General features: G+C 35.9%; 160 protein-coding genes, 5 pseudogenes, 2 riboswitches and 2 other annotated features (1 of these 169 only partly in view). Of the genes and pseudogenes, 117 read left to right on the plus strand and 48 right to left on the minus strand.

The window, feature by feature from the left end; genetic code table 11:
• Positions 1–45 carry the 3' portion of a hypothetical protein gene (locus ACIQXF_RS02070; RefSeq protein WP_402778455.1) on the plus strand. Its footprint begins 132 nt before the window's first position, so 45 of the gene's 177 nt are visible here — the last part of the coding sequence; the start codon falls outside the window, past its left edge; the stop codon is at positions 43–45.
• 99 nt (positions 46–144) lie between these two features.
• Positions 145–687 (plus strand): GNAT family N-acetyltransferase, encoded by a 543-nt coding sequence (locus ACIQXF_RS02075; protein WP_402778457.1) that lies wholly within the window; start codon positions 145–147, stop codon positions 685–687.
• Positions 688–903: 216 nt separating this feature from the next.
• On the opposite strand, the gene ACIQXF_RS02080 is transcribed toward ACIQXF_RS02075, so the two are convergent.
• On the minus strand, positions 904–1,362 hold the full coding sequence (locus ACIQXF_RS02080; protein ID WP_402778460.1) for a DinB family protein: 459 nt from the start codon (positions 1,360–1,362) through the stop codon (positions 904–906).
• Positions 1,363–1,474: 112 nt separating this feature from the next.
• Positions 1,475–2,095 carry a LysE family translocator gene (locus tag ACIQXF_RS02085; RefSeq protein WP_402778462.1) on the minus strand — a complete coding sequence of 207 codons (621 nt, stop codon included), beginning with the start codon at positions 2,093–2,095 and terminating at the stop codon, positions 1,475–1,477.
• A 230-nt stretch (positions 2,096–2,325) separates the two neighbouring features.
• On the opposite strand from ACIQXF_RS02085, the gene ACIQXF_RS02090 reads away from it, so the two are divergent.
• The 11 genes from ACIQXF_RS02090 (at position 2,326) to ACIQXF_RS02140 (ending at position 12,035) form a co-directional block, all read left to right on the plus strand.
• Complete coding sequence (locus tag ACIQXF_RS02090; protein WP_402778464.1) at positions 2,326–2,532, plus strand: tautomerase family protein; 207 nt, start codon at positions 2,326–2,328, stop codon at positions 2,530–2,532.
• A 231-nt stretch (positions 2,533–2,763) separates the two neighbouring features.
• The gene (gene fabZ, locus ACIQXF_RS02095) at positions 2,764–3,189 is read left to right on the plus strand and encodes a 3-hydroxyacyl-ACP dehydratase FabZ (RefSeq protein ID WP_402778466.1); all 426 of its coding nucleotides are present in this window, start codon (positions 2,764–2,766) and stop codon (positions 3,187–3,189) included.
• Between the two features lie 115 nt (positions 3,190–3,304).
• Positions 3,305–3,499 carry a hypothetical protein gene (locus tag ACIQXF_RS02100; protein ID WP_402778468.1) on the plus strand — a complete coding sequence of 65 codons (195 nt, stop codon included), beginning with the start codon at positions 3,305–3,307 and terminating at the stop codon, positions 3,497–3,499.
• Between the two features lie 130 nt (positions 3,500–3,629).
• Positions 3,630–4,388 (plus strand): glycosyltransferase, encoded by a 759-nt coding sequence (locus tag ACIQXF_RS02105; protein ID WP_402778471.1) that lies wholly within the window; start codon positions 3,630–3,632, stop codon positions 4,386–4,388.
• Positions 4,389–4,665: 277 nt separating this feature from the next.
• Positions 4,666–5,142, plus strand: coding sequence for a hydroxymyristoyl-ACP dehydratase (locus ACIQXF_RS02110; RefSeq protein WP_402778473.1), 477 nt, complete (start codon positions 4,666–4,668; stop codon positions 5,140–5,142).
• 292 nt (positions 5,143–5,434) lie between these two features.
• Entirely contained in the window at positions 5,435–5,884 is a 450-nt protein-coding gene (locus tag ACIQXF_RS02115; protein WP_402778476.1) for a DinB family protein, read from the plus strand.
• 162 nt (positions 5,885–6,046) lie between these two features.
• Positions 6,047–6,796, plus strand: a complete 750-nt coding sequence (locus tag ACIQXF_RS02120; protein ID WP_402778479.1) for a polysaccharide deacetylase family protein — start codon at positions 6,047–6,049, stop codon at positions 6,794–6,796.
• Positions 6,797–7,067: 271 nt separating this feature from the next.
• Entirely contained in the window at positions 7,068–7,829 is a 762-nt protein-coding gene (locus ACIQXF_RS02125; protein ID WP_402778482.1) for a GNAT family N-acetyltransferase, read from the plus strand.
• 485 nt (positions 7,830–8,314) lie between these two features.
• Positions 8,315–9,829 carry a lmo1851 family serine protease gene (locus ACIQXF_RS02130; protein ID WP_402779071.1) on the plus strand — a complete coding sequence of 505 codons (1,515 nt, stop codon included), beginning with the start codon at positions 8,315–8,317 and terminating at the stop codon, positions 9,827–9,829.
• A 69-nt stretch (positions 9,830–9,898) separates the two neighbouring features.
• Positions 9,899–10,801 (plus strand): CobW family GTP-binding protein, encoded by a 903-nt coding sequence (locus tag ACIQXF_RS02135; RefSeq protein ID WP_402778485.1) that lies wholly within the window; start codon positions 9,899–9,901, stop codon positions 10,799–10,801.
• Between the two features lie 397 nt (positions 10,802–11,198).
• Positions 11,199–12,035, plus strand: coding sequence for a CAP domain-containing protein (locus tag ACIQXF_RS02140; protein WP_402778488.1), 837 nt, complete (start codon positions 11,199–11,201; stop codon positions 12,033–12,035).
• Between the two features lie 124 nt (positions 12,036–12,159).
• Here ACIQXF_RS02140 and ACIQXF_RS02145 read toward each other — a convergent pair whose 3' ends face one another.
• The 3 genes from ACIQXF_RS02145 to ACIQXF_RS02155 all read right to left on the minus strand — a co-directional run bounded on the left by ACIQXF_RS02145 (position 12,160) and on the right by ACIQXF_RS02155 (position 15,639).
• Positions 12,160–13,410, minus strand: a complete 1,251-nt coding sequence (locus ACIQXF_RS02145; RefSeq protein WP_402778491.1) for an MFS transporter — start codon at positions 13,408–13,410, stop codon at positions 12,160–12,162.
• A gap of 34 nt (positions 13,411–13,444) precedes the next feature.
• Positions 13,445–14,035, minus strand: a complete 591-nt coding sequence (locus ACIQXF_RS02150) for an ArsR family transcriptional regulator (RefSeq protein WP_402778494.1) — start codon at positions 14,033–14,035, stop codon at positions 13,445–13,447.
• A gap of 233 nt (positions 14,036–14,268) precedes the next feature.
• Entirely contained in the window at positions 14,269–15,639 is a 1,371-nt protein-coding gene (locus ACIQXF_RS02155) for an MATE family efflux transporter (RefSeq protein WP_402778497.1), read from the minus strand.
• A gap of 545 nt (positions 15,640–16,184) precedes the next feature.
• Between ACIQXF_RS02155 and ACIQXF_RS02160 the strand changes: the two genes are divergently transcribed.
• The gene (locus tag ACIQXF_RS02160; protein ID WP_402778500.1) at positions 16,185–17,261 is read left to right on the plus strand and encodes an undecaprenyldiphospho-muramoylpentapeptide beta-N-acetylglucosaminyltransferase; all 1,077 of its coding nucleotides are present in this window, start codon (positions 16,185–16,187) and stop codon (positions 17,259–17,261) included.
• Between the two features lie 160 nt (positions 17,262–17,421).
• Here the strand turns inward: ACIQXF_RS02160 and ACIQXF_RS02165 are convergent, their stop codons facing one another.
• Positions 17,422–17,970: a GNAT family N-acetyltransferase gene (locus tag ACIQXF_RS02165; protein ID WP_402778503.1), complete on the minus strand. Its 549-nt coding sequence runs from the start codon at positions 17,968–17,970 to the stop codon at positions 17,422–17,424.
• Positions 17,971–18,511: 541 nt separating this feature from the next.
• Here ACIQXF_RS02165 and ACIQXF_RS02170 point away from each other — a divergent pair.
• The 9 genes from ACIQXF_RS02170 (at position 18,512) to ACIQXF_RS02210 (ending at position 31,166) form a co-directional block, all read left to right on the plus strand.
• A complete protein-coding gene (locus ACIQXF_RS02170) occupies positions 18,512–20,539 on the plus strand; it encodes a diguanylate cyclase domain-containing protein (RefSeq protein ID WP_402778506.1) in 2,028 nt (675 codons plus the stop codon).
• 111 nt (positions 20,540–20,650) lie between these two features.
• Positions 20,651–21,325 (plus strand): response regulator transcription factor, encoded by a 675-nt coding sequence (locus ACIQXF_RS02175; protein WP_402778509.1) that lies wholly within the window; start codon positions 20,651–20,653, stop codon positions 21,323–21,325.
• Complete coding sequence (locus ACIQXF_RS02180; protein ID WP_402778512.1) at positions 21,322–22,707, plus strand: ATP-binding protein; 1,386 nt, start codon at positions 21,322–21,324, stop codon at positions 22,705–22,707. The genes ACIQXF_RS02175 and ACIQXF_RS02180 overlap by 4 nt, the downstream gene beginning before the upstream one ends.
• 232 nt (positions 22,708–22,939) lie before the next feature.
• Positions 22,940–25,762, plus strand: coding sequence for a 2-oxoglutarate dehydrogenase E1 component (locus ACIQXF_RS02185; RefSeq protein ID WP_402778514.1), 2,823 nt, complete (start codon positions 22,940–22,942; stop codon positions 25,760–25,762).
• 91 nt (positions 25,763–25,853) lie between these two features.
• Positions 25,854–27,089, plus strand: coding sequence for a 2-oxoglutarate dehydrogenase complex dihydrolipoyllysine-residue succinyltransferase (odhB, locus tag ACIQXF_RS02190; protein ID WP_402778516.1), 1,236 nt, complete (start codon positions 25,854–25,856; stop codon positions 27,087–27,089).
• A 706-nt stretch (positions 27,090–27,795) separates the two neighbouring features.
• A riboswitch (Lysine riboswitch) is annotated at positions 27,796–27,982 on the plus strand.
• A 118-nt stretch (positions 27,983–28,100) separates the two neighbouring features.
• Positions 28,101–28,955, plus strand: coding sequence for a transporter substrate-binding domain-containing protein (locus tag ACIQXF_RS02195; RefSeq protein WP_402778518.1), 855 nt, complete (start codon positions 28,101–28,103; stop codon positions 28,953–28,955).
• 188 nt (positions 28,956–29,143) lie between these two features.
• The gene (locus ACIQXF_RS02200; RefSeq protein WP_402778521.1) at positions 29,144–29,869 is read left to right on the plus strand and encodes an amino acid ABC transporter permease; all 726 of its coding nucleotides are present in this window, start codon (positions 29,144–29,146) and stop codon (positions 29,867–29,869) included.
• Between the two features lie 12 nt (positions 29,870–29,881).
• Positions 29,882–30,613, plus strand: a complete 732-nt coding sequence (locus ACIQXF_RS02205) for an amino acid ABC transporter ATP-binding protein (protein ID WP_402778524.1) — start codon at positions 29,882–29,884, stop codon at positions 30,611–30,613.
• A 355-nt stretch (positions 30,614–30,968) separates the two neighbouring features.
• A complete protein-coding gene (locus ACIQXF_RS02210; RefSeq protein WP_402778526.1) occupies positions 30,969–31,166 on the plus strand; it encodes a DUF6501 family protein in 198 nt (65 codons plus the stop codon).
• 130 nt (positions 31,167–31,296) lie between these two features.
• Here the strand turns inward: ACIQXF_RS02210 and ACIQXF_RS02215 are convergent, their stop codons facing one another.
• From ACIQXF_RS02215 to ACIQXF_RS02235, 5 genes are all read right to left on the minus strand, one after another.
• Positions 31,297–32,361 carry a toxic anion resistance protein gene (locus tag ACIQXF_RS02215; RefSeq protein ID WP_402778528.1) on the minus strand — a complete coding sequence of 355 codons (1,065 nt, stop codon included), beginning with the start codon at positions 32,359–32,361 and terminating at the stop codon, positions 31,297–31,299.
• The gene (locus ACIQXF_RS02220; RefSeq protein WP_402778530.1) at positions 32,358–33,008 is read right to left on the minus strand and encodes a 5-bromo-4-chloroindolyl phosphate hydrolysis family protein; all 651 of its coding nucleotides are present in this window, start codon (positions 33,006–33,008) and stop codon (positions 32,358–32,360) included. The genes ACIQXF_RS02215 and ACIQXF_RS02220 overlap by 4 nt, the downstream gene beginning before the upstream one ends.
• Positions 33,009–33,791: 783 nt before the next feature.
• Positions 33,792–34,385 (minus strand): YdeI/OmpD-associated family protein, encoded by a 594-nt coding sequence (locus ACIQXF_RS02225; protein WP_402778532.1) that lies wholly within the window; start codon positions 34,383–34,385, stop codon positions 33,792–33,794.
• Positions 34,386–35,072: 687 nt separating this feature from the next.
• Positions 35,073–35,354: an acylphosphatase gene (locus ACIQXF_RS02230; protein WP_402778535.1), complete on the minus strand. Its 282-nt coding sequence runs from the start codon at positions 35,352–35,354 to the stop codon at positions 35,073–35,075.
• Between the two features lie 46 nt (positions 35,355–35,400).
• Positions 35,401–37,128, minus strand: a complete 1,728-nt coding sequence (locus ACIQXF_RS02235) for a methyl-accepting chemotaxis protein (RefSeq protein WP_402778538.1) — start codon at positions 37,126–37,128, stop codon at positions 35,401–35,403.
• A gap of 89 nt (positions 37,129–37,217) precedes the next feature.
• Between ACIQXF_RS02235 and ACIQXF_RS02240 the strand changes: the two genes are divergently transcribed.
• The gene (locus ACIQXF_RS02240; protein ID WP_402778541.1) at positions 37,218–37,541 is read left to right on the plus strand and encodes a DUF1033 family protein; all 324 of its coding nucleotides are present in this window, start codon (positions 37,218–37,220) and stop codon (positions 37,539–37,541) included.
• 210 nt (positions 37,542–37,751) lie between these two features.
• Entirely contained in the window at positions 37,752–37,952 is a 201-nt protein-coding gene (locus tag ACIQXF_RS02245) for a cold-shock protein (protein ID WP_004230088.1), read from the plus strand.
• A gap of 164 nt (positions 37,953–38,116) precedes the next feature.
• On the opposite strand, the gene ACIQXF_RS02250 is transcribed toward ACIQXF_RS02245, so the two are convergent.
• A complete protein-coding gene (locus tag ACIQXF_RS02250) occupies positions 38,117–38,923 on the minus strand; it encodes a S1C family serine protease (RefSeq protein WP_402778544.1) in 807 nt (268 codons plus the stop codon).
• A gap of 104 nt (positions 38,924–39,027) precedes the next feature.
• A complete protein-coding gene (locus ACIQXF_RS02255; protein ID WP_402778547.1) occupies positions 39,028–40,023 on the minus strand; it encodes a S66 family peptidase in 996 nt (331 codons plus the stop codon).
• Positions 40,024–40,383: 360 nt separating this feature from the next.
• Here ACIQXF_RS02255 and ACIQXF_RS02260 point away from each other — a divergent pair, with 360 nt between their 5' ends.
• Positions 40,384–40,857: a DinB family protein gene (locus tag ACIQXF_RS02260; RefSeq protein ID WP_402778549.1), complete on the plus strand. Its 474-nt coding sequence runs from the start codon at positions 40,384–40,386 to the stop codon at positions 40,855–40,857.
• 123 nt (positions 40,858–40,980) lie between these two features.
• Here ACIQXF_RS02260 and ACIQXF_RS02265 read toward each other — a convergent pair whose 3' ends face one another.
• The gene (locus ACIQXF_RS02265; RefSeq protein ID WP_402778552.1) at positions 40,981–42,585 is read right to left on the minus strand and encodes an ABC-F family ATP-binding cassette domain-containing protein; all 1,605 of its coding nucleotides are present in this window, start codon (positions 42,583–42,585) and stop codon (positions 40,981–40,983) included.
• 790 nt (positions 42,586–43,375) lie between these two features.
• Here ACIQXF_RS02265 and ACIQXF_RS02270 point away from each other — a divergent pair.
• From ACIQXF_RS02270 to ACIQXF_RS02310, 9 genes are all read left to right on the plus strand, one after another.
• Positions 43,376–45,262 (plus strand): FAD-dependent oxidoreductase, encoded by a 1,887-nt coding sequence (locus ACIQXF_RS02270; protein WP_402778554.1) that lies wholly within the window; start codon positions 43,376–43,378, stop codon positions 45,260–45,262.
• A 370-nt stretch (positions 45,263–45,632) separates the two neighbouring features.
• Positions 45,633–45,852 (plus strand) — a binding site (T-box leader).
• A gap of 56 nt (positions 45,853–45,908) precedes the next feature.
• Entirely contained in the window at positions 45,909–47,588 is a 1,680-nt protein-coding gene (gene argS / locus ACIQXF_RS02275; protein ID WP_402778557.1) for an arginine--tRNA ligase, read from the plus strand.
• Positions 47,589–48,033: 445 nt separating this feature from the next.
• Complete coding sequence (locus ACIQXF_RS02280) at positions 48,034–49,161, plus strand: TcaA NTF2-like domain-containing protein (RefSeq protein ID WP_402778560.1); 1,128 nt, start codon at positions 48,034–48,036, stop codon at positions 49,159–49,161.
• 8 nt (positions 49,162–49,169) lie between these two features.
• Positions 49,170–50,948, plus strand: a complete 1,779-nt coding sequence (gene recQ / locus ACIQXF_RS02285; RefSeq protein WP_402778563.1) for a DNA helicase RecQ — start codon at positions 49,170–49,172, stop codon at positions 50,946–50,948.
• A 187-nt stretch (positions 50,949–51,135) separates the two neighbouring features.
• Positions 51,136–51,462: an ArsR/SmtB family transcription factor gene (locus ACIQXF_RS02290; protein ID WP_402778566.1), complete on the plus strand. Its 327-nt coding sequence runs from the start codon at positions 51,136–51,138 to the stop codon at positions 51,460–51,462.
• Positions 51,459–51,869, plus strand: coding sequence for an SRPBCC family protein (locus ACIQXF_RS02295; RefSeq protein ID WP_402778569.1), 411 nt, complete (start codon positions 51,459–51,461; stop codon positions 51,867–51,869). The genes ACIQXF_RS02290 and ACIQXF_RS02295 overlap by 4 nt, the downstream gene beginning before the upstream one ends.
• Positions 51,870–52,061: 192 nt before the next feature.
• Positions 52,062–55,223, plus strand: a complete 3,162-nt coding sequence (locus ACIQXF_RS02300; RefSeq protein WP_402778572.1) for an ATP-binding cassette domain-containing protein — start codon at positions 52,062–52,064, stop codon at positions 55,221–55,223.
• A 508-nt stretch (positions 55,224–55,731) separates the two neighbouring features.
• Positions 55,732–56,376, plus strand: a complete 645-nt coding sequence (locus ACIQXF_RS02305; protein ID WP_402778575.1) for an HAD family hydrolase — start codon at positions 55,732–55,734, stop codon at positions 56,374–56,376.
• Positions 56,373–56,990 (plus strand): NUDIX hydrolase, encoded by a 618-nt coding sequence (locus ACIQXF_RS02310; protein ID WP_402778578.1) that lies wholly within the window; start codon positions 56,373–56,375, stop codon positions 56,988–56,990. The genes ACIQXF_RS02305 and ACIQXF_RS02310 overlap by 4 nt, the downstream gene beginning before the upstream one ends.
• A 205-nt stretch (positions 56,991–57,195) precedes the next feature.
• Here ACIQXF_RS02310 and msrA read toward each other — a convergent pair whose 3' ends face one another.
• Positions 57,196–57,717 carry a peptide-methionine (S)-S-oxide reductase MsrA gene (msrA, locus tag ACIQXF_RS02315; protein WP_402779073.1) on the minus strand — a complete coding sequence of 174 codons (522 nt, stop codon included), beginning with the start codon at positions 57,715–57,717 and terminating at the stop codon, positions 57,196–57,198.
• A 254-nt stretch (positions 57,718–57,971) separates the two neighbouring features.
• Between msrA and ACIQXF_RS02320 the strand changes: the two genes are divergently transcribed.
• From ACIQXF_RS02320 to ACIQXF_RS02330, 3 genes are all read left to right on the plus strand, one after another.
• Positions 57,972–58,922, plus strand: coding sequence for an LCP family protein (locus tag ACIQXF_RS02320; RefSeq protein WP_402778580.1), 951 nt, complete (start codon positions 57,972–57,974; stop codon positions 58,920–58,922).
• Positions 58,923–58,986: 64 nt separating this feature from the next.
• Positions 58,987–60,186, plus strand: coding sequence for an AI-2E family transporter (locus ACIQXF_RS02325; protein ID WP_402778583.1), 1,200 nt, complete (start codon positions 58,987–58,989; stop codon positions 60,184–60,186).
• Between the two features lie 160 nt (positions 60,187–60,346).
• Positions 60,347–61,258, plus strand: a complete 912-nt coding sequence (locus ACIQXF_RS02330; RefSeq protein WP_402778585.1) for a copper amine oxidase N-terminal domain-containing protein — start codon at positions 60,347–60,349, stop codon at positions 61,256–61,258.
• A 320-nt stretch (positions 61,259–61,578) separates the two neighbouring features.
• Here ACIQXF_RS02330 and ACIQXF_RS02335 read toward each other — a convergent pair whose 3' ends face one another.
• Entirely contained in the window at positions 61,579–62,754 is a 1,176-nt protein-coding gene (locus tag ACIQXF_RS02335; RefSeq protein ID WP_402778588.1) for an aminotransferase class I/II-fold pyridoxal phosphate-dependent enzyme, read from the minus strand.
• 224 nt (positions 62,755–62,978) lie between these two features.
• Here ACIQXF_RS02335 and ACIQXF_RS02340 point away from each other — a divergent pair, with 224 nt between their 5' ends.
• The gene (locus ACIQXF_RS02340; protein WP_402778590.1) at positions 62,979–63,794 is read left to right on the plus strand and encodes a nucleoside/nucleotide kinase family protein; all 816 of its coding nucleotides are present in this window, start codon (positions 62,979–62,981) and stop codon (positions 63,792–63,794) included.
• 48 nt (positions 63,795–63,842) lie between these two features.
• Here ACIQXF_RS02340 and ACIQXF_RS02345 read toward each other — a convergent pair whose 3' ends face one another.
• Positions 63,843–64,637, minus strand: a complete 795-nt coding sequence (locus ACIQXF_RS02345; RefSeq protein WP_402778592.1) for an enoyl-CoA hydratase/isomerase family protein — start codon at positions 64,635–64,637, stop codon at positions 63,843–63,845.
• A 367-nt stretch (positions 64,638–65,004) separates the two neighbouring features.
• Here ACIQXF_RS02345 and ACIQXF_RS02350 point away from each other — a divergent pair, with 367 nt between their 5' ends.
• On the plus strand, positions 65,005–65,880 hold the full coding sequence (locus tag ACIQXF_RS02350; RefSeq protein WP_402778594.1) for a tyrosine-type recombinase/integrase: 876 nt from the start codon (positions 65,005–65,007) through the stop codon (positions 65,878–65,880).
• Positions 65,881–65,924: 44 nt separating this feature from the next.
• Here ACIQXF_RS02350 and ACIQXF_RS02355 read toward each other — a convergent pair whose 3' ends face one another.
• From ACIQXF_RS02355 to ACIQXF_RS02365, 3 genes are all read right to left on the minus strand, one after another.
• Positions 65,925–66,779 carry a transglutaminase family protein gene (locus ACIQXF_RS02355; RefSeq protein ID WP_402778596.1) on the minus strand — a complete coding sequence of 285 codons (855 nt, stop codon included), beginning with the start codon at positions 66,777–66,779 and terminating at the stop codon, positions 65,925–65,927.
• A 61-nt stretch (positions 66,780–66,840) separates the two neighbouring features.
• The gene (locus tag ACIQXF_RS02360; RefSeq protein ID WP_402778598.1) at positions 66,841–67,806 is read right to left on the minus strand and encodes an alpha-E domain-containing protein; all 966 of its coding nucleotides are present in this window, start codon (positions 67,804–67,806) and stop codon (positions 66,841–66,843) included.
• Complete coding sequence (locus ACIQXF_RS02365; RefSeq protein ID WP_402778600.1) at positions 67,760–69,250, minus strand: circularly permuted type 2 ATP-grasp protein; 1,491 nt, start codon at positions 69,248–69,250, stop codon at positions 67,760–67,762. The genes ACIQXF_RS02360 and ACIQXF_RS02365 overlap by 47 nt, the downstream gene beginning before the upstream one ends.
• A gap of 208 nt (positions 69,251–69,458) precedes the next feature.
• Between ACIQXF_RS02365 and ACIQXF_RS02370 the strand changes: the two genes are divergently transcribed.
• The 9 genes from ACIQXF_RS02370 to proS all read left to right on the plus strand — a co-directional run bounded on the left by ACIQXF_RS02370 (position 69,459) and on the right by proS (position 76,841).
• The gene (locus ACIQXF_RS02370; protein ID WP_402778602.1) at positions 69,459–69,884 is read left to right on the plus strand and encodes a hypothetical protein; all 426 of its coding nucleotides are present in this window, start codon (positions 69,459–69,461) and stop codon (positions 69,882–69,884) included.
• Between the two features lie 402 nt (positions 69,885–70,286).
• The gene (locus ACIQXF_RS02375) at positions 70,287–71,249 is read left to right on the plus strand and encodes a tyrosine recombinase XerC (RefSeq protein WP_402778605.1); all 963 of its coding nucleotides are present in this window, start codon (positions 70,287–70,289) and stop codon (positions 71,247–71,249) included.
• A gap of 90 nt (positions 71,250–71,339) precedes the next feature.
• The gene (locus tag ACIQXF_RS02380; RefSeq protein ID WP_402778607.1) at positions 71,340–71,852 is read left to right on the plus strand and encodes a DinB family protein; all 513 of its coding nucleotides are present in this window, start codon (positions 71,340–71,342) and stop codon (positions 71,850–71,852) included.
• A gap of 192 nt (positions 71,853–72,044) precedes the next feature.
• Positions 72,045–72,194 carry a hypothetical protein gene (locus ACIQXF_RS02385; RefSeq protein WP_036126419.1) on the plus strand — a complete coding sequence of 50 codons (150 nt, stop codon included), beginning with the start codon at positions 72,045–72,047 and terminating at the stop codon, positions 72,192–72,194.
• 204 nt (positions 72,195–72,398) lie between these two features.
• Positions 72,399–72,551 carry a transcriptional regulator gene (locus ACIQXF_RS02390; RefSeq protein WP_402778609.1) on the plus strand — a complete coding sequence of 51 codons (153 nt, stop codon included), beginning with the start codon at positions 72,399–72,401 and terminating at the stop codon, positions 72,549–72,551.
• Between the two features lies 1 nt (position 72,552).
• Positions 72,553–72,720: a transcriptional regulator gene (locus ACIQXF_RS02395; RefSeq protein WP_402778611.1), complete on the plus strand. Its 168-nt coding sequence runs from the start codon at positions 72,553–72,555 to the stop codon at positions 72,718–72,720.
• A gap of 363 nt (positions 72,721–73,083) precedes the next feature.
• Entirely contained in the window at positions 73,084–74,805 is a 1,722-nt protein-coding gene (locus tag ACIQXF_RS02400) for a sensor domain-containing protein (RefSeq protein WP_402778613.1), read from the plus strand.
• 59 nt (positions 74,806–74,864) lie between these two features.
• Positions 74,865–75,086, plus strand: a binding site (T-box leader).
• Positions 75,087–75,380, plus strand: a complete 294-nt coding sequence (locus tag ACIQXF_RS02405; RefSeq protein ID WP_402778615.1) for a hypothetical protein — start codon at positions 75,087–75,089, stop codon at positions 75,378–75,380.
• A 24-nt stretch (positions 75,381–75,404) separates the two neighbouring features.
• Positions 75,405–76,841 (plus strand): proline--tRNA ligase, encoded by a 1,437-nt coding sequence (gene proS / locus ACIQXF_RS02410; RefSeq protein WP_402778616.1) that lies wholly within the window; start codon positions 75,405–75,407, stop codon positions 76,839–76,841.
• A gap of 78 nt (positions 76,842–76,919) precedes the next feature.
• Here proS and ACIQXF_RS02415 read toward each other — a convergent pair whose 3' ends face one another.
• Together ACIQXF_RS02415 and ACIQXF_RS02420 are read right to left on the minus strand one after the other, a co-directional pair.
• The gene (locus ACIQXF_RS02415) at positions 76,920–77,168 is read right to left on the minus strand and encodes a ferredoxin (RefSeq protein ID WP_402779076.1); all 249 of its coding nucleotides are present in this window, start codon (positions 77,166–77,168) and stop codon (positions 76,920–76,922) included.
• Positions 77,169–77,201: 33 nt separating this feature from the next.
• The gene (locus ACIQXF_RS02420; protein WP_402778618.1) at positions 77,202–78,197 is read right to left on the minus strand and encodes an NAD(P)/FAD-dependent oxidoreductase; all 996 of its coding nucleotides are present in this window, start codon (positions 78,195–78,197) and stop codon (positions 77,202–77,204) included.
• Positions 78,198–78,940: 743 nt separating this feature from the next.
• Between ACIQXF_RS02420 and ACIQXF_RS02425 the strand changes: the two genes are divergently transcribed.
• The 4 genes and pseudogenes from ACIQXF_RS02425 (at position 78,941) to ACIQXF_RS02440 (ending at position 82,540) form a co-directional block, all read left to right on the plus strand.
• Positions 78,941–80,059 (plus strand): radical SAM protein, encoded by a 1,119-nt coding sequence (locus tag ACIQXF_RS02425; RefSeq protein ID WP_402778619.1) that lies wholly within the window; start codon positions 78,941–78,943, stop codon positions 80,057–80,059.
• A gap of 319 nt (positions 80,060–80,378) precedes the next feature.
• Positions 80,379–80,573, plus strand: a pseudogene (locus ACIQXF_RS02430) (ATP-binding protein); the annotation flags it as partial.
• Between the two features lie 288 nt (positions 80,574–80,861).
• Positions 80,862–81,272, plus strand: a complete 411-nt coding sequence (locus ACIQXF_RS02435; RefSeq protein WP_402779109.1) for a hypothetical protein — start codon at positions 80,862–80,864, stop codon at positions 81,270–81,272.
• A complete protein-coding gene (locus ACIQXF_RS02440; protein WP_402778620.1) occupies positions 81,260–82,540 on the plus strand; it encodes an ATP-grasp domain-containing protein in 1,281 nt (426 codons plus the stop codon). Before ACIQXF_RS02435 ends, ACIQXF_RS02440 begins: the two co-directional genes overlap by 13 nt.
• 34 nt (positions 82,541–82,574) lie before the next feature.
• Here ACIQXF_RS02440 and ACIQXF_RS02445 read toward each other — a convergent pair whose 3' ends face one another.
• A complete protein-coding gene (locus tag ACIQXF_RS02445; protein ID WP_402779111.1) occupies positions 82,575–82,745 on the minus strand; it encodes a hypothetical protein in 171 nt (56 codons plus the stop codon).
• Between ACIQXF_RS02445 and ACIQXF_RS02450 the strand changes: the two genes are divergently transcribed.
• From ACIQXF_RS02450 to ACIQXF_RS02505, 12 genes are all read left to right on the plus strand, one after another.
• On the plus strand, positions 82,663–83,787 hold the full coding sequence (locus ACIQXF_RS02450) for an MFS transporter (RefSeq protein WP_402779079.1): 1,125 nt from the start codon (positions 82,663–82,665) through the stop codon (positions 83,785–83,787). The two genes, ACIQXF_RS02445 and ACIQXF_RS02450, sit on opposite strands and share 83 nt — an antisense overlap.
• Positions 83,788–84,021: 234 nt before the next feature.
• Positions 84,022–84,819: an SDR family oxidoreductase gene (locus ACIQXF_RS02455; protein ID WP_402778622.1), complete on the plus strand. Its 798-nt coding sequence runs from the start codon at positions 84,022–84,024 to the stop codon at positions 84,817–84,819.
• A 10-nt stretch (positions 84,820–84,829) separates the two neighbouring features.
• Positions 84,830–84,985 carry a hypothetical protein gene (locus ACIQXF_RS02460; RefSeq protein ID WP_402778624.1) on the plus strand — a complete coding sequence of 52 codons (156 nt, stop codon included), beginning with the start codon at positions 84,830–84,832 and terminating at the stop codon, positions 84,983–84,985.
• 209 nt (positions 84,986–85,194) lie between these two features.
• Entirely contained in the window at positions 85,195–85,707 is a 513-nt protein-coding gene (locus ACIQXF_RS02465) for a hypothetical protein (protein WP_402778626.1), read from the plus strand.
• Between the two features lie 118 nt (positions 85,708–85,825).
• Positions 85,826–85,969 (plus strand): GIY-YIG nuclease family protein, encoded by a 144-nt coding sequence (locus ACIQXF_RS02470; RefSeq protein ID WP_402778628.1) that lies wholly within the window; start codon positions 85,826–85,828, stop codon positions 85,967–85,969.
• A 141-nt stretch (positions 85,970–86,110) separates the two neighbouring features.
• Positions 86,111–86,860, plus strand: a complete 750-nt coding sequence (locus ACIQXF_RS02475) for a hypothetical protein (protein WP_402778631.1) — start codon at positions 86,111–86,113, stop codon at positions 86,858–86,860.
• The gene (locus tag ACIQXF_RS02480) at positions 86,835–87,407 is read left to right on the plus strand and encodes a hypothetical protein (protein ID WP_402778633.1); all 573 of its coding nucleotides are present in this window, start codon (positions 86,835–86,837) and stop codon (positions 87,405–87,407) included. The genes ACIQXF_RS02475 and ACIQXF_RS02480 overlap by 26 nt, the downstream gene beginning before the upstream one ends.
• Before the next feature lie 120 nt (positions 87,408–87,527).
• Complete coding sequence (locus ACIQXF_RS02485) at positions 87,528–88,214, plus strand: Dph6-related ATP pyrophosphatase (RefSeq protein ID WP_402778635.1); 687 nt, start codon at positions 87,528–87,530, stop codon at positions 88,212–88,214.
• Positions 88,215–88,260: 46 nt separating this feature from the next.
• Positions 88,261–88,881 carry an HAD family hydrolase gene (locus tag ACIQXF_RS02490; protein ID WP_402778637.1) on the plus strand — a complete coding sequence of 207 codons (621 nt, stop codon included), beginning with the start codon at positions 88,261–88,263 and terminating at the stop codon, positions 88,879–88,881.
• 153 nt (positions 88,882–89,034) lie between these two features.
• Complete coding sequence (locus tag ACIQXF_RS02495) at positions 89,035–89,433, plus strand: hotdog family protein (RefSeq protein WP_402778639.1); 399 nt, start codon at positions 89,035–89,037, stop codon at positions 89,431–89,433.
• A 247-nt stretch (positions 89,434–89,680) separates the two neighbouring features.
• A complete protein-coding gene (locus ACIQXF_RS02500; protein ID WP_402778642.1) occupies positions 89,681–90,133 on the plus strand; it encodes a GNAT family N-acetyltransferase in 453 nt (150 codons plus the stop codon).
• Between the two features lie 57 nt (positions 90,134–90,190).
• Entirely contained in the window at positions 90,191–90,988 is a 798-nt protein-coding gene (locus ACIQXF_RS02505) for an SDR family oxidoreductase (protein ID WP_402778644.1), read from the plus strand.
• A 115-nt stretch (positions 90,989–91,103) separates the two neighbouring features.
• On the opposite strand, the gene ACIQXF_RS02510 is transcribed toward ACIQXF_RS02505, so the two are convergent.
• On the minus strand, positions 91,104–91,643 hold the full coding sequence (locus ACIQXF_RS02510) for a TetR/AcrR family transcriptional regulator (protein ID WP_402778647.1): 540 nt from the start codon (positions 91,641–91,643) through the stop codon (positions 91,104–91,106).
• 169 nt (positions 91,644–91,812) lie between these two features.
• Between ACIQXF_RS02510 and ACIQXF_RS02515 the strand changes: the two genes are divergently transcribed.
• The 3 genes from ACIQXF_RS02515 to ACIQXF_RS02525 all read left to right on the plus strand — a co-directional run bounded on the left by ACIQXF_RS02515 (position 91,813) and on the right by ACIQXF_RS02525 (position 94,754).
• Entirely contained in the window at positions 91,813–93,243 is a 1,431-nt protein-coding gene (locus tag ACIQXF_RS02515) for a DHA2 family efflux MFS transporter permease subunit (RefSeq protein ID WP_402778650.1), read from the plus strand.
• A 164-nt stretch (positions 93,244–93,407) separates the two neighbouring features.
• Positions 93,408–94,115 (plus strand): DNA alkylation repair protein, encoded by a 708-nt coding sequence (locus tag ACIQXF_RS02520; RefSeq protein WP_402778653.1) that lies wholly within the window; start codon positions 93,408–93,410, stop codon positions 94,113–94,115.
• Positions 94,116–94,232: 117 nt separating this feature from the next.
• Complete coding sequence (locus ACIQXF_RS02525) at positions 94,233–94,754, plus strand: hypothetical protein (RefSeq protein ID WP_402778656.1); 522 nt, start codon at positions 94,233–94,235, stop codon at positions 94,752–94,754.
• 300 nt (positions 94,755–95,054) lie between these two features.
• Here the strand turns inward: ACIQXF_RS02525 and ACIQXF_RS02530 are convergent, their stop codons facing one another.
• Positions 95,055–95,960, minus strand: coding sequence for a C40 family peptidase (locus tag ACIQXF_RS02530; protein WP_402778659.1), 906 nt, complete (start codon positions 95,958–95,960; stop codon positions 95,055–95,057).
• Positions 95,961–96,430: 470 nt separating this feature from the next.
• Between ACIQXF_RS02530 and ACIQXF_RS02535 the strand changes: the two genes are divergently transcribed.
• The 16 genes from ACIQXF_RS02535 (at position 96,431) to ACIQXF_RS02610 (ending at position 109,545) form a co-directional block, all read left to right on the plus strand.
• Positions 96,431–96,568, plus strand: a complete 138-nt coding sequence (locus tag ACIQXF_RS02535) for a hypothetical protein (RefSeq protein ID WP_402778662.1) — start codon at positions 96,431–96,433, stop codon at positions 96,566–96,568.
• 51 nt (positions 96,569–96,619) lie between these two features.
• Positions 96,620–97,405, plus strand: a complete 786-nt coding sequence (locus ACIQXF_RS02540) for a hypothetical protein (protein ID WP_402778664.1) — start codon at positions 96,620–96,622, stop codon at positions 97,403–97,405.
• Between the two features lie 94 nt (positions 97,406–97,499).
• Entirely contained in the window at positions 97,500–97,907 is a 408-nt protein-coding gene (locus ACIQXF_RS02545; protein ID WP_402778667.1) for a GNAT family N-acetyltransferase, read from the plus strand.
• Between the two features lie 65 nt (positions 97,908–97,972).
• Positions 97,973–98,323, plus strand: coding sequence for a hypothetical protein (locus tag ACIQXF_RS02550; protein ID WP_402778670.1), 351 nt, complete (start codon positions 97,973–97,975; stop codon positions 98,321–98,323).
• 367 nt (positions 98,324–98,690) lie between these two features.
• Positions 98,691–99,080, plus strand: a complete 390-nt coding sequence (locus ACIQXF_RS02555) for a GntR family transcriptional regulator (protein ID WP_402778672.1) — start codon at positions 98,691–98,693, stop codon at positions 99,078–99,080.
• The gene (locus tag ACIQXF_RS02560) at positions 99,077–99,766 is read left to right on the plus strand and encodes an ABC transporter ATP-binding protein (RefSeq protein ID WP_402778675.1); all 690 of its coding nucleotides are present in this window, start codon (positions 99,077–99,079) and stop codon (positions 99,764–99,766) included. Before ACIQXF_RS02555 ends, ACIQXF_RS02560 begins: the two co-directional genes overlap by 4 nt.
• Positions 99,763–100,596 (plus strand): hypothetical protein, encoded by an 834-nt coding sequence (locus ACIQXF_RS02565; RefSeq protein WP_402778678.1) that lies wholly within the window; start codon positions 99,763–99,765, stop codon positions 100,594–100,596. Before ACIQXF_RS02560 ends, ACIQXF_RS02565 begins: the two co-directional genes overlap by 4 nt.
• Positions 100,597–100,610: 14 nt before the next feature.
• Complete coding sequence (locus tag ACIQXF_RS02570; protein ID WP_402778681.1) at positions 100,611–101,810, plus strand: hypothetical protein; 1,200 nt, start codon at positions 100,611–100,613, stop codon at positions 101,808–101,810.
• Positions 101,811–103,044: 1,234 nt separating this feature from the next.
• Positions 103,045–103,572 (plus strand): class I SAM-dependent methyltransferase, encoded by a 528-nt coding sequence (locus ACIQXF_RS02575; RefSeq protein ID WP_402778683.1) that lies wholly within the window; start codon positions 103,045–103,047, stop codon positions 103,570–103,572.
• A gap of 42 nt (positions 103,573–103,614) precedes the next feature.
• Positions 103,615–103,815: a hypothetical protein gene (locus ACIQXF_RS02580; RefSeq protein WP_402778686.1), complete on the plus strand. Its 201-nt coding sequence runs from the start codon at positions 103,615–103,617 to the stop codon at positions 103,813–103,815.
• A complete protein-coding gene (locus ACIQXF_RS02585) occupies positions 103,803–104,177 on the plus strand; it encodes a hypothetical protein (protein WP_402778689.1) in 375 nt (124 codons plus the stop codon). Before ACIQXF_RS02580 ends, ACIQXF_RS02585 begins: the two co-directional genes overlap by 13 nt.
• A gap of 514 nt (positions 104,178–104,691) precedes the next feature.
• Positions 104,692–105,183 (plus strand): RNA polymerase sigma factor, encoded by a 492-nt coding sequence (locus ACIQXF_RS02590; protein ID WP_402778692.1) that lies wholly within the window; start codon positions 104,692–104,694, stop codon positions 105,181–105,183.
• Positions 105,170–105,826, plus strand: coding sequence for a zf-HC2 domain-containing protein (locus ACIQXF_RS02595; RefSeq protein WP_402778695.1), 657 nt, complete (start codon positions 105,170–105,172; stop codon positions 105,824–105,826). Before ACIQXF_RS02590 ends, ACIQXF_RS02595 begins: the two co-directional genes overlap by 14 nt.
• Positions 105,827–106,048: 222 nt before the next feature.
• Positions 106,049–106,789: a MerR family transcriptional regulator gene (locus ACIQXF_RS02600; RefSeq protein ID WP_402778697.1), complete on the plus strand. Its 741-nt coding sequence runs from the start codon at positions 106,049–106,051 to the stop codon at positions 106,787–106,789.
• Positions 106,782–108,500 carry an ABC transporter ATP-binding protein gene (locus ACIQXF_RS02605; protein ID WP_402779082.1) on the plus strand — a complete coding sequence of 573 codons (1,719 nt, stop codon included), beginning with the start codon at positions 106,782–106,784 and terminating at the stop codon, positions 108,498–108,500. The genes ACIQXF_RS02600 and ACIQXF_RS02605 overlap by 8 nt, the downstream gene beginning before the upstream one ends.
• Before the next feature lie 169 nt (positions 108,501–108,669).
• A complete protein-coding gene (locus tag ACIQXF_RS02610) occupies positions 108,670–109,545 on the plus strand; it encodes a helix-turn-helix transcriptional regulator (protein ID WP_402778700.1) in 876 nt (291 codons plus the stop codon).
• Between the two features lie 321 nt (positions 109,546–109,866).
• Here the strand turns inward: ACIQXF_RS02610 and ACIQXF_RS02615 are convergent, their stop codons facing one another.
• From ACIQXF_RS02615 to ACIQXF_RS02625, 3 genes and pseudogenes are all read right to left on the minus strand, one after another.
• Entirely contained in the window at positions 109,867–110,778 is a 912-nt protein-coding gene (locus tag ACIQXF_RS02615; RefSeq protein ID WP_402778702.1) for a sigma factor regulator N-terminal domain-containing protein, read from the minus strand.
• Positions 110,778–111,269, minus strand: a complete 492-nt coding sequence (locus ACIQXF_RS02620) for an RNA polymerase sigma factor (protein WP_402778705.1) — start codon at positions 111,267–111,269, stop codon at positions 110,778–110,780. Before ACIQXF_RS02620 ends, ACIQXF_RS02615 begins: the two co-directional genes overlap by 1 nt.
• A 357-nt stretch (positions 111,270–111,626) precedes the next feature.
• Positions 111,627–111,747, minus strand: a pseudogene (locus ACIQXF_RS02625) (Tn3 family transposase); the annotation flags it as partial.
• A gap of 92 nt (positions 111,748–111,839) precedes the next feature.
• On the opposite strand from ACIQXF_RS02625, the gene ACIQXF_RS02630 reads away from it, so the two are divergent.
• The 11 genes from ACIQXF_RS02630 to ACIQXF_RS02680 all read left to right on the plus strand — a co-directional run bounded on the left by ACIQXF_RS02630 (position 111,840) and on the right by ACIQXF_RS02680 (position 123,275).
• Positions 111,840–112,475 (plus strand): TetR/AcrR family transcriptional regulator, encoded by a 636-nt coding sequence (locus tag ACIQXF_RS02630; protein WP_402778707.1) that lies wholly within the window; start codon positions 111,840–111,842, stop codon positions 112,473–112,475.
• A 133-nt stretch (positions 112,476–112,608) separates the two neighbouring features.
• Positions 112,609–113,295 (plus strand): M23 family metallopeptidase, encoded by a 687-nt coding sequence (locus ACIQXF_RS02635; protein WP_402778710.1) that lies wholly within the window; start codon positions 112,609–112,611, stop codon positions 113,293–113,295.
• A 593-nt stretch (positions 113,296–113,888) separates the two neighbouring features.
• The gene (locus ACIQXF_RS02640) at positions 113,889–115,316 is read left to right on the plus strand and encodes a beta propeller repeat protein (RefSeq protein WP_402778712.1); all 1,428 of its coding nucleotides are present in this window, start codon (positions 113,889–113,891) and stop codon (positions 115,314–115,316) included.
• A 433-nt stretch (positions 115,317–115,749) separates the two neighbouring features.
• The gene (locus ACIQXF_RS02645) at positions 115,750–116,298 is read left to right on the plus strand and encodes a GNAT family N-acetyltransferase (RefSeq protein ID WP_402779085.1); all 549 of its coding nucleotides are present in this window, start codon (positions 115,750–115,752) and stop codon (positions 116,296–116,298) included.
• A 372-nt stretch (positions 116,299–116,670) separates the two neighbouring features.
• A complete protein-coding gene (locus tag ACIQXF_RS02650; protein WP_402778715.1) occupies positions 116,671–117,171 on the plus strand; it encodes a sigma-70 family RNA polymerase sigma factor in 501 nt (166 codons plus the stop codon).
• Positions 117,168–118,418 carry a DUF4179 domain-containing protein gene (locus tag ACIQXF_RS02655; protein WP_402778718.1) on the plus strand — a complete coding sequence of 417 codons (1,251 nt, stop codon included), beginning with the start codon at positions 117,168–117,170 and terminating at the stop codon, positions 118,416–118,418. The genes ACIQXF_RS02650 and ACIQXF_RS02655 overlap by 4 nt, the downstream gene beginning before the upstream one ends.
• Before the next feature lie 599 nt (positions 118,419–119,017).
• Entirely contained in the window at positions 119,018–120,052 is a 1,035-nt protein-coding gene (locus ACIQXF_RS02660) for a S66 family peptidase (protein ID WP_402778721.1), read from the plus strand.
• Positions 120,053–120,173: 121 nt separating this feature from the next.
• On the plus strand, positions 120,174–120,794 hold the full coding sequence (locus ACIQXF_RS02665) for a hypothetical protein (protein ID WP_402778723.1): 621 nt from the start codon (positions 120,174–120,176) through the stop codon (positions 120,792–120,794).
• A 398-nt stretch (positions 120,795–121,192) separates the two neighbouring features.
• A complete protein-coding gene (locus ACIQXF_RS02670) occupies positions 121,193–121,960 on the plus strand; it encodes a GNAT family N-acetyltransferase (RefSeq protein WP_402778726.1) in 768 nt (255 codons plus the stop codon).
• Positions 121,961–122,253: 293 nt separating this feature from the next.
• A complete protein-coding gene (locus ACIQXF_RS02675; protein WP_402778729.1) occupies positions 122,254–122,637 on the plus strand; it encodes a DUF3888 domain-containing protein in 384 nt (127 codons plus the stop codon).
• 164 nt (positions 122,638–122,801) lie between these two features.
• Entirely contained in the window at positions 122,802–123,275 is a 474-nt protein-coding gene (locus ACIQXF_RS02680; protein ID WP_402778732.1) for a carbon monoxide dehydrogenase, read from the plus strand.
• 160 nt (positions 123,276–123,435) lie between these two features.
• Here the strand turns inward: ACIQXF_RS02680 and ACIQXF_RS02685 are convergent, their stop codons facing one another.
• Positions 123,436–123,873 carry a hypothetical protein gene (locus ACIQXF_RS02685; protein ID WP_402778734.1) on the minus strand — a complete coding sequence of 146 codons (438 nt, stop codon included), beginning with the start codon at positions 123,871–123,873 and terminating at the stop codon, positions 123,436–123,438.
• A 441-nt stretch (positions 123,874–124,314) separates the two neighbouring features.
• On the opposite strand from ACIQXF_RS02685, the gene ACIQXF_RS02690 reads away from it, so the two are divergent.
• Entirely contained in the window at positions 124,315–124,710 is a 396-nt protein-coding gene (locus tag ACIQXF_RS02690) for a hypothetical protein (protein WP_402778737.1), read from the plus strand.
• A gap of 41 nt (positions 124,711–124,751) precedes the next feature.
• Positions 124,752–124,979 (plus strand): hypothetical protein, encoded by a 228-nt coding sequence (locus ACIQXF_RS02695; protein ID WP_402778740.1) that lies wholly within the window; start codon positions 124,752–124,754, stop codon positions 124,977–124,979.
• A gap of 823 nt (positions 124,980–125,802) precedes the next feature.
• On the opposite strand, the gene ACIQXF_RS02700 is transcribed toward ACIQXF_RS02695, so the two are convergent.
• Together ACIQXF_RS02700 and ACIQXF_RS02705 are read right to left on the minus strand one after the other, a co-directional pair.
• A complete protein-coding gene (locus ACIQXF_RS02700; protein ID WP_402778747.1) occupies positions 125,803–127,083 on the minus strand; it encodes an MFS transporter in 1,281 nt (426 codons plus the stop codon).
• 181 nt (positions 127,084–127,264) lie between these two features.
• Positions 127,265–127,873, minus strand: a complete 609-nt coding sequence (locus tag ACIQXF_RS02705; RefSeq protein WP_402778750.1) for a TetR/AcrR family transcriptional regulator — start codon at positions 127,871–127,873, stop codon at positions 127,265–127,267.
• A 198-nt stretch (positions 127,874–128,071) separates the two neighbouring features.
• A riboswitch (TPP riboswitch) is annotated at positions 128,072–128,182 on the plus strand.
• A gap of 174 nt (positions 128,183–128,356) precedes the next feature.
• Between ACIQXF_RS02705 and ACIQXF_RS02710 the strand changes: the two genes are divergently transcribed.
• Genes ACIQXF_RS02710 through ACIQXF_RS02730 form a run of 5 tightly spaced genes read left to right on the plus strand, consistent with a single transcriptional unit; the run spans position 128,357 to position 131,880 of the window.
• Positions 128,357–129,352, plus strand: coding sequence for an ABC transporter substrate-binding protein (locus ACIQXF_RS02710; RefSeq protein WP_402778753.1), 996 nt, complete (start codon positions 128,357–128,359; stop codon positions 129,350–129,352).
• A 1-nt stretch (position 129,353) separates the two neighbouring features.
• Positions 129,354–129,644, plus strand: a complete 291-nt coding sequence (locus ACIQXF_RS02715; protein WP_402778756.1) for a thiamine-binding protein — start codon at positions 129,354–129,356, stop codon at positions 129,642–129,644.
• Positions 129,641–130,414 (plus strand): ABC transporter permease, encoded by a 774-nt coding sequence (locus tag ACIQXF_RS02720; RefSeq protein WP_402778759.1) that lies wholly within the window; start codon positions 129,641–129,643, stop codon positions 130,412–130,414. The genes ACIQXF_RS02715 and ACIQXF_RS02720 overlap by 4 nt, the downstream gene beginning before the upstream one ends.
• Positions 130,392–131,141 carry an ABC transporter ATP-binding protein gene (locus ACIQXF_RS02725; RefSeq protein WP_402778761.1) on the plus strand — a complete coding sequence of 250 codons (750 nt, stop codon included), beginning with the start codon at positions 130,392–130,394 and terminating at the stop codon, positions 131,139–131,141. Before ACIQXF_RS02720 ends, ACIQXF_RS02725 begins: the two co-directional genes overlap by 23 nt.
• Positions 131,131–131,880, plus strand: a complete 750-nt coding sequence (locus ACIQXF_RS02730; RefSeq protein ID WP_402779088.1) for a TatD family hydrolase — start codon at positions 131,131–131,133, stop codon at positions 131,878–131,880. Before ACIQXF_RS02725 ends, ACIQXF_RS02730 begins: the two co-directional genes overlap by 11 nt.
• A 35-nt stretch (positions 131,881–131,915) precedes the next feature.
• Here the strand turns inward: ACIQXF_RS02730 and ACIQXF_RS02735 are convergent, their stop codons facing one another.
• The 5 genes from ACIQXF_RS02735 to ACIQXF_RS02755 form a co-directional block, all read right to left on the minus strand.
• Complete coding sequence (locus ACIQXF_RS02735; RefSeq protein ID WP_402778764.1) at positions 131,916–132,092, minus strand: hypothetical protein; 177 nt, start codon at positions 132,090–132,092, stop codon at positions 131,916–131,918.
• Between the two features lie 95 nt (positions 132,093–132,187).
• Positions 132,188–133,732: a solute symporter family protein gene (locus ACIQXF_RS02740; protein ID WP_402778767.1), complete on the minus strand. Its 1,545-nt coding sequence runs from the start codon at positions 133,730–133,732 to the stop codon at positions 132,188–132,190.
• A complete protein-coding gene (locus tag ACIQXF_RS02745; protein ID WP_402778770.1) occupies positions 133,729–134,067 on the minus strand; it encodes a DUF485 domain-containing protein in 339 nt (112 codons plus the stop codon). The genes ACIQXF_RS02740 and ACIQXF_RS02745 overlap by 4 nt, the downstream gene beginning before the upstream one ends.
• A gap of 472 nt (positions 134,068–134,539) precedes the next feature.
• Entirely contained in the window at positions 134,540–136,093 is a 1,554-nt protein-coding gene (locus ACIQXF_RS02750) for a solute symporter family protein (RefSeq protein WP_402778773.1), read from the minus strand.
• On the minus strand, positions 136,094–136,429 hold the full coding sequence (locus ACIQXF_RS02755; protein ID WP_402778775.1) for a DUF485 domain-containing protein: 336 nt from the start codon (positions 136,427–136,429) through the stop codon (positions 136,094–136,096). It lies immediately after the preceding gene.
• Between the two features lie 598 nt (positions 136,430–137,027).
• Between ACIQXF_RS02755 and ACIQXF_RS02760 the strand changes: the two genes are divergently transcribed.
• Positions 137,028–137,621: an SCO family protein gene (locus tag ACIQXF_RS02760; protein ID WP_402778778.1), complete on the plus strand. Its 594-nt coding sequence runs from the start codon at positions 137,028–137,030 to the stop codon at positions 137,619–137,621.
• Positions 137,622–137,961: 340 nt separating this feature from the next.
• Positions 137,962–138,654: a stalk domain-containing protein gene (locus ACIQXF_RS02765; protein ID WP_402778781.1), complete on the plus strand. Its 693-nt coding sequence runs from the start codon at positions 137,962–137,964 to the stop codon at positions 138,652–138,654.
• 396 nt (positions 138,655–139,050) lie between these two features.
• Here ACIQXF_RS02765 and ACIQXF_RS02770 read toward each other — a convergent pair whose 3' ends face one another.
• Positions 139,051–139,491 carry a PH domain-containing protein gene (locus tag ACIQXF_RS02770; protein WP_402778784.1) on the minus strand — a complete coding sequence of 147 codons (441 nt, stop codon included), beginning with the start codon at positions 139,489–139,491 and terminating at the stop codon, positions 139,051–139,053.
• Positions 139,492–139,589: 98 nt separating this feature from the next.
• Between ACIQXF_RS02770 and ACIQXF_RS02775 the strand changes: the two genes are divergently transcribed.
• The 8 genes and pseudogenes from ACIQXF_RS02775 to ACIQXF_RS02810 all read left to right on the plus strand — a co-directional run.
• Complete coding sequence (locus ACIQXF_RS02775) at positions 139,590–140,021, plus strand: thioredoxin family protein (protein WP_402778787.1); 432 nt, start codon at positions 139,590–139,592, stop codon at positions 140,019–140,021.
• 528 nt (positions 140,022–140,549) lie between these two features.
• The gene (locus ACIQXF_RS02780; protein ID WP_402778790.1) at positions 140,550–140,927 is read left to right on the plus strand and encodes a hypothetical protein; all 378 of its coding nucleotides are present in this window, start codon (positions 140,550–140,552) and stop codon (positions 140,925–140,927) included.
• Between the two features lie 313 nt (positions 140,928–141,240).
• Entirely contained in the window at positions 141,241–141,942 is a 702-nt protein-coding gene (locus tag ACIQXF_RS02785) for a LytR/AlgR family response regulator transcription factor (protein WP_402778793.1), read from the plus strand.
• 11 nt (positions 141,943–141,953) lie between these two features.
• Positions 141,954–143,213: a sensor histidine kinase gene (locus ACIQXF_RS02790; RefSeq protein ID WP_402778796.1), complete on the plus strand. Its 1,260-nt coding sequence runs from the start codon at positions 141,954–141,956 to the stop codon at positions 143,211–143,213.
• 117 nt (positions 143,214–143,330) lie between these two features.
• The gene (locus tag ACIQXF_RS02795; RefSeq protein WP_402778799.1) at positions 143,331–144,128 is read left to right on the plus strand and encodes a hypothetical protein; all 798 of its coding nucleotides are present in this window, start codon (positions 143,331–143,333) and stop codon (positions 144,126–144,128) included.
• Positions 144,129–144,142: 14 nt separating this feature from the next.
• Positions 144,143–145,609, plus strand: coding sequence for a hypothetical protein (locus ACIQXF_RS02800; RefSeq protein ID WP_402778802.1), 1,467 nt, complete (start codon positions 144,143–144,145; stop codon positions 145,607–145,609).
• 5 nt (positions 145,610–145,614) lie between these two features.
• Positions 145,615–146,286 carry an ABC transporter ATP-binding protein gene (locus ACIQXF_RS02805; protein ID WP_402778805.1) on the plus strand — a complete coding sequence of 224 codons (672 nt, stop codon included), beginning with the start codon at positions 145,615–145,617 and terminating at the stop codon, positions 146,284–146,286.
• Between the two features lie 1,150 nt (positions 146,287–147,436).
• Positions 147,437–148,460, plus strand: a pseudogene (locus tag ACIQXF_RS02810) (IS110 family transposase); the annotation flags it as partial.
• Between the two features lie 162 nt (positions 148,461–148,622).
• Here ACIQXF_RS02810 and ACIQXF_RS02815 read toward each other — a convergent pair.
• The 3 genes from ACIQXF_RS02815 to ACIQXF_RS02825 form a co-directional block, all read right to left on the minus strand.
• Positions 148,623–149,009: a hypothetical protein gene (locus tag ACIQXF_RS02815; RefSeq protein ID WP_402778808.1), complete on the minus strand. Its 387-nt coding sequence runs from the start codon at positions 149,007–149,009 to the stop codon at positions 148,623–148,625.
• Between the two features lie 744 nt (positions 149,010–149,753).
• On the minus strand, positions 149,754–149,984 hold the full coding sequence (locus tag ACIQXF_RS02820; protein ID WP_402778811.1) for an SMP-30/gluconolactonase/LRE family protein: 231 nt from the start codon (positions 149,982–149,984) through the stop codon (positions 149,754–149,756).
• Positions 149,957–150,430: an SMP-30/gluconolactonase/LRE family protein gene (locus ACIQXF_RS02825; protein ID WP_402778813.1), complete on the minus strand. Its 474-nt coding sequence runs from the start codon at positions 150,428–150,430 to the stop codon at positions 149,957–149,959. The genes ACIQXF_RS02820 and ACIQXF_RS02825 overlap by 28 nt, the downstream gene beginning before the upstream one ends.
• 518 nt (positions 150,431–150,948) lie before the next feature.
• Between ACIQXF_RS02825 and ACIQXF_RS02830 the strand changes: the two genes are divergently transcribed.
• Both ACIQXF_RS02830 and ACIQXF_RS02835 read left to right on the plus strand, forming a co-directional pair.
• Positions 150,949–151,176, plus strand: a complete 228-nt coding sequence (locus tag ACIQXF_RS02830) for a site-specific integrase (protein WP_402778815.1) — start codon at positions 150,949–150,951, stop codon at positions 151,174–151,176.
• A gap of 176 nt (positions 151,177–151,352) precedes the next feature.
• A pseudogene (locus tag ACIQXF_RS02835) lies at positions 151,353–151,852 on the plus strand (tyrosine-type recombinase/integrase).
• Positions 151,853–152,337: 485 nt separating this feature from the next.
• On the opposite strand, the gene ACIQXF_RS02840 reads toward ACIQXF_RS02835, so the two are convergent.
• The 3 genes from ACIQXF_RS02840 to ACIQXF_RS02850 form a co-directional block, all read right to left on the minus strand.
• Positions 152,338–152,772, minus strand: a complete 435-nt coding sequence (locus ACIQXF_RS02840) for a lipoprotein (RefSeq protein WP_402778818.1) — start codon at positions 152,770–152,772, stop codon at positions 152,338–152,340.
• Positions 152,773–153,503: 731 nt separating this feature from the next.
• Positions 153,504–153,944, minus strand: a complete 441-nt coding sequence (locus ACIQXF_RS02845; protein WP_402778820.1) for a hypothetical protein — start codon at positions 153,942–153,944, stop codon at positions 153,504–153,506.
• 354 nt (positions 153,945–154,298) lie between these two features.
• Complete coding sequence (locus ACIQXF_RS02850; protein WP_402778823.1) at positions 154,299–154,463, minus strand: hypothetical protein; 165 nt, start codon at positions 154,461–154,463, stop codon at positions 154,299–154,301.
• Positions 154,464–155,443: 980 nt separating this feature from the next.
• Between ACIQXF_RS02850 and ACIQXF_RS02855 the strand changes: the two genes are divergently transcribed.
• Positions 155,444–155,590, plus strand: coding sequence for a YrzI family small protein (locus ACIQXF_RS02855; RefSeq protein ID WP_402778826.1), 147 nt, complete (start codon positions 155,444–155,446; stop codon positions 155,588–155,590).
• Positions 155,591–156,034: 444 nt separating this feature from the next.
• On the opposite strand, the gene ACIQXF_RS02860 is transcribed toward ACIQXF_RS02855, so the two are convergent.
• From ACIQXF_RS02860 to ACIQXF_RS02875, 4 genes are all read right to left on the minus strand, one after another.
• On the minus strand, positions 156,035–156,454 hold the full coding sequence (locus tag ACIQXF_RS02860) for a tunicamycin resistance protein (protein ID WP_402778829.1): 420 nt from the start codon (positions 156,452–156,454) through the stop codon (positions 156,035–156,037).
• Entirely contained in the window at positions 156,448–156,702 is a 255-nt protein-coding gene (locus ACIQXF_RS02865; RefSeq protein WP_402778832.1) for a hypothetical protein, read from the minus strand. Before ACIQXF_RS02865 ends, ACIQXF_RS02860 begins: the two co-directional genes overlap by 7 nt.
• A gap of 304 nt (positions 156,703–157,006) precedes the next feature.
• Complete coding sequence (locus ACIQXF_RS02870; protein ID WP_402778835.1) at positions 157,007–158,863, minus strand: alpha/beta fold hydrolase; 1,857 nt, start codon at positions 158,861–158,863, stop codon at positions 157,007–157,009.
• A gap of 57 nt (positions 158,864–158,920) precedes the next feature.
• Positions 158,921–159,487, minus strand: coding sequence for a TetR/AcrR family transcriptional regulator (locus ACIQXF_RS02875; RefSeq protein WP_402778838.1), 567 nt, complete (start codon positions 159,485–159,487; stop codon positions 158,921–158,923).
• Positions 159,488–159,869: 382 nt separating this feature from the next.
• Between ACIQXF_RS02875 and ACIQXF_RS02880 the strand changes: the two genes are divergently transcribed.
• Entirely contained in the window at positions 159,870–160,136 is a 267-nt protein-coding gene (locus tag ACIQXF_RS02880; protein WP_402779114.1) for a hypothetical protein, read from the plus strand.
• Positions 160,096–160,320 (plus strand): annotated as a pseudogene (locus tag ACIQXF_RS02885) (tyrosine-type recombinase/integrase); the annotation flags it as partial. The gene ACIQXF_RS02880 and the pseudogene ACIQXF_RS02885, both read left to right, overlap by 41 nt.
• A 460-nt stretch (positions 160,321–160,780) precedes the next feature.
• On the opposite strand, the gene ACIQXF_RS02890 reads toward ACIQXF_RS02885, so the two are convergent.
• Positions 160,781–161,568 (minus strand): hypothetical protein (locus ACIQXF_RS02890; RefSeq protein WP_402778841.1); only part of this gene is annotated, 788 nt, incomplete at its 5' end.

The following is a 161,568-nucleotide window of genomic DNA, read 5'->3' on the forward strand; positions in this document are numbered from 1 at the left end:
GTAGCAAATAGTAACCCTCTTACTGCCAATACTCCAAAACAGTAAAGAGAAAAAATGCTTATAGACTACATGGTCTATAGGCAGTTACATATGGTTTACAATTATACCCATTTGCAATAAGATAAAAACAAAAAGGATGATAATATGTTGCAAATACGAAGGATTTATAAAGAACAATATCCTAATGGTAAGAAAATTGTTTATCAATATAGCTCTAATCGATATTACGATGTCTCCTACAAAGAGTCAGAAAATGGTTGGTCAATTGACTTTACAATCAAACATTTTGAAACAGTATTTCACAAGTATTTAGAAGGGGAAATTTTTGAGGATTATATAGAAGATATTGAATGCTATATTGTTGAGTTACAAGGAGAAGAAGTGGGCATTATTAGCTTCAGCCATGAGAAGTGGCATAATGTGTTAAGAGTAAATGATATACATATTGATCAGTCTTTTCAGCATCAAGGGATTGGTAGCAAGCTAATGTCTATTGTTAAAACACGGGCAGCAGAAATAGGAGTAAGGGCTATCGTATTAGAAACACAAACTTCCAACTACCCAGCCATTCAATTTTATAAGAAGCATGGGTTTCATCTTATTGGGTGTGATCTAATAAGTTACTCCAATCAAGATATTGAAAGTAAGGAAGTACGAATTGAGATGGGGCTTGTTCTTGGAACCTAAATAAAGGAAGTGGGAATCGAATTTGCCAATGATTATTTCCGATAAAGGGCGTTTTTTACACGATAATGAAGCAACGTTCCTAGATAGAGAATCCTAATATAGAAGATACTTGGGAGAACTATCTCAAATTAAAAGAAGAGTTGGATCAACAATACCTTGATTGAAAGGTTACCAACAGAGCAAAAGACCAAGTTTACATTTGGTCTTTTGCATGGATTACAGAAATTTCTTTATGTCTATTATCGTTTGTAAATGCATGCCTTCATGGAAAATTGTTCGGATTAAAACTTGCTCAATTGTCTGCATCCCCATATCAATAGGAGGAAATTTTTCTTTTATTCGACCACCGTATGTTTTTTTTAGTTGTCGAGGTTGAGCTTTTAATAGCTCCTTTAATTCCTCAAACGATGGTGTCTCCTCATTAAAATTAGCCGGAGATGTGCCGTATCCAAACCATGATTGGTAAGGAAGAAGATCAGCATTTTTTTCTTTTGTCAAAGTCTCAATCCATAAAAATTGATCTAGATAAATATGTCCCATATTCCAGCGGATATTATTATGAAAGCCAGTTGGTATAACTTCAGCTTCCTCTTTCGTGACGGTTTCTAATACCTGCAATACTTCATTTCGATAGCTTTTTAGCTGTTGGAATAGAATTTTATGACGTTGTTTCATGTGTTCAACCCCTTTTCTATTTATACATTACTATATTTGATAAAAACGCTCATTTTTCCTGTCAATGAAAATAAAAAAGAAGAACACGTATAACTCGTGTTCTTCCTAATACCTATCTACTTTGAGTTTGTAGCGCTAATTTCACACCTAAACCTATATAAACGAAGCCAACAGCCTTTTCAACCCAACGTGAACCACTGCTTGTTGTTTTCGTGAAGATTTTTTCACCAATAAAGCTTGTAATGATGGCTAGTAATATAGTGTACAAAGCGCTCATGACAACAAAGGTAATGCCTAATATCAATAATTGCATCGTGACAGATTGACCATTATGCTGAACAAATTGTGGTAAAAACGCTAAGAAAAATAATGCTGTTTTTGGATTTAAAATTTCCGCTAAAAAACCTTGTCGGAATGATGTACTTGAAGGGCTTTGCTCAACTGTCGGTTTTTCTATCTTTTGAGGTTTTGTCAGTAGCATTTGAATCCCTAAATACACAAGGTAAGCAACACCGATATATTTCACTACTTCAAACGCAGTAGCAGATTTCATTAAAATGGCTGATAGACCTAAAACAGCAGCTAATGTATGGACTAAGTCACCTAGCCCAATGCCTAGTGCAGTGAAAATCCCGTTCTTTTTACCACTTTTAAGCGTTTGTGTGATAGTAATGATAACAGCAGGACCAGGAATTAAAAATAAGAGAAGAACTATTGCAATAAAAGATAACATGCTTAACCATCCTATTCTAATAAACTAAACATTCTTGTAAGACCATTACTAGAATGGCGAATGAATGCAAAAAATATTATATTCCATCTACTATCTCGCTGTCGATAATGAAACACTAAATAGTAATGAGTTCAACTATTTATAAAAATCAGAAAATATAACGGGAATATTTACATAGGATTGTGTATTATATGAGCAAGCAAGAAAGTAGATTAATAGGAGGAGATTTCATGCCTGTGATTACGGTTAAGTTAGCAAAAGGAAGAACGAGTGAACAAAAACAACAATTTGTTGAGGTAGTGACGAACGAAGCTGTCAGAATATTAAATGTTAAAGAAGAATGGGTCACTGTCGTATTTGATGAATACGATCGAGATAATTGGGCTACGGGTGGACAACTCCATTCTACAAAGTTTGGTGAAGGTTTTGGTAAATAAAAGAGTCACATACATTGGGGAAACAATAAATTAGAATCCATTAGAAAAAGTAAAAAGATAAATACAGGGAGGGGCAAGGAATACTTAAAAAAAGGTAACAATGATTATTTTTATCATATAAGCCGTTATATACAGGGGGGCATTTTATTTTGCACTCAGAACATTGAAAATAGTACCAACTACTAATATTTAGTGATAGAATTAGGTGATGAATTATTTGGAGGTTATAATATGCTAAATACACAACAAATACAAGAAGTCATTAGACATCGTTATCCATTTCTTTTAGTCGATAAGGTTTTGGAATTGGAGGAGGGAAAAAGAGCGGTAGGAATTAAAAATGTAACAATCAATGAAGAATTTTTCCAAGGACATTTTCCTAATTATCCAGTGATGCCAGGAGTACTGATCATTGAAGCATTAGCCCAAGTTAGTGCCATTATAATGCTTACAAAAGAAGGAAATCAGGGAAGACTTGGTTTACTTGCGGGAATTGATCATTGTCGTTTTAAAAAACAAGTGAAACCTGGTGATCAGCTACGTCTAGAAGTGGAAATTACGCGTTTAAAAGGAGCTATTGGTAAAGGACGAGGCATCGCCACAGTAGACGGAGAAATAGCTTGTGAAACAGAGCTTATTTTTGCATTTGGAAGCTAACAACCTGCTTTAACAGAGCTGTAAAAATCATTACAGCATTTTTGTATTTTTAAAAAGGTTTTTGGAAATATTTGTTGAATATAATTTAGGAAGACTAGTGAATGGAGGGAGTTTCATGAACTATACCTTAGCTCTTTTTGTTGCTGTCTGTATTATGCATGTAATTACCCTAACAAATATTACAGTATTTAACGGTGCTTGGAATGGCATAGCAATGTGGCTATCTACAGGTGTATTTATTTTTGCATCCACTGTTTTTGGCTTAAGCAGATTAAAGAAAAGAAACTCTAATGAAGGTAAATCAAAATAAGAAGACAAAACAGTAGGTAAATCAAAACTACCTCTTTTTGTCTTCTTCATTTATTTATATAGAATTAAAACATAAAATTGATATACTTAAAATAAAGGAACTAAATATTGTAAGAAAGGGGGGATTTTACATGAAGGAAAGCAAACCATTTACAAATGATAGTCAAGATGATGTGAAATTTTCCGTTATCATACCTGCGCATAACGAAGAACATTATATTGGAGAGTGCCTGGAGTCAATTGCCAAGGCAGCACAATCCTATAAAAATCAGGTTGAGGTCATCGTTGTGCTAAACCGTTGTACAGATAAAACAGAGGAAATCGCACATTCATACAATTGCGTGACATTGAACAATAGCGATAAAAATTTATCGAAAATTAGAAATGCTGGAGCGGCTTTAGCACGAGGTGAAATCCTAGTTACCATTGATGCTGATACACGAATGACAGAACACTTCCTATCTGAGGTTGATAAGCACTTAGCTAGCAATCAATACATTGGAGGAGGCGTAAATGGCGATTTTGAAAGGGTTTCCTTTGGCATCATCGTTTCTACCTTGTTATTGATTGTTCCCTTGCTGTTCAAATATGGTTTTGTTTCTGTAGGAATTTTTTGGTGCTACAAAAAAGATTTTCAAGCGATAAACGGCTTTAACGAAACTATGCTAATGGCAGAAGACGCTGATTTCGCAAAGCGATTGAAAGTATGGGGTAAGAAGAACGGTAAAAAATACGGAACGATTAAAAATGGCATGATTACTTCATGCAGACGATTTGACCGTTATGGTGACTGGGTGTTAGTGAAACGGCCCGGCATGATTTTCGCTTATTTAAAGGGTACCGATCAAAAGGCTGCGAATGAAGCCTATTATGAAGATCAGGGGAGATAAGAATTCTCAATGCTTGTATGCCAACTTAATCTATTAGACCACTTTGTTGAAAAAGCGAGTGGTTTTTTTAATACCGTATCTGGCGGAAAACAAGTACTTTAACTTTGTTGCTTTCTCACCAATTACTTAAAATATTGTCGAAGATAACATACAATGTGCATTCCTTCATATAATTTTATAGACTGAAAGATTTGGGTGACTTTGTTCTGACTAACAAGTTTTCTGTTCATAATATAGTCATTAAATCAGGTAAACTACTATGAGAGGATGAGGGGGTTTGAAGCATCCCAGCACAAACATTTTAGAAAAAAAAGAGGTATTATTTATACCTGAGAAAGCATTAGATAAAGATTTTTGTGATCGATTAGTGAAAAAAATCCATAAAAATATACTGAGTGAAAATCTCTCAAATGATGTTTACATGTCCTATTTTGTGATTTTTGATCAACAATATGAAAAGAAAGAAATTCAATATTTATTAGGTATTTTAACATTACAAGCAAATGAAATTATCAGATCTAAACCTATTTTTATTACATTGAGTGGCGTCATACTATCTTTGTTTGCAATAATTGTTTCTGCCATAAATGTAAAGCTGATGATTGGCATTTCGTTTGTTCAAATATTTGCATTGACTGTTTTAAGTTTTAATGTAGCTGTTTTATTTATTTCAAATAAAATAGAAAGAGAATATAAAAAAATAAATGAAGTCATCAAATTAATTGATTATTATTTAAGTTTTTATAAGAAGTAGCTGAATATTAAGTAGAAGACGCTGATTTCCCGATACGGGCTACTCGCTTTCCTGCGACCGTGCGTAGAGTCCTTCTTTGTGCTCCTGTCGCTACGCTTTGGTCGCAAAACACATGTACAGTAGTCCGCTACGATCAGCTTTAAATGAGTATACATAAGCAAAATATCAACCTTCTATTGGTTTAATCATCAACTTATTTCTCCTAATCAACATGACTGCTAAAATAGTATATATATATATCAAATAATATCTGTCATAAAGAAACAAAATATAAACTTCTAGGGGTGGAAATATGCAAAGTATTATTGATCAACTAAATTTTTGGATAAATAAGGTCCCAGAGGAGTTTCATCAAATTTCTGAATCTAAGATATCACAACGTCCAGCGCCTAATAAGTGGTCCAAAAAAGAAATATTAGGTCATTTATGCGACTCTGCGATTAATAATCTTGAACGGTTTATTAAAATACAATACGATCACCAGCCCTTTTTACTAACTCCATATGACCAAGTTCTATGGGTGCAAATCCAAGGATATCAAGAATTACCTATTGGGGAAGTATTAGATTTATGGGTAAATTTGAATAAAAAAATTATTCGAATTATTGAAAATATTCCTTATGAAAAGCTAGTCCTTCAATGTGATTTAGGGAATAATCAAATCAAGACTTTTAAATGGCTTATCCAAGACTATCTAGACCATATGGAACATCATTTGAAAAAACAGATTCTTTCAAAATGAAGCCTTTACCTTCAGTAAAGCATTAGCTGTGCTCTCTGATTTCTTCATTAAGAATACGCTAATTTGCGCATTCTATACGCCAACAAAAATCAAAAATGAAGCATTTTTTTTATGATTCCTCAAATAATAAGGTACTAAATTTTTATTTGGGGAAGTGAGGATTTGAAAAAATTTTTTCTATTTTTATTACTTATTTGCCTTGTAACGGTCTCCTTTTTTTCGCTAACAGCCGGCGCAAGCACGTATGAAAATAAAGGAAGAAAGTATTATGAAGAATCAGGACAAATTGTATGGGAAATCAATACGGATGAGAAAATAGTTGCCCTTACTTTTGATGATGGACCACATCGTAAGTACACATCTCAGCTTTTAGATTTATTAGCAAAATACAATGCGAAAGCGACTTTCTTTATCGTTGGTCAAAATGCGGAAAAAAATCCCGAGGTTGTTGCAAGAATGTTTAAGGATGGCCATGAACTAGCCAACCATACATTTACGCATCCTTTACGGACAAATGTACCAAACTTACTGAAGGAAATTAAGCAAACAAATGACAGCATTCAAAGCATTACAGGATTTACGCCTACTTTATTCCGACCTGTTGAAGGGCAGTTTTCAGATGCGATGATAGATGCAATTGCCAAAGAAGGTTATAAAGTCGTCATGTGGTCATGGCATTTAGATACTTTAGATTGGAAAAGTCCAGGGACAAGCAGAATAGTCAATACGGTGTTAAAAGGTGTAAAGGAAGGTAATATCGTTCTTTTTCATGATGGAGGCGGAAATCGTCAGCAGACGGTGAAAGCAATGGAAAGAATTTTACCCGAGCTGAAAAAGCAGGGATATCGTTTTGTCACAGTTTCGGAATTACTTGAAGTGCAGATGGCTTCAGAAAAAGATATTTATCAATAAGCGAAACGTGGGGTTGATTTCAGTTCCAACTGACCGCTTTGTGTAAAAGAAAAGCGACAGCAACCAAAACGCGGGGAGCGGCTCGACGCTTGCTATCAGGAAACGAGTAGCCTAGAACAGAAATCACCTCGCCACAACATTCATAAGATTTCCCCAGTCCTTTACCTCCGACCTAAATCGGAGGTGTTTTTGTGTCGGATTTTTCATAAATGAAGGTAAAACTCTTTAACAAAAAAAGGTATAATTCATTCATACATAGGGGGGATTGCCAATGACTAAAGTTGAATTGGTTGAAATGAATCACGAATTATTAGAGGGGATAGGAAGCTATTGTCTTAGAAGCAAAAAGAAATCAGATGGCTATATCAATAAAAATAAATGGCTAGCTAATAGATTTGAAGAAGGCTTGAAATATGTGCAACTAATCGATCATAATAAGCAACTAGGGTTTATTGAATATACGGAAGCAGAATTGTCTTCAAGAGCCGTGTACGCTGACGGTTATTTAATCATTCATTGCTTGTGGGTTAGTGAGGTTGGCAAAGGCTACGGCACTCAACTCATACAAAAATGTCTAGATGATGCCAAAGAGCTAGACAAAAAAGGTGTTGTTGTTATTACAAATTCAACAACATCTTGGACACCAAGTAAAGAGATTTTTTTGAAAAATGATTTTCAACTAATAGATACGGCCCCACACGATTTTGAATTACTTGTCTATTCATTTAACAAAAAAGCTGAACTACCATATTTTCCGAACGATTGGGAGAGAAGAAAAGGAAATTTCAGTAATTTAACCATTGTGCGTTCATTCCAATGTCCTTACGTCGAAATTGCAACTGAAAATATAATAGCTGGTGCCCAAAAATTAGATATACCCATTGATATTATTGATGTCAAAAATAGAGAAGAATTGATGGAACTATCTCCAACCCCATACGGTATTTTTTCGGTCGTCTATAAGGGGCAACTTATTACTTTTCACAGACTAACCATACATTCTGTTATAAAAAAGTTAAGAGAACTTATCTAAAAAAGATGAACGCAAAACTAAAGAACATAAACAGGAATAATTACAGCGAAAAATGAGAAAATAAGGTGAAAACAGCAAAATGACCATAAGTTACTTAAAGTGATGAGGCATAAAGGAACATTTCATTTCCATTATTCTATGAGTATTTTAGTTGACTGCTTCTAAGAAACGGGTAAAATAGAAAGGCAGTGCCATTATATACCTGAAAACTTAGCAGAGATGAGAGAGCTGCCTTAGTAGTACTTATGAGACACCTTCATCTTTATTGAAATCTAAAGCAAGAACAACTACATAGATTAAAGTGACATTACCTTTGAATAATCATATAGGTGAAAGTTTGGGATGCTGGATTATATGGAGATAGTTTTTGGATAAGAACTGTCACGAAATTTTGACAGGCTTTTTCTTTTCGTCTTCTCTATAACCTGTTAAGATGGTAATAGTGTGACAACAAGTTAGTGTATATGAGAGTGGTGACAGTCAAGATGGATGAACAGAACAAAGATGGTATAGAACAGCAGCAAGAGCAAACTCAGGCTGAAGTAAAACCAGCAGGACGATTTATACAATTGAAACCGTTTAAATTTATTATGCTGATGTTCTTTACAATTCTTATTACTGCAGGCTTAACGATTTTTGCGTTAACGTTCGGCGAGAAGAAAGTAGTGGAAGTAAAAGTACCGATTGAACGTGCGGAATTTACAAAATTATATGAAGCCTTCGATTTACTTAAAAACAAATATTACAAAGATATCGATGATGAAAAAGTGGTCGATGGGGCTATTAATGGCATGTTCGAGGCATTAGATGATCCGTATTCTGATTTTATGGTGAAAGATGAAGCAGAACAATTTAATTCTGGATTGTCTTCTAGCTTCCAAGGAATTGGAGCGGAAATTCAAGAGCGTAATGGCTTTATTACAGTTGTGTCACCAATAAAAAATTCTCCTGCTGAAAAGGCGGGATTATTACCGCAAGATATTATATTAACGGTTGATGGGAAAAGCATTCAAGGATTCAGCGCTTCTGAAGCGGTAGCCCTTATTCGTGGTGAAAAGGGTACACCTGTGAAATTAACGGTGAAACGTGGCGAAAATGCTGAGCCAATTAAAATGACAATTATTCGTGATGAAATTCCGGTTGAAACGGTATACGGCGAAATGCTTGATGGTAATATTGCTCATATCCAAATTACATCTTTTAGTGAGAACACGGCAGCAGAACTAGAAAAAATGCTTGCTGACTATGAGGGTAAAGGGATGAAAGGGATTGTCCTAGATTTACGACAAAACCCTGGTGGCTACCTGAAAGCTGCAGTGGAAATTTCGAATCTATTCGTGCCAGAAGGTAAAGTAATTGTTCAGGTGCAAGAAAAAGATAAAGAACCAGAAATCACAAAAGCAGTAGCTGGAAAAAAATATAACTTACCTGTAACAGTTCTTGTTGATAGTGGTAGTGCCTCTGCTTCTGAAATTTTAGCAGGCGCTTTAAGTGAATCTGTAGGTGCAAAAATTGTTGGAGAAAAATCTTTTGGTAAAGGGACAGTGCAAAATGTTGCACCATTAAAAGATGGCTCTAACCTTAAATTCACAACAGGTAAATGGTTAACACCAAACGGCAATTGGATTAATGAAAAAGGTATTGAGCCAGATGCAAAAGTACCATACCCATCTTATGCTTCATTACCATACTTGGACCCATCTCTTGAAATGAAAGAGGGCGTACAGTCTGACTCTGTAAAAGCGGCACAACAGATGCTAGAAGTTCTAGGATACGAGCCTGGTGAAGCAGATGGTATTTTTGATCGATATACAGAACGTGCGGTGAAAAAACTGCAAGCTGCTAATGGTCTTGAAGAAACTGGTATTTTAACTGGCGATACAACGTATGCTTTAATGGATGCATTACGTGCAAAAATTAAAGCAGATGATCCTCAATTGTTAAAAGCGAAAGAACTAATTACAGGAACACCAGAAAATACTGAGGAAACTACAAACTAACAATGTAGCTGTCGCAGCAGTCGTCTCTAACGACCTCTGCGACAGTTTTTTTTATGGGAGGCTATGATTGTGAAAGACGTATATTTATTTAGTGGTTTTTTAGGAAGTGGAAAAACATCCATGTTAACAGATGTTATTCGACAACTAAAGGAAAAGAATTTAAAGCCAGCTGTTATTATGAATGAGCTTGGAAAGCTGCCTTTTGACTCACAGGCTGTTGAGAAGGATATTCCGCTTAAAGAGATGCTAGAGGGCTGTATTTGCTGCTCTGGAGCGGAAAAAACGGAGGCGCAAATTCAATCTCTTCTATTAGATAGTGATTTTGATGTCCTTATTATTGAAACAACAGGAGCCGCACATCCTGTGGAAGCATTAGATGCCGTATATTCACCGTTATTTGCTGACAAGTTGAATGTGAAAGGAATTATCACGGTAGCGGACTCTAAGCTTTGGCTGCATCGTGAGACGTTAACCCCACAGGTTCGTTCATTATTTATGGAACAAATCCGTCATGCGCATTTATTATTGGCCAATAAAACGGATTTATTGTCAGAAGCAGAGCAAGCGCAAGTTGTTTATGAGCTACAGGGCTTTAATCCGCATGCTTTTATTTTACAAACAACGAATGGCCGTGTACCGCTACGGCTACTAGAGGATTTAAAGGCGACTGTACAGACGGATAAAAAGGATATTGTAAAAGCTCCAATAGCATCCATGCATCTTGGCTCACGATTAGTTGAATTTCAGGACGGAATGTTTACACAAGAGCAATTTGAGGATTGGGTACGTTCACTTCCTGATACTGTATATCGTATGAAAGGTTACGTGCCTGTTGAAGGTGTAAAAAATCCAATGCTATTTCAATATGCATACGGCATGGTCCAATGGCTTCCAGAATACGTGAAAATGCCTGCGAAACTCGTTATCATTGGTGAAAATATAGGTAGCTTAAACGTAATAGGCATTGAATAAAGGATTCTATGCTTGTCATGATAGACATTTAAATCTGCTGATTTCTACTAATGAGACGAAAATTCTTTTAGTAGAAATTATCGCAGATTTTTTTGTGATAAAGAATGCTTATTGCGGGGTTAAAGCCTCCGGATGCAATTATGCCGAAGTATAATGGATGATTTCATTGCTGTTATGATCTATGTAAATATTGAAAAAAATTAATAGTTTTTAAGGGATGTCAACCCTATTTAAAACGTAAGTATTTCATAGGCTGGCGAAACTTGCTAAAAATTATAGCAAAAGAACCTCTATTTTACGCGAATCCATTTCTCTGATGGCGTTGTTAGCAGATGCTGGTAAGAATTTTTATAAAATCATCCCTTAGGATTAGTGGCAGAGAAGGAGGAATTGCAAAATGAAAAAAACACTAACTGCAATTTGTGCAACATTTTTAGTAGCGGCTCCAATTCAAATCACTTCGGCTGCAGCTAAAACTACAGAGGAGAACACAGTACAACAGAATACAAACTGTCAAACAGTTAATCAATATAAATGGTCAAATCAAGATCAAGATCAATGGTTAGAACAAAATCTATGGTCAAATCTTAAGTGGCATATAAATCTACCACAACCATCAGCACCATCAAAAGAAACACAAGCTAATAAAGAAACACAAGCTAATAAAGAAGTACAAGCTAATAAAGAAGTACAAGCTAATAAAGAAACACAAGCTAATAAAGAAGTACAAGCTAATAAAGAAACACAAACTAATAAAGAAGTACAAACTAACAACAATACACAAGCAAATAACAATAGTACACAAACAACTCAAAAAGATAATACAGCAAGTGCACCATCGACAACTACTTCAGATGTGAGTGCTTTTGAACAAGAGGTTGTAAAATTAACAAATGCTGAACGTACAAAAGCTGGTTTAACACCATTCAAAACGGATGATCAACTGATGGCAGCAGCTCGTGAAAAATCACAAGATATGCAATCTAAAAACTATTTTTCACATACAAGCCCAACATTCGGTTCACCATTCGATCGTATGAAAGCTTTAGGTATTTCGTATAAGAGTGCAGGTGAAAATATTGCACAAGGTCAACGTTCACCGCAAGAAGTAGTACAAGCTTGGATGGACTCACCAGGTCACCGTGCGAATATTTTAAATGAGAAATTTACGCACATTGGTGTTGGTTATGTGAAATCGGGTAACTACTGGACACAACAATTTATCCAAAAATAATAGTATAAATTGAATAGCTTCATTGTATAAAAGGATGTCCGCTAAGACGTAATAAGGCTTAGTGGACATCTTTTTTTATACAGCGCAAAATTAAGGAGTCGCCGAGTCTCCACTCCAATCAATTTTAATTAACGCTTTTAATGACGTTTGGCTTAAATATATACAATAAAGATATACACATAATTAGACAACCACAATACAACATTATATTGGATATAGTCATATTCATAACAAGTGCCATAGAAACAAAAGCATATGAGAGTGGGACAAGTCCGTTCGAAAATGCGTTGACTAGGCTCATTACTCTGCCTATTTTATCTTGCTGGCTCTTTTCTTGAATTATTGAAATAAGTGATACATTGATGACAGAAGAAAGTATCCCCATAATCGATAATAAAAATATACCCTGCCAAAGTAAATTAATGAACCCAAGCAATGATAAACAAATTCCAAGTACATTTATAATGATTAAGATGGACAACCCTCTTTTTTTTCTGAAATTAACTAATCCTACTGTTAACGCTCCTGCCAGCATACCTCCCTGATAGGAACTCTGTAAAAAGCTTAAATGCAACGCTTCTCCTTTAATTACATTATTAACAATAAGAGGAATTCCCATTTGAAGGGGACCGAAAAAGAAAAAATTAACGATTATAAGAATGATGAGCATATTTTTCAGAAATGACATATTCCAAACATATTTCAACCCATCTAATAGTTCGTCTTTAGTAGAATTATTATTTGGGGGATCATTCCTTTTTTGCTCTCCAATACAAAATGAAAATATAAAGGTCATGAACAAAAAAGCCGCAATCATTGAAAACAAAAGACTAAACGATCCTTTTGATAGAATCCAACCGCCTATCATAGGTCCAGAAAACATGGCAATTTGATTCGAGCTTTGTATAAACGAATTTGCTCTTGTTATTGAACCGTTCGAAACTAACAATGGCAGCAGTGACGTATTGGCTGGGGAAAAGAAGGCATCTACAATCCCAAAAAATATGGCAAAACCAATAAGCGACCAAATTTCAAGGATGCTCATTTGCAGAAAGAAAATCATAACAATAACAATGAGGCATCGAATAAAGCTTGAAACAAGCATAATACGTGACCTTCTAAACCGGTCTGCCCAAACGCCTCCAATTGTCATAAAGAGAACACGAAAAATCATCGTCATCATCATAACTATTCCTAATGCTGATTCCATTTTCAAGACAGTGATAATATACCATTGTTCAGCAAATAAATAGGTAGATAAAGCTACAAAAGAGGTTGTACTTGATAGCCATAGAAATATAAAAGAGCGATTTTTCAATAGAGATGAAATCTTTTCTTCCTGCGGGGGAGACCAAAGTACTTCCTGATTACTCAATCCAATCCCTCCATTACAAAAATTTTATTTTACCTTAATTCTTTTTCGTAAAAATAGGCTCTTCAATTTGAAACGCAGTCGTCATTAAATAATAATGTTTTTTTTCTTCCTCAGTGTTATCGTCAATTAATTCTTCAAGAAGAGCTCTATATTTTTGAGTGAATTCTAGGAATTTCTCTTCGCTAACTGTAAATTCTGTTTGGAGGGAAAGATTGTTCCATTCTTCTACATTTGAAGAATGTAAACTGAATGTTTCATCAGGTGCAGCTAACACACGTGTTTTAGCACGGCTTAATACTTCTAAAAATGATTGTCTTGTAGCTTCTTTAGATTCAACATAATTAAGCAAATGATCTGCAGGGATAAACCCTCTTGCTATAGCTTGATAATACTTTAATAAATTTCCTCCTCGTTCTTCGGTTCTTACTAGCTTGATGATTCCATGTTTCTCTAATTCCCGAATATGATATAGAATCTTGGCTCTGGATAGGTTAAGTTCATTAGCTAACATATGTACTGTATAGGGCTGTTCGACCAAATACATAAGCATTTTTGTTCTAAGTGGATCACTTATAGCTTTTAATTGTTCATAAGTTTCAATAATTGAAATAGACTTTTGCTTCATACGATAATCTCCTTTTTAACCGGTTAATAAATCTTAACTGCATTATAGGCTGTAAAAAAATAAATGTAAATCGTTTTTTTTGTAATTTTTTTATTTCCTTCAAAGTTTAAGGGAAAGGGGCTGATCGTTAGGAGAAAGAAAGTTTTCATTTATACATTTTGAAAGAGGGAGTGTAGTTGGATTCTTGGGCAGTTTTCACTTCTATATTGCAAAAAAGCAAACTAGAAAAATATCTAGTTTGCTAGTTTTGCTTTGGACGTGCTTGAAATTCTTTTTTGAACAAGTAATAACCGTATTAATAAAGTAATGGCTCCCGTTGTCAACCCTGCAACTAGTCCAATCCAGTAACCAAATGGTCCGAAATCTGTGTAAGTTGCGAGTGTATAGCCGACAGGCAACCCGATTACCCAATATGAAATGATGGCCATGATAAATGTCATCGTAACATCCTTGTAACCACGTAAAGCTCCTTGCACAGGTGCTTGGATAGAATCAGATAGTTGGAAAATGGCGGCGTATATTAAAAATTGGACAGCATTTTCTAGCACTTTACCGTCAGTTGTATACATATTTGCAACAGGTTCACGAAGGAGAAAAAGGATACAAGCTGAAATAAAGCTAAACAATATCGCAGTACCTACACATAAATAGCTATAGATTCTAGCATCGTGCATACGACCAGCCCCGATTTCAAAGCCTACTAATATTGTTACACCCATAGAAATACTTAGTGGTACCATGTATAACAGAGATGTGAAATTCAAGGCAATTTGATGAGCTGCAATGATCTCTGTACTAAAGTTACTCATCATCATCGTCACTGCGGAAAAAATACTTGTTTCTGCAAATAAAGATATCCCAATTGGCACGCCAATGAGTAAAATTTCCTTCCAGCGCATCCACTCTAGCTTTTGCCAGTCATGGAATATGCGGAAGCGTTCAAAGGGCACGCGTTTGGCAATAATCCAAACTGTTATAAAGAAAATAAGCCAGTAGGTAATAGCTGTCGCAACGCCTGCACCGACTCCACCAAGCTTCGGTGCTCCAAACTTTCCGAAAATAAAAATATAATTTAAGACGATATTAATAGGTGTAGCAAGTAAAGTGATGATCATCGTGACACGTGTTTGTCCGAGTGCATCAATAAAGCAGCGCAATACAAAAAATAAGAAAAGCGGTAAAAGTCCAGCACACATCGCATGAATATAAGATTTAGCAATAGTATGTACAGATGTTTCTAAATGCATATTTCCTAAAATCCAATCGATTCCCAAAAATAGCACGATAAAAATTAGGATTGCTAGTAGGATTGCAATATATATACCTTGCTGCACGGCCTTCTTTGCAACTAATTCTTTTTTAGCCCCAACTAGCTGTGAAACAATCGGGGTAATGGCAAGGAGAATGCCTGAAAGTCCGGTATAAATAGGCATCCAAATGGAGGAGCCGATGGAAACCCCCGCTAGGTCAGCAGTACCATAGCGACTCGACATTAAAATATCGAAGAACGAAATAAGATAAATAGCTACTTGCGTCACTAGAATGGGTACGATCATTTTTAAAATGAGTGCATATTTTTCTTTTAACGTAGTTGTTTGATACATTTTGTTTAACATCCTTTATTAGCATAATGAGTTAGTATAACATATGAAATAAGCAAAAGTTGAAAAATTAAATGCTTCATCTATATCTTTTCGTTAGCATATAGTAAAATAAAGGACTGTAAACAAAAAGTAGTGATGGCTGCTATGGCCTTTAACTTCTTTCAGCGAAAGTCTCCTACCTCAATAGGTGACGAGATGAATTTGGGTGTAAGCTACTTTCAGCGGGTGTCCAAGCATCCGCTGAAAAGAAGAACTCAGGCTAAGAACTTCACATCCTGTGAAAACACCTGAGTGACCAACATTGTGTTGGACTAAAGCCTCCGGCAGATGTCACGGAATTCGGAAAGGAGTTCTTAAAGGATGTTAGCCTAAAATCATCGCATCCATGCGATAACGGCTAACTGACCTGCATCGGTAAAAAACGCGACGTCCTGTGGCTTTACCGAAATGACCGACATCGTGTCGGCCCTCATGCAGGCCCAAGCACAAAGCCGAATCCGGACGCAATTATGCCGAGGCATAATTGAAAGAATAGGAGAATTAATGTGAAACAACAATCAATCATTTTAACCGGTGGAGGGACAGCTGGTCATGTATCGCTCAATCAAGCGATACTGCCGTCTTTACAAGAACAAGGTTATGATGTCCACTATATTGGCTCAGAGCAGGGCATTGAAAAAGAATTAATAGGCGAGGCATTCCCAAGTGTTCCGTTTTACGGTATTTCCAGTGGGAAATTGCGTCGTTATTTCTCAATGAAAAATTTTACAGATCCATTTAAAGTGCTTGCTGGAATCATGCAGGCTTTTCGTATTATCAAAAAGGTGAAGCCTCAAGTTATTTTTTCAAAAGGTGGCTTTGTTTCTGTACCTGTTGTCATGGCTGCAAAGGTGGCTGGTGTTCCAGTGGTCATTCATGAATCAGATGTGACACCTGGCTTGGCCAATAAAATTGCGCTGCCATTTGCGTCTCATGTCTTTACGATTTTTGAAGAAACATTACAGCACTTACCGAAGGAAAAGGCTACATGCACAGGCTCAATTATTCGCCAAGAGTTGTTTATGGGGGATCGAGCAAAGGGACTATCACTGTGTGGCTTTACGACATTAAAACCAGTACTTCTTGTCATGGGGGGAAGTCTAGGTTCGGTTGTTTTGAATGATGCACTGCGTCAAAATTTACCGGAGCTTGTAAAACAGTTTCAAATCATTCATTTGTGTGGTAAAGGAAATGTTGACAAAGCATTCGAATCTTTGTCTGGTTACAAGCAATTTGAATATGTGACCAACGAATTATCAGATTTATTACATGCAGCAGACTTTATTGTTTCGCGTGCAGGTTCTAACTCGATTTTTGAATTTTTAGCACTTCACAAGCCGATGCTGTTAGTGCCGTTATCTGCACAAAAAAGTCGTGGCGATCAAATATTAAATGCCAACTTATTTAAAAGACAAGGCTACGCAGAAGTATTACAAGAAGAGGAATTAACAAAAGAATCCTTTAAAAAGTCGGTTTATGTGTTAACAGAGCGCAAAGAAGAAATGGTGGCAACCATGAAAAAAACACAAAGACCAAAAACACCAGAAGAAATGGCGAAATTGATTTTGCAATATAAAAAGTAAGTAGTAGAACTACAGAACTGTAGCAAACGTCTCGTTGAAGTTGCTGATTTTGCACAGCTTGTACTAACAATCCGATAACAACAATAAATGAAGCAAAACAAAAGCTATGTGTTTCGTCAAAATCGACAGAACACATAGCTTATTTTTTATGATATTTTGTTTACATGGCCTGCTCTTCGCCTTCCAGCAATTGATTGGCAGTTGTTAGATAGAACAAGTCTTTTGGAATTTTGTATAAATCGAATTGCGTTTCGCCGCTGTTTACTTGTGCTAGCAATGTCGGGTGACTTTCGTTCGCACTCATGACATAAGGTAGTTTTAAAGCAGCACGCTGTGATTTTATATTTTCAACCCGAATACGAAGAAATACCGTATGGAAATTATATTCAAAAAATAGTTCATTCAAAAAAAGCATCTTTGCCTTTTGGTTATAACCTTTCCCTTGGTAAGGGAGTCCAATCCACGTTCCTAAAAAGCCAGCACCATCCTCAACATCATGAATGCTAATGGTGCCGATTGGTTGACCCCAATCATCGGTAATTGTCCTTGAAATAGCGAGTCCCTTCGCTTCTTCTTCAATCAGTTGTTTTGTCATAAACCAATATTCATCAGCGGATGTGGCTTTTTGACGGACAAATGGGAAAACAGAAGGGTGTGATAATAGCTCATAAAGCTCTGTACATTCATGTAGGTCTCGATGTTTAAGCATACGAAACGCCTCCTTTACTAGGGTAGTTAAAACAATTCCGTTAAAACATAAAGAAGAAAACTAAAATTCGTACTGGAATTAAAACCCAAAGAACTAGACGTTATAACTATGATATCCATAATCTCCCGCTGTCTTACTGATTTTTCGCCCATACCGAAAAAAGGCTAGTTTTTTTAATATAATATAACATTTAGACTGCTTTGTGCAATCATTTTACTCGCTAAAACAAAAATTAAGTTTAGTAGTCAGTTAATTCTGAATACTTAAAAATTCTATTAATCAATAAATTTTCTAAATATAATATATAGAAGTTAAGTCTCGGTTTTTATATAAAATATTCTATTTAATGTTTCTTTAGAATCATCTTATTTTTCAATAAGAGGGGAAATATCAAAAAATAACCTAAAAAGGATATAATTTTTCATTTTAGAGAAATGTAATTCTTTTGAATTATGTTATAATAGTATTATTGATTTTTAAAAACAAATATTTATTTAATAATAATTTTTTGTTTATTTAAACGACTTACGGGGGTGAAAGCATGGAGTATCTTTTAAGCGAAGAATTATTTAATGAATTATTTATTGGCAAAGATTTTGTCTTTCTAATGAAGAAGGTAGGAGACGATTATCAATATATTCGCTTAAATCAAGCTGCTCGAACTTCGTTTTCAAATGAAGCTGTTGGGGAAATGCTTTCCACTATTACCTCGAGTCGCAATTTTCCTATAATTCAGAAGAATTATCATCAAGCAATTGCGAAGCATGTTCAGATTGATTATGTGGATTATGCCTATGTTAAATCAGAAGTTAGAAAATATGAGACATCTGTTCGTCCGCTTCAATACAACAATGAAGACTATATATTAGCTATAACAAAAGAGATTCTCTATGATCGCAGTATTGAAGATAAGTTTTTATTTATGCGCTCTATGTTTGATCATGCCTTTTTTTCAACAGTTATCTTATCTGCTGAAGGGGCTATATACGAAGTGAATTCCAGCTTCATGGATGATTTTGAATTAGATAATGAAGCGGTAAAACATCAATTATTCGTCCACCTCCCAATTGTTCCTAAAGATGAGGTAGAAAACATACAAAATTATTTACAAAGAGCAGCAATGGGCGAAAATATTGGGGAAAAGCTCATCAAGCTTCATACACTGGATAAAAAAGATCGCATGTATTTAATTTCACTTTCTCCTGTTATGCAGGGAGATAACTCTTTTGCTATTTTTCTGATCATGCAGGATTTTACACAGTTCGCTGAACAAAAAGCGGAGTTGCGCTCAAAATCACATGGTTTAGAGGTTTTTAAGGCAGCTCTAAATTCTGCAGCGTCTATTGCTGTTTTGGATAATGACGCTGAAATTCTAGAAGTGAATGATTTGTTTTTAAATGCGACTGGCTTCACGGCGGAAGAGCTAATAGGTCAATCTTATAAATTAATATTGCCTTGTAACAATACAGAGGACTTTTTACAATTAATTAGTAAAACATTGAAAGCGGGGAATATATGGCGGGGGGAGCTATGCTACCGTACAAAATTCCATGCTGATTTTTGGGTAGAAGCAGTTGTAGTGCCGTTGAAAAATGAGATTGGCGAGGTAGAACAATATTTATCCATTAACTATAATATTACGGACAAGAAAAGAATGTTAACGGAATTAAAAAATATTGAACGTACATTCCGCCTTATTACCGAAAATACAAATGATTTGATTGTCATTACAAACGAGGATGGCATTATCATTTATGCTTCGCCTTCCTATGAGATTTTCTTAGGCTACGAAAATGTTGCGTTACAAGGTCAGTTTTACAGTGACATTGTTGATGACGAAAGCAAGGAAGCCTGGCAAACGTTTTTAAATAATTATTCGGGCAACACTGATACGCAATTTGAACTGCTGCTAAAGGCTAAGGATGGTACGTCAGTTTGGACGGAAGGGAACGTAACGGTTGTGCATGATCCTGAACGTGAAAAAGTTTCACAAATCATGATGGTCTCTCGTGAAATTACCCATCGTAAAGAACGTGAAAATGACTTATTGTATTTAGTCTATCACGATACATTAACACAATTACCGAATCGTCGTTATTTATTAAAAGAGTTTCCGAATTTATTGACTGAAGCACAAAGGAATAATGTGAGTTTAGCTATGCTTTTTATTGATGGGGATGACTTTAAGGATGTTAACGATCGCTTTGGTCATGACACAGGTGATGACTTTATCCAAAAGTTTGGTCAAGCTTTAGTCGCTTCTGTCCGTAGTCATGATTTAGTCACACGCATTGGTGGCGATGAATTTATAGTGGTGTTAGCGGGCTTAACTCGGGATGAAGAGAAGAGACATATACAAATAATGCATGTCATTAGCCGTATCCGTAGTGAATTAAAAAAAGGATGGACGATCGAAGGCCATACCTTTACGCCAACTGCCTCAATAGGAGTCGCATATTACCCAGACCACGGGAAAAAATTAGATGATTTGCTGGAATTAGCAGATCAAGCTTTATATAAAGCGAAGGAATTAGGAAAAAATAAACTATATATTGCGAAAGCTCATTAAAAAGTCTGTACACAAGTAATTGCTTGTGGTACAGACTTTTTGTTTGATGTTATGCTATAACAGTATTATGGAGGATACCCTTATTGTTATTTTAGAATAGAAGGTGAAGAAATGCCTAAAAAGATACTTTTGGTAGAAGACGAAAAACATATCGCTCGTTTTGTAGAGCTAGAGTTAAAGCATGAGGGCTATGATGTATTAGTTGCTTTTGATGGACGTGAAGGACTGGCTCTTGCTTCATCTGAGAATTTTGATGTTCTCTTATTAGATGTCATGCTTCCCGGAATAAATGGGATTGAAATATGTCGACGCATACGAACTCAATCAAACATACCGATTATTTTGCTAACGGCACGTGATGCTGTGATGGATCGTGTAGCAGGTTTGGATGCAGGAGCAGATGACTACATTGTAAAGCCATTTGCCATTGAAGAATTACTGGCTAGAGTTCGAACAATTTTACGCCGTGTAACACCGAATGAAAATAAAGGTGAAGCATTACATTTTCGCGATATTGCTATCGATATAGCGGCCTATGAAGTGTTTGTACAAGGAACAAAGCTTGATTTAACGAAAACAGAATATGACTTACTTAAATTATTAATTGAGCATAAAAATAAAGTTTGTACGAGAGAGCTAATTTTAACTTCTGTTTGGGGGTATGATACTGATATTGAGACAAATGTTGTAGATGTATACATACGGCATTTGCGAACAAAACTACCGGGTGATATGAATGCCTATATTGAAACCGTTCGTGGGGTAGGGTATGTGATGCGCGAATGAAAAAATTGAGAGATATCTTAGTCAATCAATCATTACAAAGAAAATGGATGCTAACGTCTAGTGCTGTTATATTTTTTAGCTTTACGATCATTTGTATAGTCGTTTATATTTCATTACATACATGGCTATTAAATGATGAACTAAGTAAAATTAAACGTACAAGTGATGATTTGGTGTCTTTTCTAGAATCACAAGGACCCAATCTTACAATTCAGCAAATCCAACAAAATACAGGACTTTTAAATTCTATTGTGGATCGAAATCAAACCGTCCGAATGTTTAATGTAGATGGTGTTGAGATTTTTAGCATTAACGATACTTCTCAGGCTGCACCTTTAAGCGTATTGCATGAAATCGTAGAAATGACAATTGATAAAAAGGATGCCTTTGTTATTAATAAACCGATTCGGCTCGGCTTCTTCCGAGGCTATATTCAAGTTATTCATCCATTATCAGGATACCAGTCATTGATGCATTATTTATTAACGGCCATGCTAATAGCGGGGGTAGGGGCATTGGTGCTATCAGCTTCTATTGGTTATTATCTAGCCAATTATTTAATGAAACCATTGCATTCGTTACGTTCATCCATGAAAACAGTTATGGATAAAGGATTTAATGAACCAATTCAATTAACACACACGTCTCATGATGAGATTGGCGATCTATTGAAAATGTACAATGCGATGATGAATGAACTGCAAATTTCATTTATACAGCAACAACAATTTGTAGCGGACGCTTCCCATGAGCTACGGACACCTATTCAGGCAATCGAAGGACATCTTTCCCTCTTGAAAAGATGGGGCAAGGATGATCCAGAAATTTTAGAGGAATCGATTGATACTTCACTAATCGAAATTGCACGGATGCGTAAAATGATTGAAGAATTATTAGAGCTTGCTCGTCGTGAAGAAAAAGACGATATGAGTGAGGCAGACGCGGTAGCTGTTATTGAAGATGTTATAGGAGAAATGGAGCGTCTTCATCCAGAAGCTCGAATAACGCTGTCGAAAAAGGAAGAAATAGGACTGTTATTTATAACAGAAAATGCACTCAACCAAATTGTTCGTAATATAATAGAAAATGCAATTCGTTATTGTGAAAAAATTCCTGAGATTCAACTTTCACTTTCTGTCATTGGTAATGAAGTACTTTTAAAAATAGAAGATAATGGAATTGGTATAGCCGAAGAAAACATTCCGTTTATCTTCGATCGCTTTTATCGAGTGGATGAAGCTAGAAATCGTCAAAGAGGTGGAACAGGCTTAGGGCTTAGCATTACAAAAATGTTACTTGAAAAATACAATAGCACAGTGGAAGTCAAGAGTGAAAAAAACGTTGGAACCGTTTTCTCCATGAAATTCCCGCTAAAATATTAACGAAAATACACGCTTTATTAAATTATTTTAGCCTTCGCGAAAAAAATTGCTTAATTTGCTAAAAAGAGTTGTATTTTTTGTGAAGAGTAGTAAGATTGAGATGGAAAAAACGTTCTTTAAAATATGGATAAGTTGTGTCAAACATCCTTTTAAAGAGCGGAGAAATATTATATAATTAATTGTAATTTAATTAATGGAACTGCCGAAAGGCAAAATTTGGAGGTCATTTTTCATGTCGAACAACGTTACAACTGTAAGTTCTCCATGGTCAGCTTTCTCTGGTCCTAACCTAGGATATGTGATGGAGCAATACGACTTATTCTTACAGTCTCCTGAAGAAGTAGAACCGGAGTTAGTATCATTATTCCAACAATTTGGTGCACCAGTAGTCGTAGAAGGTGAAGTAGCTGTAGCTAGTAACACAGCAGCTCCTACTGGCGATTACAAAAAAGTATTAGCAGCTGTGAAGTTAGCAGATGCAATTCGTACACATGGTCATTTAGCGGCAGATATTTACCCTCTGAAAAACCGTGAACTACAAACAGCTCAAATTGAAGAAAGCGCGTTCAACTTAAGCGCTGCAGATTTAGCTGAAATTCCTGCAGCTATCTTCTTCAAAGATGTGCCAGCAAACGTGAAAAATGGTAAGGATGCAATTGATTACTTAAAATCTGTTTATACAGATAAAGTAGCATTTCAATATGATCACGTAGTAGTAACAGAAGAACGTGATTGGATTCAAGCACAAATTGAATCAGGTTCATTTAAACAAGCATTATCTTCTGATGAGAAAAAAGCTTTATTAGACCGTTTAACTCGCGTTGAAAATTTCGAGAAGTTTATCCATAAAACTTTTGTAGGTCAAAAGCGTTTCTCTGGTGAAGGTTTAGATACTCAAATCGTTCTATTCGATGAGATTTTAAAAACAGCTGAAACAAACAACGTAAAAGACGTACGTATTGGAATGGCTCACCGTGGTCGTTTAAACGTTTTAACACATATTTTAAATAAACCATATGACATGATGTTCTCTGATTTCGCACATGTATCTAACGATTTATTTATGCCAGAACATGGCCGCCTTGAAATAACAAAAGGTTGGACAGGGGATGTAAAATACCACATGGGTGCTTCTTACAACCGTGAATCTGGTATGAATGTTAAACTTGCTTACAACCCATCTCACTTAGAAGTAGGAAACCCAGTTGTTTTAGGTTCTACTCGTGCAACACAAGATGATACTTCTAAGCCAGGGCAAGCGGTTCATAACCGTACAAAAGGACTTGGTATCCTTGTGCATGGTGATGCTGCATTCCCAGGTCAAGGTATCGTAACAGAAGTATTAAACTTTGCAAAAACAGAAGGGTTCACTACTGGTGGTACAATCCACATCATTGCTAACAACATGATTGGATTTACAACTGAACTACAAGACTCTCGCTCATCTGTTTACTCTTCTGACCCAGCAAAAGGTTATGAAGTACCAGTTGTGCATGTTAATGCAGATAGCCCAGAGGCTGTTACACTAGTAGGTCGTTTCGCAGCTAGTTACCGTCAAAAATTCGGTAAGGATATCGTTGTTGACTTAATCGGTTACCGTCGTCACGGTCACAATGAAACTGACGATCCAACTGTAACAAACCCAGAGACATATAAATTAGTTTCTAAACATGAAACAGTACGCGCATTATATGGTGCGCAATTAGTATCAGAAGGTACAGTTTCAGCCGATGAAGTAGCAACATTAGATACAGCTATTTACGCTGAAATGCAAGCAGCTTATGATCACGTAAAAGAAATGGCAGAAAAAGATGAGCATAAGCATTTAGAAATGCCAGAAGAATTAAAAGTAGAATTCCCACAAATTGATACAGCAGTTGGTGCGGAACGTTTAGAAAAAATTAACGAAGAGCTTTTAGTGTTTGAAGAAAACTTCGAGCCACAGAAAAAATTGGGCAAAATTTTAGAAAAACGCCGTGATGCATTTGCTTCTGCAAAAATCGACTGGGGTCATGCAGAAACGCTAGCTTATGCAACAATTATTCAAGATGGCACACCAGTACGTTTTACAGGTCAAGACGCACAACGTGGTACATTCTCTCAACGTCACTTAGTGTTACATGACAAAAACAATGGTAATGTATTTACGCCACTTCACCATATTTCTGGTGCCAATGCATCATTTACAGTACACAATTCTCCACTGACAGAAGCTGGGGTAGTGGGCTTTGAATATGGTTACAATTTAGAAAATGGCCATGTATTATCAGTTTGGGAAGCACAATTCGGTGATTTCTCGAACATGGCACAAGTAATGTTTGACAACTTCATTACAGGGGCACGCTCTAAATGGGGCCAAAAATCTGGATTTGTGATTCTTTTACCACACGGTTACGAAGGTCAAGGTCCTGAACACTCTTCAAGCCGCATGGAACGTTATTTACAAATGTCAGCAGAAAATAACTGGTTTGTAGCAAACTGCTCAAATGCAGGCAACTACTACCACTTATTACGCCGCCAAGCTGCTATGTTAGAAACAGAGGGTGTTCGTCCGCTTGTAGTTGTATCACCTAAGTCATTGCTTCGTCACCCATTAGCGGCAGCTAATGCTGATCAATTAGCAAATGGCTCATTCCAAGAGGTAATTGAACAACCTGGTTTAGGTTCAAAAACAGAAGCTGTAGAGCGTATTGTCTTAGGTACAGGTAAAGTTATGATTGACTTAGCAGAACGTGTAAAAGATGGAGAAGGCTTCGATCACTTACACATTGTTCGTGTAGAACAACTTTACCCATTCCCAAAAGAGCAAGTTGCTGGTATTATTGCAAAGTATCCTAATGTTAAAGAAGTTGTTTGGGTACAAGAAGAGCCTAAAAACCAAGGTTCTTGGAATTATGCATTAGAAACGTTATATGATCTATCAGAAGGTAAAAAGCTACGTTATGTAGGTCGTCCTGCAATGAGCTCAACTTCTGAGGGAGATGCAGATTCTCATAAAGCAGCTCAAGCAGCAGTTATTGAAGAAACAGTTGCCGAGCCTGTAAAGGTTAAATAATCACATATTAATTTTTGAAAGCCGGGCTACTTGCAATAGGCGGTAGCCCCTTTATGTGCGCAATGCACGTTAATCAAAGGAGGAAATGAAAGTGGCTGAAATTAAAGTCCCTGAATTAGCAGAATCGATTACAGAAGGTAGTATCGCACAGTGGGTAAAAAAAGTGGGCGATCGCGTTGAAAAAGGTGAATTCATCGTTGAACTTGAAACAGATAAAGTAAACGCTGAAATCATTTCTGAAGAAGCGGGTGTTTTAACTCAAATTTTAGCTGAAGAAGGCGATACTGTCCTTGTAGGTCAAGTTATCGCAGTTGTAGAAGCTGGCGAAGGTGCAGCACCAGCTCCAGCAGCACCAGTTGAGGCAGCACCAGCACCTGCAGCGCCACAAGCAGCTCCTGCTCCAGTTGCAGCGGCTCCAGTTGTAGAAGAAACTTCTGGTGAGCGTGTAATCGCATCTCCAGCAGCACGTAAACTTGCTCGTGAAAAAGGTATTGACCTTGCTGCTGTATCTCCAGTAGACCCTCAAGGTCGTGTACGTGTACAAGACGTAGCAGCTCATGGTACAGCTCCAGTTGCAGCACCACAAGCGGCTCCAGCAGCACCTAAAGCAGTTGCAGCTGTTGACGAATCACGTGTGACAGTTGAAAAAATGAGCCGTCGTCGTCAAACAATTGCTAAACGTTTACTTGAAGTAAAACAATCTACAGCTATGTTAACAACATTTAACGAAGTAGATATGACAAATGTTATGGCTCTACGTTCTCGTAAAAAAGACCAATTCTTTGAGTCTACAGGTTCAAAACTTGGTTTCATGTCATTCTTCACAAAAGCTGTAGTGGCAGCACTTAAAAAATATCCATACGTTAACGCACAAATCGTTGGTGACGAAATTCACTTAAACAACTTCTTTGATATCGGTGTAGCTGTATCAACAGAAGAAGGTTTAGTGGTACCGGTTGTACGTGACGCTGACCGTAAAAACTTTGCTGAAATTGAAGATTCAATTGCTGATCTAGCGAAAAAAGCTCGCGACAAAAAATTAGGCTTAGCAGACCTTCAAGGTGGCTCATTCACAATTACAAATGGTGGGGTATTCGGTTCATTAATGTCTACACCTATCATGAATGGTACACAAGCAGGTATCCTAGGTATGCATTCAATCAAAAAACGTCCAGTTGAAGTAAATGGTGAAGTAGAAATTCGCCCAATGATGTACCTAGCTCTTTCTTATGACCACCGTATTATCGATGGTAAAGATTCTGTAGGCTTCCTTAAAACAGTTAAAGAACTACTTGAAAACCCAGAAGATTTATTATTAAATTCTTAATTCCAAAAACTTGTCAAACCCTGCGATTGCAGGGTTTTTTCTTTTGATGAAAAGAATTCTAATATAGCTTAGTCGAAGTACGGATATCGAAGTCGAGTCAGGCGGAAATAAGAGAGGAAATGACCGAAAGAACTGCTAAAGTGGCGGTTAGAGCCTCTGAAATGATGCGTAGAATTCAAACCGATGGATAGAACCTTAGAAATGACGGTTAGAAATGTCAAAGTGACGGATAGAACCACTGGAATGATGCATAGAATTGAAAGTGAAGGATAGAACCTTGGAGATGACCGAAAGAACTACTAAAGTGACGGATAGAGCCTCTGAAATGATGCTTGGAATTCAAAGAGATGGATAGAACCTTGGAGATGATCGATAGAAGAGCCAAAGTGAAGGATAGAACCATCAAACCAACGGATAGAAGGTCATAGCTTAAGAAGAAAAGTAGAAGGTGCAAAAGAAATTATCTTTACTGTTCAACAAGTTCTTTAGAATTACTAAAATAAACATAGATAATAATAATTTGCGTATTTCTTCTATAAATCTACAATTTACTGATCAACTTGCAAAAGTGAATACTGGATTTAAGAAGAATAAAATCCTAATATTGTCATTAGTCAGAAAAGTGATAAAACTATCTTGACGAATAAGAATGTTTTATAGTAGAATTTATTTATCAATTAAATAAACAAACCTCACAGTTGTTCTTTTGTGAGGTAGAGGCGCGGTATTTATTAGGTCATTGTTGAGTACAAGCAAGCGAAGACGCAATGAAGAAGGAAATATCGCCGAAGTATAAAAGGAGCTCGTACTTTTATGCTGGGTCTGCAGTGAATAAGTGCAGGACTGTCCTAGTAAGTTGCTTTCCAGGTTTACTAGGTTGTGCTATCTCGGAAAATGGAAGTAAAAGTGAGGATTTGGGCAACTGTCAATTAAAGGTAAAGACCTAAGTTCACGACTTAGGTCTTTTTTAGTACAGTTGTCTTATTTTTTTACAGAAAAGGGGAGTTTTTTATGAAAAGAAAATGGTTGTTATTGATGGTGACCGTAATGACTGCAATTATGCTAGCTGCTTGTGGTACTAGTGACAAAAAGGATTCGACTACTTCTGGTGATGCTGGTAAAGAAGAGAGTGGTGGGCAATTCCGTATCGGGATGGAGGCAGGTTATCCTCCTTTTAACTGGACACAGCAAAAGGATGAAAATGGCGCAGTAAAAATTGCTGATAATGCTGAATATGCAGGTGGCTATGATGTGCAAATGGCGAAAAAAATCGCTGAGGGCTTAGGTAAAGAATTAGTGATTGTAAAATTGGAATGGGATGGTTTAGTACCAGCACTGCAATCCAATAAAATCGATGCTATTATTGCTGGTATGTCACCTACTGAAGAACGTAAGAAAACAATTGATTTCACTGAAAACTACTATACTTCTGATTTTGTAATGGTTATAAAAAAGGGTAGCAAGTATGAAAAAGCAAAATCAATCCAAGATTTTTCAGGTGCTAAAATTACATCACAATTAAATACGTCTAACTACAATGTAATTGATCAAATTAAAGGTGTACAAAAACAAACAGCAATGGATAGCTTCCCAGCAATGCGTGTAGCCTTAGAAGCTGGAAAAATTGATGGCTATGTAGCAGAACGTCCAGAAGGTATTTCCGCAGCTGCTGCAAATGACAAATTCACGTATGTAGCGTTTGAAGAAGGCTTTGATACAGATATTTCAAATACATCTATCGCAGTTGGTTTACGTAAAGGTGATGCAAATCTTGAAAAAATCAATGAAATTCTAAAAGGCATTTCTGAAGATGATCGCCAAAAAATTATGGAAGAAGCGATTCATCAACAACCAGCAGCACAATAACATGAATGCACGGACTGCTTGCTAGTCCGTGCAATTCATTTCATTATTATTTAAAGCTTACAAAATAATGATAATGTCTTAGCTAAAAGTTTCATAAACTAAAAGAAACAAAGCGCCCATCGAAAACGGTAGTTGGCTAAGGCAAGTATGGAACAAACAAGCAACGCAACGTTGTTAGGAGGAACATCATGAGTCTTGATTGGATTATCTCTATTGTTGAGAATAACTGGCAAATGTTTTTACGAGGTACGTTTTATACGTTACTTATTTCGATTATTAGTACAATTATTGGTGCATTCATCGGATTTTTTATCGGAATTATGCATACCATTCCGGTTCGTAAAAAGGGTGTAAAATTCTATAGCTTAAAGCTCATTAATTTTATACTAAAATGCTATGTTGAATTTTTCCGTGGTACACCAATGATTGTACAAGCGATGGTTGTCTATTACGGATTAGATATAGCATTCGGAATTGATATGAACTTTATTACAGCCGGTATTTTAGTTGTATCACTGAATACGGGCGCTTATATGGCAGAAATTGTACGAGGTGGGATTGTTTCAATTGATAAAGGACAGTATGAAGCCGCTTCAGCCATTGGTATGAACCATTTCCAAATTATGTTACATGTTGTATTACCACAAGTTGCACGAAATGTATTGCCTGCAACAGGAAATCAATTAATTATGAACATTAAAGATACAGCGGTTTTAAATGTGATCGGAGTGACGGAATTATACTTCCAAACAAAATCGATTGCAGGGAATAATTTCCGTTATTTCGAATCATTCTTTGTGGCTTGTATCCTTTACTTCATCATGACATTTACAGCATCAAGAATCCTATTATATGTTGAAAAACGATTGGATGGACCAGATGCCTATCAAAAAGAACAGAAAGAAGCACTATAGGGGGACGAGCAAATGACAGTGATTAAAATCGAACATTTAAGTAAATCATTTGGTCAAAACCAAGTGTTAAAGGATGTAAATTTCAAAGTAGAAAAGGGTGAGGTTGTCTGCTTAATCGGCTCCTCAGGTTCTGGCAAATCAACGTTGCTGCGTTGCATTAATTTACTAGAAACGCCAAGCGGTGGCCGAATTATCTACAAAGGTGAAAATATTTTAAATGACAAGCATAATATTCAAGAATATCGTACGCATTTAGGTATGGTATTCCAGCAATTTAACTTATTCAACAATCATAATGTGTTAAATAATTGTACGGTTGGTCAAATTAAAGTACTAAAGCGTTCAAAGGCAGATGCCGAAAAAAAAGCTTTGGAATTTTTAAAGATTGTTGGCATGGATCAATACGTGAATGCCAAACCAAGACAGCTATCCGGTGGACAAAAGCAGCGTGTAGCTATCGCACGTGCATTATCAATGAGTCCAGATGTGATGCTGTTTGATGAACCTACGTCAGCTCTTGACCCAGAAATGGTTGGAGAAGTGTTGAAGGTTATGCGTCAGCTAGCGGATGCAGGGAATACGATGTTAATTGTTACACATGAAATGGAATTTGCTAAAGAAGTGGCAGATCGTGTGGTCTTTATGGATAAAGGGGTTATTGTAGAAGAGGGACCACCATCACAGGTTTTAGTAAACCCTCAGCATGACCGAACAAAAGAGTTTTTAAAACGTACATTAAAATAAGCTTAAAGCGCAGTTAAACAAAAAAGTGAGTCCAAATTAATGGGCTCACTTATTTTCTAGAATTCCATTCTGCATATAAAACAAAGCAAATTGCAAATGCTACGGCAACGATAAAAAACCATTGCGGTACACCACCAAAGCTCATCATAACACCTCAATTTTTTAAAATTCTTTCAGCATTAATCAGTGTAGGATAAGATAATCCCCAATGATTAAGATACACTTTATGATTAAAAACGGACTTTTAAGGAGAAAATATGATCTTCTTTGGTTTTTTTCTCCACAAAAGTTCTAAAATATTATAAAATAAATATTAGACATTAGCTTTGTGCTAGTAAAGAGAGGTAGAGAAATTATGTTACATTTAAAATGGAAAGATGCACCGACACTACGCACAGTCACTTGTAAGCATACAAATGCATCAAAATATTTAGTATCAAACGTATTAACAGTAGGGAAACAATATGAAGTGAAAAATGAAACAGAAGAGTTCATTTTTATTATCGATAACACTGGTAATATTGGTGGCTACTATAAAGATTATTTCGAATAAGCTTAATAAAATCAATTTCTCCTTGGCGTAATTGCGTCCGGAGGCTTTATTTTCATTCAGTAGGTTTGAATGAAAATAAAAGGGTGGTTCAGACAATTTCTGAGCCACCCTTTGTTCGTAGAAATCCAAATCAGTTCCTTTTGTATCCCTTTAATTCAGCGACATCTTGTAAATGCTGTTTTTCCTGTTCTGAAGCTGTATGCAGGGCAAAGACGTCCTGAATAGCCGTCTTAAGCTCATGTTGTGTTTCTCTAAACTTTGATACTTGCTGTTCAAAGGAAGGGCTCGTAAATCGATCATTTGTACGAGATAATCGCTCCTCTAGCTGTGCATAGTGTTGGTCCATATTCATGGATAACATCATGGCTAATTGATTTTTCCAAAGAGGAATAAGTGTCACAATTGAAAATTCAATTTTTTCAGCCAGTGTTTGATTTGCTTGCTGAATCATGCGTATTTGTGGTGCTGTTTGTAAAGCCACCTGTTGAGATACTTGTAAATCATAAATACGCTGATCTAGACGTTCAATTTGAGCAGCAAAATCATTGAGCTGTTGGACTGCAAGAGGTTGCTGCGATGTCTGAACACTAGTTACCTTTGCCGGAAGCTCCACTTCAATAGCTTGCTGTTTTTTCATTTGTCCTGCTGCAATAGCAGTTGCTAATTCCTCAAAGAATCCTCTATTTTGGCCGTAAAGTTCTTCAAGCATTTCAACATCTTTCATCATTTGTAGCTGGGCACGTTCAAGCTGAACACCAATCCGTTCTACTTGGATACTAATCCGTTCGAACTCCGTTAATGTTTGCTTAAGAGGGCGCTCTGTTTTACCAAACATTTTTTTGAAAAAAGACTGCTTTTTTGGCTCTAAGGCATTAGGGTCTACACGGTCTAATGTTTGCATTAATGAATCTAACATTTGACCAATTTTAGTAACATCTTTTTGCTTTACTTGTGCTAGCATGCGATCCGCAAATTGAGAAAGAGCGCGCTGGGAATCGTGTCCCAATGAAAGCACGGATTCGAAGTTTGCCAAGTCAATTTGACTAGCATTTAGAAGAGCACGACTTTGTGCAAGAGGCGATAGCGTTTCATACGTCGCCATCGCCTCGTTCGTTGTCGTTTCTAAATAAGATTCGACAAGGGGGGAAATACCTTGAATTGTATTTAGTTGAAATGCGTGATTATTTCCTGTCACTTATCATCGCCTCGCCATTCCAATTGTTCTCTTCGTCTGTTATTGGAACGATTCGCGAATTCGATTTCCATTTGAAGGTGATCGATATCAGTAGAAAGCGCATCCTTTAAATCACTTTGAATCGTATCATTTAAGTCTGTAAGTGTTTCTCGTGTTTTTGATAATGTCACTTGAATTTCCTTATCCTTCACAGGCTGCTTCGAAAGCATCGAATATTTATCCGTTAATTCGACAGCAGAAGGTAGATGCGCGTAAAAAAATTGTTCAACATTATAAAACTTTCGTGGATCTGTCTTCACAACTTTCACGATATTTTTTGAAATACGTGTCATTTCGAGTAGTTGCTTAAATGCTGATACAGAGCGTACTCGTAAATAGTTTTGGCTTAAAGTTTGAATGTTTTTATTAGCTGTTTTCACTTGGGTTTCAATAAGTTTATATTCTTCTTTTGTGATACCTGCTATTTGCATAACTTTCTTTTTCTGTCTATGTCTCAGCAACGCTGTACTCGTTGCGTATGTTCCAGCAAACAATAAACCACCAAGGAAGAATCCTGGATTTGCCGCAATTGCTGCGATAGAAACAGTTGTTAGAGAAATAAAGAAGCTAGCGGTATGTCTAGAGAAAAACTGTCCGACACTAAGCATTGTTTCTTCCTCCTTGCTTTTCAATATGTCTATCTTCTTATACGAAATAATCGACATAAAGTTTCAATGAAAAAATAAACCTTACATAAATTTTACTTCTATTTGTTAACTTTCACAATGATAATACATAGGAATAAGAAATTTCTTACCAGTTTTATGATGAAGATGAAAAACAATACAATATAAGTGGGAGATCAACTGCCCGTAAAAGCCCGATTGAGGCCGACACGATGTTGGTCACACAAGCGTTTCCGCAGGATGGGGAGTACTTAGCTTGTGTTCCTCTACAACAATCAGTGAGGATGAGGAAAACCCCCACTGATAGAAGTTTTACGATTTATAATCGGGGAATTTTTGTGGCGCATCGCCTTTTTAGTAACATGTGTCCTAAAACGATCTTGTACTTCTTTCAATCAAACATAAATCATGTGGATAGATACATCTTTATTTTGGTCTAATTCTTATAAAAAAAACTGTCTTTTTACTTTTTGAATACATTCGGGCAAAAATTAAAGAAAGCACATTACTATATTATGTATTAAATGGAAGGTGGTATTTTATTGTTTAAAAATTCTTTGTTTAGTATTGGTTTTTGTTGTAATACTAGTAGCCTGTTCTAAAAAGGAATTACGATAAAAATATGTCTGATTAAAGAGATGCTTGTAAAAATATCTTACCAGTAAAGGTACACCTTGAAAGAGAAGGCATCCACGAATGGTGGTATGGGTGCCTTCAAATTTCACATAAGTTTTCAATAATAACAGAAATCACGAATAAACTAATCTAATCATTTAATCCTTTTCCATCGAGAATTTGCTTCATATATTTTTCAATCCGTGATACTCGAGTTTTGGATTGTTTAGGTTGAGAAAAATATAGAATGTATGCTCTTTGTCGTCCTGGCGTCAATTCTTCAAAAGCCGTTTTTAAGGCAGGGGTTTCATCGAATTTATTTTCAAGCTCTTCAGGAATTATGATTTCTGTATTCTTTTTAAAATTCACTTCCAAGCCAGCTTTTTCAACTTCAACAGCTTGATGAATATAGTCTTTCAAGATGTTTTCCATTGCAATTATTTCTTGAACATTGGTGAACCGAATTTGACGTGCAGCCTGTACATTTTCCGTTTGTTGGACTAGAATCTTGTGGGTATCCTTTAACAATGCTCCTTTGTGGAACAAAAGTGCACAATAATCTTTAAATCCATGTATTAAAACAATGTTTTTTTTCTCTAAAGTGTAACAAGGATGCATCCATTTAAAATCTTCGGAAAGCTCACAGTCAAGAACGATTCTTCTTAACTCTTGATATTCTTCCTGCCACTTTTTTGCCTTGCCTAAAAATTCATCAACCTTTGGATTCATTCTACTATTTGTCATAAGGAACACCCCTCTATTATCAATTTCTCCAATTGGTTTATAATAAAACATTACTTGCTGTCATGTCTAGACTTAAATCCAAGGAAAGTGATGCAAGGAACAATAAGCATAATGAACAATTTAGAAATGTCATTGGCATTAACCAAAGCGGAAGTGTCTTAAATGAGCCAACGCTTGCATACAGTGTTTGGAAGCATATATTTGAAAGGATGTTAGGATAAATGAAAGTTACAGTTAAAGAATGGCGTGTAATGTCTGATCACAATAAACAATTACTTTTAAATGCGGTAGCAACTAAATAAAACATAGATGAAAAGGGGAATGATACATGCAGCAACAAACACAACACATTTTAAGAACAGTCGCACACGAGAATAGTAGCAACGCATATATTTTATCTGTACAGATGATTCATTAGAGGTTATAAAAGGTACTGTAGCTAAGAGGGGAAGAAAGAGAGCAATTAGAGAGAAATAATAAAGCATTTAAATAATTATTTGCACTTGCTACGGCAGGTGTTTTTTTGTGGAATGTAAAATAAAAAGGACTGGGAAGTTAACCCCAATCCTATTTAAACTTGCCACCAGCAACGTCATTTTAGATAAACCGTGTTCATTAATTATAGGCAATAGCCAAAAAACTTGATAAACCTCGGTCTTACAACTCTTCAAAAATAAAGGAGCCGGACTATACAATGTCCGAATCCATTCGTACATACCCCTTTAATTCATCATATAGCTCCAATGTAAATGAGTTGGAATCTGCTTGTGGGCTAACCCCTTTTTGAACAAATACGAGAAATTCTTCTATTGCTTTTTTTGATCCTTCTACTTCGACTTCAATTTGTTCTTGAGCATTTAGCTTACAATAACCCTTTAATCCTAATTCAATTGCTTTTTGTTTTATGAAAAAACGGTAGCCCGTTCCATAAACATCGCCAAAAAACTTAATCAGCGCTCGTTTGTTCACGCTAAAAACCTCCTATTAGATAAGAAGGGGATTGAGCCCCCCCTGATTAGTGCATCACTCGTTCTTTTTCTAAATAAGAAATTAAGTTATTGATATAGTAGAGAACCTTCTTAGAAGCTTCGTCTACCTCTTTTAAATGAATTTCAGCTTGTTGAATATTACCAGCTCTGTGCGCCTCTGCTGCATATTTTGCCGATTCATGAACACGTAAATGATAAGCGTCTAAATCACGATAATCTTGTAAGTGTCCGAAACGTTCTACAGTGCGTTCAGAAGTATACCATTTACCAAGACGACAATCTTTGTGGGAAGAAACATCATTTGGCTCTACTTTTTCAAGGCCGAGGAACATATTATAAATTCGCCATTTCCATAGAATATGATCTGCCTTCGATAGTTGTAAGAGTGCTATGGACGATAGATTAACATTATTATTGTCAATAATATCATTGCGGAAACGATTAATTTCTATCCCTAATACGTGAATGTCACTAGACGTATTATGGCTATAGTCGCGAATATCATCTTGAAGGCTAGAGATTTCAATCATTCTTGCAGAAACCTCATCGATTGCTGCTGCCTGTTCCTGTGAAATTGCAGCTGTATTTGTGACATCAACATTAATACCTTCAATTGCACTAACAATGGCGTTTAATAATGGTAATGATTCTTTAGCCTCCACTGTTGCATCTTTAATAATAGCTGTCGTTTCAGTAATGGAGCTTGAGACTTCATTCGAATAGCTTTTTAAATGATGCACATTTGTAGATACCTCACTAAGTGCCGACACGGTTCCTTCAGCAAGCTTACGAACTTCTTGTGCAACTACTGCAAAGCCCTTACCATGTTCACCCGCACGTGCTGCCTCAATGGAAGCATTCAATGCAAGTAAATTTGTTTGATCGGCAATTTGGTTGATTAAGGTTACGACATGTTCAATATCATTGACACGCTTTTGTAATTCTGAAAAAGACTCAACAATCGTTGTAAACGTTTCTTCTGTTTTAAAGATTTCAGTTAGTGCATGTTCAATGGCATTTTTTCCTTTAACAGCGTGATCTACAGACTCTGTTGTTTTCTCAGAAATTTGAGAGGACATACGTGCCACCTCGTTAATAGAAGCGGCAATTTCTTCAGTTGCTGCGGTAGAGGATTGGATTTCTTCATTCTGTTTATCTAAACTAAATACTAAATCTTTCATGTACATGATTTTAGCATTGACGTCCATTAATGAAGAAATTTCACCTACAACATTTTCAATAATGCGCTCCGTCAACACTTCAATGAGTAATTCCTGATCGACATTGACAGCAGCTTGGAAAGATTTCATGTATTCAAAGGCTTTATAAGGTTTTAAACCAAAATTATGTAATATGTATGTAGTAATATAAAAGGAAAATTGATTGAATACAACAATTAGCTTACCAGGCTCGTACTGATGTTCTCGCAATAAATTGAAAAATTTAACGGTTTCATCCACATATTCATCGTCACGAGTAGCTAAGAAAAATTGAGTTAAGTATCGATTAATATTTTCTTCACTAATCATTAGCTGAGAGGAGGGTGAGATTTCACTTAAATAATGATGGAAAATGTAATTCATGGAAGGCGTGATTTCTTTTAATTTATTGTAGAGAGCTTTTAAATTCTCTTCATCTTGAGAATTGAAATTGTTAAATGCTAGTGTTTTATTGAAGCGGCCAGTTGCATTTAAATTTGTACCACGCTTTAATAATTCCTCGAGTTCAGCCTTAGGTCTAATACTTGAAAACATAAAAAAAACCTCCCAAAAGTAATGAATAATAAGGTAATAATAGCATATTTCGGGGTGTTTTAATAGACATTTCAGATGTGTTTGCTAAAATGAAAATATCTTATGACAGCAGGGATGGGCAAATTATGTATACAATCATTTACATGAAAGCGGATTACGAGCCTTGGTGGAAATTTGAAGGCTGGGAAGCTTTTATTCAAACAAGTGAAACATTTGAAACGGAAGAGCTATTTGAGTTGGCATTACAACGAAAATTGGATCATTTTCGATTAACATATGAAAATGAAGCAACAAAAGAAGGGAAATATTGGGCCTTTTGGTCAGAGCATGAAAGCTTTTACTGTGAAGGATGTGATGATGATGCACAAGTATATCACGGTATTATGGCATTAAAGTCAGAAGAGATGAGGTAATTTTATAAAAAAAACAATTTTCTTTATTTGACAAAATTATGAATGGTGGTTATACTTAGGTTAACAATTTAATTGCTTCACCGGAAACATGAATTCACATATTACAAAAAGTGATCGCGTTAGTTCGGTACTCTTTGTAATATGTGAATTTTTTTCATACGCTGAAGAAATTACATATTGTTCACTTTTATTTTTTGGAGGTTTTCTTAAATGAAACAAGGTACAGTAAAATGGTTTAACTCAGAAAAAGGTTTTGGATTCATCGAAGTTGAAGGTGAAAACGACGTATTCGTACACTTCTCAGCTATCCAAGGCGAAGGTTTCAAAACTCTTGACGAAGGTCAAAAAGTGGAATTCGAAGTTGTAGATGGCAACCGCGGACCACAAGCTGCTAACGTAACTAAACTTTAATTCTCAGTAATTAAAATTACTTTCGTTAAACTTAAGGCATCCTATTGATATAGGATGTCTTTTTTTGCATTCTTTCAACGTTAAGGGTTTTGATAATTATATTATGTAAACAAGTTTGAAGCTACTTGTGACAAGCAGCTTCAGTTGTTGTCACAATAACTGTGCTATTGTAATAGATGTTGTAACACTTGAACCGGTATAAACAAACCGACACGACCATATGGATCTTTTTTCATCGTTGCAAAGACGATTCCGATAACCTCACCATCAGCATTTATGACAGGACTCCCACTATTTCCTCGATAAACAGGGGCCTTCATCATCATTACGGGTTCCTGCCAATCATCTAGATATGTTGATTCAAGTAGGGTACCTTCATTAGCAATGCCCGTAAAGGCTAGCGGATTGCCAATAAAATAGACATGCTCATTTTTGCTATAGCTAGGATTTTCGGCGAGGGGGAGGGACGGTAACTTGTCAGCAGTTACTTTCAACAATGCTAAATCAACATCTGGATAGTTTTGCAGTAACTCCGCTTCCATTAAGCCTTCCTCAGGAAAAATGACTAAAAATTTATCAGCATTTTCTACAACATGCGCATTCGTTACAACAAGACCATCTGGAGAAATAGCAAAGCCTGTACCTTTACTAGAACCCGTAGATACTTCTACAACAGCCTTCTTATAGGTTTTGATATCTTCTTGCGCCGATAACTTAGTAGATACCTTCAAAAATTCAATAGCAGGAATGGTATAAATTTGAAAGATAAGAGCAAATGTATTCAAAAATAACACAAATGCCATACTCCAGACAACCCATTTGACAATCGGTTTTTGTTTTTTTGGCTTTTTACCACGCTGGCGTTCTTCCTGTTCTTGCGCTAACGCTTTTTGCTGTTCAGCAAGGACAAGCTCGATCAATTCTTCTTCTGTCAGTTCTTCTTCAGTTGATGACCTATGTATATCATTCATCAAAACTCCCTCCTTACCTAAAATGAAAAAACGCCGACCCTGTGTTCCAAACCCTATCTACTATTTTCTCTCATTATACTCGGTGTTCCTAGGTTATACGAATGTTAGGAAAACCAGTTTTCTAGAAAGCTAATCTTCTTATTAGTTGCATCGACACGTACACGTAGACCAATAGGCATGGCATGGAGAGGGTGTGTGTGGCAGCAATCGACATCAGCGATAATTGGAATAGCACAATCATCGAGCTGCTCTAGCAACACATCATAAGGCTTTCTCCCAGTGCCTAAATCATCGTATTGTTCATGCTTTCCTAAAATAATTGCGGAAGCTTTGTCCAAAATACCGTGCAATTTTAGCATGGCAAAGTTTTTCTCAACAACTGCAATTGTTTTAGATGTATCTTCAAGAAGTAAAATATCTCCTTCTTTGATTTGAGGGAAGTAAGGTGTTCCAATAAAGCCGTACATCGTATTTAGATTTCCACCGATTAGACGCCCTTCAGCTATCCCAGGGTGTACCGTTATCCATGAATTATCATGCTGTGTTTTTTCAGAAGTCTTTTCTAACCAATTTAGTCGGTCATCTGTCCAAATTGGTGGGATTGGCATGTCATAGGGAATCGATAATGAATGTAAAAACAAATCTTTAAAATATTGCTCTGTATAATGGACAAATGGAGGAAATTCACCAAATGTAGAAGCTACAGAAGGTCCATAAAAAACAGGAACGCCAGTCTTTGCATACATGGCAAGAAGTATGGCGGTAACATCAGACAACCCTACGAGTATTTTGGGGTTGTGCTTTAGGGCTTGGTAATCTAGATAGGGAAGCATACTATTGGCGTTCGTACCACCCATTGTCGGTAAGATCATTTTGATTTGGGGATCACGAAGAAGGGCATTAAGCTCCTGAGCTCGTTCTTTAGGTGTCCCTGAGCGGTAAAAATCCTCTTTGCCAGTTAAAGACCCTTCTTTTATGGTAAAGCCTAGCGCTTGTAGACGTTCCTTGCCTCGTTCATAGCGAGCTTTTGCTGTCACCGTAGCTGGTTTGGAGGGCGAGTAAATGCCAATTGTATCGCCTTTTTTTAATGGGGAAAACATAAAATACCTCTTTCTATTTAAATTATTTCAGCGGTTGTCCAAAACATCCGCTGAAATAATTTAAAGCCTCCGGCGGATGTCACGGAATCGGAAAGGAGTTCTTTGTGCAAGCACAAACCCGATTCCGGACTCAATTATGCCAAGGAATAATTGATCATCAGACAAAGCTATTATACATGATTTTACAATTTTATGAGGGGATACTTGAACTTTAGCATTGCGGTGTAAAAGTGACTAAAAAATATTGTTATATTAGATTATAAAATAATAATATTATGTAAACTTAAGAGCAGAAACTTGTAAGAGAGTTGAGAATTTACTATGATAGAAATGAAATTACCAAAAATGGGGGGTATTCTTATGTATCGACAAGTGAATGATTTTTTACATGAGTGGACAGCTGCATCTCAAGGGACGCTTCAAGTATTGAAGGCAGTAACGGATGAAAAGCTAGGACAAAGCATCGTGGAAGGCCACAGTACACTTGGCTGGTTAGGCTGGCATTTAGTTGGGGCTGCTGGATATTTTAGTTTTTTAGCAGGTTTAAAAGTGCCGATGATTCGTCAAGAAGATCCTATTCCAGCTACGGCTGCTGAGATTGTAGCAGCTTACGAAAAAGTAGTAAATGGCGTGAAAGAAGAAGTAGCAAAGCTATCCGACGAGGATTTAGCGGAGGAAGTAAAGGGCTTTGTAGGTCCAATACAAAGAGGCGCATTATTACGTGCCATGATCGATCATCAAACACATCATCGAGGACAAATGACAGTGCTCCTACGTCAAGCAGATTTACCAGTACCAGGCGTAATGGGTCCTACGAAGGAAATGCAAAAATAAACAAAAAATAATCTGACAGTTGCTTTATAAGTAAAGAAAGTTAGAATCTACAAGGCACCCATAAGAATTAAATCCATACAAAATAACAGGGTTCTCCTTTTTAATAGGAGAACCCTGTTGTTATTAGCTTAAACCTTGGCTATCTTTCCATTCAAGGAATTCATCATAAGTTAATAGTTTATCTAAAATTGTGCCGTCTTCACGGATTTCGATGACACGGTTCGCAATTGTTTGGATGAACTGATGGTCATGAGATGTGAAGAGCATTGCACCTTTGAAGCGCATTAGTCCTTCGTTTAGTGCCTGAATAGATTCAAGGTCAAGGTGGTTCGTTGGTTCATCAAGTAAAATAACGTTTGCTGTTGCAAGCATCATTTTAGAAAGCATACAACGTACTTTTTCTCCTCCTGATAGTACAGAAGGGGATTTTTTTACTTCCTCACCAGAGAATAGCATACGACCTAAGAAGCCGCGTAAAAAGCTTTCTGTTTCATCATCAGGAGAATATTGGCGTAACCATTCCACTAATGATTTCTCTGAACCTTCGAAGTATTTATCGTGATCATTTTCAAAGTAGCTTTGAGATGTTGTTACGCCCCATTTGAACGTACCAGCATCTGCTTTTCTTTCGTCCATTAGGATATCAAGAAGAGCCGTTTTTGCCATTGGATTACCAAGTAAAATGATTTTATCTTCTTTGTTCATTGAAAAGCGAATATCTTTAAATAGTGTTTCGCCTTCATTGCTTGCTGTAAGGCCATCCACTGTTAACACATCATTACCGATTTCACGTCCAGTTTGGAAGTTGATGAATGGATATTTACGGCTAGAAGGTTTAATGTCGTCAAGCTCGATTTTATCCAGCATTTTTTTACGAGAAGTCGCTTGGCTAGATTTCGAAGCGTTCGCAGAGAAACGAGCAACGAATGCTTGTAGTTCTTTAATCTTTTCTTCTTTCTTCTTGTTTTGGTCTGCCATCATTTTTTGTGCTAATTGGCTAGACTCATACCAGAAGTCATAGTTCCCAACATATAATTGGATTTTTGAGAAATCAAGGTCAGCAATATGTGTACATACTTTGTTTAAGAAGTGACGGTCATGGGATACGACAATAACCGTATTTTCAAAGTTAATTAAGAATTCTTCTAACCATTGGATTGCCTTTAAGTCAAGGTGGTTGGTAGGCTCATCTAGTAATAGAACGTCAGGTTTACCAAATAGAGCTTGTGCTAATAATACTTTGACTTTGTCAGAACCTTCAAGGTCAGCCATTAGCATATAGTGAAGCTCATCGCCAATCCCTAATCCGTTTAATAATGTTGCTGCTTCTGAGTCAGCTTCCCAACCATTTAGGTCAGCGAATTCACCTTCTAATTCAGCAGCACGCATGCCATCTTCATCAGAAAAGTCTTCTTTTGCGTAGATAGCGTCTTTTTCAGCTTTTACTTCCCAAAGACGTTTGTTCCCCATAACAACTGTATCTAATACATTGAATTCATCGTATTCAAAGTGGTTTTGTTTAAGGACAGATAAGCGTTCGTCCTTACCCATTGATACGTGGCCTTCCTGGGCTTCGATTTCACCAGAAAGAATTTTTAAAAATGTTGATTTACCGGCACCATTTGCCCCGATTAAACCGTAGCAATTCCCTGGTGTGAATTTTATATTTACGTCTTCAAATAGTTTACGATCGCCATAGCGAAGACCTACATTACTTACTTGAATCATGCAAGTTCCTCCTTTTTTCACAATGGCACTAGTATATCATGAAATATGTTCCATAGTCTATAAACATTATTAAACCAACGTTTATCGTATTTAAAGTATTGATTAGCCAGGACTCCTTTAACAGCTACTTATATACTGAAACTGAATAAAGATACAGACGCCGTTTCCATCTTTTCTATAGGTGTAATTTTTCGAGAGAAAGAGGATAGTATCTTTGGTTAATTTTTTACCATAAGAAAACAATTACAAAGACCTACAATATTTTGATAGGTTCCATTTGCTTCAATACTACATTATCGACTAGAATGGTTCTATATCTGTTTTTTGTTTTAGGTTATACATACATCTTTATCGTTTCTTGTGTGCTTAATGCATTTGAATTCTTAAAGTGAAATTCTGCAATTGCAGCCCCTGCACTTCACCTCTACAAATGCCGGTATAGGTAACTGTCAGTAGAAGGTTATCATTCATAATATTTTTGTGCCGCATCGTTCGGAAATGATATCACTTGTTCGGACGATAGAAAATGAAACCCACATTTTGAACTTATCACGCTGAGTTCTTCATGTTAAAGAGGGATTCGTTCAGCTGCATGAATAACTATTTTGAATATCGGAACTGAAGCGACCTTCTAGGTTTGCTACGAACCCACGTTAATGTATCAATTCATCAAGCTAATGTGAAATCGTTAATAAATGTAACAAAAACCATGTTCAACTCGTCTTTTAAAGGTGAACATGTTAGTATAACAAGAGATTCAGATGGGAATTTTATCTATTGGAGGTATGTTATGGGTAAGGGCTTGCTGTGGTCAGCCATTTTAATAGTAGTAATTGTACTAGGAATAGGAAGCTATTATCTAATTTCAGAAATTAGAAGTGAGATGGCCTATAAAAAACTTGTGGAAAACTTTGAAAAGCCAATTCCTATAAAAAACATAGATGAAGAATATGATGTGATTGTTATTGGCGGAGAGCCAGAAGGAGTTGCGGCGGCAGTATCAGCAGCTCGTAATGGGGCTAAAACACTGCTAGTAGAAAATCGTGAGGATTTAGGAGGGCTATTTACGTATGGAATGCTAAATTTCCTTGATATACCTCGAAATGACGATAAAAGATCAGTCAGTATGGGCATTTTTAAAGAATGGCACGAGCTGGTAAAAGGCAAAGATGCATTTGGCATTTTAGGTGCTAAGGCGGCCTTTAAAAAGCTTGTCGATGACGAACCAAATTTAACGCTTTCTGTACAAACGGAAGTCATGAATGCCAATGTTGATAATCATCAACTAACATCTGTGAAATTAAAAAATAAATATGGTACGTATGTTGTGAAAGGTAAGGCATTCATTGATGCAACACAGGATGCTGAATTTGCTGCAATGTCAAAAGTCCCTTTTTTCATGGGTGGAGAAGATATTGGCATAAAGGATAAAAGAATGGCTGTTACGTTAATGATTCATTTGAAAAATGTTGATTGGGATAAAGTGAAGACAGCAGCAAACTCTAATACTTTCGGTGGTGCTCACTTAAATGATTCAGTTATGTGGGGGTTTACAAAGCTTCATGATGACTACAAGCCTGTGGAAGAAGGTACGAGATTACGAGGCTTGAATTTAGCAAAAGTAGATGATGAATATTACATTAATGCTTTACAAATTTTCCACATAGATGGCTTGAATAAACACTCGAAACAGGAAGCAATCGATAAAGGAAAGAAAGAGACAGAACATATTTTACGTTATTTAAAAGAGCAGTTTCCTGGCTTTGAAAATGCTGAGATTGTGAGCTATCCAGAGGAACTATATGTCAGAGAAACAAGACATATTTGGGCAGAGTACCAATTACCGATGTCCGATGTTTGGAAGAATAGCGATCACTGGGATAGTATTGGCTTAGGTGCTTACCCGGTTGATGTTCAAGCACAAACACCTCATGATTATGGATATGTAATTTCGGCTCCAAAGCAATACGCCATTCCTTTCCGTTCGTTAGTACCTAAAGAAATCGATGGCTTGCTCGTGGTGGGACGTTCTGCAGGTTATTCATCGCTCGCAGCAGGCAGTGTACGTGTGGTTCCAACGGGTATGGTGACAGGAGAAGCGGCAGGAGCAGCTGCAGTATTAGCTATTAAACACGATGTGAGCTTTAGAGAAATGAGCAAGAACAAAAAGCTCATCAATACCTTAAGAGAAAATTTAAAAAAACAAGGGGCTTTTGTGGATCAATTTTCTGTGGATTATCCATATAAAGATGAATGGTATGATAAATCGATTCAAACATTAATCAATTACGGACTCGTTGTTGGTGGTTACTCCAATGACTTATTCGTTGAAGATAAGGCAACAAAGATTAAATTCGCGAAAATGCTAAAAGAGGGCATTCTACGTGCCTACCCAGAAAAGACGAAAGAACTGGGAGATAAGCTGGATACCGTTATCTATAAAGTAGCTAATAAGGAAAAGGATCCGATCACAAGAGATGAAGTTGCAGATTTCTTGACGGAAGTACTTATAGGCAAGTCAAGTACAAATAGCTGGGATTTATTGATTGAAAAAGGTATTATCAGTGGAAAATTAGCGCAAAGAATTTCAGAAAATAAGGAACTACAATTAAAAGAGATGTATGCCATCATGGCTGAGGTCATTCATTATGCAGAAAAGGAACATTCTCACTCGTGAGGAATGTTCCCTGGCAATATCATATAGGTTCGAAATAAAGTTTAAAATAAACGATAGAAACTCCACTTTGAAAAAATTCAAAATGGAGTTTTTTCTTTAAGTACAAATTTTATAATCTTGCTTACATTTATGTGTCTTATTACAAAGAAATTTACCAGTATGTCGGCAGGCTTTTTTGTTACGCCACAGTAGGGGAAGGTAATCGAATCAAAGTACAGCTAAACCTTGCGACCCAAAGTAAGGAAGCAAGCTGCTTAATGTATATGCTCTCTTTGTTATGTAAATCCTTAAAATGGATGTAAATGGTATGTAAGAAAAAAGACCTGTTGACTTAAATAGGGGACTACTGTAAAATGTTTCAAAATTAAGGATAAATTCGATGAAAAAGAGAGTAGTTTATGGAGCAACTGGAAAGCGAGTTAGGGGCGGTGTGAGCCTAATACAGGAACCATAAATGAAACGCACTTTGGAGAAGATTCTCGAATTAGTAGTAGAGAATATCGGGGAGTCACCTCGTTAGCAATGGAAAGTGGTCATTTGATATGGCAACTAGAGTGGTACCACGGGATAACTATGCTCTCGTCTCTATTTTTTAGAGACGGGAGCTTTTTTATTATTAATAAAATAGAAGAAAGGAAGATAAGAGATGAACATAAATGAACAAATAGCTAAAAGTATTGCTGTTGCATTAGATAATCAGCTGACAGAAACAGAAGTTGTACATTTATTAGAAAAACCGAAAAATTTGGAGCTAGGGGATGTAGCTTTTCTATGCTTTACCCTTGCAAAAAAATTGAGAAAATCGCCTCACATTATTGCTACAGAGATAAAAGACAATGTGGAATGTAATTACATTCAGGATGTTCAAGTTGTTGGTGGATACGTCAATCTATTTTTACATCAGTCCATCATTACACAACAGGTGCTTAACAAAATATCAACAGAACAACATTTATACGGGAGCCAGCAGCAATCGAAGGGAAATATCGTTTTTGATTTTTCTTCCCCTAACATCGCCAAGCCTTTTTCCATGGGGCATTTACGTTCTACAGTGATCGGCAATGCTTTAGCAAATATTGCCGAGAAAAATGGCTATAAAGCAATTCGCATAAATCATTTAGGGGACTGGGGAACACAATTTGGTAAATTAATTGTTGCCTATAGACGATGGGGAGATCAACAAACGATTAAAGCTGCACCAATCGCGGAATTATTAAAAATTTATGTGAAATTCCATGAAGAAGCAGAGAAAGACGATTCACTTAATGATTTGGCACGTGCCGCCTTTAAAGCATTAGAGAATGGTGACGAGGAGGCGCTAGCTCTATGGCAATGGTTTAGAAATGCATCATTAGAAGAATTCAAGATCATTTATCAGTTGCTTGGAATTGACTTTGATTCATTCGATGGGGAAGCCTTCTACAATGATAAAATGGCCGCGGTTGTGAAAGAGTTAGAAGACAAGGAGCTACTTGTAAAATCTAAAGGGGCTTATGTTGTGGAAATCGACAATATGCCTCCATGTTTAATGACTAAAACAGATGGTGCTACGCTCTACGCGACTCGTGATTTAGCGGCTGCTTTTTATCGTCAACAGCAATATAACCCAAAAAAGATATTTTATGTTGTGGGTAATGAACAATCTCTTCATTTTAAGCAACTATTTCACGTTATAGAGAAAATGGGCTATGATTGGGCAACAGACTTACAGCATGTGCCTTTTGGGATGATTCTTAAAGACGGTAAAAAAATGTCCACTCGTAAGGGGAAAATTGTTTTATTAGGGGAGGTGCTGACTGAAGCGATTGCTACGGCGAAGCGCAATATTGAGGAAAAAAACCCAACGCTAGGGAAAAAAGATAGTGTAGCCCATCAAGTTGGTGTAGGAGCGGTTATTTTTAATGATTTAAAAAATGATCGTCTACATGATATTGAATTTTCAATTGAGCAAATGATGAATTTTGAGGGAGAAACTGGCCCATATATTCAATATACTCATGCTCGAATCACATCTCTTTTAGAAAAAGGCAATGTAAAAAGTCACGAGGTATCTTTTGACAAATTAGGTGAGCAAGCATGGCCAGTTATTTTATTACTAGAACAGTTTCCGAAAGTGGTTACCAATGCATTTGAGCAAGCAGAACCATCACAAATTGCCAGATACTCCTTACATGTAGCTCGTTTATTTAACAAATATTATGCTCACAATAAAGTTTTAGCAGATGAAGCGCTACAACAATCACGTTTAGCATTTTGCCAATGTGTAGCCATTATTTTAAAAGAATCATTAGCATTATTAGGGATTGAAGCGCCAGAAAGTATGTAGGATCTCACAACGCATCTACTTCATCGAGGTAGATGTGTTATCTTCATTCAGTAGGTGTTTGAACACCCACTGAATGAAGATAAAGCCTCCGGCGGATGTCACGGATTTTGAAAGGAATTAATAAAAGGATGTTAGCCTAAACCCTTCGCATCCTGCGAAAACGGCTAACTGACCTGCATCGTGCAGGCCTGAGCACAATTCAAAATCAGGACGCAATTACGCCAAGGCGAAATTGATTTAAAAATAAATTTCCTTTTTAATAATAATATTTTGAATGTTGATTATAAGTCATTTTTCATAGCAAAGCTAAAAAAGAATTCCTTTTTATAGGTATAACGAATTGCATAAAAGAGGTTTGTCGTATTTTTATAGTATATGATTTAAAATAATATTATTATGTAAACTTGAAACGTAGGAAAACCTTGTTTATGATAGAAAAGAAAAGATGTTAAAAGAAAGTTTTGGTGAACGTATGCGGAGAAAGATGCTCATTCTTGGAGCAACAGCCTTCCTATTAACAGGCTGTGGTAATCAAACAGTGGCAGAGATGCTTCATATCAAAAAATCCGAGGTGAAATCAGAAAAGGTAGTGACGAAGCAGGAGGAAAAAATTGTACCAGAGGTAAAAGTAATAGGCGAGATTGGAACTGGTGCAGGTATCATCGTTAAAAAAGAAGATGCTAAGCTTTATATTGTGACCAATGGTGCGCTTGTGGCGTCAAAACCAACTGCTCTCGTACAATTTAATAATGATAAGCTCGTGGAAGCAAATGTGCATTATATGTCTACAGCCCATAATATCGCCATTTTACAGGTTGCATCCAAAGCATCAGCAATGGTACCGACCGTATATAGTGGGGAATTAGATCAGCTAGCTGTGTATGTCGATGGCTTACCGAACATTATAAAAAAATACAGTGACAGGATAGCGGCCTATTACATAGATGTTGAACAAGCTTTACCTTTAGGGAGCCCTGTTATGGAAGCGGACAATGGTGAATTTGTGGGCATTTATTTTAATCGTCAGCAAAAAGGCGTTACACAGCCATACATATTGCCATTTACAGAGATTGCACCGTTATTGGATGAATGGATTGAAAATGGTATGAAGCCAAGTGATCGATTATCTCAATCAAAAAATTTGTATCCTTATATCGAACAGGGTGATAAAGAAGCAGTTCAGCAAGCTATTGAAAAATATGGTAAGAATGTTTTTGCCTATAATACCGATGAAATAAAGATATTTTTAGATACATTTCATAAGCATTTAAAAGCAGCGGTTGCGATACAGGATGCTAGTGTGATGAAACCTATAGTAGGCGCAGACGATTTGCAAAGTACGCTAGATAGTATGATTGCTTACTATGCCTCCAAACATGCAAAAATTCATTTTTCTGATACGACGATTAAAAATATCGAAATGAAAGGACAAAATATAATTGTTCATGCAAAAACGGAGTATGTACTAACAAATTCTGCCGGTCAGCAGGCACTTGCCAACTCTATGATGATTTATGAAATAAATAAAAATGAACAGGGCGAGTATAAGCTTATTCGCCTAACTGAGGAGTGAAACATTGGATGCAGCAAGCAAGACAAATGCTACAACATCATTTTGGCTATGATTCATTTCGTAATGGACAGGCACAGATTATTGAACAAACATTACGAGGTCAATCAAGCCTTTGTGTGATGCCAACTGGCGGTGGAAAATCCATTTGCTATCAAATTCCAGCCTTGATGCTAGATGGCCTCACAGTTGTTATATCCCCACTCATTTCTCTAATGCAAGACCAAGTGGAAGCATTACGTGCGGCAAATATTCCGGCTGCCTATATAAATAGTACCTTATCTGTGCAAGAAGTGAATGAGACGATGCAGCTTGCGAGTGCAGGTTATTTAAAATTGCTTTATATAGCCCCAGAGCGATTAGAGAGTGCATCGTTTTTACAGGCGCTATCCTATTTAACAGTACCATTACTTGCTGTGGATGAGGCACACTGTATATCACAGTGGGGACATGATTTCAGACCAAGCTACCGCGCCATTCAAAAATTATTTACATTATGGCCCGAAAAACCAACTGTTTTAGCGCTTACTGCAACAGCGACACCAGCTGTTTGTGAGGATATTAGACAATTATTAGATATTGAAGAGCATTCTACTGTGATTACAGGTTTTTCGCGCGACAATTTAGCCTTTTCCGTATTAATTGGTGAAAACAAAGAACGTTACATTAAAAATTATTTAGTGAAAAACAAAAATGAAGCTGGTATTATTTATGCAGCAACACGAAAGGCTGTTGACGCTATCTATGAGCTGTTAAGTCGCTCGGGCGAATCAGTAGCCAAATACCATGCGGGACTACCAGAGAACATGAGAATGACCGAGCAGGAGCGCTTTTTAAAAGATGAGGCGCGCATCATGGTGGCCACCAATGCATTTGGGATGGGCATTGATAAAAGTAATGTGCGCTTTGTGATTCACTATCAAATGCCGCGCAATATGGAGAGCTATTATCAGGAGGCAGGGCGTGCAGGACGCGATGGGTTACCGAGTGCATGTATATTGCTTTATGCATCAGGGGATGTCCAGACACAACGCTTTTTAATTGAACAGACGCAGGACGAGGGTCGCATTGCACAAGAATTAGCAAAGCTACAAACAATGGTTGATTATTGCCATACAGAGGGCTGCTTACAAAATGCGATTTTAGTCTATTTTGGCGAAGAAGCAGGGGCGTCTTGTGGTCGTTGTGGTAATTGTAATGATGGACGAGAAACGAAAGATGTAACTGTCGATGCTCAAAAGGTACTGGCGTGTGTTGTGCGAATGGGACAAAAATTCGGTAAGACGATGGTTGCTCAGGTGCTAATTGGTTCCAAAAATCAAAAGATCGCTGAGTTTGGTTTTGCGCGGCTATCAACTTACGGCATTTTAAAGGGCAAATATTCGTCTAAGGATGTCTCCAACTTTATTGAATTTTTAATTGCAGAGGGTTTATTAGCCGTTAAGCATGGCACGTTTCCGACCATCTATGTATCAGAGGGAGGCAAAGAGCTGCTACTTGGGAATCGAACAGTCATGCGAAAAGAAGCTGTTACGGTGCGTAAACTTGTAGAAAATGACCCATTGTTTGAACACTTACGTCTATTGCGTAAAGAGATTGCAGATGAAGAGCAGGTACCACCATTTGTTGTATTCTCTGATAAAACATTACGTGATTTATGTGACAAAAAACCAGCGCAACTTGAGGGATTACGACAAATTAGTGGGATTGGTGAAGTAAAATTCGAAAAATACGGCAAGCGATTCTTCGATGCTCTTCAGTCTTTTTCGGAAACACCATCTAACAGTTAATTCAATAAGATAAAGGAAAAAGTACGTGCTTAATTCAAGAGAATTAGGCACTTTTTTCATTGGCAAAGCATTTTGATTAGAGAATAAAACGAATGCTATTATGTCAAAAATAAAAATTGACTAGACACTATTTGGTGTCTTATAATAAGGACACTGTTTGGTGTCCTATTTGTAAGGGAGGGCGATTTTGAACGAGAAAAATCAAGAGCGTGATGTATATGCGGCTATTGCTGATCCAACAAGACGTGAATTGCTACGTTTGTTGGCAGAGGCCGACGAATTACCTCTTCATGAGTTAACGGCCCAATTTCAAATGGGTCGAACTGCAGTTTCTAAGCATTTAGCTATCCTTAAAGATGCTGATCTTGTCATTGCTCGTAAGGTTGGTAGAGAAACAAGGTATCGGTTGAATGCCAATCCGTTAAAAGAAATTCAAGATTGGGTATCCTATTACGAAGGATTTTGGAAAGAAAGAATGGTTAAATTAAATCTTATATTGGAGGAAAAAAAATGAAAGCAGATGTATCTTTAGATTTTCAATTTACAAGTTCAATCGAACAGGTGTGGAATGCATTAACGGATTCGGATACCCTTGAAAAATGGATATGGAAAAATGACTTTAAACCAATCGTAGGGCATATTTTTCAATTCCGAGCAGAGCCAAATGAATGGTGGGATGGTATTGTAAATTGCGAGGTGCTTGAAGTAAACGAGCCTCATACATTATCTTACACTTGGTCAAGTGCAGGTGAAACCACTACTGTTACATGGACTTTGACAAAAGGTTCAGATGGTACTACTCATCTACATCTCGATCAAACTGGATTCAGCGAAGCAACAAAAGCCCGCCAAGGAGCAATCGAGGGAGCTAAATATGCTTGGACGAACATGGCTACTCAGCTCGAAACAGTGTTAGCATAACTATTGAAAATTATTTCTTCATTTTCTAATGATATCCTGTTTTTAAGCGAAGGTTTAACTAGAAATTGTAATATTCGGCGCTTTTCGGAACACGAAAAGCGTCATTTTTAATGGCCAGTGTAGGTTCAAAACTACATTTAAAGATTTTCTAACATGGTCATACTATATTTAGAGAATGGAGAGGATATCACCTTGAAAATCAATCAACTAATTGCCAACAATATTAATCGTTTAGATGCCGTCTTACCAGAAGATCAATCGTTAGGAATTGCTGGTTTGTCTGGATCAGGTAAAACTACATTTTGTCAAACGATTGGTGAAGAATCCAAAAAACGTCTTGTTTCTTTATTACCAAAAGCTGAATATCAATATTTGTTTCCAAATATCATGGAAACGAATTTCAGCGCCATCAAAATGGAGGACATGCCTTTAGTTCTCTTTTTAGGGAAATCATCCATTTCCACGAATCCACGTTCAACCATTGGTACGCATACAGGCGTTTTTAAAGAGATTCGCGAAAGGCTTGCAGAGGAATATCATCTATCACCAGAAGTTTTTTCTTTTAACAATGCATTAGGCTGGTGTCCTGCTTGTAAAGGACGTGGCACGACTAAAAATGTCGAGTGTAAAAAATGTGAGGGTAAACGTTATAATCCCGAGGTTGAACAATATAAGCTAGAATTATGGAATCAACCACATAGTATTTCCGATATCAACAATTTAAGCATGGAAGCGATTTATTCCCTTTCAGTGGAATTAAATCTTAGCGAAGAAAGACAACATATTCTTGAAAATATAATCAATATGAATATTGGCTACTTAACATTAAATCGCATCATGGGTACACTGTCGGGAGGGGAATTAACACGACTTTACTTGGCAGAATTCATGGCAACTAGTGAAAATACCGTCATTATTATTGATGAAATCTCAGTTGGTCTAGATCATGATACCCTCTTGAAAATTTTGGAACAGGTTAAACAATTGGGCTGTAAGAATCAAATTTGGCTTATTGACCATTCTGATACGGTGCTAGACACAGCTGATGACCATTTGTTCTTTGGGCCAGGCAGCGGAAAATATGGCGGAAAAATTGTCGAACAATCACCGCGTCCAGAACCTGTTTTTGCACAACGAAATCAGGCAATGCCAACAGAATACTATGTATTTCAAGATCTTTACTGTCGTAATATTCAAATGGCTGAAATTCAGGTTCCCAAAAATAGACTTGTAACTTTTTCAGGTGAATCAGGATGTGGGAAATCGACCCTTGTCAATGAGTGTATCTCCAAGGATTTTGTGAAGCGTTATCCAAAAGATAAACTGGTTATGGTAGGGCAAGACCGAAACCAATCAATTACAAGCAGGTCTACCATTGCTACGTTTCTTGATATTAAAAAGAAACTCACAAAATACAGCGACGAGATTGATGATATTTTTCAGCGCTCCATTGAAGATATTATTGAGGAACTGCCAAATGAAGACATCGCACATAAGCGTTTAAGTTTACTAATTAAACTAGGGCTCGGTTATTTAACGTTAGAAAGAAAAACGCAATCCTTGTCGACAGGTGAATTTCAATGTGTCCATTTAGTATCTGAGCTGTTTTCGAACGCAAGAAATCCCCATACGCTATTTATTTTTGACGAGCCTTCAAAAGGTTTATCACAAAATATATTAAATCAATTCATTGATAGTGTAAGGGACATCCTGCAAGATGAATCGATCACCATCATTATGATTGAACACAATGCTTATATGCTAGAAAGCTCTGATTTTATCGTTGATTTTGGAAGAAGACAGTTAGAGCCTGTTCAACATCTTAATGTTGTCAGTCATGATGATTATGTTCGTCATAAGAAGGCTACAGATAGCGTTGAATTGCATATTTCTTCAACACTCAAACAGCAAAAGGGTATTCACTACTTAGAAGAAAATCATATCGACTATTTTAAAAAAGCAGAAAATATCTATAAGGGCGGTATCTTAAAAAGCTTATCATCCATGGCTCGTTTGATTTATGGTGAATACGAATCTAACACAATCGCACCTGTCATCGCCATTGATCTTGAAAGACACTTGTATAGTCAATATAGTTTTCTCTATGAAATTGGTGGACTGATCAACCATATTGTAGCTGCTCATCCGACCAATAAAGATACAAGAAGCTTCGATTTCTTTAGTCAAGAAAATCATTGTCCTAGCTGTTCGGGTCGTCTGGAAATTGAAAAATTTGATGTTGATATCGTTATTCAAGACAAAACAGTACCGTTCTGGGACGGACTAATACGTCCAGAGGTGATGGACGTATTAACATATTATCAATATTCAAAATTACAATTCCTTTTTGATGAGATCAAGAATGAACTTGGTCAAGATATTAGTAAAAGCTACAATGACATGACAGAAGCGGAAAAGCATACATTTTTATATGGTTATTGGGAAAAGTCATTTTATGATAAAGCAAGTAAGTCTTCGAAAAAATGGGAAGGCTTTAATTTTATCCTTGGACGTTATATGGTTATTTCGAATTCAATTATTAAAGAGCAAATGAAAGAATCCAAAGAGAAGATTGCCTGTCCAATCTGTCATGGAGCTGTGCTAAACCATCATAAAAAACTTACATTTGGGAATACTGATATTCGCGAGATTATTCATCAATCGATTGATCAGGTCATAACAACAGTAGGGAAGTTACCACAGCTGGAAAAACTAAAAGCAATTGTTGGTGGCGATATGACCCTTACACAAGATGTCTCCTTACTTCCTAGGGAAATACAAGTCTCGCTGAAAATGTTTGAATTAGAACTGGCAAGCTTTGTCGGTTATGAAATGGTCTTACAAAATGTGTTACCATTCTGGGACAGCATAAAAGGTAACATCGAAGCTATAAGCAGCAAAAATCAGATAACAATCTGTGATTTTGCCAATATTGATGAAACAAGAGAAACCATTATTGATAAGTATTTCACCAATGGAAAATACAAAAAACTAACATATGTCTATGAAGCGTTTGGCTACAAAAAAATTGTGACACAAATTAATAAGGTAAAGGCAAGTCATCCATGTCCATTCTGTAAAGGGAAGAAAGTTATTTCAGAAGATAATCTCCATGATGGCGTCTATAAATTATCGGTACCCTGTGTAAGTTGTGATGCAAGTGGTATTAATGATGAGGGACGAAAGAAAATCGTCGAGGGCATAGATGTGCAAACATGGCTAACTGGCACCGTCAGTGATGTTGTTAGTGAAAATATTGAGGCAGTTGCAAATATTCCAATTTTCAATCGTATTCGTGAGTTGAATAAACGAGATATGATGGCAGTTTATCAATGCCTTGAGCACAATAATTAAATTAGAATAGATGTTCGTCTGTGATAGAAACTCATTTGCAATCATAAATGGCAAATGAGTTTTTATGTTATTGAGGCGACTGTACAAACTTATTCAAGGAACAAGGGTGGTCATTTTTGTATAGAAGGAGCAAAATAAAAAACCCGGAAATAAAATTCCAGGCTTGATTCCTACTTATAGTGCTCCATGACACACTGCCTCGCTTCCGCATTGGCTCTTAAAATTTTTAAGAAAACTGTGCTTTAGCTTAATTCAGTTTTGAGTTAACGGTCAGCCCCACTCATCGGGTTAACCCTCCTTGTCATCGGATTTGAAGTGAAATCTTTAATAGTATAGGTCATTCATTATTTTTCATACTCATTTTTTAAAATAAATGAAATTTTAAGTCCGAAAAATGGTGCAGATTAGTTGAATAAGAAGGGTTTGGTGGGAAAATATAGAATTGTTTAAGAAACGGAAAACAAAAATTTAGATTAAGGTCTTTAGGCTAATTAAAGGGAGCTAAAATATGAAAGCTATAGTGTTTGATTTTGATGGGACATTGGCGAATACTTTACCGATTTGTTTTTATGCTTTTCAAAATGTGTTTAAGGAATTTGATAAAAAGGATCTTACTTCTAATGAAATTAAAGAAATGTTTGGTCCTTCTGAAACAGGTATTATTAGAAATAACCTAGCAAATCTTAAAAAGGAAGAAGCCATTGAATATTTTTATGCGAAGTATTCAGAATTACATAAAAGTTTGGTAGAAGTCAATCCTGAAATTATTGAATTACTGAAGTCCTTGAAAGGAGCAGGCATTAAAATAGGAATTTTTACGGGAAAGGCAAAAAGGAGCTTAGATATATCTCTAAAAGCATTAGATATGGAGGGATTGTTTGATGTCATAATAACTGGTGATGATGTAATAAAACCTAAACCTGATCCAGAAGGTTTGCTGAAGGCCTTATCTCTTTTAGGAGTAAAAAATTCTGAGACGATCTATATTGGAGATAGTGATGCTGATGTAGTTGCTGGTGTACAAGCTAATGTCTATACGGTTGGTGTACAGTGGTTGCCTGAATACCACACATCTACATTTAGCGAACAACCAGATTCAATCATAAAAAGTGTAAAGGAATTTAAAAATTCTTTTAAGGTAAAGTGCTTATGAGTAATCAATGGTTGGAATGGGCAAAAAGAATTCAAGCATTATCTCAGGCAGGATTAACCTTTTCTAAAGATATCTATGATATTGAGCGTTATAAGGAATTACGTAACATTAGTGTAGAAATTATGTCAACATACACTGATCTTGAAATGCACAAAATTAAAGATTTATTTACGAATGAAAAGGGATACCAAACGCCAAAAGTCGATGTTCGAGGTGTGGTTTTTAAAAACCATCAAATTTTAATGGTGAAAGAAAATATTGATGGTAATTGGGCTTTGCCAGGTGGGTTTTGTGATATTGGATTATCCCCTTCTGAAAATGTAGTTAAGGAAATTAAAGAGGAATCAGGTTATGATGTAATCCCAATCAGATTAATTTCTTTATTGGATAAAAATAAACACCCACATCCTCCAGATCCATATCATTATTATAAGATATTTATTTTGTGTGAGATTATTGGAGGGGAAGCCACTATAGGTATTGAAACCAATAACATTCAATTTTTTTCGGAACACAATTTACCGCAGCTTTCTACTAATAGAAATACCGAGTCACAAATTATTAGTCTCTTTGAATTTTTACGGAACCCAGACAAGGAAACACTATTTGATTAAAATTGCATGAATCTAAAGAAAATGCTCTTTTTATGAATGTTCTTATTACACTAACGAAGATGTTTGCGTGACAGACTATATTAAAAAGGTCGAATCCTTAGCGTACAGGAATTCGACCTTTTTAGGTAAAAACCGTATGTTATCTGGCCTTCATCAAATGTTAAAATGCAATAGTCGCCACTTTACATTCATTGATCAATTTACGTTATTTTTCCCAATGTTCATCAATGAATTGATCTCGGCCTGAAAGCGCTCGGTCCTTCTGATAATGCTCTGATTCCTTTTTATAATAGTCCTGATGATAATCTTCAGCAGGGTAGAAGTGCTTAGCATCACGAATTGTGGTTACAATAGGTTTATCAAAGCGACCACTTTTGGCAAGCTTCTCTTTGGACGCTTCGGCAATACGTTTTTGCTCCTCTGAATAGGTGAAGATGGCCGTCGTGTATGACTCACCGCGGTCATGGAATTGACCATAGGCATCCGTTGGGTCGATTTGCATCCAGTATATATCAAGGAGCTGCTCATAACTAAAAACAGTCGGGTCAAATTCAATTTCTACTACTTCTAAATGACCTGAAGTGCCTTTTTTAACATCCTCATATGTAGGGTTTTCTAAATGGCCACCCATGTAGCCCGAAGTGACTTTATGTATGCCGTCCCACTCAACAAATGGCTTTACCATGCACCAAAAGCAACCGCCTGCAAACGTAGCTTTTTCAATCATATTCATCATCCTTTCTAGCGTGAGGTTATTATAGCATTATTTTGCTCATGATTGGCAGATTAGGTGTAGAATACTGTATAGATAGCTGATTATAGGGAGCGTCCATTTATCAATTACGCTTAAGTGTAATTGTCATTGTCTCGAAGATAAACAATGTCGCTGTCGCACAGTAAACATCTGATGAATGTAGACAATATGAAACTTTCCGTACTCTGAATCGTTAAATAAACTATAAAAAATAGAGGAGTTTTGTTATGGAAGAGCAAGAGTATACACGACGCACGCAACGTCCTCAAAAGCGTCGATTGCGTAAAGGGAGAGCAATTTTCACATTGTTGTTAATCTGTATCATTGTCATCGTGGGTTATTCCGTTATGCAGTATCGTAGTGGACTAGAATTGGCCAAAGATACGAAGGTAGCTCAGGAGGAGTTCAGCGGCGATACAGTAAAAGGTGATGTGGAAAACTATTTATTATTAGGAGTCGACACTCGTGGTGAAGAAAAATCACGAACAGATACAATGATGGTATTATCTTGGAATAAGAAAACAAATGATGTCAAGCTTCTATCGTTAATGCGTGATATTTATGCGGAAATTCCAGGGTACCAATCTTATAAGCTAAATACGGCGTACTATTTAGGTGGAGTTCAATTATTAAAAGATACGATTAGCAATATGTTTGGCCTTCCGATTAATCATTATGCCGTGATCGATTTTAAAAATTTTGAATCGCTTGTAGATATTTTAGCGCCAAACGGTGTTGAAATGAATGTTGAAAAAGATATGTCTGAAAATATTGATGTAGTGCTAAAGCAAGGTGTGCATAATTTAAACGGTAAAGAATTACTGGGTTATGCCCGTTTCCGTCATGATGCTGAAGGAGACTTTGGACGAGTAGCACGACAACAAAAGGTCATCGAAGCATTAAAGAATGAATTATTAGCACCCCAAAATGTCTTGAACTTACCAAAATTTGTTGGTGCAGTACAAGGCTATGTGACAACGGACTATTCATCTACTGGAGAGATTCAGCAAGTCCTTAAAATGCTGTCGAAGGGTAAGGTTAAAATAGAGAAGGCCACTATTCCGATTGAAGGTAGTTATAGTTTCCAAACCTTTAGTCATGCAGGTGCTTCGATTGTGATAGATGTAGAGAAAAATAAAGAATTTTTACGTAACTTTTTAGGTATAACACTGGAGTGATGTTTCGCAAAAACCAATACTATCCTGTAATATAAAGGTAAAGCATCTGAATTGGGGTGGGTATATGGAAAGAGAAAGACCGAAGGAGCGTTCAAATTTGTTTTCTAGCAAATTTATTCGTTTTTTAGGTGGTAGAAACCTATTATTTACACTCATTGTTTTATTATTACTGGCTTGTGTTATTTTCATGTTCCAAAAAGTTTCCTTTATATTTACCCCGCTTAAAGTATTGTTTGAAGTCGTAATATTACCAGGGGTACTTGCCATCATTGGGTATTATCTATTACGCCCATTATTAGGACTTTTAGAGAGATGGCGTATCCCAAGAGTTTGGGGTATTTTGATTCTATATATCGCGGTAATTGGCGTCATTACGTTATTAGTCGTACTAGTCTATCCATTTTTGCGTGATCAGTTTGCGAATTTAGCACAGGATTTCCCCGTGTATTTTATGTCACTAGCACAAAAAACTGTGGACTATATAACGAATTCTCGCTTCAATGAGTATTTAGATAGTATTGGCTTTAACTATGACCAAGTTGTGAAGAATTTTACAACGGATATGTTTGAAACGGTAAAAGATACTGTGTCGAATTTAGCGCAAGGTGTTGCCACTGGTATTACTGGCTTCCTTTCTACTTTAACAGGTATTATTCTATCGCTAGTGACAGTACCATTCATTTTATTTTACCTACTGAAAGATGGTAAAAAACTACCGAAGTTTATGTTAAAAATTTTCCCGCCACGTATGCGTAACGAAGTACAGGGAATTTTGCATGATATGGACAAGCAAATTAGCTCATACATACAGGGTCAGATTCTAGTATCCATGTGTATCGGTGCAATGGTAACAATCGGTTTTTTAATTATCGGTATGAAATATGCGTTATTGCTGGGGATCCTTGCGATGATCACCAGTGTGGTTCCTTATTTAGGGCCGGTTATTGCGATTACACCAGCTGTGATTATTGCCCTCGTGCAATCACCATTTATGCTTATTAAGCTGGCCGTTGTTTGGACGGTGGTACAGCTGATTGAAGGGAAATTCATCTCTCCACAAATTATGGGTAAATCACTGAGTATCCACCCAATTACAATTATTTTTGTGTTATTAACGGCTGGTTCCTTATTTGGGGTACCAGGAGTTATTTTAGGGATTCCCGGCTATGCTATCTTTAAAGTGCTTGTCACACATTTATTTAAGCTATTTAAACAGCGCTATAATCGCTATGAGGATGAAGATCATCAAAAATATGAAGTGTAAGAAGAGGCAGCTACTGTGTCCTGCAGTAGCTGTTTTTGTATGGGACAAATTACTATCAATAAAAATATGTATGTTTTATCTGTTGTTAAGTGTTACAATTATTATGCAATTTCCACTTATTACCTAATGTATGTTTAATATTAGATGGGGGAAAGACAAAATGAAGAAAGTTATATCAGGATTAATACTTGCATTAAGTTTAGGGTTATTCAATAATTCACATGCAAGCGCAGAACCTCTAGTTAAATCAAAAGAGGATGTTAGACCGATAGAAGTTGTTGCGAATGGTGAATTTATAAAGATGGATGTACATCCTCTAATGGATAATAACCTTCTATTCGTTCCTATCCGAGCGCTTGCATCTCTTGGCCTTTCCTATAGTTTTAACCCTACGACTAGAGTTGCCACAGTTCAAAATAAAGATGGAGAGTACCTGAAAATTAGTGCAAATAGCAAGACTGCCTATAAAAATGGTAAAGCTATAAAAATGGATATACCTGCTCAAAATAGCAATGGCCGTATTCTTGTTCCTATACGATTTGTCTCAGAATCCTTGGGGTACAACGTTCAGTTTGAATCCATTCGCAAATTTGTTTTTGTTAACTCAAAGGACTATTCGTTTGATTCGAAAATACTGTATCAGGATGACCTTCAAGCAGCGCGTAAAGCCGCTATCGCATTACCAATCAACACGGATTTCAAAACACTTAGTACATTAAATGGTTATCGTTTACATGAATATACGTTCCCTTCAGGAAGAGCAGACATTTACTTTTTTAATGATGGAATTTATACATTTGTACAGGTCAAAGATGGTAAAGCAATTGCCATTGGCCAATTATACCGGGAGCGAAGAGTGCCATCTCAAGCAGCAGGGAATGTGTCACCCGAAATGAGTTTAGATACAGACCCGATCATGGAGGCCTATGATCATCGTAGTGTAATCTTTTTTGAAAACAATGATAGCACGGCTGGGGCTGGTTACCAAGATGATAAAAATAAACGGGTAGATCTTAAAACAAAAATGAATGTATATTCTGATATCATACAGAAACTTCCCGACCACAGATAAAGTGGTTGATATAAATTTAAAAGAGGCATTGCCCCATTTTTCTGGGCAATGCCTCTTTACTTAATTAAACAAGGTATTTCAATATACAAATTGGTTACGTGAGTACTTATATATATAACTAAATCTGTAACATATGAGGTGTTTCTAAGAAATGATAACAAGGTTTTTGAGAATATTTGTAGAATAATAATTAGAGTAATCTACATTATATAGGAGACAGATATGGGATATATCCAGGATTTACGTAAAATAGTTGGAACTAGACCATTAAATTGAAAAACCCTTCTAACAAGTAAAGTTATTGAAGGGTTTAAAGGAAATTAGTTTTGCGCTACTAATTGTACTTGTGCTAAGCGATCGACAGCTTCTTGTAGGACTTCTTTTGGTTGTACGAGCGCTAAACGTAAATAGCCTTGTCCAGCAGTACCAAATACTGTACCAGGAACTGTTACGATACCAACTTGCTCAATGAGTTTAAAGGCTAACTCTGTGCAGTCAATATCGTATGGGTATTTCGCCCATACGAACATACCACCATCAGAAGGGGCTGCATCCCATCCTAATGCACGTAGGCCGTTCATTAGCGTTTTATGGCGTTCTGAGAAAGTTGCACGAAGGCTAGCTGTAATTTCCTCTGCGTTATCAAGCGCTACAACTGCAGCATCTTGAATTGGCTCGAAAATACCGAAGTCTAAGTTTGATTTTAACTGCTTAAGGATCTCAATTGCCTCAGCGTTACCCGCGATATAGGCGATACGTGTACCTGCAAGGCTAAAGCTTTTCGATAAGGAGTTGATTTCCATTCCGACTTCTTTTGCGCCAGGAGCGGCAAGGAAGCTAATTGGGCTGTCACCTGTAAAGTAGAATTCAGAGTATGCCGCATCATGTAGAACGATGATGTTGTATTTTTTCGCAAAGGCAATGACTTTTTCAAAGTATGCTAATGAAGGCATTGCAGGCACTGGATTACCTGGTAAGTTTAATATCAGTAGTTTTGCTTTTTGCGCAATTTCTTCTGGCACAGCATCTAAATCTGGTAAATAGTCGTTATCAGCTGTTTGAGGCATATAGTAAGGTGTTGCACCTGCTAGATGAATCCCTGCATCATAGGCAACGTACGCTGGATTTGTGGATAATACGATATCTCCTGGGTCACAAAAGGCCATTGGTAAATGCACTAAGCCTTCTTGAGAGCCAATTGTTTGAATAATTTCAGAAGTGGGATCTAAATCTACATTGCTACGGCGTTTATAATAGCGGCTAACAGCCTCATAAAAACGTTGTGTTCCTGTTAATGTGTAGCCATAGGATTCTGCTAAACCCGCTTTATAAGATAAATGCTCACGAATTTTAGCGTTTGGGGGAAGGTCGGGGCTCCCTAAGCTAAGGTCAATCATAGTCATACCTTTAGCTTGCTGTTGTTTTGCATGGTTTTTTAAGTCTCCAAAGATTGCTGGTTTAAATAATGACATTTTTTTAGATGGTAGGATTTTCAAACTAGTACACTCCTTATAGTTGTATAACAGAATAGTAGTTCACATTTTATCATACTAAAGCATATAAAGGGAAAGTTATTCTGAAAAAAGAATATATTTCTATAATGGAGAAGATGTGTGCGTAGAATAGCAGAAATATTTTAGCTAATGATGGAAATGATAATTTTAACGGAAAATTGGTAACATTTCTGCTATTATGATGGATGGGAAGGGAGCTGTTAGTAATGATTGTTTATTCTTTAAGTGGTCCAAGTGGAACAGGGAAAAGTACAAGCGCACTTGTTTTCGCTCATAAAATCGGGGTAGAGGCTATTATTGATGATGGCTTATTAATTGTAAATGGTGTGAAAGTAGCAGGACTCTCCGCAAAATTTGAGAAAAATACGATAACAGCAGTTCGTCGTGCCATTTTTACAGATGATGCTCACTGTGAGGAAGTAAAAAAAGCACTTCATACATATAAGGTACAATCAATTTTACTGATTGGTACGTCCGATAAAATGACAAAAACGATAGCCCGCCAGTTAGAGCTTGGGCCAATTGAAAAATATTACTATGTAGAGGATGTACGATCCCAAAAAGAAATTGCCAAAGCCCGCTTTATTCGACAAACACAAGGTAAGCATGTTATGCCGATACCGTACCGCCAAGTCGAGCAAAACTTTTTTAAACGCTTAGTTCAAAAAGGCAAGGAGATTTTCTCGTCGAAGCGTGAAAAAATAGGGGAGACAACGATTGTTCGCCCTGATTTTCAACAGGAGTATATCGAGATTGGTAAGCATGTTTATGTGCAGCTACTTACCTACTGCTGTGCAAAACAAGAGATTGTTCACAAGGTCGAGCAAGTTCAGTTTTTATTAGGTGAACAAGCGCAAACAACGATCACACTACAGCTTAAGCTACCAATTGATTATTCATTGCCAGATCGATTGTATGCATTACAGGAAAATGTACAGGCGGAATTTTATCAGCATTTTGGTTATGAATTAGATGCGATTCATCTTCACATTAAGTCTGTTATGCTGAAACGAAAGTTTTAAAAAAACAGGTACTCCATTCGCTAGGCGCGAGCAGAGTACCTGTTTTTTTTATTTTGATTTACGTGTAAATTGTGGTTGACGCTTTTCTACAAAGGCACGGCAACCTTCTGAAAAGTCATTGCCAACAAACGGCGTAGAGCCTTGCCACAAAGTTGGGACACTATCCACGCATTCTTGTACAGATTGCTTCACGGCTAGTAAGGATTCAGGGGACATTCCAGCTACAAGCTTACCCATGCGAATCATGTATTTATTTATATCTTTTTCAGCAACTAAATAGTTCAGCATGCCAAGTTTAAAGGCTTCCTCAGCTTTAAACAGGCGACCTGTAAATACTAAATCTTTTGTTGTCGAAGGGCCAACAAGTTGAACTAAACGCTGTGCAAATTTATTATTTAAGGTGATGCCTAATTTACCGACAGGGATACCGAGCTTCGCTTTTTCAGAGCCGATACGGATATCACAAGCTAAGGCAAGCTCTAAGCCAGCACCCATTGCAGGTCCATTGATCACGCCGATTGTTGGAATTGGTAAGCGCTCAATAGTAGAGATCGTTTTTTCCATATGTACAAACGCTTCTTCGGCTTTTTCAAGGGAAATGGCGTTAAACTCTTTAATATCAGAGCCAGCTGTAAAGTTTTCGCCTGATCCGCGTAAAATTAATACTTTATTTTTAGGATTATCTAGTACTTGCAGGGCAATTTTGGCTAATTGATCCCACATATTTGCTGTTAGCGCATTTTTAGCCTGTGGGCGGTGAATCGTAATAATCGCTAGCCCAGCTGTTTCTTGATAAATAATTTTTGCGTCTTCTGCCTCAAGTCGAGTTGTTTTTACTTGCATGCTTGAAAAGCCCCCTACATTTAAAGTTAATATATTTATTATATAACACAAACGACAATAAACACTAAATTATACGAATTTTCATGTAAATCTGACCTGTTATACAAAAATAGGGTCATTTCAAAGAAATTGTACTACAACAGAGCGCTCGGAATTACTATTGTAAGAAAACGAAAGATATGAGACACTGCTATAGGAACTTCTGTTTCTTAAATTGTAAAAGGAGCATTTGAATACATGAAGCGGGTTAGTTTATAGTAACTACAGATTATCCGACATTATAATTTATAAAAATAAAGATAACCTACGCACCCCAAATATAGTAAAATACATGATAAACACGCACAGTTAACAAGGAGGGAGCTAGATGGTCACATTAGAGAAGGCATGGAACAGCTACTTATTACTTTTAAAATCTTTAAAGAAAAGTGCTGCAACAAAAAAGCAATACAATATAGATGGACAGCAGTTTTTAGCGTTTGCCCATGAGGAAAACTACTTGTATGTGGATCATCATTTCAAAGAATTGTTATTATTATATAGTAATTATTTGAAAGAAACGTACGTAAATGTTAATACATTTAATCATAAAGTTGCTACATTACGAGGCTTTGTTGACTTTGTTTTGTTACGAGAGTGGGTGCAGCCTTTTGATTATGAGGTCATTTTACAGCCAAAAAAGAAGCAAAAAGAGGCGTTAAAATTACTGACAAAGAAGCAATTGATACAAATTTCGAATGTCTGGCCAACCTATTTTCAATACACGAAAACACTAGAACATGCATGGCTCGCAAGGCGCAATGGCTGCATTGTCCAAATGCTTATGGAAACAGGATGTAAACCAGCTGAGCTTGTCCGGATGAAATGGGTTCATATTCATATGGAGTCATCCTTAATCTACATTGCCAATCAAAATGGTCGTAGAGAAATAAAGCTTTCTCAAATGTTAATGGAAATGCTAGAGCAATATAAAAAGGCAACGGAGGACATGCATCAGCAAGAAGAAGGAGAATGGATTTGGGTAAGTGAGGCTAGCCAAGTAAAACCCATTACTACGAAGACAGTAGAGCGAATCTTCCAAACTATTTCAAAGGAAATCGGGACGAATGTTAGAGCCACAGATTTGCGCTATACCGTCATGCAAAAGGCCTTTCAAAGTGAAAAAACAATCGAAAATATTCAGCAAACCATGGGCTATGTACGAAAATGGGTGTTAACAGAAAGGCAAGGGCGTTTTGAATAACTCGTGCAGTAATTGCATCTATATACAAATTACTGCACGATTTGTTATAAATGATTTAACGCCTTGACGTTCACTTTAACGCTTAAATGATGCTTTCCGCCTGTATAAACTCCTTCAACAGGACTGATATCGGAATAATCGCGACCAATGCATAAAATAATGTGATTTTCTAATACTTCCACATTATTCGTTGGATCGAGACCAATCCAGCCGATTCCAGGTATCATGACCTCCACCCAAGCGTGGGTTGCGATATCGCCGACTAGGGCAGAATTTTCGTCAACATATAAATAACCGCTCACATAGCGAGCTGGAATTCCTTTGGCCCGTAACACCGCAAGCATTACGTGTGTGAAGTCCTGACAAACACCTCTCTTCAGTATGAATGCTTCACTGGCAGTTGTCTTAACATCAGTCGCACTAGGATCATATTCAAATGTTGAGTATATATATTGCATTAAATTCAGTGAAAATAGGACAGGGTTTTCAGCATGGCCAATCGCATGATAAACTTCCTCTAACTGATTTTCTGCCATATACGTAAAATGGGTAAACTTTAAAAAGGGCAAATAATGCTCGTAAAAAAGCTGCGAGTGAAAAATCGTCTGCATCTCTGGTGAATATTGAATTCGATGAATAAATGGTGCACGTTGAATGCTGACAATAGATGTCGTTTGAATTTCTAGCTCTTGGTGCTGCTCAGGGATATAAAAAGTACCAACCGTATTACCCCAAATATCTGTATGCTCACGCGTTAGGGAAGAAGGTGTAATGGCAATTCGATAGGATAATAAGCGCTGACGCTCATCGCTTCTTGGCTTTAAGCGGATTGTATTTAAGCTTTGATCGACTTCAGACTCATATTGAAAAATATTAGTATGTTGAATTTCAAATTTCATCGTGTCCGCTTCCTTTGAATTACTGACTTGCTTGTTGAAAGGGAGCTGTGATTGATTCCTTTCAAGGTTGTACGCTGGGTTCATATAAATGATAAATTGTTGCAAATGTATTGCCAAACTCAATACATTGACACAATCTTTCCTCCATTAATAAAATAGTTTCCTCTAAGGTAATATTCCATAAATCCACATTCATCATCGCAAATAATATACTCTTTAATGGGGCATGAAGCTCAAAAAATCTTGCTGAAAGCGTTTCTTTTTCTATATGCATAAATGCCTCATCTATTTTTTGTAGGCAAAACATCACTGAACGTGGGAAATGCTTATCTTGTAATAAATATTGAATGACACAAAGTAAATCTGTTTGGCGATGTTTTCGTAGGTAAGATTCTGTCGCCTCTGACAAATCAAGTAAAAATGATCCGTCTGCTTCTTTAATTGGTATGGCTATTTGCTTATGATGCTCCAGTGTCACTAATACCATACGAATCGTCTTTTCTGCTCGTTCTACCCATTTCCCAACTTGCATGAAATAAAAAGGGAGATCCCGATCCATTGAGCCTTCGATAAGCCCAGTCACCGTCAAGAAAGTCTTACGTACATTTTGTAGAAAAGTGTTAAGAACGATAAGTGGAATGGGCCTTTCACGTATCAGTATTTCCTGCCGTAAAGATAAATAAAAGGCATTTTGCAATTCCCAAAGCTCGGTCGGGATACTATCTCGAGTAACGCGCGCGTTTTCTCTAACCGCACTTAAGGTAGCATGGAGGGCATTACAGTTCTTGTTAGAAAAAAGTAAATATTCTATAAGAGGGTTAACCCGAATCGATTCGTAATAGGTTAAATACTCTTCCTTTGAAGCACAAATATCTAACACTGCTTCCCAATGATCGATGTATTCATGTTCTTTACCAGATTGCTCCAACATATTCAACAGCTGTACCTGTAATATATGTGCATTCGTTTGTGTTCGTTCACTATATCTTGCCATCCAGTATAGTGCATCGGCTACTCGGCTTAGCATGCTGCGATTCCTCCTTTAATATCCATGTATCTTTTGCTCCTCCGCCTTGAGATGAATTCACAACTAAAGATCCTTCTTTTAGTGCCACACGAGATAAACCACCTGGAAGCACATAAATATCCTCGCCCTTCATAACATATACACGTAAATCGACATGACAAGGATAGAACCTTCCATCCTGAAAAGCGGGGGCTCTAGACAGTTTAATAGTTGGCTGAGCAATATATTGATATGGATTATCCAGTATTTTTTCTTTAAATTTTGCGATCTCTTCTTCACTTGCATGCGGGCCAATGAGCATATCATAACCACCTGAGGCACTAACATTTTTGATAACAAGCTCTCTTATATGCTCAAGAGCCCAAGCTTGCTGGCTGCTATCATTAAGATGATAGGTTTTCACATTATTTAATATAGGTTCCTCTTTTAAGTAATAGCGAATCATATCGGGCACATAGGCATACATCGCTTTATCATCAGCAACACCGTTACCAACAGCATTTAAAATCGCAATATTGCCAGCTTCATAAGCAGCCATTATATGAGGAACACCCAGTAAAGAATCCTCGCGAAAAACAGCAGGATCTAAGAAATCATCATCAATTCGTCTATAAATAATATCAATCTGCTCGAGGCCATAGATCGTTTTCATAAACACTTTATTTTCGTGCACCACTAAATCATGCCCTTCAACAAGTTGAATGTTTAGCTGCTGTGCTAGGAAAACATGATCATAGTATGCCGAATTGTACATACCCGCTGTTAATAAAACTGCCTTAGGTTCTACATCTGGCTTCATACAACGAGGGCGATGAGCAAGGAGCGCCTTCTTCATGAAAGCCATTTGTTTGTCAAGGGACTGAATTGTATGCTTAGAGAAAAATTCAGGATACACTTCCTTCATGACATAGCGATTTTGAAAAACATAGGACATACCAGAAGGGTTACGTAAATTATCCTCTAATACGTAGTAAATGCCATTCTCATCACGAACTAAATCAATACCAGCTAAGAAAATATGGTTATCAATGGGTACTTGAACACCAAGCATTTCTTTATAGTAATACGGATTATTTTCAATGAGCTGTCTCGGAATAAGTCCATCCTCAATGATAGACTGCTCGTGGTAGACATCATGTAAAAAGTAATTTAAGGCTTTTACCCGCTGCTTCATTCCTGCTTCGATAACTTTCCATTGTTCATACGGAATAATAATAGGTACAAAATCGAAGGGCATTGTTCTCTCAGTTCCACCTTGTGCTCCGTATACGGTAAAGGTAATCCCTTGTCTAAGGAAGCTTGATTGTGCTTGTTGATATTTTTCATCTAACTGTTCCTTTGAGAAAGCATGTAACTTATGATAGAAAGATTGATAATGAGGCTTCGGCTGATTGCCATCTAACATTTCATCAAAAAATAAACCAGATTCATATAAATTCATCATATGGATCGCCCTCCGAATTTAAGAAGTAGTGAAAAAATGATACACTAAGTAATAATCAATTTCGCCCTGGTGTAATTGCCGCTGTCGCTTCGCTTTCGCGCAGATAAACATTGTAGCTGCCGCTTCGCTTTCGCTACAGATAAACAATGTGTCCGGTTTTTGTATACCTACTGAATGAAGATAAATACATATAAGGAGCAAGTAAAAAATGACAATCATCAATTTAATGCAAGCATATGAGCTAGATAAGCTTTCAAAATTAGGTTTAACAGATGAGGAGATTGTGCGCACATTAAAAACGGGGGATGTATCAGTTTGGCAGGAAAAAGTACCAAACTATGAATTTTTAGAAACAAAGATACTTTACCAGAGTGGAGAACAATTATTCCTAGATGCTTTGCATGGTAATTACCGAATTAAATATGTAACATTGCCAGGCATCCAGCGTTTACTGCATCTTCGTTTTCAATTAGAAGAAGGCAAGGACTATCAATTATTAGAAACAGGTATTCAGTCTTTATCTTGTACTGAGGAAATTATCGCGAACCTTCACCAAATGTTATCGACGAACTGGACATTAGTAAAGCAAGCAGATGGGACATACAATATTTTTATCAATTTCGCCTTGGCGTAATTGCGTCCGGATTTTGAATTGTGCCCGCACAATTCATTCCTTTCAAAATCCATTTTTCCTGGACATTGTTCGACCGAAAACCAAATAATTCCATGCGCATTGTGAGACGAATCGACACGTATAGTCGCCCAGCTTTGTTTTTTTCGAATCGTCTCACAGCAATTAATCCATTAGAGTTAAATATTCATTTTTCTTTCACATTATGCATGAAAAGTGAAACTTTATAAAAAACAATTTAAAAAGATGATTTTCTTGTCATAAGAGAATCATCTTTTTTTTATCTTAAAATAAGGAACGTTTGTTCTATCAAACGAAAAAGGGCATTTTTTTCACAATAACGTTCCCAAATTTATATTTGGGAACGTTTTTTCATGGTAAAATAGAGCAAATAGAGGTGATTTTATGGAAAAGACCAATCTACCTAAAATAATGAGAGATTTCCTTGTTTATTTAACGACGATTAAAGGAAAGTCTCAACGCACAAGAAAGGAATACGAATACGATCTGACGTTATTTTTCCGTTTCTATACTGCCATCCAAAATGATATTGATATGACTGATCTAAAGAAAATAGATATTTCTACTATTACAATAGAAGATATCCGTGAAATTACTTTAGAGGATTTATATTTATTTATGGAGTATTGCGAGGTGCAGCGCTCGAATTCTGCATCTGCAAGAGCTCGTAAAGTTGCGACGTTGAAATCTTTTTTTAAATACCTAAAAGGGAAACGACGCCTTTTAGAGGAAAACCCTGCGGATGAATTAGAAACACCGAAGATAGGACGAAAAAGACCAATCTATATGAATATCGAGGAAGCCTCACAATTTATCGAAGGCATACAGCTTAATCGCGCTTCCGCAAGAAACTATTGTATGATGATGTTTTTCTTAAATTTAGGGATTCGTGTTTCAGAGCTTTGTCAGCTAAATCGATCATCCATACAGGGGCGCTATTTAACCGTTGTTGGTAAAGGAAATAAGGAACGTATCGTGTATTTGAATGATAGCTGTGTAAAGGCACTCGCAGACTATGAAAATAGCGGAAAAACACTCTATAAAGGTGAGGGAAAGGAACCCCTTTTTGTGTCACAAAAGGGAACGCGCTTCACCCGTCAAACCGTTGCAAAAATTGTGAAGCAAATTAATCAGCAATCAGGACTTCAAAAAGAACGATTAACACCACATAAATTACGTCATACATCCGCTACCATGATGTATAAAGCAGGGGCAGATATACGAAGTCTTCAGCATATACTAGGCCATTCAAGTGTTGCCACGACGCAAATCTATACACATATAGAAGATGCAGAACTGCAACACGTGCTCGAAAAAAATCCATTCAATATTGTTCGAGAACGATAATACTCGGGACAACCCTAAAGGGAATACTTTATGATATGTAGAATATATAGAGAATAGGTATTTAAAAACTTTGGGGTAGGGGTGTAGTTTATGAATCAATTAATAACGGATCAGCTGAGTGAAACGAGAAATAATTTAGTACAGGAAATTGAGCTATTAAATGATACTCAATTGAATGCTAGACCGAATGCAAACAGTTGGAGTATAGCTCAAGTGTGCCTTCACTTAATTTTAGTGGAAGAATCTTCCATCAAAGCGATTGCATGGGGATTAAAACAAGAAGATAATAAGCAAATAGAACGAAAAAACGTGCATTTTATTGTAGATAGAACGAATAAAGTTGTAGCACCAAAAATTGTAGAACCAGCCGAAGATTTCTTTACAGTTCAGCAAATAATGGAGTTGCTTGATGATTCGAGAAAAAAATTAACGATTTTCCTTGAGACAATTGAAGATCAATCAATATTAGCAGAAAAATCAGTGAAGCATCCTGCGCTTGGTGATTTACCACTTGATCAATGGATTGAACAAATTTATTTGCATGAACAACGACACATCGGCCAAATTAAAGAGATTAAGGAAATATTAGAAGTCGAACAATAAAGAATCACAGAAGAGGTGTAATAGATAGAAGAATAGCAAGAAAGTTTATTGTCCAATTTCTCGGTATTCGAGGGGTTGGATTTTTTTAACAGTTCATTTTCTTGTAGCAATCTCTTGACGGACCAAGTAATCTGTTATATATTAAATAAAAATAATAACAACTGTTATAAAACAGTTTGAGGAGGAATTCTAATGACAAAGTATCGTGATGGGTATGAATTTTATTGTGAAATGTGTGAGCGTTATGGGTTAGAGCCAATTTCATTCCGCTATTATGTGTTACAGTTATCACAACAGCAACTTTCAGCTTATAATATGCAAGCAAAACAATTAGGTATTTAAAAGGTGATTGTTTGTAAAGGATGTGGTTAATACGGAAGCCGACGTGAATATTTTATGAAAAGCCCAGCCATACTAATTTAAATGGACTGGGCTTTTTGTATATTTGAAAGAAATATCAGATAATTCATTGACTTAGTAAATAGTCTGTTATATATTATTTATTAAATAATAATTCTGTTATAGAACAAGGGAGAAGGAATACACATGACACATTATAAAATTGGCTATGAATTTTATCTAAAAAAGTGTGAACAGTTTAATTTAGAACCCATTAATTTCTATTACTATGTCAATCAATTATCGCAAGAACAATTAGAGTATTATAATGAAGCTGCACAAATGAAAGGAAGTTATTAGGATGACAGATTATCGAGAAGGCTATGAATTTTACCGACAAATATGTGAGAAACACGGGCTAGATCCCATAAATTTTAGTTACTATATTTTAAATTTATCTCAAGAACAATTGGATGCTTATAATGAACGCGCCAAAACAGGAGGTCAAATCGAATATGAAGTCTCTTAGCCTATAAATGTCTTACTGCCTGGATGTGACAGTAAGGCATTTTTGGATATTTCATAAAATAATAGTAAAATCGCATATTTTAAAGATGAAAAGCCTAAAGACAATACCATACATAGTTCTAATGTCACTAAATACTTTAAAATTAATCCTTTTTAGCATATTAATGGCCCTTGTATTTTTGTCTATTTTATAGAGAACTATCAGATGTAGCGTTGGATGTTTAGTTATTTGGGTTGAATTAACTGCTTTTCTAAGACTATAATATAATTACATAAAAAAGGCGATATACCACAACTTTATACCTCGCTTTGAATATAAAGCAAAAGTACCAAACCTTCTTATTTTAATGAACGGAGAATGAAAATGATGAATATCACGCCTAGTAATATAAATCAAGTTAACTACAGTCTTAAAGAATTACAAGATATTTTTTCGGCAATGAATAGTTCAATCATTGTAGCCATAACAGACAGAACTGGAAAAATTACTTTTGTTAATGATCATTTTTGCAAAATTTCTAAATATACGCGTGAAGAATTATTAGGCCAGGATCACAAAATACTCAATTCCGGCTTCCATCCGAAATCCTTCTTTAAAGAAATGTGGAAAACAATAGGTAAGGGTGAAATGTGGAATGGAGAAGTGTGCAATCGAGCAAAGGATGGCAGTCTTTATTGGGTGAAGACGACGATTTTCCCTTTTCTTGATGATAATGGTAAACCATATCAATATATTGCTATACGAGTGGATATTACCGCACAAAAGGATATTAAAAAGATTACACATATCGCCTATCATGATGAATTAACAGGGCTACCTAACCGTCGTAAATTAGAACAACGTTTAGAAAATGAATTTCATCAATCTCGTCGCACAGGGGAAAAGTTTGCGTTATTTTTTATTGATGTCAATCGTTTTAAAAACATTAACGATGGACTTGGTCATATCATCGGGGATATGTTCTTAGTGGAAATGGCGAATCGTCTACGGGACATTGATTATACGTCCAATTCCTTCTATCGTCATAACAGTGATGAGTTTGTCTTGATTCTTAATGACGTTAGTCGAATCGAGGAAATGGCCAAGGCAATCATGAATGCATTTAATGAGAGTTTTATTGTAGATACATATGAATTTTATGCAAGTCTTAGTATTGGCATTAGTATTTTCCCTGATCACGCAAACTCCGTACAAGAATTACTAAAAAATGCAGATATCGCAATGTATGCTGCGAAGTCTACGCGTGGCAATCAATATCGCTTATATCGTCCAAATATGGAAGAAGCTAATGATAAATGGCTATTACTCGAAACCAAGTTACATCAAGCATTAAAAAAGGATATTTTAGAACTTCATTATCAACCTAAAATTGATTTAAAAACAAATAAGGTAATAGGCATGGAAGCATTACTGCGCTGGTATGATCCTGAGTTAGGCCATATGCCACCAGATCGCTTTATTCCTTTTGCTGAAGAATGTGGGCTTATTAACGATATCGGTGTATGGGTTTTAAGAAAAGCAGCTGCCCAGGCTCGTACTTGGAATCAAGAACATAATTTAAAATTACGCGTCGCTGTCAACATTTCTCCGATTCATATCAGTACGGAAAACTTTGTCGACATGGTACGTGCAATCATCAACGAAACAGGAATTGATCCGCACTTACTAGAAATTGAAATTACGGAGATGAGTATGCTAGATTATACTGAAGACTTAATTGATACCATTAACCAATTAAGAGCACTCGGTATAACGATTTCATTAGATGATTTTGGTACAGGGTATTCATCACTGAATTACTTAAAAAAATTCCCAGTCGATGTCTTGAAAATAGATCGTGCTTTTGTCAGCGATATTGTACCTGAAAAAACAGGGATTGCCATGATTTCAGCCATGATTTCTCTAGCACACGCTTTGAATCTACAGGTAGTAGCTGAAGGCGTCGAGGAAGAAGCAGAATTAAATGTGCTGCGTGAGCATGGATGTAATTTCGTTCAAGGATACTACTTTAGCAAGCCGTTATCGGTAGACGACTTTACAAAACTGATTGTAGATCGAGTGACAATGAATAAATCCGCCTTTTAATAAGCCGGATTTATTTATTAATTGATATTATTTAACTGTTTTGCTAAAGTTATATAAAATATCAATTGATGATGTGGCCAAGTAAGATAAGAATTGTGAAACAGAAAATATAGCAGGTTGCTGAGAGCTATATCACCGCTTCATATCTGAAACCTACCACGGAGATGTTATGCAAACATAACCGAGTCGTTTCCGTTACCAAACGTTAGAGGGTTTTAAGGTTTTCTTAAAACTAAATTAAAGGTGGTACCACGTCTATAGAGCACAAAGACGTCCTTATTTTGAGGACAGCTTTGTGCTTTTTATTTTTGTTTCTGCATACCAGAAAGGATGAGGTTCCTGTTCAAACGCCCGCTGAAACAAAGGAACTTAGTCTAAGAACGCTACGTCCTGTGGCAATTTATCTGGGCAAAAGCGAAGCGACAGCAACACGGTTTTTTCTGTGCGAAAGCGAAGCGACAGCAACACGGTTTTTTCTGTGCGAAAGCGAAGCGACAGCAACACGGTTTTTTCTGTGCGAAAGCGAAGCGACAGCAACAACAACAACAACAACAATTACGTCGAAGCGTAATTGATTTTACAAAAATGGAGGAAAGCACATGTCAAAACAGCAAGAAGATTTTTCAAAGTGGTACATTGAGACTATCCAAAAGGCAGATTTAATGGATTATACACCAGTTCGTGGCTGTATCGCATTTAAACCTGACGGCTATGAAATTTGGGAGCATATACAGGAGGAAATGGATCGACGTTTTAAAGAAACAGGTCACCGTAACGCTTATTTTCCAATGTTAATTCCTGAATCCTTCTTCCAAAAGGAAAAAGATCATATCGAAGGCTTCTCGCCAGAGCTTCCATGGGTTACTGAGGCTGCAGGCGAGAAATTAGAAGAACGTTTAGCGCTTCGTCCAACCTCCGAAACAATGATTGGACACCTGTATTCGAATTGGATCAAAAGCTACCGCGATTTACCAGTGCTCATTAATCAATGGGCAAACGTTTTTCGCTGGGAAAAGAAAACACTTCCTTTCATTCGTACATCGGAATTTTTGTGGCAGGAAGGCCATACGGCACATATAGATGAAGAAGATGCACGGAAAGAAACGATGCAAATGCTTTCTATCTATAAAGAGGTTGTGGAGGAGTTACTTGCCATTCCTGTTTATGATGGACAAAAAACACCTTCAGAGCGTTTTGCAGGTGCAGTTGATACTTATTCTATCGAAGCAATGATGAAAAATGGTAAGGCCGTACAAGCTGGTACTTCTCACTATTTAGGTACTAAATTTGCGGAAGCCTTTGATATAAAATATTTAAATAAAGCGAATCAGCATGACTATGTTCACACAACATCTTGGGGTACTTCTACAAGATTAATCGGTTCAGTGATTATGGTGCATGGGGATGAACAAGGCCTTGTTTTACCTCCACGAATTGCACCAACCCAAGTTATCTTGATACCTGTAGGTCCTTGGAAAAAGAATCCTGAAATTATCGAAAAACTTGACGAAATCTATGCTGCCCTTAAGGGAAAGAATATTAGAGTTTATCTTGATGACTCGGATCAATCACCGGGCTTCAAATTCAATGAATGGGAATTAAAAGGTGTACCAGTTCGCATTGAACTAGGACCTCGTGACCTTGAAAACAACCAAGCATTATTAAAAGCACGAGATGAAGATGACAAGCAATCAATTGATCTTACAACAATTATCTCAGCAATTGAAGTGGAACTAGCAACGATGCAAACTCGCTTATTTGAAAAAGCGCGCCAATTCCGTGAGGCAAACGCGCATACAACTATTGATACGCTTTCGCATTTAAAGCAGCATCTTGAAACTTCCAAAGAAAACGGTTCTATTCCAGGCTGGATACTTGCTGGTTGGTGTGGAGATGATGCGTGTGAGGAAAAGGTGAAAGAAGAGACAAAATTTACTACTCGTAACATTCCATTTAATCCACCAATGAATAAAACGGCGTGTATTTGCTGCGGAAACGAAGCAAAGCATACAGTTTGGTTTGCTCAGGCATATTAAAAGTTGTGACAAAAAATTCACCCCAATTGTTAGATATGTATCTAATAATCGGGGTGAATTGCAAAAACGGGAAGCTAATTATTCAAATTTATTTGGATTTCCAGCAAAAGAGTCATCTGCTATTTTGATAGATTCGGATGGACATCCTTCATAAGCATCATATAGATCATCATAAAGTTCTTCTGGTACTTGAGCAGTTCCTTCATTGTTATCAAGTAGTGTATGTGAATTTCCTTTGGCATCTTGACTAAAAATCTCTGGTGCAACATCACTACATGCACCACAGCCAATGCAAGTTTCTTTATCGACAATTGTATATTTCATTATTTTTTCCTCCTGTTTAATCATAGTTTAGACTTTCTATTTTTCCATCAAGCTTGTACTATGAGGCGTTTGCATATTTGCGGTTGGGTCAATATATACTTTTGCACTACTAACGGCAATAGGTGCTTCTCCAAATCCAGTTGCAATCAATTTTAGCTTACCTTCATGTGTGCAAATGTCTCCAACTGCGTAAATGCCCGCTATATTTGTTTCCATCCTGCTATTAACAACGATCGAATTATTTTCGATTTCTAACTCCCAATTTTTAATGGGACCTAGTGAGGAAACAAAACCATAATTGACAATAACGTCATCTACATCCATCGTCAATTTGCGAGTTCCTCTTACTTCTTCTAGAACGACCTTGTCAATTCGTTCCTCTCCGATGAGTTCAACTGGGACAAATGGTGTTATGACTTGCACTGTGGAGTTTTGTAAATATTCTACGCTTTTTTCGTGTGCACGGAATGTAACTCTACGGTGGACTAATGATACCTGTTTAGCAATCGATTCTAACATTAATGCCCAGTCAACAGCAGAATCACCACCACCGAATATCATCACTCGTTTTCCCGCAAATTTGTTGACGTCATTCACAAAATAGTGGATATTACTACCTTCAAACTTTTCGACGCCTGCAAGTGGCAACTTCTTTGATTGAAACGCGCCATTACCAGCTGTGATGATAATCGTTTTTGAATAATGAATTTCGGCATTTGTCGTCAGCTTAAATATGCCATCAATTTGTTTTTCTACGTGTTCAACCGATTGTTCAAGACAAATCGAGGGGGTGAATTGATTCATTTGCTTCTTTAAATTATCGACAAGTTCTTGAGCGCGAATCTTCGGGAAACCTGCGATATCATAAATGTATTTTTCAGGATATAATGCAGACAATTGTCCACCAAGTTGCGGAAGACTTTCAATGATTTTCACGGATAATTGCCTCATGCCAGCATAAAAGGCAGTAAATAAGCCTGCTGGCCCGCCTCCAATAATAGTTATGTCAAAAACTCGATCATCTTGTGGCAATAATTTCACTCTCCTTTATTTCTTGATAGTTATATCTTAGATAACAAGAATGAAATTCATCTGAAATTCTGTGAAAGATTTAACATAATCACAAATGTGCCAAAAAAATAAGCTATACTTCTTACAAAATGCTCAAGGCTAGCTATTCTATGACACACCATATAGGCCCGGTGACCGGGTTCCTGCTCTAGTCCGTCACATAGTTTCCAGTAAAGGATACGTAAGAGTAACCTTGTTACATCTCTATACTATAAACAAACGATAGGGGGAAAATGCTTGAAGAGGATTGCGAGCCTCGTTGATATTCGACAAAGTTTTACTTTTATTACATCTGCTTTGCGGGCTGTGTCAGCCTTGCTGGTACTAGCCCCGAGTTGTCACAGAATTGTAATAAATATTTAAAAATTATTTATTTTCAGTTAATTAAAGTCATGGTAGAATTTGTATATGTAATAAAATGTAATAATAGTTAGAAGAAGGTTCATCGCCAAAAGATGGGGTTGATATTTTTAATTGTTAATAGTCGTTGACTGGAGCGAGCAACGCGAGTGAAGCGGCTCATCGGACGCCCCCTGGAAAGCACACTGGCAGAGCGGAAGTCAACCCCAAGTTATGGTGATGAGCCTAGAAGCAGGACTTGTAACATCGTTAGTGTAGTGATATTTATGCATGTGGAAGGTCGACAATTGCAAGAAGAATGAAGGTATGTAATCAAATCCGGTAGAGGGGAAGGAGTATTAATAATGACTCAAAATAACAATAGTACCACGGACATTGATCGATATTGGAAGTTTCGCGCTCAAAATCTGCCACAATCAGGGTTTCAAAATTATGTTCCAGTTGATGCTGTAGAGGTTAAGATCTTGGATGCCTGTAATAGAGCATGCACCTTCTGCGTCAATGAAGACTACAGTGGGAAGCAGGTCAACCTTTTTGACTCGACGCTGTTTTTACACTCGCTATTTGACTGGGTGGATGATCCGTATGAGGCAGAAAAACCGGCTGCATTGTATCTTACTGGTGGTGAGCCACTGATAGCACTCGATGAAGTGGAGAAAATTGTAAGACCTGTTGCAGAACGGCAGATAGCGACAAGGCTTGTCACCAACGGAACTCTACTAAATAAACAAAGAGTTTCACGACTGGCTGAGATGGGACTTACAGGAGTAAAAGTGACCTATACTTCAACGGAAAGCGAACGTTTATTTAAGATAGTTAAAGGATCTCATCGCGAAGATCCGCAGAGGCTTCTGGACGGAATTCGTAGAGCCAAAGATGCTGGACTGTGGACATTTGTCCGGATTGGTATTGGACGTCACAACTATGACGAAGTCGTTAAGATCTATCAGCTTATGCGTGACATCGGAGTGGATGTAATCCAGATGAAGCCATGGATAGCCTCAGGGCTTGCTGCCATAAACAGTGACGAGTTATTACTAAATCCTGAGGAGTTACTGACGTTGTTTTCTCAGACCGCCGAGGCCATTGGGATTGAAGCCCTGCAGGCGACAAAGCCTGAACTAACTGTTTCGTGTTATCCGCCCGCCCGTTCGTTTGGTTATACTGTCAAGGATTGTGCGAACATCTCGAAGATATACTGTGAACCGAGCGGGAATGCACTCATTTGTAACTTCGCTGATGAATACTTGGGAAGTTGGCGTCCGGAGGATGGTGGCTTAGGAGCCGTAGTACGGCGACGCAGGGAGATCTACCAACAAACTATAGATGAACACGGTGTGGCTTCCTGTCCAGCACGCTTCAATTGGTCGGAACCTCAAGCTGTAGTTAGTCCGGTGCCGACCGATTGGAAAAAGCGCAAAGAGGGGGATATCAATGAACTTCCAGCGGGTACTAATACTTAACCGAAAACCACTGCATGAGAGACGTCTGCACGAATGGCTCGAGGAATCCTCAAAGTCTATTGTATTGATCACAACGAATGATGCCCTTTTAGGATCACCGATTATTGCCGAAAGAGAGTTTGTTGCAACCGAAGTTGTTGAGGATTACTATTCATGGTCGGTGGAACAAATTGCTGAGTCACTTGGTCGTTTGCACAACATAGATCTCATAGTCAGTTCCAGCGAAGACGATGTCGTTCGCGCTGCAAGAATCCGGGAGCGATTAGGTCTACCTGGTCAGTCCATGACCTCAGCCATTGCGTATAGAGACAAGCTGATGATGAAACAGTTTTGTTCCGCGGCAGGAGTTAGCGTGCCGAAGTTCACAGCAGTAGATTCGCCTATGGACCTGTTGACTTTCGTAGAAACACACGGGTTTCCGATTGTGGTTAAACCTCGTTATAGCGCTGGTTCGAATGGTGTACAGATACTCACAAACATGAACGAACTTAAAATCTTCGCCGCTTCGGGTGCACTCTCTGCAGCCCCAGATTCCTCGGGGCGTTGGATGGCGGAGACATATGTACAATCATCGGAGTTCTTCCACATCGATGGTTTGATGGAGGGCGGGAGAATACTTCATTGTTGGCCAAGTCAATATTCGTCCGGAAATCTTGAATCCGCCAAAAATTCGACACCCTTGTGGAGTGTAATGATCGATGCTGACGATCCCGTTCATTCACAACTCAACATATTCGCTCAACAGATCATTGCAGCACTTCCTATCACACCGTTTCCAACGAGTTTTCATTTGGAAGCCTGGATGACCAACGACGGTCCGATATTCTGCGAAGTCGCTTCACGTACCGGTGGTGGTCCCATTGCTCATTGTTACTTTGAAGCATTCGGAATTCATCTTTCGAAGGAGAACATAAGAGGTCAAGCAGGACGCTCGTTAGAACTAACCGTACAGCCATCCAGACCGAAGCGATACATTGGGTGGTTGCTTGTACCTCCTGGTCATGGAAGATTCGTTCCCCCCTCAGGCTCCTGTCCGGTGCCTGGAGTCACTATTACGTATGATCTTGAGGCAGGTACAAACTGTAGCGGGGCACGACATCTAGGAGACTCGGCAGCAACGGTAATTGTATCAGCAGAGTCTGCCCAAGAAGTAACGAGACGGGTACAAGATGCCCTAGAATGGTGGGAAGGTGAGTCACAATGGGTGATATAAATTTGGTTTCACAGAATCGTCACGTACGGAGGATTGCGATTCTCAACAAGAAAAGTCTCGCAAGCCATACCTATGATAAATGGATTTCTGATGCAGATTCTGACGTAGAGGTTATGCTTTTCACCGAAGAAAACACTGAGTCCCGTGCATTTCTACCATTAATCCAAAACAAATATGCACACACTGCTTTGTACGACTCGTGGAAGATTGGCCGATTACCTGATATCGATATTGCCGAAATACACAAAGAGCACCCGTTCGATAGAGTCGTTGCTCTTAGTGAATGTGATGTCGTTCGGGCCAGCGAGTTGCGGGACTCTCTGGGTATTACTGGAATGAATACTGTGGTAGCTCGTGCTTTCCGAGATAAAGTACTGATGAAGCAGCTAGCAGCAAACGCTGGGCTTGCAGTACCGGCATTCGCCTCAGTTACGACAGCCTCAGACCTCCTTGACTTCGCAGAAGCAAATCCAGGACCGATTGTAATCAAACCTACTGACGGGGCTGGATCTGTCGGGGTAAGCGTCTTCCAAGACAAGAGTGAACTTCTGTCTTGGATACGAACGCAACGGCAGGTTAAGGACGAGCCCATGCGCTATATGATCGAAACATACGTTGATGCGCCAATGGTTTCAGTGGACGGAATAATGACTTCGGGTAAAATAATTACAGCAATGACCTCTAGCTATCAGGGAACTTGCCTTGATGCCCTAATGTCGCAGCAACCCGTAGCAGTGCTTCAACTGGACTCAACATCTGGAACAGGAAAACGTGCTCTTGATTATGCTTCGAGGCTTATTGCTGCGTTTCCTACTCCGGTTGAACCCACCAGCTTCCACCTCGAGCTATTCGATGTTCAGTCGGGACCCTTGCTGTGTGAAATTGCTGCAAGGACAGGAGGTGGAAAGATTGACGATCTTGCGACCCACGTGCTCGGACTCAACTTAGAGCAGTGGTCATGCCTGGGGCAAGCGGGTTTATCCCCGCAAATAGTAGCTCCTGCATGTTCTCGCAGTTCGGACTTTTTCGGAGCGATATTATTACCTAAACGTGGAGGCGTTCTGACTTCAGCCCCGACAGAATGTCCGTTAGATGGCGTCATTGACTACCGCTTACACTATAACGTTGGTGAACGAATAATGCCAAATAAAAAGTCATCCGATGCAGTGGCCGATCTAGTTTTCAAGTCATCTGATGTTAGTAGTCTGCACGCACTTTACGAGAATATCTTGGAATGGCATGCAAAAGAATTTCAGTGGTCGTTATGAAGAGATCCAGTGAAAGAATCTCGCTAATAGATGATCAGCGTAATGAATCCTCTGCTGTGAGACTTCTAGCTATTGGTGCTGGTATTAGTTCCGCAGGCTCTGGACTATTCGCATCGAGCGCAATAGTCTTCTTTGTAACTCGTGTCGGCCTTCCTCCAGGGCAAATAGGTTCAGTTTTGTCGGTTGGTGCTGTCGCTGGACTCATCCTGTCTATTATAATTGGTCGAGTGGCCGATCGAGTTGGTATTCGTCACATGCTAATTGCTATTGCTTTATTGAGGGCAGCTGCATATGGAAGCCTAGCATTTGTTAACGGTATTATTACTTACAGTGTATTCATGATAGTTGCCATTGTAGGCGATCAAGCTACACCGGCACTTCAACAAGCTTTAATTGGGCAGATCATTAAAAAGGAAAAAAGGACTACTGCTATGGGTATCATGCGGGCAGTGCGAAACATTGGTTCAACGATCGGTTTGTTGATCGGTGGACTCGTACTCTCTGCAAAATCGGATCTTGTTTATCGCCTCGCGCTAATGACAAATGGTATCTCTTTTGTTGCTCTTGCCGTTGTGATCGCAATGTTACATACCGAAGCAGAAGATTCCTCTAGACCTCCTTCAAGGGTAAGTTTTAACACAAAAACTAATAAATCACCTCTGCGATCAGTTCCGTTCCTTGGATTGATAGGCGCGAACGCCATGCTTCTACTTCACGATTCCGTCCTGTTAGTATTACTGCCGATATGGGTCGTACAACGAACCTCTTTTTCGCCCACTATGGTCGCAGTCTTAATTGCTATCAATACAATTGTGACAGTTGCTTTCCAACTCTTTATACCTAGAACAAGGTTTGGAAAACGATGGAGGTCTATACTTGTCGGTGCCACAATATCATTGGTGGGTATGTGTGTTGCATTCGCTGTTGCGCAAAGCCAACAAAATTTAGTTGTAGTAGCCATGTTTACAGTTTTTGCCGTACTTGCGCTAACGATTGGTGAGAACCTGCATTCAATCGGAGCTTGGGATCTTTCTTTCCAAATGGCACCACCAGATCGATTAGCAGAGTACCTAAGTGCGTTTCAATTGAGCAACGGACTAAAGGCGATCGTGGGACCAACACTCGTTACAGGAATTGTCTTGACTAACGGGTTAGGTGGCTGGGCGTTGCTAGCTGTGCTATTTACTGTTGGTGCTTACGGAACTTTGCGACTGGGAGTAAGAGTTATCAATAAGGACAGCTCATAAAGTAGATGGAGGGGGTATCTTTGTTGCTAATGATCTGTAGAGGAGGAGGTTTTCCAGATATCATCCATTAACGTTTGGGAATCGCGTAAAGACAAGTGTAATCTGCCGAATTACGACGTTCTAATATTTCGAAGAGTAATCAGAATGAAATGATCATAGGGTTCCAACATGATCAGCCATCCGCTACATCTATATTTGAATTTCTTGTAGCGGTCGTAGCGACTTTTTAAGGGGGTGCTAAAGTTGGACTTGAAGCTTGAAGGACGAGTAGTATATGTTACAGGAGGCAGCCGCGGTATCGGCAAAGCTATTGTTACCACTCTGCTCAGCGAGGGGGCTTGCGTGGGTACATGCGCTCGCAACCTTGCGGAGTTAGAACAGTTGCGTGACTCGTTACCAGAATCAGTGCGCTCTAGACTCGCCATCCAGGAATGCGACGTTCGTAACCCGGAAGCTGTTCGCGCAGCCGTCACAAACACAACTGAACAGTTTGGCCATCTTGATGGCATTGTGGCAAATGCCGGATTTGGGACTTCCGGTCGAGTGCTAGAAACACCAATCTCTGAGTGGATGACACAATATGAGATGAAACTGCTAGGCGTCCTTAATTTGGTGCAAGCAGCTGCTCCTGCCTTGCGTCAATCCGATGCCGGCCGTGTGGTCATAATGAATGGTGTCACGGCGCGTGTACCGGATAGTGAGATGGCTGCAGTTAGTGCAGCACGAAGCGCCGTTAGCCATACTGCATATTTACTAGCAACTGAATTCGCTTCTGACGGGATTTGTGTTAATGTAGTAAATATAGGAGCAATAGAGACAAACCGTCAGCGCGTTCGATTCGAGCGTTCCGGTTCCTCAATGACTTATTCCGCTTGGGCTAAACAGGAGGCGGAACGTCGAGGAATTATTCTCGGCAGATTTGGGCGAACAGATGAGGTTGCACCGTTAGTTATGGTGCTCCTTTCGCCACTTTCGTCATACATCACAGGAAGCTCGATTGACATAGCTGGAGGTCTAAATGCGAGGCCCTAATTATGTGCTTATGGGTTTGACATGGAAGAAGCGAGTGGCACTGTCAGGATTGATTTGGCAAGTAGATGTTCCTCTTAGTGTGGAAGGAAAAGTAGATGCTGAGCAGGTCACTGTGGAAGTTGTGAAATTTATAAGTTGTTTAACAAAAACGTTCATCAAAAAATGATGAACGTTTTTTCAGATAATCGATATAACTCAATAATTTGATTGGCTATATACATAATTTGAGCTTAATTTCCGTTCCGACTGTCACTTACCCCAAGGAGACATTTTTCTTCTAAATTAAATAATGATAAATTTTGGTTATGAATATTTACAAAATGTAGTACGATTAATGTGTCTACCATATTTTTCAATCATAAAAAGGAGATTAAAATGATTCATCTTTATTTATCCGATTTATTAACGCGCTGTAATTATGATTTAAATAGAACTTTACTTATACGTCATTCCTTAAAGCATGAACGATTTATTAAAGCGTATCGAGATGGCTTTCTACGGGAATATACGCAAAAACAATTGCTCCATTTCTATGATGCCTATGATCATGTTATTGTCTTTTCAGCGGATGAAGGCACGACTGCAAAATATCTAACATCATATGAAGTAAGGCATGGTGCGTCACCGATTGTAGCCCCAGATTGTTCGCCATTTTTGTTAGAGCCTTATAAAGGTGAAATCATGCATCCGTTATTTGAAATCTCAAATGACCCTTTACGGCCTTACGAAAATAAATTATTTATTGAATGGGGAAGGGCTGCCGTAATATGGTATCAAAAAGGCACCAATAAAAAGGTCATTACACAGCTCGTCAACACGAATAATTTTATCTTTTCCAGGATACGAAAACGTCCTGTTAACGTTCCAAGAGCTCAAACAAATCATTGATAATCCTCAAGCATATGCGGATTGGCATATCGCTTTAAGTTCAATCAATGCGATTTACGCCATCACAGATTGTTCTAACGGAAAAATTTATATTGGCTCCTCCTACAATAAAAATGGATTGCTCGGTCGTTGGTCAGAGTATGCCATAACGATTCATGGTGGCAATTTAGCATTTGAGGAGCTACATGCCAAAAACACAAATGCTCATTTACAGTTCCAATATACGATTTTAAAAGTGCTGCCAAAGGATATTACGCATTAGAAGCCATCGAGATCGAAAACAATTTTAAACAAAAGCTACAAACAATTCCGTTTGGTTATAACCATAATTAAAATTGAAGAAACAATTTAAACTACTTTAGTGATGGTTATAGCATAATTTAAGGACAAATGAGGTGAAAATATGCTTGCGGATATACACGGGAAAATAAGTGAATCCGGCAGTAACTTAACAGATCGATTGGAGGATTATTTAACAGGAACATTTTTCGGTACTTTGCGTTATATAAGCTTTCATAAAGGGTTAGGTGCTTTATTAAGTAGAACAATGAAGCCCATTGAGATGCGCGCAACTATTACAAAACTCACTTATGACTATTGGGCAAGATACGTGGAGTTTTGGCCGTATCATCAAGAAGGCGAATTTGATGTTGTGATCGATTTTCCTGAACTGTTAATAGGTATTGAGGTCAAGTATTTAAGTGGTTTATCTTCAAATGATGAAGAAGACTTTGTAATGCCAGAAGATAGTAAAAATCAGTTATCTCGCGAGGCACGAATTTTACAAAGTCGTTCAAATAAACCGAAACTTTTACTATTTATCGCACCTCAAGGTAGTTGTCAATCGATCTACAAAGCTTCATTGCCAAAAATGCCAAAAGACGTAGCGTTTGCCTATATAACATGGGAAGATTTATATGAATCATTAAAATTCATACAAAGTGATAACATTTATGAGCAGGTGATGGTGGCGGATTTACAAGCATTTTTGAAAAAAAGAGGATTTGAACGCTTTAAATCTATGGAAGTGGAATCTGAAACCATCACAAATGAGCATTATCAATTTAATAGTAAAAAAATAGAGCTATTTTCTTTTCAAACGACTATTGAGGTCAAGGAGGATTATTATGTCTTTAGAAACGAATATAACTAATGCCTTTGCAGTTATTCATCAAACATATGAAAATGTACAAAAGCTTATGAGTTTTGTAAGAGAGATAAGTGAAGAACATGGGTATGAGTGTAAAATTGATCGATTTTTACGCTATAAATCAGATGTACATGTTGATGGATATTACATTCATGATTTCATCGTATTATTTCAAAGCACCGATGATAGTATTCTTGAAACAGGTTGGCGTGATGGTCCCATTTATTCTTTAGAAATTGAACTGTTTAACCCAACAAAAAGAGATAAGCCCATGCTGTATGCAAGCAAATACACTTATGCAGATATAGCGTCGTGGACCTCTGGCAGCGCTTCAGGAAATCATTACGTCTTTTACACTCCTGGCCGTAACGATCATTTTGACACTGTAGAGGAAAATGATGATGTTTATAAAATAACGCCAATTAACGAAGAGCATGCAGATAAATACTACTTAGGCCTGCGAGAAGTACGTTATATTGGAACGCCACTCGTTGATATAACAGCTGACAACATTCCTACTATATTGTTTGGAGGTTTTGATAAGCTGTAATTAAAATTATCTATTCCGAAAATAAAACAACATTATTATACGAAGTAATGAAAAACTTTCATTCAGCTTCATTGCTCAATTTATTGATATCCGTACATGAAAAAAGGGGAAGAATATTTAATGGAAGAATTTTTAGATTGGAAAGATGGTGCTAGAGGACATCAATTTATAGCTTCCTTTAGCGGGGGAAAGGATAGTGTCCTAGCACTCTATAAAGCAATGAAGGTAGGAGAGGCGATTGGACTTATTGTTATGATGGAGGAAGAAGGGGAACGTTCAAGATCTCATGGAATGCCTCCGGAACTCATACAGGCACAAGCTGATTCTATAGGTTTACCAGTCTATACTGCTGCGGCTAGCTGGTCCGATTACGAAAAAGTTTTTATCCGTCTTTTAGAAAAAGCTAAAGATCAAGGTGCCGAAGTGTTAGTAACAGGAGACTTAGATATGCCTGCTCATGGCTGTTGGCATGATAAAGTTACGAAGGCTGTTGGTTTAAAGCTTGGTATGCCGTTATGGGAAATGAACCATCGTGAGGCTGTCGAAGAGTTCATAAATTTAGGATTTGAAACAATCATTGTCACGGTCAATTTATCATTGGGAATGCGGGAGGACGATTTAGGAAGAGTGTTAACCCATGAATACGTGAAGGAGCTTGAAGCACGCGGCATTGACCCTTGCGGAGAAGGTGGGGAATTCCACACTACTGTAATAGACGGACCTCTTTTTAAACACTCCATCTCCGTTCGTAAATGCAACATTATAAAAGACGGAGAATATGCTTTTTTACCTTTGGAGCTAGATTGAAAAGCAAAGCTGTTACGAGAAATACTGCAAAATAGGAGGGGAGATTGTGTTTACAGCAATTATTTTTGATGTCGATGGAACAATTTTGGATACAGAGCAAGCCATACTAAAATCTCTACAGAAGGTTTTAAAGGACGAAGAAAAGAAAGAATATGCGTTACAAGATTTAAGATTTGCCTTGGGAATTCCAGGGAAAGAAACTTTAAAGAAATTAAATGTACCAAATATAGATGTTGTTCATCCAAAATGGTCTAAGGCTGTACTAGATTTTTCTCATGAGGTTTCCGTATTTGCAGATTTAGAAGACGTCATTAAGGATTTAGCTCTACGTCAATTTAAGCTTGGTATTGTTACATCGAAAACGAAGAAAGAACTAAAAGAAGAATTCGAGCCATTTGGTTTAAGTGGTTACTTTGAACAAACCATTTGTGCATGTAATACTGATAAGCATAAACCTAATCCTGAACCGCTATTAGCATGTTTAAAACAATTAGATGTTTCTAATGATCAAGCACTTTACATCGGGGACTCTATATACGACCTGCAATGCGCACAAAGCGCTGGTGTGAAATTCGCACTCGCTTTATGGGGTTCAAAGACAAGAGAAGGGTTTCAAAAAGCTGATTATATATTAAACAAGCCAAAGGATATACTAGATTTACTTTAAACCAAATAGGAAAGACTCATTAAAAAGTTGGCTTCTTAACGAATAGGCGTTAAGTGGCTTCTTTTTCATATAAATTAATTGTTGATTAATAAACTGAATAGTTTTAATATTTTGTTTATAATAGTATTTTTTTACTCTTTAGGAGGGATATTGATGGCATTACGAGTAGGTGAAAAAATTACATTTGAGTGTACGTTTACAATAGAAGATGTTGAATTATTTACAAAGTTATCAAAAGATGAAGGGGTTCATCATATCACACCTGACGAACAAGGTCGTTTTGTCGTTCAAGGGCTTTTAACAGCAACACTTCCTACGAAAGTTGGTGGTGACTATAACGTGTTAGCTCGTAAAATGAATTTCGAGTTTATACGTCCAGTTTTTAGTGAAGATACAATTCGTTGTGATGTAATTATTGAACAGTATGAACCGGATGAAAAAAATCGTACGGCAATCACTACAACATTTACATGCACAAACCAACTCGACAAAGAGGTATTCAAGGGAAGTTTTTCAGGCACCATTCTACAAAAGGCGGAAGTTAGTAAATGAAAACTGCTGAAATTTCCAAATGCCAATTGTATTATTTGAGCCAAAACAGCAGATTTTAATTGATGGTGAAAATGATGTTGGATGGTTGAATATTCTCCGCGAAGATACAAATAGTTTTAGACACCTTCTTCATTTCAACATTGGTTGCGATTATCGCAATCATTCTAGCTTTGAGATTCGGAGAGACGTTCTAGTGAATAGGTATAATTAGGAAGTACTTTCCTGGATAACTTGAGGAGGTATTGCGGTGAACCAACACCAAATAATAATTACTCCGTATCACCCCAAATACGCTGAACAAACTGTGTCTATGTGGCGAGATAGCAAGGAACAGGCTATCGGACAGAAAGAAATTCACAGCTTTGAAAATCATGTTTACTTTTTAAATAATCTATTAACTGAACAGTTTCAAATAGATGTAGCGTTAATGGATGAAAAAGTAGTCGGAGTGATAGCTTACAATAAAAGGGAAATAAATCAACTATATATCCATATAGATTATCAAGGAAAGGGTATAGGTCAAATATTACTCGATAAAGCAAAAGCACAATCCAGCGGGCGATTAACATTATATACCTTTGAAGTTAATAAAAAGGCACAACGATTTTATGAAAAACATGGATTTAACATCATAGGTAGAGGCCATGAAAATGAAGAAAATCTACCGGATATTCAATATGAATGGATATCCCCAAAATAATGCAATTGAGCTATTATAGGAAAGCAAAGCAGCGGTACGTATCGACTTTTTAAGGAGGTGCTAAAGTTGGACTTGAAGCTTGAAGGACGAGTAGTATATGTCACAGGAGGCAGCCGCGGTATCGGCAAAGCTATTGTTACTACTTTGCTCAGCGAGGGGGCTTATGTAGGAACGTGCGCTCGTAACCGGGCGGAGTTAGAACAGTTGCGTGACTCGTTACCAGAATCAGTGCGCTCTAGACTCGCCATCCAGGAATGCGACGTTCGTAACCCTGAAGCTGTTCGCGAAGCCGTCGCAAACGCAACTGAACAGTTTGGCCGTCTTGATGGCATTGTGGCAAATGCCGGATTTGGGACTTCGGGACGAGTGCTAGAAACACCGATCTCAGAATGGATGACACAATATGAGATGAAACTGTTAGGCGTCCTTAATTTGGTGCAAGCAGCTGCTCCTGCCTTGCGTCAATCCGATGCCGGCCGTGTGGTCATAATGAATGGTGTCACGGCGCGTGTACCGGATAGTGAGATGGCTGCAGTCAGTGCAGCACGAACCGCCGTTAGCCACACTGCCTATTTACTAGCAACTGAATTCGCTTCTGACGAGATTTGTGTTAATGTAGTAAATATAGGAGCAATCGAGACAAACCGTCAGCGTGCTCGATTCGAGTGTTCCGGTTCCTCCATGACTTATTCCGCTTGGGCAAAACAGGAGGCGGAACGTCGAGGAATTATTCTCGGCAGATTTGGGCGAACAGATGAGGTTGCACCGTTAGTTATGCTGCTCCTTTCGCCACTTTCGTCATACATCACTGGAAGCTCGATTGACATAGCTGGAGGTTTAAATGCGAGGCCCTAATTAGGAACGATTTGGTAAGTAGATGGCTCCCCTTAGTGTGGAAGTTGTGTAATTTATAAGTTGTTTAACAATACGTAAAAACGTTCATCTGAAAATGATGAACGTTTTTTTTAGATTATCGATATAACTCAATAATTTGATTGGCTATATATTCAGAGCTGAACTGAATCCCATCTTTGAGCCACCACATGATTATTCCAAGTACTGAAGATGCCAGAATATCCATTGACAGAGTTGATTTCGTAGAAGTACCATCATTTTCACGTTTTATTACAATCAAATCCGTTAGCATCATATGAAATTTCCTTTTGAAACCAGGGTGCTCAAATAAAACAGCTAAAATTTTTCGATGCTTATAAAAATAGTCTAAAAGTGTAATTAATTGTTCTTGATTATTTAAGTTATCAATTTGTAAAGTCGGAGATATTTTCAACGACAGGTCGTCGAAAATATCGTATACTACCTGCTTTAATAAATCATTAATATCTATAAAATGTAAATAAAAAGTTGCCCGATTTAGCTCAGCACGCTTGGCTATTTTTTGTACTGTAAGTTTTGAAATATCCGGGTTTTCAGTCAATATATCTACGACAGCTTCTTTAAACACTCGTTTAGAGCGAATAGCTCGTGGGTCTTGCTTTTTATGTGTGGTCAATTTAATTCTCCTTTATCTATTAAATACAAATTTCATTAATAGTTTTTTTAAATTTGTTGTTTAATTAACACTTCTTGAAAAATTGTAAATAGGCATCAAAAAATAAAAATGTTATTATCTATTTTATTGACACAGTGTTAATAAAACAAGTAGAAAGAGGAATTTTGTAATGTCGGAATCAATCAATAAAAAAGTATTATTAACAGTCTTAATCTTAGGATGTTTTTTATCTACACTAAATCAAACACTGTTAAACGTTGCATTAAGTAATTTAATGGCCGTATTTTCTGTTTCTGCTACAACCATTCAGTGGTTATCTACGGGCTTTATGTTGGTAAACGGGGTGCTAGTCCCGATTACTGCATACTTGATGAAACGTTTTTCTACTCGCCAATTATTTATAAGCTCAATGCTTTCTTTATTAATAGGCTCTATTCTTTGTGCCGCAGCACCAAACTTTGCTACCTTACTAATTGGTCGAATGATACAAGCCGTTGGTGCAGGAATTATTATGCCCTTGCTAATGAGCATCGTGATGTTTATTTTTCCTCCAGAAAAAAGAGGCAGTATGATGGGGCTAATAGGACTCGCCATAATTTTCGCACCAGCAATTGCACCAACATTAGCAGGCTTTGTTATTGATTATTATTCATGGCGTTGGTTATTTATCGGACTTATTCCATTAGTCGTGATTATCATTGTAATGGCCATGAAATATTTAATTAATGTTTCCGAAACAGCAAAAGCGAAGTTAGATATAATGAGTGTGATATTATCAACAATTGGCTTTGGACTTATACTGTACGGCTTTAGTAATGCAGGAAGCCACGGTTGGGATGATAAAGTCGTTATAGCTTCTATACTTGTGGGAATAGTGACGATAACTATATTCTGTTATCGACAAATCAAATCTTCTGATCCACTTCTTAATTTATCCGTGTTTAACAATAAAGTATTCACGCTAACTTCCATCATCAACATGATTGTCACAATGATGATGTACGCGGATATGATATTATTACCAATATATTTACAAAACGGAAGGGGATTTACAGCATTAGACGCTGGTTTATTATTATTACCGGGAGCTTTGGTAAATGCCTTTATGTCTCCAATTACAGGGAAAATGTATGACCGCTTTGGTGCAAAGCCGTTATTTATTATCGGTTTGATTTTTATCATTCCTTCAATGTGGGTTGTCACAGACTTAACAGAAACAACAGCTTTTAGTTTTTTAATGATACGCACCATTTTCCTACGTATAGGATTGAGCTTTATCACAATGCCATTGAACACAGCTGGTTTGAATGCCTTACCTAAAACACTTGTAACACATGGAACAGCCGTGAATAATACCCTACGCCAAATTTCGGGTGCAATTGGAGCTGCTGTAGTTATTACAATTTTCACAGCACAAACGACAAACCATGCGAATACATTGATGGCAGAAACACCAAATGCTACGGTAGAAGCTATTCGCGCGCTTGCTTCCATCTTAGGTTCAAGTGATGCCTATTATTTCATGACTATCTTAGCGATCATCGCATTTGTTTTAACGCTATTTGTTCCATCTAAAAAAATGCTCAAACAACAAGCATAACTTTTAAGTCAGTACAATTTTGTACTGGCTTTTTTTACTTCATAAAATACGAGCATCTGCATAGACGGTTGTTTGCTGACAAATCGCCTTTGGTTATAGGATAATGATGTTATACTTGATGGTCAAAATTCAGTGGCAAACGATAAAAAAGGATGTGCTAAAAAATGAATATAGAAACGGTTATGCAGGAGCTTAAAGCTCTCGGTAAGGAACGGACTAAAAAAATATACATTTCCAATGGTGCGCATGAGCCACTTTTTGGCGTGGCAACAGGGGCAATGAAGCCAATAGCAAAGAACATAAAAATAGATCAAGCATTAGCGGAAGAACTATATGCCACAGGCAACTACGATGCCATGTACTTCGCAGGCATTATTGCAGATCCAAAAGCAATGACTGCGTCTGATTTTGATCGTTGGATGGATTCGGCATATTTTTATATGCTGTCTGATTATGTGGTAGCCGTAACTTTGGCGGAAGCAGATATTGCACAGGAAGTTGCTGATAAATGGATTGCTAGTGGTGAAGAGTTGAGAATGTCAGCGGGTTGGAGTTGCTACTGTTGGCTTTTAGGAAATCGCTTAGATGTTGAATTTTCAGAGAGCAAAATTGCTAGCATGCTTGAGCAAGTGAAAAATACGATTCACGATTCACCAGAACGAACGAAATCAGCCATGAATAATTTTCTATACACGGTTGGGATTTCATATGTACCACAACATGAAAAAGCGCTCGAAATTGCGAAGGAAGTAGGTCCAGTCGAAGTCAAACGGGATAAGAAAAAAAGTAGTATTCTACACGCTTCCGAAAGTATTCAAAAGGATATAGAAAAAGGAAAGCTTGGTTTCAAACGTAAATATGTAAGATGTTAAAAAAACGGAACCTCCAAATTTTTTACTTTGGAGGTTTTTCATTAACACCTTTTTGGTTACGGACCTTAATAATGGTAAAATTGGAATGGGTAAATAAATTATTCGAGGTGCGCCAATATGAAAACATATAAAAAACATCTAATTCCCATATGGATTGTATTATTTGTTGTGTATTTATTTATATTATTTATTTATCAAATTTCTCTAAGTCAAAAGCCTACTATTATATTTACAGTCACCCATATTTGTACTTCAACTATGATCAGTTTATTTGTTATAGGTGTAAAATCGGACAACAAAAAATTAACAAATTTTATTTCTATTCTAGCTATTACGATTCTCTTCATTTGTTCAATAGGTGTGGCTGGTTATTTTAATCATCATAAACATGATGATTTCCAGAAGAAAGAGATTTTATTAACTGGTGCATCGGGAGCATTCCAATCACTTAATATAAAAAGTGAAAACATTGTATCTGTTGATGTTGGGGAATTTACCGAACATGCCAAAACTGATGGTTTTCCTTATAGATATAAAGTAAAAGTCGTAAGTTCTGACTCTGAAAAACCCTATTATTTCGAATGCTCGGATTCTAAATGTGAAACGATGGTAAGGTATTCATATCCAGTTGAAGATTAAGGGGAAAATTGGATTGTCTTTAAGTATTTAAATATGAGTGTAGCTGGTTTTCGTGAAAAGGGCTATTTTTAAGCTGAAATCATGCAATTTCATTTACGCAGCTTACTTCATATTCCTCAATTAATCTAAAATTTCATTTCAAGGGTTAAAAATACATTGCTAAAAAACTTTAAAAGTGCGGAAGGTGAAATTACTAAACAAGCTACTCTCAGATCTTGTCAAAGAAAATGGCGCCTCATGTTTGTATGAGACGCCATTTCAGTATGATCATTTTCGCCTTGGCGTGAATGAAGATAAAAGTTATCGAGTTAATCGTTGTGTAAAGGCATCTAATTGTATCAATGTTACATTGTCGTTTACTCCAAATGTTCCGTCTCCCTTACCTACCGTAATTTTATTGGAAGAAAGAATAGCTACATAATTATATGCCCAATGTGCACTTGGAGCATCTGAGAATTCGTCTGCTTTTCCTTGTTGTTTTAGTTTAAAGGCTTCCACTAAAACTTTTGATAATTGACCGCGTGTAAGAGGGGAACCTGGATTGAACTTTCCATTTTCATCACCCGTAAAAACGCCAATTTTCTTTAGTGCTACAGCAGCACCAGCATATTTAGAAGATGGTTGAACATCAGGGAAGCTTGAATTTGTATCACTTGTATCTAAATGTAAGATGTTAGCTAAACGAAGAGCTACCTCTCCACGTGACGCATAGATGCTAAAGTCTATATCAGTACCTTTTACTTCTCCATTATCGAAGTTTGCAATACGTTTTGCACCTATGTAACGAGATCCCCAATAATATGGGTCGTTAATTTTATCCATTTTAACCCCAGAACTTGTAGTAGCAGAAATAAAATTGCTATCACCTATGTATATTCCAACATGCGAAACACCGTCTCCTGAAGTATTAAAAAATACGAGATCCCCCGTCTTTAAATTGTCTTTTGAAATAGAAGTACCTTGCTGATATTGAGCTTGTGAAGTACGTTCTAATGAGATTCCTAAATTGGAAAAAACCAATTGAGTATATGCTGAGCAATCAACACCAGTCTTAATATCTGTTCCTCCATATTTATAAGGAACTCCGATGTATTCTTTTGCTGTATTTGTTATATCTGTTATTGTCGCTGCTTTAGCGTCACTAATACCAATTCCTGTGAAGAGTGTAAAAGATGCAAAAATTGGTAGTAACCATTTTTTCTTCAATTAAAACTTACTCCTTTCAAATAGCTTTCGCTTTTGACTAAAGTAAGAATATCATGAAACATATTAGCGTGATTTTTCATTTATATTACTGATTATTACTAAACAACAAAATTGCAACCTTAATTTTAACTCTGTAAAACTCCTGCAATAATCGTGGGTAATTTTACTAAAAATATATGAAAATATAGGGTTGGGTGGTATATAAGTGTAAATTTTAAAATTTCATCAAATCTTTATTAGGGATATTATATCAGTTTCCCCTACAGGGATTAGAAAGGGGAGAGGGGAGAAATGATTGGCAACTGGTGAATTTATAGTTTTAGATAAAAGAAATTAAAGAAAGCAGCGCTAATCATCAATAATGATCATTTTTGGGTTTATGCGCAGGTTAATTCAATAACAGATATGTAAAATATAGGTTATGTAGTTATGCTATTATAATAGATAACTGTATTCAAAGGAGGATGAATATGGAATTAACCATTGGCATTGCACTTATACTTATTGTATTTTTTTCTTCAAATATTATAGAAAAGAGATTAAAGAAAATAGAAACACAAAATAATCGTATGATAGAAATTTTAGAAGAAATTAGGGATAAGAAATAAAGGTTCTACCTAATAGATTGTCAATAAAAAATAGTAATGGAGGTAGATTGTATGGATTCTAATTATAAATGTTTTATTGATATTCGTTTCAGTGGTGGAGATATTCAATTTGACGTTTCGAATGACACACAGTTATTTAGTTTTAAATCAGGTATAGGTTTTGTAGCTATCCCACATTTTTTCTCAACTCTTTCCTCTCTATATAAAGGAGAAATCAGTGAGGCAAGATTGGATTGTCATGGAAACTTTGATTACTATATATTTTCCAGTGATGGTACAAACCTTTTTATTGAACATACAAGCCATTATCCAGATGGTATATTTAACTATCAATTTAAGCTAAAAGAGTATATCGAAGCTATTGATACAGAATTTCAGAAATATCTGCAACAACTTGAAAAGGAAGGAATTTTACCTTTAAAAACTAAAGAATTTGCTCATCCATTAGGGGATGATGTATTAAATTCTTTTTATGAATTTTCATCACTTTTAAATTTAATGGGTGCAAAAATGAATGATAACATAGATAAATCTAATATTGGATATACGTTTTTTAAACCAACAGGAGTACGTCATGAATTTCCTGTTGTCAACTTAGTGAAGCAACAAGTAATTGGTACTGTTTTATACAAAGAAAAAATATATATGACTGTTGTTATTGACTTGCAAGCAAATACTATACAAGTTCAGGGAGACGTTGCTGAATTAGGAGATTTAACTATTAGTAGAGATTCTTACATTGATATGTTCAAAGGGCAGGCAAAGTTTTTTATTGATAATAATATTTCTAATCCAGAGAAGTATTATAATGATTTAATAAATAATCAATCATCTTAAACTTTATTATTTTATAACGGAGCAGGATAATGGGAAAATCTACGTTAAAGCAATGATGTTAAACTGGAATATACAAAAATTCGGAGGTGATTATATGGAAAAATCAATACATTATACGATAGAACCCCCTAATGACTTTGAGCAGTTATTAACCTTATATGAATCTCTAGGATGGAATTCACTTAAATTAACAATTAATGATTTGGAGCAAATGTGCAATCAAAGTTGGTATGCAATTTATGCTTATGACGAAAAACAATTAGTGGGTATGGGACGTGTTATTTCAGATGGTGTAATTACTGGAATAATATGTGGATTATGTGTTCTACCAAGCTATCAGTCTGAAGGTATCGGCAAAGAAATGCTGAATCGAATAATTCAACATTGTGAGCAAAATCGAGTAATTCCTCAACTAATGTGTGTTGAAAGCTTGCAAACCTATTATGAAACTTTTGGGTTTAAGAAATTTTCCATTGGAATGACAAAAAGTGTAGATCGTTAAATCTAATTTGTTATTCACTATCAGATGCGATTGTTCAATGGGATCAGTCACTTCTTGTGTTAACGGTGCAATTCAAACGAGGTGAAAAAATGTATTGGGAGACTCTTCCTAACTGGGTTTGGATCATTTATTACTTATTTATAATAGCAACATTGGGAACTGCAATATTTAGTGTGATTCGAAAGAAAAAGATAATTTTATCCTTTATCACCATATTTATTACAATAACAATACCTATAATTAGTATTATAAACAGCATTGGGAGAGAAAAAGGAGTGGATGAGTTTGAACATTTAGTTACTCATTTACAACAAGGATCTCCCTGGGCTATTTACGCAATCATAGGTTACTTATATATACTTGTTTGGTGGATTATGTTTCTAATTAAAAATAAAGAGAAGGCCGTTCCTTATTAAACTAAATATTGGTACGTATTTCTGTTTTCAAAAATCCAAGGTAAAGTTTGTTAATACAAGTACAAGCTATTATCGGTACTTTAAAAACTGGTTATCCCTTTAATCATAGAGATTTTTTTCCATAAATTCGGTTGACATAAAAAGTGTATTAAGCGTATAATACATCACGAAGAGTGTATTATATGTTTAATACATCTTTACGTTTTTTTGAGGATGGTGTATTAAGTTGTTAATACACCAGACAGATTAGCAGGCAATGGCTAAATAATGGGTGTATCTTTATAAAAAGTAAATTGCCCAATTATTATGCCCAATCTGTATTAAGTGGTTAATACACGAAAATATGATTTTCCGGGAGTTGAGTTAATTGACTGTAAAGTTTAATAATCGGGATCCAGTTTATGTCCAGGTTATCCGGCATTTTAAAGAGCAAATCGCCAAGGGTTATTATGAACCTGGTCAGGAGATTCCTTCAAGAAGGGAACTGGCCAATCAGCTGAAGATTAACCCCAATACCGCACAACGAGCTTATAAGGAAATGGAGGAACAAAGATTGATTTTTACTGAAGGGAATATGCCGAGCTGCATTACTAAAAATGAAGCGGTCCTTAAAAGTGTCCGTGAAGAATTGATTATCGAAGCGGTTGACTTATTTTTAGGTTCTATTAAATCCATCAATGTGCCGCTATCCGAAGTGTTGGAACTAGTTAAGAAAAAACATGATGCCGAAAGCGGTGAAGCGGAGGGATCGAAATGATCGAAGTAAAAAATGTCAAGAAAAAATACGGCAGGAAACAGGTTTTAAAAGGTCTTTCTTTTACTGCTGAAAAAGGTGAAATTACTTGTTTAATCGGAATAAATGGAGTCGGAAAGACGACAATCATGAAAGCTATTATGGCGCTTACTCCGATTAATAGCGGTGAGATTTTGATTGATGGGGAAAAAATCCGAAAAGAAAGCTTTGAGAAAATTACCTTTATTCCAGATACGATTACGATGTTGCCACAAATGAAAATCAGTGAAGCCTTAGCGTTCATGGCTGATTTTTATAATAATTGGAACACTAATAGAGCAGAAGAGTTACTGCAATTTTTTAAACTAAACCCAACTGAACGGATTGCTAATTTATCCAAGGGGAATACAGCTAAAGTGAATATGCTATTAGGTTTGGCACTTGATGTAGATTATTTACTAATGGATGAACCATTCTCTGGTATCGATATTTTCTCTCGTGAACAGATTGCAGAAGTGTTTACAAGCCATTTAATTGAAGAGCGTGGTGTCATTATCACAACGCATGAAATTAGTGATATTGAGCACTTGATTGATCGAGCAGTTCTTATTGATAACGGTGAAGTAGTAAAGGAATTTAGCGTGGAGGAAGTGCGTGAGAATGAAGGGAAATCAGTCGTTGATATTATGCGGGAGGTATATCGGGGATGAAAAACTATTTAAAACTAGTTAATTTCGAAATCAGTCGATTTTTTAAATTGTATCTAATCCTAGTAGGTTTGACAACTGTATGCCAGGTCATTGGGGCGGTGATTGTCTCACAAGTATATATGAGAGATGCAAAACAGGTGATGGCTGAAAAGCAATTATCCATGAACCAATATATTGAGGCAAATGGAACTTTTTCTTTTTATCAATTCGCTAATTCTGGATGGTTTCTGTTGCCAGTCTTTTTTTGTATCGCTATGTTGATGATTTATGTTTTCTTTATATGGTATCGGGATTGGTTTGGAAAAAATACGTTCATTTATAGATTACTAATGTTGCCAACTGAAAGAATTACTATTTATTTCGCTAAATTAACGGCCATTATGCTTTTGGTGCTTGGTTTAATTGCTTTGCAAATAATGTTAATTTTGATAGAAAAACAAGTCGTGAATAGTATTATACCAACAGATTTCCAATCTAGTTTTTCAATTTATGATAGTTATAGATATAGTCTAGAAATGTGGAGCTGGTTTTATCCGAATACCTTTACAGAATTCATTTTAGTATATGCACTCGGGTTCTTAGCTGTAGCAGTACTTTTCACGGCCATTTTAATTGAGCGGAGTTATGGTTTGAAAGGAATTTTCGGGGCAATTTTTTATGGATTACTATCACTCGGTGTCTTTTTTGCTCCAATATTTTTGGCAGATTTTTATACAAACTACTTTTACCCACTTGAAATCTTCTTAATGGTAATGGTAGCAAGTATCGTCGTTTTAGGAAGTGCCATTTGGTTTGCACATCATTTGCTAAAACATAAAATCAGAGTCTGACGGGAGGATTGACAATGAAAAAATATTGGCAAACAATATTGATTAGTTTAATAGTCGTGGTGACAATCGGTACTTATTATTTCCAACAAGCAGCAATGGCTCCCAAAAATGATGTATCCTTTAAAATTGAAGCTATTAGTGGGAACAAGGAAGAAGTAGAAAATCTTATCCTTCAAACAAATTTTCAAAGTGGAGATATTCATCGTTGGTTGTACATAACAAAGGATAGTTCTACTAACAGGATGAATCGATCATTTTTTGCGGGTTTGAACGCTTCGAATGAAGATGAAATATTTGGGGAATTCATACAAAAATATCGCAAATTTATGCGAGGAAAAGACTTGTATCAGAATAAGTTTTTTGAAGACGAAGCACATTTGATTTACACAACCTTTAAAGATAATGGTCAAAAAGAGGGCAGAGGAGATTTTTTAACTCTTCAAATCGATACACTTGATAAAAATACAAATGACAGTTCTTCTTTCAAAATCAATACGCCAGCACAAGCAAGCTATGACTGGATCAATGTGAGGGGTGTTTATGTAGGAGAAGGTAAAATAAGGATATTGGCAACGATCTATCTCATTAATGGTGGGGAGGAGCTGCATATATTTACAGTTGATGAAAACAAAATGGAATTAGAGGATGACTCAGTCCTTGCAAAATTAGCATCGGAAGAAAGAGGCATGGAAGGTATCCGTATTTTTAATGAATACAATATTAAAAAGGAAAATCACTTCTTATATATGGTAAGAAAATACAATAACTATAAGGGAGAAGGAGCAGAGCCAGAAATTATCTCTAGCCAAACATATATTTATAACAACACTACTAATGAAGTTGAGGAGTGGATAATCCCTGACAAATTAAATCCATATAGCAAGTGGATGGTTCTTTATGAATCATATATATATATTCCTGTTCATTCAGCCAACGGTTTAGAGTTGAACCGTTACAATATTGAAAAGAAACAGTGGGAAGAGCCTTTAAATATAAAATATTCAAGCAAAGTTAGTGATGAAGATATTCCTTTTTTAAAGATTACAGATGGTAAGGTATATTTAGTGAATCGTGTTTCTGACGGTCATTTGTTGTTTATCGGTGATTTACGTACAGGTGAATCATTATATGAAGGTAAAATCATCCTCGAAAACAGAGAAAATATAAATGCAGATTACACACTTAATATCGAGGATTTATATAACATTAATTAAAGAACATACAATTTAAAATTTTGATGGTGTTTAATTGGTGATCCCAAAATTAGAGTAAGTAGCTTTGGTAGGTATGAATTCTATGATTCATATCTACCGATTTTTGATCCTTGGGTAGATGATTGTGAATTATTATCAAATTATTCTTCGACCATTTTACATAAACAAGTTTCATTGCAGAAAAGGATGGTAAACTTGTGGGTTTTCTAATAGGATTCCTTTTTGAAATTGAGTAGAGATAGAATTGTTGATAGTCTATCAATAATTACAGACCGTGATGGACCAAATCAAGACAGAGTTTTATTTGTCAAAAAATTAGATTAAATTCTAGAATAAATTGAAACGCTTTTTTACTTAAGAAGCAGGTTAGTCTTATAATAAATTCCATTTTTATAACGATTTTACTATTAGTTTCGGTGAACCGTACCATAAGTAGGTGAGGTTTTTAGGTACAGTTAGAAATCTCTTTCATCTATAAAAAGCCAATATCCAATTAGCTTTAATTATTGGATTTAAAAAGTAGACCTAGTAGTAACCACTCCAGTAAGGGTGGTCTATGCATTTGATTTTTATTTACAATTATATGTGTGAAACAGTGACAGTTTTCGTTTTATGGAACGGCTTTTCCTTCGAATTTTTTTGAAGTCAGATGTAGGTTGGTTTCCATAAAGAAGCCCTTAAATATTGGCTGATTTGCAGGATTTTCCGTTTACTCTTGATTTCAATTTGAGCTAAATATTCAAGGGAAATACGATGAGCTCCACGTATACTTGATAATAAATAGCTCATTCGCCGTGAGCGTAGAGCTTTTTGATGTTCAATTATAAGGGACTTTTTCTATGCATAAAAAGAGATTATTGAATATTTTGGGTGTTTCGAAATACAGGATAAGGGTAGTGCAACGCTTGTAATAACTTATTTAACCCAAAGTCCCCTTTTACTTACTTCTTAGACGATCTATTGACCTTATCCTCAGAGTAGATGGTGTAACACTTTTTAGTTCGTTGAAATATTATACAGAATGACTAAAAGTAGAGCTTCAAAGTGGTCATAATATAAGACTATAACTATTAGTTTGTATGTTTGAGTGTCATGTGAATAATACAAATGCTTGATGTTTTGATCTAGAGTTTTTTTGATGAAATTGTATTTATAAATACAATTTCAACGGATTGAACTAAAGTAATAATAATTCATTGGACTAATCAATAAATAGTGTGAAGGGTTGAGTAATGTGAAAACAAACTGGCATGAAGACTTTATCTTTAACTTGGCAAGTCTTGTCCGTCCAAAGGTATATGTGGAGTTAGGAATACAGCATTGTAAGCTTTTTAATCAAATAATTCCTGTGGCTGAACGCTTAATAGGAGTAGATATTACCCCTGGTGCCGGCAATTATATGACAAAATCAGAGAATGCCCAATTTTTTAATGGTACCACACAGGAATTTGCTAAAGAATTAACGATTCATCCTCTACAAATTGATATGTTATTCATCGATGCAGATCATTCGAAAGAGGCAGTATTACAAGATTTTAAGGACTTTTTTCCATTCGTTTCCTCACATGGATTAATTTTATTGCATGATACGCATCCTGAAAATGAGTATATGATGCAGCCATCTTTGTGTGAGACTGCCTACCAAGCAGTTGAAGAATTATCAAAGGAAACAGAATTATATGAATTGATGACGATCCCAATTTCACCAGGATTAACGATTTGTAGAAAACGCCAGGTACAATTATCGTGGCATGAAAAGTAAATAATCATAGAGTAGGTGTCCATATTGCTTTAGCATAATCCAATGTTGAATAGTCATAGTCGCACAACGAACCGAAAAAATTCTGGTAAGAAAAGAGTGCTAGAATACTATGGATGTGAAGCATGGAAAAACAAAGGGACGAATGTTTGTCGCTCGAATTCTGTACGAACAGACTATGCCGATCCATATGATTTCAATAAAATGGAAGAACTACTCCACAATGAGCCTATATGGATGAGTTGATTATGAAAGATGAATATATCGAGAAATCGCAACTTATTGAACAGCAGATGAATGATATCAAGATTATTATGGAACCGTTAATGGAGCAACTAAGAGCGGCAACTATAACAAAAATAATGTATGAACAGGTGAAAGTCATATTCGAGAATTTTGATAAGGCATTTAAAAATTCTTTCACAAGAGAACAACGTAAGCGGCTATTACATTTGTTAATTCATCAGGTTACGATTGAGGAAAAGCGTAAGATTGAAAGCATTCAAATCATGCTGAATATTGATGTGTTACAAGAATTGAAATTAGGAGTTGGAGAGGTGTCTGAGGACACTTCTTCAACTCCTTTTTCTGTTTTGGTGGCTATTTAGTTTGATAGTACAGGTAGTTAGGTAATACTACCTAATATTGTGAATAAATGTTCTTAAACAAAAGGGTGCTTTACTTGAAGAACATTGAGTTGCATTAGTAGCTCCTTTTTCTTATTAAACTAACGGGGCAGTTTAGTGCAACAAGGAGTACCTTCAAAATTATGGGGATTTACAACGCTAAGTTAAGAAATGTGACCAAACGACGCTTTGGGGGCTTTTTGACGAACGAATGATAACCATAGTGATATAGATGCGCCTTATTTTACATGGCAAAAATCCGGGTTACTTTTAAGCTCATTAATAGGCATACTTGTTATTTTTATTGGTGCTTATTTACTAGGGTATATGGAATATGTTCAATAACCTATATTCGAAAAAAATCGCATTATCTAGCACATAAATATTTAATTAATACTTAGGCATATTCAGATAAAATGAATATGTCTACTTATTTTTTGAAAATCTTGTAACGTTTTATTATTTCGTTAGTTATTTAAGTGAAGGAGGGGAGAAAGTGAACTTTGAGGAAATTTATCAAGCGTATTTTCATGATGTTTACTTATATACAAAGTCTTTAGTAGCTGACAAGGATATAGCAGAAGAAATTACACAAGAAACATTTTTTAAGGCGCTGAAATCGTTTCATCAGTTTGATGGCAAAAAAGATGTGAGAGCGTGGCTTTTTACAATCGCTAAAAATACATACTTTACGCATTATAAAAAGCAAAAACGAGTGATAAACATGGAAGGAAATTCAGCGCAAAAGGATGTCCAACTTGTAGATTATTTGATGGACGAAGAACGAGCGTTGGTGATTCATCGATTTTTACACGCAATGGAAGAGCCATATAAAGAAGTTTTCTCCCTTCGAACATTTGGTGAGCTTTCTTTTGAGGCAATTGGGCATTTATTTGGAAAAAGTGATGGCTGGGCTAGAGTAACGTATTACCGTGCAAAAAAGAAAATAACAGCGTATATGGAGGCGAAACAAGATGAAAGATATTAAATGTACAGTCATTCAAGATTTGCTGCCACTTTATGTAGATGAGGTAGTAAGTGATGATACGAAATCGTTAGTTAATGAGCATTTACTTACATGTGAGGATTGTAGAAATGAATATGAGCAAATGAAAGGAACGCTTTATGTACCAATTGAAAATAAAGCCACTTTGTTCAGTCAGCTTAAGAAACGATGGAATCGCAAAAAATGGCTTCTTATTTTTGGTTCTGTTTTAACGACCACATTAATAGGATTTGCACTATTTTCATTCATATTTCATTACGAAAAGCCCATTCCTTATACAGCAGATTTATTTGAACTTGAAGAAACGGCAGATGGAACGCTTGTTTTAAATTATTTTGGAGAAAGTCATGCAGGATCGCATACGACACACCCTTTAGAAGTTGAAATAGATGGGGAAGTAAAAAAAATTAGCTTAATTTATTATGTTAAAACAATCGCCCATTCGCCTACTAATAACTTTTTACGAGAGGAAAAAAGAATTGGACCTGAACGATTAGAGTTAGGAGATAGTGAAACTATTGATGCAGTTTACTATGGGGACTTTGAACTTGATAAAGTAACCAAAGAAAAAGAGCAAACATGGGAAGAACTTTTACAACAAATGACGTTGATTTGGGAGAGGTAAATAGGAAGTAAATAAAACCGCATTTAAGCATGTTACGGAGAACCGTATCATAAGTAGTGCGGTTCATACTTTCACAGAAATATAAATCGTCGTGTTAATTATATAAGATTACCATTTATTAAAGAACACGATAGGTTGTGTTCTTTTTTTTGTTAAGTGAATTAAAGTAGTTGCATCTGACGTAACGGTAGATTTTATACTAAAGAAAAGGGAGATGAAAATATGTATTCAATTGGTCAATTTGCGAAAAAGACGGGGCTAACGGTACGAGCGTTACGATTTTATAGTGAAAAGGGATTGCTAGAACCATGTTTTATTTCAGATTCGGGTCATCGTTATTACAATGACGGTAGCATTGAAACAGTTCAAAAAATAGTAACATTAAAATACTTAGATTACTCATTGGAGGAGATTGAAGATATTTTACGGAATGGGGAACAGCAGCTAATAGAATCATTAATGTTTCAAAAACTACAACTAGAGAAGAAGCGAAACCAAATTGATCGTGTTATTGCGAGCTTGGAACAGGCGATTGAAATAGGAAAACAAAGTGAAGTAATCGATACATCAATTTTTTTAACGGTGATTTTTAACTTACTAAAAGAGGATGAACAAAGGGACTATTGGCGAAGTATATTACCTGATGAGTTGGTAGAGCGTCTATATGACTTTTTCGGAATGAATATTATTGAATTAAATCAAAAATACATAGATTTAGCAAATCAGTTGAAGCAAGCATACATTCAACCGCCTCAAGACGAATATTTGAAATCGTTAATCGATCAGTTATTCTCATTAATTCCACAAGATATAGTAGAAGAGCTAGTAGAAGTATTAAAGGAATATGAGGATATTCAAATAAATGAATGGTTATTTCCTACACCCTTTACAAAGGAAGAGGAAGACTGGTTGATTTCACAGGCTGACAGACTTGGGATTTACGGAGGTAAGGATGATGAATAATTCTGTAAGAGGACTTTGGCAGCTTGTTAATAGTAATCGATTGTCGAAGAAACTCACGATAGGCACTCTTTTACTAAGTATTGTTGAAACACTAATCGGGTTGGCTGTTCCCTTAGTTACGATGAGAATGATTAATGATTTTTCAACGATTGGCTTTTCATTGCAGTCAATATTATTAGTAGGTGCATTTCTGATTTCCCAAGCTGTACTGAGTGGAGTAACGTTTTATATGATGCGTAAGCTTGGGGAAAGAATTGTGGCTAATTTGCGCAATACGGTATGGGCGCATGTTTTACGGTTACGTATTCCTTACTTTGATGCACATGAATCTGGTGAAACAATGAGCAGAATTACGCAAGATTCTAATGTTATTAAGGAGCTTATTACAGATCATTTGATTAGTTTTATTTCAGGTTTATTTGCTATTGTTGGTGCAGTAATAATATTAATCATCATTGATTGGAAGATGACCCTACTGATGCTAATTGCAGTTCCAGTTGCAATTTTATTGACTCTGCCTCTTGGACAGCGTATACATAAAATCGCGAAAGCAAATCAAGACGAGCTTGCCAGTTTTACGGGACAGTTGGGGCGTGTATTAACGAATATTCGACTCGTAAAAACTTCGCAAACCGAAAATTTCGAGCAGCAAAATGGCGAAGAAAAAATTCATCATTTGTATCGATTTGGCTTGAAGGAAGCAAAAATTTTAGCGGTTTTATCACCGATTATGACGTTCATTATGATGGTTGTGCTCATTTTATTATTTGGCTATGGTGGCGCAAGAGTAGCGACTGGTGCGATTTCAGCAGGTGAACTTGTAGCGATTATGATTTACCTTGTGCAAATTATTATGCCATTTACGCAAATGGCAACATTTTTCACTGCGCTTCAAAAAGCGATGGGGGCAACAGAACGATTACAAGAAATTTTGAACGAACCAATCGAAGGGCATGGGATGAGTGTTATTTCGTCTCCCAATGAGTCGATTGTTTTTGAGAATGTTGCGTTTCAATACAATGATAACCCAATTTTAAAAGGCATTTCCTTTACGATTCCAGCAGGAAAAACAACCGCATTGGTTAGTGCCAGTGGGGGAGGAAAGACCACAATGTTTTCTTTAATAGAACAATTTTATGATGTAACAGATGGGACTATACGCTTTGGAAAACAGCCTATTGAAAGTATCGATTTAAAGCAGTGGCGCAGTCTATTTGGTTATGTATCGCAAGAAGCACCACTCATGAACGGAACAATTCGAGATAATGTAACTTATGGCAAAATTGACATTTTAGAAGCAGATATTATAAGGGCATTAAAAAACGCTTATGCATGGGATTTTGTCCAACAATTTGAAAAATGCTTAGATACAGAAGTAGGGGAGGGAGGAATTAAATTATCAGGTGGGCAAAGACAGCGGATAGCGATAGCACGTGCATTATTCCGAAATCCGGCGATATTATTATTAGATGAAGCAACATCTAACCTTGATAATGACTCAGAGAGAGAAGTACAAAAGGCATTCGAGCATGTAATGAAAGAACGTACAACGGTTATTATTGCACATCGCTTATCGACAATTACACATGCGGATCAAATTCTAGTGTTTGAGGATGGTCAGATTACTGGTTCTGGAAAACATGAGGAGCTTCAAGAAAACCACACTTACTATAAACAGCTAATTAAATTAATGACGACAGAAGCTATATAATGAATGATTATCGAGTTTGCATAAAGTAGTAAAGTTGTTACATAGTGAAACAAATTGGAAACGCACTTACTATAATATCCACTCAATTATAGTAAGAATAGTAAAATAGCAATCAATATCAAAAAATAAAATTACAAATCCTCTAAAATCAGGAAGTGAGGTGAGCAATATGTATAGCGAAGTAACTCAAGAGGTAATTTGTTCTTTAGAAGAGTGTTTATTGGATGATTGGCAGTTAGATGATTTTGCATCGCATATCGGCTATTCAAAATTTCATTTATCACGTATTTTCAAACAAGAAACTGGATTGACGATAAGTGAATATATTCGAAAACGAAGACTCGCAGTAGCAGCAATGTATTTATTATATTCAGATGAATCGATACTTCAAATTGCGTTTGAGTTACGTTTTCAATCACAAGAAGCATTCACACGTTCTTTTAAAGAGCTATATAAAATGCCACCTGGCAAATATCGCAAAAGCATGCGAATACTTCAAGGGACGGAGGAAAAAAATATGACTGATTTAACGACAATCAAAGGCTGGATTTTAAGTGGTTCGCATCCAACTTCTTATGAAATGAAAGCTGATGGACAAGTATTTCATACGGGCAAGAAATCAGGTTTACTGTCTTCGAAAACAGATGTAGGTGAAGATAAATTCGGGACAATGATGCAAAGTTTTTCAGCAGAGAATTGGGTAGGAAAACGTATTAAAGTGTCTTGTTTCTTAAAGACAGACGAAGTTGTAAAATGTGGAGTTTGGTGTCGAGTTGATAATAATACAGGTGATGTGATTCAGTTTGATAATATGGATAATCGACCGATTCAGGGTACAACGGACTGGAACTTCTATTCGATTGTATTAGATGTACCAAAAGAAAGTGCTTCAATTCACTTCGGTATTCTATTAACAGGAACAGGTAAAGTGTGGGCTGATGGATTTAAGTTTGAAGAAGTAGATTTATCTGTTACATCAACAAATATGCTTGGTCAAGAAAACTTGCCATTAGAGCCGATTAATTTAGGATTCGATGAAGGGTGATTATTTTTGATACCCCTAGGAGATTTAGTACTAAGCCTAAATTTGAAAAGCGACGTGGAAAAGAAGAAATTTGTCTTGTTAATCCATCAACGTTTTATAGATACACTGTGAAGCTTAAACAAACAGGGGCGGCTGTTCAATAATAACAGTCGCTTCGTAAGCTAACGCTGCAGTTTAGTTGAAGAAGCACATTAGAAAAAGAGACAGTACCTATTTTGGGTACTGCCTCTATTTCCTCAATACACTTACTAACTGGTTTTGTCTATAGATACTAGCCACTGACTGTAAAGAGAGTCCAAATGTAATTCTGATTTCTACTCGTTATTTCTCTGGTTTAATATAAGGTACGATTTGTGCAGTAGCGCCTACTGAAGCTCCACGAACAAAACTTTGATTTTCTAAGGCTTTAAAATTTTGCGATTGGCCAGTCAGCATTACCCCTAAAATCCCTACTTCATCCCATTTTTTATTTTTATTTGAATTTAGAAACTCTTGAATAGGTTCATTCCTACCACTATCATCATATTTTTTGAGCGCATCAATAAATCCTTTATATGCATCTTTTGGTGAAGAAGATGGTTCAAATCCATAAACCGACACCCCTGAAGGTCCCTTACTTTCATCTGCAATTCGCGAGGCCATATACAACCATACAATGTTTAAATTATCGGGAATTTTGGCTTGTATTTCTTTTAATGTATACGGTTTATCAAAAGAAATAGCAACTTCCGCCACGTAGTTTTTCATTTGTGAAACTTCACTGAGTTCATTTTGTACACCATCAAAATACTCATGAATAGAAGGATGATAAAATGTCGCCACTTTATTTTTTGTTTGTTTATCATACTCATAAAAATTTGTGTCAGACCAATGAAAGCCCGGTACTAACTCATTGTTGTCAATATCATAGCGAAGCCAATCATACGAACTCGTAAGTGTGCTCCAAGGAACTACATAGCCATTAATATTTTTTGAACGATTTGAAATAATATTACCACCGAACATGGATGAATTAGCTGTTACTTGAGAGTCGATTTGAATATTCGGCTCGGCAATTGCATTATGTAAGTAAAGCGAATCGTGAAGTCGGGTAGAACCTTTGGCCGCAAAGTAGTTGCCTGTTTTATAGAAGATTGGTAGTAGAATCAGTACGACAATAATTGAAGTAATGATGATTTTTAGTAGTTGTTTTCGTTTAGCTTTTTTTAAAGCAGTTTTGATCGAAATATCCATTAACGTTTTCCTCCTATTTTTGAGTGAATAGATTTACGTGCTCGATATAATTTTTGCTTTACGCTGTCTATTTGAATGTCCAAAATAGTAGCAATTTCTTCATAAGAAAATTCATAGTAATACTTTAAAAAGAATATTTCCTTATATTCTGTTTTGACGTCTTTTAATAAATAAAAAATCTCATCATTATTTAGAATCGTATTAAATTCGCAATCTATATGTTGCAGCTTTGAATAGATTTCCTCGCTTAAGTAAATGTTTTGTTGCTCTTTTTTCCTTTTCAAGTCAATATATTCATTAAGTGATACTCTAAAAAACCACGGACGTAAGTTCCTTTCTGTTAGGCCATCCAACAATAGATAAACTTTATAAAAGGTATTTTGTATGATATCTTCCGCATCCTCTTTTTTGGCTCCTTTCGCTAGTAATAGGCGGAATACTTCCTCTCCTAAATTGATAAGATAGGAGGCTAGTACGTCTTCTTTTTTCATTTTTTTTCCTCCCTATACTTAAACAACGAATGAGCATTTCCAAATGTATACACATAAATTAATTTTATATTGAATTTATAAATATTTCGTTCGATATGGAAATATCATTTATAAATTGGTTTTAAGAGGACAATTCTCAAATATTCGTGACTTGAAAGTAAGCATGTCCGAACTTTGAAATCCTTTGGAAGCTATATAATTAGCAGTTCTATAGTATCTCGTTGTACAAAAGCTGTTGAACTAATTGTACTAATATAGCAGGAAAGTGGTAGAACTAGAAATCTCAAGGGGGATTTTTATCTTCATTTAGCCAATGTTAACTGCGCGAAAGCATAGCAGCAGCGCAGATACAGAAGATAAATGAGTCAATCCGAAAATTTGATCCGTGTAACCTGTCATGTCTGTCTTCTATGGTTAAAACCGTCTCATGATGTAATAAACCATCCAAAATATGAATCGCATTTCTTGAAACATAGTGCGATGCGTCTTTATATTGACCTTATAGGTAAACATGTATATGATGAAATTAACCTAATAGGTAAAATCTCATTTCTTATAAAGGAGTGACAGATGTTGACAAAGTTATTAGATTTAAACCCTCAAAGGAGGGACGCTATTCTAAATGCAGCATTAAAAGAATTTTCATCAAAGGGGTATGACGACGCTTCAACAAATGTAATCGCAAAAGAAGCCAGAATATCTAAAGCTCTTATGTTCCACTATGTAAGTAGCAAGCAGGAGCTTTTTCTTGTTGTGTATGATTACTTCTCTGACCTAATTAAAAATGAATATCTTGAATTGATGAATTATGATGAAAAAGATATTTTTAACAGATTGCGTCAATCATATCTTTTGCAAATTAAATTATCGGAAAAGTACCCATGGATTTTAGAGTTTAATAAACTTTCACGAAATACTAATTCCAACGAGGTTAATGAGGAACTCGAAAATAGAACACACAAAGAACATTCAAGCTGTTATCCTAAATTATTTGATGAAATAGATGAAGCTAAATTTAGAGCAGGGTTAGATATTGAAAAGTGCAAACAATTTATCCTTTGGGCTAATGTTGGATTTACTAATGAAATATTAGAGGATATTAGAAATTCAGAATCTCTAGCTATAAACTATGAACTCGTTGTTGAAAAACTTGATGGATATTTTGATGAAATGAGAAAAGTATTCTACACGTCAAGCAATGAATAAGGGGGTGGGAAATACGCGTTCAACACGAAAGAACGTATGCCTGTACTTATTAGTATCGTACAGGCACTTCCCCTTGTGGCATTAGTCATTTTCAATAAATGCAGGTAACAAATCGACAGAGGAGGGATATGCGATGATTGATGCGCGTGAGCCGATAATTGTAGGGTCTCCGTTGAGGGGAGAATGGCACACTCCTAACACTCCAGGGACAAAAATTCCGAGTCATGGCACAAACAAATTTGGATCTAGATATGCTTATGACTTTATACAAGTAGATTGGGAAAGAAAGGGTTGGCCCGCTTATCGCGCTAGTTTGGCGAAATATCTACTTTTTGGGGTTCCATTAGATGAATATTATTGTTGGGGGCAAGAAGTATATGCTCCCTGCGACGGGATCATTGTCAAAGCAGAGGATGGTTGTAAAGAACGAACACGAACAAAATTACTTTCAGATATGTCTAACGCTTATAAAAATGCTCATTATTTCGACCCAAAAAAAGACGACATACAATCAATTGCTGGCAACTATATCATTATAGAATGTGGCGACAATGTATATGCTGGATTAGTCCATCTTCAAACAGGGTCAATTCAGGTTTCAGTGGGTCAGAATGTAAAAAAAGGTGACTTTATTGGTAGAGTGGGTCATTCAGGTAACTCCTTTGTTCCACATTTGCATTTTCAACTTATGGATAGTAGTGACATAGCTATTGCAAACGGATTGCCTTTTGCTTTTGAACAATACGAATTATTTAAAAATGGCATATGGGAAAAGGTAAATAATGGGATTCCAACAAATAAGGATAGAATAAGATTTTAAAAAGCTAATGAATGGGTGAATAAATTGTTGGGGTACTGTCAGGAAAATGCGGATTAAGCAGCTCCTTTCTTCTTTAATGAACAAACGGAGCAGATTAGCGGAAGAGGGATGTATCTATTCTCAGGAGAACAAATAAAAGAGTTAAATGAAAAAAATATTATTAATGTGAGGAGATGATTTATTGGTTAGTCTATTGGATAACATATTCCAAATTTCAGCAATAATATTACTCCTATGTTCAATCTATTACTATAGCCACTTTAAGAAAATTAGAAGAGAAAGAAAATTAACTTTATTTGAATTTTCGATCTATATCATAACTGAAGTTGCAATTTTTCTTTGTGCAGGTAGTTATATGCTTCTTTTTTTGGATAGAAATTTTTAAACTAACGTGGGCGATTGTTTAAGATAAACAGTCGCTTCTTGTGCTAACAGGGTAGATTAGTGTAAGAAGTATTCATGATAAATGTTCTAAGAGGGTATATAACGAAGGAATGACTCCATCCTAAATAGGCACATTAATCATATGATTAATATACCTATTTAGTTATGGGATGGTGGTATTTTTGAGTTTCTTGAAAAAAATCTCCTGTTTGTTAGTTATTTTTTTAGTTTTTGTAAATTTGATGGGTAGTAAAGGAATTGCTTCAGATCGTGAAATTACATTAAAAGAAGCGATTAACATTGGATTACAGAGAGCAAAAGAATGGAATGTAAACGCAACACTATCTAGAGTAAACAGTGTAGATGAAACGATGGGAGGCTCGAGAGGAGAAACTGGGAGACGCTTCAATTGGTTTATGATCTTTGTGGTTCCAGGAACAGATGATTATGTACTAATTGGTATCTCAGAAAAGAAAATTACCGTGTTTAGACCAGGTAAGCAAACACCGGATCGAACAATACCCTACAATGAGATTAAGTTGGATAGCTCTGATGTTCTTCAACTAGCAAAGGATAAATACGGACTAAACCTAGGAAAAGATTGGGCAACAGGCTTTCATTTTACACTTGATAGTATTGATGGTTTGCCTATTCTAACAGTGTTTGGCAATGATCAAGATAACCGTTTTACTCGAATATCATTCAATGCCAAAAACGGAGATGTGGTTAGTGCCATTCATAAATTACCAAACGGTGGAGGATTAATATCTAAACGTAATGGAATCAATAACCTAACAAAAAAAGGGATGGCGATTACGGGAGTTGTCGCTGAAAAAAACAGTTTAGTGGTATGGGGAGACAAAAAGCCGACACAGTTTAGTACAACCAAGCAACCTTTTATTGAATGGAGCCATAACAATGGAGATACATGGACAGAACTCCAAGCTAATAATTATGTAACACACGCGTGGTTTGATATAAACGATCAATTATATGTAGCTACGGAAAAAGAAGTGTGGGCAGGTATTACATCAAAACGTAAAGGAACGAAGATTCTTTCATTAGACCACACGATTGAAAATGTCGATTATTCAATCAACAACCATATAGCTGTGATATCAAATGAAAAGGTTTACTATACGACCAATCAAGGGGAGAGTTGGGAACAAGCTATTGTTCCTAAACGGTTTTATGAGGTTCAAATATCGGATAATGGTGATTTGGTAGGAATCACGGAAGAAAGGAGGATTTTGCAAAAGACAAATCATGGGTGGAACGAGATAACTATGCCGAATAGTAATGATATTCCCGAGGATATGAAAGTGATTCATAATAGGCTATTCATTACCATACAAAATGGAATTTGGACCCGAAATCTTCAAGAGGGAAATTGGAGAAAAATTCAAGTTGATGAAACGATAGTTAAACTTATTAAAAAAGGAGAGAAATTATTCGGAACCACACATAGAGGTGAAGCTATTTATTCCATCAACATGAAAGATGAAAATAAATCAGAAAAAGTGTTTGATGCGAGAAATTTCATCGTCTCGGATGTGGATATCATGGGAGATACGTTATGGATTGCGACTATACCTGATTATTCATGGGAAGAAATGACCATACAGTCGAGACAATAAAAATTTCAAGTCTATATCCATGAAAAAATATATTGCGAAGCATTTTAAATAAACTACGGGGGCGATTGTTCAATTAGAGCAATCGTTTTTTGTACTAATATAAGCCCTCTTTCTAAGGGCTTGAAACAGTCAATCTTTCTTTTTTATCATACACATCCACCTCACAGCAATATTTGTAAACATGTTATACTTTACCAAATGACTATTATTCAGTAGGTTGTTTAGCTGCATAAGGGGGTAGTTTGGTCGAGCTAAACGCTCAGATCGACGAAAGAATTGATCAGGTAAACCCAGTAAACGCTCGGGTTGACAGAAGAATTGATCAGGTAAACCTAGTAGTCTAATAGATTACATTATAAAGTAAGTGAAATATTCTTGATTAGAAAATATTATAAGATTACTAAAACCAATTTTTATAGAGGGAGACTGTATGATGAGTAAATTTCCAATTATAGAAACAGAAAGATTAATTTTAAAAGAAGTGACACCAGAGGATGCTAACGATATGTATAAATACCTCTCAGATAAAGACGTTGTTACATATATGGGGTTAGAACCATACGAATCCCCAAATGACGTTTTGAGCGAAATAAGATGGTATAAATCTATATTGGAAGAAGGTACAGGTATAAGGTGGGGGATTACACAGAAAAACATTGGTATTGTTATAGGTAGTTGTGGCTTTCTTAATATGCACCCTAAACATTATCGAGCTGAAATAGGGTTTGAATTAAATAAAGAATATTGGGGACAAGGAATAGCTGGTGAAGCTTTAGAAGCTGTTATTAAATATGGCTATAAACACATGGAAATGGAACGAATAGAGGCTCTAATTGATCCTGCGAATATATCATCACAAAAATTAGTAGAAAATCAGGGGTTTAAAAGAGAAGGTTTATTGAGGCATTATGAATATACTTGCGGAAAATTTGATGATTTATATATGTACGCAATCATTAAAGGGGACCTCAAAGGAATTTAAAAAGGGAGAGTATCCATACGCTACAACACTAGTTATTCCCCCATTATTATGTGGACAACCATCTGTTTGAGCATCGCCGAAACAGCGGAAGCGAACAGGTTAGATTTTTATCGATACATAGAAAATCCCTTCACGGAGTTGTCGAATGTGCTATCTCATCAGGAATGTTTAAATGCCCTTGTCAGATATATTCAATCGACCTGTGGAAAATAAATAGCTGTATATCTGATAACAATATCAAAGATATACAGCTATTCGTCATGCTTATCCAAAGTTCTTTCGGGATCATTATTAAATAAAGCTTAAATAATTTTAAAATTTTTGAACGAAATGAAGCATCGCTGAGTCTAATTAGGGAAGGAGGCGAAAAGGATGGAATTTGAAATCGAACAGCGTGCTATTCGTGGGGATCATCAAGCGATACTTTCACTCATTGAAATGGATGAAGATATTTTATATCGCATGGCTTTTACATATTTAAAAAATGAACAAGACGCTTTAGACGTGATGCAGGAGCTTATTTACAAGGCACTAAAAAAAATGCATACCGTTAAACAACACGAATATACCAGAACATGGCTCGTGCGCGTCTTAATCAATTGTTGTAAAGACCATTTACGAAAACGCCCACCAACCGTGCAAATTGAGGAATATCACCAATTTGAATGGGCCATCTATTCTGATATGGAGAGATTATTGGAACATTTATCCTTATCGGAGCAGCAACTCGTCTATATGAAATATTTTCAGCAACTAAAAAACAAAGAAATTGCAGAGCTAAATCAAATTCCAGAAGGTACTGTAAAGTCTAAGCTTCATCACATACTTAAAAAGCTTAGAACCTTTGCTAGAGAAAAGGAGGACTGGCTATGAGTAAACTACCGATTGACGTTCCAAAGGAGAAACTTCAACAAGTTCGAATGGATACATTTCGTAAAGTTCAGCAAGAAAAAAGAACAAAGAAGCGCATTGCTTCGGTTTCAATAGTCTTTTTGTTGTGCCTAAGCTTTTTATTTTCTATTCGCGTTTCTCCTACGATTGCTAGCCAAGTTGCAAAAATACCTGGCTTTGAAGCACTTGTATTAGCGATTGCAAGAGATAAAGGGATACAAGATATTGTCGACAATGAATACTATGAAGAAATCAATGTGACGCAGTCTAAAAATGGTCTATCGCTTACATTGCAAGGCGTGATAGCAGATCATACTGGATTAGTACTTTTCTATGACGCCGATGCCTCATTTGATATGTCGAGATTAAATTTGGAGGAAGTTCAATTGTTCCAAGGGGACGAAAAAATTGAAGGCGGAGGTTCATTTACCATTAACGTAGACAATCAAACACGCATCTCATCTTCAGTGGAATATGATTTTTTAGAGACTTTCGCTTATACTTCAAAAGATTTTAAAGCAGTTTTTCATTTTAATGATAAAGATAAGGGGAACATTGAAATTACGGTACCGTTTACACTGCAAAATAAAATCGCAAAGGAGAAAATTTTTACTGCGAATCGAACTGTAAATGTTGATGGTCAGAAATTTACGATTACACAAATTCGTCGTTCTCCATTAGAAATGGCTCTCGATATTGAAGTAGACGAAGCGAATACGATGGAAATTTTATCATTTGATGATGTTGAGGTCGTGATGCAAGATGGAGAGCGAAGAAAAAGCAAAAGTCACCCATTATACAAAAATATTCGTGAAGGCAAATATACGCTATATTTGCAAAGTAATTATTTCCATGATCCAGAGTCACTCAAAATTATAATTGGAGCTGTTCAAGCCGTTCCAAAGGGCGAGGATTTTATCGAAGTTGATTTTGGGACAAAAGAAGTACTCACGAAGCCCGATTATTTCGAGTGGGACATTTCTGTAACGGAGCAAGATGTATCAGTTGCTATAGATAAACGGGCAGAAAGTAGATTTTTATTGCTAACTAATGCTGTAAAAGAAGATGGTACGGGGTTAGAATTTAAAGGTGCCACTGCTTCACGAGATGAGCAGTACAAAATTGAGACAACCCAATTTGAAGATTATGATGGCAAAGCAAAAATATATATCAACTATTTCTTCAATCCTATTGGAAAAAATATTGAACTGAATATTCCATTGCAATAAAGTAAAGATGTTCAAAAAGGCTATCCTTTTTGAACATCTTTATTATATTTCCGGACCTACCTAATAATCCTGTGTTTGTGGCTTACACTTTTTCTAAAATTTGCAGAAGTTACGAAGTGTCCGGATTTAACAATGAAAAAGTTTCGGAGCACCTAGGCGTTTGGTGTACTATCTTGGCAATGAGCGTAGACTCATGTCTATTGATAGTGAGTGGCTTGTCTTCGATGTTAACGTAGAAGGTGTTGTAACGAATGTAAAAATAATGCGTAATTAAGTATAGGGCGCAATTTTGAAACATTCAACTCCAGAAACAATAACGAATTTTGATATAGCCATCAAGATAGGACTAGTGTAAAATCACACGCAAGTCCACAACCTCTCCTGTAGCACCAATCAAATTGATTCTACCGCTCTACTATTAACTATCACAAGCCCGTTAACCCCATCTAAGATCTTGTAAAAGTCAATTTTTTTGTTAGTCATACAGATTCACACCGCTCCAATATTTGTAAATGTGTTACACTAGACCAAACAACTGTATATTTCTCAGAAATGTACAAGCTATGAAAATATAAAACAAGTATATAAAGGAGAATTTTATGAAAATTAAATATCCAACATCCCTAAAGTCAGACGGTTTAATAGGTGTAACTGCTCCCTCAAGTGGCGTGGAAGAAACATTACATATACTTGTAGATGAAGCAAAGCGACAAGTAGAGAAAAAGGGTTTTAAAGTATTAATCGGCGAAACTGTACTAACTCAACACAAAGGGAGAAGTGCTTCTATAGAAAAAAGAGTAGAAGAATTAATGGCTTTTCTTCAAGATCATAGTGTTAGCGTAATAATGCCTCCTTGGGGAGGTAGTTTTGCAATGGAAATCTTACCATTTATCGATTGGGATAAACTAAAAGAATTGAATCCGAAATGGATATTAGGTTACTCAGATATAAGTACATTTATTTTTGCTTACACGACAATAACAGGTCATGCTTCTGCTCATGGTGTAAATTTCACTGAACTATCAGCTCCTGAATGGGATGGGCTATCTAGTATGTGGATAGATGTACTCAGTTGTAATGAAAATGAAGAAATTACACAATATTCATCTGAAAAATATCAATCCAGTTGGGATAAGGTGTATTCAAATCCCGCTAAAGGATTTTATCTCGATTCGCAAACTGAATGGAAAACTTTAAACAAAGAAGATGAAGTGACATTTTCAGGGAGATTGATTGGAGGATGTGTAAATACTTTACAAGTTTTGGTGGGCACTCCATTCGATAATGTTAATAATTTTGTGAATCAATACTGTCAAGAAGAAGGTGTCATTTGGTATCTTGAAACGGTTGGAATGGATGCAGCAAAAATTTATAGAGCTTTATGGCAAATGAAACAAAAACATTGGTTTTCCAATATTAAAGGTGTGCTTTTTGGACGAACGAGTGGATATAAAGATATGGGTGATTTTACATTAACTGATGCCTTGAAGGATGTTTTTGAAAGTTTTAATATCCCTATTATTCTAGATGCTGATGTTGGTCATACACCCCCACAAAACATTTTGGTGAATGGTGCATATACAACAGTAAAATATAGTAATGGTAAGGGTGCCATCATAATGAAATATATTTAGATACTGAGAGGAAAATGGATGGTTTATTGCTTATTAAAGTAACAGGTGCGATTGTTCAATTCGCTTCTTGTGCTAACGGTGAAGCTTTGCACAAGAAAATTGATTATTTAGGAGAGTAAAATTGCGAAACTTTATAGGATGTAGTTTATTTATAATTCTTACTTTGTTGTTAACTGGGTGCGTGGGTGTAGAAAAAGAAAACAAAAAACCAATATCAAATGCGAAAATAACTATTGAGCCATATAACATGAGTGAAAAAGAAAAAATGCTCGTAAGTAAAACAGGTATAGAGCAAATTGCTTTTTTTAAGTTGGAAGGCAATTTGAAGGAAGATGATGATTTACAATTTTCCGTTGAGGTGTATGAAAACGGGAAACTAAAGGAAGAGTTGCTAACTACTTCGGATGAACCGAAAACACAGTTTAAAGATAGCATCATTTCTTTTGGAATAAGTAACTTTAATGACAAAGACCATTCTTTAAAACTGATAACCGGTATACCTTCTGGGCTTGCTACAACTAATTATTCAAATAACATGACATCTTCATCTTTCAGTCAGCTAGTAGGTGAAAAAGTTACTTTAGAGAAAAATAAACCTGTTTATTTAGCAGCGTGGGTCGGCACTACTAAAAATATACTGAGTTCTGTTGGAAGCGAAAATGGTGAACTACCCGCGGGTATTGAAGAAGCTGAGTTTGCACTTTTATACAGAATTTTATGGACCGATAATGTAAAGAAATAACTTTTTATATCCTTTTAAAGAGACAAATAATACATCATAAAAAGGAATGTTAGTAGTGAATATCTTAAGTGATTCCATTATAGGGCGCTTTTCTGAAATAGGGAGAGTCTTTTCTGATGAATAACCATATTGTTGAAGAAAGTAATCACATATTTATATATAATGCAATTGAGATTGTGAAGGATTACACTTAAACTAACGGGGCAGGTTAGTTCAACAGTGTTGTTTAACTTGTGTTCAACAAACGGGCCAGATTGTGGAGTAAATAAACAAGTGTGCTCTGAGTTTTCTGAAAATTATGGGAGGATATAAAAACTGTGAACATTGTTTTATTATAATTGAATTGCTCCTATAATAAAAAAAGCGCGCGCTGAATTTATAATGGAAGGTGCAAAGAAATGATTACAAATCAACAATTAGTTATAAACAATCTTGAAGAAAAAATAAGAATATTCACTCATGCGGTTAATGGACAGCTTATCAAAGAAGAAGATTTCGTTTTGGCGAATACAGAAATACCCACTGATACATTCAATGTACTTTTGCCGAAATCTTCACATATAAAAAATGCATTTAATATTAGAAATAGCATCGAAAATATGTCTCTTAAAGAATATCCCTTTAGTACGTGGATTGACTCCCGGTATTTGAACTCTGACTGGCAAGACCTGATGCAAGAATACGACCTAAAAGAAGCAGAACGTAATGTAATGATGAAACTTGAAAATACTCTTAATGTTGGTCAAAGAAAGTCCCATCAGCTTATGATTACACATGTGAGAAATTTTGAAGAACTTAAGGAATATAAAGAGGTTTTTATGAGCCTATTTGAAGGTACACCAGAAAAAGATGCATTAGAAAATTATTTTAGTAAGTTTTCTGAAGTAAATTTAGGTTCAGAAATTCAAATGTTTATTGGACGCGTCGGTGAAATAACTGTATCTACTGGTTTACTAATAGATAGCAAAGAAAGTTATGGTATTTATGATGTTATGACAAAAGAAACATTTAGAAGTAAAGGATATGGCAGTGAAATGTTTCAATACCTTCTTACTCAAACAAAAGATAAACAAAAACCCGTTGTCTTACAAGCATCAGAGGATGGGAAAAGTATCTATAAGCGCTTTGGGTTTATAGATGTCGGAGAAATGGTTGTATTTGAATAAGAAGATTTCTTATTAAACAAAAGGGTCTTGAGTTTAAGAATGGGGATTACTGAGGTAACACTCTTTCTTCTTTCTTATTGTATAAACGGGCGCGATTGTTTAATAAGCCTCCATGGAAGCAGCGGGCTATAATGCTTCAACAGGAGAATATAATAAACCTAGTTAGTAAGTCTCGTTCCTTATTAAGCTAACGGGTGCATTACTTCAGGATGGGATTCCACAGTGATCCCATCTTTTTTTATTCAACTATAAATCATTTTAGTTCTTGGGAAACTAAAATGAGGTGACTGAATATGAAAAAAATCGTACTTATGCTTTTGGTTGGAATGTCTTTAGCTAATACAACAGTATATTCAAAAACAATAAATGAAGCTGATACGGAATTATGCGAAACAGTTAAAATGGCACTTATAAGTAGCAATAGAAATCCAGTAGATAAAGCAATTACTGAAATTTATAAGAATGACAAAAATGCACCTAAAGAAGGTCTTTCTTGGGCTGCGTGGGAAACTGAAATCCTAAAAATAAAGCAAGTATATGGAATTGGGGGATTATATGAGATAACGTTGAAAGTGTCCCCTTACTATGGTGCTCATAATGGTTATGGGGAAGATGAGGTTGTGATAAATACAAGTGGTGAACTAATCAGTTATAAACACTTGAAAACATATCATTGAACTTAAACTAACGGGGCAGGATAGATGAAGAAGGAATTATTGTAAATGAACAAGACATACTATACCTAAATAAAAAATTAGGGTGATGAAATTGGATAAACGTATTCCTCTTCTAATGGTTTTATTTAGTGTATTAATTTGTGTGTGGTGTTTTGGAACAGTAAATGCAAATTCGAGTGACACCTCCTTCTTTTGAGGAAAAGTACACTGAAGCTGGATATAAATCTGTAAAAGCTGCTGTAAATGAATTTGAAAATCATTGTAAATGTGATGTAAAGCTACCCGAAAAGTTGCCTTCTATTTCTTTCACACATCAATATGGAAGATTCTTTGAAGATAAGAACTATAATGTGAATGATTCCCTGGAAATTAGGTTTGTTAACAAAGATTTAAGTAATAATATTTATAAAATTGATATTCGTCCTTTAAAAAACAAATTGGACTTCACAGATAAACTGAATTTAAATGGAAAAGAGTATACACTTCAAGATGGTGTAAAAGCCATTTATTTTGAGCATCAACTATTTAACTTTTTTGTCTTTGAAAAAAATAATTTGCAGTATATGCTTGGAATTTATAACAAAGTAGCCAACAAAGTAACACCTGAAACTTTTGTTCTAATAGCTAACTCAATTTAATAATTAATTTAACTAATTTAGATGAAAATCATTGGGACCTTATAAAACGAAATAGCCATCTGGCTGAATTTCTCAACAGATGGCTATTTCGTGTTTAAAGTATAGTTGACTAATTGATAAGGAGAAGATTGAAATCGATTAAATAAATTTATTTACAAAATTAATCTTCGTATTGAAGATCTATATCTCTTTTAGCTTGCATTTCTTGCTCCACATCTTGTTTTAAATATGAAACATAATCCATAACAAAATGTAAATCTACTTGCCCTTCATTGTACGCCGATTCCAGAGCTTCATAATTTTTAGCTACCAAATAATAAAATAGGTCATTTTTGTTTATGCCTTGAATTTCAGCGATTTCTATCATACTTTTATCTTCTCGCATTTGGAAATATTCATTCTCAGTAAGGTTGAAAAAATTTGCTAAAGATTTAAAATCTCTTTTGTAACTAAAAACAACTTTTCCTTCATCGTTATTTTCTATATGTGAAGAATTTCCAACGTTTTCTGAAGTCTGAGATTTTGCAGAAATTGAACTGTTCAAAAAAATGGAAATCAAAGAAATAAAGACTAGTGACGTATATAGAATTTTTTTCATATTGTACACTCCTTAATTATTATAAATTTTTATTTCAACACAACTTATTATGTTCCAGAAATATTGATTTAAAACTGCGTAAGGAAAATGCTAACAGGGATATTTATGGTTAAGAATTTTGTAAATAGCTAAACTAAATACACAGCGGAAAAGCGGGGAAGTGGGAGTATAAGGGATATTCAATTTACATATATGTATAAGGATAAAATGTATCAAGCGAAATCAATTAAATTTATTCTAATTAATGTTTTGTTAAACTAACCGGGGCTTTACTTCAAGATGGGATTCCACAGGGACCCCATCTTTTTCTTATTCAACTAACTGAGCAGGTTAGTTTAACAAGAAGTATATAGCTAATCATTACTTCCTAAATAAAAGGAAATTGGTGGTATGATTAAAATAAGAAACTGTATGATTGGATTGAGTAAAGGAAGGTGACGCATGAAAAATAGAATTCATTATATATCCCAAACTTTAGTAGTGGGATTTTTAACTTTAATGGTTGTAATAGACATCTTCCCCGAAATAGGAATAAACATGTCAATAGGGATAATGGGGGTTGTTACCTTTATTGTATTAGCTGTTATTACTCGTCAAAAAGGGGAACCCGTATTTAACTCAAGCAAACAAAAACTTATTTTTACCCTTTTTTTTGGGATATACATTTTCTCAGTACTAATAATTTTAACTTTACTTGGTGGTGCTTCTCGGGCTGGAATTGGATTGTCTAATCCAATTCTATGGGGATTATTTTTGATAGAAGTTCTTGTTTCCTATACTAAATATAGGAGGGAATTAAAACAAACCAGTGACAATGATAACGGAACTTTTCAATAAGCTTGTAAAGCAAACGGGGGCTTTACTAGAAGATCATTGAGTTGCATAGGCATCGCTTTTTTAGTGAAATAAAGAACATTCAGTTTATACCAGAAGAAAACCAAGTAGATAGGAGTGGGTTTAGATATTCTATTGCACTTTACCAAGATGAGAAAATTACTTTTTCATTTTCTTTAAATGAAGTAAATGGTAATTATTATTATACAGAGCCAGATATTTATCCAATTATTGATGACTTCTATGAAAGTCTTGAAGTGGAAGAGGAATAAGTACTTACATTTCTTATTCAACAAACAGGGGCGTTTATCCAACAAGGATTTACGCTTTTTTTGTTGAATTTTATTTACTAAAGGGAAGGTTTGTTAAGGAGGAGTATAATGCGTTTTCTTTATTTGCTAAGTGTTATTATCTCGGGAATTGTAAGTGTTGTCGGTTTTGCATTCACTAATATGACAACTACTTCATTCGACCCCACAGGTGACAATTTTGTTGGAGGAAATGGAAACCCAGGCCTAATGTTTGTTATGCTTCCAATGTTAATTATTCTTTATTTTTTCTTTGCAATGATATTTATTTTTGAAAAGTTACATGAACGTTTTTCAGTGAAAAGGAAACTATTTCAAGCCTGCTATTCAGGGCTGTTTGTGCTGATTTTGGGAATGACGATTTACCGAATCCTTTTATTTCGAAATGAAATCAATCCATTTTTTGAATACGAAATATCCTATTTAAATCCTTTTTCTAATCATTTATTTTTTAACTTCTGGACGTTTATAGCCTGCCTTTGTGTTTCAGGATTTTGCTCATTTTATTTCAAGAAAAGTTTGTGAATAAATGTACTTAGACTAACGGGGGCTTTACTTGAAGATCATGCTTAGAATTATTGCGCTGTCAACATTAAATAAGAGTATGTTTTGATCAATCTTTTTTCAAAACATACTCTTTAAATTTGTTCTTATATAAAGATGGATATCGTTAATTTAATTAAACTTTATTACAAATCTACAGCTAAAGGAGGGAGGGGATAATGTAGAAAGTTTATTTTCACCTGTAAACATCCTGCCCCAGTCCTGATTTTAGGAGGGGGTAAAATTAATAAGAAACTGGTACTTTACTTTCATTCCGTTCACTACCTTTAGAGTATAGCGTTTTTGTTATGATGTAGTACAAAAATGTACCAGTTAGTCCTAGAATAAGGAGCAATCCACCCATATATATGGGGCGAATCCATTCACCAACGATGATCAATAACGAAGATACAATCATTGCTCCGTAGATAGTCAAGCTATTAAAAGCCATATAGGTGCTACGAGCGTTAGATGGGGCAAGTTCTCCTATCATCGCTTGTTTAATAGGAACATACATCAGCTCACCAATCGTCCCAATAAACATGGCCATAAAAAGAAACAACACGTTATTTGAAAAAGCAAAAACACTAAAACATATAGAAAAGATCAACATTCCTGTAACGAGAGTCCAGCGATCACTACACTTTTTAAATAAGAATAAAACAACACTTGATAGAAGAACTACAAGAATAGTATTCTCTGTTCGGAGAAAACCTAGCATTTTTGTGCCATCTATCATGAAATTTATTCCAAACAATGAAGCTGAGTGTTGGGCTATATCTTTTTCAAGGCGAATCCCAATATAGTTTGGTAAAGACTGTTCCAAGGTGAAAATCAAGATTGCTCCGAAAATATAATACATAAATACCTTATCTTTTAAAACGGTTGAATAGATTTGAAACATCTCTTTTGATGAAAATTTTTTCTTATGATTAGAAGACTTAGGTGCAGGTTCTGGTGAATAGGTTTCTGTGATGAAGAATACGGTCATGAATACAGATAACAAAGAGATGATTGAAATGCCAATAAATAGCTCAAATAAGTACCTTTTAGATGCTCCAATGATTCCTCCGATAGCAGTTGATAAATTACTCAACCAGTAGCTAATTGTAAATACGAGCTTTCTCGATTCAGCATTAGTAACATCAATAATCATAGCTTGTGCGGCTGGCTGAAACATTCCTCCACAAAACATATTGATGATAAAGAATGCTGCAGAAATATAAGGAAGGTTAAACCAAGGGGAATTACAAAGCGCTATTAACAAATACGAAAGCAATAGTCCAAGTTCAGCATAAATCATTATTTTTTTTCGCCCTATTTTATCTGAAACATGCCCTCCGATAAAACCTCCAATAACGCCACTAATCACAATTATTATAAGAATAATACCCGTTTTAGTAGCTCCGATTTTCTGGGTAAAATAGATTGCTAGAAAAGGGATAACAGCCATTGAAATAAGGCTGCCTAGAAATTGCATGGCTAGGCGAAGTTTGACGTTAGGATGGATATCTCTCAATTTCATATAAATCACTCCTCACATATTAAGAAGAGCTCTTTCTGATAGAATTTCCGTTGATCCAGTCAGCGGAAACCAAAAAGAAAATCATCCAAACTATTTTTCATGATGATCAAAATATTATCTACAGGTGCAGACCTGTTTTTTGAGTTACCTAATTTTAAAGATAAGAGCGAAGGAAAGGGGCTTATTTATTAGAGATAGGTCCAAATAATCTCAGAGCTTGTCTCGATATATCCTTCCACAATGAATTTGTATATTCATCAATAAACGTTAAACGCATTCCGTTTAAGATGGATAAGTATGACTCAGCAATTAATGAAGGTGATTCTTCATAAAAGTAACCAAGCCTTTGACCTGCTTCAATAACAGGATAAATACAGTCTATAAATGTATTTACGAAATCGTTTAGTTCGTTAAAAGGCTTTGGAAATCGATCAGGTCTTGCAATAACTTGCTGAATTAGACGTAGGTATTCACTTCTCGTTGAAAATATGTGTACATGGCAATCTACCATTTTCTTCACAACTTCAAGAGGCTCACCTTTAAAGTGTTCTTCTATCTCAAAAAAATATGGTTTGATTTCCTCCAAAGGCTCCAAAATGGCTGTTTCATAAAGTGCTTCTTTTGAATCAAAATACGTAAATACCGTACCAAAGCTAACTCCTGCCTCCTTAGCTATTTCGGCAACTTTTGTCTCTGCAAAACCATTCTCACTATATAATTTAATCGCGGCGTTTAGAATAGTAGATCTTTTTCTTCTCTTTTTTTCATCATTAGTAAGTCTAGGTTCCATTTAGATACTCCTTTCAACAAATGATTGATTGATCAATCAAATTTTATTGTATTTTGTTTCCATTGTCAATATGATGAAGTATTTTTACTTCTTAAATGAATAAATTTATTTCAAAAACCATTTACAGCGCTTTCGGTAAAGAGAGCCTTGTCTTTTATAAAGAGATATGGGTATAATAATCAACGAAAAGTTCATATGGAAAGAATGTGGGGGGGCTGGTAGTTGCCAGCTGAGATTGTGTCCGATAGACGCTGACCCTTTGAACCTGATTTGGCTCGTACCAGCGTAGGGAACATCTATTCAAAAAAAGAAAGCTTTTGATATTGATTGTAAAACGTCTGGGAGGAATCCTAGGCGTTTTTTATGTTGGCAAGCATTTGCTGTTTGCACAAACCTTGGGGCAGACAAACCGTGGATGCGCTTTCTTCTGGTTGTAACATTCACTCATGAACACTTTCACACTATTTACTGGGAGGTTTCAACATGAAAAAAAGGTTATTGATCCTGATGGCTACACTTTTAACATTAGTGGGCTGTAGCGCAAAAGAGGATACAAAGGATACGAACGTATTGAAAAAAGTATCCGTCGTGCTAGATTGGACACCGAACACCAATCACACAGGTTTATACGTAGCGAAAAAACTTGGCTACTTTAAGGAACAGGGCTTGGACGTTGAAATTTTACTACCTGGTGAAGCGGGTGCAGACCAGCTTGTAGCATCTGGCAAGGCTGAGTTTGGCGTAAGCTATCAGGAGGCGATTACACAGGCTCGTGTGCAAGATGTACCTTTAGTATCGATTGCGGCGGTTATTCAGCACAATACATCTGGCTTTGCCTCTATCGCATCTAAAGGCATTACGTCACCAAAGGATTTTGAAGGTAAAACATATGGAGGTTGGGGGGCACCACTAGAACAGGCTGTTCTTCAATCACTCATGCAAACAGAACATGCGGATATTCATAAGTTGGATATTGTCAATGCAGGTGATTTAGATTTCTTTACGATGATGCAAAAGAATATTGATTTTGCGTGGATTTTTTATGCCTGGACTGGAATTGAAGCAGAACTTCGTGGGGAAAAGCTGAACATGCTTTATTTAACAGATTATAGTAATCAGCTTGATTATTACACACCTGTACTTGCTACTAATGAAAAAATGATTAACAATGATCCAGAGACGGTTAAAGCATTCGTCGCTGCGGCTGCTAAGGGCTATGACTATGCGATTCAACATCCAAATGAGGCAGCAGATATATTACTAGAAGCGGTTCCTGATTTAGATAAAGAGCTTGTGCATAAAAGTCAGGAATGGCTAGCAGATAAGTATCAAGACGACGCTGCTCAATGGGGCGAGCAAAAGCTGACTGTCTGGGAAAATTACGCAAAATGGATGTCAAGCAACAACGTGTTAGAGGGCGAGTTTAATGCAAAGCAAGCCTTTACGAACGACTTTTTACCGAAAAAGGAGACGAAATAATATGGCCAACTCATTAATCAGTGTTCAAATTATACCAAAAACAGAAAAATATGAAGATGTGATTCCATTCGTTGATGCGGCAATTGCCATTATTGACGCATCTGGAGTGGAATATGAGGTACACCCGTTAGAAACGACAATGGAGGGGGAGCTATCGACTTTACTACACATCATTGAAAAAATGAATGACAAGATGATTGAGCTGGGTGCTATTAATGTAATCACACAAGTGAAAATTTTATATCAGCCATCCGGTATTACAATGGGGATGTTAACGGAGAAATATCAGTGAGGGAGCAGGCAATTCAAAAAGGAAGGACGATAATTTTTATCGCCTTCCTCTTATTCATATGGGAGCTAATTGTGCGTTTTGCAGACATTCCACATTGGCTATTGCCTGCACCCAGTGCCATTTTGAAAGAAGGCTGTCAATCGTATGAAACGTTTGTGCCGCATGCCTTTGCAACGGTGCAATTAGCATTACTAGGTCTTGCTATCGGGATATTGTGTGGGCTAACGGTTGCTGTGATATTACATCGTTTTACGTTTGTTCGAGAGCTGTTTTATCCTCTTCTCATTATGTCACAGAACGTTCCTGTGCTTGTTCTAGCTCCGTTATTAATCATTTGGTTTGGGTTTGGTTTATTGCCGAAGCTTATTATTATCTGTCTAGTGTGCTTTTTTCCTATTGTTATTGCTGTAATGGATGGCTTTCGTCAAACCTCACCAGAGTTGAAGCATTATTTTATGATGATTGGGGCAACCAAAGCACAGACCTTTTGGAAGCTTGAATGGCCTTATGCATTCCCAGCTATCTTTTCAGGTATTAAAATTGCGGCAACTTATAGTGTTATGGGGGCTGTCATTGCGGAATGGTTGGGTGCGAAAAAGGGGATTGGTGTTTATATGACATTGGCACAATCGTCATTTCGTACGGATCGTGTGTTTGTTGCGATTTTTGCCATTGTCGCTTTAAGTTTGCTGTTATTTAGTGGTATTCGCTTATTAGAAAAATTTGTTGTGAAGGGGAGAGGACAACATGCTAAGTATTCAAAACATTGATAAATCCTTTGATTCCCTTCAAGTCATTCAAAATGTATCTTTTGAGGTGCAGGACGGAGAATTTGTTGCGATTGTCGGACCATCAGGTAGTGGGAAGAGCACGCTTTTTCAATTGATCGGTGGTGTTTCTTCTATTGATAAGGGAGCTATTCTATTAAATGGTGTAGATATTCAGCAAAAAAGAGGAACCATCGGCTATATGCCTCAGCAGCCTTGCTTATTACCGTGGCGTACGATAATTGAAAATGTCACGATTGTAGAGGAGCTTCATCAAAAACCTAATGTTGAACTTGCCAAGGAGTGGTTAGCAAAAGTAGGTCTCGCATCGTTTGAAAATGCGTATCCCAGTGAGCTGTCAGGCGGTATGCAACAGCGAGTATCATTTATTCGGGCAATTGTCAGTGACAAACCTATATTATGCTTGGATGAGCCATTTTCTGCGCTTGATGAGTTTACAAGGCTTGAAATGCAGTCATGGTTATTATCCATATGGGAGAAATATAGAAAATCTATATTGTTCGTTACCCATAGTATTGAGGAAGCTCTCTTTTTAGCAGATCGCATCATTGTCTTAACGAAGCGACCAGCGACGATTAAAAAGGAGATTGTCGTTCCTTTTACAAGACCAAGACAAGAGGAAATTCGGCACTCCGCAGCATTTACGGCATTAAAGCAACAGTTGTTTACGTATTTAAAAGAAGAAAAGGATGACATTCATGTTGATTGATGCACATATTCATTTAGAACAGTATCAGGAAAAAGAAATACCTGCTTTGCTAGAAGAGGTTGAACAAGTCATTGCGGTTAGTATGAACCTTGCATCGTGTGAAAAAACGTTGATGCTGTCGAAAACCTATGCAAAGGTGAAGGCTGCGTTTGGTTTTCATCCTGAACAAGCTTTACCTAGTAACATTGAAGTTGAGGCGTTATTTGATTGGATAAGCCATCATGCTGATGAAATGGTGGCTGTTGGAGAGGTAGGGTTACCGTACTATTTAAAGCAGGACAAGTCTATTGATTATCATCCGTATATGGCATTGTTAGAACGTTTTATTGTGTTGGCAAAGGAATTAGAAAAACCAATTGTCTTACATGCGGTTTATGAGGATGCGGCACTTGCTTGTGATTTGCTTGAAAAACATCAAGTAACGAAAGCGCATTTCCATTGGTTTAAAGGAGACGAGGAAGTGATTCAACGGATGATTGATAAAGGCTATTTTATTTCCGTTACACCCGATTGTACGTATGAAATGGAGATCCAACAGCTCATTAAAAAATATCCACTTGAACTGATCATGGTGGAAACGGATGGGCCATGGCCATTTGAAGGTCCTTTTGACAATAAACGTACGTCTTCTCGGATGATGAATCATTCAATAGAGGTCATTGCATCGATAAAGGGGCTATCAACACAGGAAGCGGCAAAAATGATTATTCAGAATACAAAATCATTTTATAATCTATAGAAAATAAGCAAATAAAAAAGCAGTATATAGAATGTTTATTCATCTATACGCTGCTTTTTGTATTTTGTAAAATTGCGTTCTATTGTCTCGCGCTTTGTCTTTGTGACACGCTCATGCGTACTGAAAGGGGAGGATTGACGATTTTGTTCAACATCTTTTCCTTTTGTACGCTTTATATGCATGCGTTTCTTTCTTGCTCTTGATTGTGACAAGGTACCACCTCCAATGCTTCTTATCAATATAGTACCGAATGAAGAAGAAAATGTAAAACCTCGTAAGTATATAACTTACGAGGTAATTGTCATTATTAGTGAGATACGTCCTGTACAGAAATACCTGTGTTTGCTTTAACATCCACTTCGCGATATTTCTTTTCATCACTTTCTTTAGAAAGTAATGTTCCAATGAAACCACCAAGGAAACCAAGCGGTACCGAAATTAAAGCTGGATTTGTTAACATAATTAACGGCTCACCAACGAAAATAGCTTTTCCTTCAACTGGATTCCAGATGTTTGGTGAAACTGCAACAAGTACTAATGCAGAGATTAAACCTGTTAACATTGCCGTTACAGCACCAGCTGTGTTAAATCGTTTCCAGTAGATTGTATAGATGATTACTGGTAGGTTAGCAGAACCTGCAATACAGAACGCAAGTGATACTAAGAATGCTACGTTTAATGTTTGTGCACCAAGTGCTAAAAGGATAGAAACAACTGCGATTGTGATTGAACCGATACGAGCAGCAAGTACTTGCTCTTTCTCAGTGACTTTACCTTTTTTAATAATTTGACCGTAAATATCATGTGATAGGGCAGAAGCACCTGAAAGTACCAGACCAGCTACTACCGCTAAGATTGTTGCGAAAGCTACTGCACAAACGAACGAGAATAGAATGTCTCCACCAAGTGCTTCTGCAAGAAGTGGGGCAGCCATGTTACCAGCCGCATTTGCTGCGATAATTTCTTCTTTACCAACGAATTTAGCTGCACCGAAACCTAGGAAAATTGTAAGTACATAGAAGATACCTACAATCCATGTAGCCCAAATAACTGAAGAACGAGCTGTTTTCGCATCCTTTACTGTAAAGAAGCGCATTAGGATATGTGGAAGACCAGCAGTACCTAATACAAGTGCAATTAACATTGAGATTGTATCAATACCATTTGTATATTTAAGACCAGGATTTAAATAAGCTGCACCGCTATCAGTAGCAGTTTCCATTTCTTTGAACATCGTTGTAAGACTGAAGCCAAACTCTTTTAATACTAAGAAGGAGATAATAACTGTACCTAACATTAAAAGACAAGCTTTAATAATTTGTACCCAAGATGTTGCAGTCATACCACCGAATAGTACGTATGTTGTCATCATGACACCTACGATTAAAACTGCAATCCAATAGTCGATTCCTAAAAGTAATTGAATAAGTGCTCCTGCACCAACTAGTTGTGCAATCATGTAGAATAATACAATTGTAATAGTGCTTAAAGCTGCTGTACCACGAACTTTTGAGCTATCGAAACGAGCAGTGATCATGTCAGCTAATGTGAATTTACCAAGGTTACGTAATGGCTCTGCAACGATATATAATACCACTAAGTAAGCTACTAAATAACCAATAGAGAAGAAGAATCCATCAAATCCAAATAATGCAACTGCACCGGCAATCCCTAAGAAAGAGGCTGCTGATAAGTAGTCACCAGCGATAGCTAGTCCATTCTGCCAGCCAGTTAATCCTCCGCCTGCAGTGTAGAAATCACTTGCTGAAGAAGTACGTTTAGATGCCCACCAAGTAATTACTAATGTTAATCCAACAATGGCTACGAAAAAGAATATTGCTGTAAAACTCATCGGCGGCCACCTCCGTTTTCATATTCAGCGATAATCGCCTTTGCTTCTTTATCGAAGCTATTTGCTTTTGCTACGTATAAGTGACATAATCCCCAAGTCATGATGAATAATCCTGCTGCATAGAACCACACCCAAGTAATTTCCCCTAATGCCTTTTGGTGTAATACTGTTGTGTACGAAGTAAGTATTGGAAGCAACATGTAAGCTGCTAAAAAGACAACTGTCATCGACCAAAGAAATGAATTCTTTCTTCGTACAAGTGCTTTAAATGATTCTTGATTTGCAATTACATCATAGTCAATCACGACGTCTTTGTTTGCTTTATTGTTCGCCATTAACATTCCCCATTTTGTGTTTATTTTTACTGCTTAAGTACTTGTTTTTGCTGTTTTAGTGAATTCACATCTTAATTCTATGAGACAGTTCACAAAATTGCAATACATTTCAGAAAAATTATGTAAAAAAAATTTTTGAAAAAATAGTCTTGGAAGAGAAAATACATGACAAAGCCTAGAAATATAAGGGTTTTAGAAAATTCTGATAAATGTACAAAGCGAGGGTAAATCTGGATTCCAGAGCGAAAAATATGGTTTAAATTTGAAAATAGAAGTATTTTTTCCAATAAAAATAAACATCATTTACCTAGTGAAAATTGTTTTTTTTCTGTTTTTTGAATGAGGAATAGTATTGTTCAATAAGTAAATTAGTAAAATTTTTATAATAAAAAACCAAAAAACTCGATAAAAAATCGAGCTTTTTGGTTCAAAATTTTTCTTTTTTATAGTTCAGATTAATGATACTGATTCATTAATGTGAAATATCAGAAACAGATACACCTGTGTTTGCTTTTACACGAATTTCCTTGTAAATACGATCTGCTTCTTCCTGTGGCACTTTGTTAGAAGATAGAACAGAACCTAAGTACCCTGCGATAAAGCCAAGTGGAATCGTAATAATTGCTGGTACTGCAAGTGGCACAAGAGGTTTTCCAACAAAGATTGCTGCACCTTCAACAGGACTCCACACATTCGGTCCCATTGCACCTAAAACTAAACAAGATACTAAACCAGTGACCATTGCCGTAACAGCGCCAGTTGAATTGAACTTCTTCCAGTAAATCGTGTAAAGAATAACTGGTAGGTTTGCGGAAGCACCAATACAAAAGGCAAAGGATACTAAGAATGATACATTCAAACTTTGCGCAAATAACGCAAGAATAATAGAGACAATAGCAATGGAAATAGAGCCAGTACGAGCTGCTACAACCTGTTGCTTTTCTGTTAATTTACCACCTTTAATGATTTCACCATAAATATCATGAGAAATCGCAGAAGCTCCTGTTAAAACTAAGCCTGATACAACGGCTAAAATTGTTGCGAATGCTACTGCACCGATAAATGCCATTAACACATCTCCGCCTAAATACTGAGCAAGAAGTGGGGCAGCAGTGTTACCTGCTTTACTTTCAGCAAGAATTTTATCTAATCCTACAAAGTTTAGTGCACCAAAGCCTAAGAAAATCGTTAATGAGAAGAAAATAGCTGTAATCCAAGTAGTCCAAGAAATAGACGAACGAGCAGTTTTCGCATCTTTAACTGTGAAGAAGCGCATTAAAATATGCGGTAACCCAGATGTACCTAATACAAGCGCCATCATCATCGAAACAGAGTCGATCGTACTTGTATATTTAATCCCTGGAATAAGGAACTTCTCACCATGATCCACAGCGATTGTATCGAACATTTTCATAAGAGAGAAATCAAACTTCATTAATACTAATGTAGCTAATACGCCTGTCCCAAATAAAAGAAGACTAGCTTTAATAATTTGTACCCAAGAAGTAGCTGTCATTCCGCCGAACAATACATAAGTAGTCATCATGACACCTACGATTAACACGGCAATCCAGTACTCAATGCCGAATAATAGTTTAATTAGGGCACCTGCACCCACTAATTGTGCAATCATGTAAAGAATAACGATAATAATTGTACCTGACGCAGCAACCCCACGAATACGTTTTTCATTAAAACGTGCAGTCAACATATCTGCTAACGTATAACGACCTAGGTTACGCATTGGTTCTGCAATTACATATAGAAGAACTAAGTTTGCTACTACATAGCCTACAGAGAAAAAGAAACCATCAAAACCGGTTAAAGCAATTGCACCTGATACCCCTAAGAACGCGGCTGCAGATAAATAGTCACCAGCGATCGCAAAGCCGTTTTGCCAACCTTTAAGACCTCCACCAGCAGTATAGAAATCAGCTGCAGAAGACGTACGTTTTGCTGCGATATAGGTAACAACAAGTGTTAAACCAACGATTGCTAAAAAGAAACCAACGGATACTAAGTTCATTTATTTTCCACCTTTCGCCTGATACTCTGCAAGTACTGCCGCTGCAGCTTTATCGAATGAAGAAGCTTTTTTCACATATACTGTACAAAGAACGATTGTCATAATGAATAATCCTGCTGAATAAACCCAAACACCTGTAATATTTCCAACGAATTTTTGTTGTAGTACAGGTTGAAAAGCAAGGATTGGCAGCAAAATATAAAGTGTTAAAAATATTGCTGTAATCGAGAAAAGGAAGGTGTTCTTCTTTTTCACGAAGTTATTGAACGATTCCATAGCTTCAATTGCACTATAATCAACTGATTCTACATTTTTGTTCCCAGAAATGTTTGCCATTATTATTCCCCCTAAAGTTATATATTTCTGTTTTAGACGACATATTTCTCTTTTGTTCGTCGCTATATTCACTTATTTTATGAGGAAGATTCTTATAATGCAATACTAAATTTTGAGTTTTTATAATTTTTGGTCTCTTTTAGGTTGAGGAAATAACATAGAAATAATAAGGTTTTAATAGAAATAATCCGTACGAAAGAGAACGGAAATACCTATTAGAATAATATTATCGAAATAACTTAGTGCTAATAATTTTGAATGTTGGAGAAAATTTAAACATGAAAGAGAATTTTACGGATTTTATTATTGCACTATCAAATAATGGAAGCTCCGGAACATCAAAAAAACTTTGTTATATAACAATTATATGATGTCTTGGGAAATAACCAAAATAGTAAAAAACAGCTTTTAAAAATTTTTTTAAAAGTTTGAATTCTTTGGGATAAACAGGATATTTATATACCAGAATCATACAGTATATGAAGTTTTAACATAAAAAAATTGAAACGATAAGTTCATAATCTTGTATTTAGTTTCTATAATTTATACAATAAAAAACGATGGTAAGATGGTAAATTGAAGGGAAGTGGGCAAATCCATGAAAAAGAAAAGTATCATGCTCGTTTTGATACTAGCATTAAGTAGCTTATTAGCTGCTTGCGGAAGCTATAAATTTGAACCCGAAATGAATATAAAAGTACAGGATTTTTCGGTTACAAATCAAAAAAATGAACAGGTGAACCTAGATGACTTTAAAGGCAAACCGTGGTTAGCAATGTTCATCTTTACTAATTGTAATTCCATTTGTCCGCCGATGACTTTTAACATGACAGAGGTGCAAAAGGCACTTCAGGATGAAGGTGTAACAGATTATCAAATTGTAGCTTTCAGTGTTGATCCCGACGTGGATAAGCCAGATGTATTAACGAATTACTTAAAAGCATATTCGGTGCCTGATGTAAGCAAATGGCAGCTAGTAACGGGCTATAAACAAGAGTTTATCGAACAGTTTGCAAGACAATCATTTAATTCCTTAGTAAAGAAAGATCAGGATCCAAATAATGACCAGGTTATGCATATGGGAAGTTATTACTTAGTCAATGCTGAGGGGATTGTAGTGAAGGATTATGATGGTAACACAAATGTACCCGTAGATACAATTGTGGCAGATATGAAGGCATTAACAAAATAAAAATATCAATAACTCAGAGGTTTAGATGACTTCTGAGTTATTTTTATGGCTAAATGTCGGAAAAAACGAACATTTAATTGTTAAATATACATAATTTCAAAAGGGGAGTTCACTGCGCCAAAGCTTAAAAATACTGCTATATATATGAAAGTATTAAATATATCTACTTACGGAGGACTTTCAAATGACTCATCTCTCTCCAATATATGAATGAATGGGACCACTATTTATTGTTCAAAAGATTTGTCTTGTTAAGCTAAAGTCGTTTGTTTAAGTAAATGTGGTTAGTAATTTTTGGTACAATACATATAACTGTATTTATTAAGGAGTGAATAACTATATGAAAAAACTACTTATAGTAACAAGTTATTTAGGCTTTTTTATATTAGGAGGTTTAACCTTTACTTACCTCTCAACAACGGAAGCAGCAAGCAATATGAAAAAGATTAGCGTATTTCAAGATACAATCAATTACTATGTAGATAAGGTTGAAAAAAAACCACAAGAGGGTCAATCTGGCTTTATTTATGAAGGTACTACTTATGTGCCAATGCGTTTTATTGCTGAATCATTAGGGAAAAAAGTGACATGGGATGGAAAATCAAAATCCGTTTATATTGGTGATGTTCCAAAATTCATCTCTTTAAAAGATGTAAAACCTATTGGGAGTGAGGAAGACCACTTCTTCCATTACCCAAGCTCTATTGTTATTAGTACGGGAGAAAAGTTTGAACAATCCTATCAACTTGGTGGATATCATGGTGGAGGGGCTGTACAAGATCATACAGTTGAATACTTAGCTAATGGAAATTACAAAGGATTCGAAACGTATTTAGCACCAGTTAAAAAGTTAGTGGCGGGCTCTTTTGGCATAGGTTCTATGAAAATTTATGCAGATAATAAATTGATTTATGATAGTGGATCGATAAAAGACAAGGTAAAGGTTAATGTAAATTTAGACGGTGCTTCAAAGGTGAAGTTTGAAATTGAAGGCAGTGGTTTAGGTATAATAGATCCTAAACTTATTCAATAATTTAACCAAGTAAATAATATAGAAGAATCTGTAACCTAAAAGAAGTTTTTATAGGGGAGTTCCTTTATACGATGAACTTTTTTTCAAAACAGATTCTTCTTTTCTCGTTTCAAACTTCATTTCACCCCAACAAGACAATGACCTTTTCTGCAATGTTTTGTTCTTCAACTTACGGGTGCAATACAGCTAACGAAGTTGGTTTGTTAAACGAGAGCAACAACTGATTATTCGACTGTTAGTGAAAGCTAACAATCTTTTTATAATTAACTTTGTAGTATGGACTTTGGGTAGATAAAAGTAGTCCAAAACTATAGGATAATAATCAATGTTTTTATTTTCATATTCCATGATAAATGCCCTCGTTTTGTCCAGGCCTCATTTTTTTGCACCAATTAATTAATCAAATTTTTGAATCTGTGTATTAGGACATCGTTTTCTTAACTCGGTAATGAACTCCATTTTATCCTTTGGTAAAATCTTAATACTTCCAAGGGTTGCTGATTTCAAAGATAATTCAAGTCCCTTATCAGACGATGAAATTCGATAACCAGTGAATCCATCTGTAGTTGTAGAAACCTTTGTTATGGTTTGATACGGAATTTTACTTTTGAATGGTCCACCTTTAATTAATAGGTAATCTTCACAGAAAACATATCTAATAGAAGTTCCGTACCACACTATAAAACCTAGAGTAATAATAAAGATAGCAAATGAGGAAATTATAATTGATGATGATGCTACCTTATAAATGGGGAGCAGTACTAGAATACCTATAGTAAAAACGGCTAAAAATATAAGTGTTAAAAGGAAAACATTTCCTTTTGAACGAAAAACCATTGGTTAATCACTCCTTCCTTGTAGCATTGTTTTACAAATTTCTTTGTAGGTTTCAATTTTAAATATTTTTCATCTTAAATTTCATTATATTGTATTTTGTGGCTTTGGATACAGTAACAAATAAAGTGAAAAGCGATAAATTATCATCAATGGAAAATCTCTATGGCAAATCTGATTTACAACCCGAAACAATTGATTTAATTGGAGATAAAAACTATCAAAATATTATCTTACCCGATGCTCTTAAAAGCAAAATTAATAGTGGCGAACAAACGGTAGCTTACTTTTTCAGTCCAACCTGCGTACACTGCAAAGCGTTTACACCCGATATGATGCAAATAGCAAATGAGCGTAATCTTGAAATTCACCAACTGAATTTGTTAGAATCTCAAGATTCTATGAAAGATTATGAGATTCTATCAACGCCAACACTAGTTTATTTTAATGGTGGTGAGGAAGTTGATCGCTTAGTTGGTAAAGCACCTGCAGAAGACGTCCATCAATTTTTCAATCAAGTTAAATGGCCATAAATCATCTAATATAAAGCACATCGTTGGTTTTTTAATATCCAGTGCTGTGCTTTATTTTGTAGATACACTTAAAGCCTCTTCGGTGTAAAAGAAAGGGGTTTAACGGGGGATATTGAGGAAGGAGAAATTGAACTTCCTATCATTGAAAAGTTCGATAACAAAAGGAAGGATAAAAATATTGTTTGTTTATTATCAGAGAAAGATATAGAAGAAGCATCACTCATTTTACAAAATTTTTTTGTTCCAATCATTGGAATTCTTAGACTTCCAATGATTGTTAGATATAAGTAAGATAGACTCCTCGATATATAAGGATAGGCTATTTTAATTCTAATAATCAAATGATTGGTTTTTAAGCTGGAAATGAAGAACAATGTGCAGATACCAAGAACTACTATAGTTTAGGACAAATTGTATGTATGATGAATAGAATTATTACAATACTCGTTGTTAAACATGCAAAATATATTTAAAAAAGAAAAGAGGTATAATGTATATAAAATAGTAATTGTTGTTAGGAGAGGTAATATGGTAGTAAATAATCTTTGTATTTATACAAAACAACTACATGATGACTCTGGAATTAAATCTGGAGACCATATAATGCTAGCTGCCCTTGGTGGAATTAAGAAACTCCCAAAATCATATGTTTCGCACGATGCAAATAACTTTCTATCAAAATTAGAAAAACATTTTACTAGAAATTCTATAATATCTTTAATAAGACAGTTTGAAGGGCCAGGAAAAAGAGGAAATCTTAATCCGAAAAATGCTTCAAAGTCAAAAGTAGCTGTTATGATTTATACAGAAGGTGATGATGAGAAAAAATACAAACTAGGTTACTTAGAATTGGGAAAACCTTATGTAATAAATCAATTTATTTTTAATTTAGATGGTACAAATTAAGGTTGTGAATAAAATACACTATTTTTGCACGTTTGATTTAAAAATTTGCAAAGCTAGATAACTACATATTATTCACCTTGAACACCCACTCGTTGTTGTTATCATAAAAATTAACTCTCTTCAATTAAACAATCCTACTTTATACTATTCTACATATCTATTTTTAAGGAGATTTTACTTTTGAAATTAACTAAGCAAATAAAAACACATAAGCAAAGAACTAGTAAAAGAAAAACAGCAACTGAAATTACTAAAATAATCATCGGATCATTAATGATTTTTTAAATAGCATACTTATTAGAGGAGTGTTTGAATGAACGTATTAATTATTGAAGATGATCAAGCTATCCAAAAGTTTTTACAAAATACATTAAAAATGCTCCCACAAGAATTTAATATTTATCATACAGACAGTGCAGCAGAAGCTTTGAATTTGGCAGAAAAAATAAAAATGGATTTTTTTATTGTTGATATTCAGCTAGTTGATTACAAAGGAACAGATCTTGTCAAACAGTTACGTATAATGCCTACTTATATGTATACACCTATTGTTTTTGAAACGGCTGTTTTAACAGAAGAATTGTATGCATATAGAGAGCTAAAATGTTTTTATTATTTAGTGAAGCCGTATACTCAGTTAGAATGTCAAAAGGTTATTGAGGATGTCCTACAGTATTTATCGCATATTCAAATTGATGAACAAAAGCTCCGTATTGAACAGAAAGGATTTATCTTTGAGTACCAATTAAAAGATTTATTTTATATCGAATCTTTTGGCAAAAAGATTTGTTTACATATAAAACGTGATGGAAACTTACTAAAAGAAATGATTTCGAGTTATTCATTAAAGGCTATCATGGAACTGCTAGATGAGCGGTTTGTTCAAGTACATAAAAGCTTTATTATCAATCAGGATATGATCGAACAAATAGATAAAGTGGAGCAAACGCTTCGTTTAAGGGATGTAGATGATCTTATTCCAATTGGATTAAAATATCGTCATTATATCGTATAGGGGGAAATATCATGAGCGTTCTATTAGATATTTTGACTCTTTGGCTTATTACCTGTTTGTTTTTCCGTGAACCTCTCAAATTTAAATGGGGACACGTATTATGGGTGAGTGTCATTTTATTGTTTTGTTTGCTAGGTGATAGCAATGAGCGAGGGTTAATAATGACACTAAAGGGACTTGGGGTTTTACCTGTGCAAAATTTACCCGGTCTTATTGGTTTTTGTTTTCTTACACTAGTAGCGAATAGTTATCTATTTAAGCGTAGTCACCTAACAATTCTTTTAATGACGATGCTTAGTTTAATGATCTGGATAATGATTCGTATGCAAGCAGTCTTGTTGACGATGATTTTACCACTAGATATAGCATGGAATCATTTTATTAACTTAGCTTTAGTACTTTGTCTTGTTTTCTTCATTCGCCGATATTTTGCCTATACACAATTTGAACAAATGACGTTGATGCAGCAGTTATTTATGAGTATATTCTTTTTTGCTTTTATGGGCATATATCTATTCCAAACAACGGAAATCACACAATTTGGTAGTTGGTTTATGCTGTTAGGATCGATCTTTGTCTTTTTATTAATATCATTGTTATTTTTTGAGCAAAAGAAACAACAAGCTATGCAAGCAAGGATTTTAGCCACAGAAAAATATTTACCGATTATTGACGAGCTAGTATTAGAGGTTCGAGCGAGACAGCATGAGTTTTCTAATAAAATGCTGGCTATCACAAGTATTCTTGAAACTGCTGATACTTTAGAAGAGGCAAGGCATGATATCACTCGATACACTGGAAATGTAAAATTACAATCTCATCAACAACAATTATTAACGATGGATCATAAAATTGTAGCTGGTTTTTTATATACAAAAATAAAAAGAGCCGAACAAATGGGGATTCAGGTAGTGATAAATAATTCAATTTCGGTTCATGATATGCCCTGTGAAGATGTGGATTTAATTGAGGTACTCGGCATTTTACTTGATAATGCCTTTGATGCTAGCCAAAGTGGAGACACTGTATATGTCACACTCAAGAAAGAAGAGAATCAATATGTGTTACAAGTAAGCAATCCATCACCTTACATTTCAAATGAGCATTTCCTAAAGATGTTCGATATTGGCTTTTCAACGAAAAAAGGTGTACGGGGTTTTGGATTGCACAATGTCCAACAAATTGCCAAACAATATAAGGCTAATATCCTTTTAGTAAATGAGCAGAAGACAAAAAATTATGTCACAATTGGTTTGCAATTTCAGGAATAAACGAAGGTTTTACAGGAATGAAAATGATTTCGTTCCTGTAAAACCTTTCTTTGTTCTAAAGCCATTGCAACCAGTAATTTGCTTAGTTATAGTGAGGACAGCAAGGAGGAAGAAGATGTGAAGCGATTAATTATGAATGAATGGCGAAAAGTAAGTGGAGCGGTGTACGTGACAGCAGCAACTGCTATGATAACTGCTACAATCTGTACATTAATTATTTATAAAAATTATGCATTAGAGGCACAACTGGAAGTATATGAGGTGGGGTTTGAGATATTTAATCTTATTTTCCCGTTGCTTGTAGTTATTCCAACAGGTTGGCTTATGTATTTTGAGCGTAAAAATGGATTTATCAAATATACACTACCACGGGTGAATAAAAAACAATATTTATTATCGAAATTGCTTGTAAGTGCAGGAATCGGATTTTTAATTGTTTTTTGTGTTTCGATAATAAGCGTACTTGTTGCATTATATATTGTTCCACCAATTACAGTCCAATTGACAATGGTTAATCCTGAAACAGGTAAATTGATGGGAAGGATTGTTCAAGAGCGTATTTTTGGAGAGCAATTTGTAGAACACCCTTTCATGTATGGGCTTGTATTGAGTTTATGGAAAGGTATTATAGGTGGCTTGGTTGCTATGTTAGGGTTTGTATTGAGTTTATATAGTAAAAATTTATTTGTTATATTAACGGGACCTTTTGTCTATTTGTTACTAGAGAATTATTGCTGGTCAGTTTTTGGTCTTGAGAAATATCGTTTGGTTACGGCTTTTGAACCGTCATTGACTATAAGGGAAGCCATTTCTTGGGCGAGCTTTGTTACTGGGCCTATTTTGCTTTTATTAGTTATTTTCGGATATTTACTGTACAAGCGAAAAATGGTAAATGCAAGCATTTATGAATTATAGGTGAATGTATGAAAATGCTCATTCGGCAACATTTAAATTTATTATTAACGAAAGTTCTTTTACCATTATTAGCTATTTTTTCATTAAAAGCAGTAGCAGATCGCGAGAGGTATGATGGGAATTTTAGCTTGTTTGTTCTTCATCTCATTACGGATCATTATGTCATAATTTTTATAATGACACCGTTTTTTTTTCTTTGTATATCAAAATTATATAGTAAGCCGCGTATGGTCGAGCTGATTCGGATGAAAAAGTTTTATCGCTTTATGTTTACAAAATGGTTAGCAATCACGCTATTTTCTTGCTTATTTGTAGGAATTATTGTCTTGATTTCGATTATTGTCTCAATTGGATTGCCTTTGAGTAATGACTGGTATAGCTCGCTTGATGCAGATATGATGCAATACTATATGAGTACGTTTGGTAGCCCGTTACAAGGTGTATTTTACACCGTACTATTTTTATTCGCAGGTTATAGTTTCATAGGTTGTACATTTGTAACAATGGCGCATTTTTTCTCAAGGAAAGCTACTTATTTTTGTTTCGGAATCCTATACATCATTATGATATTATCCATAAAAGTGACCTGGGTGGAAAATATACCAGTCATCACAATCAATCGTTATATTGTGTTACATCATAACTTTAATGGAGATTATTCGCTTTGGTGGACAATTATTGCAATGGTAGTATTAAGTCTTTTACAAACATTTAGCATCATACAATTTTGGTACTGGTCACCAGCACATTCTAAAAAGCTAAAAAAAGGATTATTCTTTTATTTTACTCGGATTTTATGGACTCCTAAATTAGTATTGATTTGGTGTACAAGCATAGTAGTTTTAGCAGTGACAAAGGCAGCTTTTACTGAAGAAACATTAAATGATTATTTTATGCGTTTTTTTTACGGATTACCCTTGGGTTCTACGCATGTCATGACATGGCTGGAACAAATGATTTATATTGGGACACCGATTTATACGTTCAGTATGTTTTTGCAGTCATGGTGTTATCCAAGAAATATAGCATTATTTATGCGGATACAAAAGAAATCAGTATGGGGAACGGTCGTTTTAAGACACACATTATTATTAGCAGTTGTCTATGTTATCTTGTCAGTCATTATTTTATTAATAATAGGTATATTTTTTAATAAAAGTTTAATAATCGATTGGTTTTTACTCACTTATATTATCCTTATAAAAATACTAGAATTGAGTTGCATGCTAACTATATTGTTTATACTATTTATTGTAACCAATCGGGTGACATTGTCATTTTTAGGTACTATGAGTTTATATCTCATTAATGTTTTCCCAGTAAATTGGTTGTCTTACAATGTGGCAGGAATTGGTCAATTGGCACGTATTGAGGAAATGGGAAGAACGATGTTAGAAATGTCGATTATTAGTTTTGTTTTCCTTATCTGTATGATTAGCATTATAAAATTGACGACATATAAATATTTTGAACGAGGGTGAAATGAATGGCATATGTAATTGAATTACAAAATATATCAAAACAATATTCGGGCCACGAAGTATTAACGGCTATACAATTAAATATTGCACAAGGTCAAACCGTTGGAATTGTTGGTGGTAATGGTAGTGGTAAATCAGTTTTATTTAAATTGATATGTGGATTTGAAGTGCCTACTAAAGGGCAGGTAAAAATACGGCAGCAGGTTTTAGGAGAACAAATTGATTTCCCAGAAGGTGTAGGTGTTTTTATTAATGAGCCTGGCTACATCGAACTTTTTAGTGGCTTTAAAAACCTACAATATTTAGCGGCCATTAACAATCGTATTACTAATAAGCAAATTGAAGACGCTATGCAATTAGTTGGATTAAATCCTAAAAATAAAACAAAAGTAAAGGATTACTCCTTGGGTATGAAACAAAAGTTAGGAATTGCACAAGCAATTATGGAAAATCAAGATATTTTGATTTTAGATGAACCTTTCAACGCTCTTGATTATAAAACATATCAAGATGTAAAAAAGATTATTAAAAACTTAAAAGAACAGCAGAAGACAATATTACTGACAAGTCACCATTTTGATGATATTAAAGAGTTATGTGATGAAATCTATGTTATTGAAGATGGTGGATTGATACCTTTAACGGATAATTATAAGAAGCAATTTATGAAAAAATAATTTCTGTTAAATTTACAATTTTCAGAATACAAAAGAGTTAACGGAAAAAATTTTAAGGTTGTGTCTAAGTTAATCTGATTGGATATAAATATTTTCTCCTGTAGCAGGTTTAACTTTAGAGGAATATTCCACTCATCCTATTGCCAAAGCCATTACAAATTATGTAATGGACCGCAATATTGAGAAAAAATAGGTACAGACTTCAAAAATATTGCAGGGAAGAGTGGTCAAGCAAAAATAAGAGATACGATTTACTATGCAGGGAATGTGAAACTTTTTGAGGAGCTTGGTGTTCCATTAAATAATTTAATCACAAGTTTACATGAAATTCAAAACCGGGTTAAACAGTTGCCATTATCGGACAGAAAAACAGATTTTAGGATAAATTTCAGTATCAGATAAGATTCGATCCTCAACTGTTTCAATGTTAAATTTAGTAAAGCAACAAGGTATTAATTAAACAGTAAACTGGCGATAATGATGGTGCTGCTACTGTTTCAATTTTCGCTGTTTCGTCTCACTGTTATTAGTATACTTTTCATTGATACACAACTTCCTATAATTTATATTATGTAAACTAAAATTATTTGGCGTGGAGGAGGGCTTGAATATGTCAACTACCCATATGTACAAGTGTATATGGACAAGAACTTTTAGACACTGCCACAAACTCACCTTCTTTGCACAAGGATTTTAAAGCATTTTGATTTTTTGGACAAGAACTTTTAGACACTTTATTTTTTATGTGGACAAGAACTTTTAGACATTTTATTTTTTAGGACAAACAAATTACCTTATATTGATAAGGTGTAAAGTGTCTTTAGCTATTTATCAAGTTTGTTACACTCATAACCAATGGGAATTTTAGAAGCACCATTGGGCTTTGTTAACTTTCAACTATATTGCTACCTATTGTTGTAAAGCATTCATTCTTCTGATTATTGTCGGCACTACCTTCATGAGATTTAGTATCCAATAACGCCTTCAATGCTCCTAATTATTTAGAATAATACTATCCATTCCTTTTAAACTTGACTAGAAGCTATTAGCCCAGCTATAGCTACATCAATTCTCATCAATGCTTTCCCAAAAAATAAAAGCCATGGGACGCATCAAGAATTAGTAACACGTACCGTTGCCCATCTCGACGGTGGAGGGGCTAGAAGAGTTACACTCTTATTTAATAGATTTAGAGCATCAAACAGGGATGAAACCACCTATTGTTTTGGAGTCAACAGGACACTACCATGCCCCAGTTGTTCAGTTTTTAGAAGCAAGAGAGTACGTTGCCATTATCGTAAATCCACTAATATCTTACCGAGCAAAAAGTTCTAGCTTACGAAAAACCAAAACAGATGCCATTGATGCATATCACTTAGGCGAACTGTATTACAAAGAGGATTTAGAGCCTCAGAAAAAACGTAGTATTCGGCTTTTAAACCTTCGGCATCTGACAAGGCAACACGAAAATATGACAGGAATTATGGTTCAAACAAAGCTACAATTTCAAGCTGTATTAGATCAAGTTTTCCCTGAGTATAAAGGAGTTTTTGGTGATTTGTACGAAGAGATTTCATTAAGGACTTTACAGTCCTACCCTACATCTGAATTAGTACTAGACGCAGGTGTAGAAGAGATTGCACAATTTATTGATAAGCATTGTAAAGCACGTTCATTTAATTGGGCGCATGAAAGAGCTGAAGTATTAATAGTAGCTGCAGAACGCAACCCATTTCAGTCAACGCTTTATCAAAGCCTTCTCGTCAGTCTGAATATGTATATTGATTTACTTCAAGCTTACCGCCAACAACTTTCTACGTTAGAGCGTGAGATTGATCAATTGGCGGCACAACTCGAAGAATATGAATTAATCCAATCAATTCCCGGTGTAGGTGAAAAAATCGCGGCCACGAAAAATCATATTACTAAACGCGGCTCGGCTAGGCTCCGTCACATGCTTTATACAGCTGTTCGTTGTTCTATTCGAGATAGTCGAAAAAAGAAAACAACACCTGAAACTATCGCACGAAATAAGCGATTACGAGCATTCTATGTTTTAAAACGAGACGAAGGTAAACCATATAAAGTAGCCATTATTGCTTGTGCTAATAAGCTTTTACACTGGATTTATGCCATGTTAAAAACGGAAAACACCATTCCAAGAAATTACATAGTAACAGCATTTTCAATTTCAACAAAAACCTTCCAAATTGAATTCGGAGGGTTATTTGAGTTGTGCTTTTTAGTATAGCATGAAGTGTTTTCTAATTTAAAAGATTTTTATTGACAATCTATTAGCTGGTTTAGTTGTATATCATCATTATGAGGAAACTGTTTTATTCATTCTTGCTTCTTGAGTCATTAAAAATACTTAGCATGAATGTTAAACCTGCAACAATTCCAATGAAATTCGAACTTAGGGCTTTATTAAACCATATACCACCTATGGGTAAAGATAATGGCAAAAATGTAGCTAATGGCACATATAGCGAAAAGAGAAAACAAGGAATGAATACGCAAATAAGTAAAGGCAAATTTATTTTAATGGTCCATTTTTTTATAAAAATAAGTGATAAATAGACACCCCACATAAAGAGAATAATAAAATTAGCCCAAAAAACAGGAACTATATTTGTAGCTGAGATAACTTTAATTTGATATTTAATATCATAACTGATGATTGTTAATAAAAATAACCCAATAACCCAAATTAATTTCCACATATAAGTTGACCACTTTTTCAAGAACAACACCCCCATTAGAGATTTAATTGATACTTATTAATACGTCCGAATATTCAAAAAGTTCCCAAATAGTCCATATATATAAATTATTATTTTAAATGACTACTTTAGATACTTATTTCATCATGTAAAATCCAATGACAGTTGCCAACCTACATGAAGTTCATTTTTAAATTGTTCAATTTGGTGCCGTCTGTTGTTGCTGTGTAGACAACACTAAATTTCTTTTAATTTTTTTGCAATATGTATGGCAAAGATAAAAGTGTGTCATATAAACAAGAAATAAATCTACAATCATTCGCTTGTGCACTAGATTTTAGCCGCAATGAAATCGAGGCTTCCTTTGATTTATTTAAAGTACGTTTAAATTGGCCTTAAAAATACCCCCCATTAAATAAACAGATAGTATTTCTTCATCCGTCTATTTAATAGGGAGATTTCATAATCTAAGGAGGTGCTGTGTGATTTTATATGCGTGGTTTGATAAGACCTTACTTAAAATTTATTAGGAAACAATACAATACACTTGTTTTACGAAGTGAAGAACTATTCGACGTGATGGGATGTCTTTCTGCATTACCCAATCATTCGACTCTTAAAAATACCCTTAAATTACCATTAATAAACTATCTGACCTTTATAGTGATTGTGTTCACCTCAAAGCATTTGAGTCGGGAACGGGTCTCACATACAAAGGACTCAATTGCTTGAATAAACTTCATTCTATGTTTTTTGGAAAGTACCATCCGAGGTAAACTTTTGTATTCGATGGCTAAAATAGTCAGCTACATACACATTCCCTGCAGCATCTATCGCAATTCCAGTAGGATATTGAAACTGACCGTCACTTGTGCCAGCACTTCCCCATGTTTTTAGGAAAGTGCCGTCCGATGTAAACTTTTGAATGCGTTGATTAGATGTGTCAGCTACATACACATTCCCTGCAACATCCACCGCAATTCCAGACGGATATCGAAACTGACCGTCACTTGTGCCATAACCTCCCCATGTTTTTGAAAAGTACCATCCGATGTAAACTTTTGAATGCGATGGCTATAATAGTCAGCTACATACACATTCCCTGCAGCATCTACCGCGATTCCAGTAGGATATTGAAACTGACCGTCACTTGCCCCCGAACTTCCCCATGTTTTTTGGAAAGTACCATCCGATGTAAACTTTTGAATGCGTTGATTTTCTGAATCAGCGACATACATATTCCCGTCCTTATCTACCGCAACCCCCTGTGGAGAATTGAAATAAGCCTGAGGATCCTTCGGTAAAAAAGTTGTAAATTGCTCTCCTCCCGAAGCTTCTACAAGTAAAGATGGAAATAATGTAGAAAAATTTATACAAAAGCACAATAACACTATAAAACAAGACTTCTTTGAAAATTGCATGCTCTCCCTCCTTATGAATATAAGTACATACTCTTTAATAATACTAGGAAGAAAAATAGCATAATACTGACGAATGTTAATGATTGGACATTAACATTAAAAAAAAATAACCTCTTACCGATATTTATCTACCAGAAGTTATTTCTTATTTAATCTTTTTTACATATTATCAAACTTTTTTATAAGCACCACTATATTTTCCTGAATTTTCAGAAAAAACAATGTATAGAAGTTCTTGTCTTTATTATACAAAGTCTAAAAGTTCTTGTCTTTAATTTTGGACAAGAACTTTTAGACAAATTTTATAAAATTGGTTATTTTATCAATGTTTAATTCAATTTTTAATGTCTAAAGGTTCTTGTCCATATACATCCCCATAATATCAGTACTTTTCGACTTATAATTCTGAAGTTCCTTATAATTTTCATGTGAACGATAATTCTCCTTTTTTACGATAATGGGTTTTATTTGTACAGATAATAATTATTGTTTAATACGCTATCTGGAGGTTTTTATACTTGCAACTACATGCTGCCATTGATGAATTTGTTTTGTATATTGAGATTGAAAAAAATTACTCGGTCAATACGGTCACAAGTTATGAACACGATTTACAGCTCTTTTTAGCCTTTTTAACGAACCGTGGTTGTTCAACTTGTTTAAATGAGATTACCAAGACCCAAGTACGTCGTTTTATTCAATATCTATTAGGATCAATAAAACAAAAACCACGTTCGGTGAACTGAAAATTTCTTCCTTAAAATCGTTCACTAAATATTGTCTAAAAGAACACTACCTGACGAATGATTTTACGCATGGAATTGAATCACCGAAAACCGATGATAAACTTCCTGTCTATATGACATTAACCGATTTGCAACTACTATTTGGCTATTTAGAACGCGACCAATCACGTTTTTCGATGCGGGATGAGCTAATGTTTAAATTGTTAGCAACAACCGGTCTGAGACGCTCTGAACTTGTTTCATTAACATGGGAACAAGTTGATTTCGTAAACGAAACGATCCGAGTTGATGGAAAAGGAAAAAAGAACGGATATTGCCCCTTCATCCACACTTAAAGCCGCTTCTGGCATCCTATAAAGCCACTTTAAGATCAGATCAAATATATCCAACAGAACCTGTTTTCCTAAATAAAAATCGTAAAGCATTAGATCCGCGTGGGTTACATGTCATCTTTAAAGATGTGTTGAAAAAGGCAGGCCTCCCGCCTACCCGCTTCACGCTACATCACTTACGGCATACTTTTGCAACATTGATGTTACAGCAAAATAAAGAAAACGTTGACTTACGAACACTTCAAGAACCTCATGGCCATGAAAGTATTACATCGACTCAAGTCTATACCCATGTTGAGTTTGAACAGAAAAAGAAAGCAATTGATTCTTTTCGAACTTTTTGATTCCTTCTTACTTTCAATAGAAAGAAACTACCCTTAATAATGGTTATAATCTTTAATATATTTCGCTTCTAAATCGATTACCAAATCCTAGAGAATACATAGAAATACATGAACACTTTCATGAAAGGATATATATGAAGGAGAATCCATTAGGGTACGACTAAGTTGTGATAGAAGTATTTTTTAGATGTAAAAATGCTGATTTAAATGTTTTCGGGATACAATTGAGTTGTGCGTATACATCAAGTTATGAACTGTATATGTTCAAGTACTTGCAGACACTTTGTACAAGAATGTACAGACATATTCTAATGGAATGCTTAACTTTTTGAGAGTCCGTAGATTCTTGTCCATATTCAAAAATGCCCTTAAGACTCAAGGGCATTTTGTTTAACTAACTATTGTATTTATATTTAATTACTCAATCGATACGTTTTGGCTTTTGAATTTTTTGGTTCCACTATCAACCATTGTAGTTGTAGTTTTTATTTTACATTAACATCAAAAACAAAAGTCTCTTTTCCTTTATCCCATGTTACATTGAGTTTATAAATATAATATCCTTCTTTAGAAGGCATTGTTATTTTAAAATCATTAATTTCAACATTATCAATTGTACCATCTTCATTCTGTTTAGTTATTGTTATAGAATAAGGGTTTTTTTCAATTTCTAAATCTAATATATCTTTTTTTTCGACATCTATTGTTTCAAAATCATCAGCTAATTCATTTAGATCACGAGGACGCATTTCTTTTATTTTCACATCACCTTCATCCCATTCGAAATTACTTGGAATCATTGTATATTGTTCTCCGTTCACAATAACTTTGCCTTCAGGCTGACTAACAATATCGTTTAGAAAACCGTTACATCCACTCAAAAGAGTAACAATCAAAATTAATAAAATTATTTTTTTCATTTCAACCACCCCTATAAATAGAATATAGACTCGATCATAGTAAATGTTCTTTAGTATCCTACATTACAAAATTTTACAAAAATTAAAAAATGTTGTATATACGAGGCACTTAATCACATTGCATCAACGTAAAAAAGCAGCATGATTAAAACCATGTTGCTCTCTAATTTATAAGTGTTCTCACTTCACTAAGTCTATTCCACCTGTAAAAATTGGCCGATAGATAGATTTTATTGACCATTGCCAGAAATGCTGACCGTTTTTAATCGTGTTAGAAAGACTTTTACTTAAAGTATCATCTTCTCTAATTCAAAATAATATTAGTTGGCCACACTTTATATTGCCCGATTATTATTTCTCAGCATTTCAGCAATATTTTAAAACAAATTCAACAATTTTTCTATATAGTTTACTCTTCAGATATTCCTGTTCTATTTTAACTAACATGTATCGTGATTCTGTAACAACCAGCTAATAAACGATAATTAGCATTATTTAAACGAATAATCCCCTTTTGAACGATAAATTATAGAAACCATCCGATAATTAGAAAGTTGTGACCAAGGTATTTATATTATGTAAACTAAAATTATTTGGCGTGGAGGAGGGCTTAGATTCATCAACTACCCCATAATCTCTGTACTTTCTGTATATAGGCCTACTTTTTGGGACAAGAATGTCCGGACATTCTTATGTCATCTTGTAGTAAAGCCTCCGTTAGTGAAAAAGACTTACTTAACTTCAATTACAAAGTCATAACTCGAACTTCCTTTTTTCCAATGTGCAGAAACACTATAAATATAAACCCCTTTTTCTTTTGGCACTAATAAAACATTATCATTTAATGGGACATTCTCCATTTCGTTTTTATTAAACCATATAGATGCACCCAACGTATTTTCTAGTGGTTTACGATTAAATTCTATTTTTAATTCAGCTCCAGGTGATACAACAACAGGTTTAAGTTCTTGATGTTTAATCAAATCTGGCGGGGAAATCTTATCAACACATTGAACGTTAATAAGTCCATTCCAACAATAAGAACCTTGTGCCACTTCTACAGTATTATTTTCAATAGTTATAGTTGGTTTAGGTGGTTTAAGGTTAAATACAATATTAATCCCACCTACTAATACAACTACAGCTAACAAAGAAATTAATACCTTTTTCATACACTTACCCCCTAGTGTTTCTAAAGACACCTTTAGTTGAATAACTGAATCAATCTACTGTTTGGTATAGTGTAACACATTTACAAATATTGGTGCAGAGAGGTGTGAGCCTTAAAGCAAGTAATGATGGGATTGCGGTAGTACATCACAATTAAGCTAATTGCATTATTAAGTCCCATAGAACAGCTATAAAATGAGTCGAGATATAGCAAGACGGATACTTGGTTGCTTTGATTTCTCTCAGGTCAGTGTAAGAGTATAACAAAAGGACTTGCGTGTAATTTTACGCACAAGCCCATAGATTGAAGACTATTGTCTTGGTTGTCGATTGGTTTATGGTAATCCTCGTTATATTTAATTGCAGTTCTTACATAGTACCTTTTTAGCTACTTTAGCAATTGTTGTATCTAAGCGTCCTACGAGCATACTTTTCTCAGAAGGCATTGTTATTGTAGCAGTAAATTCTTCTCCCTCTTCAATTTTCCTATTGCAATTGGCACAAGTTAACTCTTTGGTCATAAATGTTTTTTTAATTTTATCTAACAACTCACCATCTCCTTTCTACCATTTTGAATTAACAGAAAATTATATCTTCAAAGAAATTGTAACATGGAAGATGGTTTGTTGGGATAAAAATGGGAAAACGAACTACAATAGATTGACTGTTACAAGCAATGAGTAACAGGCTTATAGAAGGGTTTAACGAGCCTGCAAGCGCTGATAGTGGAGCTGAGGAATCGTTCACACAGGCTGTATGAATGAAGCTACAAAGCCATGCGTGAAGTAACAGGCTTAGTTGTGAGAGCATAAGAAAAGAACTTCATATATGAAAATCAATCATATACCCACGTCCTACACCCGTTCGTTGAATAAGATAAGAAACGCTTATTCAACAATCGCGCCCAATTGTTGAAGATTGGTTTTCAACTAAAGCCCCCTTTACTTTAAGTACAAAAATTCTCAAGCACATTAAAATTACATAAATATCCATTTTTGTTTAGGTTTTCCTTTAAATTGTCCTTAAATTTAATAATTCTTAACCATTTCTGAAATCCCTGTCTTAATAATAATTATGTTTTTTGGCTTTAAGTCTCCTCTATCTTCTATTTGCTACTCCGAAAAAATCAGGTAACTAACAATGTAAAGCAGCAAAGAGTTTTTCTAGTAATTAACACAATCAGGAAAACTTAGTAAAAGGTGTTTACAAACAACTTAAAGATGGATATACTTACAAAGTAAACAAAAAATTCTTAAGGAGGTCGAATGAAATGATCGTTATTGTTAATTTGATGTCATTGGTAGTTACAACTTCAGTAAAAATGAAAATCACACATTCGACCAGATCGGAATGGATCGCTTAAGGCTTTTTTTGTAATTAAGCATACCCATACCGCAGGGAGAAGTGTGCCCCTGCGGTATTTTTGTGCCTTTTTTCACCGTAGGGGAGTCTCTCTACGGTTTTTTTCTTTTTTCATGGTAATTTAAGGAGGTGATAATAAATGATATTAAACATTTTTGCTCTCACGATAACTATTAAAAAACGTGAGATCTCTCTCGAGGAAGCACTTCATAATGAAAATGTGAAAAAAATCTTTGAAGAGAACCGAAGAAAAGTAGAAAATTATATTCGTATTCGTCAATATTAATTTTGTTAATTAAAAAACATGAAAGGTGGGAATTGAAATGATTTATATGATCAAAAGACGTCATGCAGTTTTATGGGTGGAGAAAGACACAACCACCAGATGAAGTAATATAAAGTGACAATATAGCTATTTAATTTTATAATCTCAGTAAAGCTAACCCGTTCTAATCTAGGACGGGTTGCTTCAGGAGGTATTTTGCACTTTTTTAAGCGATATTTTACACATACAACTTGATGTAGTTTAAGAAAATGCGGAATTACAATGTTAGGGAAATTCTAATTCTAAAAAGCGTAATTCCTCGATACTAAAATTGAATTTGGAAATTTTTAGATTAATTCCATTATTCGGCCCGTTAGCCATCCATGTAGCGCAAAACCAGCGCTACACAACAGAGAATGAAAGATGATTAAGTTCTTTCATGGGAGTTTAATAACATATAAATTTTTAAAGAATATTTAACTTCTCCCTTACAGTATTAACAATCGCATTCACACTAATATTCTCTGTCTCTATGTACTCTCCAAAATTGTAATCATTATATGCTTTTAAACACTTATCAGTTTGTTTAAAACACCAATTTCCTTCATCTTCTCCACGTTCCCGCAACCTATCATATATAGTCTCCCTACTTGCTGTTAAACAGAAATGGTATGTATTGCCGTCAATGCTGTTAAATCCATTGAAAATATAGTTAAAATATTTAGGATTTCTAATAGTCATAGGTACAATTAAATTGACATTATATTTTGATATTAGAAGCCTTGCTACCTCAACTGTTAACTCTCTCCATAATTGTAAGTCTTGAAAATCTCCTGTTTCTGCTTCAAATCGTTTTATTTCTTCAGGTAAAACATTTCTTAACATATAACCTGCTTCTTCAGGGTCATATAACATACTATTTTCAATAACTTTAAGAAGTTTTCTTTTGTCGTAATCCTCATTATCCTAGCAAATTGTTCAATACGTTCCGATTTTAGAGTACAATCTCCTTTTAACATAAATCCTACAAGTGCTTTACTAACCCCTAATTGTTCAGCTAGCCATTCATAAGATTTATCCTCAGTCTCTAACCAATCAATTATTTTGTTAATTACGATGTCGTTAGTTTTCATATCATACTCCCCACCTATCTATAAAACTTATCATTCTATATAGGCATCCATAAAGATTATTACGTTCTTTCATGGGAGTTTAAGTATATTTCTTCACAAGGTGATTACATGCCATGCGTAAGGAGCAATACTTTGTTCAATTCGTATTTTACTACCTCAGGATACTGATATGTACGCTGTAATTGATTAGATTCTTAAGTAAATATATCCAGCGTTCATGTAGACAATCTTTTTTTTCAAACAGTACGACTTTATTTCAAAGACACAACGATCTTACTACACGCTTTTTATTTATCCCACACTCTCATCTGCTAGTACTACTATTTTTTATTACCAAATTAGCCGTTTCACTTGGATGGTTAAGAGGAAAATGATGACCATATGGAACAAAATCAACCTTACCAAGATGCGAAGGAGCAGAATAGCCTCTGTCATAATCCCCCCAAATAATGCGAAGATTATACTTTGTTACTTCATTGAAATCACCTTGAACGTTTTTCAATAGTAAACTGTTAAGCTGAACCGTAGTATTTAAAATTCTAGGAGAAGTAAAACTGTTACTTATTTTTTCAATATAATGTTCAGGGATGCTCTCCGTACTTTCAAATAAACCATTACTTAATAAATAACGCTCTATTAAATTAGTAGTTGCCAACTTCAATGTCCATTTGTTCATAAATTGAGGAACATTTATCGATTTAGCATTTTTTTTAGCAACAGGTGGCTGAAGTAAAGTAATTGTATACTTCTTATCTATGTACTTTTGTACTAATGCTTCCAAAAGAATATACGCACCAAATGAATGGCCAATTAGATGGGCATCGTTAGTAGCTTTCTCCAATAACTTTTTCACTACATTCAAATAGATATTTAAAAGATTTTTCTCTCGTTTAAAAGGAGAACGTCCCAAACCTGGAAGGTCCATGATCCATACAGGTCGACCCGTTTTTTCATGAAGCTCTTTCCCTAAAGGAAATAAATCCTCTCCATCACTTAATAAACCATGTAATAAAATAAACGGTTTACCCTCTCCTTGTGATTGGTAAATGGTAGTATTATTACATAATGTTCGTTTAAATAAATGACTGTGCTGGCCATTTTGATACATCATGCGATAATCCAGATCAGCTATTACGGCTGGGAAAAATTTCATTACATTTGTCTCCTTAAACCAATCTTCTCCCATAATCTTTTTCGCTGAACCATTTGAAAATGTTCGATTTGTAATAAAGTTTAGCCCATCAGCAGGAATTTGGGTTATTTTGCTTACGCCACTATTCATAAGTGCTTTCATAAATGGCAATGGGGCAGAAATTTTAGGTGCAGTCATATTCATACTTTCTGACATAGCATCTAATAATTCTGAAATATTCTGATCATGTTGTTTATCTTCAACAAGTGTATATGTTTGTATAGTTGGTTGCTCCAATCTGAAAACCTGCACAATAAACTTTGCTAGTTCATCGTTTGCAATAAGTGGTAATCTATATTCCTTACCTCCAGGAATCACTGGCATGAGCCCTTTTCGCATACTCATCACAAGCAAGCCTAAGCCTCCTGTTTGCTCCGTACTCCCTGTTTTACTACTACCAACTACTGTTGGTGGATTAATTACTGAAAGCGGATAACCTACTGTTGATGCCTGCTGACGGATATAAAGATCTGCTAAAAACTTTGTTCTCTCATATGGATTTTTTATTTTCAAAAAATTGTTTCCTTCTTTAAACACATCTATCGCAATCTTGCTATTTTTATCATCAAAGGGACTCATATAGCCTACAACATGAATAAATTGTTGCAATCCCTTCAATTGATGAATATTTTTAGCGAATTCACTAATATGTTGGGCACCATTCAAAAATACGGAAGCTGCCTCTTTGCTTGTCGCTTGAATATCCATGGGGCCTCCTGCGTGAATAATCACATCCGTTTTCAATACCAACTCCTTATCTTCTGCACTTAGACCTAAGTCTATTTTCGTCAAATCACCTTCAATAAAGTGCATAACTGCCTCTTTTAAGATGCCTCTTTCTTGATAAATACGTGTTGCTTTACTTTTCGATCTCACTAATAGAAGAATTGTAACATGCTCTTTGGCTAATTCCTTCACTAATTGCTTTCCAATAAAACCTGTTCCACCAGTTAAAAATACTGTTCTCATATAAATCCTCCTTTTAGTACTATTCAGTACTAATTTGATGTAAAAAAAATGCTTCTTTTATCGAAGCAAGTTAAAAAAATGATCTGCTGTTTTCATGATTACAGTTGCATCCTTCAGTGTTTCTGAAATAAATAGCGCTCCTTCAAGATTTGTAATAAAAAGAGATGCAACCTCGTCAATATTAATTGTCTTTCTAAATTCACCATTCTCTACCCCTTGTTTAAGTAATAGAGAAACTTTCGTTTGTAATCCTGCAAAAAAAAGACCTATTTTTTCTTTTACTTTTGTGGCATTTGTAGGGCTTTGAATATAAAGCGTAATAAATGGACAGCTCCCCTTATATTCTCTCGTCTGAACTCCTTTTGATAATTGCTTTAAAAACAGTTGGATACGATCTTCAACTAATAATTGGTTTTGAGATAGTAAGCCATCAATTGCAGATTGATACATTTCAATCCAATAATCAACGACCCCTTCCAACAATTCTTCCTTATTAGAGAAGTGATAATACACATTAGACTTTGAAACCTTGCTTACACGAACTAATTCATCCATGCTTGTATAAGCAAACCCTTTTTCTAAAAATAATGTTGCAGCTACTTCAATCACACGTTTTTGATTCATTAGTTTTACCCTTGTCATAATTAGTACTGTACAGTACTATAATAGGTGTTGCAAGTATTTTTGTTAGTTTAATAAAAAAATTAATCAAAAAAGCTATACTTTAATTGATTTTACTGCTAAAAATTAATCTCATTTTGAACAAAGTTGAACTGAACCCCAAAACTGTTTTGGATGGCTTGCAATTTTTCACTCGTGTTTTAACGCTAGGTTCATATATTTTTGAAAAGAAAACAAATATGTTTTTTTGGAAGATACATACGAATTTATTTTTGTAGTCACTAAATTGTTTAGAGGAGATGCTTTTATGCCCATTTCAGTACAGCATATTCGACATGCTACATCAATTATCTCAATAAATGGAAAATGATTACTGATTGATCCGATGTTGAGTGAAGCTGGTAAACTTTCATTTGTCCCTTTCACTAGAAATTATCGCAAAAATCCATTGACTTCATTGACTGTTTCACTTCACATTTTCGAAAATGTAGATGCTATCCTTCTAACACATCGTCATGGCGAAACATCGAATTGTAAGTTGGTACCATTAAGCTTCACTGTAACTTCTTTACTTGCAGCATTTGCACTCGCCAGACTTGCAAAACATATTTTTACGGCATACATTTGCAACATTGATGTTACAGCAAAATAAAGAAAACGTTGATTTACGAACACTTCAAGAACTGCTTGGCCATGAAAGTATTACATCAACTCAAGTCTATACCCATGTTTTCATAAGCATTAAGCAGGTCATAAAAAATTCACAATGGATTGAACAATGGGAACCGTCACTATACCATCCAGCACTAAAAAGAGAACTTGCCCAAGATATTTGACGTTGTTTATATTTTAAAAATAAACAAGCCAAATAGAAATCATTCAATTCAGGGAGATTTTCAAAGGGTTCCGAATTTGCAAATTCCTTTACAATTCTTTCTGCACCGTTTTGAAATTTTGTTAATGAAAGTTCTATAATCCAATAAGGAGGACTTTCAGATTTATCAATAATTTCATCACAAAATAATAAATAATGCTTATATGTTATTAAGCCAGCCTCAATCATCTCCCCCAACCTCTGTTAAGTGGTCAAGCTGAAGGTGCTGTTATTTCAAAAGTTGTGAAGGCTCTAATTTGATGTCGTGAAAATCAAATCTCCTACTCAAGAAGTTTATAGCAGTTCAGAGCAAAAGCTCGAGCTTCATGTGTATTTTACAGAAGTTATCAATTTTTTATACTGTAAAATAAGCACCAAATAGCGCCCCCTGAAAAACAGGTGGGCGCTATTTACGCTTACGTCTACTCTATATAAACTGACCGGACCAAAGTTCTGACCGATTCCTTACCATTCGGGTGCTTCGTCGTCATATCAACAGTCATATTGTAAACACCAGGCGTTGAAACCTTCGGCAGCTTGGATGTGAACTCGGCTCCGTTTGTTGTATTAGGAATGATCGATTGCTTAAGTTCATTTCCTTCAGGATCCTTGAATTTGAAGGAAAGACTTGTTGTTCCAGCTTGCTTCGGTGCTTTCAAGGTGAAGGATGTTTGGTCTGCCTTACCCTTGCCAGCCATGTTAAGCTCAATCTTCTCAGATTCATCAAAGGAGGAGACAAGCAGGTAGGCATCCTTTGTATTCGTTGCCTTCATTTGTACAGTCCAGGAACCTTCGATGAACTCGTCAAGCTGGAATGAATAGAGACTTGCGCCTGAGATAATCGTATCATCTTTTATAGGGCCTGAGGCTGTCATAATCGTTCCGTCCGGTGCAACTAACTCGACAGTCGTGTCATTACTGGCTGTGTAGACGAAGATAGTTCCACTTGTTGTGGCTGGGACATAGATTTCATTTTCGGTGAATTGGCTATCTGACAGCATACCTCCATTTATATAGTTGGAAGACTCACTTTGGATGACGGTGTCCGTTTGATTTAATGCTTCGATATTATCCGATAATTGGCTATCTGACAACATATCTCCATTTATATAGCTGGAAGACTCACTTTGGATGACGGTGTCCGTTTGATTTAATGCTTCGATATTATCCGATAATTGGCTATCTGACAGCATACCTCCATTTATATAGA

Origin of the sequence: Lysinibacillus sp. NPDC097231 (genome assembly GCF_044761885.1) — a bacterium.
Taxonomy (GTDB): Bacteria; Bacillota; Bacilli; order Bacillales_A; family Planococcaceae; genus Lysinibacillus.

Excerpts from the sequence above, each read along its gene's own strand:
- ACIQXF_RS02075 (WP_402778457.1), top strand. The coding sequence starts at position 145 with ATGTTGCAAATACGAAGGATTTATAAAGAACAATATCCTAATGGTAAG.
- ACIQXF_RS02080 (WP_402778460.1), bottom strand. The coding sequence starts at position 1,362 with ATGAAACAACGTCATAAAATTCTATTCCAACAGCTAAAAAGCTATCGA.
- ACIQXF_RS02085 (WP_402778462.1), bottom strand. The coding sequence starts at position 2,095 with ATGTTATCTTTTATTGCAATAGTTCTTCTCTTATTTTTAATTCCTGGT.
- ACIQXF_RS02090 (WP_402778464.1), top strand. The coding sequence starts at position 2,326 with ATGCCTGTGATTACGGTTAAGTTAGCAAAAGGAAGAACGAGTGAACAA.
- fabZ (WP_402778466.1), top strand. The coding sequence starts at position 2,764 with ATGCTAAATACACAACAAATACAAGAAGTCATTAGACATCGTTATCCA.
- ACIQXF_RS02100 (WP_402778468.1), top strand. The coding sequence starts at position 3,305 with ATGAACTATACCTTAGCTCTTTTTGTTGCTGTCTGTATTATGCATGTA.
- ACIQXF_RS02105 (WP_402778471.1), top strand. The coding sequence starts at position 3,630 with ATGAAGGAAAGCAAACCATTTACAAATGATAGTCAAGATGATGTGAAA.
- ACIQXF_RS02115 (WP_402778476.1), top strand. The coding sequence starts at position 5,435 with ATGCAAAGTATTATTGATCAACTAAATTTTTGGATAAATAAGGTCCCA.
- ACIQXF_RS02125 (WP_402778482.1), top strand. The coding sequence starts at position 7,068 with ATGACTAAAGTTGAATTGGTTGAAATGAATCACGAATTATTAGAGGGG.
- ACIQXF_RS02130 (WP_402779071.1), top strand. The coding sequence starts at position 8,315 with ATGGATGAACAGAACAAAGATGGTATAGAACAGCAGCAAGAGCAAACT.
- ACIQXF_RS02140 (WP_402778488.1), top strand. The coding sequence starts at position 11,199 with ATGAAAAAAACACTAACTGCAATTTGTGCAACATTTTTAGTAGCGGCT.
- ACIQXF_RS02150 (WP_402778494.1), bottom strand. The coding sequence starts at position 14,035 with ATGAAGCAAAAGTCTATTTCAATTATTGAAACTTATGAACAATTAAAA.
- ACIQXF_RS02155 (WP_402778497.1), bottom strand. The coding sequence starts at position 15,639 with ATGTATCAAACAACTACGTTAAAAGAAAAATATGCACTCATTTTAAAA.
- ACIQXF_RS02165 (WP_402778503.1), bottom strand. The coding sequence starts at position 17,970 with ATGCTTAAACATCGAGACCTACATGAATGTACAGAGCTTTATGAGCTA.
- ACIQXF_RS02170 (WP_402778506.1), top strand. The coding sequence starts at position 18,512 with ATGGAGTATCTTTTAAGCGAAGAATTATTTAATGAATTATTTATTGGC.
- ACIQXF_RS02175 (WP_402778509.1), top strand. The coding sequence starts at position 20,651 with ATGCCTAAAAAGATACTTTTGGTAGAAGACGAAAAACATATCGCTCGT.
- ACIQXF_RS02180 (WP_402778512.1), top strand. The coding sequence starts at position 21,322 with ATGAAAAAATTGAGAGATATCTTAGTCAATCAATCATTACAAAGAAAA.
- ACIQXF_RS02185 (WP_402778514.1), top strand. The coding sequence starts at position 22,940 with ATGTCGAACAACGTTACAACTGTAAGTTCTCCATGGTCAGCTTTCTCT.
- ACIQXF_RS02195 (WP_402778518.1), top strand. The coding sequence starts at position 28,101 with ATGAAAAGAAAATGGTTGTTATTGATGGTGACCGTAATGACTGCAATT.
- ACIQXF_RS02200 (WP_402778521.1), top strand. The coding sequence starts at position 29,144 with ATGAGTCTTGATTGGATTATCTCTATTGTTGAGAATAACTGGCAAATG.
- ACIQXF_RS02205 (WP_402778524.1), top strand. The coding sequence starts at position 29,882 with ATGACAGTGATTAAAATCGAACATTTAAGTAAATCATTTGGTCAAAAC.
- ACIQXF_RS02210 (WP_402778526.1), top strand. The coding sequence starts at position 30,969 with ATGTTACATTTAAAATGGAAAGATGCACCGACACTACGCACAGTCACT.
- ACIQXF_RS02220 (WP_402778530.1), bottom strand. The coding sequence starts at position 33,008 with ATGCTTAGTGTCGGACAGTTTTTCTCTAGACATACCGCTAGCTTCTTT.
- ACIQXF_RS02225 (WP_402778532.1), bottom strand. The coding sequence starts at position 34,385 with ATGACAAATAGTAGAATGAATCCAAAGGTTGATGAATTTTTAGGCAAG.
- ACIQXF_RS02235 (WP_402778538.1), bottom strand. The coding sequence starts at position 37,128 with ATGTTTTCAAGTATTAGACCTAAGGCTGAACTCGAGGAATTATTAAAG.
- ACIQXF_RS02240 (WP_402778541.1), top strand. The coding sequence starts at position 37,218 with ATGAAAATATCTTATGACAGCAGGGATGGGCAAATTATGTATACAATC.
- ACIQXF_RS02245 (WP_004230088.1), top strand. The coding sequence starts at position 37,752 with ATGAAACAAGGTACAGTAAAATGGTTTAACTCAGAAAAAGGTTTTGGA.
- ACIQXF_RS02250 (WP_402778544.1), bottom strand. The coding sequence starts at position 38,923 with ATGAATGATATACATAGGTCATCAACTGAAGAAGAACTGACAGAAGAA.
- ACIQXF_RS02255 (WP_402778547.1), bottom strand. The coding sequence starts at position 40,023 with ATGTTTTCCCCATTAAAAAAAGGCGATACAATTGGCATTTACTCGCCC.
- ACIQXF_RS02260 (WP_402778549.1), top strand. The coding sequence starts at position 40,384 with ATGTATCGACAAGTGAATGATTTTTTACATGAGTGGACAGCTGCATCT.
- ACIQXF_RS02265 (WP_402778552.1), bottom strand. The coding sequence starts at position 42,585 with ATGATTCAAGTAAGTAATGTAGGTCTTCGCTATGGCGATCGTAAACTA.
- ACIQXF_RS02270 (WP_402778554.1), top strand. The coding sequence starts at position 43,376 with ATGGGTAAGGGCTTGCTGTGGTCAGCCATTTTAATAGTAGTAATTGTA.
- argS (WP_402778557.1), top strand. The coding sequence starts at position 45,909 with ATGAACATAAATGAACAAATAGCTAAAAGTATTGCTGTTGCATTAGAT.
- ACIQXF_RS02280 (WP_402778560.1), top strand. The coding sequence starts at position 48,034 with ATGTTAAAAGAAAGTTTTGGTGAACGTATGCGGAGAAAGATGCTCATT.
- recQ (WP_402778563.1), top strand. The coding sequence starts at position 49,170 with ATGCAGCAAGCAAGACAAATGCTACAACATCATTTTGGCTATGATTCA.
- ACIQXF_RS02295 (WP_402778569.1), top strand. The coding sequence starts at position 51,459 with ATGAAAGCAGATGTATCTTTAGATTTTCAATTTACAAGTTCAATCGAA.
- ACIQXF_RS02305 (WP_402778575.1), top strand. The coding sequence starts at position 55,732 with ATGAAAGCTATAGTGTTTGATTTTGATGGGACATTGGCGAATACTTTA.
- ACIQXF_RS02310 (WP_402778578.1), top strand. The coding sequence starts at position 56,373 with ATGAGTAATCAATGGTTGGAATGGGCAAAAAGAATTCAAGCATTATCT.
- msrA (WP_402779073.1), bottom strand. The coding sequence starts at position 57,717 with ATGATTGAAAAAGCTACGTTTGCAGGCGGTTGCTTTTGGTGCATGGTA.
- ACIQXF_RS02320 (WP_402778580.1), top strand. The coding sequence starts at position 57,972 with ATGGAAGAGCAAGAGTATACACGACGCACGCAACGTCCTCAAAAGCGT.
- ACIQXF_RS02325 (WP_402778583.1), top strand. The coding sequence starts at position 58,987 with ATGGAAAGAGAAAGACCGAAGGAGCGTTCAAATTTGTTTTCTAGCAAA.
- ACIQXF_RS02330 (WP_402778585.1), top strand. The coding sequence starts at position 60,347 with ATGAAGAAAGTTATATCAGGATTAATACTTGCATTAAGTTTAGGGTTA.
- ACIQXF_RS02340 (WP_402778590.1), top strand. The coding sequence starts at position 62,979 with ATGATTGTTTATTCTTTAAGTGGTCCAAGTGGAACAGGGAAAAGTACA.
- ACIQXF_RS02345 (WP_402778592.1), bottom strand. The coding sequence starts at position 64,637 with ATGCAAGTAAAAACAACTCGACTTGAGGCAGAAGACGCAAAAATTATT.
- ACIQXF_RS02350 (WP_402778594.1), top strand. The coding sequence starts at position 65,005 with ATGGTCACATTAGAGAAGGCATGGAACAGCTACTTATTACTTTTAAAA.
- ACIQXF_RS02355 (WP_402778596.1), bottom strand. The coding sequence starts at position 66,779 with ATGAAATTTGAAATTCAACATACTAATATTTTTCAATATGAGTCTGAA.
- ACIQXF_RS02360 (WP_402778598.1), bottom strand. The coding sequence starts at position 67,806 with ATGCTAAGCCGAGTAGCCGATGCACTATACTGGATGGCAAGATATAGT.
- ACIQXF_RS02365 (WP_402778600.1), bottom strand. The coding sequence starts at position 69,250 with ATGATGAATTTATATGAATCTGGTTTATTTTTTGATGAAATGTTAGAT.
- ACIQXF_RS02370 (WP_402778602.1), top strand. The coding sequence starts at position 69,459 with ATGACAATCATCAATTTAATGCAAGCATATGAGCTAGATAAGCTTTCA.
- ACIQXF_RS02375 (WP_402778605.1), top strand. The coding sequence starts at position 70,287 with ATGGAAAAGACCAATCTACCTAAAATAATGAGAGATTTCCTTGTTTAT.
- ACIQXF_RS02380 (WP_402778607.1), top strand. The coding sequence starts at position 71,340 with ATGAATCAATTAATAACGGATCAGCTGAGTGAAACGAGAAATAATTTA.
- ACIQXF_RS02385 (WP_036126419.1), top strand. The coding sequence starts at position 72,045 with ATGACAAAGTATCGTGATGGGTATGAATTTTATTGTGAAATGTGTGAG.
- ACIQXF_RS02390 (WP_402778609.1), top strand. The coding sequence starts at position 72,399 with ATGACACATTATAAAATTGGCTATGAATTTTATCTAAAAAAGTGTGAA.
- ACIQXF_RS02395 (WP_402778611.1), top strand. The coding sequence starts at position 72,553 with ATGACAGATTATCGAGAAGGCTATGAATTTTACCGACAAATATGTGAG.
- ACIQXF_RS02400 (WP_402778613.1), top strand. The coding sequence starts at position 73,084 with ATGATGAATATCACGCCTAGTAATATAAATCAAGTTAACTACAGTCTT.
- proS (WP_402778616.1), top strand. The coding sequence starts at position 75,405 with ATGTCAAAACAGCAAGAAGATTTTTCAAAGTGGTACATTGAGACTATC.
- ACIQXF_RS02425 (WP_402778619.1), top strand. The coding sequence starts at position 78,941 with ATGACTCAAAATAACAATAGTACCACGGACATTGATCGATATTGGAAG.
- ACIQXF_RS02435 (WP_402779109.1), top strand. The coding sequence starts at position 80,862 with ATGACCAACGACGGTCCGATATTCTGCGAAGTCGCTTCACGTACCGGT.
- ACIQXF_RS02440 (WP_402778620.1), top strand. The coding sequence starts at position 81,260 with ATGGGTGATATAAATTTGGTTTCACAGAATCGTCACGTACGGAGGATT.
- ACIQXF_RS02445 (WP_402779111.1), bottom strand. The coding sequence starts at position 82,745 with ATGAGTCCAGCGACAGCACCAACCGACAAAACTGAACCTATTTGCCCT.
- ACIQXF_RS02460 (WP_402778624.1), top strand. The coding sequence starts at position 84,830 with ATGGGTTTGACATGGAAGAAGCGAGTGGCACTGTCAGGATTGATTTGG.
- ACIQXF_RS02465 (WP_402778626.1), top strand. The coding sequence starts at position 85,195 with ATGATTCATCTTTATTTATCCGATTTATTAACGCGCTGTAATTATGAT.
- ACIQXF_RS02475 (WP_402778631.1), top strand. The coding sequence starts at position 86,111 with ATGCTTGCGGATATACACGGGAAAATAAGTGAATCCGGCAGTAACTTA.
- ACIQXF_RS02480 (WP_402778633.1), top strand. The coding sequence starts at position 86,835 with ATGTCTTTAGAAACGAATATAACTAATGCCTTTGCAGTTATTCATCAA.
- ACIQXF_RS02485 (WP_402778635.1), top strand. The coding sequence starts at position 87,528 with ATGGAAGAATTTTTAGATTGGAAAGATGGTGCTAGAGGACATCAATTT.
- ACIQXF_RS02495 (WP_402778639.1), top strand. The coding sequence starts at position 89,035 with ATGGCATTACGAGTAGGTGAAAAAATTACATTTGAGTGTACGTTTACA.
- ACIQXF_RS02515 (WP_402778650.1), top strand. The coding sequence starts at position 91,813 with ATGTCGGAATCAATCAATAAAAAAGTATTATTAACAGTCTTAATCTTA.
- ACIQXF_RS02520 (WP_402778653.1), top strand. The coding sequence starts at position 93,408 with ATGAATATAGAAACGGTTATGCAGGAGCTTAAAGCTCTCGGTAAGGAA.
- ACIQXF_RS02525 (WP_402778656.1), top strand. The coding sequence starts at position 94,233 with ATGAAAACATATAAAAAACATCTAATTCCCATATGGATTGTATTATTT.
- ACIQXF_RS02535 (WP_402778662.1), top strand. The coding sequence starts at position 96,431 with ATGGAATTAACCATTGGCATTGCACTTATACTTATTGTATTTTTTTCT.
- ACIQXF_RS02540 (WP_402778664.1), top strand. The coding sequence starts at position 96,620 with ATGGATTCTAATTATAAATGTTTTATTGATATTCGTTTCAGTGGTGGA.
- ACIQXF_RS02545 (WP_402778667.1), top strand. The coding sequence starts at position 97,500 with ATGGAAAAATCAATACATTATACGATAGAACCCCCTAATGACTTTGAG.
- ACIQXF_RS02560 (WP_402778675.1), top strand. The coding sequence starts at position 99,077 with ATGATCGAAGTAAAAAATGTCAAGAAAAAATACGGCAGGAAACAGGTT.
- ACIQXF_RS02565 (WP_402778678.1), top strand. The coding sequence starts at position 99,763 with ATGAAAAACTATTTAAAACTAGTTAATTTCGAAATCAGTCGATTTTTT.
- ACIQXF_RS02570 (WP_402778681.1), top strand. The coding sequence starts at position 100,611 with ATGAAAAAATATTGGCAAACAATATTGATTAGTTTAATAGTCGTGGTG.
- ACIQXF_RS02580 (WP_402778686.1), top strand. The coding sequence starts at position 103,615 with ATGTTGAATAGTCATAGTCGCACAACGAACCGAAAAAATTCTGGTAAG.
- ACIQXF_RS02585 (WP_402778689.1), top strand. The coding sequence starts at position 103,803 with ATGGATGAGTTGATTATGAAAGATGAATATATCGAGAAATCGCAACTT.
- ACIQXF_RS02595 (WP_402778695.1), top strand. The coding sequence starts at position 105,170 with ATGAAAGATATTAAATGTACAGTCATTCAAGATTTGCTGCCACTTTAT.
- ACIQXF_RS02600 (WP_402778697.1), top strand. The coding sequence starts at position 106,049 with ATGTATTCAATTGGTCAATTTGCGAAAAAGACGGGGCTAACGGTACGA.
- ACIQXF_RS02605 (WP_402779082.1), top strand. The coding sequence starts at position 106,782 with ATGAATAATTCTGTAAGAGGACTTTGGCAGCTTGTTAATAGTAATCGA.
- ACIQXF_RS02610 (WP_402778700.1), top strand. The coding sequence starts at position 108,670 with ATGTATAGCGAAGTAACTCAAGAGGTAATTTGTTCTTTAGAAGAGTGT.
- ACIQXF_RS02615 (WP_402778702.1), bottom strand. The coding sequence starts at position 110,778 with ATGGATATTTCGATCAAAACTGCTTTAAAAAAAGCTAAACGAAAACAA.
- ACIQXF_RS02620 (WP_402778705.1), bottom strand. The coding sequence starts at position 111,269 with ATGAAAAAAGAAGACGTACTAGCCTCCTATCTTATCAATTTAGGAGAG.
- ACIQXF_RS02630 (WP_402778707.1), top strand. The coding sequence starts at position 111,840 with ATGTTGACAAAGTTATTAGATTTAAACCCTCAAAGGAGGGACGCTATT.
- ACIQXF_RS02635 (WP_402778710.1), top strand. The coding sequence starts at position 112,609 with ATGATTGATGCGCGTGAGCCGATAATTGTAGGGTCTCCGTTGAGGGGA.
- ACIQXF_RS02645 (WP_402779085.1), top strand. The coding sequence starts at position 115,750 with ATGAGTAAATTTCCAATTATAGAAACAGAAAGATTAATTTTAAAAGAA.
- ACIQXF_RS02650 (WP_402778715.1), top strand. The coding sequence starts at position 116,671 with ATGGAATTTGAAATCGAACAGCGTGCTATTCGTGGGGATCATCAAGCG.
- ACIQXF_RS02655 (WP_402778718.1), top strand. The coding sequence starts at position 117,168 with ATGAGTAAACTACCGATTGACGTTCCAAAGGAGAAACTTCAACAAGTT.
- ACIQXF_RS02660 (WP_402778721.1), top strand. The coding sequence starts at position 119,018 with ATGAAAATTAAATATCCAACATCCCTAAAGTCAGACGGTTTAATAGGT.
- ACIQXF_RS02670 (WP_402778726.1), top strand. The coding sequence starts at position 121,193 with ATGATTACAAATCAACAATTAGTTATAAACAATCTTGAAGAAAAAATA.
- ACIQXF_RS02675 (WP_402778729.1), top strand. The coding sequence starts at position 122,254 with ATGAAAAAAATCGTACTTATGCTTTTGGTTGGAATGTCTTTAGCTAAT.
- ACIQXF_RS02680 (WP_402778732.1), top strand. The coding sequence starts at position 122,802 with ATGCAAATTCGAGTGACACCTCCTTCTTTTGAGGAAAAGTACACTGAA.
- ACIQXF_RS02685 (WP_402778734.1), bottom strand. The coding sequence starts at position 123,873 with ATGAAAAAAATTCTATATACGTCACTAGTCTTTATTTCTTTGATTTCC.
- ACIQXF_RS02690 (WP_402778737.1), top strand. The coding sequence starts at position 124,315 with ATGAAAAATAGAATTCATTATATATCCCAAACTTTAGTAGTGGGATTT.
- ACIQXF_RS02700 (WP_402778747.1), bottom strand. The coding sequence starts at position 127,083 with ATGAAATTGAGAGATATCCATCCTAACGTCAAACTTCGCCTAGCCATG.
- ACIQXF_RS02705 (WP_402778750.1), bottom strand. The coding sequence starts at position 127,873 with ATGGAACCTAGACTTACTAATGATGAAAAAAAGAGAAGAAAAAGATCT.
- ACIQXF_RS02710 (WP_402778753.1), top strand. The coding sequence starts at position 128,357 with ATGAAAAAAAGGTTATTGATCCTGATGGCTACACTTTTAACATTAGTG.
- ACIQXF_RS02715 (WP_402778756.1), top strand. The coding sequence starts at position 129,354 with ATGGCCAACTCATTAATCAGTGTTCAAATTATACCAAAAACAGAAAAA.
- ACIQXF_RS02725 (WP_402778761.1), top strand. The coding sequence starts at position 130,392 with ATGCTAAGTATTCAAAACATTGATAAATCCTTTGATTCCCTTCAAGTC.
- ACIQXF_RS02730 (WP_402779088.1), top strand. The coding sequence starts at position 131,131 with ATGTTGATTGATGCACATATTCATTTAGAACAGTATCAGGAAAAAGAA.
- ACIQXF_RS02740 (WP_402778767.1), bottom strand. The coding sequence starts at position 133,732 with ATGAGTTTTACAGCAATATTCTTTTTCGTAGCCATTGTTGGATTAACA.
- ACIQXF_RS02745 (WP_402778770.1), bottom strand. The coding sequence starts at position 134,067 with ATGGCGAACAATAAAGCAAACAAAGACGTCGTGATTGACTATGATGTA.
- ACIQXF_RS02750 (WP_402778773.1), bottom strand. The coding sequence starts at position 136,093 with ATGAACTTAGTATCCGTTGGTTTCTTTTTAGCAATCGTTGGTTTAACA.
- ACIQXF_RS02755 (WP_402778775.1), bottom strand. The coding sequence starts at position 136,429 with ATGGCAAACATTTCTGGGAACAAAAATGTAGAATCAGTTGATTATAGT.
- ACIQXF_RS02760 (WP_402778778.1), top strand. The coding sequence starts at position 137,028 with ATGAAAAAGAAAAGTATCATGCTCGTTTTGATACTAGCATTAAGTAGC.
- ACIQXF_RS02765 (WP_402778781.1), top strand. The coding sequence starts at position 137,962 with ATGAAAAAACTACTTATAGTAACAAGTTATTTAGGCTTTTTTATATTA.
- ACIQXF_RS02770 (WP_402778784.1), bottom strand. The coding sequence starts at position 139,491 with ATGGTTTTTCGTTCAAAAGGAAATGTTTTCCTTTTAACACTTATATTT.
- ACIQXF_RS02780 (WP_402778790.1), top strand. The coding sequence starts at position 140,550 with ATGGTAGTAAATAATCTTTGTATTTATACAAAACAACTACATGATGAC.
- ACIQXF_RS02785 (WP_402778793.1), top strand. The coding sequence starts at position 141,241 with ATGAACGTATTAATTATTGAAGATGATCAAGCTATCCAAAAGTTTTTA.
- ACIQXF_RS02790 (WP_402778796.1), top strand. The coding sequence starts at position 141,954 with ATGAGCGTTCTATTAGATATTTTGACTCTTTGGCTTATTACCTGTTTG.
- ACIQXF_RS02800 (WP_402778802.1), top strand. The coding sequence starts at position 144,143 with ATGCTCATTCGGCAACATTTAAATTTATTATTAACGAAAGTTCTTTTA.
- ACIQXF_RS02805 (WP_402778805.1), top strand. The coding sequence starts at position 145,615 with ATGGCATATGTAATTGAATTACAAAATATATCAAAACAATATTCGGGC.
- ACIQXF_RS02815 (WP_402778808.1), bottom strand. The coding sequence starts at position 149,009 with ATGTGGAAATTAATTTGGGTTATTGGGTTATTTTTATTAACAATCATC.
- ACIQXF_RS02825 (WP_402778813.1), bottom strand. The coding sequence starts at position 150,430 with ATGCAATTTTCAAAGAAGTCTTGTTTTATAGTGTTATTGTGCTTTTGT.
- ACIQXF_RS02840 (WP_402778818.1), bottom strand. The coding sequence starts at position 152,772 with ATGAAAAAAATAATTTTATTAATTTTGATTGTTACTCTTTTGAGTGGA.
- ACIQXF_RS02845 (WP_402778820.1), bottom strand. The coding sequence starts at position 153,944 with ATGAAAAAGGTATTAATTTCTTTGTTAGCTGTAGTTGTATTAGTAGGT.
- ACIQXF_RS02850 (WP_402778823.1), bottom strand. The coding sequence starts at position 154,463 with ATGACCAAAGAGTTAACTTGTGCCAATTGCAATAGGAAAATTGAAGAG.
- ACIQXF_RS02855 (WP_402778826.1), top strand. The coding sequence starts at position 155,444 with ATGATATTAAACATTTTTGCTCTCACGATAACTATTAAAAAACGTGAG.
- ACIQXF_RS02860 (WP_402778829.1), bottom strand. The coding sequence starts at position 156,454 with ATGTTAAGAAATGTTTTACCTGAAGAAATAAAACGATTTGAAGCAGAA.
- ACIQXF_RS02865 (WP_402778832.1), bottom strand. The coding sequence starts at position 156,702 with ATGAAAACTAACGACATCGTAATTAACAAAATAATTGATTGGTTAGAG.
- ACIQXF_RS02870 (WP_402778835.1), bottom strand. The coding sequence starts at position 158,863 with ATGAGAACAGTATTTTTAACTGGTGGAACAGGTTTTATTGGAAAGCAA.
- ACIQXF_RS02875 (WP_402778838.1), bottom strand. The coding sequence starts at position 159,487 with ATGAATCAAAAACGTGTGATTGAAGTAGCTGCAACATTATTTTTAGAA.
- ACIQXF_RS02880 (WP_402779114.1), top strand. The coding sequence starts at position 159,870 with ATGTTGAGTGAAGCTGGTAAACTTTCATTTGTCCCTTTCACTAGAAAT.